The sequence below is a fragment of the Pedobacter sp. MR2016-24 genome (assembly GCF_026239655.1).
Classification (GTDB): Bacteria; Bacteroidota; Bacteroidia; order Sphingobacteriales; family Sphingobacteriaceae; genus Pedobacter.
Map to the genome: position 1 here is coordinate 173015 of NZ_JAPIVO010000009.1, position 230686 is coordinate 403700.

201 protein-coding genes and 1 pseudogene (2 of these 202 cut by a window edge) are annotated in these 230686 nt (G+C 39.2%); 122 read left to right on the top strand and 80 right to left on the bottom strand.

Annotation, left to right across the window (positions count from 1 at the left end; all coding sequences use genetic code 11):
- Nucleotides 1-1542: the 3' portion of a replication restart helicase PriA gene (priA, locus tag OQX62_RS23420; protein WP_265834096.1), read on the top strand. The gene continues 939 nt to the left of window position 1, outside the view; the window shows 1542 of its 2481 coding nt (coding positions 940-2481); the start codon falls outside the window, past its left edge; it ends in the stop codon at nt 1540-1542.
- On the opposite strand, the gene OQX62_RS23425 is transcribed toward priA, so the two are convergent.
- The gene (locus OQX62_RS23425; protein ID WP_265834097.1) at nt 1539-2219 is read right to left on the bottom strand and encodes a hypothetical protein; all 681 of its coding nucleotides are present in this window, start codon (nt 2217-2219) and stop codon (nt 1539-1541) included. The two genes, priA and OQX62_RS23425, sit on opposite strands and share 4 nt — an antisense overlap.
- Nucleotides 2220-2492: 273 nt before the next feature.
- Between OQX62_RS23425 and OQX62_RS23430 the strand changes: the two genes are divergently transcribed.
- Nucleotides 2493-3149, top strand: coding sequence for a protein-L-isoaspartate(D-aspartate) O-methyltransferase (locus OQX62_RS23430; RefSeq protein WP_265834098.1), 657 nt, complete (start codon nt 2493-2495; stop codon nt 3147-3149).
- A gap of 5 nt (nt 3150-3154) precedes the next feature.
- Here the strand turns inward: OQX62_RS23430 and smpB are convergent, their stop codons facing one another.
- The 3 genes from smpB to OQX62_RS23445 are packed head-to-tail and all read right to left on the bottom strand — an operon-like array spanning nt 3155 to nt 6180.
- Nucleotides 3155-3604, bottom strand: a complete 450-nt coding sequence (gene smpB / locus OQX62_RS23435) for an SsrA-binding protein (RefSeq protein ID WP_265834099.1) — start codon at nt 3602-3604, stop codon at nt 3155-3157.
- A 20-nt stretch (nt 3605-3624) separates the two neighbouring features.
- Complete coding sequence (locus tag OQX62_RS23440) at nt 3625-5487, bottom strand: Nramp family divalent metal transporter (protein ID WP_265834100.1); 1863 nt, start codon at nt 5485-5487, stop codon at nt 3625-3627.
- A 39-nt stretch (nt 5488-5526) separates the two neighbouring features.
- A complete protein-coding gene (locus OQX62_RS23445) occupies nt 5527-6180 on the bottom strand; it encodes a metal-dependent transcriptional regulator (protein WP_265834101.1) in 654 nt (217 codons plus the stop codon).
- Between the two features lie 138 nt (nt 6181-6318).
- Here OQX62_RS23445 and OQX62_RS23450 point away from each other — a divergent pair, with 138 nt between their 5' ends.
- Entirely contained in the window at nt 6319-6789 is a 471-nt protein-coding gene (locus tag OQX62_RS23450; RefSeq protein WP_265834102.1) for an Lrp/AsnC family transcriptional regulator, read from the top strand.
- 20 nt (nt 6790-6809) lie between these two features.
- On the opposite strand, the gene ung is transcribed toward OQX62_RS23450, so the two are convergent.
- Both ung and OQX62_RS23460 read right to left on the bottom strand, forming a co-directional pair.
- Nucleotides 6810-7487 (bottom strand): uracil-DNA glycosylase, encoded by a 678-nt coding sequence (gene ung, locus OQX62_RS23455; RefSeq protein ID WP_265834103.1) that lies wholly within the window; start codon nt 7485-7487, stop codon nt 6810-6812.
- Between the two features lie 4 nt (nt 7488-7491).
- Nucleotides 7492-7902: a thioredoxin family protein gene (locus OQX62_RS23460; protein WP_265834104.1), complete on the bottom strand. Its 411-nt coding sequence runs from the start codon at nt 7900-7902 to the stop codon at nt 7492-7494.
- A 122-nt stretch (nt 7903-8024) separates the two neighbouring features.
- Here OQX62_RS23460 and OQX62_RS23465 point away from each other — a divergent pair, with 122 nt between their 5' ends.
- Entirely contained in the window at nt 8025-8564 is a 540-nt protein-coding gene (locus OQX62_RS23465) for a DUF2892 domain-containing protein (protein ID WP_265834105.1), read from the top strand.
- 56 nt (nt 8565-8620) lie between these two features.
- Here OQX62_RS23465 and OQX62_RS23470 read toward each other — a convergent pair whose 3' ends face one another.
- The 5 genes from OQX62_RS23470 to OQX62_RS23490 all read right to left on the bottom strand — a co-directional run bounded on the left by OQX62_RS23470 (nt 8621) and on the right by OQX62_RS23490 (nt 14327).
- The gene (locus OQX62_RS23470) at nt 8621-8833 is read right to left on the bottom strand and encodes a hypothetical protein (RefSeq protein ID WP_265834106.1); all 213 of its coding nucleotides are present in this window, start codon (nt 8831-8833) and stop codon (nt 8621-8623) included.
- 87 nt (nt 8834-8920) lie between these two features.
- Nucleotides 8921-10642, bottom strand: coding sequence for a lysine--tRNA ligase (gene lysS, locus OQX62_RS23475; protein WP_265834107.1), 1722 nt, complete (start codon nt 10640-10642; stop codon nt 8921-8923).
- Between the two features lie 90 nt (nt 10643-10732).
- Nucleotides 10733-12646, bottom strand: coding sequence for an AMP-dependent synthetase/ligase (locus OQX62_RS23480; protein WP_265834108.1), 1914 nt, complete (start codon nt 12644-12646; stop codon nt 10733-10735).
- Nucleotides 12647-12739: 93 nt separating this feature from the next.
- Nucleotides 12740-13066, bottom strand: a complete 327-nt coding sequence (locus tag OQX62_RS23485) for a HesB/IscA family protein (RefSeq protein WP_265834109.1) — start codon at nt 13064-13066, stop codon at nt 12740-12742.
- A gap of 61 nt (nt 13067-13127) precedes the next feature.
- Nucleotides 13128-14327: an IscS subfamily cysteine desulfurase gene (locus tag OQX62_RS23490; RefSeq protein WP_265834110.1), complete on the bottom strand. Its 1200-nt coding sequence runs from the start codon at nt 14325-14327 to the stop codon at nt 13128-13130.
- Between the two features lie 116 nt (nt 14328-14443).
- Between OQX62_RS23490 and mce the strand changes: the two genes are divergently transcribed.
- The 8 genes from mce to OQX62_RS23530 all read left to right on the top strand — a co-directional run bounded on the left by mce (nt 14444) and on the right by OQX62_RS23530 (nt 20110).
- On the top strand, nt 14444-14857 hold the full coding sequence (gene mce / locus OQX62_RS23495) for a methylmalonyl-CoA epimerase (protein ID WP_265834111.1): 414 nt from the start codon (nt 14444-14446) through the stop codon (nt 14855-14857).
- Nucleotide 14858: 1 nt separating this feature from the next.
- Nucleotides 14859-15146 (top strand): hypothetical protein, encoded by a 288-nt coding sequence (locus tag OQX62_RS23500; protein ID WP_265834112.1) that lies wholly within the window; start codon nt 14859-14861, stop codon nt 15144-15146.
- An 83-nt stretch (nt 15147-15229) separates the two neighbouring features.
- Nucleotides 15230-15478, top strand: a complete 249-nt coding sequence (locus tag OQX62_RS23505; protein ID WP_196858660.1) for a type B 50S ribosomal protein L31 — start codon at nt 15230-15232, stop codon at nt 15476-15478.
- Nucleotides 15479-15550: 72 nt separating this feature from the next.
- Nucleotides 15551-16726 carry a GlmU family protein gene (locus OQX62_RS23510; protein WP_265834113.1) on the top strand — a complete coding sequence of 392 codons (1176 nt, stop codon included), beginning with the start codon at nt 15551-15553 and terminating at the stop codon, nt 16724-16726.
- A gap of 39 nt (nt 16727-16765) precedes the next feature.
- Nucleotides 16766-17527 (top strand): triose-phosphate isomerase, encoded by a 762-nt coding sequence (tpiA, locus tag OQX62_RS23515; RefSeq protein WP_265834114.1) that lies wholly within the window; start codon nt 16766-16768, stop codon nt 17525-17527.
- Nucleotides 17527-18366 carry a 50S ribosomal protein L11 methyltransferase gene (prmA, locus tag OQX62_RS23520; RefSeq protein ID WP_265834115.1) on the top strand — a complete coding sequence of 280 codons (840 nt, stop codon included), beginning with the start codon at nt 17527-17529 and terminating at the stop codon, nt 18364-18366. The genes tpiA and prmA overlap by 1 nt, the downstream gene beginning before the upstream one ends.
- Nucleotides 18367-18399: 33 nt before the next feature.
- A complete protein-coding gene (locus tag OQX62_RS23525; protein ID WP_265834116.1) occupies nt 18400-19752 on the top strand; it encodes a UDP-N-acetylmuramate--L-alanine ligase in 1353 nt (450 codons plus the stop codon).
- 28 nt (nt 19753-19780) lie between these two features.
- Nucleotides 19781-20110, top strand: a complete 330-nt coding sequence (locus tag OQX62_RS23530) for a helix-turn-helix domain-containing protein (RefSeq protein WP_041884843.1) — start codon at nt 19781-19783, stop codon at nt 20108-20110.
- Nucleotides 20111-20117: 7 nt separating this feature from the next.
- Here the strand turns inward: OQX62_RS23530 and OQX62_RS23535 are convergent, their stop codons facing one another.
- From OQX62_RS23535 to OQX62_RS23550, 4 genes are all read right to left on the bottom strand, one after another.
- Entirely contained in the window at nt 20118-21239 is a 1122-nt protein-coding gene (locus OQX62_RS23535; protein ID WP_265834117.1) for a GNAT family N-acetyltransferase, read from the bottom strand.
- Between the two features lie 61 nt (nt 21240-21300).
- Nucleotides 21301-21498, bottom strand: coding sequence for a hypothetical protein (locus OQX62_RS23540; RefSeq protein WP_265834118.1), 198 nt, complete (start codon nt 21496-21498; stop codon nt 21301-21303).
- Between the two features lie 425 nt (nt 21499-21923).
- Nucleotides 21924-24875 (bottom strand): two-component regulator propeller domain-containing protein, encoded by a 2952-nt coding sequence (locus OQX62_RS23545; protein WP_265834119.1) that lies wholly within the window; start codon nt 24873-24875, stop codon nt 21924-21926.
- The gene (locus OQX62_RS23550; protein WP_265834120.1) at nt 24865-25644 is read right to left on the bottom strand and encodes a LytR/AlgR family response regulator transcription factor; all 780 of its coding nucleotides are present in this window, start codon (nt 25642-25644) and stop codon (nt 24865-24867) included. The genes OQX62_RS23545 and OQX62_RS23550 overlap by 11 nt, the downstream gene beginning before the upstream one ends.
- A gap of 150 nt (nt 25645-25794) precedes the next feature.
- Here OQX62_RS23550 and OQX62_RS23555 point away from each other — a divergent pair, with 150 nt between their 5' ends.
- Together OQX62_RS23555 and OQX62_RS23560 are read left to right on the top strand one after the other, a co-directional pair.
- Entirely contained in the window at nt 25795-26499 is a 705-nt protein-coding gene (locus tag OQX62_RS23555) for a ferritin-like domain-containing protein (RefSeq protein ID WP_265834121.1), read from the top strand.
- 10 nt (nt 26500-26509) lie between these two features.
- Nucleotides 26510-27346: a ferritin-like domain-containing protein gene (locus tag OQX62_RS23560; protein WP_265834122.1), complete on the top strand. Its 837-nt coding sequence runs from the start codon at nt 26510-26512 to the stop codon at nt 27344-27346.
- A 140-nt stretch (nt 27347-27486) separates the two neighbouring features.
- Here the strand turns inward: OQX62_RS23560 and mqnC are convergent, their stop codons facing one another.
- A complete protein-coding gene (mqnC, locus tag OQX62_RS23565; RefSeq protein ID WP_265834123.1) occupies nt 27487-28611 on the bottom strand; it encodes a cyclic dehypoxanthinyl futalosine synthase in 1125 nt (374 codons plus the stop codon).
- Nucleotides 28612-28709: 98 nt separating this feature from the next.
- Here mqnC and OQX62_RS23570 point away from each other — a divergent pair, with 98 nt between their 5' ends.
- Nucleotides 28710-29954: a M16 family metallopeptidase gene (locus OQX62_RS23570; protein WP_265834124.1), complete on the top strand. Its 1245-nt coding sequence runs from the start codon at nt 28710-28712 to the stop codon at nt 29952-29954.
- On the top strand, nt 29947-31221 hold the full coding sequence (locus OQX62_RS23575) for a M16 family metallopeptidase (protein ID WP_265834125.1): 1275 nt from the start codon (nt 29947-29949) through the stop codon (nt 31219-31221). The genes OQX62_RS23570 and OQX62_RS23575 overlap by 8 nt, the downstream gene beginning before the upstream one ends.
- Nucleotides 31222-31233: 12 nt before the next feature.
- Here the strand turns inward: OQX62_RS23575 and OQX62_RS23580 are convergent, their stop codons facing one another.
- Nucleotides 31234-33132: a DUF3857 domain-containing protein gene (locus OQX62_RS23580; protein ID WP_265834126.1), complete on the bottom strand. Its 1899-nt coding sequence runs from the start codon at nt 33130-33132 to the stop codon at nt 31234-31236.
- Complete coding sequence (locus tag OQX62_RS23585; protein ID WP_265834127.1) at nt 33129-35150, bottom strand: DUF3858 domain-containing protein; 2022 nt, start codon at nt 35148-35150, stop codon at nt 33129-33131. Before OQX62_RS23585 ends, OQX62_RS23580 begins: the two co-directional genes overlap by 4 nt.
- Before the next feature lie 175 nt (nt 35151-35325).
- On the opposite strand from OQX62_RS23585, the gene guaB reads away from it, so the two are divergent.
- From guaB to OQX62_RS23655, 14 genes are all read left to right on the top strand, one after another.
- On the top strand, nt 35326-36795 hold the full coding sequence (gene guaB / locus OQX62_RS23590) for an IMP dehydrogenase (protein WP_265834128.1): 1470 nt from the start codon (nt 35326-35328) through the stop codon (nt 36793-36795).
- A gap of 76 nt (nt 36796-36871) precedes the next feature.
- Nucleotides 36872-37456 (top strand): TIGR00730 family Rossman fold protein, encoded by a 585-nt coding sequence (locus tag OQX62_RS23595; protein ID WP_265834129.1) that lies wholly within the window; start codon nt 36872-36874, stop codon nt 37454-37456.
- A gap of 114 nt (nt 37457-37570) precedes the next feature.
- The gene (locus tag OQX62_RS23600; protein WP_265834130.1) at nt 37571-39199 is read left to right on the top strand and encodes an acyl-CoA carboxylase subunit beta; all 1629 of its coding nucleotides are present in this window, start codon (nt 37571-37573) and stop codon (nt 39197-39199) included.
- Nucleotides 39200-39219: 20 nt separating this feature from the next.
- Nucleotides 39220-39849, top strand: coding sequence for a toxin-antitoxin system YwqK family antitoxin (locus OQX62_RS23605; protein WP_265834131.1), 630 nt, complete (start codon nt 39220-39222; stop codon nt 39847-39849).
- Nucleotides 39850-39949: 100 nt separating this feature from the next.
- The gene (trxB, locus tag OQX62_RS23610; RefSeq protein ID WP_265834132.1) at nt 39950-40921 is read left to right on the top strand and encodes a thioredoxin-disulfide reductase; all 972 of its coding nucleotides are present in this window, start codon (nt 39950-39952) and stop codon (nt 40919-40921) included.
- Between the two features lie 427 nt (nt 40922-41348).
- A complete protein-coding gene (locus OQX62_RS23615) occupies nt 41349-42119 on the top strand; it encodes a hypothetical protein (RefSeq protein ID WP_265834133.1) in 771 nt (256 codons plus the stop codon).
- 502 nt (nt 42120-42621) lie between these two features.
- Complete coding sequence (locus OQX62_RS23620; protein WP_265834134.1) at nt 42622-44055, top strand: alpha-L-fucosidase; 1434 nt, start codon at nt 42622-42624, stop codon at nt 44053-44055.
- Nucleotides 44056-44062: 7 nt separating this feature from the next.
- Nucleotides 44063-46360 (top strand): GH92 family glycosyl hydrolase, encoded by a 2298-nt coding sequence (locus OQX62_RS23625; RefSeq protein ID WP_265834135.1) that lies wholly within the window; start codon nt 44063-44065, stop codon nt 46358-46360.
- A 21-nt stretch (nt 46361-46381) separates the two neighbouring features.
- Complete coding sequence (locus OQX62_RS23630; RefSeq protein ID WP_265834136.1) at nt 46382-49069, top strand: glycoside hydrolase family 2 protein; 2688 nt, start codon at nt 46382-46384, stop codon at nt 49067-49069.
- A 39-nt stretch (nt 49070-49108) separates the two neighbouring features.
- Nucleotides 49109-51028: a glucosamine-6-phosphate deaminase gene (gene nagB / locus OQX62_RS23635; RefSeq protein ID WP_416276596.1), complete on the top strand. Its 1920-nt coding sequence runs from the start codon at nt 49109-49111 to the stop codon at nt 51026-51028.
- Between the two features lie 37 nt (nt 51029-51065).
- The gene (locus OQX62_RS23640; protein ID WP_265834137.1) at nt 51066-52331 is read left to right on the top strand and encodes a sugar MFS transporter; all 1266 of its coding nucleotides are present in this window, start codon (nt 51066-51068) and stop codon (nt 52329-52331) included.
- A gap of 27 nt (nt 52332-52358) precedes the next feature.
- Entirely contained in the window at nt 52359-54755 is a 2397-nt protein-coding gene (locus OQX62_RS23645; RefSeq protein WP_265834138.1) for a glycoside hydrolase family 3 N-terminal domain-containing protein, read from the top strand.
- Between the two features lie 3 nt (nt 54756-54758).
- On the top strand, nt 54759-56663 hold the full coding sequence (locus tag OQX62_RS23650) for a family 20 glycosylhydrolase (RefSeq protein WP_265834139.1): 1905 nt from the start codon (nt 54759-54761) through the stop codon (nt 56661-56663).
- A gap of 71 nt (nt 56664-56734) precedes the next feature.
- On the top strand, nt 56735-57355 hold the full coding sequence (locus OQX62_RS23655) for a hypothetical protein (protein WP_265834140.1): 621 nt from the start codon (nt 56735-56737) through the stop codon (nt 57353-57355).
- A gap of 5 nt (nt 57356-57360) precedes the next feature.
- Here the strand turns inward: OQX62_RS23655 and OQX62_RS23660 are convergent, their stop codons facing one another.
- Nucleotides 57361-57954 (bottom strand): hypothetical protein, encoded by a 594-nt coding sequence (locus OQX62_RS23660; protein ID WP_265834141.1) that lies wholly within the window; start codon nt 57952-57954, stop codon nt 57361-57363.
- Complete coding sequence (locus OQX62_RS23665; protein ID WP_265834142.1) at nt 57941-58438, bottom strand: RNA polymerase sigma factor; 498 nt, start codon at nt 58436-58438, stop codon at nt 57941-57943. The genes OQX62_RS23660 and OQX62_RS23665 overlap by 14 nt, the downstream gene beginning before the upstream one ends.
- Before the next feature lie 144 nt (nt 58439-58582).
- Between OQX62_RS23665 and OQX62_RS23670 the strand changes: the two genes are divergently transcribed.
- The 4 genes from OQX62_RS23670 to rpmA all read left to right on the top strand — a co-directional run bounded on the left by OQX62_RS23670 (nt 58583) and on the right by rpmA (nt 61380).
- Complete coding sequence (locus OQX62_RS23670) at nt 58583-59968, top strand: dicarboxylate/amino acid:cation symporter (protein ID WP_265834143.1); 1386 nt, start codon at nt 58583-58585, stop codon at nt 59966-59968.
- A gap of 11 nt (nt 59969-59979) precedes the next feature.
- Complete coding sequence (locus OQX62_RS23675; protein WP_265834144.1) at nt 59980-60489, top strand: hypothetical protein; 510 nt, start codon at nt 59980-59982, stop codon at nt 60487-60489.
- A 103-nt stretch (nt 60490-60592) separates the two neighbouring features.
- Nucleotides 60593-60904 (top strand): 50S ribosomal protein L21, encoded by a 312-nt coding sequence (gene rplU / locus OQX62_RS23680; protein ID WP_265834145.1) that lies wholly within the window; start codon nt 60593-60595, stop codon nt 60902-60904.
- A gap of 62 nt (nt 60905-60966) precedes the next feature.
- Nucleotides 60967-61380 (top strand): 50S ribosomal protein L27, encoded by a 414-nt coding sequence (gene rpmA, locus OQX62_RS23685; protein ID WP_265834146.1) that lies wholly within the window; start codon nt 60967-60969, stop codon nt 61378-61380.
- An 89-nt stretch (nt 61381-61469) separates the two neighbouring features.
- On the opposite strand, the gene OQX62_RS23690 is transcribed toward rpmA, so the two are convergent.
- The 4 genes from OQX62_RS23690 to rnr all read right to left on the bottom strand — a co-directional run bounded on the left by OQX62_RS23690 (nt 61470) and on the right by rnr (nt 66506).
- The gene (locus OQX62_RS23690) at nt 61470-61835 is read right to left on the bottom strand and encodes a helix-turn-helix domain-containing protein (protein ID WP_265834147.1); all 366 of its coding nucleotides are present in this window, start codon (nt 61833-61835) and stop codon (nt 61470-61472) included.
- Nucleotides 61836-62231: 396 nt separating this feature from the next.
- The gene (locus OQX62_RS23695; RefSeq protein WP_265834148.1) at nt 62232-63200 is read right to left on the bottom strand and encodes a polyprenyl synthetase family protein; all 969 of its coding nucleotides are present in this window, start codon (nt 63198-63200) and stop codon (nt 62232-62234) included.
- Complete coding sequence (locus tag OQX62_RS23700; protein ID WP_265834149.1) at nt 63200-64366, bottom strand: carboxypeptidase-like regulatory domain-containing protein; 1167 nt, start codon at nt 64364-64366, stop codon at nt 63200-63202. The genes OQX62_RS23695 and OQX62_RS23700 overlap by 1 nt, the downstream gene beginning before the upstream one ends.
- A 7-nt stretch (nt 64367-64373) precedes the next feature.
- Nucleotides 64374-66506, bottom strand: coding sequence for a ribonuclease R (rnr, locus tag OQX62_RS23705; protein ID WP_265834150.1), 2133 nt, complete (start codon nt 66504-66506; stop codon nt 64374-64376).
- 150 nt (nt 66507-66656) lie between these two features.
- Here rnr and OQX62_RS23710 point away from each other — a divergent pair, with 150 nt between their 5' ends.
- Nucleotides 66657-67535: a mechanosensitive ion channel family protein gene (locus tag OQX62_RS23710; RefSeq protein ID WP_265834151.1), complete on the top strand. Its 879-nt coding sequence runs from the start codon at nt 66657-66659 to the stop codon at nt 67533-67535.
- A 230-nt stretch (nt 67536-67765) separates the two neighbouring features.
- Here the strand turns inward: OQX62_RS23710 and OQX62_RS23715 are convergent, their stop codons facing one another.
- A complete protein-coding gene (locus OQX62_RS23715; protein ID WP_265834152.1) occupies nt 67766-69472 on the bottom strand; it encodes an ABC transporter ATP-binding protein in 1707 nt (568 codons plus the stop codon).
- Between the two features lie 62 nt (nt 69473-69534).
- Between OQX62_RS23715 and OQX62_RS23720 the strand changes: the two genes are divergently transcribed.
- Together OQX62_RS23720 and OQX62_RS23725 are read left to right on the top strand one after the other, a co-directional pair.
- The gene (locus OQX62_RS23720; protein ID WP_265834153.1) at nt 69535-70848 is read left to right on the top strand and encodes a nicotinamide mononucleotide adenylyltransferase; all 1314 of its coding nucleotides are present in this window, start codon (nt 69535-69537) and stop codon (nt 70846-70848) included.
- Between the two features lie 16 nt (nt 70849-70864).
- On the top strand, nt 70865-71839 hold the full coding sequence (locus OQX62_RS23725) for a glycoside hydrolase family 43 protein (protein ID WP_265834154.1): 975 nt from the start codon (nt 70865-70867) through the stop codon (nt 71837-71839).
- 13 nt (nt 71840-71852) lie between these two features.
- Here the strand turns inward: OQX62_RS23725 and OQX62_RS23730 are convergent, their stop codons facing one another.
- On the bottom strand, nt 71853-72290 hold the full coding sequence (locus OQX62_RS23730) for a GNAT family N-acetyltransferase (RefSeq protein ID WP_265834155.1): 438 nt from the start codon (nt 72288-72290) through the stop codon (nt 71853-71855).
- Between the two features lie 22 nt (nt 72291-72312).
- Nucleotides 72313-72804: a YajQ family cyclic di-GMP-binding protein gene (locus OQX62_RS23735; RefSeq protein WP_265834156.1), complete on the bottom strand. Its 492-nt coding sequence runs from the start codon at nt 72802-72804 to the stop codon at nt 72313-72315.
- A gap of 75 nt (nt 72805-72879) precedes the next feature.
- On the opposite strand from OQX62_RS23735, the gene OQX62_RS23740 reads away from it, so the two are divergent.
- The 3 genes from OQX62_RS23740 (at nt 72880) to OQX62_RS23750 (ending at nt 76526) form a co-directional block, all read left to right on the top strand.
- Complete coding sequence (locus OQX62_RS23740; RefSeq protein ID WP_265834157.1) at nt 72880-73479, top strand: hypothetical protein; 600 nt, start codon at nt 72880-72882, stop codon at nt 73477-73479.
- A gap of 102 nt (nt 73480-73581) precedes the next feature.
- The gene (gene ppk1, locus OQX62_RS23745; RefSeq protein WP_265834158.1) at nt 73582-75636 is read left to right on the top strand and encodes a polyphosphate kinase 1; all 2055 of its coding nucleotides are present in this window, start codon (nt 73582-73584) and stop codon (nt 75634-75636) included.
- A 5-nt stretch (nt 75637-75641) separates the two neighbouring features.
- Nucleotides 75642-76526, top strand: coding sequence for an exopolyphosphatase (locus OQX62_RS23750; protein WP_265834159.1), 885 nt, complete (start codon nt 75642-75644; stop codon nt 76524-76526).
- On the opposite strand, the gene OQX62_RS23755 is transcribed toward OQX62_RS23750, so the two are convergent.
- The 14 genes from OQX62_RS23755 to OQX62_RS23820 all read right to left on the bottom strand — a co-directional run bounded on the left by OQX62_RS23755 (nt 76492) and on the right by OQX62_RS23820 (nt 90864).
- Nucleotides 76492-77076, bottom strand: coding sequence for a 4'-phosphopantetheinyl transferase superfamily protein (locus tag OQX62_RS23755; RefSeq protein WP_265834160.1), 585 nt, complete (start codon nt 77074-77076; stop codon nt 76492-76494). The two genes, OQX62_RS23750 and OQX62_RS23755, sit on opposite strands and share 35 nt — an antisense overlap.
- The gene (locus OQX62_RS23760) at nt 77066-77326 is read right to left on the bottom strand and encodes an acyl carrier protein (protein WP_265834161.1); all 261 of its coding nucleotides are present in this window, start codon (nt 77324-77326) and stop codon (nt 77066-77068) included. The genes OQX62_RS23755 and OQX62_RS23760 overlap by 11 nt, the downstream gene beginning before the upstream one ends.
- Nucleotides 77319-78596, bottom strand: a complete 1278-nt coding sequence (locus tag OQX62_RS23765; protein WP_265834162.1) for a beta-ketoacyl-[acyl-carrier-protein] synthase family protein — start codon at nt 78594-78596, stop codon at nt 77319-77321. The genes OQX62_RS23760 and OQX62_RS23765 overlap by 8 nt, the downstream gene beginning before the upstream one ends.
- On the bottom strand, nt 78589-79035 hold the full coding sequence (locus tag OQX62_RS23770) for a 3-hydroxyacyl-ACP dehydratase FabZ family protein (RefSeq protein ID WP_265834163.1): 447 nt from the start codon (nt 79033-79035) through the stop codon (nt 78589-78591). Before OQX62_RS23770 ends, OQX62_RS23765 begins: the two co-directional genes overlap by 8 nt.
- Nucleotides 79036-79063: 28 nt before the next feature.
- Entirely contained in the window at nt 79064-80116 is a 1053-nt protein-coding gene (locus OQX62_RS23775; RefSeq protein ID WP_265834164.1) for a type III polyketide synthase, read from the bottom strand.
- Nucleotides 80113-80826 (bottom strand): methyltransferase domain-containing protein, encoded by a 714-nt coding sequence (locus tag OQX62_RS23780; RefSeq protein ID WP_265834165.1) that lies wholly within the window; start codon nt 80824-80826, stop codon nt 80113-80115. The genes OQX62_RS23775 and OQX62_RS23780 overlap by 4 nt, the downstream gene beginning before the upstream one ends.
- Complete coding sequence (locus OQX62_RS23785; RefSeq protein ID WP_265834166.1) at nt 80827-81960, bottom strand: NAD(P)/FAD-dependent oxidoreductase; 1134 nt, start codon at nt 81958-81960, stop codon at nt 80827-80829.
- Nucleotides 81961-82322: 362 nt separating this feature from the next.
- Complete coding sequence (gene pgl, locus OQX62_RS23790; protein WP_265834167.1) at nt 82323-83048, bottom strand: 6-phosphogluconolactonase; 726 nt, start codon at nt 83046-83048, stop codon at nt 82323-82325.
- Entirely contained in the window at nt 83048-84562 is a 1515-nt protein-coding gene (gene zwf, locus OQX62_RS23795) for a glucose-6-phosphate dehydrogenase (protein WP_265834168.1), read from the bottom strand. Before zwf ends, pgl begins: the two co-directional genes overlap by 1 nt.
- 95 nt (nt 84563-84657) lie before the next feature.
- The gene (gene gndA, locus OQX62_RS23800) at nt 84658-86073 is read right to left on the bottom strand and encodes an NADP-dependent phosphogluconate dehydrogenase (protein WP_265834169.1); all 1416 of its coding nucleotides are present in this window, start codon (nt 86071-86073) and stop codon (nt 84658-84660) included.
- 1 nt (nt 86074) lies between these two features.
- Complete coding sequence (locus OQX62_RS23805) at nt 86075-86839, bottom strand: ROK family protein (protein ID WP_265834170.1); 765 nt, start codon at nt 86837-86839, stop codon at nt 86075-86077.
- A gap of 200 nt (nt 86840-87039) precedes the next feature.
- Nucleotides 87040-87669, bottom strand: coding sequence for a YiiX/YebB-like N1pC/P60 family cysteine hydrolase (locus OQX62_RS23810; protein WP_265834171.1), 630 nt, complete (start codon nt 87667-87669; stop codon nt 87040-87042).
- Between the two features lie 9 nt (nt 87670-87678).
- A complete protein-coding gene (locus OQX62_RS23815; protein WP_265834172.1) occupies nt 87679-88410 on the bottom strand; it encodes a hypothetical protein in 732 nt (243 codons plus the stop codon).
- A gap of 87 nt (nt 88411-88497) precedes the next feature.
- Nucleotides 88498-90864, bottom strand: a complete 2367-nt coding sequence (locus OQX62_RS23820; protein WP_265834173.1) for a M1 family metallopeptidase — start codon at nt 90862-90864, stop codon at nt 88498-88500.
- Nucleotides 90865-90930: 66 nt separating this feature from the next.
- Here OQX62_RS23820 and OQX62_RS23825 point away from each other — a divergent pair, with 66 nt between their 5' ends.
- Together OQX62_RS23825 and uxuA are read left to right on the top strand one after the other, a co-directional pair.
- Complete coding sequence (locus OQX62_RS23825; protein ID WP_265834174.1) at nt 90931-91464, top strand: DUF6702 family protein; 534 nt, start codon at nt 90931-90933, stop codon at nt 91462-91464.
- A 93-nt stretch (nt 91465-91557) separates the two neighbouring features.
- A complete protein-coding gene (uxuA, locus tag OQX62_RS23830; protein ID WP_265834175.1) occupies nt 91558-92733 on the top strand; it encodes a mannonate dehydratase in 1176 nt (391 codons plus the stop codon).
- Between the two features lie 124 nt (nt 92734-92857).
- Here the strand turns inward: uxuA and OQX62_RS23835 are convergent, their stop codons facing one another.
- On the bottom strand, nt 92858-95674 hold the full coding sequence (locus OQX62_RS23835; RefSeq protein ID WP_265834176.1) for a DUF5695 domain-containing protein: 2817 nt from the start codon (nt 95672-95674) through the stop codon (nt 92858-92860).
- 236 nt (nt 95675-95910) lie between these two features.
- Between OQX62_RS23835 and OQX62_RS23840 the strand changes: the two genes are divergently transcribed.
- From OQX62_RS23840 to OQX62_RS23890, 11 genes and pseudogenes are all read left to right on the top strand, one after another.
- Entirely contained in the window at nt 95911-96369 is a 459-nt protein-coding gene (locus OQX62_RS23840) for a hypothetical protein (RefSeq protein ID WP_265834177.1), read from the top strand.
- A gap of 48 nt (nt 96370-96417) precedes the next feature.
- Nucleotides 96418-96624: pseudogene (locus OQX62_RS23845) on the top strand (M15 family metallopeptidase); the annotation flags it as partial.
- A gap of 4 nt (nt 96625-96628) precedes the next feature.
- A complete protein-coding gene (locus tag OQX62_RS23850; protein ID WP_265834178.1) occupies nt 96629-97171 on the top strand; it encodes a hypothetical protein in 543 nt (180 codons plus the stop codon).
- A gap of 173 nt (nt 97172-97344) precedes the next feature.
- Nucleotides 97345-97944 carry a TetR/AcrR family transcriptional regulator gene (locus tag OQX62_RS23855; protein WP_265834179.1) on the top strand — a complete coding sequence of 200 codons (600 nt, stop codon included), beginning with the start codon at nt 97345-97347 and terminating at the stop codon, nt 97942-97944.
- Nucleotides 97945-98170: 226 nt separating this feature from the next.
- Entirely contained in the window at nt 98171-99304 is a 1134-nt protein-coding gene (locus OQX62_RS23860; RefSeq protein WP_265834180.1) for an efflux RND transporter periplasmic adaptor subunit, read from the top strand.
- A gap of 42 nt (nt 99305-99346) precedes the next feature.
- Nucleotides 99347-102532 carry an efflux RND transporter permease subunit gene (locus OQX62_RS23865; RefSeq protein ID WP_265834181.1) on the top strand — a complete coding sequence of 1062 codons (3186 nt, stop codon included), beginning with the start codon at nt 99347-99349 and terminating at the stop codon, nt 102530-102532.
- Complete coding sequence (locus OQX62_RS23870) at nt 102519-103934, top strand: efflux transporter outer membrane subunit (protein WP_265834182.1); 1416 nt, start codon at nt 102519-102521, stop codon at nt 103932-103934. Before OQX62_RS23865 ends, OQX62_RS23870 begins: the two co-directional genes overlap by 14 nt.
- The gene (locus tag OQX62_RS23875; protein ID WP_265834183.1) at nt 103925-104266 is read left to right on the top strand and encodes a hypothetical protein; all 342 of its coding nucleotides are present in this window, start codon (nt 103925-103927) and stop codon (nt 104264-104266) included. Before OQX62_RS23870 ends, OQX62_RS23875 begins: the two co-directional genes overlap by 10 nt.
- A 73-nt stretch (nt 104267-104339) precedes the next feature.
- Nucleotides 104340-105566 (top strand): exonuclease SbcCD subunit D C-terminal domain-containing protein, encoded by a 1227-nt coding sequence (locus tag OQX62_RS23880; protein WP_265834184.1) that lies wholly within the window; start codon nt 104340-104342, stop codon nt 105564-105566.
- On the top strand, nt 105563-109228 hold the full coding sequence (locus OQX62_RS23885; RefSeq protein ID WP_265834185.1) for an AAA family ATPase: 3666 nt from the start codon (nt 105563-105565) through the stop codon (nt 109226-109228). Before OQX62_RS23880 ends, OQX62_RS23885 begins: the two co-directional genes overlap by 4 nt.
- Before the next feature lie 188 nt (nt 109229-109416).
- The gene (locus OQX62_RS23890) at nt 109417-110811 is read left to right on the top strand and encodes a L,D-transpeptidase family protein (RefSeq protein ID WP_265834186.1); all 1395 of its coding nucleotides are present in this window, start codon (nt 109417-109419) and stop codon (nt 110809-110811) included.
- A gap of 12 nt (nt 110812-110823) precedes the next feature.
- Here the strand turns inward: OQX62_RS23890 and OQX62_RS23895 are convergent, their stop codons facing one another.
- Entirely contained in the window at nt 110824-111603 is a 780-nt protein-coding gene (locus tag OQX62_RS23895) for a murein L,D-transpeptidase catalytic domain family protein (RefSeq protein WP_265834187.1), read from the bottom strand.
- A 252-nt stretch (nt 111604-111855) separates the two neighbouring features.
- On the opposite strand from OQX62_RS23895, the gene OQX62_RS23900 reads away from it, so the two are divergent.
- Entirely contained in the window at nt 111856-112518 is a 663-nt protein-coding gene (locus OQX62_RS23900; protein WP_265834188.1) for an START domain-containing protein, read from the top strand.
- 2 nt (nt 112519-112520) lie between these two features.
- Here the strand turns inward: OQX62_RS23900 and OQX62_RS23905 are convergent, their stop codons facing one another.
- From OQX62_RS23905 to OQX62_RS23930, 6 genes are all read right to left on the bottom strand, one after another.
- On the bottom strand, nt 112521-114176 hold the full coding sequence (locus tag OQX62_RS23905) for a MutS-related protein (protein WP_265834189.1): 1656 nt from the start codon (nt 114174-114176) through the stop codon (nt 112521-112523).
- 99 nt (nt 114177-114275) lie between these two features.
- On the bottom strand, nt 114276-115877 hold the full coding sequence (locus OQX62_RS23910) for a S41 family peptidase (protein WP_265834190.1): 1602 nt from the start codon (nt 115875-115877) through the stop codon (nt 114276-114278).
- Nucleotides 115878-115914: 37 nt separating this feature from the next.
- Nucleotides 115915-117576, bottom strand: a complete 1662-nt coding sequence (locus OQX62_RS23915) for a thiol-activated cytolysin family protein (RefSeq protein ID WP_265834191.1) — start codon at nt 117574-117576, stop codon at nt 115915-115917.
- Between the two features lie 8 nt (nt 117577-117584).
- Complete coding sequence (locus OQX62_RS23920) at nt 117585-118748, bottom strand: thiol-activated cytolysin family protein (protein WP_265834192.1); 1164 nt, start codon at nt 118746-118748, stop codon at nt 117585-117587.
- A gap of 72 nt (nt 118749-118820) precedes the next feature.
- Nucleotides 118821-120014 carry a thiol-activated cytolysin family protein gene (locus OQX62_RS23925; RefSeq protein WP_265834193.1) on the bottom strand — a complete coding sequence of 398 codons (1194 nt, stop codon included), beginning with the start codon at nt 120012-120014 and terminating at the stop codon, nt 118821-118823.
- 528 nt (nt 120015-120542) lie between these two features.
- Nucleotides 120543-121130 (bottom strand): hypothetical protein, encoded by a 588-nt coding sequence (locus tag OQX62_RS23930; protein WP_265834194.1) that lies wholly within the window; start codon nt 121128-121130, stop codon nt 120543-120545.
- Between the two features lie 592 nt (nt 121131-121722).
- On the opposite strand from OQX62_RS23930, the gene OQX62_RS23935 reads away from it, so the two are divergent.
- The gene (locus tag OQX62_RS23935) at nt 121723-123063 is read left to right on the top strand and encodes a hypothetical protein (protein WP_265834195.1); all 1341 of its coding nucleotides are present in this window, start codon (nt 121723-121725) and stop codon (nt 123061-123063) included.
- Between the two features lie 14 nt (nt 123064-123077).
- Here OQX62_RS23935 and OQX62_RS23940 read toward each other — a convergent pair whose 3' ends face one another.
- Nucleotides 123078-123425 (bottom strand): hypothetical protein, encoded by a 348-nt coding sequence (locus OQX62_RS23940; RefSeq protein ID WP_265834196.1) that lies wholly within the window; start codon nt 123423-123425, stop codon nt 123078-123080.
- Nucleotides 123426-123848: 423 nt separating this feature from the next.
- Between OQX62_RS23940 and OQX62_RS23945 the strand changes: the two genes are divergently transcribed.
- Nucleotides 123849-124100, top strand: coding sequence for a helix-turn-helix domain-containing protein (locus OQX62_RS23945; RefSeq protein ID WP_265834197.1), 252 nt, complete (start codon nt 123849-123851; stop codon nt 124098-124100).
- Here OQX62_RS23945 and OQX62_RS23950 read toward each other — a convergent pair.
- The 3 genes from OQX62_RS23950 to OQX62_RS23960 all read right to left on the bottom strand — a co-directional run bounded on the left by OQX62_RS23950 (nt 124084) and on the right by OQX62_RS23960 (nt 125655).
- Entirely contained in the window at nt 124084-124245 is a 162-nt protein-coding gene (locus tag OQX62_RS23950; RefSeq protein WP_265834198.1) for a hypothetical protein, read from the bottom strand. The two genes, OQX62_RS23945 and OQX62_RS23950, sit on opposite strands and share 17 nt — an antisense overlap.
- A gap of 603 nt (nt 124246-124848) precedes the next feature.
- Nucleotides 124849-125142: a hypothetical protein gene (locus OQX62_RS23955; RefSeq protein WP_265834199.1), complete on the bottom strand. Its 294-nt coding sequence runs from the start codon at nt 125140-125142 to the stop codon at nt 124849-124851.
- Nucleotides 125143-125154: 12 nt separating this feature from the next.
- The gene (locus OQX62_RS23960) at nt 125155-125655 is read right to left on the bottom strand and encodes a hypothetical protein (RefSeq protein WP_265834200.1); all 501 of its coding nucleotides are present in this window, start codon (nt 125653-125655) and stop codon (nt 125155-125157) included.
- 450 nt (nt 125656-126105) lie between these two features.
- Between OQX62_RS23960 and OQX62_RS23965 the strand changes: the two genes are divergently transcribed.
- The 14 genes from OQX62_RS23965 to OQX62_RS24030 all read left to right on the top strand — a co-directional run bounded on the left by OQX62_RS23965 (nt 126106) and on the right by OQX62_RS24030 (nt 137580).
- Nucleotides 126106-127521 carry a BT4734/BF3469 family protein gene (locus tag OQX62_RS23965; RefSeq protein WP_265834201.1) on the top strand — a complete coding sequence of 472 codons (1416 nt, stop codon included), beginning with the start codon at nt 126106-126108 and terminating at the stop codon, nt 127519-127521.
- Nucleotides 127522-127555: 34 nt separating this feature from the next.
- Nucleotides 127556-128008, top strand: a complete 453-nt coding sequence (locus OQX62_RS23970; RefSeq protein WP_265834202.1) for a hypothetical protein — start codon at nt 127556-127558, stop codon at nt 128006-128008.
- A gap of 367 nt (nt 128009-128375) precedes the next feature.
- On the top strand, nt 128376-128975 hold the full coding sequence (locus OQX62_RS23975) for an NUMOD3 domain-containing DNA-binding protein (RefSeq protein ID WP_265834203.1): 600 nt from the start codon (nt 128376-128378) through the stop codon (nt 128973-128975).
- A 72-nt stretch (nt 128976-129047) separates the two neighbouring features.
- Complete coding sequence (locus OQX62_RS23980) at nt 129048-129224, top strand: hypothetical protein (RefSeq protein ID WP_265834204.1); 177 nt, start codon at nt 129048-129050, stop codon at nt 129222-129224.
- Nucleotides 129202-129477, top strand: coding sequence for a hypothetical protein (locus OQX62_RS23985; protein ID WP_265834205.1), 276 nt, complete (start codon nt 129202-129204; stop codon nt 129475-129477). The genes OQX62_RS23980 and OQX62_RS23985 overlap by 23 nt, the downstream gene beginning before the upstream one ends.
- 12 nt (nt 129478-129489) lie before the next feature.
- Nucleotides 129490-129864, top strand: a complete 375-nt coding sequence (locus OQX62_RS23990) for a hypothetical protein (RefSeq protein WP_265834206.1) — start codon at nt 129490-129492, stop codon at nt 129862-129864.
- Between the two features lie 211 nt (nt 129865-130075).
- Nucleotides 130076-130549, top strand: a complete 474-nt coding sequence (locus tag OQX62_RS23995; RefSeq protein WP_265834207.1) for a hypothetical protein — start codon at nt 130076-130078, stop codon at nt 130547-130549.
- Nucleotides 130550-131359 (top strand): hypothetical protein, encoded by an 810-nt coding sequence (locus OQX62_RS24000; protein WP_265834208.1) that lies wholly within the window; start codon nt 130550-130552, stop codon nt 131357-131359.
- A gap of 160 nt (nt 131360-131519) precedes the next feature.
- Nucleotides 131520-131885 (top strand): hypothetical protein, encoded by a 366-nt coding sequence (locus OQX62_RS24005; protein ID WP_265834209.1) that lies wholly within the window; start codon nt 131520-131522, stop codon nt 131883-131885.
- A 1135-nt stretch (nt 131886-133020) separates the two neighbouring features.
- Entirely contained in the window at nt 133021-133338 is a 318-nt protein-coding gene (locus OQX62_RS24010; RefSeq protein WP_265834210.1) for a DUF5681 domain-containing protein, read from the top strand.
- A 2-nt stretch (nt 133339-133340) separates the two neighbouring features.
- On the top strand, nt 133341-134582 hold the full coding sequence (locus tag OQX62_RS24015) for a terminase large subunit domain-containing protein (RefSeq protein WP_265834211.1): 1242 nt from the start codon (nt 133341-133343) through the stop codon (nt 134580-134582).
- Between the two features lie 22 nt (nt 134583-134604).
- Entirely contained in the window at nt 134605-135246 is a 642-nt protein-coding gene (locus tag OQX62_RS24020) for a hypothetical protein (RefSeq protein ID WP_265834212.1), read from the top strand.
- A gap of 148 nt (nt 135247-135394) precedes the next feature.
- Entirely contained in the window at nt 135395-136096 is a 702-nt protein-coding gene (locus OQX62_RS24025; RefSeq protein ID WP_265834213.1) for a hypothetical protein, read from the top strand.
- Nucleotides 136097-136341: 245 nt separating this feature from the next.
- Nucleotides 136342-137580, top strand: coding sequence for a hypothetical protein (locus OQX62_RS24030; protein ID WP_265834214.1), 1239 nt, complete (start codon nt 136342-136344; stop codon nt 137578-137580).
- A gap of 93 nt (nt 137581-137673) precedes the next feature.
- Here OQX62_RS24030 and OQX62_RS24035 read toward each other — a convergent pair whose 3' ends face one another.
- On the bottom strand, nt 137674-137964 hold the full coding sequence (locus OQX62_RS24035; RefSeq protein WP_265834215.1) for a hypothetical protein: 291 nt from the start codon (nt 137962-137964) through the stop codon (nt 137674-137676).
- Nucleotides 137965-138040: 76 nt separating this feature from the next.
- Here OQX62_RS24035 and OQX62_RS24040 point away from each other — a divergent pair, with 76 nt between their 5' ends.
- The 11 genes from OQX62_RS24040 to OQX62_RS24090 all read left to right on the top strand — a co-directional run bounded on the left by OQX62_RS24040 (nt 138041) and on the right by OQX62_RS24090 (nt 151654).
- Nucleotides 138041-140320: a hypothetical protein gene (locus tag OQX62_RS24040; RefSeq protein ID WP_265834216.1), complete on the top strand. Its 2280-nt coding sequence runs from the start codon at nt 138041-138043 to the stop codon at nt 140318-140320.
- 54 nt (nt 140321-140374) lie between these two features.
- Nucleotides 140375-142633, top strand: coding sequence for a hypothetical protein (locus OQX62_RS24045; protein WP_265834217.1), 2259 nt, complete (start codon nt 140375-140377; stop codon nt 142631-142633).
- 96 nt (nt 142634-142729) lie between these two features.
- Nucleotides 142730-143374 carry an XkdF-like putative serine protease domain-containing protein gene (locus OQX62_RS24050; RefSeq protein ID WP_265834218.1) on the top strand — a complete coding sequence of 215 codons (645 nt, stop codon included), beginning with the start codon at nt 142730-142732 and terminating at the stop codon, nt 143372-143374.
- Between the two features lie 36 nt (nt 143375-143410).
- A complete protein-coding gene (locus OQX62_RS24055; protein WP_265834219.1) occupies nt 143411-144004 on the top strand; it encodes a hypothetical protein in 594 nt (197 codons plus the stop codon).
- A gap of 17 nt (nt 144005-144021) precedes the next feature.
- Nucleotides 144022-144930: a hypothetical protein gene (locus tag OQX62_RS24060; protein WP_265834220.1), complete on the top strand. Its 909-nt coding sequence runs from the start codon at nt 144022-144024 to the stop codon at nt 144928-144930.
- 82 nt (nt 144931-145012) lie between these two features.
- Nucleotides 145013-145558 carry a hypothetical protein gene (locus OQX62_RS24065; RefSeq protein ID WP_265834221.1) on the top strand — a complete coding sequence of 182 codons (546 nt, stop codon included), beginning with the start codon at nt 145013-145015 and terminating at the stop codon, nt 145556-145558.
- 105 nt (nt 145559-145663) lie between these two features.
- On the top strand, nt 145664-146014 hold the full coding sequence (locus OQX62_RS24070; protein WP_265834222.1) for a hypothetical protein: 351 nt from the start codon (nt 145664-145666) through the stop codon (nt 146012-146014).
- A 5-nt stretch (nt 146015-146019) separates the two neighbouring features.
- Complete coding sequence (locus OQX62_RS24075; protein WP_265834223.1) at nt 146020-147903, top strand: hypothetical protein; 1884 nt, start codon at nt 146020-146022, stop codon at nt 147901-147903.
- 4 nt (nt 147904-147907) lie between these two features.
- Nucleotides 147908-148450: a hypothetical protein gene (locus OQX62_RS24080; protein WP_265834224.1), complete on the top strand. Its 543-nt coding sequence runs from the start codon at nt 147908-147910 to the stop codon at nt 148448-148450.
- Nucleotides 148451-148452: 2 nt separating this feature from the next.
- Complete coding sequence (locus OQX62_RS24085; RefSeq protein WP_265834225.1) at nt 148453-148923, top strand: hypothetical protein; 471 nt, start codon at nt 148453-148455, stop codon at nt 148921-148923.
- Nucleotides 148924-149020: 97 nt separating this feature from the next.
- Nucleotides 149021-151654 (top strand): hypothetical protein, encoded by a 2634-nt coding sequence (locus OQX62_RS24090; protein WP_265834226.1) that lies wholly within the window; start codon nt 149021-149023, stop codon nt 151652-151654.
- Nucleotides 151655-151867: 213 nt separating this feature from the next.
- On the opposite strand, the gene OQX62_RS24095 is transcribed toward OQX62_RS24090, so the two are convergent.
- Both OQX62_RS24095 and OQX62_RS24100 read right to left on the bottom strand, forming a co-directional pair.
- Nucleotides 151868-152539, bottom strand: a complete 672-nt coding sequence (locus OQX62_RS24095; RefSeq protein ID WP_265834227.1) for a hypothetical protein — start codon at nt 152537-152539, stop codon at nt 151868-151870.
- An 8-nt stretch (nt 152540-152547) separates the two neighbouring features.
- The gene (locus tag OQX62_RS24100; protein ID WP_265834228.1) at nt 152548-152718 is read right to left on the bottom strand and encodes a hypothetical protein; all 171 of its coding nucleotides are present in this window, start codon (nt 152716-152718) and stop codon (nt 152548-152550) included.
- A 109-nt stretch (nt 152719-152827) separates the two neighbouring features.
- Here OQX62_RS24100 and OQX62_RS24105 point away from each other — a divergent pair, with 109 nt between their 5' ends.
- From OQX62_RS24105 to OQX62_RS24115, 3 genes are read left to right on the top strand one after another with little or no spacing between them, the layout of a single operon-like run.
- On the top strand, nt 152828-153322 hold the full coding sequence (locus tag OQX62_RS24105; protein WP_265834229.1) for a M15 family metallopeptidase: 495 nt from the start codon (nt 152828-152830) through the stop codon (nt 153320-153322).
- A 16-nt stretch (nt 153323-153338) separates the two neighbouring features.
- Entirely contained in the window at nt 153339-153674 is a 336-nt protein-coding gene (locus OQX62_RS24110) for a hypothetical protein (protein WP_265834230.1), read from the top strand.
- Complete coding sequence (locus OQX62_RS24115) at nt 153658-154452, top strand: hypothetical protein (protein ID WP_265834231.1); 795 nt, start codon at nt 153658-153660, stop codon at nt 154450-154452. The genes OQX62_RS24110 and OQX62_RS24115 overlap by 17 nt, the downstream gene beginning before the upstream one ends.
- On the opposite strand, the gene OQX62_RS24120 is transcribed toward OQX62_RS24115, so the two are convergent.
- A complete protein-coding gene (locus OQX62_RS24120; RefSeq protein ID WP_265834232.1) occupies nt 154453-154719 on the bottom strand; it encodes a hypothetical protein in 267 nt (88 codons plus the stop codon).
- 942 nt (nt 154720-155661) lie between these two features.
- Here OQX62_RS24120 and OQX62_RS24125 point away from each other — a divergent pair.
- The 7 genes from OQX62_RS24125 to OQX62_RS24155 all read left to right on the top strand — a co-directional run bounded on the left by OQX62_RS24125 (nt 155662) and on the right by OQX62_RS24155 (nt 164331).
- Nucleotides 155662-157755, top strand: a complete 2094-nt coding sequence (locus OQX62_RS24125) for a nitrite reductase (protein ID WP_265834233.1) — start codon at nt 155662-155664, stop codon at nt 157753-157755.
- Nucleotides 157752-158540, top strand: a complete 789-nt coding sequence (gene cobA, locus OQX62_RS24130) for a uroporphyrinogen-III C-methyltransferase (protein WP_265834234.1) — start codon at nt 157752-157754, stop codon at nt 158538-158540. Before OQX62_RS24125 ends, cobA begins: the two co-directional genes overlap by 4 nt.
- A 3-nt stretch (nt 158541-158543) precedes the next feature.
- A complete protein-coding gene (locus tag OQX62_RS24135) occupies nt 158544-160049 on the top strand; it encodes a TSUP family transporter (protein ID WP_265834235.1) in 1506 nt (501 codons plus the stop codon).
- A complete protein-coding gene (locus OQX62_RS24140) occupies nt 160049-160753 on the top strand; it encodes a phosphoadenylyl-sulfate reductase (protein WP_265834236.1) in 705 nt (234 codons plus the stop codon). The genes OQX62_RS24135 and OQX62_RS24140 overlap by 1 nt, the downstream gene beginning before the upstream one ends.
- Nucleotides 160754-160763: 10 nt before the next feature.
- Nucleotides 160764-161669 carry a sulfate adenylyltransferase subunit CysD gene (cysD, locus tag OQX62_RS24145; protein WP_265834237.1) on the top strand — a complete coding sequence of 302 codons (906 nt, stop codon included), beginning with the start codon at nt 160764-160766 and terminating at the stop codon, nt 161667-161669.
- Nucleotides 161669-162919, top strand: coding sequence for a sulfate adenylyltransferase subunit 1 (locus OQX62_RS24150; RefSeq protein ID WP_265834238.1), 1251 nt, complete (start codon nt 161669-161671; stop codon nt 162917-162919). Before cysD ends, OQX62_RS24150 begins: the two co-directional genes overlap by 1 nt.
- A gap of 119 nt (nt 162920-163038) precedes the next feature.
- Nucleotides 163039-164331, top strand: a complete 1293-nt coding sequence (locus OQX62_RS24155; protein WP_265834239.1) for a gluconate:H+ symporter — start codon at nt 163039-163041, stop codon at nt 164329-164331.
- Between the two features lie 33 nt (nt 164332-164364).
- Here OQX62_RS24155 and OQX62_RS24160 read toward each other — a convergent pair whose 3' ends face one another.
- A complete protein-coding gene (locus OQX62_RS24160; protein ID WP_265834240.1) occupies nt 164365-164583 on the bottom strand; it encodes a hypothetical protein in 219 nt (72 codons plus the stop codon).
- A 277-nt stretch (nt 164584-164860) separates the two neighbouring features.
- On the opposite strand from OQX62_RS24160, the gene OQX62_RS24165 reads away from it, so the two are divergent.
- The 5 genes from OQX62_RS24165 to OQX62_RS24185 all read left to right on the top strand — a co-directional run bounded on the left by OQX62_RS24165 (nt 164861) and on the right by OQX62_RS24185 (nt 171377).
- A complete protein-coding gene (locus tag OQX62_RS24165; protein ID WP_265834241.1) occupies nt 164861-167791 on the top strand; it encodes a CheR family methyltransferase in 2931 nt (976 codons plus the stop codon).
- Complete coding sequence (locus OQX62_RS24170; protein WP_265834242.1) at nt 167769-169403, top strand: PAS domain-containing sensor histidine kinase; 1635 nt, start codon at nt 167769-167771, stop codon at nt 169401-169403. Before OQX62_RS24165 ends, OQX62_RS24170 begins: the two co-directional genes overlap by 23 nt.
- 123 nt (nt 169404-169526) lie before the next feature.
- The gene (locus OQX62_RS24175) at nt 169527-170177 is read left to right on the top strand and encodes a response regulator transcription factor (protein WP_265834243.1); all 651 of its coding nucleotides are present in this window, start codon (nt 169527-169529) and stop codon (nt 170175-170177) included.
- A 116-nt stretch (nt 170178-170293) separates the two neighbouring features.
- A complete protein-coding gene (locus OQX62_RS24180; protein ID WP_265834244.1) occupies nt 170294-170659 on the top strand; it encodes a response regulator in 366 nt (121 codons plus the stop codon).
- 16 nt (nt 170660-170675) lie between these two features.
- Nucleotides 170676-171377 carry a sensor histidine kinase gene (locus OQX62_RS24185; RefSeq protein WP_265834245.1) on the top strand — a complete coding sequence of 234 codons (702 nt, stop codon included), beginning with the start codon at nt 170676-170678 and terminating at the stop codon, nt 171375-171377.
- A gap of 45 nt (nt 171378-171422) precedes the next feature.
- On the opposite strand, the gene dcp is transcribed toward OQX62_RS24185, so the two are convergent.
- Nucleotides 171423-173570 carry a peptidyl-dipeptidase Dcp gene (gene dcp / locus OQX62_RS24190; protein ID WP_265834246.1) on the bottom strand — a complete coding sequence of 716 codons (2148 nt, stop codon included), beginning with the start codon at nt 173568-173570 and terminating at the stop codon, nt 171423-171425.
- A 132-nt stretch (nt 173571-173702) separates the two neighbouring features.
- Between dcp and OQX62_RS24195 the strand changes: the two genes are divergently transcribed.
- The 4 genes from OQX62_RS24195 (at nt 173703) to OQX62_RS24210 (ending at nt 178427) form a co-directional block, all read left to right on the top strand.
- Complete coding sequence (locus OQX62_RS24195; protein ID WP_265834247.1) at nt 173703-173990, top strand: hypothetical protein; 288 nt, start codon at nt 173703-173705, stop codon at nt 173988-173990.
- 105 nt (nt 173991-174095) lie between these two features.
- Complete coding sequence (locus tag OQX62_RS24200) at nt 174096-175838, top strand: ABC transporter ATP-binding protein (protein ID WP_265834248.1); 1743 nt, start codon at nt 174096-174098, stop codon at nt 175836-175838.
- Nucleotides 175828-177588, top strand: a complete 1761-nt coding sequence (locus OQX62_RS24205) for an ABC transporter ATP-binding protein (protein ID WP_265834249.1) — start codon at nt 175828-175830, stop codon at nt 177586-177588. The genes OQX62_RS24200 and OQX62_RS24205 overlap by 11 nt, the downstream gene beginning before the upstream one ends.
- Nucleotides 177589-177641: 53 nt before the next feature.
- Nucleotides 177642-178427 carry a mechanosensitive ion channel family protein gene (locus tag OQX62_RS24210; protein ID WP_265834250.1) on the top strand — a complete coding sequence of 262 codons (786 nt, stop codon included), beginning with the start codon at nt 177642-177644 and terminating at the stop codon, nt 178425-178427.
- A gap of 50 nt (nt 178428-178477) precedes the next feature.
- On the opposite strand, the gene OQX62_RS24215 is transcribed toward OQX62_RS24210, so the two are convergent.
- From OQX62_RS24215 to OQX62_RS24230, 4 genes are all read right to left on the bottom strand, one after another.
- Nucleotides 178478-180745, bottom strand: coding sequence for an NADP-dependent malic enzyme (locus OQX62_RS24215; RefSeq protein ID WP_265834251.1), 2268 nt, complete (start codon nt 180743-180745; stop codon nt 178478-178480).
- Nucleotides 180746-181085: 340 nt separating this feature from the next.
- The gene (locus OQX62_RS24220; RefSeq protein ID WP_265834252.1) at nt 181086-181958 is read right to left on the bottom strand and encodes a PfkB family carbohydrate kinase; all 873 of its coding nucleotides are present in this window, start codon (nt 181956-181958) and stop codon (nt 181086-181088) included.
- A gap of 63 nt (nt 181959-182021) precedes the next feature.
- Complete coding sequence (locus OQX62_RS24225; RefSeq protein WP_265834253.1) at nt 182022-184253, bottom strand: response regulator; 2232 nt, start codon at nt 184251-184253, stop codon at nt 182022-182024.
- Nucleotides 184254-184264: 11 nt separating this feature from the next.
- Nucleotides 184265-184864: a peroxiredoxin family protein gene (locus OQX62_RS24230; RefSeq protein WP_265834254.1), complete on the bottom strand. Its 600-nt coding sequence runs from the start codon at nt 184862-184864 to the stop codon at nt 184265-184267.
- Nucleotides 184865-185068: 204 nt separating this feature from the next.
- On the opposite strand from OQX62_RS24230, the gene OQX62_RS24235 reads away from it, so the two are divergent.
- Both OQX62_RS24235 and OQX62_RS24240 read left to right on the top strand, forming a co-directional pair.
- Nucleotides 185069-185365, top strand: a complete 297-nt coding sequence (locus OQX62_RS24235; RefSeq protein ID WP_265834255.1) for an ArsR/SmtB family transcription factor — start codon at nt 185069-185071, stop codon at nt 185363-185365.
- Between the two features lie 135 nt (nt 185366-185500).
- Nucleotides 185501-186601 carry an NADH:flavin oxidoreductase gene (locus OQX62_RS24240; protein WP_265834256.1) on the top strand — a complete coding sequence of 367 codons (1101 nt, stop codon included), beginning with the start codon at nt 185501-185503 and terminating at the stop codon, nt 186599-186601.
- 67 nt (nt 186602-186668) lie between these two features.
- On the opposite strand, the gene OQX62_RS24245 is transcribed toward OQX62_RS24240, so the two are convergent.
- Nucleotides 186669-187076: a Dabb family protein gene (locus tag OQX62_RS24245; protein WP_265834257.1), complete on the bottom strand. Its 408-nt coding sequence runs from the start codon at nt 187074-187076 to the stop codon at nt 186669-186671.
- 482 nt (nt 187077-187558) lie between these two features.
- On the opposite strand from OQX62_RS24245, the gene OQX62_RS24250 reads away from it, so the two are divergent.
- Nucleotides 187559-188269 carry a hypothetical protein gene (locus tag OQX62_RS24250; RefSeq protein ID WP_265834258.1) on the top strand — a complete coding sequence of 237 codons (711 nt, stop codon included), beginning with the start codon at nt 187559-187561 and terminating at the stop codon, nt 188267-188269.
- Nucleotides 188270-188340: 71 nt separating this feature from the next.
- Here the strand turns inward: OQX62_RS24250 and msrB are convergent, their stop codons facing one another.
- From msrB to OQX62_RS24265, 3 genes are all read right to left on the bottom strand, one after another.
- Nucleotides 188341-188784: a peptide-methionine (R)-S-oxide reductase MsrB gene (gene msrB / locus OQX62_RS24255; protein WP_265834259.1), complete on the bottom strand. Its 444-nt coding sequence runs from the start codon at nt 188782-188784 to the stop codon at nt 188341-188343.
- Between the two features lie 10 nt (nt 188785-188794).
- Nucleotides 188795-189970, bottom strand: a complete 1176-nt coding sequence (locus tag OQX62_RS24260; RefSeq protein WP_265834260.1) for a DUF1624 domain-containing protein — start codon at nt 189968-189970, stop codon at nt 188795-188797.
- 166 nt (nt 189971-190136) lie between these two features.
- The gene (locus tag OQX62_RS24265; RefSeq protein ID WP_265834261.1) at nt 190137-190616 is read right to left on the bottom strand and encodes a DUF1842 domain-containing protein; all 480 of its coding nucleotides are present in this window, start codon (nt 190614-190616) and stop codon (nt 190137-190139) included.
- Between the two features lie 234 nt (nt 190617-190850).
- Here OQX62_RS24265 and OQX62_RS24270 point away from each other — a divergent pair, with 234 nt between their 5' ends.
- The 3 genes from OQX62_RS24270 to OQX62_RS24280 are packed head-to-tail and all read left to right on the top strand — an operon-like array spanning nt 190851 to nt 193603.
- The gene (locus tag OQX62_RS24270) at nt 190851-191222 is read left to right on the top strand and encodes a sugar 3,4-ketoisomerase (RefSeq protein WP_265834262.1); all 372 of its coding nucleotides are present in this window, start codon (nt 190851-190853) and stop codon (nt 191220-191222) included.
- Nucleotides 191200-192309, top strand: coding sequence for a DegT/DnrJ/EryC1/StrS family aminotransferase (locus tag OQX62_RS24275; protein WP_265834263.1), 1110 nt, complete (start codon nt 191200-191202; stop codon nt 192307-192309). Before OQX62_RS24270 ends, OQX62_RS24275 begins: the two co-directional genes overlap by 23 nt.
- A 43-nt stretch (nt 192310-192352) precedes the next feature.
- Nucleotides 192353-193603 (top strand): ATP-binding protein, encoded by a 1251-nt coding sequence (locus OQX62_RS24280; RefSeq protein ID WP_265834264.1) that lies wholly within the window; start codon nt 192353-192355, stop codon nt 193601-193603.
- 17 nt (nt 193604-193620) lie between these two features.
- On the opposite strand, the gene OQX62_RS24285 is transcribed toward OQX62_RS24280, so the two are convergent.
- Nucleotides 193621-194301: a peptidylprolyl isomerase gene (locus OQX62_RS24285; protein WP_265834265.1), complete on the bottom strand. Its 681-nt coding sequence runs from the start codon at nt 194299-194301 to the stop codon at nt 193621-193623.
- Between the two features lie 4 nt (nt 194302-194305).
- Nucleotides 194306-194788, bottom strand: coding sequence for a signal peptidase II (locus OQX62_RS24290; protein WP_265834266.1), 483 nt, complete (start codon nt 194786-194788; stop codon nt 194306-194308).
- A 107-nt stretch (nt 194789-194895) separates the two neighbouring features.
- On the opposite strand from OQX62_RS24290, the gene lepB reads away from it, so the two are divergent.
- Together lepB and OQX62_RS24300 are read left to right on the top strand one after the other, a co-directional pair.
- Nucleotides 194896-196092 (top strand): signal peptidase I, encoded by a 1197-nt coding sequence (lepB, locus tag OQX62_RS24295; protein ID WP_265834267.1) that lies wholly within the window; start codon nt 194896-194898, stop codon nt 196090-196092.
- 60 nt (nt 196093-196152) lie between these two features.
- Nucleotides 196153-196608 carry a low affinity iron permease family protein gene (locus tag OQX62_RS24300; protein ID WP_265834268.1) on the top strand — a complete coding sequence of 152 codons (456 nt, stop codon included), beginning with the start codon at nt 196153-196155 and terminating at the stop codon, nt 196606-196608.
- 59 nt (nt 196609-196667) lie between these two features.
- On the opposite strand, the gene OQX62_RS24305 is transcribed toward OQX62_RS24300, so the two are convergent.
- Both OQX62_RS24305 and OQX62_RS24310 read right to left on the bottom strand, forming a co-directional pair.
- A complete protein-coding gene (locus OQX62_RS24305; RefSeq protein ID WP_265834269.1) occupies nt 196668-197276 on the bottom strand; it encodes a ferritin-like domain-containing protein in 609 nt (202 codons plus the stop codon).
- 54 nt (nt 197277-197330) lie between these two features.
- Nucleotides 197331-198950: a L,D-transpeptidase family protein gene (locus tag OQX62_RS24310; protein WP_265834270.1), complete on the bottom strand. Its 1620-nt coding sequence runs from the start codon at nt 198948-198950 to the stop codon at nt 197331-197333.
- 128 nt (nt 198951-199078) lie between these two features.
- On the opposite strand from OQX62_RS24310, the gene OQX62_RS24315 reads away from it, so the two are divergent.
- From OQX62_RS24315 to fabV, 3 genes are all read left to right on the top strand, one after another.
- Complete coding sequence (locus tag OQX62_RS24315; protein ID WP_265834271.1) at nt 199079-199699, top strand: phosphatase PAP2-related protein; 621 nt, start codon at nt 199079-199081, stop codon at nt 199697-199699.
- 85 nt (nt 199700-199784) lie between these two features.
- Nucleotides 199785-201242, top strand: coding sequence for an aminoacyl-histidine dipeptidase (locus OQX62_RS24320; RefSeq protein WP_265834272.1), 1458 nt, complete (start codon nt 199785-199787; stop codon nt 201240-201242).
- A 44-nt stretch (nt 201243-201286) separates the two neighbouring features.
- Nucleotides 201287-202477 carry an enoyl-ACP reductase FabV gene (gene fabV / locus OQX62_RS24325; protein ID WP_265834273.1) on the top strand — a complete coding sequence of 397 codons (1191 nt, stop codon included), beginning with the start codon at nt 201287-201289 and terminating at the stop codon, nt 202475-202477.
- Nucleotides 202478-202550: 73 nt separating this feature from the next.
- Here fabV and OQX62_RS24330 read toward each other — a convergent pair whose 3' ends face one another.
- The 4 genes from OQX62_RS24330 to OQX62_RS24345 form a co-directional block, all read right to left on the bottom strand.
- Entirely contained in the window at nt 202551-203213 is a 663-nt protein-coding gene (locus OQX62_RS24330) for a response regulator (protein ID WP_265834274.1), read from the bottom strand.
- 9 nt (nt 203214-203222) lie between these two features.
- Nucleotides 203223-204032 (bottom strand): sensor histidine kinase, encoded by an 810-nt coding sequence (locus OQX62_RS24335; RefSeq protein ID WP_265834275.1) that lies wholly within the window; start codon nt 204030-204032, stop codon nt 203223-203225.
- Between the two features lie 663 nt (nt 204033-204695).
- On the bottom strand, nt 204696-205166 hold the full coding sequence (locus tag OQX62_RS24340) for a hypothetical protein (protein ID WP_265834276.1): 471 nt from the start codon (nt 205164-205166) through the stop codon (nt 204696-204698).
- 43 nt (nt 205167-205209) lie between these two features.
- On the bottom strand, nt 205210-205773 hold the full coding sequence (locus OQX62_RS24345; protein ID WP_265834277.1) for a hypothetical protein: 564 nt from the start codon (nt 205771-205773) through the stop codon (nt 205210-205212).
- 342 nt (nt 205774-206115) lie between these two features.
- Here OQX62_RS24345 and dnaA point away from each other — a divergent pair, with 342 nt between their 5' ends.
- Nucleotides 206116-207546, top strand: a complete 1431-nt coding sequence (dnaA, locus tag OQX62_RS24350; RefSeq protein ID WP_265834278.1) for a chromosomal replication initiator protein DnaA — start codon at nt 206116-206118, stop codon at nt 207544-207546.
- A gap of 80 nt (nt 207547-207626) precedes the next feature.
- Here dnaA and OQX62_RS24355 read toward each other — a convergent pair whose 3' ends face one another.
- The gene (locus OQX62_RS24355; protein ID WP_265834279.1) at nt 207627-209210 is read right to left on the bottom strand and encodes a protein adenylyltransferase SelO; all 1584 of its coding nucleotides are present in this window, start codon (nt 209208-209210) and stop codon (nt 207627-207629) included.
- A 188-nt stretch (nt 209211-209398) separates the two neighbouring features.
- On the opposite strand from OQX62_RS24355, the gene OQX62_RS24360 reads away from it, so the two are divergent.
- The 4 genes from OQX62_RS24360 (at nt 209399) to OQX62_RS24375 (ending at nt 213710) form a co-directional block, all read left to right on the top strand.
- Complete coding sequence (locus tag OQX62_RS24360; RefSeq protein WP_265834280.1) at nt 209399-209992, top strand: RNA polymerase sigma factor; 594 nt, start codon at nt 209399-209401, stop codon at nt 209990-209992.
- Between the two features lie 126 nt (nt 209993-210118).
- Entirely contained in the window at nt 210119-211027 is a 909-nt protein-coding gene (locus OQX62_RS25075; RefSeq protein WP_322973805.1) for a DUF6515 family protein, read from the top strand.
- 38 nt (nt 211028-211065) lie between these two features.
- Nucleotides 211066-211731 carry an HAD family hydrolase gene (locus OQX62_RS24370; RefSeq protein ID WP_265834281.1) on the top strand — a complete coding sequence of 222 codons (666 nt, stop codon included), beginning with the start codon at nt 211066-211068 and terminating at the stop codon, nt 211729-211731.
- Nucleotides 211732-211799: 68 nt separating this feature from the next.
- Complete coding sequence (locus tag OQX62_RS24375; RefSeq protein WP_265834282.1) at nt 211800-213710, top strand: AAA domain-containing protein; 1911 nt, start codon at nt 211800-211802, stop codon at nt 213708-213710.
- A 102-nt stretch (nt 213711-213812) separates the two neighbouring features.
- Here the strand turns inward: OQX62_RS24375 and OQX62_RS24380 are convergent, their stop codons facing one another.
- Nucleotides 213813-214064, bottom strand: coding sequence for a hypothetical protein (locus tag OQX62_RS24380; protein WP_265834283.1), 252 nt, complete (start codon nt 214062-214064; stop codon nt 213813-213815).
- A gap of 36 nt (nt 214065-214100) precedes the next feature.
- Nucleotides 214101-214334, bottom strand: coding sequence for a hypothetical protein (locus tag OQX62_RS24385; protein ID WP_265834284.1), 234 nt, complete (start codon nt 214332-214334; stop codon nt 214101-214103).
- Nucleotides 214335-214543: 209 nt separating this feature from the next.
- Here OQX62_RS24385 and OQX62_RS24390 point away from each other — a divergent pair, with 209 nt between their 5' ends.
- Nucleotides 214544-216790 (top strand): PAS domain S-box protein, encoded by a 2247-nt coding sequence (locus OQX62_RS24390; RefSeq protein WP_265834285.1) that lies wholly within the window; start codon nt 214544-214546, stop codon nt 216788-216790.
- Here the strand turns inward: OQX62_RS24390 and OQX62_RS24395 are convergent.
- Nucleotides 216787-217395: an NAD(P)H-dependent oxidoreductase gene (locus OQX62_RS24395; RefSeq protein ID WP_265834286.1), complete on the bottom strand. Its 609-nt coding sequence runs from the start codon at nt 217393-217395 to the stop codon at nt 216787-216789. The two genes, OQX62_RS24390 and OQX62_RS24395, sit on opposite strands and share 4 nt — an antisense overlap.
- Nucleotides 217396-217513: 118 nt before the next feature.
- Nucleotides 217514-218407 carry a LysR family transcriptional regulator gene (locus OQX62_RS24400; RefSeq protein WP_265834287.1) on the bottom strand — a complete coding sequence of 298 codons (894 nt, stop codon included), beginning with the start codon at nt 218405-218407 and terminating at the stop codon, nt 217514-217516.
- Nucleotides 218408-218531: 124 nt separating this feature from the next.
- Between OQX62_RS24400 and OQX62_RS24405 the strand changes: the two genes are divergently transcribed.
- The 5 genes from OQX62_RS24405 to OQX62_RS24425 all read left to right on the top strand — a co-directional run.
- A complete protein-coding gene (locus OQX62_RS24405; RefSeq protein ID WP_265834288.1) occupies nt 218532-222683 on the top strand; it encodes a hybrid sensor histidine kinase/response regulator transcription factor in 4152 nt (1383 codons plus the stop codon).
- Between the two features lie 264 nt (nt 222684-222947).
- Nucleotides 222948-225800 (top strand): TIM-barrel domain-containing protein, encoded by a 2853-nt coding sequence (locus OQX62_RS24410; RefSeq protein ID WP_265834289.1) that lies wholly within the window; start codon nt 222948-222950, stop codon nt 225798-225800.
- 59 nt (nt 225801-225859) lie between these two features.
- Nucleotides 225860-228997 (top strand): SusC/RagA family TonB-linked outer membrane protein, encoded by a 3138-nt coding sequence (locus OQX62_RS24415; protein WP_265834290.1) that lies wholly within the window; start codon nt 225860-225862, stop codon nt 228995-228997.
- A gap of 20 nt (nt 228998-229017) precedes the next feature.
- Complete coding sequence (locus OQX62_RS24420) at nt 229018-230610, top strand: RagB/SusD family nutrient uptake outer membrane protein (protein WP_265834291.1); 1593 nt, start codon at nt 229018-229020, stop codon at nt 230608-230610.
- Between the two features lie 25 nt (nt 230611-230635).
- On the top strand, nt 230636-230686 hold the 5' portion of the coding sequence (locus tag OQX62_RS24425; protein ID WP_265834292.1) for a hypothetical protein. 864 nt of this gene lie beyond the right edge of the window; 51 of the gene's 915 nt are visible here — the first part of the coding sequence; its start codon is at nt 230636-230638; its stop codon lies beyond the right edge, outside the window.

A 230686-nucleotide genomic window follows, 5' to 3' on the forward strand; every position in this document is an offset into this window, starting at 1 on the left:
CTGCATGGTGTTACTGCTTCCGGAAAAACACAGGTCTACATCAAATTGATAGAAGAAGCTATTGCCGGCGGTGGGCAAGTACTTTTCCTCTTGCCTGAAATTGCACTCACTACGCAGATTGTTGAGCGGATAAAACGTTATTTTGGTGATGCCATCGGTGTATATCACTCAAAATTTAATGACAATGAACGCGTAGAGATCTGGAATAAAGTACTTAACGGACAATATAAGATTGTTTTAGGTGCCAGATCCGCCGTTTTTCTTCCTTTTAAAGATTTAAAATTAATCGTCGTAGATGAAGAGCATGAGTCATCTTATAAACAGAATGAACCTTCTCCAAGGTATCAGGCAAGAGATGCTGCCGTATATCTGGCCCACTTGCATCAGGCTAAGATAGTATTGGGTTCTGCTACACCTTCAATTGAAAGTTATTACAATGCAGAACAACAAAAATATGGTCTGGTTGCGCTTACGGAAAGGTTCGGGGGAGTTGATCTTCCGCTTCAGGAGGTAGTCAGTATTTCAGAGGAAACCAAACGAAAGAAGATGGTGTCTTATTTTTCCAGTGTGCTTATTGACGATATACAGGCTACACTGAATAAAAAGGAACAGGTAATTCTTTTCCAGAACAGGAGGGGATACGCTACCATTCTTATTTGCAAAACATGCGGATTCGCACCCAAATGCGTGAATTGTGATGTGAGTTTAACATTTCATAAGAGCAGCGGGAAATTACATTGTCATTATTGCGGTTATCACGAAAGCAGTATGAAAATATGTCCGGCATGCGGTTCTGTGCATGTGGAACAAAAAGGTTTTGGTACAGAAAGGGTTGAAGAAGAGCTTAGTCTTATCTTTCCTGATATTAAGATTGCGCGATTGGATGTGGACAGTACCAGAACTAAAAATAGTCTGCAGAAAATCATAGCTGATTTCCAGGAAAAAAAGACAGACATTCTGATCGGAACACAGATGGTAGCTAAGGGACTGGATTTTGACAATGTCACCCTGATTGGAGTAATCAATGCAGATACGCTTTTAAATTATCCTGATTTTCGTGCTTTCGAAAGGAGTTATCAATTGCTGGCACAGGTGGCAGGAAGAGCCGGGCGCCGCTCGCAGCAGGGAAAAGTATGTATTCAGGCTTATGATGACAAACACAGGATTATTAAACAAGTAGTAGATAACAACTATCTTGAAATGTATAATGACGAAATTGCCGAGCGGAGGCAATTTCATTATCCACCCTTTACACGCCTGATTTTCATCAATGTGAAACATAAGGATGCCAATGTCCTCAATGCCGCTGCATTAAGGTTTGCCAATCTGTTAAAAGCGCAACTTGGAACACGCGTTCTAGGGCCTGAACAACCTTTAGTGTCCAGAATCAGAAACTATTATATCAGGCAGATTATCATTAAATCCGATAAGTCTACGGCAATACAAAAAGTAAAATCAGTACTAAAACAAACGATTGTTGATTTCAATACAGAAAATACTTATAAAGGGGTAATTATACAGATCGATGTAGATCCTTATTAATCTTTAGTTCCGAGATGTATCTGAATGCCTACGGAAACAGGGTTTAATAGAAATTCGGTTTTATAATATTTATTTAAAGTCCTGTAATTTGACGCATCCAATGCAACTGTTTCCTGGCGTTCATAGGAGTAGAAGAACTCGAGGTTGCTTTCTGCAAAAATAGAAAGCATTGGTACAGGGTTAAGCTTAATTCCAAGTACAGGAGAAGCTACGAATCCGTTTTTGCTACCTTCGATGCTACTTGGTGAAACCGTAACGCGCTGCGGATTTGTATTGTTGATAGTTCCCTTGAAAACGGTTGACCTAAATCCTATATCCATTGCAAAATAAGGCTGAATACCTGAATAATTGAAGCTTTTCTCAAATCCTATTTTAACTGAATAATCTGTTGTTTTACCATCTGCAAGTTCACAATTAGCGCAGTTATTGTTAAAACTGGTTGACTTGTTTAAATAGTTTGCACTAAGCCGGTAGCTAATCTGATTGTCATTGAATTTAATCATCGCTCCATTAAAGTAGGTATTTAAATAGGGCTGATCTGTCTGATTCAATAATTTCGGCAGTTGAATAATACTAAATGCCCTTGCAACTATGGAGTAATTATAATTTCCATTTGTTTGAGAATAAGAGCAAAGGTAAAACGCTAAAGACAATAGTGTTAGTATTGCTTTTTTCATACATAATGTTTTTGGTGTGGTCTCAAAAGTAGAAATTATTTGTTGTAATAAGCTGATTATTACGTATAAAATATACTTGTATTTATTGGAAATTATTACTGAGAATTTTTTAAAAAATTAACTTTTATGCATGTGTTTTGTCGTATTATTTTTATTTTAAGAATAATAACAGCGCTATATCCTGTTGTTAGGTTTTGTTCCTAAGTTGTTGTGTATTAAATTCCTACGATTTAAGCCTGAAAAATTGATTCTAAAGCAGTATTTTTGGAATCAATGGCATATAAGTTTGTAGATAATTACAGGGAAAGAGGGGCGAGGAAAAAATTAGTAGAACACCTCAAGTCAAGAGGTATAGCTGATGAACGTGTTTTGACTGCAATTGGAAAAGTACCCCGGCATTTCTTTTTTGATGAAACATTCTGGAATCAGGCGTATAAAGACATTGCTTTTCCAATTGGCGACGGACAGACTATTTCTCAGCCCTATACGGTAGCTTACCAAAGTGAGTTGCTGCACATTGTGAAAGGCGACAAGGTTCTTGAAATCGGAACCGGTTCCGGTTACCAGACTTGTATCTTAATGGAGCTTGGTGCTGAGGTCTATACCATTGAAAGACAGGAAAGCATCTACAAACATACTATACGGGTATTGCCGGGAATGGGATACAAAGCCAATTTTTTCTTTGGTGATGGATCAATGGGGATTGCTGATCATGCACCGTATAGTAAGATCATCGTAACCGCAGGTGCACCCTTCGTCCCGGAAATACTGTTAAAACAGCTTAAAATAGGAGGTATTCTGGTCATTCCGGTAGGTAATGAACATTCCCAGACTATGGTAACAGTCATCAGAGTAAATGAAACAGAATACGAAAGATTTGAACTGGATACTTTCAGGTTTGTCCCCCTTGTGGGAGACCAGGCCTGGTAATTTTTTTACACTTTTAACGCTCTATCCATCTCCCTTTTCGATTCCCTGTCTTTGATGCTGTCTCTTTTATCAAATTCTTTTTTACCCTGAGCCAGCGCAATCTCAATTTTTGCGAATCCTCTCTCATTGGTAAAAATGCGAAGAGGCACAATCGTATAACCCTTCTCTTCGCTCTTTACTTTGAGCTTCTTCAATTCTTTTTTTTGCAGGAGCAGTACTCTGTCCCTTTTGATATCATGATGGTGAAATGAACTGTGACTGTATTCCGAAATATGCAGATTCCTTACATAGAGTGTATTACCGATAAACATGCAGAATGCATCAGACATATTTGCCTTTCCTTGTCTGATTGCCTTAATTTCTGTACCCAGTAAAGCCAGTCCCGCATTATATTTTTCAATGACATGGTAGTCGAAATATGCTCTTTTATTTTTTATTTGAATGTCGTTTTTCATAGAATCTGCTAATATAAGATTTATCTGACCACTAACACAGGAATGTTTATTTTGTGACGTACCGATTCTACAGTGGTACCGAAGATAAGGTCCTTTAACCCTTTATGGCCATGTGCACCCATCACCAGCAGGTCCAGCTCATTAGTTTTAGTAATTTCTGCAATTCCGCCTGCAGCCTTTCCAAAACCAATATGGGGGATGGCCTTGTAGCCCAGCTCTTCCAGATTTGTACAATACACTTTTAAGTTTTCAGCATCACTTTGTGTTTCATGGTCTAAGGTAGCTTTACCATGATACCGGGCTGCTGCGGTTTCTACAATATGAATCAAATGGTATTCTGCGCTATGACCACCCTGCAGGAGCGCATGCTGAATGGTATTCCTGTCATTTTTTGAAAAATCTACAGTAATCCCTATATGTGTATATTTAATTTTGTCTACCACTTCAATATTCAGTGCATTGCCATGCGGCACATTAATATGCGCTGTTTTTCTGGCATTAAATATTGGATACACAAACACATACAGTAATAACAAACCAATCAGAATGGCAACGGGAATGATAATCACATAGATATACCATCCACCAGATTCCTTGCTCCAGTTTGCAATTTCTTCTGTTACCAGTTTAATGTTCAGGATTACGATCACACTCGCACTGATCCAGGCAAGAATCTTCACCCATAGTTTGATAGCAAAGCCCTTCATTTCTTTTTTATCGGAGGTGAAGTGGATCAATGGAATTACCGCAAATCCGAGTTGCAGACTTAAAACTACCTGGCTTAATATGAGCAGGCCGCTTAATGCATCGTCACCAAAGTACAGGATGGTAAAAAATGCCGGAATAATGGCCAGCAAACGCGTGATTAATCTCCGTAACCAGGGCTGAATGCGCAGGTTCAAATGCCCTTCCATTACAATCTGTCCGGCCAGTGTTCCTGTAACGGTAGAGCTTTGGCCTGCTGCGATCAGGGCTATCGCAAATAATGTGGGTGCTACACCGCCAAAAATGTGTTCCAATAACTTATAAGCGTCCTGAATTTCTGCAACTTCATGCAACCCATTTTTGAAAAATGCCGCTGCAGCAAGAATAAGGATTGCTGCGTTGACGAAAAAGGCAAGATTGAGGGCGACTGCCGTATCGATGAAATTAAATTTTATGGCTTCTTTTATGCCTTTAGTGTCTCTCTCAAATTTCCTGGTTTGTACTAAAGAGGAGTGGAGATATAGATTGTGCGGCATGACGGTAGCCCCTATAATACCAATAGCAATATATAAGGCTTCGCCAGATAATACTGAAGGTTTTAGCCCTTTTACAATTTCTTTTATAGATGGCTCCACAATAAACATTTCAACCAGAAAAGAAATACCCACAATAAACACCATGGAAACGATAAAAACTTCCATTTTACGCATTCCTTTATTCATCAGAAAAAGGAGGAGGACAGTATCAAAAATAGTGATACTGATTCCCCAGATCAGCGGCAGGCCAAATAGGAGGTTTAGACCAATAGCCATACCAATGATTTCTGCAAGGTCACAGGCAACAATGGCCGTTTGGGCTAACCCGAATAATGGGATATTTACCCACTTTGGATAACCGTTCCTGGATGCCTGCGCCAGGTCAAGGCCTCTCACTATGCCTAATCTTGCACTTAACGACTGCAAAAGCAGCGCTATTAAATTTGACATGAGCAGGATCCATATCAACTGATAGCCAAACTTACTACCACCGGCAAGATCTGTAGCCCAGTTGCCCGGATCCATATAGCCTACGCTGACCAGATAAGCAGGACCGATAAAAGATAAAATTCTTCTCCAGCCAGTTCTTTTACCAGTATCTACACTTTGATGTACTTCACTTAATGATTCGGATTTTTTCATTGGTATATTAGCATTTACGCTTAAATGTCTTTGATTTCTTTATTTTTTTACCAGAATATGCTGAGCAACTTCCTTACTGATATTTACTGTTTTACTGTTTACTAACAATTCTACTGAACCATCGAAATCGGTAATCTCCTGAACTGTTAATGTTACACCGATAGTCAGGCCCAATTTTTCCAGATGTTTCAGGAAAGGCGAAGAATGTTCCGTTACACCAATAATTATACCTGTATATCCTTTTCCCAGCTGATGGAGATGCATATTTTCGGACGGCTCAAAAATCCCTTCTTTATTCGGGATAGGATCGCCATGAGGATCTCTTTTCGGAAATCCCAAAAAATCATCCAGTCGTTCTATTAATGCAAAAGAGTTGATGTGTTCCAGTTCTTCTGCGATATCATGTACTTCATCCCATTTGAATTTGAGCTTTTCTACCAAAAAAACTTCCCAGAGCCTATGCTTTCTTACAATTCTGATGGCAGCGGTTTCCCCTGCAGGCGTTAAAGTAACTCCCTGATATTTGATGTAATCAACAAGTTTCTTTTCCGCCAGCTTTTTAATCATATCTGTAACCGATGCCGCCCGTGTTGCCATCTTTTCAGCTATAGCATTAGTCTGCACAGCATTAGGATTGATTTGAGATAAATGATAAATTACTTTGAGATAGTTCTCTTCTGTGAATGATTGCATTTATATAAAGCTAATTATTTTTTTAGATAAATCTAAAAATAATTCCATAGAATAATCCATAATTATTCTGTTATTTTATAGAATTAAATTTGGTGAATAAGTGATTCTTATTCTATCTTTGAATCATAGAACGAACAAATGGCAGCAGAATTAGATAAAATAGATTTTAAAATCCTTAAGCTTTTACAGGAAAACGGCAGAATTACCAATTTGCTATTGTCTCAGGAAATAGGTTTATCTCCGGCCCCAACATTAGAGCGGGTAAGAAAGCTGGAGATGTCTGGCTTCATCAAAAGTTATCATGCATTAGTTGATGAAGAAAAATTAGGATTAGGGATCAAAACTTTTATACAAGTGCAACTTGATTTTCATAAAAATAATACTATCCAGATATTTTTGGATGAAGTAAATCTGATTAAAGAAATTACTGAATGTCACCATGTCACAGGTCAGGCTGACTTTTTATTGAAGGTATATGTTAGCGATATAAAAGCATATGAGCGTTTAATTATGGATAAGATCAGTAAGATCAGTGTTGTTAAAACGTTTCAGACGATGATGATCATGTCCACAACCAAAAAAGAGCCTATCGTTCCCCTGGAATATTAAAACAAGTTAAAAAACCTGTCTTAGCTAATTTGCCAATTGATAGGTTTTTTACCTTTTGCTATTAAAATTGCATTTGTCTTCGAAAAGGGCTTGCTGCCAAAAAATCCGTTATAAGCAGAAAATGGTGAGGGGTGGGCAGACTTAATCACGGTATGCCTGGTTTCATCAATTAATGCCGATTTATTCTGGGCGAACTTACCCCATAATAAGAACACTAATCCCTCTTTCTGTCCCGAGAGCTGACTAATAGCCTGATCAGTAAAAGCTTCCCATCCTTTTCCCTGGTGTGATCCCGGTTCATGCGCTCTGACTGTTAAGGAAGCATTCAATAACAGCACACCCTCATCCGCCCATTGGGTAAGGTTACCGTGAGCTGGAGTCTTAAAGCCTTCAATATCTGTTTCCAGTTCCTTGTAGATATTTTTTAAAGAGGGCGGCACAGTTACACCTTTCTGCACAGAAAAAGATAGCCCGTGTGCCTGTCCCTGACCATGGTATGGATCCTGACCCAGAATTACAACTTCAACTTTATCAAATGGAGTATGGTTAAAGGCATTGAAAATATCGGCGCCTTTTGGATAAACGGTATGTCCGGTTTCTTTTTCTTTCAGGAGGAAAGATTTAAGCTCTTTCATATACTCTTTTTCGAACTCATCCTGTAATACGTTTAACCAACCAGGTTCTAGTGCTGCTGACATCTCTTTATTTTTGTGTTAATATTTCAACTAAATCTTCTTCCAGTGTGTTCACCGGACTTTCAACAATCCTGCCTATCTCTTTGTTTCCATTCATGATAATGAAAGTAGGCACCATTTCAATTTCCAGCTCATCAATCAGGCCGGGAGCAGCTTTTTTCATCTCATTCACAGAGATGAGAACAATTTGGTCTTCATGAATACCAATTTCATCCAGCACTTTGTAGAAGCGCGGAACCTGCAGCCTGCTGTCACTGCACCATATACCCAACACGATAATAATTTCAATAGCTTGTGGTAGGGACCGCAACAATTTAATGCTATGTTTATCTGTTTTGTAGGATGCATACGCTGCAGTATATGCATTTTTCATTTCCGGCAGTGACAGTATAGCCGAACGTGTACATTTGTCTGACATAAAAACATTTCCTCTTTAATTTTATACTTGATTGAGCCAGAAGGCGGACAAATATTATTATTTTAAATCTGATTTTTCGCATATAAAGACGATATTTGCAAAAAAATAAATTAATAATAGATATGCCAAACATAGTAAGACTTGTTGTAGGGTTTGTAGTATTGGGAGCTGCAATAGCACTCATGATTTTCGGTTTATGGGGCTGGGGGATTTTAGCTGTGTTTATCAGTATCTTAGTTATCATCACCTTTTTCTATAATGAAAATATGCTGCTTGCACAGTGGTTTTTGAGAAAAGATGATATGCCTAAAGCCGAAAGCTTTTTGCGTAAGATCACTAACTATGAGACACAGCTGATCCGTGTTCAACACGGATATTATAACCTGTTGATTGGTTTGATTGAATCCAGAAAAACCCCGATGCAGTCAGAGAAATACTTCAAAAAAGCTTTATCCCTTGGTATGCATATGGATCATAACATCGCCCTGGCAAAGTTAAGCCTGGCCGGTATTGCAATGGGTAAACGTAATAAAAGAGAGGCTCAGATGTATCTGACTGAAGCTAAGAAGGCAGATAAGAATAAATTGCTGGCCGATCAGATCAAGCAAATGAAAGATCAGCTGGGGATGCTGGATAAACAGCAGCAGGTAAGATACAGGTAGTACCTGTAAAATCTGCAATGAAAATCATAATAGAAAAGCCACTTGCGTGGCTTTTTTTATTTATCTGTTAATCTGTCGAAATTTTCATCCTGATCAGGCTGTGATCTGCTGATGATATCATCTTCATAATCACCCTTTTTCCTACTGAAAAATAATTGTTCAGTTTGAATTCTTTTGATTAACTGGCGTATAAGTGACAAGTCAAAGGCATCTTTACTTAGTTTTATACAATATTCGTTGTCGGTTATCTCGAGTATGGACTTGTTCATAACATTCGCATTTTAGTATATGCTAAAAATAGAAAAGGCCTTCCACATTTAAGTATGGAAGGCCTTTAAGTTTATGTTATCTCTTTGTTAAGAGAACCAGACAGTTACATCTTCTTTGGAAGGCATCGTCAAATCCAGTTTTAATTTTTTGCGCATACCACCAAGATCATTAAATACCTTGTTTGCATTTGCAGCCTTTAAATCTTCTACCGTATTAAAGCCCATTTTCCGGATTACCTGTACCCATTCTGCAGGGATTCCGGCTTCAACGAAATCTTCATCGCTCGTCACTTTCGCTTTTTTCTCTGGTCTCATCTGAGGGAAGAAAAGAACCTCCTGAATAGTAGACTGGTTAGTCATCAACATTACCAAACGATCTATACCTACACCTAAACCAGATGTCGGTGGCATACCATATTCCAATGCACGAAGGAAATCATCATCCATCGCCATCGCTTCATCGTCACCTCTATCCGCTAATTTCAACTGATCCTCGAAGCGCTCTTTTTGATCTATAGGATCATTCAGTTCAGAATAGGCATTTCCAATTTCTTTACCCATCACAAATAATTCAAAACGCTCTACTAGGCCATCTTTACTTCTGTGTTTTTTAGCCAATGGCGTCATTTCGATCGGATAATCAGTGATGTAAGTCGGCTGAATCAGATTGGCTTCTACCTTCTCGCTAAATAACTCATCAATTAATTTTCCACGGCCCATTGAGGCATCTACTTCAATATGCAGACTTTTGCAGGTCTCCTTCAATTCTTCCTCTGTCATTGCCGATACATCAATACCAGTGTATTTTTGTATAGATTCGTACATCGTTAGTTTTTCGTAAGGACCGGCAAAGTTAATCTCATGTTCTCCGACTTTCACTATTGGCTGACCATGAATGGCGACAGCAACTTTTTCAAGACACTCTTCTACCATGCCCATCATCCAGATATAATCCTTATAAGCCACATAGATTTCCATTGCAGTATACTCTGGATTATGCGTCCGGTCCATTCCTTCATTTCTGAACATTTTTCCGAATTCATAAACACCATCGAAACCAGCAACGATTAACCTTTTTAAATACAGCTCATTTGCTATTCGTAAAAACAATGGCATATCAAGCGTATTGTGATGTGTTTCGAAAGGACGTGCAGCAGCACCACCATGTATTTGCTGTAGTATTGGTGTTTCCACCTCCATCCAGCCCTGCTGATCAAAATAGTTCCGCATGGTATTGATTACCTTAGAACGGTTGATGAAAATCTGTTTAAAGTCAGGATTTACAGTTAAATCAACATAACGTTGTCTGTATCTTAATTCCGGATCTGTAAAACCATCATATATATTTCCTTCTTCGTCACGTTTTACAATTGGAAGAGGTTTTAACGATTTTGATAGTAATTTAAACTCTGTTACATGTATTGATATCTCGCCTGTCTGGGTAGTGAATACATATCCCTTTACACCGATAAAATCGCCAAGATCCAGTAATTTCTTAAAGACAGTATTATAAAGTGTCTTGTCTTCATCGGGGCACAGTTCATCTCTCTTCAGGTATACTTGTACTCTTCCGGTCGAATCCTGTATTTCCACGAATGCTGCACTCCCCATGATACGGCGGGTCATTATCCTTCCCGCAAGGCTAACCTGCTGATAAGCATCCTTATTTCTTTCGTAATTCTTTAATATGTCAGCCGCATTGGCATTGATCTCATATTCCTCTGCCGGATAAGGGTCAATTCCTAATTCACGTAATTGGGTAAGCGCATTTCTGCGCAATATTTCTTGTTCTGATAGTCCTGTACTCATAAATGTATATTCAATAACATAACGCTGAATAGATATATCCGGCATACTTCTGCAAAAATAGTAAAATGGATTGTGTTTTAGCAGAAAGTTCTAATCAGCTTCTACGGATTCTTTATACATTTCATTAATGCTGTCCGCGTATTTCTTTTCAACTACTTTGCGCTTTATCTTCATGGTAGGGGTAATTTCACCTTCGTCCATGCTGAAAGGATTTCTTTTTACCATGAAATTTTTGATCCGCTCAAATTTTGATAACTCATTCGATAGTTTCCTGATATCCTGCTGCAGCCATTCCACAATCCCGGGGTCAGTTATGAAAACTTCCGGTTGCAGGAAGTAATCGTCCTTCAGGTTAAATTTCTCCTGCATGGTCTCCCTGTTCGGGATGACAATAGCGGTGAGATATTCTCTTTTATCACCAATTAAAAACAGCTGCTCAATCTTCAGGCTTTTCAGGTAAACGTTTTCTACCGGGGTAGGATATACATTCTTGCCATAAGCATTAACGATCATATTTTTTAAACGGTCTGTGATCTGCAGATTACCCTTATAAAACCTGCCGATATCGCCGGTATGGAACCAGTGGTTTTTGTCGATGGCCTCTGCCGTTTCCGCAGGTTTATTGAAATAACCCTGCATCACACAATGCCCCCTCACAATAATTTCACCCTCAGCACACTCAAAATTTTCATCGAATGTATCATGTGTCTGAATGTTGATCATTTCTTTGGTTTCTACGTCCTGTACGCCGATTTCAATTCCCGGAATAACGCGGCCAACAGTACCGTAGATCTGGCGGTCAAACTCTGTAACAGCCATTACCGGTGAAGTTTCCGTTAAACCAAAACCTTCCAGGATTTTAATACCGAGGTTGCCGAAAAATTCACCTACATTTTTTGGCAGGGCAGCGCCGCCCGAAATCATAAACTTCAGTCTGCCGCCAGTTTTCTCTTTAATCTTGCTGAACACCAATTTCTCCGCAATTGCTTTCTCCGCTGAAAGGAACAGGCCAGGATTCCTGCCTGCTTCTTTTTTCTGTCTGAAATGCTGACCAGTTGCTAATGCCCAAAGGAATATTTTAGCTTTTAGTCCGCCTTCTGCCGTTCCGCTTTTAATGGCTTTATCATGAATACGTTCAAGCAGGCGCGGTACGCAGTTCATCACTGTTGGCCTGAGCTCTCCCATATTCTTAGCCAGGAGTTCAAGACTTTGTGCAAATGCCATTTTACAACCTTGTGCGCAGCACACGTGGTAAGTCGCCGTGCGTTCAAACACATGAGAAAGTGGCAGAAAAGAAAGGAATGTCTCTGTTTCGTCGATCACTGGGATCTGCTCCAGGCATACTTTCACATTTTCGACAAAGTTGCTATGAGAAAGCATTACCCCTTTCGGAGTTCCTGTTGTGCCTGAAGTATAAACAAGCGAAGAGGTATCTGAAGGGCGCAGCGCAGTTCTGATCTCTTTAATTTTCCATCCGTATTGTGCCGTCATTCCCTTACCCAGATTGAGCAGGTCTGCGAAGCTGATAATTCCGGCACGCAGATTTGACGGGATGGTTATCTTTGAATATTCTGCAAAAGCAGGAATGATATAAAGCAATTCTTTACAATTGTCAGCTATCTTTAATATCTTTTTATAAAGAAAAGTATTGCCTACCAGTATGGCTTTCATGCCCGAGTCGTTGATAATGTATTCGACTTCCTGCTCTGATAGCGTAGGATAGATAGAAACGTTTATCGCACCAATCTGCTGAATGCCCTGATCATAATAAACATAATCCGGACCGTTTTCAATCATCAGCCCCATACGGTCTCCTTTAACAATGCCTTTTTCTAAAAAGAATGCAGCAATCGCATCCGCATGATCAAGGGTTTGCTTAAAAGAAATGTGTTCCCAATCAGCAGTCTTTTTATGTATTAAAAAGGTTTCTTCCGGTTGATGAATATTCTCTACTACGTTTCTCAATAAGCTGGGAACGGTAGAAAACTCGTTAAATGATACCATATATTTGATTTGCGATGGCAATAATAAAAATTTTTATATCAATAACACAAAAAGGGGCACTAAAAGTGCCCCTTTAAATTATAAAAAGATTTTTTAAACGGAGAAGCTCTCTCCGCATGCACATGAGCGGCTTGCGTTTGGATTGTTGAAATTAAACCCTTTTCCATTTATTCCAACAGTGAAATCAAGCTCGGTACCTGCCAGGTATAAAAATGATTTCATGTCTAGTGCAATCCTGATACCTTTATCTTCGAAGAACTGATCGTCTGCCTTCGCTTCAGTATCAAAATCCATATTATATGATAATCCGGAACATCCTCCGGTCGTTACAGAAACGCGTAAAAATGATCCTTCTCCTTTGTCAGACTCTTCCATCAAACGGACAATTTTAGTTTTTGCTTTATCGGTTATTGTGATCATAGCTTTAATTTTAGGATGATAATAAATGACAGCTAAAAAGATGCCAGATAAATTAATAATGTTATTTAATCAATTTTACTCCTTCAGCCTCCCTGAACATTTCCCACTGTGGAGAGAGGATTCTGAGGTGACTGACTGCTTTTTTTGTATTTTCAATGGTATAATCAATTTCTTCGGCTGTAGTGAATCTCCCTAAGCCAAAACGAATAGAAGAATGTGCGAGATCATCAGATAAGCCCATGCCTTTTAATACATAGGAAGGTTCCAGGGAAGCCGAAGTACATGCTGAGCCCGAGGAAACAGCTATATCTTTCATGGCCATCATCAACGCTTCGCCTTCCACATGTCTGAATGAAATATTTAACACATGCGGCAAACGATGAACGGTGTGACCATTTACATAACTTTCTTCTATTCCCGTCAATGCGGTTTCGAGTTTGCTTTTCAATCCTGACAGTCTTTCTGCTTCCTCTGCCATCTCTATGCGGCACAATTCGCAGGCTTTGCCAAAACCGACAATTCCAGGGACATTTAATGTACCTGAACGCATGCCCCGCTCATGACCTCCGCCATCCAGTTGTGCTGTCAACTTAACCCTTGGATTTTTACGTCGTACATATAATGCACCTACACCTTTTGGCCCATATAGCTTATGTGCTGTAAATGCCATGAGGTCTATGCCGTCAGTATCTACATTTACAGGTATTTTTCCAACTGCCTGGGTGGCGTCTGACATAAAAAGTGCTCCGTGTTTGTGCGCAATTGCAGAAATCTCTTTTATTGGCTGTATTACACCAGTCTCATTATTACCATACATTACCGTAACCAGGATAGTTTGTGCTGTCATTGCTGCTTCCAGTTCCGCCAGATCTATCAATCCATTCGCTTTAACCCCGAGATAAGTTACTTTTGCACCTGCTTTTTCCAGGTGTTTGCAGGTGTCTAAAATAGCTTTATGTTCTGTAGCAGTAGTGATAATATGATTCCCTTTATCCTGATACATTTCAAATACACCTTTAATAGCGAGGTTATCTGCCTCGGTAGCACCAGAAGTAAAGATGATCTCTTTATCGGTGCAGCCAACCAATTGAGCTACCTGCTCACGGGCATAATCAACACCTTCTTCTGCAACCCATCCAAATGCATGACTACGGCTCGCTGCATTTCCGAATTTACTGGTTAAATAAGGCAGCATTACTTCCAGTACTCTTGGATCAAGTGGTGTAGTAGCATTATTGTCCAGATAAATAGGAAGTTCCATTGTATATGATGATTTGTATCTATGCAAAGGTATGAAAAAAGATGCCCAACATTAATAATATGCGGCGATCATAAGGTTATTACAGCATGCATTTTTACATTTGTATAACGTATAGGATGAAGATGAATAAAATTGAGCATATTGGTATAGCAGTTAAGGATCTTGAGTTATCCTGCAACCTCTATGAAAAGTTACTTGGTGTAACTCCCTACAAAAGGGAACAGGTGTTTTCAGAAGGGGTATATACTGCATTTTTCAGGACAGGAGAAAGTAAAATTGAGCTCCTGCAGGCTACTACAAACGAGAGTGCAATCGCCGGTTTTATTGCTAAAAAAGGAGAGGGGATCCATCATATCGCCTTCCAGGTAGACGATATCCTCGCAGAAATGGTCAGGTTAAAAAATGAAGGTTTTACGCTGCTGAACGAAGAGCCAAAAATGGGAGCAGATAACAAGCTTGTTTGTTTTGTTCATCCCAAAGGTACAGGCGGAGTACTGGTTGAAATTTGTCAGGAACTCAACATAGAATAAGATGGAAGATTTAAAAGCGCTGAGCAGGATTATAGGAAATGACTTCGAACTGGAGGAGGAAATATCAGCAGACCAGCTTCGTGAAAAAATGATTTATGCTTTTTCATGGTTACTTGATAATGATATCTCAAAAATGATGAATATTTTGTATCGTGCTGATGTTGATGAAGATAGGCTGAAGTCCCTGCTGGTTAGCCGTTCTCAATTGCCTTCAGCGGAAGTGATTGCAGACGAATATATTAGCCGGCAAAGACAGAAAGTAGAGACCAGAAAAAAGTATAGTTCATAATTTTTCATTAATTGTTGTAAATAAAAAATATAATTAGGATATTTGCATCCTTCAAAATAAGCGACAAATAAGTATATATTCATATGAAAAAAGATCTTCACCCATCAAACTATAGATTCGTAGTATTTAAAGATATGTCTAACGAGTACTCTTTCCTAACTAAATCTTGCGTTGATACGAAAGAAACTACAACTTGGGAAGATGGTAACGAGTATCCTCTATACAAATTAGAGATCTCTCATACATCTCACCCTTTTTATACTGGTAAAATGAAACTTGTAGATACTGCAGGTCGTATCGATAAATTCAAAACCCGTTACGCTAAGAAATAGTTCTACTTGTTAAAGAAATTATTTTAAAGTCCCGTAGCCAATGCTTCGGGACTTTTTTTATTTTTGTAGCTTATGATAATTAATCTATTTGATGATAGTGCATGGATCACGCTTCGTCCGCTCACTTTTACGAGGCCAGTTGCAGATCTGCGAATAGGAATTCTGACGATTGCCGAGAAGTGGAATAAGTATAGCGATAACGTTGCGGGATATCGTACTGCTCCTTATTTATCCGCCAAGTATCCTGAAAGCAGCAATGCAGACACTTATATCAATAGTGCTGTCTGTCCAGATGCATCCCTTTATGATGCTGTCTCTTCAATGAATGCCGGGGAGGTCCTGATGAAGGATGGATTGGTGATTGCCTATAAACCGGGAAATAGTCAATATCTTACTTTAGCGGATGTCAGTCAGCTCAAGCCGGTACAGTTTACTTCATCTTTTACACGAATCGTATTTCCTGAAGATATTTTTAAATTCAACGATGCCGAACTGCGCAAGGATTTTGAATTGCTGACCAAAGGAAGAAGCTCTGCTGCATTGAGCGGTACCAATACAGTGCTGGGTGATCATATTTTTATTGAAGAAGGTGTAGAAGCTGAATGTTCTACTTTCAATACTTTAAATGGTCCTATTTATCTCGGTGAAAATGCTCAGGTTTGGGAAGGCTGTCATATCAGGGGCTCTTTTGCATTGTGTGGAAATTCGCAGATAAAGATGGGCAGTAAAATATATGGACAGACAACCATTGGCCCCTTCAGCCGGGTAGGGGGAGAGATAAACAATGCCGTCATATGGGGATATTCTTCTAAAGGACATGAAGGTTATCTTGGCAATGCGGTAATGGGACAATGGTGTAATATCGGTGCAGACAGTAATAACTCAAACCTAAAAAATAATTATGCGGAGGTTAAACTCTGGGATTATCCTACGGAAACTTTCAGAAAGACCGGATTGCAGTTTTGCGGATTGATTATGGCAGATCATGCGAAATGCGGGATCAATACCATGTTTAATACGGGAACAGTTGTGGGCGTTAGTGCGAATGTATTTGGTGCTGGTTATCCGAGGAACTTTATTCCCGACTTTGCCTGGGGCGGTGCACATGGTTTTGAGGCCTATAGCCTTGAAAAAATGTTCGAAACAACAGAAAAAGTATATGAACGCAGAAATATTGACTTTAATCAAGTAGAAAAAGATATATTAACCGAAGTTTTTGAATTAACAAGGCGCTACAGGCACTTTTAGTCTGCCAGGCCATGTGAGAATTAATCACAATAATATAATATGAGAAAGAAAATAGTAGCTGGCAATTGGAAAATGAATACAGATTATGCAGAAGGCATATCTCTGTTCTCAGAAATCGTAAACATTGTAAGAGATGAAAAAAAGGGTGACCAGATTGCCGTAATTTGTGCGCCTTTCATTCATTTAAACAGCTTGTCAAAATTAGGTGGTGATACAGTTAAAATTGGTGCCCAGAACTGCCACCAGAATGAAAGTGGTGCATTTACAGGAGAAATTTCTGCTAAAATGATTAAATCTGTTGGGTGTGAATACGTAATTATCGGACACTCTGAACGACGTCAGTATTTTGCAGAAAGTGATGCTTTATTAGCGGAAAAAACGAAAATTGCACTTGCACACGGTTTAATCCCTCTTTTTTGCATAGGGGAAACATTAGACGAAAGAAATAATGGCAACTTTTTTGAAATCTTAAAAGGTCAGCTGGAAAATGGCGTTTTTGGCTTGGATGAAGCAGATTTTGCTAAAGTAGTGATTGCATATGAACCCGTATGGGCGATAGGCACCGGTTTAACTGCGACTGCAGAGCAGGCACAGGAAGTTCATGCTTTTATCAGATCAGAGCTGGTTTACAGATATGGTGAAGAGGTTGCTGAAGATACTTCAATTTTGTATGGCGGAAGCTGTAATCCAAAAAATGCGGCAGAATTATTCGCGCAGAAAGATATAGATGGCGGACTGATAGGCGGTGCTTCTCTTAAATCACGTGATTTTGCAGATATCGTTAAAACATTTAATGCTTAATGCAGTATATCAAAGTCATATTTAGTTTTATTAATATCAAAGAATATCAGCAGGATTTATTTATAAATGAACTTGCTGATATCGGATTTAATACATTCGAAGACACACACAAGGGATTTGCTGCTTTTATAGATGAAGACTCCTACAGCCATATGCATCTTAACGATGTGCTGGTTCAGTTTGAAGACGAATTTGAATACAGTTACACAGTAACAGAAATTGAAGCGGAGAACTGGAATGAAGAGTGGGAGAAAAACTTTGAACCTCTTATTGTTGATGACAGCTGTTATGTAAGGGCTACCTTTCACGAACCCCAGCCGCAATATCAATATGAAATAGTCATAGATCCTAAAATGGCATTCGGTACTGGTCACCATCAAACTACAACGATGATGATGCAATACATCCTGGATACTGATGTTAAGGGACAGTCTATTCTTGATATGGGCTGTGGAACCGGTATCCTTGCTATACTCGCTTCAAAAAAAGGTGCAAGGGAGCTAACTGCTATCGATAATGATGAGGTTTGTTATCTGAGTGCAATAGAAAACACAGAATTAAACAATATTGATAATATTATTGCAATTTGCGGCGGAAAAGAAGTTATTCCTGCGCATAATTATGATATTATCCTTGCAAATATTAACCGTAATATTCTGCTGGATCAGATACCTGTCTATGCAGAGGTGTTAAAAACCGGCGGATTGATTTTCTTCAGCGGATTTTATGAGGCGCCAGACCTGCAAATGATTAAAGATGCTTGCGAAGCATTCCAAATTAATTATTGCGACCATAAGAAGATTGGGGACTGGGTAGCAGCACAATTTAAAAAAGCTTAATTGATAATATATTAAATTGCTTTATTTTTTGATATGCGTATACATTTTATAGCTGTTGGTGGAAGTGCAATGCATAATCTTGCAATAGCTTTACATAAAAAAGGGTTTATTGTAACCGGTTCTGATGATGCTATTTTTGAACCCTCCAAGAGCAGACTGGCCAGTTACGGCATCTTGCCTGCTAAAATGGGCTGGGATGAGCAAAATATTACTCAGGATCTCGACGCAGTTATCCTGGGCATGCATGCACTTTTAGATAACCCTGAGCTGGTTAAAGCACAGGCTTTAGGACTGAAAATTTATTCCTATCCTGAGTATATTTATGAACAGACAAAAGATAAACAGCGTGTAGTCATTGGCGGAAGCCATGGTAAAACCACTATCACGTCAATGATCCTGCATGTTTTAAATGTACACGGGAAAGATTTTGATTACCTCGTAGGAGCACAACTGGAAGGTTTTGATACCATGGTCAAAGTGACCGATTCAGCACCTGTTATCATCATTGAAGGAGATGAATACCTGGCATCCCCTATTGACAGGCGACCGAAGTTCCATCTTTACAAGGCAGACATCGGTGTAATCAGTGGAGTTGCCTGGGATCATATCAATGTATTTCCTACTTATGAAGATTATAAGCTTCAGTTTGATTTATTTATTGATACTATTCAGGCTGACGGCAAACTTATTTATTGTAATGCTGATGAGGATCTTGTTGATGTCGTTAATAAAAACAATTCGGCGGTCGAAAAAATAGGGTATACTTTACCCGATTATGAGATTCATGACGGAATAACCCAGTTGATGCCTGAAAAACTGCCTTTGAAAATTTTCGGTGACCATAACCTGATGAATTTAAGTGCAGCGAAACTGGTTTGCAGCGCATTGGGAATTACAACAGAGCAATTCAATGTTGCTATTGTTTCCTTTAAGGGGGCATCCCGCAGACTGGAGTTACTTCATTCTGAAAATAATTCAAATATTTATAAAGATTTTGCACATTCTCCCTCAAAATTGAAGGCTACAATTGAGGCAGTAAAGTCACAGTTTGAGGAAAGGAAGCTGGTGGCATGTGTGGAATTACACACGTTTAGTAGTTTAAATAAAAATTTTTTGTTGCAATATGAAAACTCTATGATCCGTGCAGACCTTTCTGTCGTATATATAGACGAAAAAACATTTCAACAGAAAAAAGTGACACCATTTAGCGACATAGATGTTCGAACAGCATTTAATAGCCCGGGGTTGACTTTTTTCAATGATGTGACTAAGCTTGAAGCCTATTTAAGAGATTTAGATTTCAAAGATACCAACTTATTACTGATGAGCTCAGGTAACTTTGGAGGAATGGACCTGGTTAAACTGGCACGCGAGTTGAATACTTAAAAGAACAAACACACCTAAATTTATAGTAATGAACATTATCGGTAAAAACATCAGACAACTTCGCCAGAAAAATGGCTGGAGCCAAGGCGAAGTAGCCAAAAGGCTTAACATCTCAATCCCTGCTTTCTCTAAAATTGAAACAGGTATTACAGATATCAACATTTCAAGACTTGCTCAGATTGCAAATCTATTTGAAGTTTCAACTATGGATATCATCTCCAAAGAAGGTGAAAATCCACAGTCGGTAAATTTTGAGGAGATCAATAATCTTAAAGCTAAACTTTCTTTGAGAGAAGAAGAGATCATTAAATTGCAGAAAAAAGTAATCGATCTTTACGAAGAGATCAGAGAAAAATAGTCCCTCTCTAAGAGAAGGACTTATGCATCGTCAGGTGCCGCTTTCCAAAAGTGGCACCTGTTGCTTCATGAATAGAAAGCATCTTATCATTAAAATCACCTACCCACGATAATTCCAGTTCATCATACTGGTCCATAGGCAGCACATATTCCTTCAGCTTAATAAACAATGCCGACTCAAGGCCATGTTTCTGGTAAGCAGATTTAGTCCCCATCACTATTGCACGCATCCGGTTTACGCCTTTCCACCGGCGATAAACGAATTTAAGTTTTTCTATCAGTCCCAGGTTTCCTTTAAAATCTTTTATCATTTGATTAGCATCAGGTATGATAACTACAAAAGAAGCGGGTTCTCCGTTCAGGTAAGCGAACCAAATTAACTTTTCATCCATTATGGTCTCCATCTGTTTGAAACTCTCCAGAAGCGTTTCTTTTTTAATAGGAACAAAGTTTTCGAAATCTTTCCAGCCATCATTATAAATCTCCATCAGATCTGCTACATATTTGTCCGGATTCTTTTTCGAAAAGTGCTCAAAAGTATAACCTGGCTTATTAGAGACCCAGGTGGCAATTTTAGTGAAACGTTCGGGAAATGGTTTTTTGACAGCCAGGTGATTCGTAATTTGCTGATAAGCGGTTGTAAAGCCATAATTATCAAAAAATGACTGATAGTATGCCGGATTGTAATTCATTCCGTAAGAAGGGGGCGTGAAGCCTTCGACAAGCAATCCCCAGAACATATCATTTTCACCAAAATTGATTGGACCGTCCATAGCCGCCATTCCGCGTGCTGCCAGCCATTCTTTTGCGGTATCGAAAAGTTTAAATGCGGCGGACTGATCGTTAATACACTCAAAGAATCCAACACCACCGGTTGGCTGTTCATATTGATAGGCTTTTTTCTCATTGATAAACGCAGCGATTCTCCCTATCAGATGGCCATTGTCATCCTTCAATATCCATCTGGTACATGAACCGTGTTTAAAAAAGGGATTTTTATGCGCATCAAATGTTTTTTCAACATCCTGATTCAGCGGGCAGATCCAATTTTTGTCTTCTTTATAAATAAGCAATGGTACTTTTAGAAACTCTTTTTTTGTCTGACTGTCAGCAACAGGAATTATATGCATTTATTCTAATCTTATAATAAAAAAAAAAGCATCTCAAAGATGCTTATATGGAGAATGCTATTTAGTAATTATCGTCATCGTCATCAAAGTCGTCAAATGTATCTAAATCATCTAACGGCAGGTCAAAGTCATCATCATCATCGTCTTCAAATGTTTTCTTTTTTTCAATTGGATCAAATGAATTTTCATCAGTCATTTCTTTGTCCTGTGCCTCATCATCTAATGGACCTTTCTTAACGGATTTTTTTGGATTTGTCATTTCTCTAAAATAAAATTGCCAGAAGTATATTGATATGTTAAAATTACAAAAAATCTTTTTAAATAGCACCAGTGCTGTTTTTATGATTCTTTTGACGTACCCAAAATTAGCATAAAAAGCTTTTCAAAAAAAGAACTTTTTTCAAAATCCGGATCACAATCTTCAAACTGTTCATGATCAGCTGAATAAAAAAAAGCACAAAAAAAAAGTGGTAAAATTATTAGTTTTACCACTTTTAACACACAAATGAAACCTGAATTGAGATATAGTTTTAGGTTAGGTTAAAAATATCTTTGATCAATTCTATAAGAACGTTTTTTGCAAACTTTGTTTGCTTTAATATCTATAACAAGTTTAATGCTAATTTCTTTTTTTATGAAGTTTAGTTAGTAAGTGGTACGTATTGTTGAGTAAACGGTAAAAACCTATTTAAAAGGGATCAAAATCGAAATAATTGTACCCGAATTTCCGTTTTGTGCGACCTCAATTTGGATCGGATTGGCCTCAGTCTGGTTAATCAGGTTTATTCTTTCCTGCGTCAGACTCATTCCTCTGCTGTCATGGCTATCCTTCTTAATCTTTAAAGAATTGTCGAAGCCTATACCATTGTCGATAATCCTGATCAGCATAGCCTGGTTTTCCATTCTGGTAATCAGGATGTTAATTTCGCCACCCTCTTCCTGCGGCATCAAACCATGCCATATTGCATTTTCAATATAGGGCTGCAGTAACATGGAGGGAAGCAGTGTTTCATCCTGATCAATGGTCTCATCAATTTCAATATGATAATTAAACTTTTCGCCAAAGCGTTTTTTCTCCAGATTGAGGTATAAGATGAGATAATCCAGTTCTTCTTCCAGGGTAATGAAGCTCCGGGTACAGATATCCAGGTTTTTTCTGATGAGTTTTGCAAAACCAGTGAGTATTTTATTTGCTGAAGAGGTATCTTTGGTGTTGATATAATGCTGAATAGAATTCATTACATTAAAAACGAAGTGTGGGTTCATCATCGCCTGCAGCGCTCTTTGCTCCAGCATCAAAATCTTATTTTTATATAATAACTGTTGCTGCTCTTTATTCTTCTGCTGCCTTGTAATGATCACCGCTATCTTATAGAAGGTGATACTTGCCAGAAGAATTAATAATAAAATGAAGTAGGTAGACTGCCAGAAGTGTTCTACCAGGGTAAACTTGACCTGAACTGGTTTACTCCAGGAGCTATTAGGGGTTCTTGCACAGAGTTCAAATGTATATTTACCCGGTTCAAGTGATGAAAACTCAATTCTTCTGTTTTTTGTTTCAGTCCAGTTCCCATTTGCCTTTAACCGGTAACGGTAGAGAATAGTTTTGTTTTCGAAATCGATAGCACTGTAATAAAAGATAATGTTGTTGTGATCCGGTGATAAAATGATATTACCCGGCCGCTGCGTTAATGACAATCTGTTGCTGATGATAGCTGATATCAATACTTTCGGTGAAGTATTTCTGCTGTCGTAAGGGCTTATGGGGAAATATACCAGCCCATGATTTGTGGCAAAATATGCCGTATCGCGATCTATATATAATCCATTAACGTCATCATGCAGCATCGCATTTGTATATTCGAAAGATTCTACAGCGTAATTTTTATGGGTTAAAATTCTGTTTAAGCCGCTATTGGTCATCACCCATACCTGTCCGTCTCTGATGAAAATACTTTTGCAGATATTGTTTGCCAGGCCATCTTTTATCGTCAGCTGTTTAATCAGCTTGTTGTTTTTAAAGAATAATAGTCCGTATCCATCAGTAGCCAGTACCGTTGTACCGTCTGCTGCCTGTTTAATATCATTTATTCTTTTAGTCAGTAACTGATGCTGTTCATATCTTTTATTGAGTCGGTCGCTACATAACTCTGAGAGTCCTTTAACATTAGAGAACCATAGGTTTTGTTTTTTATCGTAATAAACATGATAAGACCTGCCGCTAAAAAAGTTTTTACCTTCTTCGTATGCTGATGATGAAAAAGTGAGATTGTTGAGTGGGGTATCAATTATCACCACACCGGAAGAAAGAGAAATCGCCAGTTTATTATTCTTGCTGATACTGAAGCTCTTTAAGACAAATCCTGAATTGCTCATTTCTCTCAGGTAGTTGATTTCCGGATTTATTCCATTTGGATTTTTTACTATCCCCAGTCCATTGTCAGACGCGAAAAACAAATTTTGATACGCCATATCAAAGCCAAGCTGTTTGATTTGCTGGTATTTAATTTTATCTGGCAGACTGATCTTTTTTACAGGGGCACCCGGGTGCTGTACGTGATTGATCATTCCATCTCCCAAACCCAGCCATAATGCATTTTTACGATCCTTTGTCAGGCTCTTAATGTTGTTGTTGCTCAGACCCTGACCAGCATCTAAAATGTAAATTCTGTTTTCTTTTTTAGGAAGGAAATAAATCCCGTTGGAAGTCGTAAACCACATGTTGCTCTGGGTATCCTTTATCACCTGGTTGGTTGAAATCTGATGCAGATAACGGGTTGTTTTTTCTCTTTTAATCTGGTATACCCCGGTATTGGTACTTAACCAGACGGACTGATCGTTTTCTGCATAAAAGTAACCCGGGTTTTCATTTAAGATCTTTTCTTCAATCTTTATTGTCAGCCGCTCTGTATTCCCGTCTTTAATATTCAGGCCATTATGATCCAGGAATAACATTGTTTTGTCAGCCCGGTTAATTGAAGTTTTATAAGAAAGGGGGGCGACTGTTTTTTTTGTCAGCGTAAACTTTGATCCCCTAAATATCCGCAGGCAATGTGCGCTGCTTGCCCATATTGTACCAGCTTTATCTTCGTAGACAAAGGTATTAATAAACTGATTTTTACTATTACTGGAACTGTATCTTGTTAAAAAGTGACCGTCCCATTTAGCCAGTAGATTTTTATTGGTGCCAAACCACATGTTGCCCTTGCTGTCCTCAAAAAATGATACCACAACACCATTAAATTTTAATAAACTCAGCAGTTTATCATTATGCTCATTGTAGATCTTTCCATTGAAAAAATAGCTGAGCTGGCCGTTTAGTGCAGAAAACCAAATCTTTCCCTTTTTGTCCTGATTCATCTGGATAATCTGATTGTCAGGCAATCCATCGTCCACGGAGAAATTTTCGAACATGTTGCCATCAAAGCGACTTACGCCGGCATCAGAGCTGATCCAGATATAGCCGTTTTTATCCTGTAAAGTATAGTAACAGTTATTGCTTGGCAGACCTTCTTTTGTAGTGAAATGTTTCACAAAAGTATTTTGCCCGTAGCCGTTAAAGCATAGACAAACCAGAAGGGATATGACCACACTAAATTTGCCCGCAACCGCCAGTTTATTTATATTATTTATCACTACTATAACTCGTGTATACCTTTATTTTATCCATAAAATCACTTGCTCTTCTTCTGGAAACTGCAATTTTCTCCCCGTTTTTCAGCAAAACTTCAAGCCCGTTTTTTGAATTGAATTCCACAAGGTAATTCAAATTTACAATACTGGATTTATGTATTCTGACAAACTGATTTTCCGGCAGCATTTCTTCATATTCTTTTAAAACACGTGAGACCGTGATTTTATCCCTGTTATGGAGATGAAAGACAGAATAATTGCTGTCAGCCTCAATATGAATGATTTCATCTATTCCAATTAAGGTATATCCCTGGCTATTGGGAAGGCTGATCTTGCGAATTCCGGACTTGTCGCTTAAATTTTGTGTTAAATCTTTTAATCTTTCATTTCTGTTATTTTCATAGTCATTGAAACCAATCAATCTGGTCGCTTTTTCCACTGTTTCTTTCAGCTCGTCAATGTCAATCGGTTTTAATAAATAGTCCAGTGCACTGGACTTAATTGCCTTCAGCGCATATTGGTCATATGCGGTTGTAAATACTACCTGCGCATTATTTGAGCGCGCATCAGGTATCAGTTCGAATCCATTTTTTCCAGGCATCGCGATGTCTAAAAAGATCAGATCCACCTCGTGCTGAGACAGTAAATCACGTGCTTCATCTACCGATTTAGCAATGCCGCAGATCTGAACATTTTCACAGTTTTCCTGTAAAAGAAAATATAATGAAGAGCGGGCAAATTCTTCATCGTCAACTATAATCACATTTATCACTTGCAAATTTTTATGATGGTGAATTTATTAAAAAAGTAGGGTACTCAAGAATTTTTCTTCAAAACCCAAAAACCAAAGCAATTTTTCCGCCGTATGTGACAATATAACCACAAAATAAATATAAAGAACTCAAACTAATAAACGTCTATTATGAAAAACTTTCAACAAGAAGAGCAAGAGGTGCTGCAAAAGGAAAGCGGCATTTTTACCGCAAGCTTGCAGCGCAGATCTTTTCTGCAATATGCAGGAGCTGGTGCAGCAGGTATCGCTTTAATAGCAGCAGGCTGTAAAAAAGACAATCAGTCGTCCGACGATGGGGTTAACTTAGGTAGTGGTGATATCGGAATCCTGAATTACGCTTATGCACTGGAACAATTAGAAGCTGCGTTTTATGCTGCAGTGATACAGACGCCTTATGCAAATATTCCTGCGAATGAACTGGCTTTGCTGACCGATATCAGGGATCACGAATTAGCTCACAGAGAGTTTTTCAAAAAAGCTTTGGGCACAAATGCGATTCCGGGACTGGAAGTGAACTTCTCCGGTATCAACTTTACACAAAGAGACAGCGTATTGGCTACTGCAAAAGCGTTTGAAGATTTAGGCGTTGCTGCTTATAATGGTGCAGGCCGATTAATAAAGAGTGCGGATTATCTTGTATTAGCTGGAAAAATCGTTTCAGTTGAAGCGCGCCACGCTGCGCTGATCCGTGACCTGATCTCTAATGGTACTTTTGCAGATTCTACAGTTATAGATGCAAACGGACTTGACCTTGCCTATACGCCAAGTAAAGTTTTATCGATGGCTCAGGCATTTGTTAAAACGAAAATCAACGGATCTAACTTACCATCTTAATCAGGAAATCATGAATATCTTAAATATATTAGAAGAAATTGAAAAAGTAGACGGCGAAGTATATGAGCGCCTGAGTCCACGAAGAGCTGCTATGAAGCAATTCTATAACATGGGATCTAAAGTTGCAGTTGCAGCAGTGCCACTAGCATTAGGCTCTATGTTCAAAAAAGCATACGGACAAACAACTTCAGGTGTGATTGATGTACTTAATTTTGCATTGACGCTGGAATACCTGGAATATTATTTCTATCAGCAAGGGGCGGCGACTGCGGGACTGATTCCTGTTGGAACACCAGCAGTAGCAGCTATTAATACTATTCGCGACCATGAATTGGCACATGTTAACTTATTAAAAAGCGCAATTACTGCTTCAGGTGGCACGCCGGTAAGTTTTACAGCAGCAAATTTTGATTATACTGCAAAAAACAATTTCCCGACTGTATTTACAAACTATCAGACCTTTCTTGCGGTAGCTCAGGCTTTTGAAGATACAGGTGTAAGAGCCTATAAAGGTCAGGCTCCAGCTTTAATGAGCAGTCCAAGTGTATTGCAGACTGCTTTGCAAATCCACTCTGTTGAAGCACGCCATGCTTCACATATACGCCAGATGCGTAAAACTTTAGCTGGTGGCGGACAAACGAATATGAAACCATGGATTACTGGTGCAAATGACAGTGGTATCGGAGCAGCTGTAGATGCTGTTTACAAAGGTGAAGACAATGTGACGCAAGCAGGTATCAACATTCCTTCATTAGGCGTTTCTACAAATGCAGCAACAGAATCATTCGACGAATTTTTGGTAAAAGCAGATGTATTAGCAATTGCATCGCTGTTTATTAAATCATAAAAGCTTTTGTTTAGGTTTAAGATGAAGAGGAGGGCGCAATGTCCTCTTCTTTTTTAATGTTAAAGGGTTGCTATAAATTCATAGCAACCCTTTAACATTATCAGGCAGATCCAAAATCCACATTTTGGACCACTCTGTATTTAGTAATTAATTACCTGCTCTTCTAACTGCGCAGGAAGATCACGGTAATTGTACTGCTGACCTCTCAACTGCGGTTCAAATCCTGCTTCTCTGATCGCATCCTGAATTCCTTTTGCCGTAAACCTGTGTGGTGCACCCGCAGCAGATACTACGTTTTCTTCAATCATAATCGATCCAAAGTCATTTGCCCCGGCATGCAGACATAACTGTGCTACATTTTTTCCGACTGTTAACCAGGAAGCCTGTATATTCTTAATGTTTGGCAGCATAATTCTGCTAAGTGCAAGCATTCTGATATATTCGTCTCCGGAAACATTATTGGTAATGCCTCTCAGTCTTTTTAACAATGTTCCGTCATCCTGAAACGGCCATGGGATAAAAGCTAAAAATCCTTTTGCATGTTCAGGTTTCTCGCTCTGAACTTCTCTGATCCATACTAAATGCTCAAAACGCTCGTCAATAGTCTCCACATGACCAAACATCATCGTGGCTGAAGTAGTCATGTCTATCTGATGTGCCGCACGCATTACATCCAGCCATTCCTGACCGCCACATTTACCTTTAGAAATCAGACGGCGTACCCTGTCGTTCAATATTTCAGCGCCTGCACCCGGCAGGGAATCCATACCTGCCTCTTTTAAAGCCACAAGAACTTCAGTATGACTGATTTTTTCCAGCTTGGCAACATGCGCAATTTCGGGCGGACCGAGTGCGTGTAACTTTAGATCGGGATACAGTTCCTTCAGCTTTCTGAACAGATCAGCATAAAATTTAAGTCCCAGATCGGGATGATGTCCCCCCTGTAATAATAACTGATCTCCGCCCAAACGAAAGGTCTCTTCAATCTTAACTTTATAGGTTTCTATATCTGTTATGTAACTATCTTCATGCCCTGGTCTTCTGAAAAAATTACAGAATTTACAGTTTGCAATACAAACATTGGTTGTATTTACATTACGATCTATCTGCCAGGTAACCTTGCCACTTGGTACTTGCTTTTTTCTTAGTTCATTTGCCACAAAAGCTAAATCCGCTGTTGCAGCATTATGATATAAAAACACACCTTCTTCTTTTGTTAAAAAGTCAAATTGTAGAGCCCTTTGTAGTAATTCGGCAGTATTCATATCGCAAATATACCAATGTTCTTTAGTTTTTATTTCATTCTTTTATCACATTTACCCTTAATCATTATTGTTATATTTGGCAGAATTATATTTTTTTTATGGTAGATTTTAATCGTTTTACATTACCCAACGGACTTCGTGTTTTAGTACACGAAGACGATACTACACCGATGGCGGTGTTAAATATCCTATACGACGTGGGTGCGCGGGACGAAGAACAGGATAAAACAGGATTCGCACATCTCTTTGAGCACCTGATGTTTGGTGGCTCAGTAAATATACCCAGCTATGATGAACCTTTACAAAGGGTAGGAGGGGAAAATAATGCTTTCACCAGTAATGATATTACCAATTATTATATCACGCTGCCAGCAACAAATATCGAAACGGCATTCTGGCTGGAGAGCGATCGTATGCTCAGCCTCGCTTTTTCTGAAAAAAGTCTGGAAACGCAGCGAAACGTAGTTTGTGAAGAATTTAAACAAAGATATCTCAACCAGCCTTATGGTGATGTATGGCTGAAATTACGTCCTCTGGCATATAAAAAACATCCTTATCAATGGGCAACTATTGGCCAGGATCTTGCCCAGATCGAGAACGCATCCATGGAAGATGTGAAAGCGTTTTTCAAAAAACATTATAATCCGCAGAATGCGATTATGGTGGTTGGTGGTAACGTGAAGACTGAAGACATTAAGCTATTGGCAGAGAAATGGTTCAGTCCGATTCCTGCTGGTGATAAGTACCTGCGTAACTTACCGCAGGAACCTGTTCAAACAGAAGAAAGAAAGGAAACGATAGTTGCTGATGTTCCGCTAAATGCTTTTTATATGGCATTTAAGATGCCTTCCCGTTTACACAAAGATTACCAGGCTTACGATTTGTTGTCGGATATCTTATCGCAGGGGCAATCTTCCAGACTATACAATAGTTTGTTAAAGGAGCAGCAATTATTTAGTGACGTACATGCCTATATCACCAGCAGTCTGGACGAAGGCTTATTTGTGATAGAAGGCAAATTAAGTGAAGGTGTTTCGGTAGCGGCTGCTGAAGCTGCAGTATGGATGGAACTGGATAGAATTGCAGCTGAAGAGGTGACTGAAACTGAATTAACGAAAGTTAAAAATAAGTCGGAATCGATCATGGTCTTTGCAGAAATGAGCTTGCTTGATAAAGCGATGAATCTTGCTTATTATGAATTATTAGGTGACGCTGCCGATCTGAATACAGAAATTGATAAATATCTCGCCGTTACTGCGGCAAAGATTCAATATGCCGCACAGCAAACTTTTGTGAGAGAACAATGTTCAACTTTATACTATTTAACTGCTAAAGATGCTTAACCGTACGCTCGTACCTGAATCAAAACAGGTAAATGATATTAATTTTATTGCCCCCAAAAAACAAGAACTGTCTAATGGCATCAAGGTATTTACCATTAATGCCGGTAAACAGGAACTGGTTAGAATTGAGTTCGTATTTCAAAATGTAAACTGGGATCAGTCCAAACCATTACAAGCTATTGGTGTAAGCCATTTGATTAATAATGGTACAACCACTTTAACGGCGAGGGAAATTGCTGATAAAGTAGATTATTATGGCGCATTTCTGCAAACAGAATATGGTGCAGATCAATCCAGTATCAAACTCTATACTTTAAATAAACACCTTGGATCTGTCTTTCCTATTTTATGGTCAATCCTGAATGAGAGTATTTTCCCTCAGCAGGAGCTGGATATTTTTAAGCAAAACCAGCAGCAATCCTTAAAGGTAAGCTTGCAAAAGAATGACTTCCTTGCGAGGAAAAATTTCGCTCATTCCATTTTTGGAGATTCTCCATACGGATCAAACATTGAAGTAGAAGACTATCAGCAGATGCAGCAGGCAGATCTGGTAAATTATTTCGCTGCCGCCTATAAACCTGAAAATTGTACCTTATTTGTCGCAGGTAAATTTGAAGATGCTGAATTCGATATTCTGAATAATATTTTCGGAAAGGAGTGGCATAACAAAGCAAATTCAACACCTAACGCGTTTTCTTTTTCTACTTCTGCAAAGGGCGATCTTTTAATTGAAAGGCCTGACGCAATTCAGTCTGCCATCAGAATGGGAATGCTGGGCATTAACCGTACCCATGAAGATTTCGCTGGTTTCCAGGTGTTGAATTGTTTATTGGGTGGGTATTTTGGTTCCCGGCTGATGGCAAACATCAGAGAAGATAAAGGATATACCTATGGAATTGGTTCAGCTGTCGTATCTATGAAAGATGCGGGTTACTTTTTCATCGCAACAGAAGTAGGGGCAGATGTATGTTCGAATGCATTGGCGGAGATAGAAAAAGAAATCGATTTGTTGAAATCAGAACTGGTATCTCCTGAAGAACTTGATCTGGTGAGAAACTACATGTTGGGATCAATGCTGGGAAGCCTGGAAAATGCTTTTTCGCATGCGGATAAGTTTAAAAATATCTATTTTTCCGGACTGGATTACAATTACTATGATAATTACATTCAGACGGTGAAGACCGTTACTGCTGAACAGTTAAAAGCGCTGGCAAATAAATACCTGAATACCTCAGAATTTATAAAAGTAGTTGTAGGTAAAAAATAAGATCAATACTGGCTAATTAACTTTAGCCAGTATTGCTTTTTGCTTGTCTGCCAGGTAAATTTTCTTGTAGAAATCTACCAGTGACTTGTATTTTTCAGGACCATAAGTATTGCTGTTGATCAACTGCGTACGTTTATAGATAATCGTATTGTCTTTTACAGTGATGTTGGCTGTGTATTTTCCAAATTCAGATTCCAGCAGGATATCTTTTGGTACAAATTCTACCTTATACCCTTTTGGTAGTGTATAGCTGATCTCATCCATATCTTTAAAGCCGTAGGGCAGAGCAAAAGAAGTCTTTCTGTTTTCGACCTTCCTGGGGACACTTTCTTTTCTGTTCAGTAAATTCAGCGTAAGAAATAATTTATCACCGCCCTGGCTCATCATCTGGCTGCTTTTTAATAGCAGATGCTCTTCCAGCTCGGGTTTACCTTTGTCCGGTTGCGTGAATGTTGCAGATAAGATTTCCATATTAGGGACGTCCATTCTGTTCATCAGGCTTTTCCGCTGATCAGTCGGTTCAATCAGCATCATGTTTAAGTTATCATCATACTGTGCCGAACCAAAGAGCGTATTAATCTTAATTTCAGCATTTCCTTCTTCAGATAACAGGACCGAAGTAACCCGGTTTTGGTAATTATCTTCAGGTCTGTATACAGGTGTTTTGACCAGCTGACCACCAGCCTCAGTAATCAGCAAAACAGTTTTATTTGCTGTAGAGCTTCCAAGAAATCCTACAGGTTTATACTGACTTGTACATTCAAGCCAGGTGGTGTCTGTATTAGAAGGTATGCATAAAATCATATGGTTAGCCTGTCCGAAACTGGAAAAATCTTTTTTCAAAGAAGGCATATCAGCACCGAGTACAACCAGATTGGATTTTATGCCTGCTTCAGCCAACAATGTTTTCATATAATTTGATAAGGCCTTACAATCGCCATAATTAACGTTGGCCACCTTTTGTGCCGCGATAGGTTTGAAGCCGCCGATACCAAGGCTTATGTTCACATACCTCGTGTTGGATTGTAAGTACCGGTATAAAATTGCAATCTTTTCTTTGTCCGTTTTTGCAGCAGCAACCAGTGTTTTTACTGTCGCCTTTGTAGTTTCTGGTAAGGTCTGAACATCAGCACTCAGCTGATAAACCCATAAACCTAGATTCTTCCAGTTGTCAACCGACCCTTTGGAATTGTCATATTCAAATTTATCAGGAGATGCCATCACCCAGGGGGTAATATTTTGGAGGCCGGTCGACATCGGTTCATACTCAAATGATGGAATATTTTCGCATTTCCAGGTATAAGTTAGTTTATTGCCTGCCAGTACAGAATCTGTTTTCAGACCGGCACTTTTTAAATATCTGAACGTAACATCCTGTGGAAGCTGCAGTATATAGCTGGATTTTTCTACGGCACAATCGTAAGATGATACCGGACCCCATTCGGGATAACCCAGAAATCCATTATAGCTTTTTTCATAGCTATATTCAATAGTATAAGGATATACCGGATTTAAAAACACCAATCTTTTCAGCCGGTAAGAATCATACATATTGCCGCTTGAGCTTATACTCTGATCTTTAAAGTCAGTACTTTTATAGGATTTGATCTTGACCCCTTTACTGTCATACATTGTTGCTTTAATATTGTAAAGAGAAGACAGGTTATCATAAGCTTCTGACATGACCGCATAATCTTCTCCATTTTTACTAAGAATGGTTATTGCCTTTTTGTAAGATTTTACTGCACTGCTCTGACTTTTTACCGTAAATGTCTGCTCTTCATTACGCACAACAATAGTTGAGTTTTTTAAGAGTTCTGCCGGTATTTTTGCGGTATCATAGTTTTCCTGTGCCTGTACGTAATTTAGGCTAAGCAAGGTAATAAAGACGCCAATGATGTTTAGTTTCATATTTTTTTGAATACGATCTGTTCCGATTGTTTACGAACAATGTTTTTGAAAAGTTCTTTTAAATTATAGTATTCATCTGCCGTAAATGTAGATTTCAGAATATTGATTTTGCTCATAATACCTAAGGTGTTCCCTTCCGAATTAAACAAGATCGTAAATGATCCGCCATTATCAGGCAGAACAAATTTCTCACTCTTAGGCAGTTTTTCCAGCTGACATCCGGCAGGCAACTCTACAGATAACCTAAAGTTTTCTTCAATAGGGTAGGCAAAATCAACCGGAAAATTACGTTCTTCCAGATTGAAGGGATTTTCTTTAGTGCGTTCAAACAACAAAGGCATAAAATAGGAAAGGTTGCCCGCATCTTCTATATTGTCTTCAATAGTAATATCCATTGATTCCTCTAAAGGCTGATCAGGTAAATCCAAGTTAGCAATTTTATAATTACTGATTTCCAATCCTGGTTTTGAACTTTTATAATTTTTGATAAATTCATCTTCAGTTGCGGCAGCCTGATAAGTATTTCTTTTTCTTAGTCCCGCATAATTTGTGGAAGAAAGATAAGCCTTGCCCTCAAATTGATTATCCGCATTCAGCTTTAAACTATAGCTGATGCTGGTTCTGCTTAAACTGGTATTTTCTGTTGATATCCATTCCGTTTGATTGTTATCGATATTCACCTTCAATCCCTGGTGATTCAAATTCTGATAGCTAATCATATCAGTCACGTTATTTTTATCGGTAGCATCAAGAAAATGCTTCTGATCACCTATTTCAGCCATCACAATCACATTATTAAATTGGGTGATCAAGGGATAGCCGGGGTGCGCACCATTATTTCTTGTACTAATCAGTACCGGCGAGACTTCAATTCCGGCCGATTTCAACAGGTTAAGCAATAATAGATTGATTTCAGCAGAATTGCCGGCCTTTTTATCCAGCACGGCTTTCGGACTTACAGCCTCAGTATATTTATTGTATTTATCATCCCATTTAATATTACTCTTCACATAATCAAAGATCAGCTTCATTTTTTTCTCAGTATCTGTCTCCTGATTGATAATTCCATTCACCAGCTCCTTACTGTAATTCTTCTTTTTAATGAATCCCCCAAAATTTTCATCATCTACTAATTTTGAAATGATTTTTGGCCAGGTGGAAGTGTATTCCTTATACCCTTCAGATGGAAAGTTGGTCGAATTCAGTTCAAAACCAATTTTACTAACATAATCATCCAGCGTAGTGATATAACTTTCCTCTTTAATCGATGGAATGTTCTCTGCATAATATTGTGTGGTCAATACCCTTGCGCTGACATTACCTCCATGATCTGAATTGGAAGAAGGGATGTGAAAATTTTCTGTATTTTCCACAGGATCCAGTTTCAGAATAGGTATGTAGCCACCTGCATTTATTTTATAAGTGTAGTACTGCGGGAATTTCGTTTTTAACGACGAAAACCTGCAGGGATATTCCCCCTGGAAATACCAGTCTTCCAGTTTAAAAATAAAATCAGACTTCGTTTTGTAACGGTATTCAATAACAGACCCTTCCTTAATATTAGGAAGGGTAAACTTTTTTAAGATATGGTTTTTATCGTATTTGCTTGAAAATTTAGCATCACTTGTCATTTTGCTGACCTCAATTTTGCCTGCATTCAGGTTATAAGTAGCGCCGTTAATGAAATCGAGTTTTTCCTGTCCGTTATTATTGAAATACAAGGGGATTGACAGATTGGCCAGATCATATCCGTTTTTGTTAATAACCTTATACCTGACATGTCTTTCAAATACATACATAAAACTTCCGCCGGGACCCACTTCGAAGGATCCTTCCCCAACATCAAACAATTTAATGGCTGCCGCAGCAGAATCCTGTCCGCTTCCTTTAGCATCAAAATCCGACTGTTCTATTTTTCCATACTTGAAAACCGGCAGTATTGTTTTTTTATTTTGCGCGGAAATATTTACTACCGTTGCAAAAAGCAGCAGTAAAATGAGATTTAACGTTTTAATCATGAGAGCGATTTAAGTTGCACAATATTAACGCTATTTTTCTTGATTAAAAAATATATTAAAATATTCTTCATTGTCATCAGACTCCCATTTTGGCTGAAAAAATCCTGCTCCCTTGTTTTCTAATCTGGAATAAGTTACCTTTGCCCGGCAAGTAATAACTCCTAAATTATTTGCTATGCAACTCGATCCCCAAAAATTTATTGCCGAAGGACTAACGTATGATGACGTACTATTAGTTCCTGCATATTCCGAAGTACTTCCCCGTGATGTCGATACAGGAAGTTATATTACAAAAAACATTAAAATCAATGTTCCTATCGTATCCGCAGCAATGGATACTGTTACTGAAGCTGGTTTAGCTATTGCTATCGCTCAGGCTGGTGGCATAGGTATGCTGCATAAAAATATGAGCATAGAGCGCCAGGCAGAAGAAGTAAGTAAAGTAAAACGTTCTGAAAGTGGTATGATTCAGGATCCGGTTACCCTAAGAGCCGATGCTGTCATTGCAGATGCCTTTCAGATCATGACCAAATACAAAATAGGGGGTATCCCGGTTATTGACAGCGACAATAAATTGGTAGGAATCATTACCAACCGCGATCTGCGTTTTCAAAAAGATATGCAACGCCCGGTTTCGGAGGTGATGACCAGCGAAAACCTGATCACCGTAGCAGAAGGCACTACCTTATTGCAAGCTGAGGAAATCCTGCAGGACTATAAAATTGAAAAACTGCCTGTAGTAAATAAAGAGGGCAGACTGGCAGGATTGATTACATTTAAAGATATTCAAAAATATAAAAACTATCCAAATGCCTGCAAAGATGAGCGTGGCCGGTTAAGAGTTGGTGCTGCCGTTGGTGTAGCTGCTGATAATATCGACCGCGTTGCTGCCTTAGTAAAAGCAGGAGTGGATGTAGTAACAGTTGATACTGCCCATGGTCATTCTAAGGGAGTAATTGACATGGTAAAGGCTATTAAAGCCAGGTTCCCGGATTTACAGGTAATTGCCGGTAATATTGCTACAGCTGATGCGGCCAGGGCATTGGCAGCAGCCGGTGCGGACGCAGTTAAAGTGGGTATAGGACCAGGATCTATCTGTACAACAAGGATCATTGCAGGCGTGGGAGTGCCTCAGTTATATGCCGTATATGAATGTGCACAGGCACTGAAAGGAACGGGTATCCCGGTTATCGCAGATGGCGGGATCAAACAAACAGGAGATATCGTAAAAGCAATGGCTGCAGGTGCCAGTTCAATTATGGCCGGTTCATTGTTTGCAGGTGTGGAAGAATCTCCTGGAGAAACTATTATCTATGAAGGACGTAAATTTAAGTCTTACCGTGGTATGGGGTCTGTAGAAGCCATGCAGCAGGGATCTAAAGACCGTTACTTTCAGGATGAAGAAGATGTGGTGACCAAACTGGTTCCGGAAGGTATCGTAGGACGTGTGCCTTATAAAGGTACTTTGTCTGAAGTAATCTACCAGATTGTAGGTGGACTGAGAGCAGGAATGCACTACTGTGGGGCTGCTACTATCGAAGAATTACAGGCAGCCAAATTTGTCAGGATTACCGCCGCAGGAATGAGAGAAAGTCACCCACATGATATTTCTATCACTAAAGAGGCACCAAACTATTCACGTTAATATATACTATAAAATATTGAAATCATTTACCGCTGTTATGGAGGTAAATGATTTTTCTTTTTAATACCTTATGAAGATGAAATCTATTTGTGTTTATTGCGGGGCTAATTTTAATGGCGACCCGGTTTTACGTACTGCTGTTGAAAATCTGGCACAGACATTTGTGGACCATGATATCCGTTTAATCTATGGTGGGGGAAGTGTTGGTGTAATGGGCATTATTGCTGATGAAGTGCTCAAACGAGATGGATTGGTAACAGGTGTGATACCACAATTCCTGCTGGACCTGGAAGTGGGACATAAAGAAGTTACAGAATTAATTGTAACCGAAAATATGCATCAGCGTAAACAGAAAATGGCCGATCTGGCCGATGGTTTCGTGATTTTACCCGGCGGCTTTGGTACTTTAGAAGAGTTTTTTGAGGTGCTGACCTGGTTACAGCTGGGCCTGCATCACAAGGCAATCGGTGTATTGAATGTCGGCGGATTTTACGATCATTTATTCGCACAAATGGACGTCATGGTGGAACACCGTCTGCTGAAACCAAATAACAGGGCCCTGGTGCTTGACTCGGCTGAGCCGGCAGAATTGATAGGAAAAATGATGGATTTTAAAGCTGTGCCTGAGACCGTATGGTATAAAGATCGTGATCTGATTTAGGTCCTGTTTACAGTCCTTTAATATCGTGTATATCTTACAATAAGGGCTGTTCCGGGCTGTTTTATTTAAAATTTTGCCGCTGAAATTTGACAGAATAAATCTATCTTGCCCCGTATGGACATCGAATTCAACAAAAACGAAGATATCAATAAGCAGCTGATTTATGAGTTCAAAACACGGCTGAAAAAAATATATGCTGGTGGCGGGGAAAAAAGTGCAGCAAAGCAAAAGGATAAGGGAAAAATGCTGGCGAGAGAGCGTGTGGCCTATCTGATTGATGATGAAACTGAGTTTTTGGAGATAGGTGCCTTTGCTGCGGAGGGGATGTATGCTGAACAGGGAGGTTGTCCTTCGGCGGGCGTAATTACCGGAATAGGTTATGTTGCCGGTCGCCAATGCATGATCGTTGCCAATGATGCCACCGTTAAAGCTGGTGCATGGTTTCCCATGACGGCAAAGAAAAACCTGCGTGCACAGGAAATTGCGATGGAAAACAGACTTCCGGTCATCTATCTTGTGGACAGTGCCGGTGTTTATCTGCCTATGCAGGACGAAATTTTCCCCGATAAAGAACATTTCGGGCGAATGTTCAGAAATAATGCACTGATGTCTGCGGACGGAATTGTGCAAATCTCCGCAATTATGGGTTCATGCGTTGCCGGTGGTGCATATCTGCCGATCATGAGTGATGAAGCCATGATCGTGGAAGGCACAGGATCAGTATTCCTTGCAGGGTCTTACCTGGTAAAATCTGCTATAGGAGAAGAAGTAGATAATGAAACTCTGGGTGGGGCGACTACCCATTGTGAGATTTCCGGTGTTACGGATTATAAACACCCCAATGATCAGGCCTGTCTGGATAGCATAAAAAATATCATGAGCATGTTAGGCGAGCCGCAATCGGCTGGCTTTAGTCGCATACAACCCTTACCACCGAAACTTGATCCTGAAGAGATTTATGGTATTCTCCCTGAAAACCGGGAAAAACAATATGATATGTTACAGATCATTCTCCGTCTGGTAGATGAATCTGCATTTGAAGAATATAAAAAGGAATACGGACAAAGTGTGATCTGTGGATTGGGGAGGATTGATGGCTGGGCGGTAGGCATTGTTGCCAACCAGCGGAAAGTCGTCAAATCTAAAAAAGGAGAAATGCAGTTTGGTGGCGTAATCTATTCAGACAGTGCAGATAAGGCAGCGCGTTTTATCATGAACTGTAACCAGAAAAAGATTCCCTTAGTCTTCTTACAGGATGTAACCGGCTTTATGGTGGGTAGTCGCTCAGAACAAGGCGGGATCATCAAAGACGGGGCAAAGATGGTCAATGCTGTAGCCAATTCAGTTGTACCTAAATTTACCATTGTACTAGGTAATTCTTATGGTGCAGGAAATTATGCGATGTGCGGTAAAGCCTATGATCCACGTTTAATTTATGCATGGCCAACGGCTAAAATTGCCGTTATGGGAGGTTCACAGGCGGCTAAGACCCTACTCCAGATTCAGGAAGCCTCGCTAAAGGCTAAAGGCGAAACGATTACCCCGGAAAAAGAAGCAGAATTACTGAAAGAGATTACGGACAGGTATAACAGTCAGACAACGCCATATTATGCCGCATCGAGATTGTGGGTAGATGGTATTATTGATCCGCTGGAGACGCGTAAGGTGATTTCAATGGGTATCGAGGCGGCAAATCAATCGCCGATAAAAAGACAATTCAATGTCGGAATTATTCAGACCTAGTGTTTAAATTTGTTGTTATAATGAAGAGGATAATTTTATTTTTTTTATTGCTGACAGCAGGTTACGTCACTACCTTCGGACAAGTCAAATCGGTCTTACTGAATGCTAAGGATGAAGTGACCCTTGATTCTACTGCTGCCCGGGCTTATGCTGTATTTGGCAAAATAGCCGGGGATAGTGTATATACCTTTAAGAAATTTGATTTTGACGGTATTCTTCTTGCTTCAGGTTCCTTTCTGGATGACAGTTTGCAGGTGCCGCACGGTAAATTTACCTATTACAGTTGGATCACCCCGGAAAATAATCCGGTAACGATGGAATATACCATTAAGGGCAAGGAACGTTTCATAGAACTTACAGGGAGTTACCGGAATGGTCAGCGTAATGGTCGCTGGATCAGTTTTTATCCTGATGGTAAAATGAAACAGATCATGACTTTTTCTCAGGGAATTGCGCATGGTGCCTATTATTTTTACGAACCAAATGGCAAAATGGTGGTTTCCGGACTGTATCAGGCTGGAAAGAAAAATGGTACGTGGGTACTGAATGGTGGGAAACAGGAAAATGAATATGTGAATGATGTGCTCATTTCTGCGTTAAAAGGTAAAAAACTTCGTGAAAAACAGGCGAACGATAAAAATGTGAATTAAGCAGAGTTAACTTTTTGCGCATCCCCCTGATAAAACGTAAATTTGTCATCATACAAATAATAATAGCTATACAAGCTCGTCGCTTTTTATAACAATATATATGAATACTCCATATCAAGAAATAGAACACGTTCAATGCCTGATCATCGGGTCAGGTCCTGCCGGTTATACTGCTGCAATTTATGCTGCAAGGGCAGATCTTAAACCAGTTTTGTACACTGGAATGGAAGCTGGTGGTCAGTTGACACAAACTACTGATGTAGATAACTTCCCTGGTTACCCTAATGGAATTATGGGCCCTGAGATGATGGAAGATTTCCGTAAACAGGCAGAAAAATTCGGAACTGATATCAGGTTCGGATATGTGAGTTCAGTAGATTTTTCTTCTACGCCGCATAAAGTTGTAGTGGATGAGATTAAAACGATTACGGCTGACACAGTGATTATATCAACAGGTGCTACAGCTAAATGGTTAGGATTACCAAGTGAGCAGCACTATAATGGTTTTGGTGTATCTGCCTGTGCGGTGTGTGACGGATTTTTCTTCAGAAATCAGGATGTGGCCATTGTTGGTGCCGGTGATACTGCCGCAGAGGAAGCTACTTACCTGGCTAAATTGTGTAAAAAAGTTTATATGCTTGTGCGCAGGGACGAATTCAGAGCTTCCAAAGCTATGGTGCACCGTGTGCTGAATACGCCAAATATTGAAGTTATTTATAACGCTGAAGCCAAAGAAGTTTTAGGTAATGGTAAAAACGTAACTGGTCTGAGGGTACTCAATAATCAAACCAATGAAGAGAGGGATCTTGAAGTAGAAGGATTCTTCGTGGCTATCGGACATAAACCAAATACAGATATCTTTAAGGGCTGGTTGGAAATGGATGATACAGGTTATTTGAAAACAATACCGGGTACTACAAAAACAAATGTTGAAGGTGTTTTTGCAGCGGGTGATGTACAAGATCATTATTACCGTCAGGCGGTTACTGCAGCAGGTTCAGGTTGTATGGCAGCATTGGATGCTGAACGATACCTTGCTGCAAAAGAACATGAAGTGAAAGCAGTATCTTAGCTGTCAATTGATATTTAAAGGAACGGAGCTGATCAAATCAGCTCCGTTTTTTTTGTATTAGAAAATCTCCTTTTAACAACAATTCTTCTCTGATTGATGATTTTTCTTTAGGGGTCAGGTTATAGTCTGGTCGGGGAGGAGTCTGGATCCCTTCATGCTTCTTTCATGAATCATCCATGCTGAGTCCATGCTTTTCAACTAGCCAGATGCATGGAGGTACTATTGAATCAGCCTTGTTTTAGCATGAATGGATTACGAGTCCTCCTCAGGCATACTACCGGCATGCTATAGCTGATAAACTCTGCTGACGCTTCGATCATTGTTAAACCCGGACAATTTTGGACAGGTGAGGACAAATATGTATATCTTCTTTAGCTTGCTATGTTGTTGATTAATAAATAATTATATTCGTTAAAACATGAAAATTATGGCAACTGTAAAAGGGAACTTTTTAAAGGGTATGCTTGGCCCGGTGATTACGAAAGAACTAAACGGACAACAAGTAATTACCTCAAAAGGTAGAAATCCAAAACAAACTGAAGGTACAAAAGCGGCTGCTAAAACATTTGGAATGGCCAGCACCTTACGTAGACACATCACGGAGTGCTTCAGTTTTAATCTAATGGGTTTGAAGGATTCTGACCAGCATTCCCGTATGAATAAAATCATGAACACTTCATTGTCTGGTGCAAGGCATCCTTTAACAAAGGAGTTTCATTTTGAAAAAGAAACTTTTCAAAACTTAAAAGGCTTCGAATTTAACCTGGGACTGCTGGCAAATGATCAAATGAACATTAAGCCGGTGGTTCATATTGATGATGGTACCCTGCAGGTCTCATTCCCGGACTGGGAGCTACCTTCCAGATTAAAATGGATCAAAAAGAGCACTTATTGCATCATGACTTTCACAGTAGTGCTCTGCAGGCTCGGGGATGGTTTAATAGCAAGATTGCCGGAGATGCAAAGCGTTAGACTCGAGAAGGGTACGGATGATGTGCTCAATGGCAGAAGTTTTACTTTTAATGCTCCGGAAGGATGTCTCTGCATCACTAGTGTCTTCCTGCAATATTTTGATTCTTTCCGGATGCTGAACAATGAAAAAATGAGTCCGGCAGCCATCTGTGACGCAATTGTACTGAAAGGTACTTACGCAGAGGAAACTGAGCGTCTGTGGATGAATATGAATATAAAATATTAATGAACATTAGGCTATTGATTGCTCCTCGGAATCAATGGCTTAATTTCAATATATCATAAAACCTCAAAATAATCCTTCCTTTTCTTTTGTCTTCCGCAGATTTTTAATAAATTGGCTCCTGCTAAGTAGCTAAAACGATTTAATATTTCGTTTTAAATTGGGATATGACAAATATTTAGGGGCTCTAGCCCTTTTTTACTGAAAAACCCTCACGAGTATACACCTCTCAAAAGTTTTAAGCCGAATATTGCATTGTATTGAACACAAATAGTAAAACTTGTGATGAATATGATGTATTTTGATCAACTTAAAAAACAAAGAACCATCAATGAAACCTGCATCAGCTTACCGCCGAGAAAAGACACGAATAAAGCTGCTGCAAGCTTCATAACGAATAAATGAAAAATATAAACCAATGAAACCTGCATCAGCTGACCGCTTAGAAAAGAAGTGGCTAAAGCTTATGCAAGCTTCATAACCTATAAAAGAGAGATATAAACACATGAAAAAATTGAACTGGATAATTTTAATCCTGTTATTATCCGTAAAAGTTAAAGCGCAAAATGGCGTACACCAGCAATCGTCAGTATATGAATGGCCGGCCGACAAACAAGTTAAAGCAAAACTGGATCAGTGGCAGGACCAAAAATTCGGTATGTTGATTCATTGGGGGCTGTACGCAGTTCCAGGTATCATAGAATCATGGGAACTCTGTTCTGAAAGCTGGATCGAAAGAGACAGCACGATCGCTTATGAAGATTATAAAAAATGGTACTGGGGTTTAAGCAAAGAGTTCAATCCTGTAAAATTCAATCCAGACCAATGGGCTAAAGCAGGTAAAGATGCCGGAATGAAATACATGATCTTCACCACTAAACATCATGATGGTTTCTCGATGTTCGACACTAAAGAATCTGATTTTAGTATCGCAAAAGGACCCTTCGCCAATAATCCAAAGGCTGATGTTGCCAAATATGTATTCGATGCCTTCCGTAAAGAAGGTTTTATGATCGGTGCCTATTTCTCAAAACCAGACTGGCATTCCCAATACTTCTGGTGGTCTAAATACGCTACTCCTGACCGAAACACCAATTACGATATCCGCAAAAATCCATGGAGATGGAACCAGTTTAAAAGTTTTGCCTTTAACCAGCTTTCGGAGCTGATGAATAACTACGGTTCAATGGATATTCTATGGCTTGATGGCGGCTGGGTTCGGCCACTGGAAACAGTAAATGATGAAGTAAGAGGCTGGGGTGCCGCTATTCCGGAATGGAGTCAGGAAATTGATATGCCGAAGATCGCTTCTATGGCCAGAAAAGCACAGCCAGGTTTATTAATGGTAGACCGTACTGTTCACGGACCTTATGAAAACTATCAGACACCTGAACAGAAAATACCTGATCATCAATTGGATCATCCATGGGAGAGCTGTCTTACTTTGGGCAATGCCTGGGGTTTTGTAGCGAATGACAAATATAAAACGCCCGCAGAGGTAATTCATTCTTTAGCAGAAGTTGTAGCTAAAGGCGGCAGTTTGTTACTTGGCGTTGGTCCACGGCCAGATGGTACGATTCCCGAGATCGCCGTTTCCCGACTGGAAAACATAGGTACATGGATGAAAACCAATGGTAAGGCAATTTATGGTACGCGCATCACGGCAGATTTTCATAGCGGAAATACATGGTTTACACAGAGCAAAGATGGCAAGGTAAAAAATGCTGTTTATTGTTTTGAACCAGAAACTTCAGGAATTAAAACAATTGAATGGACAGGCAACGTTCCGGTAAAAGGGGCAAAAATGACCCTGTTAAATATAAATAAATCTGTAAAATGGGAACTGAACAACGGCAACGTTAAAGTTTATCTTCCTGAATCTATAAATAATAACCCTGCAATATATGGTGCCCTGGCATTTACATATGCTGCAAAATAACTCAACTATGTTTAATTTTTCAACCAACCAAAATCAATTACCGCTAAAACGGCTGTTTCTTTGCAGCACTATTTTCCTGGCTGCTTTGAGTGGTACTGCGGTAGCACAGGTGAAACCTGTGGCACAGCTAACAAAATACGTAGATCCTTATATCGGAACAGGTTTTCACGGGCATGTATTTCTTGGTGCAGATGTTCCCTTTGGAGCTGTTCAGTTAGGTCCTGTCAATCTATCAGAGGGCTGGGACTGGTGTTCTGGTTACCATTACAGCGATTCTACCATCACCGGATTTTCTCATACGCATTTAAGCGGTACGGGAATAGGTGATCTGGGAGATATTGCTATCATGCCGGTTACAGGAAATGTGAAACTAACTAAAGGCAGGGCGGGCGATGAACAAAGTGGATATTATTCCCTGTTCTCGCACAATGATGAAGTCGCTAAACCAGGTTATTACAGCGTCAAATTGAAACGTTATGGTATTCAAGCTGAATTGACGGCAAGTAAAAGAGTAGGCTTCCATCAATATACTTTCCCTGCGGGCAGGGAATCAAAAATTATTGTAGATCTGCGTCCGGGAATAGGATGGGATCTGGCAACTGAAACCTATCTGCATCAGGAAAACGCGACAACAGTTTCCGGTTACCGTTATTCCAAGGGCTGGGCTAAGGACCAGCGTATCTACTTCACTGCAGTGTTTTCCAAACCCATCAAACAGTTCATGGTATATGACAGCACTTTGGTCAAACAGGGAACTGAAATTAAAGGCCGTTTTGTAAAAGGTGTGGCACTGTTTGATACTAAGGATGGTGAAAAGATCAGCTTAAAGGTTGCTGTCTCTCCGGTAAGTATCGAGAATGCAAAGCTGAATATGAAAGCTGAAATTCCGGGTTGGGATTTTGCAAAACAGGTTAGCCTTGCTAATGATGCATGGAATACGGAACTCAGCAGGATTGTGATCAAAGCAACGGATCCTGAAAAGATGAAGATTTTTTATACCGCCTTGTATCATACCATGATTGCGCCTTCTGTTTTTAATGATGTGAACGGCGATTATCTGGGGACGGACAAAAAGGTATATAAAAATGCTCCTTTTACGAACTACACCACCTTCTCTCTGTGGGATACTTACCGTGCTGCTCATCCATTGTTAACGCTGATCAATAGTGAAAAAACTGGTGATGTGATCAATACGATGCTGGCCATTTACCAGCAGCAGGGAAAATTACCTGTCTGGCACTTAATGGGGAATGAAACAAATTGTATGGTTGGAAATCCCGCTTTGCCGGTTATTGCTGACGCTTATCTTAAAGGAATTAAAGGCTTCGATAAAGACCTGGCTTATGAGGCAATGAAAAGTACAGGGATGAAAGATGACCGTGGACTCTCGCTATTGAAAAAATATGGCTTTATTCCGGCAGACAGTGTAGTGGAGAACGTGGCAATGGGCCTTGAATATGCCATCGCAGACTGGTCACTCGCGCAGGTAGCTAAGAAACGTGGTAACGTTGCAGATTACGCGTACTGGAGCAAAAGAGGGCAGAATTACAGAAATTATTTTGATAAAAGTACCCATTTCATGAGAGGAAGGGTGAGTGATGACAAATGGAGAACGCCTTTCAATCCTTTTTCTGCAACGCATGAAAAGGATGATTTTACAGAAGGAAATGCATGGCAATATACCTGGTTAGTCCCTCAGGATGTTGAAGGATTAATCGAATTACAGGGGGGTAATAGACCGTTTGAAGCTAAGCTGGATTCTTTGTTTGTTGCTGAAGGAGATATGGGTGGCAGCTCATCGCCGGATATTAGTGGTCTTATAGGCCAGTATGCACATGGAAATGAGCCAAGTCACCATATTGCTTATCTGTATGGATATTTAGGTAAACCAGCTAAAACTGCGGACAAAGTAAGGTTTATTATGGACAGCTTGTATACGGATAAGTTCGACGGATTGTGTGGTAATGAAGATGTGGGACAAATGTCTGCCTGGTTTGTTTTCTCTGCTCTGGGCTTTTACCCGGTAAATCCTGTAAATGGTATGTATGTATTTGGTAGCCCGGTAGTAAATGAAGCTACTTTGAATGTAGGAAAAGGTAAAACTTTCAGTCTTTCTGTAAAAAACAACTCAAAGATTAATAAATATATTCAGTCTGTTGTGTTGAATGGTAAGGCTTATACCAAAGCATATATCATGCATAGCGACCTGGTAAAGGGCGGGAAAATGACAATTGTTATGGGTGCCCAGCCATCCGCCACCTGGGGAACAAAAGAAACTGACCGTGCCTATTCTATAGCCAAATAATTTAAATCCAACAAGAACACAATGTTTAAAATCAATAAATCTGTATTTTTTTATTCACTGCTCTGCTTTTTTACGCTTCTTTTTTTTGACGTAAAGCTTTTTGCCCAGGAGCAATATGAACTCAATTCAGGATGGCTATGCATGCCGGTAACAAAAGTGAAAAGTGACGGGGCAGCAATTTCAAGCCCGTCTTTTGCCCTGGATAACTGGAAAAAGGCAATAGTTCCTGGTACCGTGTTAACTACACTGTTGGCCAATAAAGAAGTACCAGATCCTTTCTTTGGGATGAATAACAAACTGATTCCGGATATTTACGAAACAGGCAGAGATTACTATACGTACTGGTTTGTGAAAGATTTCAAGGAAACCCCGCCATCGGCTGATGGCCAGGTGTGGTTAAAATTCAGGGGGATCAATTACAGTTGTGATATTTTTCTGAATGGTAAAAAAGTAAATGATGCCCCTTTCAAAGGAATGTACTTGCGTAAGGCATATAATATTACCCAGTTACTTGCCAAAAATGGAGCAAACAGACTGGCTGTAATTGTTTATCCTCCGGATGCTGTTGGAAATCCTAACGGTGGTCAGGGTGGTGATGGTATGATCGCTAAGGGAGTCGGACATCAATATACGGCGGGGTGGGACTGGATCCGGCCGATCAGGGACAGGAATACCGGCATTTGGGATAAAGTATATATTTCCCATACAGGTAAAGTAAGTATGGAGAATCCTCACGTCGTTACTCTTGTTCCGGGAAAGAGAAGTACGGAAGGTAAACAGGAACCTGCTATCATTAAGGTTTCCACTGAACTGAAAAATACAAGCGCAAAGGCAGTAACTGGTAACCTGCAGTATATCATTGAAGGGCAGAAGATTGTACAGAAAGTAGCGATTAAGCCTAATAGTACAACTGAAGTAAAACTGCCGGATTTTATTTTACAACATCCCAAATTGTGGTGGCCGGCCGGTTATGGCAAGCAGAATTTATATCGCCTGCAGATTAGCTTTTTAGAAAATGGAACTTCACTATGTGACAGTCAGACTGTAAGTGTTGGTGTCCGTGAAATACAGACTAACTGGAATGCCGTTACAGGAAGTAAAGAAGTCGCAGTAAATGGTCAGAAGATCTTCATCAAAGGAGGAAACTGGATTATTTCTGATGCAATGCTTCGTTTTACGAAGGAGCGTTATGATACTGAAATCAGGTACCACCGGGATATGAACTTAAACCTGATCAGAATCTGGGGCGGTGCTTTGATAGAGCGTCCTGAATTCTATGAGGCCTGTGATAAATATGGGATGCTGGTATTTCAGGACTTTTGGATGTCGGGTGACTGTAACGGGCGCTGGGTAGATCCAATGAAGCTGGAAGATCAATGGACCAGAAGGAAATATCCGGATGACCATCATTTATTCCTTGAATCTGCAGCTGATATGATTAAGATGGTGAGAAACCACCCATCTCTGGCCATATGGTGCGGTGGAAATGAAATCACTCCTCCGGATGATATTCTTATTCCATTGCGGGACTCTATTTTACCGGCCTTAGATGGTACAAGATGGTTTATTGATTACTCCAATGCTGATGATATGTCTAAAAATACATTGGGCGGAAATGGTGATGGTCCGTATACCATTCAAAATATAGCTACGTTCTGGGAGACTAAAACCTATCCGTTTAATTCTGAAGTAGGCTCCGTAGGGGTAGGAGATATGGAATCGCTCGAAAGATTCATTCCTAAAGCGAACCTGATTGCACCGGAATATATCACACCTGAAAAAAGAGCAGAAAAAGGACCGTCAGAAAAAGTAGATTCTGTATGGGATTACCACAATTACCTGGGTGTGGGTTACGAACAGCATATTCTGCCTTATGGAAAACCTGCTGACGTGGCCGATTTTGCCAAAAAAGCGCAACTGGTAAATTATGATCAGTACAGGGGATTGATGGAAGGTTTCAGTTCACATATGTGGGACTGGTACACAGGTGTAATTATCTGGAAAACACAGAATCCATGGACCTCTATGCGTGGACAGATGTATGATTATTATCTTGATCCGAATGCCTGTTTATTTGGTTTACGCTCAGGCAGCGAACCACTTCATGCGATGTACAATCCTGTAGATGGGATGGTGATGCTGGTGAATAATGGTTTCAAAGCAAGACAAAATATTATGCTGGTTGCCAAATCGTATGATATGGCAGGAAAAGAAACGTTATTGACACAGGTATTTTGCTTCCTGGATCCATCGGGTACAAAAAAGATACTGTCGCTGAAGAAAACGATAGACGAGCTTTCTGCTAAAAAAGGTTCCTTCTTGTCGTTACAGCTGTTGGATGGACAGAAAAATGTGCTGAGCAATAATTTCTACTGGATGCCGGATAATAAAGGCATGTATTCCGGATTAGCTGAATTGAAATCAACTCCTCTGATCGCAACGGCAAAACAGCTAAAGTCAGGCAAAATTGAAGTGACGATGGCAAATCCGGCAAATGCCGGGGTCAGTTTCTTCAATCGGATTTCCTTAGTAAATGCAAGTACAAAACAACGCATCCTGCCGGTATTTTATGATGATAACTATTTCTCCATCCTGCCGGGTGCAGAGAAAAAGATCATTATTGATTACACACCAGACAAGAATGACAATGCCGCGCTTACCATTACAAATTACGCTGGCGGGCAGCAAACTATAAAAATCAATCCATAATCATATTCACACCAACCCAAATCAAACCATTCAGCAAACATGTCAAGATTAAATTTACTTGAAGAGACGAGATACGAAAAATTGCCTGTAACTGTATATGCAGATGAACAAACCGCCAGTATTGAAGTAGCAAAGCGGATTGCTGCGCTGATCCTTTCAAAACAGGCAAAAGGAGAACAAATTGTTTTAGGCCTGGCTACAGGGGCAACACCTGTAAAAGTTTATAAAGAGCTGATCCGTCTGCATAAGGAGGAAGGATTAAGTTTCAAAAACGTGATTACGTTTAACCTGGATGAATATTATCCTATGAAACCTGAGGCTGATCAGAGTTACGTAAGGTTTATGAATGAAAACCTGTTTAGCCATATTGACATCAATCCGGAAAATATCAATATCCCAGATGGCTTATTAAACAGGGAAGATATTGAGGATTTCTGTTTGAAATATGAACAGAAAATCACGGCACTGGGGGGGATCGACCTGCAGCTTTTGGGAATAGGAAGAACCGGACATATTGGTTTCAATGAGCCGGGTTCCGCACCTAACTCTGGAACGAGGCTGGTAACGCTTGATGAATTGACGAGGAGGGATGCTTCGCGTGATTTCGGAGGATTGGCTAATGTGCCTACAAAAGCCATCACAATGGGAATCGGTACCATTTTTAAAGCCAGGGAAATTATCCTGATGGCATGGAATGAGAAAAAAGCAGAGATCGTTAAAAAAGCAGTGGAAGGCGAATTGTCGTCAGACGTTCCTGCAACCTTCCTGCAATTATCACCCAATGTAGAATTTATCCTTGATCAGGATGCAGCTTCTTCACTTACCCGTTTTGATACACCATGGCTGGTTAAGGACTGTACCTGGAGCGATCAGATGATCACGAAAGCAGTAATCTGGCTGGCGAAAACTTTAAACAAACCAATTCTTAAGCTAACGGAAGACAATTATAACAATCACGGTATGGCACAGCTGGCTACAGAACGTGGCCCGGTATACCAGATTAATATACAGATTTTTAACAAACTGCAACATACCATTACGGGATGGCCGGGTGGTAAACCCAATGCCGATGATAGTCAGCGCCCGGAACGTGCTACCCCAGAACAGAAACGTGTAATTATCTTCTCTCCGCATCCGGATGATGACGTAATTTCTATGGGCGGTACATTTATCCGTCTGGCAGATCAGGGACATCAGGTACATGTGGCTTACCAGACGTCAGGTAATACAGCTGTATGGGATGATGATGCTTTACGTTTCATGGAATTTACAATAGACTTTGTCAAATCAAGGGAAGAGGACGCTGGGTCACTGGAAAAACTGTATGGTGATATGCGTAGTTTCTTAAACACAAAATTGCCTAATCAAACAGATCCGGAAGAAATCCGTACCGTGAAAAAGCTGATCAGAAAAGGGGAGGCTATTGCAGGAGCAAGGTTTGCCGGCTTAGGTGATGAACGCATCCATTTTATGGACCTTCCTTTTTATGACAGGGGGAAATTTCAGAAAAATGTAGACTTTGAAGATGATATTTTGCAGACGATGGAGTTATTGCAGGAGGTGCAGCCACATCAGATTTTTGCGGCGGGCGACTTTGCAGATCCGCATGGCACGCACAAAGTATGTTTCAATATCATTATCGAGGCCATGAAAAGATTGCGCAAAACGGAAGCCTGGACAGCTGACTGCTGGTTATGGTTATATAGAGGAGCATGGCATGAGTTTGAAACGCATGAGATAGAGATGGCTGTTCCGCTTTCTCCGCAAGAGGTAGAAAGAAAGAAATTAGCTATCTTCAAACATCAGTCGCAGAAAGACCTGCCGGTATTTCCGGGAGACGATTCGAGGGAGTTTTGGGTTAGAGCAGAGGCGCGTACACAGGAAACTGCCCGTGCTTATGATCAGCTCGGATTAGCTGAATATGAAGCCATGGAAGCATTTGTAAAATGGAAATTTTAAAATAAAAAACTAAACCTAAAACCAAACAAAATTTTTAATGATAACAACAGAAAAAAAAGTATCAGGCATTAATCCTATCGTGATCATAGGGGCGCTGTTTTTTATATTCGGCTTCGTAACGTGGTTAAACTCGGTACTGATCCCTTATCTCAAGCTGGCATGTGAGTTAAATAATTTTGAATCTTATCTCGTCGCATTTGCCTTTTATATCAGTTATCTGGTGATGGCGATACCGTCTGCCTGGGTGCTGAAAGCTACGGGTTTTAAAAATGGAATGGCATTGGGATTGATTGTTATGGGGCTTGGTGCGCTGGTTTTTATTCCTGCGGCACTGACGCGTACCTATGAATTATTTTTGTTGGGATTGTTTATCCAGGGTACGGGACTAGCCCTGTTGCAGACTGCATCTAACCCTTATATTACCATCCTTGGTCCGCCGGAAAGTGCAGCAAAGAGAATCAGCATCATGGGTATCTGTAATAAAGTAGCGGGTTCTATCGCACCAATTGTATTAGGCGCAATTGCTTTAAAGGATGCGGATGGTTTTCACGCAAGATTGCAAAAGATGAGCGCGACGGAGAAAATTGCTGAATTAAATGCGTTGGCGGAAAGGGTCATATTACCTTATGTTGTTATTATCATCGTGTTATTAATTCTTGCAGTACTAATCTATTTTTCTTCCCTGCCTGAAATTGATACTGATCAGGAAGACGAACAGGTAAGTGCAGCTACAGCAGGTAAAACCAGTGTGTTCCAGTTTCCTCATTTACTGATGGGCGTACTGACCGTATTTTTATATGTAGGTGTGGAAGTCATGGCAGGTGATACGGTGATCAGTTATGGTGCGTATATGGGAATTCCCTTAACTACAGCTAAGTTTTTTACCACTTTTACCTTGCTGGGAATGATCCTCGGTTATCTGATTGGAATTGTATGTATTCCTAAGTATATATCTCAGGAGAATGCGATGAAATGGTTTGCTGTACTGGGGATCATATTTACTTTGGCTGCTATTTTTACTACAGGTTACGTTTCCGTATTATTTATTGCGCTGCTGGGTCTGGCCAATTCACTGGTATGGCCGGCAATATGGCCGCTGGCGCTTTCCGGATTGGGTAGGTTTACTAAAATAGGCTCTTCACTGCTGATTATGGGGATTGCGGGTGGTGCAATTTTACCATTATGTTACGGCGCTTTAGTAGATGTGTATAATGCGCAGCAGGCTTACTATATTATGGTGCCTGCTTATGCTTTTATCTTTTATTACGGCGCTGCGGGATATAAAGTGAAATCAAAAGCATAGTTTTTTAACCGGATTTATTATTTGTAAATGTATCGTCAATATAAAAAAGTATATATCTGTCTTCTGGTATCGGCCTGCTCTTTTTCTCCTTTTTTAGTAACAGGACAAAAAAAAGTACCTGTCTATAAGAATGCGTCAGCTCCTGTGGCCGAAAGGGTAAATGACCTGATCAAAAGAATGACGCTTGAAGAAAAGGTAGGACAGCTTTCTACTTTGCTGGGCTGGGAGATGTATGATAAAAAAGGTAATGGTGCTGTAGTTTCCGGACAGTTTAAAAAGGCAGTAGCATCTGGTCAGATCGGGATGTTCTGGGCAACTTTAAGGGCAGATCCCTGGACAAAGAAGACCTTGCTGACTGGTCTGGATCCTTACAGCGCGGCAATCGCGACTAATGCCATACAGAAATACGTTATCGATCATTCAAGACTCCAGATTCCTGTGTTTATGGCAGAAGAATGTGCTCATGGTCACATGGCAATTGGAACTACTGTATTTCCTACGTCCATTGGCCAGGCCAGTACCTGGAATCCGGGATTAATTGAAGCAATGGCAACTGTCATTGCTAAGGAAGCCAGGTTACAGGGCGCGCACATTGGTTACGGTCCTGTGCTGGATCTGGCTCGTGAACCAAGATGGTCAAGGGTAGAGGAAACCTATGGAGAAGATCCTGTAATGAACAGTGCAATGGGGGTGGCCATGGTTCAGGGTTTCCAGGGAAAAGACCTGAAAAGCGGAGCAAATATCATTTCTACACTCAAGCACTTTACTGCATATGGTGTTCCTGAAGGCGGACATAATGCCGGGGTAGTAAATACGGGTATGAGAGAATTGTACCAGAGTTACCTGCCGCCTTTTAAGGCTACGGTTAAGGCTGGTGCTTTGTCTATTATGGCTGCTTATAACTCGGTAGATGGTGTTCCCTGCAGTAGCAGCTCATTTTTGCTGGACTCTGTCCTGCATAAATCCTGGGGATTTAAAGGTTTTTCTGTTTCAGATCTGGGCAGTATAGACGGGCTGGTAAATGTTAATCATGTGGCGGCCGACTTAACTGAGGCAGCTACGCTGGCGATGAATGCGGGACTGGATAATGATCTGGGCGGACGTGTTTTCGCAGCACCATTATTAGCTGCAGTGAAGCAGGGAAAAGTTACAGTAGAAAGGATCGATGAGGCTGTAGCCCGTCTGTTAACGCAAAAATTTGAAATGGGATTATTTGATCATCCCTATGTGGATCCTAAAGCGGCGAAAAAGACCGTGCGCAATGCTGATGCAGTTGCACTGGCAAGAAAAGTAGCTCAGGAATCTATTGTACTGCTAAAGAATGACAAGGGATTGCTTCCCTTAAAAAAGAATATTGGTTCAGTGGCGGTTATCGGACCTAATGCTGATAATATGTACAATCAGCTGGGCGATTATACAGCCCCGCAACAAACGGAAGCTATTGTAACCGTATTGGGTGGGATTAAAGCTAAACTGGGCGCAGGGGCAAAAGTAAATTATGTGAAGGGTTGCGCTATCAGGGATACAACGGATGTGCAGATTGCTGCGGCTGTAGCGGCTGCAAATGCAGCTGATGTAGCAGTTGTGGTACTTGGAGGATCAAGTGCGCGCGATTTTAAAACAGAATACATCAGCACGGGAGCTGCGACTGTTAATCAGGCTTCTGCGGGCGGGATCAGTGATATGGAGAGCGGAGAAGGGTTTGACAGGCAAACGCTGGACCTGCTGGGTAAACAGCTGGAACTATTAAAAGCAGTGGTAAAAACCGGCAAACCGGTAGTGCTGGTTTTTATCGGTGGAAGACCTTTAAACCTGAACTGGCCTGACGCAAATGTGCCGGCAATTTTGAATGCATGGTATCCGGGACAGGAGGGTGGAAATGCGGTTGCAGATGTACTTTTCGGCGACTATAATCCTGCGGGCAGACTGACTATTTCTGTGCCGCGGTCTGTAGGCCAGTTGCCGGTTTATTACAATTATCAAAGTTCTCCAAAACATGATTATGTAGAAGGTATTGCTGCACCGCTTTATAGTTTTGGTTATGGAAAAAGTTATAGTAAATTTGAGTACAGTGATTTAATTATTACTGCAAATGAAACAGATGACTTACGGGTAAATATAAGCTTAAAAGTGACCAATGTGAGTGACAGAGATGGTGATGAGGTGGTACAGTTATATGTTAAAGACGATGTATCCACTGTAGTGACTCCGGTGAAGCAGCTGAAAGCTTTTCAAAGAATAAACATTAAAGCTAAAGCGTCACAAACGATATCTTTTGAACTGCGTAAAGCTGATTTGTCGCTTTATAACCAGAAAATGGAGCAGGTGGTTGAAGCCGGTACATTTAATATAATGGTTGGGGCCGGTTCACAGGATATCAGGTTGGAAAAGAGAATCAATATAAACAAAAACTATAAATTTTAGATTATGAAGAAGGTTATCTCGGCGGCACTTCTGGCCTGTTTAACGCTTGGTTTGAAGGCGCAGACAGATGAGAATTTAGGCATTATTCCTGCGCCCGTATCGGTAGAAAGAAACTCCGGTTTTTTTACACTGGATAAAACAGTTGTTTTGGTTTCAGGCGACCCGGCAGATGCAGCTACTGCTGACTTGCTGAATGCTTACATTGTCACCAAAGGTGGTTTTGCATTAAGGACAGAAACAACAGCCGGCCAGGCGAAACGAGTAATTGTTTTAAGTTCCGAGGGTGCAGATAAACTGCCTGAAGAAGGGTATGAGATCCTTGTTACGGCAAATAAAATTACACTTACCGGTAAAGGTGCCGGCTTGTTTTATGGCGCGCAGTCACTGATGCAGATGATGCCAGAGAAACAAGGTGCTCAAATTGCTATACAGGCAAGTCACATCAACGATTACCCGAGATTTAAATACAGAGGTATGCACCTTGATGTGTGCAGACATTCTTTTCCTGTGTCTTTTATCAAGAAATATATTGATTTAATGGCAGCTTATAAACTGAACAATTTTCACTGGCACCTGACAGACGATCAGGGCTGGAGAATTGAAATAAAGAAGTATCCAAAGTTAACCTCCGTAGGTTCAGTAAGAAACGGAACGATAGTTGGCCACCATCCGGGTGTGACCAATGACAATAAGACTTATAAGGGGTTTTATACGCAGGATGAGGCAAAAATGATAGTTGCCTATGCAGCTAAAAAATTCATTACCGTTATTCCGGAGATAGAACTTCCCGGACATGCTTCTGCGGCTATTGCCGCTTATCCGCAATTGAGCAGCTTTCCTGACAGGGATACTTTTGTTGACGCCAAGACACCTTGGGCAGGATCAAGAAAAGGTAAGCAGGTACAGCAGACCTGGGGTGTATTTGAGGATGTATTTGTACCCAGCGATTATACTTTTAAGTTCCTGGAAGATGTTCTGGATGAAGTGATTGCCATATTCCCTTCAAAATATATTCATATTGGAGGCGATGAGAGTCCGAAGGAATACTGGAAAGAATCTCCGTTCTGCCAGCAGCTGATTAAAGAAAAAGGGCTGAAAGATGAGCATGAACTGCAAAGTTATTTTATTCAGCGTATAGAGAAACATATCAATTCAAAAGGAAGGTCGATCATTGGCTGGGATGAGATCCTGGAAGGCGGATTGGCTCCGAATGCAACAGTTATGTCCTGGAGAGGTGTAGAAGGTGGTATTGCCGCTGCACAACAAAACCATGATGTGATCATGACCCCGGGCAGCAATGGTTTGTATGTTGACCATGCGCAATCATCATCAGCAGATGAACCGGTAAACATTGGAGGGATGTCTCCTTATACGGTAGCATATGGTTATGACCCTATTCCTGCCGTATTAACCGCAGATCAGCAAAAGCATATCCTTGGTGTCCAGGCAAATTTATGGACAGAATATGTAGAAACTCCTGAAAAAGTAGAATACATGGTGCTGCCGAGAATGTTTGCCTTGTCGGAAATTGCCTGGAGTCCGGTAGCGCGTAAAAACCTGAAAAACTTTTCTGAAGATCGTTTGCCTTTACATTTGGCGCGACTGGAAGCTACAGGAACAAATTACTGGGTACCTGTTCCTATTGGGATATCGGATAAGACTGTTGAAGGCGAAACCATTAATTTAGATTTAAAAGTGCCGGTTAAAGGGGCTAAAATCTACTATACTTTAGATGGAACGAGACCTTCTGCACTTTCCGCTGCCTATACCAGACCGATGAAAATTGAATTGCCAAAAGGAAAGAAACTAGTGTTAAAAACGGTTGTGATTACTGCTCAGGGCAAGTCGAGCGTAGTAACTGATACCACTTTAAGTAATGGTGCTGCAGTTGCAGAAACTAAATCTTAATTTTCTTTATCCGGTTAAATTTGGTTAAAAATATTATTTCACATAAATTGCTGAAACAAATATTGAATCAAATGAAACAACATAAACAACTTCTACAGCAGTCGGCACTTTTAGTGGGACTGCTGTTTTTATTTGCATGTAAGCAAGGTCAGCCGCAACAATCAGGTGATTCATCAGCAGTGAAAGCCGCTGTTAAAAAAGAGAAAGGTCAGTTTCCATTTTACAAAGATATTGCTGTAAAACCCGGACTTCATTTTGAAGTGGTAAGCTGGGGAAAAGGTGTAGACAGTGTTGGAGGTTATCTGCTGTTAATGTCTGATTCTGTACGTAACAACTATAAATCCCAGTCTGTAGAGCGGGAAGGTATCATCACTGATGTATGGAATATGGACCTGGATAATGACGGGAATCCTGAACTTTACATAGAGTTGCTCAGCAAAAAGAATGTGAAAGACCTGAATGTATACGAGTATTCCGGAAACAGTTTCAATAAGATCAGTTTCCCGCCGCTGAGTAGTAAATCTAAAAAATACTATGGCGGTAATGATCAGTTTATGATTAAGAATGCCGAGCTTTTCAGATCTTTCCCATTGGTGAGTACGGCCGACAGTACACAACAAAAGGGAGCTGTAAAAGTATTGCATTACAAGTTAAGAGGCAATACTTTTTCTGTGGATGAGGTAACGGAGTAATTTTATTACTCCTGGAACTGGTTGCTGATTCTTTCAAATTTCTCGATCAGCAGATCTATTCTTTCTTTTTCTTTTTTCATGTAGGCCTTACGTAATATGGTGGCACAGAAGATGATCCAGAAAGTGGTGAACAGCACAATTGATGCCTGAATCCAGGTGTCCAGCATACTCAATGTTTCATAGAAATAGAGTATGAAACCGAAGGAAATGGCAAATGCATAAAACCAGTAGAGCTTGTTATAGAGATTAAATCGGCTCAACTGGTATGCTTTCAGCTTGTCCAGAAATGCTTCAGGATGTGCGGTGAAATCGTTGGTGGAAATTAAGCGGTGTTCTTTGTATAAAAGCAGGGTGTATATAGCTACAGCTAATATGATAATGCTGATACCTGCCGGGGTAGTCCATGAATTGAAATCAAAAAATACCAGTAAGGAACTGATCGCAAGGAAAGATACCACCATACCTGCTATATTATATAGCGATTTGGCACGGATGGCTTTCACCTCTTTTTTCGCCTGTAAAAGCATCTCCTCTGAGGAGATTTTTACTTCCACAGCGTGTGATTGCCAAAGGGACTGTATATGTTCAAATTCTTGCATGCTGATTGTATAATTCGGTCAATTTTTGTTTAATACGGTGAATTTTCACGCGTAGATTTCCTTCGCTGATACCAGATATATCTGCAATCTCATTGTAGGGCAGTTCATCAAGTACCATGGTAATAATCAAACGGTCGTTCTCTTCCAGTTTGGAGATTGACTTGTAAAGGAGGGCTACCTGCTCATTTTTTTCTGAAAATTCCTCCACACGGTTTTCAATGATGTTTTCGGTTAACTCGTCTTTGGCCTGTCTTTTTTCTGAACGGAGGTAAGTGAGGCAGGTATTTACGGCAATTCTGTAAATCCATGTAGAAATCAATGATTTATTCCTGAATTTATCCAGGTTCTGCCATACTTTAAGGAAGGTTTCCTGTAACAGGTCGTTCGCAGCATCCGAATCCCCGGTATATCCATAACACAAATGGAATATCTTCTTGGAATTTGTATCAAAGATTTGCTTAAATAAGATGTCTTTCTGATCCAATCTGCTTTAATTTAATGTTTCTTTGAGACAAAGAAATCATAATTGTTACAAATAAGGCTGGTTTTTTTTAACATTTTCCACAACCTTTAGGAAGTAAGTTTATTATCGTAGTTTTACGTCCGAAAAAAACCTTAATCCTAAATAATGACTAAAAACAACAAGCTAACCTTTTTTATTTTCTTTGCATTGGTGCTCGGTGTTATTCTTGGGTATGTGCTGAATGTGAAATCATTTAATACCTATAATACAAATATATTATCTGCAGATAACCAGGTTAAAAACATAGATTTCAAACTGAGTGCGATAAAAGATACTACAGTTAGCCAGTATGCCGTCTTAAAAATGGATAAAAAGGCGGCACTTCAGTTAAGGAAGGAAAACGAGACGATACGGGAAAAGAAACTGGAACCATTAACCTTGTTGAGTGATATCTTTTTAAGACTGATCAAGATGATTGTGGCACCGCTTGTTTTTGCAACGCTGGTAGTTGGCGTAGCTAAGGTAGGAGATATTAAGGCCGTGGGCCGTATTGGTGGTAAAACGATGTTGTGGTTTGTAAGTGCTTCTTTATTGTCGCTCATACTCGGATTAATCCTGGTTAATATTTTCAAACCGGGTGAAGCAATGCACCTTCCTTTGCCAAGTAGTAATTCTGATACAGGAATACAAAAGGTAGCGCTGTCCATGAAAGATTTTATCTCTCATATTGTACCTAAAAGTATGGCAGAGGCAATGGCGACCAACGAAATTTTACAGATTGTGGTCTTCTCGCTGTTCTTTGGGGTCGCGACTGCTGCTATAGGAGAAAAGGGCAAAATTATTATTGAATTCTTTGACGCCGTTGCGCATGTTATTTTGAAGGTGACAGGTTATGTGATGAATTTCGCACCCTTTGCAGTTTTTGGTGCCATGGCTGCTATTGTGGCCAAACAGGGCTTAAGCGTACTGTCCACCTATGCCTTATTTATTGGAGAGTTTTACTCAGGTATGCTGATGTTATGGTTATTGCTGATAATGATCGGTTATATTATCCTGAAAGGCAGGGTATTTAACCTGATGAACAGGATGAAAGAGCCTGTTCTTGTGGCCTTCAGTACTGCCAGCAGTGAAGCTGCCTATCCAAGAACTATGTTACAGCTGGAACGTTTTGGCTGTAAGGATAAAATTGTGAGTTTTGTACTGCCATTGGGATACTCTTTTAACCTTGATGGATCGATGTTATATATGACTTTTGCGTCGATGTTCATTGCTCAATCCTACGGCATCCATTTGTCTTTTCAGCAACAGGTAACCATGCTGCTGATATTAATGCTGACAAGTAAAGGAATAGCGGGTGTACCAAGGGCTTCTTTGGTTGTAATTGCCGGAACTATTGCCACCTTCAATATTCCTGAAGCGGGACTGGCCTTATTGATTGGAATCGATCCTTTACTGGATATGGGAAGATCAGCAACAAATGTGATAGGAAACAGTATTGCCACTGCAGTAGTGAGCAAGTGGGAGGGAGAGTTATCACCAGCCCAGGATTAATTTAAATTTTTATGAGTACCAGAGCAAAAAAAATCTTTTTGATCATCACCATCGTTGTGCCTTTTCTGGCCTACTGTGTGATCTATTATAAACCAATGATCGCGAATGCACCATTCCGGTCTGATGAGTTTGTTTCCCTGCAGTTTAAATGGGGAGCAGGTAACGATCTTGTCAATTCTTACGACTCTTCTACGGGAGAATACCAGTACCTGAATGCTAAGGATTCTTTAGTCAGAAAAAGCGTGAAACTAAGGCACAATGATATCATATACCTGCATAATAAAGCGAATGAGCTGGGTTTATGGAATTTTCCTGACCTGATTGCGAATGAAGGGACGGACCTCAATAAATCCAAAGTACTGCGCTATGTGATCCGTTTTAATTACAAGCGTAAATCCAAGAACGTAGTATTTGTGACGGACTATAATGATATCGCAAAACTAAGAGATGTAGCTACTCAGATGAAGACTTTGATAGAGCAAACCATCACAGATGCGGAAGAAAGATATAGCAGTAAATAAGGATATTTATATGAATTTGTAAATCGCTATGATTTATAACAAATATATTCTATATTTGCACCTCGATAAAAATAGAACAATTTAAAATAATAATTATTTAACAATGTACGCAATAGTAAATATAGCAGGACAGCAATTCAAAGTTGCAAAAGACCAGCACCTTTTTGTACACCGTTTGCAAGGAGATGAAGGCGCTAGTATTGAATTTGACAATGTATTGTTGGTTGAAGACGGAGGTACAATCTCTGTGGGTGCTCCTGCATTAGCAGGTGCTGTCGTTTCAGCTAAAATCGTGTCTCATTTAAAAGGTGATAAAGTGATCGTTTTCAAAAAGAAACGTAGAAAAGGTTACAAAAAGAAAAATGGCCACCGCCAGTATTTCACTAAAATCCAGATCTCTGGTATCAGTTTATAATTATTTTTTAAACATTTAGATAAACAGATTTTAACCTGTTTGTTCATAAAATATAAAACAAAATGGCACATAAAAAAGGAGCCGGTAGTTCGAGAAACGGACGTGAGTCGCATAGCAAACGCTTAGGTATCAAAATATTTGGTGGTCAGAATGCAATTGCAGGAAACATCTTGGTACGTCAGCGTGGAACTAAACACCATCCGGATAAAGGTGTAGGTATTGGTAAAGACCATACTTTATTCGCTTTAGTTGATGGTACTGTAGTATTCAGAAAAAAACAAGACAACAAATCTTATGTATCTGTTTTACCTGCAAGTGTAGTTAAAGAAGTTGTTGAAGAAGCTGCTCCTGCTGTTAAAGCAGAAAAAGCTGAAGCACCAGTTGCTGAAACAGCAGAGCCAGCTAAAAAAGCTCCTGCTAAGAAAGCTGCTAAAGCTGAACCAGCTGCAGAAACTGAAGCTGCTCCGGCAGAATAATTTCAAAAGCATAAAAAAAGAGAGTATCTGTTATGGATACTCTCTTTTTTTATGCTTTATTTTTTCAAAACCTATACTTTCGTATAGTACTATCCTATGGCTACGATTGTTTTTTTGATGATCTGCATTTCACTTTCCAGCTCCCTGAGGGATTTTGCAAAGTTCTTGAGACTGATTTCTAAATCCTGAACCAAAACCGGAACATCGTTATCCCTGTTTTCTTCGTCTCCGGCGGTACTAGCGCCGTGCAGCAACCAGTCGTAACTTTTATTGTAATATCTGGATAGGGTATGCAAGGTACTGAAGGTTGGATACTGATTGCCCAACTCTATCTGTGAATAGTTGCTCCTTGACAATTGTAGCAGATCGGCAACGAAGGATTGTGAATGTAATTTTTCTTTTCTCAGCGATTTGATCCGCTCACCTAAATTTTTTTTTGAGAGTATTTCTTGCATGAAGTTGTGGTTTTTGTTGATCGCTAAATTATTCTGATTATACAATAGCGCAATTATTGATCCAAAACACAAGGTTTTATTCCACTTTCCTATGATACCTGCTTTTGTGACTCATTTAAATGGATCACATGGACATGCGCAATCAATCATAACGCTAGTAATAGTGTCACTCGTTAAATGAACAGGGCATACAGGTATCTGTGGACAGCAGGATATCGGCTGTCCGGATTTTAAGTATTTTTCAGGTTAAAAAATACGGTTCAGCAACCTCAGGTTAAAATTGGGTAATTGTTGCGTGAAATGTGCGTATCTGGGGTTGGATTGAGGAATTACTTTCTCATTTTGGAGAATAGTATAGTAACCTGTTCTGAAATGAGAGTATAAACAGAGCGCATATTAATGCTCTCTGTTTATCAATGATTTTGCCAGATGTATCAGCTCTGCTTTTTTTGTTTCCGCAATACTCACCTGAGTTAATGAACTGAACGCAGTATCAAGACTGTGCTTCATCTCATCCATTGCAAGCTCTCTGATGAAGTATTTGTTATACAAGGAAGTGATCACCCCGATTTTTGATTGAAGGTCAGTATTCGTCTCCTGTAACTGTATCTTCAGCTGATCTTCAGTATTAGCCAGTTCTTTCAGTTTTAATAACAAGAATGTTTGTTTGTTAGAGATGATATCTCCACCTACCTGCTTACCAAACTTAGCAGGATCTCCATATACATCAAGTATATCATCCTGCAACTGGAAAGCCAGGCCAAAGTTTTCGCCGAAATTATACAACAGTTCTGCATTTTGATCCGAAGCACCCGCTACAATAGCACCGAGTTTCATCGCGCCACCTACAAGAACCGCTGTTTTTAAACGAATCATATTGATATATTCAGGAATGGAAACATCACTTCGCTGCTCAAACTCCATGTCTAACTGCTGACCTTCGCAAACTCCCTGGGCGGTTGTATTGAAGCAATTTAGTGCGGCTTTTAATACGCTACTATCAAGGTTGGTGAGATGTTTATTGGCCTCTACCATCATCACATCACCACTCAGTATCGCATTATTTACTCCCCATTTGATATGTACGGTATCCTGACCTCTTCTCAGGGGTGCATTGTCCATAATATCATCGTGGATCAGCGTGAAATTATGGAAGGTTTCTATCGCCAGCGCTGCCTCTATTGCATCTGCCGCATCTTTGTCAAAAAGCTCTGAGGAAAGTAATACTAAAATTGGTCTGATCCTTTTGCCACCCAGGCGCATAATGTAACGCAGGGGTTCGTATAATTTAGCGGGGTGTGCCGGGTATTCTACTTTATTGATTGCCGTTTCCAGCAATTGCTGTAATTCAAAAATAGTATGCATTATTTTTTTACTTGGGGTGTTTTTTCTAAGATTTCAATAGCAGACTGTTCTTTTTCAGTCCTTTTAACGCCTTGGTTATTCTTCCAGAAGGTTTCATTGTAGGTCATCGCTTTGGTGAGCTGAGAATCATTAACGTTTATTTTTACAGGATTAAGCTCACTCTTATGGATGTTATCTTCGTCCATCAGGTAAAGTATAGAAGAAAAGGCAGATCGCTGTATACCCATGCCCAGCACTTTTAACTTATTGATTGCATTAAAACTGGCATAATCCAGTATACTGTTTCCTGCATTATCTGTTTTATATTGAGCAGAAAAAATGATTTCTTCGATTTTCACACTCACTGGTCCTCCCCCGGTGAATTTCATGTCATTGAATGTACCTTCAATTTTCACGACAGTATTGGTTACAGTATTTACATAATAATAACCTTCAAAATTTAACTTCTTCAAACCGGCTTTTGGCTTACAAAAGATTTTTGCAATTTCCTGCCCATTCTGCTGATAGGTGCCGGATAGTTTGAAATTATATACCGAATCTACCTTTTTTGTCAGTGGTTTGATGTTCATGTTATTAGGTAAATAGCCCGAAATAAGAAAAAGAAAATAGCTGAGATTATCGTATGATATTCCTCTTGAACCGGCAAGATGTCTGGCTTCGGTTGGATGCCAGGCCGTTAAGGAAAAGGCCTTCCATTCTGCATCGAAAAAGATCTCGTTGAGATAGGTTGGTTTATCCGAACTATAGGCGATTTGTCTTAAAAAAGCCTTTCTGTAGAAGGACTGATTAATATGCTCACGCGCCTGATCACTTACCTCCTGCATAATGGTAATGGCGGGATTACCTACTGCTACCTCTTTGAGCGTCATTACTTGGGGTGCCATTGAGATTTTCAAAAGCTGATCCGGATTACTGACCTGCAGACTAATGCCGATGTAGTTTAAATGTGAAACAGTAATGTTTACAGGTGAAGTGCTTACTGATAGCTCAAATTCCCCGTTTTCATTAGATAACGCACGCTTAGCATCCTTAACCTGCACGGTTGCAAAGGCAATGGGCATGCCCGTGTTTTGTTCTGTTATTCTCCCATGTAGTTTTTGCTGGGCTTTAGCAAGAGAAAAGGTGATCAGCAGGAAAAGAAAGGTCAGCGCGACAGGTTTATACATATGCTTGCTATTCCTGGACTAATGAAAAATCAATTTGTCGTTTAGACAGGTCTACCCGCTTCACTTTTACTTTCACTTCATCTCCTAATTGATATTTCTTCTTCTTGCGTTGTCCCACAATGCAGTAATTTTTTTCATCCAGGACGTAAAAATCATCTGTAATATCTTTTAAGCGAATCATACCTTCGCATTTATTCTCAATGAGTTCCACATACATTCCCCATTCGGTTACGCCGGAAATGATACCCATGAAAAGACTGCCCACATTTTCTTCGAGGTATTCCACTTGTTTGTATTTAATGGATGCCCGTTCCGCATCAGCAGCGCGTTTTTCCATTGCTGATGAGTGAGAAGCAGCTGTTTCATATTCTTCTGCATTGGCTGAGCGTTCTCCGTTGAGATAGGCTGCCAGCAGTCTGTGCACCATCACATCGGGATAACGTCTGATAGGGGAGGTGAAATGCGTATAATGATCAAACGCAAGTCCGTAATGACTTGTTTTTTTAGTGGTATATACTGCTTTGGCCATAGACCTGATGGCTAGCTGTGTCAACACATTCTGTTCCTTTTTACCTTCCACATCTTCCATCAGGAAGTTCAGGGACTTTGCAATATCCTTGTCCGTCTTGGTGTTGATTTTATAACCAAAACGCGCAGCGAAGAGTGCAAAATTACCCAGGTTTTCCAGATTGGGAGAATCATGGGAACGGTATACAAAAGTATATTTCGCTTTTCCTTTACCTTTTTTAGCAATGAACTCAGCTACTTTTTTATTAGCCAATAACATAAAGTCCTCGATGAGCTTATGAGCATCTTTACGCTCTTTCACGTAAACGCCAACGGGCTTGCCTTTCTCGTCCAGTTTAAACTTAACTTCAGTACTTTCAAAACTGATCGCTCCGTTTTTAAACTTCTGATCTCTTAAAATATAAGCCAGTTCATTTAATTTAAGCAGCTCCTCCGCATAGTCGCCCTCTTTATTTTCGAGTACTTCCTGGGCTTCTTCATAACTGAATCTTCTGTTGGAATGTATTGCTGTTCTGCCAAACCATTCAGTAATGATATTTGCTTTGTCATCCAGTTCAAATACTGCTGCAAAACATAGTTTGTCTTCATCAGGACGAAGTGAGCATACACCATTGCTTAAGCGTTCGGGCAGCATGGGAATTACCCTGTCTACCAGGTAAACTGAGGTAGCCCTGGAATAGGCTTCTTTATCAAGATAAGTTTTCGGCTGTACATAATGAGATACGTCGGCAATGTGTACGCCGATTTCATAATTTCCGTTAGGTAATTTTTTGAAAGAGATCGCATCATCAAAGTCTTTTGCATCTGCAGGATCTATGGTGAAGGTCACCGTATCGCGGAAGTCTTTCCTGTCTTTTAAATCGGCCTCAGTGATTTCTTCAGAAATTGCATCTGCTTCTTTCTCTACTTCGGAAGGGAAGCTTAAAGGAAAACCATACTGTGCCAGTATTGCATTCATCTCCGTATTGTTTTCCCCCTGGGTGCCTAATATATTGATGATTTTACCAATCGGATTTTTCGCTCCCTCCGGCCAGTCAGTAATAGATACCTGTACCTTCTGTCCATTTTTTGCCCCCATCAGATCGGTTAACGGCACGAAAATATCGTGCAGCATTTTTTTATCATCAATGCTTACAAAAGCAAAACGCTCTGAGATTTTAATAACGCCGATGAAGTCTGTTTTGAGTCGCTGGATAATCTCTACCACTTCACCTTCATTTTTTCTGCCGCTTTTTTTAGCGTAGATATATACTTTTACCTTATCTCCGTGCAGGGCATTGTGTAACTTCCGGGCGGAAACGAAAACATCTTTTTCGAATTCGTCATCGGGAATGATAAATGCAGCTCCATCTGCTGTCATGTCCACCTTCCCTGTAATAAAGGTTTTTAAATCTTTCAATTTAAATTTACCTTTTTCGGGTTCAGCGAATATGCCTTTGTGTGCCTGCTCTTTCAGGACTTCAAGAATGGTTTCGCGCGATTCATTATCTGTAATATTCAATTTGGCTGAAACCTGTTTATAGTTCAGGGCTTCATTATTGTTTTTTTCTAGAACATCGCTAATTAACTGTGTTAAAACAAGTTTTATCTGGGATGATTTCTTTTTTGCCATAGTGTATTTGTCAATATTCCGAAGGTAACACTTTGAAATGATTTCCTGCCTCTTTGTCGGCTATAAAAACCATAAAATCGTCTCTGCAGGTTAGATTTCACAGGTATAATGATAACTTTGTGAGACATTTACTAATCGGATAAATTTCAAATGTTAATAGTGGAGGAGAAAAGCAGACGTACAAGGAGTGAGTTTCTGACCATAGGAATCAAGATGGTTATATTTGCGTTGCTGGTGTATTTTGATGTCAACCAGCCGCAGGCTTACCTGCATTATCCATTGATTGAAAGGACAGCAAGCGGACTAATGGTATTTCTTGGGCCAAGTACTGCGATCTCTTTTATCCGTCTGATAATTATCTACTGGTACATCAAGAAACACAGGTTCAAAGCTAATATCAAGGACAATTTTATATTGGGTATCAACAGGATTGTGTCGATTTTGAATACGGTCTTTGTCATCATCGCGCTGATGGTGTTTTTTGGTAAAAATCCTAAAGAGTTTATCACGGGAATGTCTATCGTTGCGGCGGCTATTGCTGTTACTTTTAAAGATTATATTACCAATATGATCAACGGACTGATCATTATGTTTTCGGACCGTTTATCTCTTGGAGACCATATTAAAGTGCAGGATACGGAGGGTAAGATTTTAGATATTACGCTGATTAACATGATTTTGCAGAATGAGGATAACGACATGGTAATTATTCCTAATTCCGTGGTTTTCAGTTCGGTTATTATTAACCAGTCGAAACAGAACATCAAGAAACTGAGTATAGAGTTTGAGCTGTCACTTCAATTTGGCTATACGCCGGAATATCTGGAGACCTACCTGAATGAAGTGGTAGCAGGGTATACGGAGAATATTGTTGCCAGGGGACTAACGATCAAGACGCTTTCTATTACGAAGGATGTGGCCAAGTTTAAGGTGCAGGTATTGCTGAATCATTATGATAAGTTGAAGGAGAGAGAGATCAGGAGAGCTTTGAATACGGCAATCATGAGTTTGGGGGTGTCTTCTAAATAAAACTACATACTCCTTTTGGCTGCCAATCTTTGGTGAAGAACAAAACATTGGAGGCCTTCAAGGAGCATATTGTTTTATTTCTACGAAAGGGGCTTGACCAGGGGCAGGGAGCATAAAAGGTATCGAGCATTAACGAGATAGAAAGCTGACCAATATCAGATAGCACCTGGTTAGTATGGATTACAACATCAGGTTGAATGGAATTGTAGTCAGAAGGTTAATACGGATAATTATTTCAGGCCCGGAATGGCGTCAATTAGTCTTTTGGTGTAGTCGGATTTTGGAGCGTTGTAAATGTTTTCAGGAAATCCTTCTTCTTCTATTTTTCCTTGATTCATAATGATCATTCTGTCAGACAGGTGTTTTACCACAGCCAGATCATGTGAAATGAATATGTAGGTAAGACCAAGTTCTTTTTGCAGATCTCTTAACAGATTGAGTACCTGTGCCTGCACCGATACATCCAGAGCTGAAACGGATTCATCGCAAATAATAAGTTTGGGCTGGAGGGCGAGTGCGCGTGCGATCACTATACGCTGACGCTGCCCGCCCGAAAATTCATGTGGGTAACGGTTGAAGTGGTCGGGGTTTAATCCTACCATTTCAAGCAGTTCCAGTATGTGGGTTTTACGTTGCTGGTCTGTGTTGAACAGCTGGTGCACCTGCAGCGGTTCCATCAGGGTATTTCCTATACTTATTCTAGGGTTTAGCGCAGAAAAGGGATCCTGAAAAATTAGCTGAATCTCGCGTCGCAGTTTTCGTAGTTCTTCTGGCTTTAGGGTGGTAATGTTGTTACCGTCGAAGATGATTTCACCATGGGTTGGTTCGATAAGGCGCAGTACTGTTCTGCCCAAAGTGGTTTTTCCGCATCCTGATTCTCCCACCAGACCCAGTGTCTCTCCGGGAAATACATGGAGGGATACATCATTTACTGCCTTAATTGTTGAATTTGAGGTGCCGAAAAGCCCGTTTCTAACGGGAAACCAGGTAGAAATGTGTTGGAGTTTCAGGATTGGTTTTTGCGCATACAGCTGGTTTTTCCTTGAATCTATTTCCTGTTGGGTGTAGCTGTTTTCATTTAGCAGGTAGGAAACAGGCTTTGATTGGTTAGCACCCAGAAAATCTGCTACAACGGGAAGCTTTTTTAACCTGTATGCGGGATTGGGCCGGCAAGCCAGCAGACCTTTGGTATAAGGATGTGATGGTGTATTTAATATGTGCTGTACGGTTCCCTGTTCTACGATCTCTCCTTTATACATTACAGCAATCTCATCTGCAATTTCACTGATTACACCAAGGTCATGTGAGATGAAAATCATCGACATCTTCCTTTCTTTTTTGATTTTAAGCAGTAGCTGTAAAATGTTTTGCTGAACAGTTACGTCCAAGGCTGTAGTAGGTTCGTCTGCGATCAGGAGTTCCGGGTTGCAGCTCAAAGCCATGGCAATCATAACGCGTTGTTTCTGGCCGCCGGATAGTTGGTGTGGATAGGTGTCAAATATAGTTGCAGGTCCTGGTAGCAGCACCTCTTCGAAAAGGGCTATAGTTTTTGCTTTAGCTTCTTTGGCGCTGAATTTCTGATGGAGCATGATGGCTTCCCGGACCTGATCACCACAGGTGAAAACAGGATTCAATGAGGTCATGGGTTCCTGGAATATCATGGCCATCCTGTTGCCCCGATAATGCCGGATCTGTTCATCTGACAAGCCCTGCAAATCGATATTATCGAACCTGATGGTGCCCTCAATTTTTTCATTTCCAGACTGTAGCAGTCGCATGATGGCCAGGGATGTTACAGATTTCCCGGAGCCGGATTCGCCCACTATTCCCAGCACCGTTCCTTTGTTCACGCTGAAGCTGATCTTGTTTACAGCAGTGTTCCAGAATCGGCTCTCCTGGTCATAAAATTTGATATCAAGATCAATTATGTTTAGCATCGGACGAGCAATATAGATAAAATTATGGCTCGAATTTCAGTCAATTCTGCTATTTTTGCAAAATGGAAAGAGAAATTCTTGATACGAAGCGGAAAGCCCTGAATATAAATTTAAATCCTGATATATACGGGACTTTTGCAGAGATCGGGGCCGGACAGGAAGTAGCACGTAATTTTTTTACTGCGGGTGCAGCATCAGGAACTGTAGCAAAAACTATGTCGGCCTATGACATGACTTTCAGTGATGCAATCTATGGTGCGGAAGAAACGGGGAGATATGTAAGTCAGTCCCGTTTAAAAAAGATGCTGAATCATGAGTTCGGACTGTTAACTGAGCGACTATCCGGCGAGAAGTATGATCAGCGTACTTTCTTCGCTTTTGCAGATACAGTGACTACGCTAAACTACAATAAATCCAATGATCCTCATGGCTGGATCGGCATAAAATTTCAGACAACACCAGGCGGGGAACCGAATGAAATATTTTTCCATGTACGTTTACTGGATACGGATTCTGCGTTACAGCAAAATGTATTGGGTATTATAGGTGTAAATCTTGTATATGCTGCATTTTACTACCATTCTGATCCGAAACGAATGATTGAATCTCTGGCTGAAAACCTGACAGTAGGTTCTGTGGAAATTGATCTCATTTCTGTTAACGGGCCTGTTTTTAATGGGATCAATAATATCAAATTGAATTTATACCTGATTGTGAAGGACTTTTCCGACGCTGCGATATTTGATTCTCTGGGAAATCCATGTTTGCCGAAAGACTTGTTGTACAAGAAGGATATTATGATTCTCAGGACTAAATATGCGCAGAAATCACTTCCTAATTTCAGCATGTTTAACAATGCCGTTGATCAGTTCAAAAGGACTGAAAGTGTGAAAAAGGAAAACTTAAGTGTACTGATCGAGGTCTTGCTGTCGAATGTGCTTACTGCTGATGATGAGATTCCCGAGAACATTGATCTTGATGCTGTGGCCGCAAGGGCGGAAGAGATGTGCAAGACAGGGAATCTGGTTATTGTCTCTAATTTCTCCAGACATAATAAACTAGCCAAATACCTGGACAGGTGCAGGCCGAAAAGTGTAGGCATCTCTACCAATATCAATAACCTGAAGTTTGTATTTAACTCCAGCAATTTTGGAGAAAACTATTCCAGTCAGCTGCTGACCTATGTTAGTGATATGTTCAGTAAAAATGTGAAGTTATTTGCTTATCCATTTCTGGACAAAAAAACCAATAAAGTAATTACTACGGCTAATATGCCTGTTACACCGGATGCAAAGCCACTATTTGATTTCCTTATAATTAATGGATATATTACCGACATTAAAGAATACAGTGAAAACGATGTGAAAACTGTATAAAACCAATCTGACTTGTATGAGAAAAACCACTTTGTTATTTTTATTTGCTTTTACTGCTATTGTTGCTGTCGCACAGCAAAAAAAGACTTCCGGCAATCCTATTTTCCCGGGATGGTACGCCGATCCCGATGCCGCTGTGTTTGGGAGTGACTACTGGATTTATCCAACATTTTCTGCCGTTTATGAGAAGCAGACTTTTTTAGATGCATTTAGCTCAAAGGATTTAGTAAACTGGAAAAAGCATGATAAGGTTTTAGATACCGTAAATGTGAAGTGGGCAAAGAAAGCGGTATGGGCACCTGCAATTGTAAAGAAAGACGCAGCATACTATCTCTTCTTTGGTGCCAACGATATTCAAAATGATAACGAAATAGGAGGCATTGGTGTTGCTGTTTCAAAAAGTCCTTCCGGACCATTCAAGGACCATATCGGTAAGCCACTGGTTGATAAATTCCATAATGGGGCACAACCGATAGATCAGTTTGTATTTAAGGATAAAGATGGACAATATTATCTGATATATGGCGGCTGGTCACACTGCAATATCGCAAAGCTGAGTAATGATTTTAAATCGCTCGTTCCTTTCAAAGACGGCGTGACTTTCAAGGAAATTACCCCTGAAGGTTATGTAGAAGGACCTTATATGTTCATCAGAAATGGAAAATATTACTTCATGTGGTCAGAGGGAGGATGGACAGGACCGGATTATTCTGTAGCTTATGCCGTGGCCGATTCCCCAATGGGACCTTTCAAGAGAATCGGTAAAATCCTGAAACAGGATCCAAAAATTGCTACGGGTGCCGGACATCATTCTATTATTCACAATGAAAAGAAGGACGCCTGGTATATTGTGTATCACAGGAGACCTATCAGCGAAACTCATGGTAATAACAGGGCTACCTGTATTGATGAGATGGTGTTTGATGAAAATGGATTGATACAGCCGATAGTAATTACGAATGAAGGCGTTAAAGCACAGAAAGTAAATTAGTTTTATAACTAATTTACTTTTTGTAAGCGTTTTTGATCACAATGGCCATCATCGTTTCAGGATCTTCGAGCGACTTAAAGCCATATTGACTATACAGACCGTGAGCATCCCTAGTCGCCAGCTGGTACCTTCTCAGACCCTGAAGGTCTTTATGAAATACCATGAGCGACATTAATTTCTTTGATAGACCGAGACCGCGGTACTGTTCCAGTATGTATACGTCGGCCAAATGAGCGAAAGTAGCTTTATCTGTTACCCATCTGGCAAAACCAATTTGTTTCCCGTCTTTATAAATGCCAAAGCATAGGGAATTCTCTATTGATTTAACAACTACTTCGAAGGGTATCTCCTGCGCCCAGTAGGAAGCCGTACTGAGATAGTGATGCACCGCGACAGAATCAATTTTATTGATATCGTCTGAGAAAACGAATCCATTTTCGTTAATTTCCATTTCGCTTGTCTGCTGCTTTGAATTAGTTACGCATGTTAATGTACTGTAGCGGCTGACCAAAATCTTCTTTTTTACACAGTGCAATTACACCCTGCAAATCGTCGATGTTTTTACTTTGTACACGAACCTGGTCGTCCATCATTGAGGCCTGAACTTTTAATCCGCTGGCTTTTATTTTGGCAACTATCTTTTTAGCGGTCTCTTTATCGATTCCTTCTTTAATTGAAATCTCTTTTCTGATCATATTGCCGGAAGCATATTGTTCCTTACCAAAATCCATGCTTTTAGGATCAAGATTTTGCTTTACCATTCGTGAGATAATGGAATCTTCGATGGCTTTCAGACGCATATCGTCTTCGGTCACGATGGTGATTACATTGGTTTTTTTATCATGATCAATAGTGCTGTTTGAGCTGGAGAAATCATAACGGTTAAGGATTTCTTTTTTAGCATTGTTCATCGCGTTGTCAAGTGTTTGCGCGTCTATTTTACTTACGATGTCGAAAGTGGGCATGATTATAGCTTTAGAATGAAAAATATGTTAGATTTAGATAATTAACAATTTAACGTAATCGTCAAAAAATATATTATGAAAACCGATCATCCAAAAGTGCAAAAAAAAGTTGCTAAAAGAGCAGCAAAAAGAGAATTAGAACAGAGTCTGACACAAAAATTCTTTGAAGCAATTACTCATTTAGGACATGACGCGGAAAAAATAGCTGCTGATGTTGCGAAGGCAGCAAAATCTGTAGCTGGTAAACTGGCAAAGAAATTTGCTGGTGAGGAGGTTAAAGAAAAGAAAAAAGTTAAGCTTAAGCCGGCTAAGGAAGTAGGAACCAAGAAGGCAGCGGAATTGAAGAAAGCTGCTGTTAAGGGTACTAAAAAAGCGGAGAAAGAGGTTAAAAAAGCCGTATCTATGGCTAAACCTGTAGCCAGTAGTATCAAAGTGACAGCTATCGAAAGTGCTGAAAAAGCGGCTGATGCGATAACGCCTAAAAATACGCCGGTAAAAACCGGTCCTGTAAAGACGTTACCTGCTGCCACTAAGGGCAGCGCCGCTAAAGCTCCAGTTACAAAATCGCCCGCTGCAAAGTCGCCGGTTGCCAGAAAACGGACTCCTGCTGTTAAAAAGGTAGAAACAGCTCCTGAACAATCTGATAATGCCGAGGAAACAACTCCGGATAAATAAATCGAACTGTTTCTTAACGTTAGTAGCAAAGAATTAACGTTGACTTAACAATAGAATTTGCAGTTTTGAACTTCCCCCGGTTCGAGTGATTTGATTTGCCCCATGACTAAAAAGAAGATACCATTTTTAAACAGAGAGATTAGTTGGCTATATTTTAACGAGCGGGTTCTGCAGGAAGCTGCGGATGAAACGGTACCCTTAATAGAGAGAATAAAGTTTCTGTCCATCTTCTCCTCAAATCTGGAAGAATTTTACAGGGTAAGGGTTGCTACAATGACGAGGTTATCTAATCTCAATGACAAGGCAAAAGATCTTCTCGGTTTTAACCCTAAAAAGGTACTGAATGAGATTAAAAATATAGTTGTCAAACAGGAACGCCGCTTCGAACAGTTGTTCCAGGCTACGCTGATTAATGAACTGGCACAAAACCGGATCTTCATTTTAAATGATACCCAACTGAATGTAGCCAGGGGAGAATTTGTGCGTGAGCATTTCAGAGATAAGATCTTGTCTAACCTGGTGCCGATCATGATTGATCTTGACAAACCTTTTCCCGAATTAAAAGACCGTTACCTGTATTTCTTTGTCCGCCTTAAAAAGAAAACAGGTAAAAAAGATCAGTATGCTTTAATTGAATTGCCTACAGACCTGCCACGTTTCCTGGTACTGCCGGAAACAAACGGACTGAAATTTATTATTCTTGCTGAGGATATTATCAAATATTGTCTGGATGATATCTTTTATGTTTTCAGTTATGATGATATGGATGCCTATTCCATACAGCTCACCAGAGATGCGGAACTGGATATCGATAAGAACGTAAGTGATAAATTTATTGTAGAGTTGCAGAGTAGTCTGGATAAGCGTAAAAAGGGAAAACCTATGCGTTTATTGTATGATACTGAAATGCCATTTGATATGTTAAGTATCCTGGTGGCTAAAATGAAAATTGAAGCAGAAAGTCTAATACCCGGCAACAGGTACCATCGCTTTGGAGATTTTATCAAGTTTCCGAATGTTGGAGATAAGAGTCTGGAGTATCCGGCCAATGTTCCGATAAAAGTTGCTGGATTACACCGTACGCAGAGTATATTCAATAAACTGGCTGAGCGTGATTTTCTGGTCAATCTGCCTTATCAGTCCTATGATTATATTATCTTGTTTTTGAGGGAGGCTGCGATTGACCCAAAGGTTACCGCAATAAATATTACACTCTACCGGCTGGCAGAGAATTCCAGGGTGATCAATGCCCTGATCAATGCTGCTAAAAACGGAAAGAAAGTGAATTGTCTGGTAGAATTGAAGGCCCGCTTTGATGAACGTGCAAATATCTTCTGGACCAACAGACTGGAAGAAGAAGGAGTCCATGTAAATTATGGTCTGACTGATTATAAGGTCCATTCTAAGATTTGTCTGGTAACAAGGATAGAAAAAGGTAAACCAGTATATTATGCAAATCTTGCTACCGGGAATTACAATGAGAAAACGGCCAAGATCTATTGCGATCACAGCATTTTTACGTCGAAAAAGGAGATTACACATGATTTAATTAAGCTGTTTGAAGCCTTGAATAAAAAAACGGTGGCCTCTGGATTCAAATACCTGATGGTTTCACCACTGGATTCGCGCAATAAGTTTTACGGTTTGATTGACCGGGAAATCAAGATTGCGAGGACGGGAAAACCGGCATATCTCATTTTAAAAGTCAACAGTCTGGCAGATGAGGGAATTGTAGAAAAGCTCTATGACGCCAGTAATGCAGGAGTGAAAATAAAACTGATCGTAAGGGGAATCTGCTGTCTGGTTCCAGGTGTGAAGGGATTCAGTGAAAATATTACCGTAATCAGTATCATTGACAAATACCTGGAGCATGCAAGGGTATTTATTTTTGGCAATAACGGCAAGGAAGATATGTTTCTTTCTTCGGCCGATCTGATGTCCAGGAATTTTGAACATAGGGTAGAGGTAGGCTTTCCGGTACTTGATGAAGAGGTAAAACAGGAAATCAGAGATATCATCGAATTCCAGCTGCAGGATAATGTTAAGGCAAGAGACATCACCCGTCTCAATAACAATAAATACCATAAAAACAGGCTCAACAGAAAGGTGAGGGCACAGGTTCAAACTTATAATTACTTAAAAAATAAACACCAGTAAAAATTATGCTCAGATATGCTGCAATTGATGTTGGCTCGAATGCTGTTAGACTGCTTATTGCAGATATAACCCAAACTGAAAATGGGTTTGATTTTAAAAAGAACACATTGGTCAGGGTTCCTTTGAGATTAGGCGACGATGCTTTTCTGGATCAGCATATCTCTGTACGAAAGATTGATGACCTGTTAAAAACGATGGTCGCTTTCAAAAATCTGATGGAAGTATACCAGGTTTCCTCTTATCTTGCCTGTGCTACCTCCGCGATGAGGGAAGCTAAAAACGGAACGGAAGTTATTGCACTGATAAAGGAGCGCGCCAACCTTAACCTGGAAATTATCGAAGGGCAGCGGGAAGCTAATATTATTTACGCTAACCATATTGAAGACAATCTAGACATCAATAAAAATTACCTGTACATAGATGTTGGTGGAGGAAGTACTGAACTTTCTGTGTTTGTCAATAAAGTACCTGTAGCCTCTAAATCTTTTAATATAGGTACCATTCGTATTCTGGATAATCAGGATAAAGAGGAAACCTGGGAAGAAATGAAATTATGGGTGAAAGAACAAACGAAATACCATAAGAACATTGCCGGCATTGGTACTGGCGGAAATATCAATAAGTTGTATCGAATGGCCAATGAGAAAGAGGGTCAACCTTTAACCTTCCTGAAGTTAAAGTCAATGTATAACCAGTTAAACAGTCATTCTCTGAAAGAGCGTATTCAGGTATTTAATTTAAATCCAGACCGTGCGGATGTTATTATTCCTGCCTGTGAGATCTATATTACATTGATGAAATGGACCGGGATTAAACAAATTTTTGTGCCGAGAGTGGGGATGGTTGATGGCATTATTAATCTGCTGATAGAAGAGAATCTGAATAAATAACTGCAAGATAGTTACCATGATGGCTAAGGGAACAAGCGTAACCGCGACCCGTTAGCTGATGAATTACAGCCGGCTTGCCGGCTTTATTTTTTTCAAGTCTCAAACCTGGATTTAATGCATTGAACTGTTCAATATAAGGGATGGAAGCATTTAGTTGATTTGTCTGTAAATCACTGAAATCTTGCTCGTTTAAACAGCATATGGTATGTATCATTTGATCGTTGATCAAAGATCGGGTCTGGAAAGTGTATTTTTTATACTGTACTTCTCCGCTGGCCCGTAGCTCACCCTCCTCATTTTGATCGTTGATCGTAATTTGCCGGCAAAGCAGTTGAGATGGGGCATATAAGCGCGCACCACTGATGCTGTTTTCAACTTTATAGGCAGCTTCTTTCATGGTCCACATCAACCAAAGCATTGAAGACGGATTTTGTGCCTCCATGATCAACTGCTGTTCTGATGCGGTGCAGATCTTATCCAGGTAACGAGGACGTCTCCAGTTGCTCTCTAAACGTGCTTTTTCGAGGTCGACAATATCGTTACCTATCAATTGCTGCTAATTTAGTTTCAATGATTTCCATAGCTGCTTTTACATTCAGCATTTTCGCCATAGCGTCATTTTCGATCTCAATGTTGAATTCATCTTCTATATCCAGCACAACATCAACAAGATTGGCTGAATTGATTTTCAGGTCTTTGATAAAATCGGTATTTTCATCAATGCTGGCCAGTGCTTCTTTATCTTCAGCATAAGCTGTTACGATCACTTTTAGTTTTGCTATTAAATCTACTTTATCCATTTTGATATTTTTTTAAAATTATACATGCATTTACATCTCCAAAGCCAAAACTTGCTTTTGCAACAACATTTACTTCCTGATGCAGGCAAGCAAGGGGAACACATTCAGGAGCTATACGTTGCGCAATCTCCGGATGAAGGTCATCGCAGTTGATATTCGGAAAGATGAAATCTTCGCTGATTTCCAGTACTGCTGCCACAGATTCAATACTGCCTGCTGCACTGATACAATGACCAATCATGCCCTTAATCGAATTGACATAGGGGAAATCTTCACCGCGCCTGTTGAGGGCGGCCGACCAGTTTTCTATCTCCAACGCATCTTTACTGGTTGCGGTGAGGTGTGCACTGATCAGGTCTACGTCCTCAGGATCTATTCCTGCCTGTCTGATCGCAGTGCTGATACACCTTTGAACGGCTTCACTATTTGGTGCTGTCATTGTACCTGAGCCGCGCTGACCACCGGAATTCATATTCCCGCCCAATACTTCGGCGTATATTTTTGCACCTCTCTGTAAAGCACTTTCCAGAGATTCCAGCACCAGTGCACCTGCGCCGCTTCCCGGGACAAACCCGCTGGCTGTGGCACTCATGGGTCTTGATCCCTGTTCAGGTGAGTCGTTATGTTTAAATGTACATACTTTCATCGCATCAAAGCCTCCCCAGATGTAAGGGCCACTGTCGCTCGTACTTCCAGCTAACATTATAGTTGCTGCGCCGCTTTTAATACGTTCAAAGGCCATTAAAATACTTTCTGTACCTGTTGCGCAGGCCGAAGAGTTTGTAGTGACCTGATTACCCATTCCCAGCTTGCCCGCCAGCCAGGCACTTATACCACTCGCCATAGTTTGTGCAACAACTGTGCTCCCTAGTCTGCGTACCTGAAGGTCATCAATTTTGTATATCGAGGACCTGAACTTGTCTAATCCGGATGTGCCGGTGCCAAATATGGTTCCGCAATCCCAATCAGGATAAGCTGAAGGTGATGACTCCAAACCCGCATCTTTCCATGCATCCATACCTGCGATTACGCCATATACTATACCTGTACTTTCCAGATTTTTGATTTCCAGTTCAGTAAAATAGCCTCTCAGCAATTCTTCTGTAATCTGCGGCTTTCCCGCTATCTGGCAGGAAAAAAGAAGCCGTTGTAACTCCGGATCATGTTTGATTCCAGATACGCCGTTTAAGAGCGCGTATCTGAAATCCTGTAGTCCCGTACCATTTGGTGCAACTACTCCTAATCCGGTGATTACAACACGTTTAGTCATGCATTCTTGCCGTTACCATGCCTGAGATATTACCTTTGCAGACGATATCGCCGGCTTCATTCTTCATCACCACATTGCAGTTCAGTTTTTTGAATCTGAAATATACTTTTTCTGCTGTTACAGTTACCTTCTCGCCTGGAAATACAGGCTTTAGAAAATCCATTGCAGTGGAGGTGAGCATCACATGTGCTTTCATTTCTGCATTCACACTTTCAGACAGGTAAATACCCAAACATACCAAACCAATCTGAGCCATGGTTTCTGTTAAAATTACGCCTGGAGTAACCGGCGCATCTTTGAAGTGTCCTTTGTAAAAATCCAGGTCTTTATCAAAAGTATAAGTTCCGGTTGATCCGTTTTCGTCAATCTGCAACAGCTCGTCCACAAATAAAAAGGGCTTGCTGTAAGGTAATTTTGCTAGTATTTCTTGTGTTTCCATATATATTATTCAAAGTAAGCACAAAAACTTACCATTGCAATAAAATTCTTTGTGCAGAAAATCCGGGACCAAAGCTTAACATCAAACCTCTTTCTCCGGGGAGAGGGGAACTGGCTAAATACTGCTCCAGCACATATAGTACTGTGGCGCTAGACATATTTCCATATTGCCTTAGCACGGCCTTAGTTTCATTGATGTTTTTCCCCATTCCGCCAAACAGCGATTCCACCACCTCTATAATCTTTTTACCACCCGGATGAAAAATAAGATGGTCTATATCATTGATAGAAAAACCACTTTTTGCAAGAAAGGGGTGAATAATTGCCGGAAAATGTTCCGCAATTCTTTCGGGAACCGCTACGTCGAGCACCATTTGCAAGCCTGTATTGGTGAGTTGAAATCCCATCATGTCTTCTGCATCATAAAAATGGTACATTTCTTCACTGATAATTTCGGGTCCGCTATCCTCCTCATGCGAAGAAAGTAATACACAAGCAGCACCATCTCCAAAGATCGCGGCACTCACGATATTTGCCATAGAATAATCATGCAGTTGGAAGGTCGCTGTGGGTGATTCTACGGCCACTACGGCCGCGCGTTTGCCGGGATTAGACTTTAAAAAATTCTTCGCATAGATCATTCCGGATATGCCCGCTGCACATCCCATTTCTGTAACAGGCAGGCGTATAATATCCTGGCGCATTTTTAGTTTATTGATGAGATAGGCATCCAGTGAAGGTATCATTATACCTGTACAGCTCACGGTGATAATATAATCCAGATCTTCGCTTTTCCAGCTCGCTTTTTGCAGTGCGCTTTCCAGGCATTCACTACCTAGCTTGATACCCTCCCTGATATAGATGTTATTTCGCTCTTCGAAGCTGAGATCACTGAATACCTCTTCGGGCGACATGATGGAATATCTTTTGTCTACCGCGGCATTCTCAAATATCTTTTTTACCTTCCTGATGAAACGATCTTCCTGACCATGCAGCCATACATCCAGGAAGGGCATAATTTCTGCTGTTTTTCTCGAATAGCCCGGCAGTGCTTTGCTTACTGTTTTAATTCTTACGCTCATGATGTTTTAACTATCCATTGATAACGGAATGCCCATTTCCATTTGATGATATATCGGGTAATATTTAATTGTTCTGAAAGACGGATCAGATCAGCTTTTTTGAATCCGCGCAAAATAGAGGTGAGCCCGTCTTCGCGCGACATGTCATTGAGTCTGAATACAAAACACAATGCTTCGAAAAGATAATAAGCTATCGCGCTCCTATGCAGGTCATTGATCACATAACCTAAACTTGCGGAGTGATGAAAAGTTTGCAGCAAAGTAATAATCTCAGGGTCTTTAAAATGATGTAAGGTGAGGGTACATAATATGATGTCATAATGCTCAGCTAAATTCGGCTCTTCAAAAATATCTTTGCACTTGTAGGTGATATTCGGATAGCTGGCGGACAAATTACGCGCATGGCCTATTGTAAAACTGTTTGCATCAATTCCTGTCAATTCAAAGTTCAGCTGGTTTTTGGTTGCGAATGCTGCTAATGCCCTTAACATATCACCATTTCCGCAGCCTATATCCGCAATACGGATAATTGCCGATTTCGGTTGTCCCTCAAGCAATAGGCTCACTCCATTCAGTGTAACTTTATTTCCTCCCAGCAATTGATTGATACTGGCTATTTTATCCAGCGCATCTCGTAAAATTTCCCCTTCCATCTCAAAATTATCCATGATCTCCGGGGCTGTGCTTCTATGGGTTGTGTCTACAAACATTTATGAATTTAGGGTTAATGTTTTACCATGTGTTCTTTTGATGATGAAAGGCAGGGCAGGGGGGATAAATAAAAGTCCCTTCAATAGCAGATCTGCCAGTTGTTCTCTACTTAACAATGCAGATAAGATACTTCCCGTCTTTAAACGTGATTTAAATTCCCTGTTCCAGGCTAATGTATATAGTTTCTCTACTGTTTCCTTCTTTTTTATTTTACCGCTGAAGAACAGGATCAACAACTCAGCGCATATTTTAGCACTATGTATGGCGATGGCCATTCCATTACCGCAAAGCGGATGGATAAGTCCTGCACTATCTCCAATCATGAGCATATGATCTGATACGGCTTCTTTGCTACCAAATGCAAGCTGGCTGATGGTGATAGGTGAATCAAATAAAAGCTGACTACTTTCAAAAAAAGCTCTCAGATTGGGATTTTCATAAAGTACCTGCTGCTGATAAGACAATATATTTTTGTGTTTACTGAAGCTGGCGTAATCTGCCAGGTAACAGACGTTTATTTTTTGGTCCTCAACCTGCGAAATCCCGCAATATCCTCCTCTGAAATTATGCAAAGCAACCAAATCAGCTTGTATTTGCCCTCTGTAGTGTGCTTTAACTGCCAGAAACGGGGATTTTTTTTGTATAAATGGACGCTTTAATTTAATATCCAATGTGCTACGTTTGCCGTAAGCAGCAATTACCCTGATCGCAGTTATCACTGTTTCCTGTTGTGTAAAGATGACAGATTGATCATCATGCTGTTCAACACTGGTCACTGTATCATGAAGAATCCGGCCACCTTTATGTTTAAATTTTTGGTAGAGAAAATTATCCAGTGTATATCTGCTCACTCCAAATCCACCTAATGGTAATTCAGTTGTGATACTTTTCCCTGAAACAATTGATAATACGAGTTTGTCGATTTTGCTTGGTACAAGCATTTCCGGATCAGCATCCAGCCATTTTAAATAAGGTAATACCTCATTTGAGATGTATTCACCACATACTTTATGATTCGGATAGGTGTTTTTTTCAATCAGTAAGACATCAATACCTGCCTTCTGTAAATGTAACGCCGCGGTTAATCCGGCTAACCCGCCTCCAATAATCAGCACATCGGTTTTAATTTGCATAGGATATTTAAGCGGTATTTGATTAACAGCATAACAGTTCAAAAGTTTTGATAGTCCTAAACATAGTTGATTCCAAAAATTTATATAAACAACTATAAAAATGAGTGAAAAAGAAGGCGCAGCCGTAGCTGATTATTTTTATTGAACAGCATACGTAAGAGGTAATAATGTATTATAAAACAGGTAGAAATGAAGCTTGCACAACAGCACGAAAAGATTGATGTATTATTTACCTGTCTGAATAAATTCATAGCACAGAACAATCAGCAGAGAGCAGCGATTGGCTAATAGGTAGGTAATGGGTATAAACAAAACCCCGTTTCATTTTAATGAAACGGGGTTGAAACTCATAAATGAGCGTTCTAATTTTCCAGCAAATTTGCTGCTTCTGTATCCAAAAACCAGGTTAGACTACCGTCAATAGGAGCAATCAGCTGTGAAGGATATAACTGAGGATTTTTGTTTTCATCTTCAATTACATGTTTTACAGCTTCTGCTTTACCTTGTCCAAAGACCAGGAATGCAACGTTTTTAGCTTTGTTGATTAATGGAGCTGTGAAGCTGATTCTGTAAGTGGAGAGTTTGTCCACAAATACAGCATCTACTGTAACTTCCTTGTTTTTCAATATTTCCGTACCAGGGAATAATGACGCGGTATGTGCATCATCACCCATTCCAAGAAGGATGAGGTCAAAAGCGAGATCTGCACCTTCAAAGTGGCTCGAAATAGATTTTGCGTACTCGATTGCTGCCTTTTCAGGAGCTAAGGTAGTATCTACCAGGAAAATATGGTCTGCTGCAATATTTAAGGGATCAAGTATAGCTGTTTTAGCCATCAGACCATTATAGCTTTCATGATCAGGAAGAACATTGCGTTCATCACCTACAAAGAAATATACCTTAGACCAATCTAATTTATCTTTGTATGTAGTGGAAAGCATCTGGTATAATTCTTTAGGGGAATTACCGCCAGTCAATACAAAATTGAAGCAATCTTTTTCAGCAATTGCCGTTTCACCAATTTTGATGATATAATCTGCCAGGTCTTCCAGCAGCTCTTCTTTAGTCTTATAAATCAATAAATTCATTATCCTTTATCTTGTAATGGAAGTGTAAACCAGTGAAAGCCATCTCTTGCAATTAAGGCTTCCGCATCCTCAGGACCCCATGAATCCGCGGGATAATTAGGGAAGCTTAAGGAAGTTTTACTTTCCCATGCATTAATTACAGGCATTAATAATTCCCATGCACTTTCTACCTGGTCTGCGCGCATAAATTGCGTCTGATCAGCAATCATTACATCCAGAAGTAATGTTTCGTAGGCTTCTGGTGCCTGCGATGAATAAGTTCCCTTATAGTCGAACACCATATCTACTGGATTTAATACCATATCAAGTCCTGGTCTTTTGGCCTGTACTTGTAAACGGATACTCATTTCCGGCTGGATGCTGATGATCAGTCTGTTATGTTGCCAGTTTTCAGTTACCCCCGAAGGAAAAACCTGATGTGGCACGTCTTTAAATTGTATGGTGATCAAAGAAGAGGTCTGAAACAAGCGTTTTCCTGTACGTACATAGAAAGGAATACCCTGCCATCTCCAGTTGTCTACAAAGAATTTAACCGCTGCAAATGTCTCTGTATTGGACTTTGGATCAACATCTTTTTCAGATCTGTAGCCGGGAACTTCTTTTCCTTCTACCCATCCTTTAGAATATTGTCCGCGAACAGTACTCAGGCGTATGTCTTCGGGACCAAAAGGACGCATCGCTTTCAGCACGTCAACTTTCTTGTTCCTGATTTCATCTGCATCAAAATTGATTGGTGTTTCCATGCCAATTAAGCATAATAACTGAAGAATATGATTCTGCAGCATATCTCTTAATGCACCTGCACCGTCATAGTAACCACCACGATCACCTACACCCAATTGCTCTGTTACAGAGATCTGAACATGATCGATATAGGTTCTGTTCCAAAGTGGTTCAAGGAATGAGTTGGCAAAACGGAATGCCATGATATTCTGAACTGTTTCTTTACCCAGGTAATGATCAATTCTATAAATCTGTTTTTCCGTGAAGATTCCCGTTAACAGTTTATTTAATTCTTTTGCTGTTTCCAGATCGTGGCCGAAAGGTTTTTCGATTACAATACGACAGTTATCTTCGTTTCCTACCAGGTCATATTCAGCCAGACACTGTGCAATTAAAGGAAACAGATTTGGCGCTACCGCCAGGTAATAAATTACCTGGGTTTTAGGACCGAAATCTTCCCTTAATTTTTCAATATTTGTTTTCAGTACGCCGAATGTCTCCGGAGCAGAAACATCAACGGAATTGTAGTATACGTTTTTAGCAAACTCATCCCACTTCTCCTGCTTTACTTTTCCTGCTCTGGAGAAGGAGTTCACACCATCCATAATGGTGCTGCGGAATACGTCATCAGTAAGCTTCTTTCTTGCTGTACCGATAATTGCATATTCCTTCGACATAAAGCCATCAGAATATAAATTGTAAATAGCTGGCGCAAGTTTGCGCATATTTAAGTCACCAGTACCGCCAAATATGACAAATATGGTTGGGTTAAGGCATTTACTTGTTTTCATCAGATTATGATTATTATTTATCAGTTATAAAGCTACCACGATCATTTACTTATGTTTTTGTAATATGCCCGTGGCAGTTTTATCTCTTTATTATGTTAAGCTGTTTTAGGATTCCAGATGGCATGGAATGTTCCCTCAGCATCTGTACGTTCAAATCTATGTGCACCAAAGAAATCTCTTTGTGCCTGGATCAGGTTAGAAGGCATTTTCTCAGTTCTTAATGAATCGAAATAGGCAAGGGCAGAGGCAAAAGCTGGTATAGCGAGTCCGCTTTGTACAGCGTGTGCTACTACTGATCTCATCCCCGGAAGGATTTCTTTCATTTTATCCTGTATACCTGCATCCGCGTAAAGATGTTCTAAGTCCGGCTGTTTTTTATAGGCCTGATAAATATCTTCAAGGAATTCTGCCCTGATAATACAGCCACCACGCCAGATCTGTGCAATTTCATGCAGGTTTAATTCATATTCGTAGGTGATGGATGCCTGCCATAATAAATGAAGACCCTGCGCATAAGAAGTAATTACTGAAAAATATAAGGCCTGCTCTAATTCTTTAATAAACTGATCTTTATTTTCCGCAAGAGGCACATCTTGTGCATATGCTTTTGATAAAGCAACTCTGAGTGTTTTGTATTTAGACAAATCTCTCGTGCTTACTGCTTCATTGATAGTTGGAATAGGTAGCTGTAAATCCATTGATACCTGCGATGTCCATTTTCCTGTACCTTTAGATCTGGCTTCGTCCTTGATCATATCTACAAGGAAGGCATCACTGCTATCGTCTTTAACTTTAAAAATGTCTCTGGTTACTTCCAACAGGAAAGATTGAAGACGACCATTATTCCATTCTTCAAATACACTATAAATCTGTTCATTCGTATAATTCAGCGCAGTTTTCATAATGTCATAGCTTTCAGCCAGTAACTGCATCATCGCATATTCTATCCCATTGTGTACCATTTTAACGAAGTGGCCGGAAGCGCCGGGACCAATATAGGCTACACAAGGATCGCCATTTACCTTCGCTGAAACAGCCTCCAGAATTTCTTTCATCGCACCATACGCAGTTTTATCACCACCTGGCATGATACTAGGACCAAAACGTGCACCTTCCTCACCACCGGAAATTCCCATTCCAAAGAAATGAATTCCTTTGTCTGAAAGCTCGATCGCTCTTCTGCTGGTATCAGTAAAATGTGAGTTTCCACTGTCAATAATGATATCACCTTTATCCAGTAACGGTTCCAGTTCTTTAATAACACTGTCAACAATTGGTCCGGCAGGTACCAGAAGCATAATTCTTCTTGGCAGTTCAAGACTGGCAACAAAATCTTCCAAAGAGCTGTAAGCATTTAGTTTATGCTTTGCGCCATCTTCTTCCAATTTCTGAATCATATTGGGATCCTTGTCATAACCTGTAACAGCAAAGCCGTTGTCAGCCATGTTCAGCAATAAATTGCGGCCCATAGTTCCAAGGCCTATCATTCCTAATGTGTATTTACTTTCCATTTTATATATTGATTTTTGGATAGGTTGTGAAAATATGATATTTCTCTTTGGCAGCCCATAATTTTGCGCCACCTTTAATCCCATCCCTGTTAGAGACAATGTGTATATTATGATCCAGGTCAAAATCTATTTGTTTGGCATTCCCGCCTCCCAGATACAGGTCGTCATAATTAAAGACCGTTTTATAAATTTGTATAATGCGTTGTAATCTGTCGTTCCATTCTTTCTTACCTTCTTTTTCGAAAGCTTTATTCCCTATATAGGCATCATAATCCTTATTTTTTGTCACCGGAAGATGAGCAAGTTCAAGGTGGGGAAGGAGTTCGCCGTCAAAAGTAAGAGATGTACCAAAGCCTGTTCCCAGCGTAAGTACAATTTCAAATCCTTTGCCACCAATTACGCCCAAAGCCTGCTGGTCTGCATCATTAATCAGTCGTACTGGTTTCCCCAGCAGGTCACTGATCTCCTGCGCAAGCGGAAATCCTGCCCATTTATTTTTAGCCAGATTAGGAGCGGTTTCAACAATCCCCCCTTTAACATATCCGGGAAAACCGATAGCCACTTTTCCATAAGGCGCTAATGGACCCACTAATTCATGGATTTCCTTAATTACAGCCTCTGGTGTTGAATTTTTTGGAGTGGGAAGTTTGGTGTATTCAGAGAAGAGATCTCCTTGTTCTGTCAGGATGCATGCTTTAAGGCTTGTGCCACCTATATCGATTGATAAAATATTGGTGCTTTCTTCTGTTGTTTTTGTATTGGGCATATTTTATTTCTTTGTCAGGATTACTCCGGATATTCAAAGGCTCAAATTAACAAATTTTCAGCCAGATAAAGCCTCAAAATGAAGAAGAATGACCAATTATGCAATTGAATTGGCAAAAAGTCCAATTATAACCGCTGGAGGCTAATGACAGGGGTTAATTTGATATGAGCATGACTTTTAAATCAGCGTTTTCAAGCGCTTTATAGGGTGCCGGTCATGTCAATTTTGTCAGATAAAGAGATGCCTCCGGGATTACATCCGGGTTTACCTTCTGGAACTTCCATATTCAGTTGTTCAAAATAAGCCTTCCACACAGGGAAATACTCCCCGGAACCAGGTTCTTTATAAGTCATGGGATACAGCTTGAAAAACGCTTTGCCATTATTTGCATATTTGAAAGCATCATAGATCAATTCAGAACAGTAATACATTCCATTATTATATAGAAACCGGCTGTCGTATTTGACGCCCATTTGCTTCATGGCAAATGATATTGCTGCTGGTATATCTTTTTGATATGCCGATTTTAACCTGCCTGTATAATGCGGACTTTTGGAACGGGCAAGAAAGTCTTTTAAAGGACTTAAATGAACATCTTTTCCGATGGCTTCAATAATAAGCACGCTGTCATTTCTCAGATACACCATACCCATGTGATTGAATTTGTTGCCCTGATAACCTTGTGTCACTGCATTGATGGCATCACACAAAGGACCACAGGCGATGTTCTGAAAAATAAAATCGCCGCTTTTAAGCTTCACTTCTTCCTGTGCTGCGGCGCCTGTGAACATTAAGAAGGTGATAAGTAATAAATAGAGTTGTTTATACATCGTAGTAGATTAAAAAGAACCCGCTGTAATCGTATAATTCACAGGGGGTAAAAAAAAGCTTTCGTTGACGGATACTTGCTCAATATGGTCTGCTTTAATGCCCACGTTGAGTCCCTTCGTTACGGTGCCAACCGATAAGGCACAGCCAGGTACCTGTTTCAGATAACTATATTTCTGCCAGTATAAACGCGGCAATTGAGGTGCATACCAAATGGTAATCACGCTAGCCGGAGATGTGGGATTCTTAAAAATAGCCTTTTTACATACCAGGCCGGCAATGGTCATTGTCTCCTTTTTCAATTCCATAACAAAGTCATCAGAGCTGATTACCGTAACAGAATCTCCATTTAGTTGCGTATGCAGATTCGGCATCGCTGCAGGATATCTGGTAGCAGTTTTTTCTAATGTATCCAATAAAAAGCTCACAGTATCTCTTTTGTCCGCTATAGTTACTCCTCCTCCCAGACCATTTTGTTCCACTCTGATATAATTACCGTTTACATAACATACCAGTGGGGGCTGCTCATTGGAAGAGCCGGAAAGTGATTTGGCAAGTTCCATTAAAACCACTTGCTCCTGATCTTTTTCTACGGTATCAGCGTTTTCTGTCTGTTCGCCAAAATCAAGGTGAAAACTGATTTTCCAGGCAGGTATATTTTTGTCCTTCTGTTTTTGCTGTGCATTCGACAGCAATGCTGTGAAAACCAATAACAGGCAGAATGATATTTTTTTGTAATTCAAAACGTCATAATTTATTTTACAATGGTACAAAAAAAACCTGCCGGAATATTTTTAATCCGGCAGGTTTTTGTAAAAATGTGTAAAATCTTATTTCGTACCTAATGCATTTTGCATTGGGTTTGCACCTACCGACTGGCCACGGGCTGCAGTAGTTTTTTGTTTAAATAACTGGAATTTTGATTCCTGTAACTTGCCGCCCCAAACATTATTTGTTTCATCAATGTCTGCGGTTTCACGCATAGGATCTAGTTTTATAGCTGTAACTTCTTTATCCTGTACATAAAATTTCGAAGCTTTCTGCTCATCATGTCGCCAGATCTGTGCAGGAATGCGGTCGATCTTTTTTGTTCCATCAGCGAAAGTAAATTCAACTATGATTGGCATAACCAATCCTCCTTTATTGCTGAAATCAAGTTCGTAGAAAAATTTGCCAGCATATTTAGCTTGTTCTTCGGCTGACAGTGTTTCACCCGGGAAGTTTACTTCCTGTTTACGTTCTCTATCATCAACTTTTTCTAAACCACGGTCATATCTCCAGTAAAAATCCTGTGTGCCTTTATCAAGATCAGTGTAGAATTTGATGTTTTTATCCGCTTTATTTCTAACCTTAGAAATATCTTCAAAAGCATTTACTTGCGGTGCATCTAATTTAACCATTCTCACCTTTGCTGCTGGTATTTTAGTATCCATTTCTGGTTTGCCAAATTTAACTGCGTCAAGTGAAATGTCACAGGCATCAGTTCCATAGAACCAGCCTCTCCAGAACCAATCCAGGTCCTCGCCACTCGCATCTTCCATTGTTCTGAACAGATCGGCAGGTGTAGGGTGCCTGAAAGCCCATCTTCTTGCATATTCTTTGAAAGCATAATCAAAAAGCTCTCTGCCCATAATTGTTTCTCTCAATATATTAAGCCCTGTTGCAGGTTTAGAGTAGGCGTTTGGACCAAAACGGGTAATGTTTTCAGAATTGGTCATTATCGGCTCCAGTTCATTTTTTGGTAACTTCATATAATCAACGATGGTATATGCAGCACCTTTTTTAACCGGGAATTTATTATCCCAAAGTTCTTCGGTAAGGTACTCTACAAAAGAGTTCAAGCCTTCATCCATCCAGGTCCACTGACGTTCATCGCTGTTTACAATCATTGGGAAGAAATTATGTCCCACCTCGTGTATGATTACACCCAGCATTCCATTTTTAGAAGTTTCGCTGTAAGTACCATCTTTTTCTGTACGTCCATAGTTAAAGCAGATCATGGGATATTCCATTCCGTTTGCCGCCTCAACACTTTGGGCCACAGGATATGGATAAGGAATAGTGAAATCTGAATATGTTTTTATCGTATGGGCAACAGCTTTTGTAGAGTATTTATTATATAAATTGTAGGCCTCTTTACCGTAAAAGCTCATACACATTACTGATTTGCCTTCGATTTTCTGCGCCATAGCATCCCAAACAAACTTTCTTGAAGAAGTCCATGCGAAGTCACGCACATTATTTGCCTGAAAAACCCATGTTTTAGTCGCTTTACTTTTAGTGCCTTCGGCTTTTTTAGCTTCTGCTAAAGTTACAATCTCTACAGGTTCTGCTGCAGTTTTAGCTTTGTTCCATCTGGCTAGTTCAGCAGCAGATAAAACACCACTATAATTAATACATTCTCCGGTTCCGCCCACCACATGGTCTGCAGGAACTGTCATTTGAACTTTGAAATTACCGAATGTCAATGCAAATTCACCTCGACCAGTGAACTGGTGGTTCTGCCATCCCTGGAAATCGCTGTAAACACATAACCTCGGATACCATTGGGCCATAGTGAAGAGATAGTTACCGTCTTCAGGGAAGAATTCGTAACCACCACGACCGCCACCGGCAATTCTATCTGTAATTTTATATTTCCAGTTTACATTAAAGATGAACTGCTCACCAGATTTAAGCGGAGTAGGGATTTCTACACGCATCATTGTTTTGTTGATGGTATATTTTAATTCTCTACCAGCTGCATCAGTGATTTTTAGGATTTTAACACCGTTTTCATTGTCAACATCGCTCACTACAGCGTTGTCCAATGTTTTTGTCGTCGTAATTTCAGGTAATTGCGTACTACTCTGATAATTCGCATTAGTTATATTATTGTGCTCATTTTCATCCAGCTGTAACCAGATATAGGTTAGCACGTCTGGAGAATTGTTGAAATAGGTCACTTTCTCAGCACCTGTTAAATTCAATTGCTGCTCGTCAAGGCTACATTTAATATCGTAGTCGGCACGCTGCTGCCAGTATTTTACACCTGGTGCTCCGCTTGCAGTTCGCTGCTCGTTAGGAGTAGATAGGATAGTGCCCAATTGCTCAAATTTATTTCCATGGTTGCTACCCGGATTATTCTGAATATTTTGAGCGAATGATACCTGAAAAGAGGAACCTAGCAGAAAAAGGGCTGTTAAAGTTTTATTCATTTGTTTTTTATGTTGAAAGTCTAAATTTAAACCGTTTTTTTGTATAGAAAAAATTAAATCAGTACTATGTTATCTTTTATTCCTCAATCACTATTAATTTGTTACGTTTTTTTCGGTTTATATCCCTCCGAAATCAATTTATATTCAGCTAAATCGTCCAGACACCCTTTACATCTGACGTCAACGGAGTTAAATTACAATACAAAAGAGAACACCATAGAAATTAGCTGCAGGATTTTTACAGATGACTTTGAAGACGGTCTTGCGAGAAAATTTAAAGTGAAGACCGATCTTTCTGCTGCCTCAAAACACAAAGAGATGGATGCGCTGGTGCAGAAATATATGGCAGAACGCATTCAGTTTGCCGCTAATGGAAAACTCCTGACGGTAAACTATCTGGGTTTCGAGAATGATAAAGAAGCTGTTGTGGTCTATATGGAATCTGTACCGGTAAAAGGTCTGCGAAAGCTGGAAACAACCTGCACTGTTTTATACGATCTTTTCGATGATCAGACAAATATTTTTCATGTCATGGCCAATGGAAACAGAAAAAGCGCTAAACTGACTTATCCCGATAAAAAACTGGCATCTGTTTTCTAAGCCGGAAGAAATATGTACTTTCAGCCTTCTTATTAAATAAATCAAATATATTCAGGTGTTATTGCAAATAACGCGGAAAAATGTACGGATTATATGTATAAATTAGCACAAACCATGCGTTGGTATGGACCTGGCGACCCGGTCAGTTTATCAGATATTCTTCAGGCAGGCTGTAGTGGAGTCGTTTCTGCACTTCACCATATCCCTAATGGAAAAGTATGGACAATTGAAGAAATTGAGACACATCAGGTACTGATCCGGAATGCTGGATTAGAGTGGACTGTAGTGGAAAGTCTGCCGGTTCATGAGGGGATAAAAGTAAAGCACGACAATTATCAGGAGTATATAGAAAACTATAAAATCTCATTGGCCAATCTTGCCGCATGCGGTATTCAGATAGTGACTTATAACTTTATGCCTATTCTGGACTGGACAAGGACTCATCTGGATTACAAATTGCCAAACGGAGCCGAAGCATTATTGTTTGATAAGGCGGCTCTGGTTGCATTTGACGTTTTCATCTTAAACAGGATCGGAGCTGAAGCAGATTATACTGCAGCAGAACTCGAACGCGGAGAAGATTACTTTAAAGCGATGTCTACAGCAGAAAGGCTGAAATTAGAGCGTAATATTATTGCCGGTCTTCCGGGTAGTGAGGAGAGCTTCGGATTAAATGAGTTTCTTGGCGCTTTGCATACTTATGCAGCGATTGACGAAGAAGTTTTATTTACCAATCTGACTGATTTTTTAAGGGAAGTTATCCCTGTTGCGGAAAGTTACGGAATCAAAATGGTCATTCATCCCGACGATCCGCCTTATGCAATTTTTGGGCTGCCAAGAATCGTGAGTACGGCTGTGCAGCTTAAGCGAATTTTTGATGCAGTTCCTTCTTTATCAAACGGATTATGTTATTGCACAGGATCTCTAGGCGTGAGAGCCGATAACGACCTGCTCACGATTCTGGAAAAGTTTAAGGAGCGCGTGAATTTCGTGCACCTTCGCAGCACAAGGCGTAATGAATTCGGGGATTTCTTTGAAGATAATCATCTGGAAGGGGATGTAGATATGTTCGCTGTAATGAAGAAATTAGTTGAAATTCAGCAGGACAGGGCACTCAGTATTCCTATGCGCCCGGATCATGGGCACAGGATGCTGGACGATTTGCATAAGAAAGTTAATCCCGGGTATTCAGGCATAGGGCGTTTAAAAGGTCTTGCTGAATTACGCGGACTGGAACAAGCTTTAGTTAGAATTCATCAGGATGGTTAAATGCTACCAATCGGAGCGGCTGGTTATCTCCGGCAATAGGAGATAACCAGCGATTCTGATATTCCAAATCAATTAGCGTAGATCATATCTTCAGGAAAATTCAGATCGGGGCGCTTAATTTCAGTTATTCCATACATTTTGCAATGATCACTGTACTGAATGCATCATTAACCTTTAACTGCAGTGTTTGCATTTCGTCTCTGACAAAAAATAGTCTGACATCTTTTTCTCCCAAAACTTGCAAGGTGTAATTTCCCTGCAGACCTTTTATTTGCAGTGCAGTGGTGTGATCATTTCCGGTTCGGTTTTCGATCGTAAAGCTTAATGACCGGCCCTTCGCGTCAAAAGATATCGTCTTGTCCCTGGCAAATCCATCCTGCAATAAAATGAGGTCTATTTTTACTGCTTTTGTCCGATAATGGTATCTGGCTCTTAAACCGTCTCTTGGAATAACTGAAAATATAGGGCCGTTTTTTTGAATATTACCTCCATAAGCGACCATGCCAAAGACCGGATCTTCCGTAATAATTGTTGCGGCGCATCTCGTGGCCCCGCCAAATCCGAGATCAATTTCTCCGTCATAATACCAGGGACCCCTGCCTTGTGGCTTACCTATCCAGGTATTGGCCTGTTGCTGGGGCTCAAATGCCCAGCCAGAGGCACCATCGTTGGCTAAACCCGGGTACCAGTAGCCAAAGTTACTTTCCGCTGTACCGGAATTGATCAATGCGAAGGAGCTCAGGTAGGCACCATATCCCAGACGCAGTTCCTCTGCGGGTTGTTCACTGAAATGGAGCGCATCATCCAGTATGGCGCCTCCCCCCATCTGCGACATATAACTGAGTGTAAAGCTGTCGCTTTTACCTCTAAAGTCACTGCCGTAATAGTAAAAGGAAGTCTCCAGCCAACCGCGACTAGCAATATTTGCAGCAATTTCCCGCTTCATGAACTTCCTGCCATCGTCAGCTTTAATTGATGGGTGTGAATACCATTTCCCAAGGTTCTTGTCATACCACAGATTACTATCGGGCTGCATTTTATTTGAGGCAGCATATTTTGCAAAAGCATGTGTCGATTCATAGGCGGTTGCATCCACTGCATATTCTGAGCGGAAAGGGTAGGGATCGTCGTACAGGAAGTATTTTACTTTCTTCTCCCATTCTGCTCTGATTTCATTTGCGTCTTTCTGAAAACCCTTCTGCTCCAGTTCGGCAATTAAGTCTACGATTAGCAGTTCATTATAGCAGCCCCATTTGTAAGTTTCATACCATGGTAATATTTCATAAGGATACTTAAAATAAGCTTTTGCAGTTTCTTTTGCCATTTCAAGGTAGCCGTCCTGATCCCTGAAATGTGTCATTCCCGGATAGCGTTTCGCAATTTTATATAACTCAAAATAAAGCATCATGATATGTGGATAATCATAAGAACGCCAGATATGCATTTTGTTCCTGTTCACATCATTTACATTCTGACTGCGTTTTAATGAATCACGATTAAGCTGCCAGTCGGGAGTGCCATAAAGACCATATGGATTAGGTTTTTCGCTGTCTGTGCGCTGCAGTCCACCCCACACAAAATTTTTGATATAATATTCTATCGCATCAATTTCTTTTTGTTCAGGATAAAAAACGTTTTTTGCCGCAAGAAATGGTGCTTTACCTAAAACCGGATCATCTGATGCGAGCACATATGCCAGCCTGCTTTTATCAAATCCATCTGCATGCTCAGGTCCTCTTAAAATCCCGTTTTTCATGTCATAAATTGAGAAAAGGCCATTATACCATTTGGTGGAATCGCGATGCTGCTGATGATTGACCAGGAAGGCCGCTCTTTTTTTATATAAGGTTTCCAGGGGCTCTGTAACAAAAAATTCCATTAAGGTATGCCGATGATCACCGTAGGTAATGATAACCTTGTTTTCTCCCAAACGGGCAAATCTGATGCGGTATAAAAATGTTCCCGCTTGTGCTGAAGGCATTGCTGTAATGGTGGTTTTCTGCGGGAATTCAGCTGCGACCCGGAGATTTTTCTGGTTAGTTTTTAAAGCGATATTTACATCAAGGTCATTAGGAACAGTCATTCCAGGCATAACCTGAATATCAATCATTCCTTCATCGACAAGGATTCTGCGGATGTCCGTATAACTCTCTGCCCAGCGGAGTTTAAAGCCGTAAGACTTCCTGCCTTTTCCAGGGATTGTGGCCGAACTTAATGGCTGCCTCCATGTCCCCTGAATTTCCTGCGCAGCGCTATAAGCAGCATGGATAAATGTTTTGAACTGACCCCGGTTTTCATCGGATCCTTTAGTAGAGAAATATTCCAGCGAAGTTTCACCTTGAGGTAACATCAATAAATAGGGACCTAAACCAGTCGGCCTTTGCCAAAAGAGAAATGAATTGTTACCGGCTATGGAATGGTGTTTAATGACGTGTTGCTCAAATATATCTTTTGCATTTTCACCGCCCTGATTGTTGTAGCTTATAGGAATCTCCAGATCTTTGATGGTCACCGGATCGGAGGACAGGTTATCTAAGGTGATGTTCCAGATCAGCCCGGCACTGGTGAGTGTATATTTTTCTGTGAGTTTTAAAGGTGCTGTATTTGTGCGGGTAATATATTGTATCTGGTCAGTGGTCTCTACGGATATCTTTCTTGGTGAAAGAAAAGTATCGAGGGAGTCCATCCCCTTGTTGTTTTGCTGATAGCGAATGACGACACCTGTAAATGGCTTTTTACGTTGCACATAATCTGTGGGGTAAATATCTTTGGTTTTTTGCAGACTTGAAATTCCCCGGGCAGAAAAGCGCAGCCTGAAGTCTTTGTTCTCCAACTGTTTTATCGTCACGGGCAACTGGGCAGGAGACCGAAAAGAACATATTAAAAAAGTGAATAAGAATGAGATGAGTAACAGCGTCCGGGATAGTTTGATATTGACCATACAAACAAATCTAATCTGTTAATCAATAGATTATCACTCATTAATTGATAGGTTATTGCTACATATTAACTGATATGTGATCAATCTACTGACCTGAAGTAAATAATAAATGGGCTTTAATCCGGCAGGAAAAAAAATACTGTAATTTGTTGTATCACAAGCTGCAATTCGTTTTCTTGGTGCGATATTTGTTTGTAAATCCTATGTAACTTTTCTTCACCTGATGTATTATTAAGATGGAATACTTATTGACGAGAAAGAATGTATTTGGCAGTTTTACATTCAATTCCAATGACCCTTTTTTATTTGCAGGTACGGAATCTTCGTGTATCGCATCCTATCTGATCAGCAGTATACTGTTTACTATAAAAGCCAATTATGTGGTCAAAAAAGTGTCTGCAAAAGGAGGTACGGATACTGATTTCTATTCACTTGCCTCAACCAGCTTCTGGGACAAGGGAAAAAAGTTAAAACATAACATTAAAAATAATACCTTATTGCTGAAGGTGGAAAATGGCCTGCCGGCCGATATACGCCCAACATGGGATAAGACGACAGATGCAAGGATAGGCAAGCTTGACGCAAGACTTCAAAAACCTACGAGAGAGTTTATCAATACCGTTGAAGAGGAACTCGGAATCCAATTGAGAGTAATTCAGGGCTTGCGCACTATTGATGAACAGAATACCTTGTAAGATCAGGGACGTACCACACCGGGTAACAAAGTAACCAATGCTAAAGGCGGTCAAAGTTTTCATAATTATGGTTTGGCAGTAGATGTGGTGATCATTAAAAATGGGCAGGCCGTATGGACGCAGGTTCCTAAAGAGGTGGTCAACATCGGTACCAGTCTGGGATTTGAATGGGGTGGCAACTGGAAATCTTTTAAAGATTATCCGCATTTTCAAATGACTTTTGGCAAAACAATCAAACAACTCCAAACTAAATAATACCATGAAGAATTTGCTTTTATTACCAGGTTTTCTGCTATTGTTTATGCTATCGAGCTGTAATGGAACTGCTTCACCTCTTAAGGCCGCAGAAAACCGCACTGCTGTAGATACTGCTCAGCTCATTAAAACTATTAAAGCCGAATATGCGGCAATAAACAATGGCTCCTTTACAAAGAAAAAAAAGGATCTCAGTGGCTTGTCCGCAGAAGGGGGAGAACTCATCACTTATTATAAGAAATTAGCTGTAGTAAAGGAACATGCTATTCTCTATGGTGAAATGGGTAAAGTGGAGATAGATCTTTATTATAATGCAACGGGACTATTTTTCGTATATAAAAAAGAAACCTTTTATGATCAGCCAATGTATGTGAAAGGATCTAAAGTAAAAAGCCTCACACAAAACCGATACTATTTTCACAAAGGTGGAATGATCCGCTGGATAGGTACTGATCATCGAACTGTGTCGCCCGGCAGTACTGCATATAGAGAAGAAGCAGGCAACGTGATGGAACTTGCTGCACAAATTAAAGCGCAGCGTAACTAAAAAGTTATTTAATGGAAAGCGCTGATATCTTTTTGGAGAACGAAACAGGCTGTAACATGCAGGTTTCAATTATCCATACAAATCAGATTTGACAATACGCTGATAGAGTAGTTAAAAACTAGTTTTACATTTGCTTAACGCTGTTAGATTATTTACACAGTTGTATTATTGCCATGGGTAGCAAGGAAAGAATTCAAAGAATCAAGGAAGAAACCAGAGTCAACATACTGGATGCAGCTTTGCAGATAGTAATGGAAGACGGCTGGCAGGCATTGAGTATGCGTAAAATCGCAGACAAGATTGAATATACTGCGCCTATTATTTACGAATATTTTGCGAATAAGGAAGGAATCTTACTGGAGCTGACACGCAAGGGCAATCTGCTGCTGTTGCAGGATCTAAAAAAAGCCAGGGAAACTAACGATACACCAGAGAAGCAGCTTACCGCAATGTGGATTGCTTACTGGGATTTTGCATTTGCAAACACGCAATTGTATCAGCTGATGTTTGGAGTTGATTGTATGTGTTGTGAAATGGTGAAGGCTTTACCGGAGGCAGAGGCAGCAAGAAAATTAATCTGGGAAACCATTGCAGAAGTGATGAAAGATACGCCTCCGGCAGAAGAATTGGTTTGCAGAAAATACTATACTTTCTGGTCAATCATTCATGGGCTGATCTCTATCAATCTGGTTAGGCGGGGAACAAACGACGAGATGAACCAGCATATTCTTAAAGATGCAATCAACGGTATCATTAACTCAATTAACGAATAAACTCTTTTTTTTATGGAATACTTAACGCTGTTAAATTATTTATATACGATTACTTATACCTACAGATCCAAAGCAATCTCCCAGGTAAAAGCTCCTGCGTTTTTTTTGACTAGTCATCTAACGCTGTTAAATAAACTAATCACCCTAAAGCATCGCTCTCTTTTACACTAACAATTATATATTTTTTATGCAATCACTTAACACTGTTAAATCATTGACTATCGTTATGAAAACATCAATACTACTACTCGCCATACTTTTCGCTGGTTGCTCCGGCGATCCGCAACAAGCTGCTGCACCGGTGGCACAAGCTCTGCCTGTTATCGCGCTAAGCAACAGTTCGGAGACAACTTTTATAGAATATCCTGCTGCTATACAGGGAACGGTTGATTTGGAAATCCGTCCCCAGGTTTCTGGTACACTGGATAAGATATTTGTAAGTGAAGGTGCACAGGTTCAGAAAGGACAGCCGCTTTTTAAAATAAATGAACTCCCATACAGGGAAGCAGTGAATAATGCTAAAGCTTTATTACATGCTGCTCAGGCTTCATTGCTGAATGCACAACTTGAAGTAGAGAAATTAACGCCGCTGGTAAAAAACAAGGTGGTGTCTGACTTCCAGCTAAAAAGCGCTAAAGCTACTGAGGAATCTGCCAGAGCAAGTGTAGAACAAGCAAAGGCTGGCGTTGCTGCGGCAAATATTAATCTCGGATATACCTTAATTAAAGCACCTGTTACCGGTTTTGTTGGTCGCCTGCCCAAAAAACAAGGCAGTCTGGTTGCTGTAACAGATGCAGTACCACTTACACAATTGTCTGATGCACATGAAGTACATGTTTACTTCTCCCTGGGAGAAGATGATTTTGTAGCCTTTAATGCTAAATATCCGGGCGGAAATACCGCAGAGAAATTGAAGCAGTTGCCAGGTGTTGCACTGTTACTGGCAGACAATTCTGTTTATGGCCAGAAAGGAAAAATTGATATGGTTGATGGTCAGTTTGACAAGCAAACCGGCTCTATCGCATTGAGGGCCACTTTCCCCAATAAAGAAGGTTTGCTGAGATCTGGCAATACGGGTAAAATCAGGTTAAGTCTGCAGCATGAAAATGCCTTGCTGATCCCTCAGTCATCTACTGTGGAAGTGCAGGACAAGATGTTCGTATTCACGGTAAATGATTCAAACAAAGTAAGTAAACAACCGATCAGCATTATCGGAACCAGCGGAACCAATTATCTCGTTTCTTCGGGATTGAAATCGGGCGACCGTATTGTGTTCGATGGTATCGATAAATTAAAGGAAGGTGATGTCATCAAACCGGAAAAAATGAAAGAAAAACCGGTACAGACTGCATCAAGATAATTACATCAGGAGAATTAAGTAGACCAAGATAAAATAAATATCATGTTTAAGAAATTTATAGACAGACCTGTCTTAGCAACCGTTATATCCATACTTTTGGTTATTCTGGGAGTACTGGGACTCACAAAACTTCCCTTACAGCAATTTCCTGATATTGCGCCGCCGGCTGTACAGGTCACTGCGCTGTATCCGGGTGCCAATGCAGAAACCGTATTGCGCTCTGTTGCTCCCTCCATAGAGGAAGCTATCAATGGGGTCGAAAATATGAGCTATATGAGCTCCACAGCGAGTAATGACGGATCTCTGGTCATCACAGTTTACTTTAAACTGGGTACCGATCCGGATCAGGCAGCTGTAAACGTGCAGAACCGCGTATCACAAGCCACCAGTCAGTTGCCTGCGGAGGTAGTTCAGGCGGGGGTAACTACGGCAAAACAACAGAACAGTTTGATCATGGTACTTTCCATGTACACGGAAGACCTGAAAAGCTATGACCAGACATTCATGGCAAATTATGCAGCCATCAACCTTATTCCTGAAATCAAAAGGATTCCGGGAGTGGGGCAGGCGCTGATATTTGGCGGGAGTAAAGATTACTCTATGCGTGTATGGTTAAATCCATCGCAGATGGCTACCTATAACCTGACGCCGAACGACGTCATGTCTAAAATAAAAGACAAAAATCTGGAAGCTGCTCCGGGAAAGTTTGGAGAAAGCAGTGGAAATGCATTTGAATACGTTATCAAGTATAAAGGAAAGCTGAACAAGCCTGCTGAATATGAAAATATCATTATCAGGGCAAATGCTGACGGTTCATTCCTGCGATTAAAAGATGTAGCAAGGGTAGAATTTGGGGCTTATACCTACAGTAGTGAGTCGACCATTAATGGAAAGATTGGTTTAAATATCGGTATTCAGCAGTTGAGTGGTTCAAACGCAAACGAAATACAGCTGGCGATTGACAAATTCATGAAGAAAGCGGAAAAGGATTTTCCGAAGGGAATGAAGTATTTAGTACTCTATAATACTAAAGTAGCATTGGATCAGTCTATTGATCAGGTGATTCATACTTTGGTTGAGGCTTTCATCCTCGTATTTATCGTAGTTTTTGTATTCTTACAGGATTTCAGATCTACCCTTATTCCTGCGATAGCTGTTCCTGTAGCGATTTTAGGAACGTTCTTCTTTATGCAGCTATTCGGCTTCTCTATCAACCTGCTTACCTTATTTGCATTAGTACTTGCCATTGGTATTGTGGTCGATGACGCGATTGTGGTAGTCGAAGCAGTACATGCGAAGATGGAGCATAAAAAGCTGGCTCCGAAAGCAGCTACAGCAGCAGCGATGCATGAAATTACTGGTGCTATTATCTCTATAACGCTGGTAATGAGTGCGGTATTCCTTCCCGTAGGTTTTATGGAAGGTTCAACAGGGGTGTTTTACAGACAGTTTGCCTTTACACTTGCTATCGCAATTGTCATTTCAGCAGTTAACGCGTTGACCTTAAGTCCGGCTTTATGTGCATTGTTCCTGAAAGAAATACACCATGACCACCAGGGTAATGAGGTAAAACGAAGCTTTAAACAAAGATTCTTTGCAGGTTTCAATACCAGTTTCGATTCACTGACCAACCGCTATGTAGGTAGTCTGAGATTCCTGATCCGTGTAAAATGGGTGGGTCTTGCAGGTCTGGCTATCGTTGTTCTGGCTACTGTATGGATGGTAAAAAAAACACCTACAGGATTCATTCCTTCAGAAGATCAGGGTTTCATCGCCATATCGATGTCAATGCCTGCAGGCGCTTCCTTGGAGCGTACGAAGGAAGTAATGAGTCAGGCTCAGCAAAGTTTACAGCATGATGAATTTACTAAAATCTTTAACGTAATTGCTGGTTTTAATATCCTGACACAGTCTAATAGTCCTTCTGCAGGTGTTGGTTTTGTGCTGTTGAAACCTAGTGAAGAGCGTGGAGCAGTAAAAGATATCAATGCGATCATGGATGTGGTAAGGGGTAAGCTGGCGGCCATAAAAGGGGCTAACTTCTTCGTATTTACTTTCCCTACCGTACCGGGATTTAGTAATGTGGATGGTCTTGATTTTGTCCTTCAGGATAAAACCGGAGGCCGACTGGACAAATTCAGTGGGGTGTCTGACAAGTTTTTGGGTGAACTGATGAAGCGTCCGGAGATTGCTGCAGCGTTTACCTCGTTCAGGGTAGATTATCCTCAACTGGATCTTCAGATAGATGAAGCCAAGGCCGAACAGTTAGGCGTATCTACCAAAGATATCCTGCAAACCATGCAAGCCTATTTTGGTAGCTCACAGGCGTCAGATTTTAACCGTTTTGGTAAATATTACCGTGTTATGGTACAGGCTGATATTGCTGACAGGGCAGATCCTACCTCTATGCAAGGCATATATGTGAACAATAATAAAGGAGAAATGGTGCCGGTAAATACCTTAGTTAAACTGAGTCGTGTTTATGGTCCTGAAACAGCATCGCGATACAACCTTTTCACTTCAATAGGTATTAATGCTTTTCCTAAACCGGGATACAGTTCAGGAGATGCGATCCGTGCAGTAGAAGAAGTAGCGGCGGCCCAGTTGCCTACAGGTTATTCTTTTGAATTTTCAGGGATCACCAAAGAGGAGATTACTTCGGGTGGACAGTCGGTTATCATATTTGGCCTGTGTCTCGTATTTGTTTACTTCCTGCTGTCGGCTCAATACGAAAGTTATGTATTGCCGTTGGCAGTGATCTTATCTATTCCTACTGGTATTTTTGGTGTATTTGCAGCGATCGGACTTACAGGAATTGAGAATAACATTTATGTGCAGGTGGCACTGGTCATGCTCATCGGGCTGCTGGCAAAAAATGCAATTCTGATTGTAGAGTTTGCTGTTCAGCGCAGAAGAGCGGGGAAAACATTGGTTGCAGCCGCTTTGGAAGCAGCTAAGTTAAGACTAAGACCTATCATCATGACCTCTCTTGCTTTTGTTGTAGGACTGATTCCAATGATGCGTGCTTCAGGTCCTTCAGCACTGGGTAATCACTCCATCAGTATCGGAGCTGCAGGCGGAATGGTTTCCGGGGTTATTCTCGGACTCTTTATCATCCCTGTACTGTTTGTGATCTTCCAGTTTTTACAGGAAAAAATTACTGGCAAGCCAGTAGTAGAATCAGTTGAAAATGTACATACCCATACTCACGAATATGAAATCGTTTAAATATATATATACTGCACTGTTATTTGTACTCGTAATGGGTGCATGTAAAGTGTCAAAAGATGTTGCCAAACCTGCAGATGCTACTCCCGAACAATTCAGGAATAATGTGGCTGCGACAGATACTTCAAGTATTGCCAGGTTGCCGTACAAGGAGTTTTTTAAAGAGGAACTGATCAGGGATCTGATTGATACCGCGTTGCTGCACAATTATGATATGCAGATTGCTTTAAAAAATATGGAAGCTGCATCACTGTTGTTCAGCCAGTCTAAATTAGGCAATTTGCCGGCAATCAATTTACAGGTAACTGCCAATTCAAGTCGTCCGTCAGACAATAGTCTGAATGGATTAACGATCAGCCAGTTTGCTAATGCAAAACATATAGAGGATTATACTGCTTCAGCAGGGTTGAGCTGGGAAGCAGATATCTGGCGCAAAATCGCCAACCAGAGAAATGCAGCCGGAGCTGTTTATCTGCAGTCGGCCGAAGCAAGAAAAGCGATTCAGACCCGCCTGGTGGCAAATGTTGCACAAAGTTATTACAGGCTCATCATGCTGGATACACAGCTGGACATTGCAAGAAAAAACCTGGCACTGAATGACAGTACATTAACCATTATAAAAATGCAGTTTGATGCTGGGCAGGTTACGTCTCTAGCTATTCAGCAGGCAGAAGCTCAGCAACTGGTAGCTGCCGGATTAATCCCTCAGCTGGAGCAGCGCATCAATCTGGAGGAAAATGCACTGAGTATTCTTTCCGGAGCTTTTCCTGCAGCGATAAGGCGACAGGGAAGATTGAATACGATGGTGAGTCAGGACCAGCTGGGTACAGGTATTCCATCAGCAATGGTGAGTCTCAGACCTGATGTGAAAAGTGCAGAACTGGAGTTGATGAGGGCAAATGCTAAAGTAGGCATTGCAAAAGCAAGTATGTACCCGGCCCTAACAATTACGGCTAACGGTGGATTGAACAGCTTTAAATCCAGTAACTGGTTTAATATTCCTGGATCACTATTCGGTGTGGTTGCCGGTGGAATTGCACAACCTGTTTTTCAGCGTAAACAGCTTAGAACTCAATATGAAGTTGCGCTGGTAGATAGAGAGAAAAGCGTGATACAGTTCAGACAATCGGTATTGGTTGCCGTAGGAGAGGTATCAGACGAGCTCATTAAGATTGAAAAACTAAAGCAGCAATATGTAATTGCTGAACAACGTGTAAAGGTAGTTCAGGGTGGTTTGCAAAATGCGAATCTGCTTTTTAAAAGCGGCATGGCAAATTATCTGGAAGTAATTAATGCGCAAAGCAATGCTTTGCAGAGTGAACTGGATCTTGCAACTGTTAAAACAGCACAATTAAGTGCTGCTGTAGAGTTATACAGAACATTAGGAGGAGGATGGAAATGAGAGATTATTCAACATTAAGCCCAACTTTCTGGACGGGCGTTATCAACTATATAAGAACTTCTGCGCATGGCGCAGAAGTTACTTCAACAGCGAAAAAAGATACTTTGCCAGCAATGCAGGGAGTATTTGTTTTCAAAACATCTATAACCGGACCTGCGGAAATGAAAAAGATTTCGGCAGGGCTAACGAAAGTAACTGGTAAAGGAAAGTGGACTATCGACCTTGATGATGAAGATAAAGTATTGCGGGTAGTGTGTGCTGAGCAAGTTGAAAAACAGATTATTTCGGTACTGAATAAGTTCGGTTTCAGCTGTGAGCTGATGCCTTACTGATTACCCTGATCAGGATTCCTGAGATACAAGATGTGACATTTGTCTCGTTAATTGCTTAATTTAGCATGCAATAATGAGAATTCTTCACACGGCCGACTGGCACCTTGGTAAAAGACTTGAGCAAAGCGAAAGAACGGATGAGCACCAGGCTTTTCTGAACTGGCTGATATTGACGTTAAAGGCAGAGAAAATAGATGTATTAATTGTTGCCGGTGATATTTTCGACACTGGCAGCCCATCGAATACAGCTTTTGAACAGTATTATGGATTCCTCAGACGGGTTAAAGATACCTGCTGCAGAGAAGTAATTATTATTGGTGGAAACCACGATTCTATCAGTACACTAAATGCCCCTCAATCACTGTTGAGATATTTCAATGTACATATTATTGGGGGAGTACCTGAAGAATTTACAGATCAGATTATACAGGTCTGTGATGCTGATGGAAAACCAGAACTGGTCGTCTGTGCAGTACCTTTTCTGCGCGACCGTGACATCAGACTTTCTGTGGCTGGTGAAACTGCGGAAGAACGTGAAAGCCGGATCAAGCAGGGTATAGCAGATCACTATCATCAATTTATTGAACATATCATTTCTTATAAAATGAACGGCGTTCCTGTGATTGCCACGGGACACCTTTTTGCGGCCGGATCAAGTACTTCCGATAGCGAAAAGGAGATTCATGTGGGTAATCTGGGACAAGTTGGAGGGGATCAGTTTCCGGTTGAGTTTAACTATGTCGCTTTAGGGCATATTCATCGCCCGCAGGTGATCAATAAAATGGAACATATCAGGTATTGCGGTTCCCCGATACCGCTCAGCTTTTCTGAGACGGAAGATCGTAAACAGGTCGTGATACTTGAATTTAGAGGTGCAGAGATGATCAGTCTTAAAGAATTGGAAGTTCCCTCTTATCGTAAATTAATCAGGATAAAGGGAGACCTTTCCCAAGTTACAGCTAAGCTGAAGCTGCTTGAAGATCCTGGGACATTGTTTCCTGCATGGGTAGAAGTACAGGTAGAAACCCCCGGTTTCATTGTTGACCTGGAAGAACAGCTCAATCTGATCATAGCAGACAAAACATTTATTGAACGTATTTTTCCAAGACAGCTAAGAGTCAGACCGGCAAAAAACCTGGATGAACAAACAGTTGAATCGCTGACTTTAACCGACCTTGATCCGAAATCGGTGTTTCTTAAACGCTGCGCATCAGAATATCCGGAGGAAGATTTCAAGGATTTACTTTCTGCTTTCAACGAAGTAAGGGAACGGATGATGCAAGACGGGGAGGGCGCATGAAGATTATCAGTATAAAATTTCTAAATCTGAATTCCCTTAAGGGAAAGCATGAAATCAGGTTTGATGAGGCACCTTTTAGCGAAAGCGGATTATTCGCAATTACAGGTCCGACAGGAGCAGGAAAAACAACAATCCTTGATGCGATAACAGTAGCGCTCTATGGTCGCGTTCACCGCCATCATAAGGATGTATTTGAGATTATGACCCGGCATACCGCCGAATCCTATGCTGAGGTGGAGTTTGAGGTAAAAGACAAAATATACCGGGCAAAATGGTCGGTCAGACGCAGCCGTGGGAAAGTCGACGGTCAGCTGCAGACCCATAAAATGGAACTGGCAGATGCTGTTAGCGGAGCGATAATTATAGAACATCCGCTGAATGAAGTAAAGGACGAGATCGTAAGGATTTGTGGTTTGGATTATAGCCAGTTTTTACGCTCGGTCATGTTGTCTCAGGGCGACTTTACCCGTTTCCTTAAGGCTGATGAAAACGAGCGTAGCGAATTGCTGGAGAAAATAACAGACACCGGAATTTATTCCCAGATATCTATAGCCGCATATGAAAAAGCGAAACTGGAAAAACAGCAGCTGGATCAGTTGAAAGGCAAGCTGAATGATGTTCCTTTGCTTAGTTCAGATGAAAGACAGATCTGTATCACTGAACTTAGTGAACTTGTTATGAAAGAGCAGCGGCATAAACAGCAGGAAGCCGCTTTACGGTTGCAGATAGACTGGCTGAATAATCTGGAAAAACTAGAGAAGCGAAAGCATGACCTGATCGCATTGCAGCAAAAAAAGGAAGAATTTTATGCCTCAAACCGGAGCAGGTTCGAGCAGTTGAAACAACATGAAATAGCTGCAGTACATCGTCCGGCAATGGTCGAACTGGAATTTATCGCAAAACAGCGTCAAAAGATTGAAAATAGTTTAAAAGAACTGGATTTATTATTCCCCGCTTATCGTCAGCAAGAGACAACAACCAGGCTCGCCCTGGCGGAGGCAAAAACGCAGGCAGAAACTGCGCAAAAAAACCTGACTGAACTGGAACCTGTTTTTGATCAGGTAGTTCAGCAAGATGTTTTGATTTTGCAGGTACAGCAAACATTAATCAAAACCGGGCAAGGTGCCGAATCTGCTAAAACCGCTTTGAAAGTATCTTCGGATTTGCTGTCAGCAACCGAAGCTGAACTGCTTAAAGTTACAAACAGAATAGCTGTACTCTCCCTTTGGCTGACAGAAAACGCAATTGATGCCGGTTTGGAAAAGGAAGTGGTGGTGTTTCAGCAGCAATTACGCGAAATAAAGGCGCTGGAGCTGAAAATTGATGCTACAAGCATATTGCTTGGTCAAAATAAAAATACACTTTCGGATGGCCTTATCGCCATTGATAATAGCATTAAGGTTGTTGAACATTTGGATCGTGACCTGATTGCTGCTACCGAATCAGTTACAACACTAAAATCCGGGATGCAGTTACTTCTGAATGAAAGATCATTAGAAGCGTTGGAAGGAGAACTGGTAGGTTTCCCGCCCCTGATCGCGAAAGCAGAAGAACAGCTCCGGTTAGCTGCACAGCAGGCAAAAAATAGAATCCTGCAGCAGGAGCTCTTCAGTGAACTTGAATTTAATAAAAAAGAATTTCAGGATACAACTGCTGCTATCACAGTAAATGCAGCAGCTTATGAGTCGGCGGTCACCATTTTATCAGAGTATCAGCAAATTTATGAATTGGAGGTTAAGGTGCAGGATTATGAATCCGCACGATTATTACTGGAACCGGAAAAACCTTGTCCACTGTGTGGATCACTACATCATCCCTATGCTGATGGTACGCATTCAGGCAGGGTAAATGAATCTGCCGAAAGACGAAATCTGCAACAGCAGCGAGTGGAAGAGTTTCGGAAAGTAGTGGAAGAGTTGAGACGCCGTTTAAATACACTGCAGCTAAAAATAGAGAACGGAGAGAAAGCCTTAGCGCTGGTCACAACTGAATTTGCCGGAATTGTTGCTGAGTTTTCATCAAATAATGATCTGTTACCAAAGCCGCTTGATATCAACCGGCAGGATATTATTCTTGCTGTCATAGCGAAAAAGAAATCACAATATCTGCTGCTGCAACAGGAATTAAAATCGGTAAGAGATGCACAGACCAGGATTGGAATAGCAGAAATTGCCGCACAGCAGTTAAAAGAAAAGCGCGTAGCAGAAGAAAATAAAATAGGACAATTAAGATTGTCGGCCGACTATGCAAAGAAACAGTGTTCATCTAATGATTTGGAATTGAGTCAGTTGGAGTTGGGTAGAAGTTTATTGGAGCAGGCTGCAGCGGCGTTATTACAACAATTCAACCTGATGTATTCAGCAGAAGATACCGAACAGCTTTTGCAGACGATGAAGGATAGGTTTAAGCGGTATACTGAGGCTGTGCAAGAACAGGGGCAGTTACAGCTTTTATTTCGTCAGCATGAAACAGAGTTGAAGAGTATTGGTTTAACAAGAGTTGAACGCCAAAACGGATTAGACAGCATTGTTCTCCAGCTGCAGTCAGAACAACAGCAGCTACAGGAAATGCAGGCTGAACGCCTGTTGCTTTTCGGAACTAAAGATCCGAGAGCACAAAAGGAATTACTCAATGCAGACCTCAAAAAATACAGGGCGCTGGCCGAGCAGTCCCAGTTAATTTTACAGAAAAAACAAGAGCAGTTAAGCATTGCGGAAGATCAGCAATCACAACTGTTGAATGCTTTAACGGAAACAGAGAAAAATTACCGGTTACAACTTGATTTGTTGCTGACCAGCATCAGCGCGTTAGGGCTGCAGACTGTAGCCGATCTGGAATCCTGGTTTTTACCGGAAGAGGAAGTCACTGTGATCAGTAATCTGCAAAAAGAAGCTGCGCAGCAGGTTGCATCAGGTGAGAGCATGCTGGTGGCAATAGCGAAAGAACAGGAGGCGGAAAAGGAGAGGAAGGTAACAACCGAATCGAAGGACAATTTGCTGATTGCACTGGAAGAAGAAGACAAGGAACTTTCATCTTTGCTGCAACAATCAGGTCGACTCCAAAAGGTCATTGCTGATGACGATTTGTTAAAGCTCAAATATCAGGGCTTTGCACAGGAAATTGAGCATCAGCAAAAGGAGTTTGATCGTTTTCAAAAGCTTTCTTCGTTGATTGGTTCTGCGGATGGTAAGAAGTTCAGCCGTTTTGCCCAGGGATTAACACTGGCCAGACTAACGGAATTGGCGAACAGGCATTTAGTGCGTTTAAGTGATCGTTATAGTATACTGAAAAGTCCTGAAAAGGATCTGGATTTGCAGATTATCGATGGCTATCAGGCTGATGTGGTGCGGCCAATGTCTACATTATCCGGGGGAGAAAGCTTCCTGGTCAGTCTTGCGCTTGCACTTGGTTTGTCGGATTTAGCGAGTCGTAAGGTACAGATCAACTCCCTTTTTATCGATGAAGGTTTTGGTACGCTTGATGCGGAAACGCTTGATGTTGCTATTACGGCTTTAGAAAATCTACAGGCCAATGGTAAAAGTATCGGAATCATTTCCCACGTAGAAGCGCTAAAAGAAAGAATTGGTACACAAATTCAGGTTGTAAAACTTCCCGGCGGATCGAGTAAAATAACTTTACACAGTTACGGTCATCTCATATAATACAGAACTGGCATAATAATGGCATTCGTTTTTTTATGTATAAAATAAAGCGCAAAGAAACGAGTGCCTCTCAAATTTCATTTTTTTTAGCCATCATTTTGTTGTTTTCACTTCAGGCCTGTAAAAAAAGCAAGTCTGACTTAGGTAAGGCGCTCTTTACAGAAACGGGTAACACTGTTTTTAAAAGTATGGATTCAGAAGAGTATACCGCAGTATTTACAAAGAAACTCGCAGATCAAAAAAAGCAGTTGAGCAATCCTAAATTGATCACGGCTTATTATGCTAAGAATGAGTATGAGCCGGTGATAGTACTGCAACATTTAAAAAATAAGGGTTTAAGTTCGCTCTTGCCTTATTTCGAACAGTCTGGCGACCATGGCCTTGCTCCGGCTATGTTCCAAACCGAAAGTTTAAAAAAGCTGATTGGCAAATTATATGATAAAAAAGGCATCAGCACTACAACTGAAGCCTACGAGACTTTAGCTGACCTGGAGCTGCTCACTGCCAACGCGCTGATCAATTATACGAATGCTTTACAGTATGGAATGATTAGTCCAAAGCGTATTTATGGTGCTTATTATACCGATACCAAAAGGCCGGACAGCGTATCCATGAACCGCGTGTTTGCGATCAAAGATCTGAAGACTTTCCTGGATAGCATACAACCCAAAGACCCTCAGTACCGCTCTTTGCAAGCAGCATTAAAAGGTGGCGAAGCTGCACCGGGTATGACAAAAGAAGAAACGCATAACATATTAAAAGTTAATCTCGAACGATTGAGATGGAGGAATAAACCTGCTGGAGACAAATACGTGATCGTCAACATTCCGGATTTTAAGCTTCAGGTGATAGAGAAAGGAAACCCGGTATTGGAAATGAAAGTATGCGTAGGAGAGGGCCGCCCTATGAATCCGGGAGATAATCTCAGGGAATATGATGAGAATAACCTTAGAAAAGACCGTCCTTTTTCCAGGGAAACACCGCAGTTAAACAGTTTAATTCATAGCGTACAGGTAAATCCGGTATGGAATATTCCTGAGAATATTGCCACCAATGAGATTACAAAATACGCAGCTGCGGATAGATTTTATCTTTCGAGCCATAATATTGATGTATTTGAGAATGGTAAACTGATTGAAGATACAGAAACAATAGACTGGTCAGACGGGAATCCGGGAAAGAAATATACGTTTAAACAACGCCCCGGTGATGATAATTCCCTTGGTAAAATAAAGTTTCTTTTCAACAATCAGAGTGCTGTATACTTACATGATACGCCTGCTAAAGCTGCATTTGCGCAATCTATGCGTGCAGTGAGCCACGGTTGTGTACGTTTAGAAAAACCGTTGGAATTAGCCTACGCGTTATTTGGTGATGGCGCAAAGTTTGAAGACATCAAAAAGAGAATGGAAAGTCCGGAACCGGAAGCCAAAGATATTTCCCTACCTAAAAAAGTGCCGGTTTACCTGACGTATATCACTGCCTGGGCTGATAAGAGCAATGTAATCACTTTCAGAAAAGACGTGTATGGACTTGATCTGGTACTGTACAGTTACATGAAAAAATTAGGAGCGGGGGAATAAATCCCCCACTCTTTATATACGGGCAATGACGCTGCTGTCTGCTTTAGTGAGCACACTGTTTGCAGCAAGATGTGTATTCAGAAAGGCAGAGGAATAAGCCTGATTACTTCCATTAATGAAGATCACAGTTTTCCCTCCAATTGTATTGATGACCTCATCTACCAGTTCTGGCGCTACTGCAGGACAACCGTGACTGCGACCTAAGCGGCCGAGCTGGTTAATCGTACCCTGACTAACGTAGGGCGCGCCATGTACTACGATAGAACGCATCCTTGCATTTTCATTATAACCTTTGTCCATACCGTCCAGTTTCAGCGAACGGCCGTGTTTGCCATAATAAACTTCACCTGTAACGTAAAATCCAAGGCTGCTTTCCTTTGAATCATTTACATTTGAAAAATGCGTCGCCATATCGTCACCACTGCGTTCTCCATGGGCAACCCAGGTATTCAGCACTAACGAATCCTTTTGCAGATCAATGATCCACATCCTTTTTTTAGTGCTGTTCTGATCAAAATCAGCAATAGTCAGAATTTGTTTCTCAGCAGAAATCTTCCCGCTGTTTTTTAGGTTATAAAACCCGGTTAATGCTTTTTCAAAGACTACAGGATTGAGTCCTGACTCGCTCAGGTGTGCTTTGTTGTAGATGTTCGTGACGTGCAAGTTGTACAATGAATCTTCTGTTACAATCTTTACAGGTACTCTCGGTGTCGATGAAGGTGTCCAGCTAATTATAGTCAGTGCAAGCGAGCTAAAAACTAATCCTGCGCTGCCTAAAAGGTATTTTTTCATAGAGTGTGGTTTTTGGAACTATGAGTATTGATACGATTAATTAGGTAATTTTTTGCTTCAGATGAATGCTGTTTTGGTGAGGTTTTTTTGATTTTTGTTAAACAAATATACGGAAATGTTACAAACAAGGAAAGGGAAGAATTGTATAATTACGTGCAGATGACTTAACTAATGTGTCAGATTGGCCTTATTAGAACGATTTATTTAAATTTGAACCGGATTATTTTTTCTTTCCTTTTTCTTGTTCTACCTATGGTCAGCATCAATTCATTATATTATTCTCTAATCGTATTTTTAGTTTCTTTTGGCAGTTCATTCACCGTTTCAGGGCAATCGGGCTGGAAGCTGGCAGAAGACAGGGATGGTATAAAAGTATTTACCCGGCCTGTGCAGAATTCTAAAATTAAAGCTATAAAGGTGGAGTGTAATCTGCAGGCTACATCTTCTCAGCTTGTTGCAGCAATTCTTGATATTAAAACATGCGGTGAATGGGTATACAATAGTAAAAAGAACATACCCATCAAACAGATCAGTCCCCTGGATCTAATTTATTACGCTGAAGTAGAGGTGCCATGGCCCGTAGAAAACAGGGATTATGTAGTGCATATCAAAGTAGATCAGCAACCGCAAACGAAAGTAGTAACTGTAAATTCACCTTGTATCCCAGGATACGTGGATGAAAAAGAAGGGATAGTTCGGATAAGTCAGTCGGTTGCCAAATGGACCATTACGCCAATGGGTAAAAATCAGGTGAAAGCAGAATATGTACTCGAAGTGGATCCAATGGGCAGTATCCCCGCATGGTTAACTAATCTTTTTGCCACAAAAGGACCATATGAAACTTTCAGGAAGTTAAAAGTTCATGTGCAAAAGGAGGTCTACAAAAAGGCTGATTTTGCCTCTATTACTGATTAATTTTAAGAAATTAAATCTACAGTGGCATTGGCATCTGCTATAATTTCCTGAGGATAATGATTGATTTCCAGGATCCTGATCGCGTTTCTTGTGAGCAATGGACCTTGTTTGATGGTATGATCGAAAATTAATTCGTCGGCAGCAATGGTCTCGGAGAAATGGTAGAGTTCATACTGTGTTTTCAGCAGTTCATTTAATTCAGTGTCGTGTGTAGAGACAAATACGAAGTTGTTACGCTTCGCAAGATAGGACAGTATAGCTTTGCCGGCAGAAACACGTTCGATTGTATTTGTGCCTTTAAATATCTCGTCCAGAATAAATAAGCAGGGCGCATCGCCTGAAGATTCTGCAATAAAGTTTTTTATAATAGTCATCTCTTCAAAATAATAACTTTTAGCTTCCAGCAGACTGTCTGAGATGGTGATGGAAGAAAATATTTTGGAATAAGGCATCGCAAATTTGCTGGCCGTACAGGTAAAAATGGTTTGTGCCAGGATCATGTTGATGCCGACCGATCGGATGAAGGTGGTTTTTCCCGACATATTGGAACCTGTAAGCAGGAGGTTTTTGTCTTCCAGGTGTAAATCATTTGGCACACAATCTGTAATCAAAGGATGCTGTACACGTTCAATCGTCATCTGACCAGTTGGTGTGAATTCCGGGGTACAATAATACTCAAGTGATGATCTGAAAGAGGCGATGGAAATGGCTGTATCAACAGAACCAATAAAAATAAATAACCTTTTCAGTAATTGATTCTGTTTACGAACAGATTCAATAATCGAATAAAAAGAAATGATCTCAATATTGAAAGAGATTTTGATTAGTTCAAAAAGCAGGAAGCCAAGCGCCGCCATATCACCCTCTGCCATGTTATCCAGCTTAATGCCAATCATTTTTCTCTTTAAAGGACTCAGCTGTTTGAGTAATCCGCTGATCTCAGGAAAGTGAACGTTCAGCGCCTGATCAGCATCCAGCTCTTTTGCAACTTCAAATACTTTGATAAATTCCTTTAAAGAAGAGGCATGCAGATCTACTATTTTTTTGTTCCAGTAATAAATAGCTGAATTGATAATGAAAATCCCCATGAAAACCAATAATAAGCCCGGGCGGAAAAATGCACCTATCAGACATAGAATATTGAGTACAGTAAGGATATACACCACCGGCATAAATGATGGGGTATTGATTTTCTTTGCGTAAACCAGATCCTGATAGTAATAAGATCCGTCTTTTTGCAGCTTTTTTAGACTAAGTTGCGTATCAACCCTTAATCGCTGGTCTGTCGCCATCTGCTCCGCCAGCTCATTTTGTCTGAGCAATGCAGTAGTATCTTTGTCAATAGTTCTCAACCTGGCATATAAAAACTGCTGCCCCAGGCGTGACGTGGTGCGGTCGATCAGCTTAAATACATCGTTCATATACAGGTCGTCGGCAATTTTATCGGAAATCAGCTGCAGCTTTTCCGAGGATTCAGCAATAGTATTCAAAAAGTAATTTTCTATCAGGTCGAAATCAAAATACCGGCTGTTTTTAGCATTCCCCCAATCTTCCTTCAGTTCCTCACGCTGCTGGTTGACCAGGATATTCTTTTTATATAGATAGGTAAGCGTGTAAATCAACAGAAGTGCCAGTAAGATATAAACTGTAATGAGCATGTTTGTGGTGGAATAAATAAAATCAGCGAAATTTAGATAAAATTTATGCTATTATCATTTTTGCCGGTCTATTTATAACCAGGGCTAAGCTCAGAAAGCTTAGGGTTCTCTCCTGTCTTTCCTGAATTTAAAATCACTGGAGACTTTTATTGAGCCATCCAGACGGTCAGTATTGAAAATGTATTTGACGGTTGAAGATGCGGACTGAATACGCTGTGTCTTTGCTGCTCCGGAAGTTCCGGCAAAGGAACCGAGTGCTATTTGTATAGCAGGATCATCTAAAGATCCGAAATCATGTGCTGGATCATCAAGAGTTGAGTAGTCTGCTACAAAACCTTCAAAATAGTCTCCTTCAGCGTCAGCATTTTTATTTTGATACATCGCCACATATAGTTCATATCTGTCAATATCGATATTAAAAAATCCGACCGGTTTACCATAAGTGCGTACCTGTTGCTGGCCGGAACCAGATACGCCAATCAATTTAACGTCTGCATATGGTTTAAGTACGTTGATCAAAAGTTCACTTGCTGATGCAGTTTGCCCACTAACAATAAAATAAATCTTGTTGATATGAGTTAGTCCATTATTAGTGTCAAAATTTACCGTACTGGCACCCTCACTATAGTCTATATCATACAATGTTGCTAACCTCCCGTCTATATAAAAAGGTTCATTGTTGGAGTCCCTGAGCAATTGTCTGCTCAGAATTTCTGCTTTTCCCTGTTGCATCATCCGGTTGTAGTGTTCAGTAAACATGACAGCACCTTTTGCTTTCGGGGGGCAGATTTGATTCGCAAAATATACTGCTGAATTTTGGTAGCCACCGCCATTATAGCGCAGGTCGATAATCAGTTCTGAAATTCCTTTTTGTTCAAATTCTGTAAAAACGGGACCTAAAAACCGGCTTGAATTACTCTCATCCGTAAAACTATTATAGGCAATAAAACCAATTTTTTTGTTTGTGGAATTGAGGATAATATGTTTCAAAACCGGATTCTGTTCGTAAAATGTACCTGTTAATCTGACTTGTCTGCTCTCGCCTGTAATATCAGTTACAGTCAGCTTCACAAACGAATTTTTTATGGCATCTTTCCATAAGCCGATGAAGTCGGAGGGGGCAGCTATACCCTGATCATTTATTCCTGTGATACGATCACCTCGCTTTAAGCCCGATTTCCCTGCGGGAGAATTTAGATCTACATACAGTATTCTGACAGCTATATCATTCTGATAAAAAGAAAGCCCAAATGGATTTGCGTCCCTGAGTTGTAAAACTTCATTTTTATTACCCTGAATAGTACTCGTGTTACTTTCAATAATGGTAGAATACCTGGGTGAAAGAGGGTCTTTTGCATTAAGTTCATATGCCTTACCGGTAGCTGGGTTCAGTGCAAATCTTGTAAACGCAAAGATTTCATTTTTATAGGCCGTCAATCCATTTGCTTCAGTATTGTAAAAACGCTCCGGATTAAATTTGTCATATTCGGGAAGCTGGTCATTCCACAAATAAATTTGTTTGGCGTAAAGATATATAGAATCCAGATTGGAAATGATTTGCTGCTGATCCGGATTGATCGGTTCGTTTCCCGGTTCAGATTTCTTGCAGGCACCACTATATAATAATATGGTGATACCAGCAAGAAATTTAAATGTGCATCGCCAGGAATAAAACTGTTGTCTGATTTTCTTGTAATTCATTTCATTGAAATATAATTGTTGGCGCTGCATCGAAGGGTTAGTCGGCTAATAAAAAATAATTATTGGGAAGCAGTCTGTATGAATGTTCATCCTTTGAAGTATTTGCATCAGTAGATCCATATTTGATGTAATAATATAACCTGACATTTCCGACGAAATACCGGGACGCTCCATTTGTTACAGCAAATTCAACAAGTTGCTTTTTAGTACCGTAAGTAGGTACATAATTTGTATAGGAGGTGGAATTTGTTGTCCATTCGTAAACAAAAGGTATGAAAGCAGGAACGTCATTGTAAACACTGTTTCTGCCTCTGTCGTGAAAAAAAGAAACATACATGTCAGTATTCCTGAAATTTATATATCCACTGGGGTGATAGGTAATTGTTTCGTTTGCATACTGAATTTTTGCATATGGTTTATCATACGGTCCATAGTTGATCTGGAAAGGCGCTTCAACATTCGCATGATCGTTATTAAGGTAGGCGAGCTGAAATGCAACCGGAACTCCGGGACTCTCCTTGGAATATGTTTTATTCGCCTGCATGATGTCAATAAATCCAGCTAAACCATTTACCTTAATTGTCCCGTCTGCATCCTGACCGATACCCGTATATTTTATTTTAATATCTGCACTATTGATGATCGTTTTCTCCTCATCTGTAAGGTTACGGTCTATACCTATAAGATTTTGTAGGATGCCCAGTTGTTTATAAATTGCGTTATACACTTTGGTTGAAGAATAGGAAGATTCTATCACCATGATGCCCATGCGACCATAAGTAACGCTTTTCACATATACAGGGGTTACGCCACCAGTAACGCTATTCATATCCAGACCCGTAGGATCAAAAAGTTCATTATAGCTGTTTGGTACATCCAGATCTATAGTAAAGTTTTCCTGAAAGAATTTGATTTTCAGGGCAGAGGTGGCTGTAATCTTATGATTTTCACCTTGCTGTGTGGTGTTGGCATTAACCAGGAATACGCCTACATCTTTATTGTAACCGTACAGGGTTTTCAATTCTTCATATACCTTAAAAGAGTCGAGCTCCAGCTGCAGCGAAGCAGCACCTATTCCTCCCGGATTGATATTTTCCAGATCAGTTAAAGCTGTATTCAACAAAGCTCTCTCCGCACTTGGTCTGGGAAGCGATGTTCTGGCTACAGCGGAACCTGAAACCGGCATCGAAGTAGAAATGGTTACCGGCCGTATATTCCCCGAAATCCCTTGTAACATTCTCGGGTTGAAAGCACCCTCAATACTTCTGCCATCCAATATAGCACCGGGATAAATGTTTAAGCTCATTGCCTGGTCAGCAACTGTAAACATCCGGGACTTATAACGCTGAAAAAAATACAGGTCGTTGGATTGAGGGCTGATTAATCCGGGGCCATCTTTATATACATAACTTGATGCATTCGGAATTCCGGATTGTGGCTCGTTACTATTCTGTTTTCTACCGTTAAGACCTGTGTGAAGGTCTTCTCCGCTATGATAAGACATAGAGCTTACGGTGAAATCCGTCATCACAGGTAATCTTAAACCTTCAATCTGGGCACTTTTGGCTATATCTTTTTCCAGGACGTTTTTTGCACAACCAGATGCTAAAATTGCCATCAAAAAAATGTAAAGTACATTCACAGCAGCAAAATTCAATGCCCTGGCAGGTTTGTTGATCGTTTTTTTGTAAGTGTTCATTTAGATAATTAATTAGGTAAATCCAATTTAAAAACAGTCTTAAACCGACTGTTATCCTTAAGATATTTAGCAGTAAAATAAATGGGTACTCCGGGATCCTGTGCCGTGAAAATGCCTACGTTTTCTGAGAGGAAGCCTGAAATGGATTCTGGATTAGGATTGATCAGCAGTTGTGTAGCAGATTCACCTAAAGTGCTGCCCAGAACATAAATGGTGACCCTGCAGGAACTGAATAGAGATGTTTCCTGCTGAGTGAAAGATTCAGAGGTCTGTTTGAAAATCTTTTTTACAACTTTTTCAAAGGCAGTTTTCATTTGAGCAGAATTGTTATTGGTTTCTATCACCAATAAACCAAACCGGCCATAAGTGACAGAATTGATATAAACAGGTGATACGCCATTAAAAACTTCTGGTGGAATGCTGGCCAGATCAATTAGTTCTCCCTGTACAGGGTCAGACATCGTATAGGTGAAATTCTTCACAGTATAGCTGACCGTCATCTTGGTGCTATAGTAGGTGGCTGAAGAATTATAGTCGAATGAGGAATTTGTTGAGGCAAACAGGCGTTTTTCATTTACATTATAGCCAAAACTCAGTTTTACCTCCTGATATTTTGAAAAATAAGAAATGCTTTGTGAAAAGTCCTGAATCGAATTGCCGGAAAAGTCAGGAGACATTAGTGCATTGCGTAAAAAAATACGGCTGTTTGACAAACTTGGACTCGGGATGGTTCCATAGGACAAGCTGGACGGGAAGGATAACTGGACAGATATTGGGGCTCTTTCATAGCCAAAAAGTGTCGCAAATTCATCAGTTGCAATAGAGGATGCCTGCAGAATTGAACCAGGATAAATGTTTGAACGGCTGGAGGGGGTAACAACCATTTCATCTGATTCATAGAAGGATGTACGTCCGGTTGCCCCGGCCCAGGTACTATCTCTCAGATATACCAGCTGGTTTAACTTTTTACTGTCTATAACATTCTTAAGCGAAACATTATCGCCGCCTATAATTATTGGCTGCAGTGGCTCTATTCTCAGATTTCCAAAGTAATCAGAGAGGAGATTAGATTTTGGTTGCTCATCGGGCTGAACAGGCATTTCAATCTTGTCTTTTTTACAGGCGGCAAATAACAAGGGGATAATAAAAATTATCCTATATAGTAATTTCATAAGCTGACATTGCTGTGTGGATAGAAGCAGATTATTAATAAGTCATTGCGACTTATTAATAATCTGAATTGATTAATTGGCGATATTGACTTTAAAAGGATTGCGGAATGTCGCAAAATCACTGATATAGTTTAAGGTATAATACAGTGGCGCCCCAGGAGATTCCGCAGTAAATCCCCCTGATTCTGCTATAATTTGTGCAAATCCTGCAAGTCCGCCGGTCACCGCCCTAACGGTTGAAGTACCATCCACACCAATGACATAAACATAAATCCTGGAATTCTGCAGGGTAGATTTTTGTTCGTTTGTTAAACGGGCATTCAATGTAGCAGTGAAATTCTCACCTAATTTTGTAGAGGATGATACACCCAGCATTTCTGCTGAAAGATTAAGTGCAACATTGAGTGTGGTTCTGATCATCTGATAAGAAGAATCTGATTCCATGATAAATATCCCTTTTCTTCCATAGGTAACAGAACTCACTATAAGTGGTTCATACGGGCCAAATTGTGTTAAGTCTATGCCATCCTTAATAAATGGTTCATAGATTGGTGGCTCAATATTGATAGAGAAGTTTTCCTGCGTAAATTCAGCTCTTACACGTGTCTTTTGTCCACCTGTAGAGGTGGTGTCAAGAAAATCAACTGTGAGGATTTTGCCTATCTGTAAGTTTGCTCCAAATGATTTTTTTAGTTCATCGACTCTTCTAAACTGATTCTGCTCATAAGTGAATGATTGTATTTGTCTTCCGCTCCCTGCTCTCAGTGCGTCTCTGATATAAGTTGCATCTTCTCTGGGCTGAGGTAATGCTACTGTTTTATACGTAAGGTCTGTTGGGAAGTTTGCATACATCGTTATCGGATTTCTATATGCCGCAGGTATGTTTAATGTGGTAAAATCATCCACGTTCACCGCCCGGTCCCCTCTAATGATAGCACCCAGGAATAATTTTAATCTTGTTTCTGGTAATACGGAAGGAATTTCAGTTGATTCGTAGAAAGTAGTTTTCCCCGTTCCATTTGCCCATACACTGTCACGAACAAAACTAATGGTGTTTTTCTTTTTACCATTGACTATCCCTTTAGGAGAATCTTTAGTGAAGGAGGAAAGGTTTAGAACTGTTGCCTTGTAATCAAATCTTTTTAGGTCTTTGAGTGACGAAACTGGATTAGTAGCATCGGCTACATTTGCTTCTTTTGTTTTTTTGCACGAAACCGATAAGATGATTATCAGTCCGGTTAACACGTTTAAGGTAAGTTTATTCATAATCGATAATAATTAATGGTTTATTAAATATATTGATTATTGTTTCTGTTATTTCTTTATGATTTAAAAAATTTGGTTGGTGGAACTTCTATTACTTGTAATTGATATATAAAAATGCACTTTTTCAGCAAAAGTAAAATTATTGTTACGTTTCTTTTGCGGATACCATATCGTTAAAAACGAGCAAAATATTTCATTTTTGATGTGTTAATTGGGGGATTTTAATAATTATTTTATTTATGGGGCAGACGTATGCATTCTGAGCGAAATTATCAATAAGTACGACGGAAGCTGAGGTTCTCATATCCCTTATGTTGCTCTTGTTACTGCTATGGATTTCTTTAAAAATATCTTGATTTAACGCAGTAATCCTTTAATTATGCGGAAATCTTCTGTCGATATAGGAGGAAACAACCACATTGTGAATTGTTCAGGAGAAAGGAAATATGGTTGGAAGCAACACCTTCCAACCATAGTGAGGAAGTAATTAATGATTTATTATGGTGTCATAACACCTGCATCCTATGACTAATCTTTGAAAAGCTTGTTTAATGCCTGTTGAACTTTTGCTACATCAGCCGCAATTGTTTCATTTACCTTAGGGTTAGCCCCGCTACCAAATTCTACAGTAATTGATACCTCATCAGGATTGTTGGTCACAACAATCTGGAACTTGTGGTCGCCGAATTTAAAATCTATAGTTAGTGCATTTACATTCTTTCGGATAATCTTTACAAACTGGTAACTGCTGCTCAGTGTATCAAAGCAATCTTTCACTGCCTGAAATACAAATTCAGTTTGTACGCTTAGTCCGTTAATAATGATACTCGACACTTTTAGTGCAGCATGCAATTCCGTATCAGTTTTAGTTTCCAGGTGTACATCCTGCATTTCTTCCAGCAAATCTTCGCTATACAGGATTTCCTTTTTATCTGTGATAGAAATAATGGCAGTATTGTCTGACGCTGCAAATGTTTGCTCAATATGAATTACATCATTTCCGTCTTTGATGATAGAAACTGCTGCTGATTCTTTCTGAAGCGTAGCATCTGTAATAGCTTTCTTTATTTTTTCTGAAATGAATTCTAATTCCGGGTACTGTTTAATGTCTGACATAAAGGGATAAATCTAGTGGTACGATCTGCACCAATTTTTGTTAAACCGCAAAGTTACTTTTTTATCCATATGATGATTCAATTTTTGAAAGATAGTGCTGAAGTCAGTTGACGTCTTGATAAAAAACAGGTAAGCATTTCAATAGTTGATTCTGATCACGCCTAATCAATATGTTAAAATGCACTTTGTGATACTTAAAAGAAGGTTTTCCACAATAGTCGATTTGGTTTCATTTTATTTTTTCAGGGGTCTAAAAGCGGGTTTAAGCGACCCACGAGCGCTTTTACTGGGCAAATAAGCGCACTAACCCCCCACTAACACCCTGTCAAGAGGCTGTCAAGATCCCGTGAAGCACGAGCAGAAGTAAATTAAAGCTATGATTTGTCCTTTTGTCTTGTAGCAAAGTTTGATGATTTACAGACTAAAACCAGGGGAAAGAAAACGATTCTTAATACTATTGCTAACATGATTTAGTAATCATTTATTTATTTGCGCTTAACATTGATAATCTACTTTTGCCGATGTAAATATTTGGTTAGTATTTATTATCAGCCTTTTCACTATCTTTGAAGCACATTAATCAAAATCGTGAATGGAATCGTTAACGCAACTACCTGAATTTACCTACGAAAAACTGCACCTAAATACTACCAATTCTGAAAAATGGTACGTTGGTTATACCCTCGTTTTTCCCGATGGAACAACTGATAGAAGACGTGAACATGGTAAGAAAAACTATGATATCAGTCTTACTAAAGAGAAGGATTTAGGTAAAAGGGAACGACTAGGTAACAAGCTAAAAGGCTTAGTTCTTCACGATTTGGAAAGAGGGGTAGACCCTAACAAAAGAAATGAAATCTTAGAGAATAAATTACGTAAACAGAAGGAACAGGAGAAAGAAGCAGAGGACAAAAAGATATCAATCGATAGTGCTATCCAGATGTGTAAAGAGGCTAAAGGATGGATTAATGCTGTAGAGGGTAAAGACCGTACAGCTACTACTGTTCCAATGTTTTTTACTAATCAGCTTAAACCTTATTTTGAGTCTATAGGTAAAGCTGATGATATTAGACAGGTTACAAGAACAGATATCAAAAAATTTATAGAATTACATTTCAACCCTTCACCCGATTCTGAATACAAAGAATGGTCTGCATCCAGTTGCACAATTTATAGAGGATGGATAGGTATTTTGTTTAGTGTTTTGTTGGATCGGGAATTTATTCCCGTTAATCCTTGTGAGAAAATCAAGATAAAATCGAACTCTGAAAAGATTATTAGCAGTGATGAAGATGATATTGATAGATTTGAACCTTGGCTAGATAAAGAAATTGAAATCTGGTTTGCAGATTTAAAAGGTGGTACTGCTCTAGATAGATTAATGTACGTTACCAGTCATTTATTCCACTACGCTTTTATTCGAAAAACAGAGATGTTAAGGTTGAAGTGTTGGATGCTAGATTTTGATAATGAGCGTTTAACATTACCTCCAAAGATTACAAAATCAGCTAGAAAATATAATACCAAAAACCTAATCAATGTTGATATGCCTGATGCATTGATTCAAGCATTAAAGGAATGGATAGACTTTAAATTTCCAAATGGCTATACAGATGATGACTATTTAATTGGGATGGATAATGCCCCAAAGGTAAGTTACAGCTATGCAGCTATGACTAGTCACTATGTGAGAATGAGAAAGAAATTCCAACTAAAATATAAAGGTCTGTTCATTGATAAAAACCAATACGCCTTGAAACATTCAGGTGTACAGAAGTTATTCAGGGCATTATCCAAGCATCATAAAACGCCTGTAGAGATTCAGACAATCATTAAAAATCAGTGTCGCCACTCTAGCTTCACCCAAACTGAAACTTATCTGAGAAGGTTAAAGTTAGAATTTGAAGGCAGTAGAGAAAAGGTTAATTTTTAAAATGGTGAGGGTATTTAACCCTCATTTTTTATTTTTAGTAATGCCTTTCTTTCCAACATCTTCAAGTGGTCTTCTAATTCCTGTTGCTCCCTGGCTTTTTTAGATATTCTGGTTTTCTTAACTGGATTAACAGGATGAGCTGATGTTGGAGTAGTGAAAAAATCAGTAGATGGTTTAACCATTTCTTTTAGCTCATTTAAGCTCTGTATAACCTCGTTTTGATTAGTGGGCTGTGGTTGTGTCGCTTCTGCCAGTTGTTGCAACAGGTGGTCTGTATATGCCTTTTGCACTAGCTTTTCCGTTTGTTTCATAGCGTGGTATTGCTCAAACGATTTTAGTTTTTCATTGTATGTTTTATTCATGTTTCTTTTTTAAGAGATCGCAGAGCGATCTGTATTAATCCTTACTATTTTTATATTGCATAACCAGTACGCATTCGCAGATGAATACTCTTACCATTTCTTTCATTGCCTTTACTATTTGTGCAGGTGCTACTGTGTGGAGCTGTAGTATTGAGTAGTAACTTTCACTCTTCCATTGCTCTATTAGTACATCTAACAATTTTGTGTACTGCCAGTTGTGCTCCATCAACATAATTAACATGTTGCTATGGTATCCTACCCAACAGAGCTTATGTTCTCTAAATGAGACTTCAATAGCATCATACTTGATATTATTATATATTGTCTTCTCTATTTTCATACTTAAAGCTAAAGAAGATTTTTTTAAAAAGTGTCTAATTAAACACTTTTATTAATAGAAAATTACTTCTTTTAGTAGCCTCAATGGCTAAAAGCACCACAGATAATAAACGTAAACGTCACCAACCGACTATCAATACGGTTGGGGATAATATCCGTGCTTTAAGATTGGAGAAGGGAATGACGGTAAAGAATTTAGCTGAACTGGCAGAATGTGAGGCTAAATTGATTTACAATTACGAGTCAGGTAAAGTTGATATCAGCGTGAGCATGGTTTACTTTCTGGCTGTTGCATTAGGAGTAGAGCCACATACACTTCTTATTCCAAAAGTTTAGCCATTGCTATTTCTGCTTCAAACATTTGTTGCGCTTCATGTAGAGATGAACACACTTCATAATTTTCTTCCTTTTCCATCAGCTCTATTGCATCTTGAAACACAACCATCTTCAATATTGCCAATCTTTTTTCTTCATCAGTCATATTATATTTTATTAAATTTTTCTTCAATTAGTCTTATATATATATTTAGGTTTATCATATCTGGATTACTCTTTACTGCTACCGCATAGTCACAGCTAAAGGTGCAATGGTTACCACTTGGATCAAGTGATTTCTGTACACAGATTCCAATTACTTCACCATCTCTTTTCATTATGTCCTGATAGCATCTTTGAATACCAGAATTTGTTCGGTATACAGTTCCTATTGTTTTATATGTGCGATAGTTTACAGCTATCATAGTATCTAATAGCTGTTCGGCTCGTAGTATCTCTGTCCTGCTTAAACCTGTTTTTATGTTCCATTTCCTTGACATATGACAAAGGTTATAACAATATTATTAATTAACAAATCGTAACCTGTTGGATAATAGTTATTTAACAGGTTATTTTTAAATCTAAAAGAAATACACTAATTATCCCACTCCAATGGTGTTTAGAGGCTGTTTTTGGATGATTTATGATATTGGGAATGTAGACGAAAATACTTTGTCACAATTGTGTTACATATAAAATCTGGACATAAAAAAAGGATAACGTGCCTTGCAGGGGTTATCCAATCGAGATATGGCAGTACTGAAAAATATCAAGGGTTGTATATTAGTTTATTATTAATGCTTAACTGGCTTAAGAATAATAGTAAAGCATCATGTACAGTTGAATCATTAGTATTAATATAGAGGTCTACTTCACTATATGTCACTAATAAACTAAATGCAACCTGCCCTGTTGAATCTGTGAGTTCTATTCTATCATCTGCATGGGTTACAGTATAGGCTCTATTGTTTATCCCCACTTTAGTTATAAATGCATTAAAACCTTCGGTAAGCTTATCAGCTATGTATTCTGTTGAATGGTTTAATTTATTTTGAATTATCATACCTATGAAACTTTAAAATTTAATTGATTTAACAGCATCAGATAAATCGGAGATAATTCTATGAGTTATTGCATATGGTAACTCACTACCATCTTTAACATGTGGCGTTGCTGTTATAGCATCATTGATAATCTGAATTGTTATAATAAAATCGTATTCGTTGTAACTATAATCGAGCATTATCAATGAAACATCATGTTTTGCGACTCTATTAAACTTGTAGCTTGCATTAATTATTTTTAAATTTTCAATTAAAGAGCCAGTTATATATGCTGATTTCGCCAACTTTTCTATTTCATAAATCAGATTATTTGTCTCCAAATTGTTGACCGTTAATTCGATTGAATTTTCATTAAGTGTAACCGAGAAATTAGTATCTCCATTATCCTCGTTGAAAAGTTTGATTTCTTTATCACCACTGATGCAACCTAGTTTGTTTTCTTTCGCATAACTTTTGATAAGGCTAATTACCCGTGCATTTGTCAAGTACCCTTTATGTTCTATAATTGTCATTTGTTTTTGATTTGTTTTAAATATACATAATAATAACAATATTTCTATTGCAGTAATATTTTAAAAATTTACTGATTCTATAACTTTACCATCCGAAAAATGAATCCATTGAGAAGGTTATCATGTAGTAAACAATAAAACCAGTACTATTTCAACATTGGGTACATTCCCACCTCCAATGATGCATATTTTATAAAGTATAATATTACGGGTAACCGTAAAATATTAAAAAATAAATAATCAAAATACACTTGAATTTTTTACACTCTTAGGTTATTGTTGTATTCGTAATAAATAATTAAATCTTTTCTGGCTTTTCAGGAAAACTAGACTATTTATTATTATACGTTTAATGTTACTTGCATTATTGGTTTTAAAAAGGGCGGGACTAATTACCCCGCTCTCTCTTTTGCACCATTAAACGATAAAGAGAAAAACAATAATAAACACATGGTAACACTTTTAAACAATTATCCCAACCTTTACACTCCTGCCATTACTGGTACAATAACCAACACTGATTGGTTAAATAAAATCACAGATTCAAATTCTGAATACAATAAAACTATTACTGATTTAAGAGCAATTAAAGAATTGTATGTATCTACTAATAATACAATTTTTAAAAAGGAATATGATAAATTAAAATCTACATTACCTGCTGTAACTTGGAATGCAACATTTACCGATGTAAAATCTAATGCTAACTTCTTATCTCCAACAGGATTATTATTTATTGATATAGATGATACATCATTCAATATAGAATCTTTGGATAAAAATAAGATTTACGCTTATTATAAGTCAGTAGGTGGAAAAGGATATTCTATTATAGTAAAATGTACTGCAATCAATTTAGATAACTTCAAATCTACTTATACATATATTATTAATGATTTAAAACTGAATGATTATGTTGATACTAATGCTATCAAAATAACTCAATCTTCCATTATAAGTTATGATTTAGACTTATATATTAATAATGAATCATTCGTTTATTCTTCTATTTATTCTAATAAAATAGATGAAAATAATTTTGTACCAACTGCTACATTAGAATCAAAAAAAGAAGAACATAATGCAGAGGTTGGTACAAAACAAAAAGTAAGATATAATAACCTTAATGATTTTGAATTTAATGTTAATGGTTATGTTGAAGATTGGAATGAAGGTTTGAATTATGTATTCGTATCTAAACCATTTAAACCACTACAGGATGGAAGAAAAAGATATATGATGAATTATATAAGGAATTATGTTTGGCTTAATCCTAATCTACCATATTTTCAAATACTAAATTCTGCAAAATTTATTAATCTTTCAATAGGTATAGAACCGTTACCTAATAATATTATTGAAGGACAAGTAAAAACCATATTAGAACAAAAAAACAAAGGAACCTTAACACCGAAAATTAAGAAAAGGAAAATACTATTCTCCCCATCAAGTTTAATGACAAGGGATGAAAAGGAAAAGGTAAAAGGTGAAAGACAATCTTTGTTTAATAATGAAAGTACTACAAGCAAAATATATGATATTATAGAAGATTGGAATTTTGAAATAAATGGAAAGATAAATATTAGAGCAGTAGCAACAATTCTAAATATGTCAAAAACAACAGTAGCAAAATACTGGAAGAATATCAAAGATTATGTGAAGGATTTAAATGAATCTGGAATAAATGAAATAAAGCTATTTAAGCAACACAAAATGAATATTGATAAAGATATTGAAGAAAATAATATAGTACCTCATATGTCAGCAATGACCCCTCTAAACTTAATTGAGCAAGTTATGTCTGATGAGAATATCTATGTAATAGATATAGATGAGTTACTAGAAGAGATATTTACAGAATTATAAAATAAGACTATTTATAAGTATTAATAAAAATAATATGAAAAACGAATATAGATTGATGACAAATATAGTAGCACTATCTGAGTCAAAAGATTGGGATGATGCAAAAACAGAATGGAGATTTACAAATGCTTTCCAACGTGAAGGTAGTGAATGTTTATGTGGTAAGATAAATATAACTAATGTGTGTGTTATAGTCAATAAAAAAAATGATAACCGTACAGAGGTTGGCAACTGTTGCGTGAAGAAGTTTATGAACATATCAAATGGTGATACATTCTTTTCAAGTATTAATAAGCTAAAGAAAAATATCAAAAGTAATATTACTAATAATTTTTTGCATCACTTGATTGATACAGAGTTTATAACATCCGATGAATATCGGTTACTGAGTAAATTTCAAGACCAAAATGAAAAAAAGACATCAGGAGACTGGAATAGTAAAATAGAAATCAATCAAAGAATACTAGATGAATACTGTAAGTGTTAAATATATAAGTACCTGGCATTCAGTAAATTGAATGAAAAATTAATATCGCTGAGTATCAGCCTAATAACCTGGCAATCAAATAAATAGCTTTGATATATGCTAGGGAACCAATACCTTCAACCCATACTAATTATGGAAACTATGGCAATCATTTTACTAACCATTGTTGCAATCATCACAGTAGCTAAACTACAAGATGTATTCAGCAAAAAAATAAGAGACTAGACTACCACTAGGACAACAAATAAACACAAGAGGCACTGGTATACTGAATGTGTTTTAAGGGGGACTGCTGTACGCAGATCCCCTTTTTTTATGCCTATAAATTGAGAGTAGTTACTTTCCCAACGGCAGACTATTTATGTGTATGGCGTACGTTTATACACACACAAGAAAAGATAAGAATGAAATATTTTATGTAGGGATTGGTTCTGATGATAACAATTACAGTAGAGCAAAAACAACACATAAGAGAAGTAATTACTGGAAAAACATTACTAGTAAAACAGATTACACAATTGATATCATTGAAGATAATATAAGTTGGAATCAGGCGGTAAATAAGGAGATAGAATTGATTAAGTTTTATGGACGGAGTAATACAGGAACTGGTATCTTATGTAACCTTACAGACGGTGGAGAAGGTTGCAATGGTAGGAGACATACAGAAGCAACTAAAGAAAAAATGAGGGTAGCACAGAAGAATAAAAAATTGTCTGTGGAACATAGAAAAAAGATAGGACAAAGTTTAAAGGGTTATCAAAGGTCTAAACAAACAAGCGATAGAATTAATAAATCAAGAAAGAATGTAATACTTAATTATAGTGTCATTCTAGATTTAGACACTGGTGTATATTATTATTCTGTTGCCGATGCATCACGTGCTTATAATCATATAGCTTATAGCACACTGGTATCGTATTTAAATGGCACTCTTTTAAATAAATCTTCCCTGATAAGAGTATGAAAAATAAATGTGAAAATAAATTGGTCACTTCATCAGTAGCGTGATATTTATATATATACACAAAGAAACAATATGAAAACATTTATAAGAAACAATAGTGATTATTTACTGGCAATTGTAATAGCATTAGCATTATTTAATTTAATTCCAGTCGTGATTGGATGGATAGCATTTATCCTTTTATTTATTGCAAATGATAATAATGAAGAAGTATTAATAACTAAAGATGACAGTACAAACCGCAAATAAATACATAAACTTACTTGAAGATTATATGGATAAAATCTTGAAAGGTAAATCAGATATGCATAAAAAGAATATCCTAAGCTATTTTTATCCAGACCGTGAATATTTAGTTGATGCAGGATATTGTCACTGGCAGTTCGAAAAGGTGCTAAGATGCTTAGAAGATGAAGAACTATATGAAGATTGTATAACAGTGTTAAAACTGGTTACAAGATTAGAAAGAATGAAAAATAAAGGAATTAAGATTAAAATATAAACACACAAAGAAATGGAAAAATTAACAGATAAATTAAAAGAAACAATAGACATACTGATTAATAGAATAGCTGAGTCAGATGTAATTGTTATTAACAGTAGGGCTATCAATGATGCAATAAACGATATCATTAGTGAATATAATCAGGTAGTTTATACATCAGATAAGCGATTAGAATCAATGGAATTATTAACAGCACAGGTAACTGAATTACAAAAGGAATTAGCACAGGTAGGATGTTGGGATAAGCCAATTGTATCAGTAACATATAACGAAGATGAAAGATTGTTTGTAGCTGTAGATTACAAAGGTAGAGTGCAAAAACATTGTGAAAAATTGATTGAAAAATTCGCAGAAGCGTATAATAAAGCATTTCCAAAAAGATAATAAATAAAATACTCATAATTTTTGTTTTCATAATTCCCCGATCCGTAAAAAGATTGGGGTTTTTTTAATCTGGCTTATAAACTATTTTATAATTATTTCAAGTCAAAAGTGATTTTAAATTTTAGCTGACTATTTATAGTTATGAACAACATAATTATAAACACAGACATGATAGCCAATGGCATAACTAAAACGCCTAATGCTATCAACAATGTCAGCCCAATTTCATAAGGATTTAAAGTCTGGTCAATCAGCGGAAAATGAAGTTGCTTCTATACTTCAACAGTTTGGATACAATGTAACTAGTACACAGAATCAAATGCTATTTGAAGGTTATGACCTGATAGTAACTACTCCCAAATCTAAAACCAAATACATAGAGGTTAAAGAAGATAGAATGGCTGATAACACTGGTAATGTTGCGGTAGAGATTGGGAAAAAAGATTACGATGGTCAACTACAAAAGTCAGGTTTATCTGCTACACAGTCAACCCATATGGTATTTAAGATAGTTGGTAAGTATGATAAGTTTTATTCAATTAAAACAGAAGCATTAAAGCAATTAATCCGAGACAGAAAAGCCGATGGATTATTAAAGATAGTTATGGGAGGTGATAATCAAAACAGCAAGATAGCACTGTTACCTCTGATAATTCTAAAGAAGAATAGTAAAAAAATCAACTAAGTGAGTAACGAAGAATTTAAAAATCAAACAATCAGTGACCTATTTAAATCTAAAACAATTCACTTAAGAATTGAGATGATTCTGTATGAAAAAGCAGGACTGGCAAGAAATGTAAGAGGGATGGTAGTAGAAGATTTAACACAGCAGGTTTTCCTTGATCTATGCAGAAAGGATGCAGATTGGTTCTATGATACCTTCCATGATGACCCTAATTATTTAATGGCCTACGTTACGAACATGGCGAAAAATATGGGTGTACGTACAAATAAACTTAAGCCTAAACCATCTAGTGTTAGAGAATTTAGGTTTGCCAGTAGTTTTAATTCAAGTCATAACAACGTGCTAGAGCCTACTGAATTCAATTATGATAGTGAGCAAAGCAGTGATGGTATCAGCGCAAAGGTGTTAGCCAGTGAAGAACCAGATGTAAACGATAAACATCAGCTATTCCAATTCCTTAAAGAAAACCTGTCTACAGAAGAAATAGAAATCTTGGATATCCTTACCAATCATAAGCAAAAGCCAGGAAGAAAAAAGCAGGGACTACAACAACAGATTGATGATGTAAAATCTAAGGTTAAAACGCTATTACAAGCTCACAGTAGCAATTACTATAAAGCTAGAGCCATAACCATAGGTGAGCAGCTGTTGGAACATAGACTATCAGGAACTAATCCAAAACCTCTATCAGAAGATGAAAAAGGTAGGCTATCAAAGTTCAAACCTTATAAAGCATATGAAGAATATCCAGTGAGCAAATGGAATAAACGTAAAGACAATAAGAACGTAGACGATGAAGAAGCTGATTAAATTAATAACCACAATCTTAAACCTTCCAATCAATGCCGTTGGAATACAGCTAATCATAGACTGGTTTAAACCAAAGAAGAAAGAGGTGAAGCAAGAAGAGGTAACACCAGATCCGTTAACGGATCATAAAGTAAAATATATTAGACACACATTCTAAACAATGGAAAAAATACACATAGAACTGGTTGAAACAGTAGAACAAATCAAAGATGAATTATATGCTATCTTCAATAGAAAGCAAAATAAGATGAATGCAGAGCTTAAGATGAAAGCAAAAAGGGTTCAGGATATCCGCATTCAAATCGGAATGCTCCAGAACAACAACACCAGTTGGACATGCCCTGATTGTATATACACGACAATCAGTATGTCAATGATACCCTTTTTGGAAAGTAGTAAGTATTTAGTATTGCTGAATGAATATAAAGCTCTACAAGAGCCTAAAGTAGTAGAAGAGGTAATTACACCTGTTGAAGAAGTAAAGCCACCAGAGCCAGTAAAAAAGTCTGGAAGAAAAAAGAAATAAAGTAAAATACATTCCATTTTATTTCAAAATCAGGAATTTTAGAATGTAAAATAGATAATTTACTTTTGTACTATAGTAAGACCGTAATCTACATCAACCGTGTTTAGTTAAAACACAATGAACAGGAGTAAAAAAATCTCAAAATGGATTTTAAAAGTAGTAGTTAGAAGAGTAGTTACAGAGTCTATTAAATTTATATTAACTTTAATTACAGACCAATTTTCGTAGGCATTTAAATTTAACCTCATCATTATTTTGGTGGGGTTTTTCATTTCTTTTTTCTTCCGATATAAGCTACAACAATTGCTGTTACAGTTGGTAGCACGATTCTGAGAATATCTTTTAAATCTTCCATATTATTTGTTTTTTAATAAGCACTAGTTAAAGCATCATCTTTGTTCAGTTAATCATCTAAACTAACTTCTTCATTTTCTCTATCAGTAACAGTAACAAGACCAGAAATAGAATAAGAATTATTCAACTGTCAGTACCATAATATAAAGTAATTCTTTTGGTTTAAACCAAATTTATTTTGCATTTCAAACCTATGTATTTTACTGAAATTAGTTTTGACATATATGTCCCTTTTTTCAAATTTTCTGTACAAATGAAATGAACATTTTTCACATTTCAAAACTTTAAATTTTGTAGAAGTATAAATTTTGTTTTAAACCAAAATAAATTCTTTTGGTGTTTTAAAAAATCTTTAAATAATTTTTCCATTATTTTTAAAATCTACCTATAATACCTGCATTAAATTCAAATCAGAGCGTTTTGTATTGCCTTGAAAAATGTGGATAAATAGTTGTAAATATTTTTATTTCTTTTGGTTCGCCAATCTTAGTTGGATTCTAAAAATTTTCCTAATCCTCCTACCATTATAATATGTTTAGTATACTAATTACATCACAAAACTCTGCAAAATTTATATAAGCAACAAATACAGTTTGCTTGTTGATTTCTTTTATTTCCTTTTATGGAAATACAGTTATTGTCTATTGCAATGGTTTTATTTAATTACATTGTTTATAGCTATAATTATGGGCTTATGTCATATTTATGTCTGATTTTGGTTATTTTAATTTTGCCTATCCATTACCTCCCTGAACCTGATAAATACAGGTGAAAACAAGAAATGGGAAGAATACAAAAGGGTACATCTGGTAATCCAAATGGACGGCCAAAGGGGGCGATTAACAAAGTAAATAGGGATGTTAAAGCAGTTATAACAAAAGTAGTTGAAGGTCGCTTACAAGAGCTTAATGATGACTTAGAATCAATGAGTAAATTCAGTAAGTGGACAATATTATTAAATGTAATGAAGTATGCTTATCCAACATTATCAGCACAAAAAATAGAGGCAGATATTAACACAAGTGGTAAAATAGAATTCACTATTAAATACGATAATCAGTTACCACCTGCTAAGGATAATAACATAATTGATATATAATTATGGTTGAATTAGTATTACAACAATTACATCCTGCACAACAAACTATCTTCAATTCAACAGAGCGTAATGTAATTGTAATGGCAGGTAGACAGTTTGGTAAATCTTCACTCTGTATACAGAAGATAGTACATTGTTTATTGGGGATAGATAATAATGGAGTAGGTGAAAATGCATTCTATATAACACCGTATTATAAATTAGCAAAGAAGTTTTATAGGGATTTAGTTAATGCATTTCCAAGTGAATTAATTGAATCAGATAATAAAACAGACCTTCAAATAACATTGAAGAATGGTGCATTTGTTCAACTGTATTCTGCTGATAATATGGATGCTATTAGGGGTAACAATGAGATATCATTAGTGATATTAGATGAGGCTGCATATTATGATGTGGAAACATTATATGGGGATGTTATAGAACCAATGTTGGGGATTAAAGATAGAGGTAGATGTATAATAGTTTCAACCCCTAATTCAACTAATGGATTCTTTAGGATGTGGCAAGCAGCTACTGATGGTATGGACGATTGGGAAGCATTTAAATACACTGCATATGATAATCCTTTTTGGAGTAAAGAACGATTAGATAAGATTAAAGCAAATGCCCGATCCATAATTAAATTCAATCAAGAATACCTATGTGAAGTAAGTGCAACAGAAGCATGTCCCTTTGAATATGAGTATATCCAGAAAGCAAGAACATCAGTATTAAGTACTAAAAAAACTGTGTGCTATGGTATTGATGTGGCATTAGGTAAGGGTAATCAAACAGGAGATTGGACAGCTATAACAGGGTTAGATGATACAGGACATATCACATACTTTGATAGGTTTAGGATACCATCATCTGCATTACAATTCAACAAGATGGATGTATTAGATAAGAATACTTTGAAGGTTATTGATAGCACCAGTGTTGGTAACTGGTATTATGAACAACTGCAAAATTCAGGACATTATGTTGAAGGTATGTCATTCACTAATTCCAACAAGACAGATATGGTTTATGAGTTTGTAAATGCTACAGAGAAAGAAGAGGTAAAGGTTAATGATATCATAGCTGATGAGATGCAGATATATGAAGCTAGGTTAACTAAGAGTAATAACTATCAATTCGGTAATCAAGCAGGCAAGAATAATTATGATGATGCATTAACATCTGCTATGCTTGCTTACAAAGGATTAAGTGATTACGGATTAAAAAGTGGTGGTGGTCAATGGTCTGTGTATTCAGTATAGCAATCCATTACCTGACTATAACATGGGAGAAACAATGACATTTAAAGAACTAAAGAATAAGATACCGCAAGGTTGGAATGAAGTTAACCTTGAAACATATCAGAGGGTAATAAGCCAGACATATGATTGGGAGCTACAGGAACATGAAGATGGTTATGAACTACAACAAATTGATAATAGCCTGTTAACTATTGCTGCTATTACAGGAGTAGATATAAACATCATCAGAGGTTACGATATCAAACAATACATAGACTTGGTTACGCTGATTCAATGGGCAAGTAAATTACCAGAACCGCTAAAGGATAGACCATCATATTTGATTGATACATTAGACTTAACAGTGAATAATTATTTGACCTATAAAGCTCTAGGTGGTGAATTTAAATCTATTGATAATGTTGCATCAGTTGTTGAATTCTTCATAAGGAAAGAACCCATTTCCAAATGGAAGAGGATATTGTATTTCTGGAAGGACTTAACCATTAAACCAATTGATGTAAACAAGATGAATATGATTGAAATAGTCACATTGTTTTTTTTTGCACAAAAGACTTTAACAAAATATTTAGAGCGTTTGAGAATCAAACAAACAGTACAGTTAAAGACAGCCCTAATGATGCAAAAACTACAAGCTTCGCAGAAGACGAGCGTAAACATTTAAAAGATGTTTATTCATGGTACTGGTTGGTTAAATCTGTAGCAGATTGGGATAATAAAACAACTGATGATATTTATGATTCTTCACTAAGCTATGTACTTAATGTAGCTAAGATAATGGAAGCAAAAGCAGAATATAATAATATTAAATAATGGCAGCACCTTACCCTGATTCACTATCATCTGCTCTAAGAGCAAGCAGAAATACTTCATTAGATTTCTTGGATAACTTAGGTACTTCACAAGATTCATTTGAACCTACCATTACAACAATGGAACGTATAGCGGGAAGATTTATAGAGAAGGTAAAAACAAACCTGACAACAGGTAACTATCAGGTAACTGGTGATATCGGAAATCTAGCAATTGAAATTATTGATGATAACAAATTACATATCGTAGGCTCTATTCAATTACTTGTATTGAACTATGGTATCAGTGGTGCATTTTCCAATGCTAAAGCACCTCAATCTCCATTCTCATACCACAAAGGAATACTTCCACCGATACTACCATTCATTGCATGGCAACAGTTCAGGCAATTGGAATACAGGCGACCTGAAGGTATGTCTGATGAAACTTTTGCTAATATGACTCAGGATGATAAAGATAAAGCTGTAGCATATGCTGTAAAGAATGCTATCTACAGAGACGGTAGAAAACCACATCCAATTATGAATATTGAGTTGGTTGAATTAGAAGAAGAACTGGTTACAGAACTTACTAATCAATCAATTAATAACGTCCTAAGTATGTTACCATTAACAATCGGTGTACCTAGTGCATATAACGCAGAGGGTAGAATTCCACTTACTGGTGTTCCGATACCTGGCTTAATTCAATCAAACAGATAATGATAAATATTATAGATATAGTGAGGAGTTGGATTAAGGTCTACACTCATACACCAGAAGAAAAATCACTGGCAACAACCAGAATGAAAGTATGTGATGAATGCCCTTCAAAGGTTAAATCATCCTTATTCAGTTACACCTGTTCAGATTGTGGTTGTCCCTTATCAAAGAAGCAATGGTCATTCTTTCCTTGCGATAAGTGGGAAGATTAACTGAATTATCCATTACCCAGATAAATAACTTACATGGCCATAACTATTATTCAACAACCACAAAAATATACACCTTCTAACAGTGATATCTTATTACAGTTTAAGACTGTCAGTATTTATTTCAGGTACTTCATTGTTGAAGTCTTGAATTCAGCAGGAGTAGTAATAAGTTCACAGAAATTAAAAGGTATTCCGACTTCCCCAAAGGAGGCATTTACTAACCTAGTTTCAATCTTATCAGATGCAGCTAAAACATCTATTAACAACAGTACTAATCTGATTGAATATACCCCTAATGATTTATATAAATACAGTATAAGGATTAAAGAATACGATGATGAGATAACATCTGTAGGTGGAGTATTCAGGCCAACAGGTAATGTTATATTAGATAGCACTACATTGATATCAGACCTTTATGTTTTCAATGCTAAGATTGAATATGATTATGATTTCACAACTGTTGTAGCTACTGCATCAGGTACTGGTAGGTTCTTAACTAACAAGCCAGATAAATGTGACATACAACCAATAGCAACTGAATATCTGTATTATTTGAATGATGGTAGAGCTAGTAAGATTAGGTTCATATTTTATTATTCAACAGGTACATCAGTAACTAAAACTGTTGCTATTACAACTACTCAAAAGATTGGAAGGATTAATATTAGCCCTTTAGTTTTACAGGTTAATGGAAGCGTTCTAACAGACTTAAAATATTATACAATCGAACTATTAGATGTTAATAATAACGTTGCTGTACAGCCTGTATATCGTTATCTGAATACATTCAAGAGTATTAGTAATGTACAGGTATTCTGGGCTAATACAAGTGGTGGAATAGATTCTTACTTATTCAAAAATGTTAGAGAATCAGTAGCGGTTACTAAAGTATCTACAGTTGGAAATCCTTATAAATTAGATTCCAATGGGAAGTATAGTAAGTATAATGCTGATAAATATAACGCTACAGATGTAACATTAAAATCAGATTCATTATCAACCTATACAGTTGTTAGTGAATACCTAACTAATCCTGAGTCTAAATGGTTAACTACTTCATTGCTTGGAAGCAAGCAGGTGTATGTGATGATTGAAGGGAATAAATTATATCCTGTTAGTGTAACAGACAAGGGTGGAGCTATCCAGAATACTCGATACGGTGGACAATTGAATAGTTTTGAATTTAGCTTTACAATGGAGACTTCAATACCACTACAAAAATTTACTGGTGAAGAGTTTTTCCCATATACATTACCCATTACATTTTAATCATTATATTTTTAATCAGCATCCGCTGATCTCAAAAAAAAAAGGAGTAGCCATAACAGTTACTCCTTTCTCATTTATATTGGTGTTGTTGTTTTAAAGTGCTTCATCATCTTTATCAAACTTTACGCCTTTTGGTAATTTAGTATTCGCAGGCTTAACTACAGTTCCTGTTTTTGTTATACCTCGTCTTTTAACAATCGGAGAAATTACAGCTTCTGCATCTTCTAACTGTTTGTAGTATTCATACTTATCTTTGAATTCAGAAAACTCTGCTTTGTGTTTTTCAGCAGTTGCTAAATCTTCTTGAAGTGCTTCAATCTGTTTTTTAATTGCATTAATTTTTGCATCAAACTTATTTTCTAAACCTGCTTTAGGACGTGCCATAATTTTATGTGTTAAAGTGAATGCTCAAACGTACTAAAATTTTCTTAAAATCCAATACCACTGTAAAGATTCATACATGATTTATAATATATATTTGATAGATACGGTTGCAGGTAATGCAATTGAATTAGATGCTGCTAACGTAGACTTTACAACTGAGATAAAAGTAGCTGAGGTAAAGGATTTACTGGTAAGAAGGGATGTAATCACTAAGGACTTATCATTCCAATTCAGTGAGATAAATAATAGAGCATTTGGATATAGTAATTTGACAACTAAATACATTGATGAAGCTGATAATACACCTAGATTAAACGCTAATTACAATCCGCAATTAGGTGTTGGATGTGAGGTATATGAGAATGGAGTATTGATATTGAAAGGTATACTGAGATTGAAATCTACTAAGCGTGGAACGTATGAATGTACTGTAACAGGAACAGTTAAGGAATTCACAATGGAAATTGGAGACAGCCTATTAACTGATATTGACCTAAGTGATTTAAAACACATCTATAATCTGGATAATATTACTGCATCATGGAACGCTACAAAGGATTATGTTTACCCGAGTCTACAATACGGAGTTAAGTTTAATCATCCTGATTTATCATCTGTTACCAATCCTTTTAACATCCTAAATTTTCAACCTGCTGTGTTTGTTAAATCCATATTTAACAGAATCTTTTCCAAGATAGGATACACTTATGAAATGAAGGGTGATGCACAATTCTTAGAGATATTCAATAAGTTGATAGTACCTAACACCAGAAAGAGTACAACTAGTAGCATCATATATACAGGTGCTACACCAGTTAATGTTTTAAAAAAAATACAGAGGGATAACAGAACACACGAAAAGATTATCAATCAGAATAACATGGTAGCTGTAGGTATTAGATTTGATGCTAGTATCGTGCAAACAGAATTATTCAGTAGAGGTGCAGGTTTTTCGATGACTCCTAATGCTCAGTCTCCCAGATATACTGATGTAGTTTTTAACGTTGTCAAATCATTTACATCTACAGCTAAATTTTCATACGGATTAGATTATTATTTTAGGTCAAATGTTGGGATGGAAATGCGTGTTCAGCTTGTAAGTAGAGGTGTTATTAATGTTGATGATAATGATGGTTATAATAATTTCAATGGGTGGAATACAGAGTATGAGGATATCTATATTTTACCGTATAGGCAAGATTACACTACTCGTACTAAAGAATTTGTTATCCCTTCAACAAAATATGAAGTAGGCAAACAGTACATGTTGCGTGCAACATTTTATGTTAATGCAGATGTGTTTCAAAGAGATGTGTTAGATTATTCTTTCTTCCAAGCTGAGTTATCATTTCCTTCATTAGTTGGACAATCGGTTGATGTTGACACATATGTTGGTAGTGACATAACACCACAGTTACCAGTTGCTATTAAACAGCTCGACTTTATCAACAGTATATGCTCGTTATTCAACCTTTATAAATACGTAGATAAGGACAATGAAAAGAAGATAATCTTTGAAACATATGATAGTTATTATTCATTGGCTAATGATGAAAAATTAATTGGTTCTGCACAGGATTGGACAAGGTATATTGATTATTCTGGTGACTATTCCAATGATAGTAATTTAGATATTCCAAAGAATTATAACTTTAAATGGAAAACTGATAAAGATTTCCTGAATACTACCTATCAGGATAGATATAACAATGCTTCTTATAGTGATTTACAGGTTACAGACAATAGAGGAATCACAGATAAGAAGGAAATCAGTTTAATCTTTAGCCCTACAATTACCGCAGGTTCATATTCAACAACAAATACACCTTATTTTTCCTTACCGCTGCCATATATGTATGGAATTAATGGTGGTAACACGGAAAATATTGATACTAACATTCGATTATTGATATATAATGGTACTACAATAAGTCCAAACTATACGATTATGACCGAAGTATTCGATAATTATCATGGTGTTTGGAATGCTCCACAGACTCCTGCTAGCATTCTTGCCGTAGCTTCTAATTATCTCTTTGATTCCAACGGTAATGCAGTGTTTGACCTTCATTTTGGACAACCAAAAGAGGTTTTTTTCTTGAAGGATGCTAAGTATGATAATGTTAAATACTCTTATAGCTTTTATAATAGACAGATTAATGAACTAAAATCAGCTAATGTTACTTATCTAACCTGCCAGATGTTCCTGAATGAACAAATCATCAATCAATTAGACCTTAAAAAACCAATATTCATAGATATGGGACGCAACGGATATACGTATTGGAAGCTATTAAGTGTGTCATATACCAATAGTGAAAGCAGGTCTACAGTAAAGCTCCAGAAGATATTGTAGTTGGATCTGCTTCGCAGATCCTAAATCCATTACCTCGATAAATAATATAGGTAAATGGATAACACACAAAGGACAGTAGTTGTAGCAATTGAAGGTGATGCATCAGGGTTGACCGCTTCAACACAGCAAGCAAATCAATCATTATCAGCATTGGGGAATAACCCTGCAACAGCTTCGCTAAAAAATCAATTAAGGGCTGCTACGTTGGAAGCACAGCGATTACTGTTAGCCAATCAGGAGAATACACAAGAGTATCGTGACCAGACAGCTGAGATAGCTAGGCTTAGAGATGCACAAGATGTTTTTAATAGAACTATCCCCGATGCAGGTAATGCATTAGCAGGGGTGAGCAGAGCAGCTCAAATTGTAAGCGGTAGTATTGCTGCTTTATCTCCTGTTTTCAAATCAGTATTCCCTGATGCAGGTGGTTTGATTGATGGTTTGGTAGCTTCTTTGGGTGGAATCAGTGCAGCCATTGGTGTAATTGATACAGTAGGTGATGTTGGAGATGTATTAACACCATATATAGAGGGTTTAAGGGCTGCTGCTGTAGCTCAAAATGCATTAAATGTTAGTGCAGGTGCAGGTGCAGCCATTCAAAGAACAAGTACTGTAGCCTTATTAGCTAATGCTGCTGCAACAAATGTTGCAAATGCAGCTACAAAAGCTTGGAATTTTGTTTTATCTCTTAATCCAATCGGCCTTATTGTTACGGCTTTAGCATTGGTTGCAGTGGGTATTGTGACATTCAAAGATAAGTTGATGAACATTATTCCAGGTCTCAGAGACTTCATCAAGTTAGGTACTGCTACAGTACAGTTTTTAACTGATCTGGTTGGGATAACCAGTGAAGCAAGTAGAGAAGCAGACAAGTATAGTGAGGCTGTTGCAAGACAAAACAAACAATTGGAATATCAGAATAAAATCTTATCGGCCAAAGGTGAAAATGAAAGACAGATATATTTAAACAGCCGTAAAATCTTAACCAATACCATCAGTGATTTAAAGGTTAAAGCCAAAGCAGAAGACGAATATAATCAAGAGTATTACGATAAATTGAATGAAGCTATTCAGGAAAGAAATATTCTGGATGTTAAGGAGCAAAAGCGTATCAATGATTCAGCAAAGAAAAAAGCAGATGAAGCTAAAAAGGTTGCTGATGAAGAAGCTAAGAAATTAGCCGATAAAAATAAAGCTGCTGCTGATAAGCAAAAAGCAATTGATACTGCAAAGAATGAAGCAATAAAAAAATCACTGGCTGATGCTAAAAAGTTTACAGCAGAGGCTTATTTAAGTGAACGTCAATTATCGGAAAAGGCTATTGATGATTTATATGATTCCAATATCAAAGTAACCAAAGCTAAATACGGTGAATTCTCCAAAGAGACATTAGCACTGGTTGAAGCGAAAAACATTGCAATGGGTGAGGTTGATACTAAATACAATCAAATCTATGAAGATAAAGTAGCTGAAATCAGGAATAAAGGATTGAATGAATTTGATAAACGAGTTTTAGAAATTTACAAAACATTTGATGCCCTGATCAAGGCAGACCCTACCAACAAGGACAACCTTATTCAGCTCCAAACAGAAGAGGTAAAGACTGTCAGGAAAGAAGAAACAACAAATAAAATAGTCAACAATATTGATGAGGGTTTAAGTGATGTTAATCTATCTCCTGCTGATAAAGAAGCATTGGAGAACCTTAAGTTACAAGAGCAATATGATAATGGTCTAATCAATAAACAAGCGTTTGAGAATGCCAAAAATAAAATTGAATCAGAAGCTAGTAAAGCCAGACAAGAAATTGATGATGCTGAGAAAGCAACTAAAGAAAAAAATCTAGATGCAATTGCAAATCTAACTGCTAATGCTGCTAGTCTATTAGGTGAAGCAACTGTAGCAGGTAAAGTATTGGCTATATCAAGTGCTTCAATCAGTACTTACCTATCAGCTCAGAAAGCTTATGAATCAATGGTTGGTATTCCATTTGTCGGACCAACATTAGCACCAATAGCAGCAGGTGTTGCTGTAGCCACTGGTTTAGCCAGTATTAAGAAAATCATAAGTGTCAAAGTTCCTTCAACAGCAGGGAGTGGTTCAGGTGGTTTTTCAGCACCATCATTTACAGCTAATTCAGCACCAGTAATTAATTCAACTCAATTACAAGATAGAGGTGTTCAAGATGTAAGGAACGTTAACGAAAATACAACTACTAAACAGGAACCTATTAGAGCATTTATTGTAAATGATGATTTAGATTCCAAAGCAGCTAAAGATAAATTCATAGACTCGTTTAGTCGGACGAGTTAAACAGATCACGCAGTGATCAATAATACTACCCTTAGTTATCCATTTAGCTAAGGGTTTTTTTATGCCTTTTAAATATCCATTACCTAGGAAAAAGTAATGGAAAAAACATATAATAATCTACCTCTATATAAACTAAATATCAATGTTGAAGATAATGCATTTGTTGATGCAATTGGAATTGTTGATGAACCTGCTATAGCTTCAAATGCTTTATTCTTTGGCAAAGTTACACCTGATGAAAATATTGTTTTAGAGGTCAAAGAATCTGCAACTAAACAAATGTTTTCTGATTCTAATAAATATGAATTATTAGGTGCTGCAATGATACCAGACCTTCCAATGTTCAGACCTAAAAATGAACTAATTCCACATGACCACTACGTATTATTTACCGCTGATGAAATCAGACATATAGCAAAAGTATTCCATGCAAAGGGTTGTCAGAATAATATCAATTTACAACACACTTCAACCACTGCTGATAGCTTCACTTTCCAATCTTACTTCATTGATAAATCCAGAAATATAGGTACACCAGAAGGTATAGAAACATTGCCAGAAGGTACTTGGATGGTAGGTATGTCTGTAGCTAATCAGGATACATTCAATAAGCTTACTAAATCCAATTTCGGATTCTCTGTAGAGGGATTATTTGGATACAGTTCATTTTCAAAAGTAATGGAAAAAACACCATTAGAATTACTTGAAGAACAATTGCAATTCCTGCAATCAATTAAATAATTCCCAATCCATTACCTAGGAAAATAAACACATAACATGACAAAAACAGAATATTTTAAAACTAAAGCTATTCATGATGCATCAGCAAAGCTTTTAGCAAATGAAAAGTTTGAAACAGTAACTGTTGCTCAGTCTGGTGATGTATTAAATCTTAGTGGAAGAGAAGTAGGAGCAGAAGTTTTTAAAGGTGAAGGTGAAGCTGTTGCTGATGGTGTATACAAACTATCAGATGGTTTTGAATTCGAAGTTAAAGATTCCAAAATATCAAAAGTAATCAGTGAAGTTAAAGCGGTTGAAGAAGAAGTTTCAACTGAACTAGCTGATGAAACAACAGTTGAAGTTCCTGCTATCAATCCAGAAGATTTAAAGGCATTAAAAGACGAAGTAGCAGCACTAACAGCAGCTGTTGCAGAACTACAAGGATTAGTAAAGAAAGTTGAAGAAGTAGCAGTAAGTAATGATGAAGTTTTCAAAAAGAAAATGGATTCTATTAACTCCGCATTTGCAGCACTTGCAATCATACCTGCTGAATCTAGCAAGGTAAATAATTCCCCTAAAACAGGACTAAAAAAAGAAAGAGATACAGCTTCATTCTTCAAATTATTTGAAGCTGCTAACAACAAAAAATAACCAAATATAAAACGAAAATGGCAATCAATACAGACGCATTAAGCGAACAAGTGGCTTTAATTAGCGACGATATTATATTAAAAGTAATCGGTGGTTCAGCAACTGCTGAATTATTAACCTCAACAGGTAACGTACAAAGCGGAGTAAAATTCGAAACTGCTGTACTTAAAATGGATGCCGATGTGGTATTACAAGATGGTGATACTTGTTCACGTAACCCATTAGATGAAACTAAATTTGATTCAGCTAAAATACGTGTAGCACCTATTGCTACAGCGGAAAATATCTGTCCAAAAAAATTCTATGCAACCTATTTACAACACGTTGTAAGTGATGGTCAAAATAACGAAACAATTGACGCAGAATTAGTTAATAAAATAATCGGTGCAAAAGTTAAGAAAATTGCAAATAAAAATGAAAAATTATTGTGGTCTGGTGACGTTACATTACCTGCTTCCAATGAACTTCACTTTATTGACGGTATTCGTAAACAAGTTAAAGCAGTTTCAGGAACTTCTATTACAGTAACAGGTGCAACAACTTTAGATAAATTAGTATCTGCTTATAAACAAGCTAATTTGGATGTTAAGCATGATGAAGATTTCTATATTTTCATGGGACAAGATACGTATGATGACTACTACTTTGACCTTTCAAAGTTGAACATTGTAAAACCAGTTGAAGACTTTAAATTATATGGTTCTGGTTCTGGTAAATTCAAAATTGTACCTGGGTTAGACCGTACTAAAGAAGTTTATTTAGGTCGTTTAGCTAATCTTCAAATGGGTACTGATGGAACTGATGATTCACAAAAAACAGAACTTGTTTGGTCTGTTGAAACTAAATCATGGTATTTAGATTTTGCATACACAATTGGTATCAAAGTAATCTATCCAGAAGAATTTGCATACGCATCAATAGCATAATCAGCTCCGCTGATCTCACAATAAAAGGGTAGGTAAGATTTACTTACCCTTTCTCATTTAACAATAAAAATATTCAAAATATATGGCAACTTGTCAAACACTAAAAGAATTACCAGATGTATGCGGTAGTGAAGGTACAATGGGTGGAACTCAAAAAATTTATATGATAGCTGATAAGGATTTATCAACCGTTTCAGGTTCTACTTTACCTTATGCAGTTTCACCAACAACTGGTGTAATTACTGAAATTGCATTAGCAGCACCTGCTGTAGGTTACGTTAAAATCGGACAATTAAAAAACGTATCAGGATTAGGTAGTGAATTTACTAAAAATGCAAATACAGGTTCACAATACTTTACCAGTACAGCAACTATGCAATTGCAAGGATTAACACCTGAAAATTACGCATTCATTGAATCAGTAAGATATCAACCAGTATCATTTATCTTCCAGTCCCGCAATGGTAATTACTACTCAGTTTTCGGATTAGAGATAGCAACGTTATCAACAGGTACAGGTATTGGTCAAGATGACCTAAATGGTATGACTATGACCTTCACAGGAACATCAGCTAAACCAGAATTAATCACAGAACAGTCAGCGGTAGCTGATGTAATCAACCTGTAATTACAATCTCTCCCAGAGGTTATTTCAACCCTTAGCTATTTATTTAGTTAGGGGTTTTCTTTTGGCTTTTCAATCATCCATTACCCAGATAAATAACACATAAAAATGATTGTAATTAATAAAGATAAAGAATCCGATATATTGATATTATCCCAACTGGATAAGGATTATGATACGTTTACTTTGTCTCTCTATTCTGCTTTTCAAAAGAAAGATATTATAATTGATTTAGGTTCAAATTATTCTGAAAGTATTGGGAGATACTCCAAGTTTTTAATCTTAAAAAATCAATATGAAAATATCCTAAGTGGAGAATATGAATATAAGTTTAATGGTGATAATGAAGTGCTAACATTTGGCCTTTTAAATATCTATTCAACTACTGATAAAGTGGTTTATGAATCGATAATTCCACCTGCAACTGACAATGATATTTATGTGTATCAATCGAAATAATACACATGGAAAATAACGAAAAAACAAGTCATAATATATTAACTTTTGGAAAGCAGAAGTTACCATTACCTGTAGAAAGTAATCCTGCAAATGATGATACCTATGTAACACATGGTAATGATAACCTGTACCCTCAATATTTAATTAGCCTGTACGCAAAAAGTCCGCAGTTCGCTAATATAGTAAATCAGAAAGCTAAATTCATTGGTAGACATGGTATGATTGATTTGGGAACAGATAAACCTTTAATTGGTAAACCTAATCCATCAACCAGTTGGGAATTATTCACTAAACAGATTATTCTTTCCAATTTAATATTCAATGCATACGCTGTAGAGGTTAATTTTAACGCATTTGGTGAAGCTATACAATGGAACTTCATTAGCTACGAAAAAGTGAGGTTGAATAAGTCTAAAACTAAGGTTTGGGTATGTAATGATTGGTCTAAAAAGAAAGATATTCTATTATTTGACAGATATTTTAGTGAAAAAGATTATGGAGATAAAGCTACATCCTCAAAAGTATTTATTTATGATGGTTACGTACCATCTGCAAACGCAGGAATCTATACTTTACCTGATTATTATCCTCTTATTTCCAATCTGGAATTAGATATTGAAATCCATAAATTCAATTACGCCAATATCACTAATAATTTTAGTGTCTCAACCCTTATAAATGTCTATCAGACAGGTGATGAAGCTACTAAATCAGCATTTTTAAAGAAAATAGAAGATAGTTATTCTGGTAATAATGGTAAAAAGGTTATTGTTTCTTTTATTCCTAATGCTTCTAATGCGAAACCAACAGAAATATTACCTCTAACTAGTGGTGATTGGACTAATGCCTATGCATTACTTAAAGAAAATAATGATAACACTATTTATCAAGGGATGGAAATCATCAATCCTTCAATTTTCGGCCACCAAGCAACAGGTAATCTTTCAAATAATTCTGAATTATTGAATTCTTTTGAAATCTTGGAAAATACCATCATTGCAGACAAAAGAAATGAGCTTGAAGCAGGAATTAGGGAAATGTTGAATCTAAACGTCTCGTTTGTGTCTAAACCAGTACTTCAACCAGTCTTATCTGATGATATGAAAAAGTCAGTTATGACCATTGATGAGATAAGATTAAGCGTTAATTTACCTGTTTTACCTAATAATGCAGGTGCAGTATTAGCATCAGCCAGTGTTCCACCTACTACTACTTTTACACTTGCTCCAACGAAATTTGAATCAAAGGATGAATGGGAGAAGGTAAGTGCAACAGATGAGCATTTTGAGGCTATAAAACATTTGGGGACTGATAAAAGTGAGTTTAAAACCTATGAAGGTAATTTTTCAATGGCTAAACTAGCTTTTAGTGATGAATCTGATATTGCTCAATTTTTAATCGATTCAGATTTACAAAATGTAACACTGGATGAGATAAAAAAAGGAATTAGGGAAAAACTAGGTATTAATGTCAGCTTAGATGAATTACAAAATCATATTGATGAAGTAGTTAAGACAGGAGTAATAGCAGTTGATAAATCTGGTGACACTCTAACAATCAAAAAGGGTGAAAAACTTTTAGACCCTGTAGAAAAACGCACTATAGAAACAGTGTATCAATATGTAAAACGTCCTGAAATGGCAGGAGCTGAAATCATTCCAACTACTCGGAAGTTTTGTGAGAAAATTATTCTAATGAATAAATACTTTTCATTGGAAGAAATTCAATTGGTTAGTCGTACCCTAAATTATGATGTACTAATCCATTGTGGAGGGTTTTACAGGGTGAAAGGAAGTACTGGAAAACCTAATGCAACTAATACTAAACCTCATTGCAGACATGAATGGAAGCAAGTACAGGTAGTGAGAAAACCTAAAGACAATTTATAACAAAATGGCAAAGAAAAACATACTCTTAGTTTCTGAATCGGAGGTAAAAGAGAATTCAACAATAGAAAAAAACGTAGAACCTAAATTATTAAATCTAATAATCTCAGACCTGCAAAACAACGAATTAAGAAGGCTTCTAACGAGTTCAAAATATGATGCACTAATTGATTCCATCCAAGATTTTAAGGATAATCAAACGCCTCTGTTAGCCTCTGATGATGAATTAATTGATGAATATATCAAGCCTTATTTAATCGCTGCAACTGTAGTTCAATTCATTGTGATGAACAATTACAAGCTATCCAATAAAGGTGTTCTGAACCTCACAGATGATAATGCTAAAGATGTAACCAGTGGTGAATTGGAATATTTGAAGGGTTATTATATCCTTAAACAAGAAGGAGCTAAAAAGAACTTAAAGGATTATTTAAAAATCAATGATACCTGTACTGATTCCAACGATACTAACAATAGTGAATTAGGTGGTCTGTACTTACAGGATAATAATAATTTCAGTTACCGTATTGGTAGGAATAAATATTTATAACAATGTTAAACTTAAAACAGCTCTATTTGATATTGGAAGATTTCTTGCTTTTGCACCCAGAAATAAATTCTGTTACGAGGTTAGCAGTTAAAGATTATATTGGGAATAGGCAGAAGATTTATACGAATGCTAATATTCATTTTGTGAGTTCTAGTAATGGAGCTAAGTATATTACGCATACGTTTCTGGTATCCATTAGTGATAGGTTAACACCAACTAGTGACAACGAAACTGAAATCATGTCAAACGTTCTGCAAATCAGTGAAGACTTATTCACTTTTTTGGCTGATAGCTATGATTATACATTCAATAAAAATGTAAACATCCAGAGCTTTACAGAATCTGATGGTGACAGAACAGCAGGTATATTTTTCCAATTGAATATTCAGGTATTACGCTCCCAGAATAAATGTATTCTTCCAACTGAGACATTATTTCCATTTCCTCAGACTTTTCCAATTGATTTTATTTAACAGTATCGCTTTGCGATCTGTAACACCTCTACCTTATAAGTAGGGGTTTTTTTTATGCCTTTTCATTTATCCATTACCCGTGTAAATAAACACATACATGGCTAATATTACATATAATAATAAAACTCAAACCGAACCTTATAATCCCGCAAAATTTAACAGTGCTGATGCAAATGAGATTAAAGCAGTTGTAAATCTTAAAGCAGATATTTCTCAAATTGTTGATGGTAATCAATCTCTAGGAGCGTGGAATCCTGCAACCAATGTACCCGCACTTACTACAACTCCTGCTACAGTTGGTAAGTTCTATACAGTTTCCAACGCAGGTACTTCATCAATTACTGGTGTTGCAGTAACATACAAATCAGGTGATAAAGTGTTATCGAACGGTACAGTATGGCAACACGTGCCCTTTGTTGTGAATCTTGATTCCTATGAATTGATTACTGCTGTAGATAGTAAAATTGCAAAAACATATAGTGATGCTACTATCAAAACTGTACTAACTGTAAAGTGGCAAGTTGGTGCAATTAACGCAACTACAGGAGCATTAATAACAACAGCAGTTACTACACGTGCTTCAAGTGAATTTATCCCAATTGGGAATCCAAGTTATAGATTACAGGTTGACAATTTAAGGAATTCCAATACTGCAACAGCTGTTAATTTTGTTGCATTCTATGACATTGATAAAGTCTATATTTCAACTGGTAATATCACTGGTGCAGGTAGTGCTGTATTAGCAACTACAGGTATAATTTCTGTTCCTTCCAATGCTGCATTTTTTAGAATTACAGGTAATCCAACAGGTTCAGGAGCTGAATCATTAACAGTGGTTACATTATTATCAGCCGACTATTATAAAGCTACAAATGATGCTAGAGTATCAGCAGTAGATAAACGGGTAATTGACTTGGAGAATAACGGTGTACAGCTTGTGTATGGTTTAAATAGGTATGATAGAAGTTCAGTTGATTCAAAAACTACTGCATTTATTAGTGCTACAGGTGTAGAAACACAAGGAAGTGGAAACAGTGGTGTTACAGGTTATGTTAGAATCAAGTCGGGTGAAACATTTGTATTTCCTAACTATACTACTGCTTATGGCGGTTACTCGGGTTTATACGATATTAACAAAAATCCAATAGCAGGAACTTTCACTCAGACAAATACTGTTACATGGGTTGAAGGAGCATATTTTGCCCGTTTCAGCGGTACGGTTGTATTAGGTACAAAAACAAACAGTTTGTATATTTATGAAGCAAGCAAACCAATTTCTTCATATGTACCTTATTCGGCTACAGTTCCTGTTGCTAACATTCCAAGTGAAACTATTTTAGCTACTGTAAATTCAAATTTACAGACGTTAAATGAAAATAAAATAACACTTGAAAACACTGGTAACTTATATGATAGAAGTTCTAATGATAACCTGACTACAGTTATTATTAATGCAAATGGTGGAATAACAGCAGCATCAGGTAACAGTGCAGTGACTTCATTTATACGTATTAAAGAGGGACAAACAGTTGTTTATCCTACATATACTGCTTCATTTGGTGGTTACGCTGCATTATATACTAAGGATAAGGTCTACATCCAAGGTACAGCAGTACAAGCTAATTCACTTACATATGTTCCTGATGCATATTATGCACGTTTTTCTGGTAATATTTTAATTGTCAATAAGACAAATACACTGTATGCATATTCAACTGATAAGCCTTTATCCAGTTGGAAAGCATTTAATAATGTTATACCTACAAGTTATTTACCTGAATCCGTAGGTGGTAATAATGATATTGAAATGTGGGGGGATTCAATAGCAAACGGTTTTGGGAATGCATTATTATCAATATCTCCAATACAAGGGGTTACTGTTGCAAATAAAGCATTAGGTGGTGAAACATCTTTGGATACAATGGCAAGAATGGGAGTAACCCCCTTTATGGTACAACCCTTTACTATTCCTGCTGATACTTCAACAGTACCTATTGTGATATCATCTGCACAAGAATTCAAATATCTATATGATTCTACTACAGGTGTAATCACAGGTAGTACTGGTAGCATGCAAATTAACCCCGTTGGGAATATGTCATGCGAAATAGCAGGTGTATTGGGTGTTATCAACTTTACCAGAACAGGTGGTGCTGATAGACCTCTAACATTCAATAGAACCGTTGCAGGTACAGCAAAAGTAATTGATAGGCCAACAATGGTTAAACCTGCTAATACTCCAAGAAATAAAACTTATTGCGTTTTCTTGGGAACCAATGGTGGTTGGAAATTAGAACCTACTACAGGTGGAGCAACGTTTGCTGATGCTGACAATTTGGTAAATTACTATAAAAAAATAGCTGACTGGATTAGACCAACAGAGAATGATTTCATATTCGGTGGATTCTATGTATCCAGTTATATTTCCCACATTCCAGAAAGTCAGCAATTAGCATGGTGGAATTACTTTGATTCAAGAATGAAAGCTGAATTTGGAATCAGATTCTTAAATATTCGTGAGTATCTAATCAATTATGGATGGAAGGATTTTGGTGCTACTTCATTATCTGCTGCTGATGTAGCTAGACAAAAAATAGGTTTATTTCCTTCAATTCTTAGTGAAGACGGTACACACTTACTAACTAAGGTTAATAGATTATGTGCTAATCAATTTCTGGAAAGATTATATGTTACTGGAATATTACCACAAATATCAGCGGTAATACCTTAAGGTTTATTAATAGGGGAATCCGTGATCACGGATTCCCCTATATTTGATACGTCTGGATATAGTAAAATCTAGTTATAATATCATTTTGAAGTTTGCTTCACTTTTTTAGGTGGAGTAGGTGTGTCAAACATTGACTTGGCTGTTCGAGTCTTAACATCTCGAATTGTTTGCTTTTTATTTAGGTTCCCCATAATTCTAAATATACAAAATTTATTAGAAAAGTTTAACAGGGTATTTATCAATACCGCTTACTCTATCCATAAATGATGAAAGCTTAAGATAAGCTGCATTATTTGATTTTAAAATATCAATATTGATTTCACTGTAAACTTCAACACCCTGACTTATATGTTCTATTATCAGTTTGTTTTCCATAAGAACGAGAATCAGACGACCATGAACGTAGATGTTCCTATCTGTAATAAAATCAGCGAATAATTTTGTGATTTCCTTTATCTTTTCAATTGTATCATACTCAGGTATGTCTTTACGTTTTTTTACGTGGGGGCTAAATACACCTCGTAACTTACTGAAATCCAATTTTGTTAATATTTCTTTTCCACCTTCTATTTTAAGGGATTCAAACAAAGTAGCTATTTCATCATCATTCAGAGTTTTTAGGTAATCCCTTAATCTGACATACAAGATTTCAGCATTATTTATACAATGGTTCATCAAGCCTTGGATGGCAAAATAGTTATTCCAGTCTTCTGCTACTACCATTCTGCCAACTTCCTTTCCATTTTCATCCATTTCAACCAAAACGTTCATATTTTTAGTCAGTTGAATATCTGTATATATAGAAGGTACATTACAATAGGGGAAATAATGAAGCCATTTTTTCTCGGTGGATAGTTGATAAGGTATTGGGTGTAATAGTTCCATAGTTTAGATTAGTCTGATATTTTTTGATTCAATCTTTTTAGAGTTTCAATTTCATTCTTTGAGAATCCGCTATTTAATAATTCCTCTTCATTCAATGGCGAATTATCACCACTCAATTGTTTTTGGAGCATAGTTCCCATGAATCTTTTCACTAATTCTGCCTCGCTTGGTGTAGCCATATTTTCTGATTGTTAATTGTTAGCTAGCAATATAAACTTTGAGAAATAGAAATACCTATTATTTATCATTTTTTGATAATTGTAAAATCCATTACCTCCCTAAAAAGGAATGGAAAAAAAATCAATTGAAAGGCTTAATGCTCTTCATCCACTCACAAGAGAAAAAGCACTGGTTGCATATGCAGAAGCAGTAGCTAAAACACCAAAAGGAGTTCATCCCTTCATAACTCAGACCCTTAGAACGTTTGAAGAATCTGATGCATTATATGCTTTAGGTAGAACTAAAGTTAATCCAGATGGTAAGACAGCTAAAAAACCATTGGGGAATATAGTCACTAATGCTAAAGCAGGTCAGAGTTATCATAACTACGGTTTGGCACTGGATTTTTGTCTTCAAATCGATGGAAAAACATCATGGGGAATTGATGAAAATTGGTTACTTGTTATCGAAATTTTCAAGAAACATGGTTTTGAATCTGGTAATGATTGGAAGAAATTTAAAGATGCTCCGCACTTGGAAATGAGAATGGGCAACCACTGGAAGCAGTTACTAATACTACATAATTCGGGTAAAATCGATAAAGACGGTTACGTCATAATTTAATAATCAACAACCACTAATGGCTAATCTAATTCCAACTACAATGACTTTTGAGCAGATATCAAAGGATGTAAAAACCTATCTGATAATTGTGATTGTTGGCCTCCTTTTCAATTCAATTCGTCAATCTTACCAAAAAAGTGATAAAGATGATGTGAGGTGTGAAAAGGCATTAGCTGCTAAGGATGTAATCATTGCTAAACAATCTGATGAATTAAGAGCAGTCAATAAAGAAAATACTGATTTCTATAAAATGATAGTAGTGCAAAAAGGCATGCTATCACTACAGACGACGATAGTTGAAAAGCAAAATGATAGTCTCCAAAAACAAAGAAAAGATGACAAACTTAAGTAAAATATTTTACGCTGTATGTCTGTTCATTACAGCTATCAGCATTGCAGTTGCAATATATTCGTATAATAAAAAAGAACCTGTACGACAAGATGACAAGGCGAGGAATATAATCGTTGCAGAAGCAACAATCATTGCCAAAAAGTTTGATAAGAACGGTGCAGAACACACTATTGTAGATGAAACGAATAACATACTACCTGCAAATTTAATAGCTTCAAATCAAGGCTATGACGTTGCTTTTGTGGATAGCCTAATCAGCGTTACAGATATCCAGAAAAAAGAAATTGTAAGCTTAACCCAAATCAACCAGACGATATCAGGAAAGAATTTAAAAGCAGTAGCAGTGTTGGATTCATTCAAGAACAAGACATATAGTTATAATGACAAAAATCTTTATGTTTCATTTACCCCTGATCAAGACAGTAACAAAGTTGGCCTTTTCAATTATCGCTATAACCAGAATTTGAATGTGATTCAGTATAACAGAAAAAAATGGCTGTTAGGAGCTGAAAAAAGCTACATTGATATCAGTTCTAACGATACCAACAGTACCATCAATGGTGTGAAGAAATTAACCGTTCTGAGGAAAGATAAACCATTTGGGATGAAGTTAACAGCGAAATCTGTTTATCTCCCTCAGTCTAATAAAATAGGCATGGGAGCGCAACTAAGGTTGAGGTATAAACGTACTACAATCTCTGGTAGTAATTACTATTTCCCAACAAATCAGAAGTGGATACCCGTTATTGGATTGGAGTATGATTTACTGAATTTCTAATTATTTAATCCACCTTTTAGAGTTATCACATAATAATACGTCAATACCATTTACCCAAGAAATGAAGTCTAAGTGATATCTTGTTGATATTCTAACTATGGTAGGTATTTCATATTGCGCAGGATGTGAAGCAATGTATATGAACTGTTCAATTACTGTCAGTTCATCCTTAGAAAGCTCAACCTTATTTTTCCTGTCATCCAGAATAATTCGTTTATTCAGTTCTAATTTGAGTTTTCTGGAAAGCTTGTCTATCTGTTCTTGCATATGTTAAAAATTAAATGGTACGTCTAAATTAGTTAAATTTTCATTCCAATTTGCATTGCTAAAAATATTAGTATAATTTTGATGTATGAATATCGGATATGCACCCCTCAGAGATTTATCGCCAACGCTTATGGAATGGGTTGACAAATCTCGAATTAAGCCACACCTTTCAAATAATTCACAATTTATCATTTGTAGTCATGATAAGATATATTTTGCTTTAGCAAACCTGTCAACTGACTACAGAAAGAAACACGTTTATGGGAAGTATGAAAGTTATTGTACGGCACTTTATGAAAATCTAAAACCTTCATTTTATCTATGGTGCAGTAAATGGAAGTTCAATAAAATTGAAATTGATATGATTTTTCGGTGTGAAAATCTGTATTTTTCAATGACTAGAACTATAATTGTTGCACCTGCTGATATAATGCAGGACTAAAACTTTGGATTCTGATATCAAAATCCCAGATTCCTTATCTAAAATCGTGAACGAAATCGTGAAATTTGCACTTTTTTTCATCTTTTTGAAATTATTTTCAATTTTTATTATCGGTTCAAAAACTGCGTTTAGAGCATAATTAGGCTGATTTGGTAACGCTTTGTTCATTTTGTGTTAACACTGTAACCGCATCTTTGGGGTGATAATATATTTGGTTAGTATTTATCAAGTTTAGGTTTAGTTGATAAAAAATATCAGGGTGGATGTCCTGATATTTTTTTTTGCGCCTGATTTTTTTAGGAAATATTATCCTGCTATCTGAATCTTTATTCATCCCTTTTTTATATCTTGCTGTAATACAGGTCGTAACTCACATTTCTGTAGTCGGATCATCATTTTTTGCATTTAAAACTACTAGATCTATATATATTATATATATTTGAGTTCAGAGTTTCACAACCGCTCTGGGCAAAACAAAACCAAAACCAAGATTTATTGACATGCAAAGTTTTAGAACGGAGCTAGAAAATCCGATAGTAGAAAAAGATATCATAGATCTTGAGCAGAAGATCCGTGCCTTTCGTGAGGGGAAAATTCACGATGAGAAATTCCGCAGCCTCAGATTGGCCCGTGGAGTTTATGGGCAGCGACAGCCTGGTGTACAAATGGTGCGTATTAAACTGCCATTTGGTAAAGTTACCTTTCAGCAATTGTTAAGAATAGCGGAGGTATCTGACGAATATGGCAGTGGAAACCTGCATTTAACGACCAGACAGGATATTCAGATTCATTATGTGAGCCTGGACCGTACACCTCAACTGTGGGCAGAACTGGAACGTGATGATATTACTTTACGTGAAGCCTGTGGTAATACCGTAAGAAACGTTACTTCTTCACCAGATGCGGGTATCAATCCTGATGAACTTTTTGATGTGTCACCCTATGCTCAGGCGGTTTTTAAATACTTCCTGCGTAACCCGGTATGCCAGGAAATGGGCAGAAAGATCAAAATTTCTTTCTCTGCAACAGAAAAGGATACTGCTTTTAGTTATATCCATGATTTAGGATTTATTCCGAAAATAAATGAAGCTGGGGAACGCGGCTTTAAGGTCATGTTTGCCGGTGGATTAGGGGCACAACCTTTTCTGGCCAGTGTGGTACATGAATTTCTTCATGAAGATCAGATCATTCCTTATACAGAGTCCGTTCTGCGGGTGTTCGATCGTTATGGAGAAAGAACAAACAGGAATAAGGCAAGAATGAAATACCTGGTGCAGAAACTGGGACTGGAAGAAGTTATCCGCCTGATTGCTGAAGAAGTAACAGCAAATAAGGTTAAAACGTTTAAGATAGAGACAGCAGCTATTCCCTTACCTTTTATTCCGGAAGCTATAGTAGCAACAGAAGATAAAGCTGACGATGAATACCATTATCAGCAATGGCTGGACACGAATGTTTTTGAGCAAAAGCAACAGGGTTTCTATGGTGTATACATCAAAGTGCCAGTTGGGGATATCAAAACTAATAAAGCAAGACTTTTCGTGGAGGCTATACGTCCTTATGTAGCTGATGAGATACGCATTACCCAGAATCAGGGATTACTGCTAAAATTTGTTAGAAAGGAAGCACTGCTGCCCTTGTATAAAAATTTAAAGGCACTTGATTTTGCGGTGCCGGGATTTGATAGTATTGCGGATGTGACCACCTGCCCGGGAACAGATACGTGTAACCTTGGTATTGCAAACTCCATGTCGTTAGCGGTGGTGCTGGAAACGGTCATCCACGAGGAATATCCTGATCTGGTTTATGATAAGGATATAAAGATTAAGATCAGCGGATGTATGAACTCCTGTGGTCAGCATGGGCTTGCTCATATTGGTTTTCATGGTAGCTCTGTTAAAGCAAATGGCAAAGTTGTACCCGCAGTACAGGTCATGATTGGCGGTGGTACTGTAGGTGATGGCATAGGCCGGGTCGCAGAGCGTGTCATCAAAGCACCAACAAAACGTGCCCCGGCAATATTAAGGGCTGTATTGGATGATTTTCACACCAATTCCGCTGAGCAGGAAAGCTTTCATGCATACTATGATGCCAAAGGGAAAGATCATTTCTACCAGTTATTGAAGCCGCTGGCCGACCTAACCGCATTGAAAGATGAGGAATATGTGGACTGGGGACATGAAGAAACCTTTATCACCGCAATTGGTGTGGGGGAATGTGCCGGTGTGGTAATTGACCTTGTAGCTACATTATTACTTGAAGGGGAAGAGAAACTGCAATGGGCAGGTGAAGCTTTTGAAGGTAAAGCATGGTCTGACGCAATTTATCATTCTTACAGCGTTTTTGTCAATACGGCTAAAGCCATGTTACTGGATAAAGGTGTAAACAGCAGCACGCAGATTGGTATTCTGAGAGAATTTGATACCAACTATGTTGAAACGGGAGAGGTCAGCTTATCTTCAACTTTTAATGAGCTGGTATTGCAGATCAATAAAAATGAACCTACGGAAGAATTTGCAATTACTTATCTGAACCAGGCAACTGAATTTTACAAACAAATGAAGGCGAAAAGGGAGGCGCAATTCGTATCATGATTGAAGCTAAAAGAAAAATAAGAGAGCCCAGAATTACGCTGGTTGGTGCTGGTCCGGGTGATCCGGAACTGATCACGATGAAAGGTGCCAATGCATTGAAAGATGCAGACGTGGTTTTGTACGATGCGCTGGTGAATGAAAAAGTGCTGGAATACGCGTCGACTGATGCAATCAAAATATATGTAGGGAAACGTTCTGGTGAACATTCCTATTCTCAGGAAGCTGTAAATCAGCTGATGGTTGATTATGCATTGAATTATGGTCACGTAGTCCGGCTGAAAGGAGGAGATCCTTTTGTTTTTGGCCGTGGTTATGAAGAAGTGAACTTCGCTGCGGGATATAGTATTGTCGCACAGGTGATTCCGGGATTGTCGAGTTCGATCTCCGTGCCGGGTCTGCAACAGATTCCGGTGACACACCGTGGTTTAAGCGAGAGTTTCTGGGTCGTGACAGGCACAACTGCTTCCGGAGCTATTTCAAATGATTTATATGAGGCTGCAAGAACAAAAGCAACCGTTGTTGTGCTGATGGGCCTAAACAAGCTCAAAGATATTGTTAAACTGTATCAGCAGGAAGGAAGGAGTAAGCTGCCTGTAGCCGTAATCCAGAATGGCTCCACTGAAAATGAAAAGTTTGCTATTGGGATTGTGGATACGATTGTTGAAGTGGTAGAGGAAAAAGGTATAGGTGCACCAGCAATACTGGTCTTCGGTGAAGTAGTTTCACTGCATCCCGAATTTCAGCCGATCAGGGACTTTTTTGCTGCAGTTAAAGAAGAATTATAACGCGTGGAGTTAAAAGGTAATCAGCTATTTCCGGTGTTTTTAAAACTCAATCAGTTACAAACCGTAATTATTGGGGCAGGACCTGTTGGGCTTGAAAAACTCAGTGCTGTACTGGCACAGAGTGAGCATGCAAAAATTACAATAATTGCTGAAGATATTTGTGCGGAAGTGGCTGAGCTGGCCTCACGTTTACCACAATTGAAGCTTTACCAGAAAACATATGCTGCAACTGATCTTGAAGAGGCTGATATTGTCATTGCTGCAACAAATAATAATATATTAAATGCGGAGATCATCAAAGATGCACATGCCTTGAAATTGCTGGTCAATGTCGCCGACAAACCTGACCTGTGTGATTTTTACCTGGGATCAATTGTGAAAAAAGGCGATTTGAAAATTGCCATATCAACAAACGGAAAATCGCCTACAATAGCAAAGCGATTAAAAGAGTTGTTCAATGAGAGTCTGCCGGAAGAATTAACGATAACGTTAGACCAGATGAGCAGGTTTAGAAATACGCTGGAGGGGGACTTTAGTTCGAAAGTTAAGAAGCTGAATGAAGTTAGTGCTGTGTTGGTAGAGTCACAGTCAAATGCAATACCTGTTACCATGATTGAGACGGCGACGAATAAAAAGCCGCTTCCGAAATTCAAATGGCTGATCTGGCTGACTATTGTATTGTCTCTCGCCATCCTTGTTGCTGTTTTCTGGCAAAGAGAACCTGAATTTCAAACCTTTGTAGCGGAAATAAATCCGGTGTTTTACTGGTTCCTATTCGGTGGTTTTGTATTTGCTATGGTAGATGGAGCTATTGGAATGTCGTATGGAGTTACGTCAACCGCTTTTTCTTTATCAATGGGTATTCCTCCTGCTTCGGCCAGTATGGGAGTCCACCTGTCAGAAGTACTTAGTAACGGGATAGCGGGCTGGATGCATTACCGGATGGGCAATATCAACTGGAAATTGTTTAAACTGTTGATCATTCCGGGTATTCTCGGAGCAGTTACCGGTGCCTGGCTGCTTTCTTCATTAGAACATTATAGTATGTATACTAAACCACTGGTGTCACTATATACCCTCATTTTAGGATGGGTAATTCTTAAGAAAGCACTCACTAAAACATCTTCCCATAAAAATGGAAAGATTAGAAAGATAGGTCTCCTGGGCTTGGGTGGCGGTTTTGTGGATGCGGTAGGTGGAGGAGGCTGGGGATCAATCGTATTGTCCAGTTTGATTGCCGGTGGCAGAAATGCCAGGTTCTCCCTTGGAACAGTAAAACTGACCCGTTTTTTTATTGCACTGATGAGCTCATTAACGTTCATCACCATGTTAAAATCAGCACACTGGGAAGCCGTAGCGGGATTAGTGATTGGCAGTGCACTGGCTGCTCCTATAGCAGCGAAGGTATCTAACCGGATTTCTGCGAAAAGCATTATGTTGTCTGTAGGTATCATCGTGATACTGGTCAGTATAAGAAGTGTTATTTTATTTATCTTAAAATTTATATAATGAAAGCGTACCTGGATGAGATTGCTTTGCGGATAAAGGATATGGAGCCTGTAGAGGCCATCAGTTTCCTTGCAGAACAGTTTGCCGGACAGATTACTTTTTCGACCAGTTTTGGTTGGGAGGATCAGGTAGTTACAGACATGATATTTGCGAACGATCTCCCTGTGAAGGTATTTACGCTCGAAACAGGCCGGCTTTTTCCTGAGACCTATTATGTGTGGAACAGGACCCTGGAAAACTATCAGCAACCTATCCATGCCTATTATCCCGATGCTGCTGCACTGGAGGAAATGGTCACCAAAAAAGGGCCGAGCAGTTTTTACGAGTCGGTAGAGAACAGGAAGGAATGCTGTCATATCCGTAAGATTGTTCCGCTGAAAAGAGCGCTCCGGGGAAATAAATGCTGGGTTACAGGAATACGGTCAGAACAGTCATTAAACCGTACTGATATGTCAAACCTGGAATGGGACGAACAAAATCAACTGATTAAATTTCATCCTATATTTGACTGGAGTTTAGCCGAGGTGAAAGCATACATTAAAAAGAATAATATTGTATATAATACCCTTCATGATAAGGGATTTCCAAGTATAGGCTGTGCACCATGTACAAGAGCTGTACAGGATGGCGAGGATTTCAGAGCCGGAAGATGGTGGTGGGAAGATCAGTCGAAGAAAGAATGTGGTTTGCATGCCACAAAATAATGTAAAGCACATGAGTAAATATAATTTAGATTATTTAGACGAGTTAGAGGCAGAAGCAATTCATATTCTGCGTGAGGTAGCGGGACAATTTGAAAAGCCTGCATTACTGTTTTCTGGTGGAAAAGATTCTATTACCCTCGTAAGGCTTGCTGAAAAAGCTTTTCGCCCGGGTAAGTTTCCGTTTCCTCTGGTTCATATTGATACCGGACATAATTTTGAAGAAACGATTACCTACAGGGATCAAATGGTAGCCCGCCTGGGGGAGAAACTCATTGTAGGTTATGTGCAGGAGTCGATTGATGAGGGCAAGGTAATTGAACAGAAAGGTAAAAACGCCAGTAGAAATACATTGCAGACGGTTACTTTACTGGATACCATTGCCAAACATGGCTTTGATGCCTGTATTGGTGGTGCCAGAAGAGATGAGGAAAAAGCAAGAGCCAAAGAAAGGATTTTTTCTGTTAGGGACGAGTTTGGGCAGTGGGATCCTAAACGGCAGCGCCCGGAACTCTGGAATGTCTATAACGGGAAAATTCATAAAGGGGAAAATGTAAGGGTATTCCCTATCAGTAACTGGACCGAACTGGATGTATGGAATTATATCCGCAGGGAAAAAATGGATCTTCCATCCATATACTTTGCGCATCAGCGGGATTGTATCACCAGAAACGGACAGCTGATGGCAGCCTCGCCCTTCCTGAATATGGATGAGGCAGATTCCATAATCAGTCGCATGGTTAGATTCCGTACGGTGGGAGATATGAGCTGTACAGCAGCCGTGGAGTCTGAAGCTGATCAGATTGATGATATTATAGCGGAGATCAGTGCATCGAAAATAAGTGAACGTGGTGCCCGTCTGGACGATAAAGTATCGGAAGCAGCAATGGAAGACCGCAAAAAAGGAGGATACTTTTAATGAATATACTTAAATTTTTTACCGCAGGAAGCGTTGACGACGGGAAGAGTACACTTATTGGTCGTTTATTATATGATACAGGATCTATCCTTGCAGATCAGCTGGAAGCCTTACAGCAATCCAACCGCAAAAATGATGATGGATCTATTGATCTGGCCATCCTTACGGACGGACTCCGTGCAGAAAGAGAGCAGGGAATTACAATTGACGTGGCGTACAAGTACTTCCAGACAGACAAGAGGAAATTTATTATTGCTGATACACCAGGACATATCCAGTATACACGAAATATGGTGACAGGTGCATCTACCGCAAATCTGGCCATTATCCTCATTGATGCAAGGAACGGTGTAGTAGAACAGACCATCCGGCACTCTTATCTTGTTTCTTTGTTAGGGATCACCAATGTGGTGATCTGTATCAACAAAATGGATATGGAAGGGTACAGTGAGCAGGTTTACAACAGCATCATTGAAAAGTATAAAATATTGGCAGCTAATCTGGAGCTGAAAGGCGTTACTTTCATTCCGGTAAGTGCATTGAAAGGCGATAATATTGTTAATCGTTCTGAGCATATGCCCTGGTATACCGGTACGAGTCTGCTTGATTTTCTGGAAACAGTTGAAGTTACAGGCAGCGAGACTACTGATTTTGCGAGAATGCCCGTGCAGTGGGTAATCCGGCCACAAACGGATGAGCTGCATGATTACAGAGGGTATGCCGGCAGAATCCTGAGCGGCACGTTTAAAGTCAATGATAAGGTGACTGTTTTGCCTTCTGGCAACAGTTCAGTAATAGAAAAAATTGAAGTTTTTGATCTGAACCCGGAAGAAGTTTTTGCAGGAATGTCTGTTACACTGCACCTGAAAGATAATATCGATATCAGCAGGGGAGATGTACTGGTGAATTCGGCGCACTTACCGCAAAGCTCACAATTGATTGAAGCAGATCTCTGCTGGATGGATAACAAACCAATGGATGATTCTATTACTTATTTTTTACAGCACAACAGTAAACTTACGAAATGTAAGATCCGTGAAATCATTCACCTGGTCAATATCAACACACTGGAAAAGGAAGAGTCACATCAGTTTAAACTAAACGATATAGGTCGCGTAGTCATAAAAACAGCAGATGAACTCGCCTTTGATTTGTTTTCTGAAAATAAAGCGAACGGATCAGCCATATTGATTGACAGTCGCACGAACCTCACTGTTGGCGCGCTGATGTTCAGGGCTATAGTAGAATAAGGAAAATAAAGATAATGGTGATGGGACAGGGATTTTTCTCTGTCCTTTTTTATTATAGTCTATTGTGGCTGATTTTAGTAAACGTTTTTTTATCTTGGGCATAATCAAGCCAAATATATATGGATTTACTGTTCGTCCTTGCTGGAATAATTGCTCTGCTGATACTCATTCTCAAAAAGATAAATCCAATGCTTTCCCTGCTGATCGTGTCTGTACTGACAGGATTGATGCTGGGGCTTCCACTGCAGAAAGTAATGACTTCCATTACCAATGGAATTGGAAGTACGCTTGGAGGTATGGTTATGGTACTTGCCCTTGGAGCAATGGTAGGGAAGCTGGCAGAGGATAGTGGCGCTGCCAAAAAAATCGTATTTGTGCTGATCAGGATTTTTGGGGTACAGCATATTCAATGGGCAGTATTGCTTACGGGGATACTTGTGGGGATTCCATTATTTTATAATGCAGGTTTTGTGGTATTGATTCCTTTGGTTTTTACGATCGCGACAGCAGTTAAACTGCCTAAATTATATGTAGGTATTCCTATGGCAGCGGCTCTTTCTGTAACACATGGCTTTCTTCCTCCTCATCCTGGACCAGTGGCCCTGGCAAGTATCTTTCATGCTGATATTGGAAAAACATTGATTTATGGATTAATACTGAGTATACCGATTGCCATAGTTGCTGGTGTGTTTTTCCCCCGTACCATCATAAAAATTCCCGCAGGAGTAAAATCTACAGCAGATCTTGATCTGAAGGAGGAAGACGGACTGCCATCAGCACTTAAAAGTTTTATCATCGCACTTTCACCGATATTTTTTATTGCTGCCGGTACTGTCGGGGCAGCCTTAAATATAAATTCGTTAGCCAATCATATTTTTGGTTTTATCGCAGATCCCACAGCAGCACTGATGCTGGCCATCATCATCACGCTTATTATTCAGGATACGGCGGTAGAAAAAGCAATGGAGTCCTGTGCTGAAGGAGTGAAAAGCATCGCCATGATTATCCTCATCATAGCGGCGGGTGGTGCCTTTAAACAAATTCTGGTAGATAGCGGGATAGGCGGACAGGTAAAGGAACTCACTGCCAATATGAATGTTTCTCCGCTTTTCCTGGGTTGGCTGATCGCTGCTGCACTGCGCGTAATTTTAGGCTCAGCTACGGTAGCCGCTTTAACAGCTTCAGGAATGGTTATTCCATTTGTTGCCGCAGGTGCTTCCGCAGAATTGATGGTATTGGCGGTAGGTGCGGGGAGTCTGATGTTTTCACATGTGAATGATACTGGTTTCTGGATGTTTAAAGAATATTTCAATCTGACTTTGAAAGAAACTTTTAAAACCTGGACGATGATGGAAAGTCTGATTTCAGTACTTGGATTGGGAGGAGTACTTTTGTTAAATTATTTTATATAATTAATTTTAAGTGCTAAGCTTAAAGCTTTTAGTTTACAGCATCAGTCTCACTTGTGCAACGATCAGAAAGCTCACCAGATTGTCTGTCTCCTTAAAATAAGTGTCCATTTCCAGTACTTCAATAATATTTTCATCCTGAAAATTGAGAATGGAACCTTTTTTTATCATCCATATTATATTAAGGTCTGACGCGTACTCTACTTCCAGCCCCTCTCCAAATACAAGTCTGATACTCCCTTTTAGTGCAGCCATAAGAACGCGTTAAGCCTGTTTATCAATTCTTTGATAAAGCGCAAATAGCATGCTGTTTACAAACGGATTAATACCTGTTCTTTAGTGGAGAGTACCTGTTTTTCAACTATCTTTCATAGAAAAAGTCCGTCTTAATTACTTTTATAAAAAATAGTGGTGTTTTCCGTTGATTGCAGATACATATTCAGTTAATTTTAGATTTAATTATTATTCTCAGCTATTTTGCGATAGGATAGAATAAGCCTTAACTTAGCAGTAATGTTCATCAGCTATTCAAATGAATCAAAATACATTAACTAATAAAGAGTCAAATCAAACAAATGCATCCTTTCCGATTATAGGTATGGGTGGCTCCGCAGGATCGTTTCATGCATTTGAAAACTTTTTCCTTCATATGCCTGTAGACAGCGGAATGGCATTTGTCATTGTCATGCATTTGGATACCGCACATACCATTGATGTTTCCCGATTGCTGCAGCCTGTAACTGGCATGAAAATTACTGAGGCGGAAGATGGAACCCTGGTTCGGCCTGACCATATCTATATTATCCCTCCGGGTAAGGACATGGGGATTCATAACGGGAAATTATTATTGATGGAAGCATCGCGTTATAAAGGAGCGCATATGTCCATCGATTATTTCCTGCAGAGCCTTGCTGAAGACCAATGGAGTAACGCGGTCGCTGTGATTTTTTCCGGAATGGGTGCAGATGGCGAAACAGGGGTAAGGATGATCAAAGAGAAGCTGGGCATGGCAATGGTGCAGGACCCCGTGACGGCAGAATATCAAAGTATGCCTAATGCCGCCATTAAAACCAATATGGTAGATTATGTATTGTCTGCGGAAGAAATGCCTGTTAAGCTGGTTCAGTATCTGAACCACCCGGTAATACGGGATTCACAGCTGGCTTCAGATTTTCCTATCGGCAATAATAACCAGACGCATTTACAAAAAATACTCATGCTGCTGCGGTCAAATACGGGACATGACTTCACCTTATATAAAAAAAGTACCATTATCAGACGGATTGAAAGGAGAATTGCTTTTCACCAGTTACATGATTATGTAGATTATATTAACTATCTAAGGGAAAATCCCGGAGAAATTTTATTGTTATTCAATGAGCTGCTCATTGGCGTAACCAAGTTTTTCAGGGACCAGTTTGCGTTTGATGTATTAAAAGAACATCTGTACCTTTTGCTGGCAGGCAAAAAAGAGGATGAGCCAATACGTGTCTGGGTAGCTGGCTGTTCTACCGGCGAGGAAGCTTATTCTATTGCGATGCTATTAATTGAATACATTGAATCGGCACATTTTTCACGTACGCCCAGGCTACAGATTTTTGCTACCGATCTTGATCCGAATGCAATAGATCATGCCAGGGCAGGCAGTTATCTTGCCAATATTGTTTCTGAAGTTTCCCCGGAAAGATTATCAAGGTTTTTTGTCCAGGCGAATGACGGATACATGGTGAAAAAGGAGGTACGTGAAATGATTGTATTTGCACAGCATAACTTGATTAAGGATGCTCCCTTCACCAGACTGGATTTATTGTGCTGCAGGAACGTGATGATTTACCTTACTACAGAACTGCAGAAGAAAATTATACCAGTATTTCATTACTCTTTAAATCCCAATAGCTTACTGTTTCTGGGCCCTGCCGAATCAGTGGGAGGTTTTCACGACAGCTTTAATACGCTTGATACCAAATGGAAAATATTTCAGCGTAAAGAAGGCGCTTCTGCGATGGGTAAAATGCTGGACTTCCCTTTTAATGTAGCTAATCATAACAATAAAACGCTGAAACTGCCACCGGTAAAAACGTTGAAGAATCCTTTAGCTGAAACATTTCATAAAATTCTGCTGGAGGATTATACGCCACCTTCATTGTTATTAAATGAGCGCGGTGATATTTTATATATTAATGGCAAGACTTCTATGTTTATGCAGATCAGCTCCGGCGAAGCAGTTTTTAATATCCACCGACTGGCGAAGGAAGAACTCAAATATGCATTGGGCAATGCCTTGCACCAGGCCTGGGAGCAGAAGGATAAGATTGAGATATCGGAAATTAAGGTAAAGGATAATGGTCAGCTTCACCTGGTAGGTTTCAAAGTTGACTATATCACTGAAGTGCCGTTGCAGGATTTACTGCTGGTAACTTTTTATGATCATGGTGTACAAAAGAAAAAATCGCGCACTGGCAATCTGGTAGATCCTTCCAGAAACGGAGCCGTGGAGGAACTGGAGAAGGAACTGATTTATACCAAACAGCAACTGCATAGCACGATCGAACAAATGGAGACATCGCTGGAAGAGTTGAAGTCCACCAATGAAGAATTACAAAGCACCAATGAAGAATTGCAAAGTACCAACGAAGAGGCACTGACCACGAAAGAGGAAATGCAATCTTTGAATGAAGAGCTGATGACAATCAATCTGCAGTATCAGAATAAGGCTGAAGAACTGACACAGCTGAATAATGATATGAAAAACCTCTTGGATAATACCGAAATAGGGACAATTTTTCTGGATAACCAGTTAAACATATTGAGGTTTACGCCTCAGGTCACCAAGTTGTTCAATGTGATTCCTTCAGATCTGGGCAGGTCTATTACACATATCGTATCCAACTTCGATTATCCATCCCTGGAGGATTCTATACGTGAGGTAATTGAAAAATTATCCGGCAAGGAACTGGAGGTAAGTACTAAAAAAGGGGAATGGTATAATCTTAGAATTATGCCTTACCGCACGATGGATAATTTTATCAGTGGTGCAGTAGTTACATTTACAAAAATAACTCCTGTGAAAGCGATGGAAAACAAATTGCAGACACTGATTAATTACACACAGTCAATGATTGATACGTTGACGGATGCTACTGTATTTTTAGATAACGACGGGAAGATCCTTGTCGTAAACAGGCAGTTTTCACAGTTTTTTAATCTCAAAGAGCAGGACTTAAAAGAACAATCATTTCTGGAAATAGCTCATAATAAATGGAAAACAAATAAGTTTGATGAGTTGTTGTTAAATCCGGTTTCAACTGATGACGAGATTTTTGTTCATCATGATTTTCAGGGAGCAGGACTAAAAGATTTGTCTGTAAAGATCGAACAGGTGAATCTTGATAATGATACAGACCGGATGTTGATTATACTTAGTTTCAGGGACCAAAATAGTGGAAAACAGGAACAAAATTAACAGGGAAAAAATTGCCGCCATGCTCAGCATGCAGTCGGATAAAGTACGTCTGGATGACAAGGCATCCGGTGAAACAAATCTGACTGCTGATGAAATTAATGTGCTGTTAAATGAACTGCAGGTTTATCAGCTGGAACTGGAAATGCAGAACGATGAACTTAAAACTTCCTATTCCACATTGGATGAGGAAAGAGCTAAATTTGTTGGTCTGTATGATCTGGCACCTGTCGGCTATTTTATCCTTGATTATTTAGGCATCGTCGAAGAGGCAAACCAGAACGGGGTTGACCTTTTAAATATTTCCAAGCAAGCCATCTTATATAAGAGGTTCCAGAGTTTTATCGCTTCCCAATCCTGGGAGAAATTCTATAGTTTCCTGCACAAGATGCAACATGCGGATGGTAAACAAAGTGCAGAAATTAAACTTGTCCTGCCGGATCAGCAAATTATTTATACCAGAATGGAGGGGAGGGCAATCTCCAATATGATTGCCACCGAAATCAAATATTATATCGCTGTGATCGATATCACAGAAAGCAGGAATGCACAGGAAGTCTTAAAAGAAACTACAGAGCGACTGGAGATGACGCTCAAGGCATCCTCCACGGGAACCTGGACAATTGAATTCGGTACCAATAAAGTTTTTCTGGATCCCTACACGCATAATATTCTGGAGATTAGTGATGGGATGTTTAATGGTACAATTAAAGGGTTGATTGACTTTATCCATCCGGATGATCAGACACAGGTCCGTCAAAAGTTATTTGATGCTGTCAATGGATTGAAAGAAATAGATCTTGAATTCAAAATCATTACATCCGGAAATGAGATTAAATATATTTCAGTAAAAGGCCACGAAATTACCACTTTTGATGATAAAACCTATTTTGCTGGCATTTTAATGGACATCACTGAGCGAAAGGTGCTGGCAAAAGAGTCTGAAAATTTGCGTAACAGTCAGCAGAAGCTGATATTGTCTGCAACATTAACGGCGCAGGAAAAGGAGCGTAATGCCATCAGCCGGGCACTGCATGACAGTGTATGTCAGTTGCTTTATGGCATCAGGCTGAATCTGGAAAACATTCAGCGGATTCAGAAAATGCCTGGTGAGTTTAAGAATGTCAATCAATTACTGGATCAGGCCATCAGGGAAACAAGACAGATTTCTTATGAACTGACTCCTTCCGTGCTTAAAGATTTCGGATTTGTTGCCGGGATCAAAGAAATGGCACAGCGAACAAGTACACCTGATTTCGCAATTGATACCTATCTCAATGGTTCAGCGGACGGATTGAACGACGATGTGCAGTTATATGCATTTCGGATGATACAGGAATTAATCAGCAACTGTATTAAACATGCAAAAGCAAGTCGTGCGGAAATAAAGGTTAATATAGAGAATAACCAGGTGGTCATTATCGTGGCTGATAATGGAGTGGGATTAAATACTGATTTGGAAGAGTCATTTAAAATGGGCTCTGGATTGAGCGGCATTAAAAGCAGGGTATACCTGTTGAATGGACAGATGGAATTTAATAATACCAGTAATGGTTTAGTCGTTACGATTACCTTTAAAAATGAACAGGAACTTAATAGGCTGGAACAGGCATAAAGCTAATTTCATACTATTGCCGGATGATATTACCTGTATCGTGTGGAAAATACGTGATTGTACAATTAGGGCAATGATTGATGCAATTTTTGTATAAATTAACCAGCAAATAAACAATTGATCATGTTGCAGGTAATATTAGCGGAGGACCACAATATAGTAAGAAATGGAATAAGGATGTTGCTGGAAGCTGACAAAGAAATTACCATTACCGGTGAGGCTACGAACGGGCGTGAGGTATTGGAAATGTTTGCTGCTGGTACTAAGGCTGATATTGTTCTCGCAGATATTAATATGCCGGAACTTGATGGGATTTCTTTAATCAAACACTTAAAGTCACAAAGCCCGGATACACGTGTGGTGATACTTTCCATGCTGGACAATGAGAAATATGTTTCACAAGCTTTTTCAGAAGGAGCCGCAGGTTATCTGCTCAAGAGTGTGAGTGCTGACGAATTACTGTTCTCTTTAAAACACGTACACATCGGAGGAAAATACCTGTGCTCAGAATTGTCACTCCGCCTGCTGGATAAATTAATGCACAGTACAAATTCACCTGCAATAGCTGCTAATCCACAAATAGACTTTTCGAGCCGGGAGATCGAAATTCTTCATTTAATAGCTGAAGGATTGACTAATAATGAGATGTCTGATAAACTTTTTATCAGTAAAAGAACAATTGAAGGGCACAGGCAGAGCCTGATTGAAAAAACCGGCTCCAGAAATACTGCTGCTTTAATACGTTTTGCTGTATTGAGCGGGATTGTTCAGTAAATGGTCATTTCCAGTATTTAACTCGCTCTTTTACGTATAAGTACGCAGAAAAACTGGTGATTATATTGATTAATATTGTTTGTTTAAGTAGGACTGGGTATTCATTTAACAAAAATATGATCAATAAGATTTTAATTGTAAATGACGACAAGGATATGCTCGATGTTCTTGAAATGATTTTTATTCATCAGCAATATCAGGTGGAAATATATGATTCAACAGATGATATTGAAGTCCGGTTAGAGAAATATCAGCCTGATCTGATTATTCTTGGTTTTTTTGATCAGCATCAGCCTAAGGGAAGTTTTATAAGCAAACTCAAAAAAATGTTAAATCACTTTAAAATTCCCATTATTATCCTCTCCCAGAACGAAGACATCTCAGCTACTTTTCCAAAAAATATATTTATTGTAAATCCTTCCGATCTTTTCTTTTTGTCTAACCAGGTAAAGCGTATATTTAGGGAAAATATCGTTAATTAATTCAGACATAAAAAATATGAATGAGCATCTGATGAAACATAGTAATAACCAGGAGGATTTTGTGTATATGGCAACTCATGAGTTAAAATCGCCTGTGGCAATACTTAAGGCCTATGTACAGATGATGTCATTAAAAATGAATAAGGCGGGACAGACAGAGTATCTTTTTATCACAGAAAAGATGGATAGCCAGCTCGATAAATTATTGAACATTATTTCCGATTTACAGGATGTAACTCAAATCCGATCGGGCTCGATGAATTATCACTTCAGCGAGTTTAATGTCAATGACAGCCTGCGTAACTGTGCAGAGGCAATAGCTGCATCAAATCCGGAAATTGAGATCGAATTTTCACTTTGCAGTCCCGACCCGGTGATTAAGGGAGACGTGGACAGGATAGAGCAGGTATTAACAAATTTTATCAATAATGGACTCAAGTATTCCAGGCAACATAAGTTCCTGAAGTTTAGCAGTGTGGTAGAGGACGGCTATCTTAAGGTGAGTATTGCAGATAAAGGGATGGGGATACCCACGGAGAAGCAGCCTGATGTTTTCAAAAGGTTTTTTAGAGTCGGCTCTCCGGAACAACACAAATTACCGGGACTGGGCCTGGGTTTGTTTATCTGCAAAGAGATCATAGATGCCCATTTGGGCGAAATAGGGGTAGAAAGCGAGGTGGATGAAGGTTCGGAATTCTGGTTTAAATTATTACTCTGATGACAAAAAAATGCTGACCCGGTCAGCATTTTTTTGTTGAATAGTTTATTTATCTACTGGTAATCCCCGGTTCTTCTGCATGGGCCCTATTTTAGGATCATGCCCTCTGAAATCAAGGAACAATTTATTGTAGTCTTCAGTATTACCTTTTGACAGGATCATGTCGCGGAAGCGCTGACCGTTTTCCCTGGTCAGGCCCCCGTTTTCTTCAAACCATGAATAAGCGTCATCGTCAAGCATTTCTGTCCATAGATATGCATAATAGCCAGCTGCGTATCCACCACCCCAGATATGGGAAAAATAGGTAGTGCGGTAACGCGGCGGAACTGCTGCAAGATTCAGTTTGGTTCTTTTTAATGCAGCCTGCTCAAAGTCATTTACCTGCTGTAATTCACTGTCTGCAGCAAGGGTATGCCATTGCATATCCAGTGAGGCTGCTGCCAGTAATTCAGTTAAACGGTAACCCTGGTTAAAGGTGCCTGCTTTTTTAATTTTATCTACTAACAGCTGAGGCATAGCTTCACCCGTCTTGTAATGTACAGCGTAATTTTTCAATACTTTAGGATCAAGTGCCCAGTGTTCATTGAACTGTGATGGAAATTCAACAAAGTCGCGCGCAACATTGGTGCCCGACAAACTAGGGTACTGCTGACTGGCAAAAAGGCCGTGTAAGCCATGACCAAATTCATGGAACATGGTAGTTACATCATCAAAACTAATCAATGCAGGCTGACCGTCTGCCGGTTTGGTAAAATTGCAAACGTTATAGATGACCGGTTTTGTGCCCATCAGTTTCGACTGATCTACCAAATTGCCCATCCACGCGCCGCCATTTTTATTGTCGCGTTTAAAATAATCACAGTAGAAGAGGCCGACTGTACTGCCGTCTTTATCAAATACTTCATATACTTTTACGTCCTTCTGGTAAACGGGAAGATCAGTGCGTTCCTTGAATGTTAATCCATAAAGTTGGTTCGCTGCATAGAATACACCATCTTTTAGTACCTTATTTAATTCAAAATACGGCTTGATCTGCCCCTCATCCAGGTCATATTTCTTTTTCCTGACCATCTCTGCATAATAATTCCAATCCCATGGCTCCAATTGAATACCAGCTTTCTGAACAGTAATCTCCTGTTGGATATCGGTGGCTTCCGCTTTGGCCTTCGCTGTTGCAGAAGGTACCAGCCTGGCAAAAAATGTAGCAACGGCCTCGGGTGTTTTCGCCATCTGATCTTGCAATTTCCAGGCAGCATAACTTTTGAATCCTAATAACCGAGCCTTCTCAGCCCTGATTTTTGCAATTTGCGCTATAGTTTTGCGCGTATCGTTTGCATCATTTTTTTCTGTACGGTTCCATGCTGCATTATATAGTTTTTCCCTGGTGGCACGGTTGGTTAACGATTGTAACAGTGGTTGCTGAGTAGTATTTTGTAAAGGTATCTGCCATTTGTTTTCCAATTTGTTTGCTTTCGCTGATTCGATCGCTGCATCCAATTCCCCCTGAGATAGACCTGCTAATTCATCTGCATTGGAGACAACCATCGCACCTGCTTTATTTGCTGCCATCAGCTGGTTAGAAAATTTAGCACTTAAGGACGCTTCCTCTGCATTGAATTTTTTCAATGCGGCCTTATCCGTTTCAGACAGGCTCGCGCCGGCCAGTTGAAACTGCTGGTAATAATATTCAATAAGGTGTACTGATTCAGGATCCAGTTTTAAGTTTTTCCGGCTATTGTATATGTGCGCTATACGTTTAAATAACTTGATATTCAGATAAATTGCATCCCTGTGAGCTGCGAATTTTGGCGCCGTCTCTTCCTGCACTTTTTGTAATACAGGGTTGGTGTTTGCACCAGTGAGTAAATTGAAAACTGCATTTACACGCGCCAGCATTTGTCCGCTTCGCTCCATCTGTAATAAGGTATTCTCAAAAGTGGGCGCTTTTGCATTATTTGCAATTTTGTTCATTTCAGCCAGTTGTATTTTCATACCTTCTTCAAGCGCAGGCTGAAAATCCTTGTCTTTGATCTGATCAAAATCGGGTGTTTCATAGGCCAGCGTACTTGCATTCGCAAAGGGACTGGAAATGGTGGAGCCGTCCTGCTCTGTTCCTGATTTGTTCTGGTTACTGCATCCTGCAGTAACAGCCACGATTGCCAGGATTGGCATTAGTATAAGTAGTTTATTCATGGTAATTAATGGTTCTTGATGGTTAAAAATACAACAATAAATAGGATTACTTCAGTTTCTCCTCTTATTCAATTGGTGATAATGACACAAACAATTGTTATGATCAGATGTTAGACAGTAAAACAATAGTTTATGGATCCGTTTAATATCATAGTAAAGCTTGATGGTCAGAAGTTTGATCTCAATATCCACCCTGAAGAGGCTGCAACTTATAAAATACTGTATAATGGGGGACTCGTTGGTGCAATTACCCTGGGGAACGATGGTGAGACATGGAACGCCATATCTGTAAGGGAACTTGCACCGGAAGTTGAAGTGCCCATGTATGAATATAATGGTGCCAAAGATGATGTGCGCATTTTACTGGAAGGAAACCATGCACAGGAAATAGGAAAGGCAATAGCGGCTTACCGGGGATAGATAATCTCTGATGTTTTGTCATTTCAGCTCTTATTTTATTTACCTTCGTTAATGAATTCTTATTTTCCTGACCGGATGAATTAAGAAGGCGGATGCTGATATAAAATGACAGAACAAACTAATCAAAAAAAGAAGGCTGGTATTTTTAGCCTTTTAAAACCATATTCAGGTATGGTAATGTTGCTTATTCTTTTCGCATTACTGAGTAATGGATTGAACTTATTTTTGCCTAAGCTGATCGGTAATGGTATTGATGATTACAGTGAGGGGAATTTCTCGTTTAAATCCATTATCACTGAATTTGCTCTACTCACCATCATTATTTTTATTTTCACGTATCTGCAAAGTATTGTGCAGACTTATGCATCTGAACGTGTGGCGCGCGACCTTCGGAAGCGGCTCTCTGATAAGATATCCAGGCAGAGTTTTGCTTTCATTGAGCAAACCAATCCTGCTAAATTACTAACAAATCTGACCTCCGATATCGATTCTATAAAACTCTTCGTTTCACAAGCAATCGTGTCCATTGTCTCTTCCCTTTTTATCATTATTGGTGCAAGTGTTCTGTTGCTGGCAATTAACTGGAAACTGGGACTTACGATTATCGCCATCATCCCGATTATTGGTGGTGCTTTCTACCTTGTCTTAAGAAAAGTGAAGGTGTTGTTTAAGAAAAGCAGAGAGGTAATTGATTTGCTCAACAAAGTGATCAATGAAAGTATACTGGGTTCTGCCCTGATCAGGGTCATTAACTCTCAGCAACTGGAATATGAAAAGTTCTTCGAAGCGAGTTCTCAGGCACGTGATATCGGACTGGCGATTCTGCGCCTCTTTGCCTGGCTGATACCCATCATCGTTTTTACTGCTAATATGGCGGGCCTAACAATTCTTGTTTTAGGAGGTCATTATGTGATTTCCGGTAGCATGTCTTTAGGGGATTTTGCCGCATTTAACAGCTACCTGGCGCTGTTGATTTTCCCTATCCTGGTGATCGGTTTTATGAGTAACGTCATTGCACAGGCCACAGCATCGTTTGGCAGGATCAATCAGGTATTGGAAACGGAAGAGTTACCGGACAGGGGATCAATTGATTCACCACTGAGCGGAGCAATAACAGTTGAAAATATCTCGGTGAATTACGGACAAAAGCCGGCATTAAAAGATATTTCCTTTAGTATCCGGCCAGGAGCAAAGATTGCTGTAATAGGCCCGACAGCCGCAGGAAAGACACAATTGCTTTATTTGCTTACAGGATTGATTAAACCAGCCAATGGCAGTGTATTATTTGACGGGCATCCCATAGAGTCTTATAATAGCGAAGCATTTCATAGCCAGGTAGGATTTGTCTTTCAGGACAGTATCATGTTCAATATGAGCATTCGCGAAAACATTGCCTTTAGCGATCTGGTAACGGATGAATCATTGGCTAAAGCCATTGCCACGGCAGAATTAAAAGATTTTATTGATATGCTGCCTGATGGATTGAATACTAAAGTATCGGAACGGGGGCTAAGCCTTTCCGGCGGACAAAAACAAAGGATCATGCTGGCCCGGGCATTGGCTATTGATCCTAAGATATTGCTGCTGGACGATTTTACTGCACGTGTAGACAATCAGACAGAAGCGATTATCCTGAAAAATATCGCACAGTATTACCCGGAACTGACACTGATTTCCGTTACCCAGAAAATTGCTGCCATTGCACAGTATGAACAGATTATTCTCCTGATGCAAGGCGAAAAACTAGCTTCCGGTACACATCAGGAATTAATGGAAAACAGCCCTGAATACGTGCAGATTTTTAATTCCCAACAAAGTACCAGCAATTACGAAGCGAATGAACTATAATTTAAACAGCCAGCCAGCCGCACAGGAAAAAAAGAGCACTATTTCTGGATTAAGGAGTTTGTTGAAACTGGTTTCCGAGGAAAAAAGAAACCTTATTATTGCGTTGTTTGCGATCTTAATCAATTCGTCTCTCAATCTTTTAGGCCCATTACTGATTGGCCATACAATAGATAAGTACATACAAGCAAAGCAATTTCATGGTGTAATTGTATTTGCAGCCATATTATTATCAATGTACCTGATTGCTTTCGTTACCAGTTATTTTCAGACGCAGCTGATGGGTGGAGTAGGACAGCGTATCATTTTCACCTTGCGAAATGCCATCTTCAATAAAATACAGCAGCTTCCGGTAGCTTTTTTCAATGAAAATAAAGCCGGAGATTTGATTTCAAGGGTAAATAATGATACGGATAAACTGAATCAGTTTTTCTCTCAGGCCCTGATGCAGTTTATCGGAAATATCGTAACTATGACCGGCGCAGGTATCTTTTTATTGGTGATCAATATCAAACTCGGACTCGCAACTCTAGTACCGGCATTATTTATTCTGCTTTTTACGCGTGTATGTTCGCCCTGGGTAAAACAAAAAAATGCAGAAAACATGAAGAGTACGGGCGGGATGAGTGCTGAAATCCAGGAGAGCCTGAATAATTTCAAAGTAATCATCGCTTTTAATCGTCGTGATTATTTCAGAAATCGTTTCGACACTGCAAATACATATAATTATGCTACTGCAATCGGTGCCGGACTGGCGAATAATATCTTTTTGCCAGTCTTTGGATTATTCTCCAGTATTGCACAACTGGTAGTATTGTCTTTTGGAATATACCTTATCACTACAGGCGAATTTACTGTAGGATTGTTGGTCAGTTACCTTTCTTATGCGACGAATTTTTATAATCCCCTCAGACAGCTGGCTACCTTATGGGCTAGTTTCCAGGTCGCACTGGCAGGCTGGGACCGCATATCGCAAATATTAGCACTAAACAGTAACCTGCTCACCGTTGCTAATGATGAACAGCTTAATTCTAAGGGTATCCTGGCATTTCAGGGTGTCCATTTTGGTTATACTGATGAAAAAGAAATTCTGCATAATATATCTTTTACGATGGAAAGTGGAAAAACCTACGCGCTTGTGGGACCCACCGGAGGTGGTAAAACAACTACAGCTTCCATTATGGCACGTCTGTATGATCCGTTAAAAGGGGTAGTATTATTAAAAGGAAAAGATATTCGTTCCTATACGGCAGAAGAACGCGCGCAGAAAATTGGTTTTATCCTGCAGGAACCATTTTTGTTCAGCGGCACCGTTAAAGAGAATATATTATACAGTAATGAACTGTACCATGGTTTTTCAGAAGAGCAGTTCCTGGCTGTACTCAGGGAAGCTAAGCTTGAGGGTTTGCTCTCCATTTTTGAAAAGGGACTGGATACGCCGGTGAGCGCCGGCGGAGATAGCCTGAGTCTGGGCCAGAAGCAGTTGATTGCTTTTATGCGTGCAGTATTACGGAAGCCGGAATTGCTGATTCTGGATGAGGCAACAGCTAATATTGATACGATTACAGAACAATTACTTGGACAAATTTTAGCACAGCTTCCTGCAGAAACTACGCTGGTTATTATTGCACATCGGTTAAATACGATAGAAAATGCAGATGAAATATTTTTTATCAATTCAGGTGAAGTCACCCGTGCAGGCTCCTTAAAGGACGCTATGGATAAGTTAATGCAGGGCAAAAGAACCAGCTAATCCCTTTTGGCATAAATTTGGTTTTAATCTTTATTTATCTAAGATCCTTATTTATGAATGTAGAGAAATTTTATGATCGCGCATTTACCTGGTTATTGACTTACGGACCTAAAGTTATTCTTGGTATTGTTGTCCTGATCGTGGGCTTATGGGTGATCAAATTGCTGATCAGGTGGGCGCATTCCGGAATGCACGAAAAAGATGTTGACCCCTCAGTAAAGCCCTTCTTGTTAAGCCTCATTGCAGTAGCTTTACGCGTATTACTGTTTCTGGGCGTCATGCAGATCATTGGTATCCAGATGACGCTCTTTGCGGCCATTATTGGCGCTTTTGGTGTAGCCGCAGGTCTGGCACTGTCAGGTACTCTCCAGAATTTCGCCAGCGGGATACTTATACTCTTATTAAAACCTTTCAAAGTGGGCGATAACATCATTACGCAAAGCCAGGAAGGAACGGTAACTTCCATACAGATCTTTTACACGCAGATTACTACATTTGATAACAGGACGGTTATTGTGCCTAACAGCAAGTTGTCTAATGAGATTATCATCAATATCAGTAAGGTAGGGAGCAGGCGACTGGATATAGAATTGAAATTTACCTTTGCGCTTGATATAGAGGAAGTAAAGGCTTCCATTAATCGTTCGATAGACAGATCTGCCGATTTGTTGAAAACCCCTGAAAGACGTATTGGGGTGACGTCCATAGAAACAGACGGATATAAAATCAAAATCAATGTTTGGGCTAATTCACATGGTTTTGAAGATACCCGTTTAGCATTGCAGGAAATGATTGTTCAGGATCTTAAATCCTCCGGATTGAAACTGCCGGGTTTATAAATAAAAAGCCCCTGCAAGAGGGGCTTTACACTATTTCAACTATATAAAACTTATTTCATCTGTGCGTCTACTACGGCAATGGTGACCATATTAACGATCTCTCTTACCGAACTGTCCATTTGTAACACATGTACAGGTTTATTCAGACCCAGCAGAATAGGGCCTACAGCTTCTACATTTCCTAATTCCTGCAGTAGTTTATAAGCAATGTTTCCCGATTCAAGGTTAGGAAAGATCAGGGTATTAGCCGGAATACCATTTAATTTGGAGAAAGGATAATTGCCTTGCAATAACTCTGCATTCATGGCAAAGTTAGCCTGCATTTCACCGTCAACAATCATATCCGGATATTTTTCCTTCAGTAAAGCTGTAGCGTTTCTTGTCTTCAACGGAACCGGTCCGTTGTTAGAACCGAAATTAGAGTAAGATAACAGCGCTATTCTTGGTGTGATGTTTAATCCTGTTACTGTTTCATGTATCAATGCAGTGATGTCTACCATATCCTGAGCCGTAGGATCAGGATTTACAGTAGTATCTCCTAAAAATACCGGTCCTTTTTTGGTGAGCATCATATACATTCCCGCTATCTTTTTCACACCGGGTTTAGTGCCGATAACCTGTAATGCCGGTTTTAAAGTATTTTTATAGTTTTTGGTCAGACCCGAAATTAAAGCATCAGCCTGTCCGAATTCTACCATACTTGAACCGTAATAGTTCCTGTCACGTACCAGTTTGCGGGCTTCATATAAAGTGATTCCGCGACGCTGGCGCTTTTCATACAGATGCTGCGCATATTTTTCAGAATCATCGGTACCGACCCATGGATCGATGATTTCTATATCCCCAAGGGTGATATCATGATCTAAAAGTAATTTTTGAATCTTAGTGATATTTCCAAGTAAAATAGGTGTAGCGATGCCTTCATCTTTGACGATTTGTGCCGCTTTCAATATTTTATAATTATCAGCTTCTGCAAATACAACCCGTTTTGGCGCTGCTTTTGCCTTACTGGCAATGTTTCTCAGGATTTTATCATCTGCACCAAGTCTGATCTGCAGTTCTTCCTGGTAAGCAGGCCAGTTGGTGATCTGTTTGCGGGCAACGCCCGATTCCATGGCGGCTTTTGCAACAGCACTGGAAACGATACTGATCAGGCGTGAATCGATCGGTTTTGGAATAATATAATCTTTACCGAACTTAAGATTAGTTGCATTGTAAGCCAGATTCACTACTTCAGGAACGGGTAATTTCGTCAATTCAGCAATTGCCTTTACTGCAGCAATCTTCATTTCTTCATTAATCGTCGTCGCACGTACATCCATCGCACCACGAAAGATATAAGGGAATCCAAGTACATTGTTCACCTGATTAGGGAAATCTGAACGTCCTGTAGCCATAATCAGATCTTTTCGCGATTTAATAGCGATATCATAGGCAATTTCCGGATCAGGATTAGCCAGCGCGAAAACAATCGGATTTTTGGCCATCGACTGGATCATTTCCGCAGATACTATATTTCCCGCAGATAAACCCAGAAATACATCTGCGTCCTTCATTGCCTGAGAGAGGGTCATGATATCTTTACGGGATGTTGCAAATTCCATGCGGATAGGGTCAAGGTCAGTACGGTCAATATTGACTATACCATCCTTATCAAAAACAAGCATGTTTTCTTTTTTAACACCTAATTTAAGGTATAATTTTATACAGGAAACTGCCGCTGCACCTGCGCCACTCACTACCAGTTTGATTTTGTCCAGTTTTTTACGCTGCAGTTCGCATGCATTGATCAGGGCCGCGCTGGTAATAATAGCTGTACCATGCTGATCATCGTGCATCACCGGAATATTCATTTCCTCTTTCAGACGGCGCTCTATTTCAAAACACATCGGAGCTGCAATGTCTTCCAGATTTACCCCGCCAAAAGTGGGCTCCAGTGCTTTCACTACGTTGACAAATTCGTCCGCCGTAGTCGCATTTATTTCAAGATCAAAAACATCTATATCAGCAAAGATCTTAAATAACAAACCTTTACCTTCCATTACAGGTTTACTCGCAGCAGGACCGATATTTCCTAATCCCAGTACTGCAGTACCATTACTGATCACCGCAACTAAATTTCCTTTTGCCGTATATTTATAAACATCTTCCGGATTTCTGGCAATTTCCAGACAGGGTTCTGCTACGCCCGGTGAGTAAGCCAGTGCTAAATCTCGTTGTGAATTTGTAGGCTTTGAAGGAACTACCTCTATTTTGCCGGGTCTCCCGCTGGAATGGTAATCAAGCGCATCTTGTTTGCGGTTTGTTGTGTTACTCATGTTATCTAATGTTGTTTGATGTTTGCTGGGTGTGTGTGCCCAGTAGAAATCTAAAAGCTGCGAAATTAGGCATATATATTTAAAAAATGGCTAAAAAACGGTATTGAAATGAGTTTATGAGGTAGCATTTTTCAAATGCCTTTTTACGTTCACACTAGTAATGCCGGTCGTTCACCCCGCCAAATGAGCTGTTCATGTAAAAGATTATTTCAATAGCTAATTTCGCTTTATATTGTCAAACATTAATTGCGAAAAACATTTAAAATCAAATACCTAAATTTACCTAAGCAAACCGAAGCGTGTAAAATGGATTTATATCTGTTTTATACGCTTTTTTGAGTTAAGGCTTTTTGCTCATCAGTTTTAAAATATCCGCTTCTGTTCCTGTAAAAGGTCCTGATGATTCGATTTTTAAACTCGCCATAGCTGAGGCGAATTCGCCAGAATATTGTATATCACTGCCTTTTACACGCTGATACAGATAACCCGCCATATAAGTGTCGCCGCATCCTGTAGCATCTATTTCCGCAGTAGGGCGATAGGCTTTGACAGGATAAAATGTAGTGCCGTCGTAGATCATTGAGCCTTTACTGCCCATGGTAATGACTACTTCTTTTACTCCCCATTCATTCAGAATTCTGGCGCCAGCCTCAATTTCTTTGACGCCTGTCAGTACTTCCATCTCCGACTCACTTGCTTTCAGTATGTCGATATATTTTAATCCTTCTTTTTTGTCTGCCCAGTCAATAGCACATACGTTATGGTCAACCACTTCCCGCAGGTAGCCTTGTACATCCAGTGATACTCTGCCTCTGGTTGCCAGAGATTGAATAACTTCCAGTGGAATATCATTGGCCAGCAGCGGTCCAAGATGAAATATAGCAGCGTCAGAGTCCTGAAGCTGGTCAACAGTAAATGAATCTGCTGTTTGTAAAACCCTTTGTACCCTGTGATCGAGGTTTGCTGTATAAATATTCTCAAAATAGACGGTATGCTTACTCGGCAAAACATGAACGGTGATTTGGTTCTCCCGCAGATCTTCCACGGCTTTCATCTCTGTTTGAGCGATAGCCGTGATCAGGCAATATTTGATCTCCATGTTACGTATGGCATTGGAGAAGTAAAACGACGTTCCGCCTGCCATATGGATACTTGACGATGGGGTAACTACTTTGTCTAATGTGATGTGTCCAATGCAACAGATATCGTACATGCGCTTAAATTATTTATGACCTGATTTTATAATGTGGTGCAAATGTAACTAATCCCGATAAACCTATTTTTCTAAATTTTTAATATTCGCAGATTCTTTGAGTACTTTCAGTAAGGCAACAATATCAAGGGGTTTGGAAAGATAGCCATCCATCCCTGCATTTATATATTCAATTTTGTCTTCTGTCATCGCATTTGCTGTTAAAGCGATAATTCTTGGCTGTGCATCGGGCTGATTTCTGATGAGTTTTGTCGCCTCTATGCCATCCAGTTCAGGCATCAGCACATCCATCAAAATAAGATTGTGCCTGTAAATCGTATACAGGTCTATCGCTTCTTTCCCATTCACTGCAAAGTCAGGCCGATAACCGAGTTTGTTAAGAATCGTAGCAATCAGTTTCTGGTTGATGGCATTGTCTTCCGCTATTAGAATGCTCAATGGATATTGAGCAGCGAAATCGGGCGAAAGCAGATTGGCTGGTTTTTGCGTAACAATACTATTTTTAATAGATACATGTTCGCTGAGTGCCTGATGGATCAGGTAACGAAGCTGCTTATTTTTTGCCGGTTTATTTAAAACCGCAACAAACAGGTCGGGATGTTTATATCTCTCCTCGTCACCTACTGAACTCAGGAGTAGCATAGGAATAGTGGACTGTTGCAGGCGTGCTGCTTTGGCAAACTCCACACCATCCATATCCGGCATGTGCATGTCAGTGATAATCATATTGAAATCCTTATCACCGTTCAGTAGCTGCAATGCCTGCCGACCGCTATCGGCAATAAAAGGTACAAAATTCCACAGCTCCAGCTGTGTTTTCAGTATCCGGAGGTTTGTATGGTTATCATCAACAATCAGTATTCTCTTTCCCTGATGTTCTTCCATGTTGTATAGATAGGGGACAGCAGGTGAATCCTGACCCACTTTACTTTCTACAGTGAATGAAAACACCGTTCCTTTACCTTCCTTACTTTTTACGGTAATTAAGCCATTCATCAATTTAACCAGCCTTTCGCTAATGATCAAACCCAGCCCGGTACCGCCGTATTTTCTGGTATTTGAGGAGTCTATCTGTGAAAATGCCTTGAAAAGCCTGTTCATTTTCTCTTCGGGAATCCCTATACCTGTATCGCGAATCTCAAACAGCACCACAATTTTATCACCCTTGATCTCCTGCTGTTTAATGCTGATATGAACCTCTCCATGATGAGTAAATTTCAGTGCATTATTGATCAGGTTAATCAGGATCTGCCGAAGCCGGAAACTGTCGCCAATTAATCGTTCCGGTAGGTTATGGTCTATTTCATAAAGCAAATCAATCCCCTGTTCATTCGCCTTACCCGCGAATAAATCGATTACATCTTCTGTGCATTTATGCAGGTCGAAACATTTTTCCTCCAGTTCCATATGACCGGATTCAATTTTTGAAAAGTCCAGAATATCATTAATTACATTTAGTAATGCTTCCCCGCTGGTGCTGATTACATTCACATAATCTGCTTGTTCCTCATCTAAATCTGTTTCAGCCAACAGCGACGTCATACCCATCACCCCATTCATTGGTGTTCGTATTTCGTGACTCATCGTCGCTAAAAAAATGCTTTTGGCCTGTGCTGCTTTTTCTGCCTCGAGCCGCGCAATTACTGCTTCCTCATGGGAAACTTTCAATTGACTGTTTAACTGTTCCAATGCTGCAGTATGTTCCTCACGTTCTTTAATCTGCGTGAGCATATGGAGTTGAGCGCCATTATAAGTATGGAGGTGATAAGACCATAAGCCGCAGATAAAATAGATGACTGCGGTTAAAGCAATGTGTAGCGACATGGTCCTCACCGCAAGATAATCCAGACTGGTAAAATAGGTTTCACCATAACCAATACTTTGTAAATAATTAAGTCCCAGGTGATGTATCACTACAAAAATCAACATGGGTAGCTGTAATCTCCAGTTTTGATAAGTAATTAAAATCGCACTGCCTATGAAGGCGAAAAAATGCATTTCAAACAAACCATGCATCTGATAAATGAACTGGGCCATGAATACACCCAGACATACACTCAGCACATATTGGTAGAGATTAGAATTGGGCAATGCCCATTTGATGGAATAATAAGCAAGTAAAGCAGTACCACCAACACCAAATGCAATGTTCCATGTGTCATAAAAAGTAGCGAAAAAGAGACCCGCCAGAAAAAAAGCGATCATAAAATAATTAATCAGCCTGTCTGATCTCTTATTCACATTGAACCGGTAATCCGCTAAAAAACCATTATTATCCATATATCTGATACCCATAATAAGGTTTGCTATTTACTTGTACAATCGGGTAAACTGCAGCCATAGGCTTTAATGGCGAGCACATCTGATTGAGATCTGCTTTTTTTATTGAGCATATCCTCCAGTGCTATTTTTGCATAACTTGTCTGCTGATCGGTACAGTACCTGTTTTTGTTGTAATTGCCACGATAATAGAGGTGATGATCACTGGTAATCATCACTGCCTGCGGAGTAGAATATACGCCGCATTGTTTAGCAATGCCTGTATCGGATATAATTGGAACATCAAGACCAAATTTTTTCCGGATCTCCTTAGTGGTGTAGGTTTTATTTGTCATTAAAATGACCGCAAAATTCACGTCTGTCTGATGGCTTTTAATTAATGATCTGATATGGTCAATGTTGAATCTTGAACAAGGGCAGTCAGGATTAAAAAAGTGCAGAAATAATGGTTTGTTGTTATTGAAATTGAGTTTATTGTTTAAGGTGAGTTCCTGACCAATAGCAATTGGCTGATAATTCCCGGGTATGGGAGTAGGTAAGCTGTATACCAATTGATTATACCAGAAAAAACCTAGAATAACTGCTGTTAAAAGTGTCAGCCATATTGCGGCTATCCATTTTTTCATTGTACGGGGGAGAGGTTTATAGTATTTTTAAGTTCTAATATACGAGAGGAACAGGTGTAAGGATTCATTGAGGCAGCATAAATATAACTTTTATCTTCTAGTGATACAGAAGTGACTGTGTGGCTGAATCATAGCTAAAACAGTTTATTGTCAAATAATTTTATATAATTGGTATATCGGGAAAAGTCGATATACCTTTGTGTCATGGATCATTTGGAAGTTTTTAAGGCATTGTCCAACAAAGCGAGGTTGCAGATACTGCAATGGTTGAAAGAACCGGAGAAGAATTTTCCCGAGCAGGAATCCGGCTTCGAATGTGGTGTTTGCGTTGGTGAAATACAAAAGAAAAGCGGATTAACCCAGTCCACCATATCTGAATACCTCTCCGTTTTACAGCGTGCGGGCCTGATCCGTTCTACCCGGATAGGACAATGGACTTATTATAAAAGAGATGACGAAGCATTCTCGCAGCTAAAAGAACTCATAGAAAAAGAATTATAAGATGAATTCACGGGAATTGTTTTGGTATTTCAAAATCAGAATGGAATGATAACGATAAACCATAAGCGAAAACCGCCGGAGACTGCTTGAAGACAAAACACATAGATAATACGGAAAAAAAAAATAATATAAAAGATGAAAACAGACAGTTTGTTCAGGCCTTTCAGCCTTAAATCATTACATATCAAAAATAGAATTGTGATGGCACCGATGACACGTTCATTCTCGCCCGATGGCATACCAACTGCCGATGTTTCTGCTTATTACAGCAGAAGAGCAGCAGGTGAAGTTGGTTTGATTTTATCTGAAGGAACAGTGATTGATCGCATAGCCTCATCAAATGATAAAGACATACCACATTTTTACGGTGACCAGGCATTGGCCGGCTGGAAAAATGTGATTGACCACGTTCACCAATCCGGTGCCCAAATGGGACCTCAGATATGGCATATGGGAGTAATGGACAATCATCATTCAGGATGGTTGCCAGACGCACCCTTTGAAGGACCATCCGGTTTAAACAGACCTGGTTTCGTGAATGGACAAGCGATGAAGGATGCTGATATTGCTGATGCAATTGCCGCCTATGGCCGTGCTGCCAAAGAAGCAAAACGATTAGGTTTTGATTGTGTAGAGATACATGGAGCACATGGTTATTTAATAGACCAGTTTTTCTGGGATGGAACGAATGACCGTACTGATATTTATGGCGGTGACACCCTGCCTGAGCGTGGAAGATTTGCAAATGAGGTAATTAAAGAAGTCAGAAAACAGGTAGGTGAAGATTTTGCGGTGATTATACGTCTCTCTCAGTTCAAACCGGCTGATTATAACTTTAAACTGGCAAAAACACCGAAAGAAATGGAGGCATGGCTAAATCCTATGGCCGATGCCGGGGTAGATATTTTCCACTGTTCACAACGTCGTTTCTGGGAGCCTGAATTTGAAGAATCAGATCTTAATTTTGCAGGCTGGGCGAAGAAAATTACTGGCAAAGCTACCATCACAGTAGGATCGGTGGGACTTTCCGGTGAGTTTATGGCTGCATTTGCTGGTGAGAGTTCTGATCCAACCTCATTAGATGAATTGGTAAGGAGAATGGACAGAGGTGATTTCGACCTGGTTGCAGTGGGCAGACCTTTGCTTGCAGATCCTGAATGGACGGCAAAAATTCACGCGAACCGTAATGATGAATTAAAAGGGTTTACCAAGGATGCGTTAGCACAATTGATTTAACGCCGGTTAAAAAAGCAAAAGCGTCATCTGCTGAAGGCACAGCCTGAAGAGATGGCGCTTTTTTATGTTATGCTTTTACTGCATCGTAAACGATCACCTTTTCCCAGAGATGACTGCAGTTTTTAATAAATTCCAGGTGGAGAGGATGAGTCTGATAGGTAGCCTGGCCAGCAAGATCACTAAAAAACATCAATTCGGACACTGCCCAGCTATTGTCAACCACATCTCTTTTTTCAGTACTTGCCACAATACCAACATGCAGCTCGCGAACGGTTTCAATTTTCGACAGTGTTTTAACACCAGCCACTAACTGGTCGCGGTCCTCTTTCGATGCAGGGTTTTTCAGCCAGAAAAACACATGATGAACTACCGGATAAACTGGTTTTTCCGAACTTGATGGAAAAGCAGACGCGGCAGTGCCCACCGCAATCAGTCCGGCTGTACCTATAAATTTTCTTCTGTTAGATTTTTTCATGAGTAATATTGTTTTTTCAGTAGTACATATTCATAATATTGTTCAGGCAGCCTTCGGCGGTTTCCTCTGACGAAGCCATGATGATCTTTTCATTGTTGTTTTTGAACTTCAGATCATGACGGTTTCACGAGTATATATTAACAAGCTGTAAAATAGTAAAAAACTCAGTAACATTCATATGAGTTGTCGTTCCTGTGTTAGTGTTATAAATGGAACATCAGTTATCGCCCATATGAATGATAGCATTAGTGATAGAAATCCTATAATTAATACAATACAAATCACCGTAAGGTTGATTTTTTATTCTTACCTCATGCTAAAATACATAGTAATTTAATTTATTTCATTTTTTTATTAACAAAATGCTTTAATACAATTTTAATTTATCTAATTTGTGTTAAAAATAAGGTAGATGCTTGTTATTAAGGAGGATAGGTGCTTTAAATTTCCAGTTAAAAATCTATTATTTAATTCTTACTATTATGGTTAGCCCAACCTTCATCAATGAAAATCAATTAAACTATTTCGATCTCCGGCAAAAAACTATTCTTGTTAAAGGTGCTGTTGTAGTCAAATCTTCCTCTTCCGATAAAATGAATGCAGAAAAAAGAATCTGGATTAATGGTATTGAGGTAATTCCCGAGATAGGCTTTTCTTTACGTCCCTATTACGGATGCAATTTTGAGTGGGGCTGGGAAGCGCCAAAGGCAGCCTTTAATACCTCTTTATCGGTCTGTTGCGTTATTTTTAAAGATGAACGAATAGCTGAGAATCTGTTTGTACCCTTCAAGGAAGAATTCATAGATCTTATGCCTGAACATGATTTTGAAATGCAGATAGACCTTACTGAGTTTCTATTGCTCCATAAAGAAAGATTACATCCGCATTTATACAGCCGGTTCTGTTTTTCTGCACTAATCAATTCCCGGGAGATTTTAATGTATAAGGATCCTCAAACTGGTAAAATTAGTGCAAATCTTGCGGATAACTATGCAATGCATGATAGGTCCATGTCAAATCTGGAAGTCAAAAAGCTGAACGAAAGAAAACAGAGATTAACCTTCAGAATTTTTGCGAAAGAGGATTATTTGATCACTGGTTATACTTTTGAAAAAGTAATGGAAAAGTCAGAAGAGGTAATGGAACGATTCTACAGCAAATCTTTTGACCGCTTTCTGAAAGGCAAATGCTGATTTAAAATTTCTTACGCGCTATTGAAGCGTATTCGTTCTCCTGCACTGTATATCTGCAGGAGAACAAATTTTTATTGCTGTTCCGGCTCAAATTCTAATGAAACCCCATTCATGCAAAATCGTTTAAAGGTGGGAGCTGGGCCGTCTTCAAAAATATGTCCCAGGTGTGAATCGCATCTTCCACAGGTCACTTCAACTCTGCGCATCCCATAGCTCTTATCTTCTTTATAAATAACGCTGCCTGGTTTTACAGTTTCAAAAAAGCTTGGCCATCCACAACTGCTGGCAAATTTAGCGTCAGATTTGAACAATTGGTTACCGCAAACAGCACAATAGTAAGTGCCTATTTCTTCACTATCCCAGTACTGGCCTGTGAATGCACGTTCCGTGCCCTGCTCTCTCGCAACATGATATAAATCTGCCGGAAGGATGTTTTTCCATTCGGCATTAGTTACATGAAGTCGCGTGTCATCTGTTCTTGAATAAAAGGGATTATTTTGATTTGTAATGCTCATGTTTTTTTGTTTATATAAATTTTAACCACCACTGGCTGTGATTTGTTTTGTATTGTTTAAACCATATACAGGGTTTGTATAGAGATAGTACGACTAATATCCATATGAAGTACACTATTGGTAAGCTAAATCCAAAATTAGCCGGTCTGAACCAAAATGGAATGGAAACAATTTCATTCGTGTGCCTGCCACTGATAAAAAATACAATGACCAGTAAAAGATGTAATATATAAAAATGAAGGATATAATAAAAGAAGGGCACAGCGCCATAATTAGTCATTATTCCCGTAAATGTATTTTTTGCCTTCTCCAGTACCGATAGTGCGATCAATCCCGGGCCTGTCGTCATGCAAAAATACAGCAGAGCAGGCGGGTATTTACTCGTGTTTAAGAAGGAAAACAGGTTTTGGATAAGTGTTGGATAAACCTTTCTTAAAGAGGGATCCCCATAGATATTGGTCGATCTCAACAGGATCAAAAGCATAATCAGCGATAGACCACTGGTGATCAGGTTTTTTCTTCTTTTTACAGGATCATAATTTTTATGGTACCATGCCCCGCATGCATAACCTAAAAACATAATTCCTGTCCATGGCAAAATAGCGTAGAAAACACCAATTAAATGTGTGGAGTTCAGGGCTAGAACGGTACCTGAAGCCGTAAAAAATACTTTCATGACAATAGCAAAGAAACCGGTCTGTGGTAATGGAAAAAGGCTAATTATGTCATGTCCAAAGACCAGCACTACACCGGTGAGTAATACCGCTTTATAGGAAAATCTTCTGATTATACTTAACAATATCATGCTCCAGCCAATTGCCCAGATGACTTGTAAGATGATAAAGTTATAAAACGGGTTATAGGTCAGCCCCAAAGTAACAATCACTATCTCTGCAAATACAAGCCATAGCCCACGCTTAAAAAGATGGCTGTTAGTTATATTGTCAGCTTTATTTTGCGCCGCTAAGTAAGCAGACAGGCCGGATAGAAAAACAAATATGGGCGCACAGAAATGAGTGATCCAGCGCGTAAAAAACAATGCTGGAGTAGTGATGGAAGGATCAAGAGGATCGGCAGTCATCGCCGTAATATGGAAAAAGTCACGGGTATGATCCAGTGCCATAATTACCATTACAATTCCTCGCAGTATATCAATTGATTGAATACGTTCTACAGGTGTTGACATATCTTGGCATTATATCTAGATCAAATATAAGCTAAATTTCACTAAAAAAGGGGCTGAACTTCGTGGAACAGCCCCTTCGATTATAACCAATATCCATTGGTTTACGAATAAATTGACAGGTCAAATGTATCAGATAATCACTTCATAAAAAATGATGCAGATCATTTTACTGCATAAATCCTCTTTTATGAAAAGTGAATTCCGGGTAGGGGATATTCAGGTCATTAGTCGTGGCGTAATAGGGCTCATCGCCTTTAATCTTTATCTCAGATTTGCGAACGTGGACCCAATTTCCATCTTCCAGGTACTGATAGTAAGCTTTTCCCCTTTTCCAGTTGGGATTGACCAGCAGTGTGATCTTTATGCTCGGGTTATTTTGATCGTAATGAGGATAACCCAGGAGATTAATCATTAACTGATCTCCTTCCTGCAAAGTATTGATAATTCTGTATTCACCTTTAATTTCTGTTTTAAAGGATTTTGATTTTTGTGCTTTTAAAATCGAGAAATCACATGTGCCCGTTATGAGTCTGTTTTCCTTATTGACGGAAACATTAAGAAAGAGCACAGGAGAATGCAGATCCAGATTTAAAATGGTCATCCATAATCTTAGCGGTGTTATTTCGTGAGTGATTTCGTTGTACATAATGCTATCTTTTAATAATAATCAAATTAATGCTTTTAGATTCACCCCTATATCCGTATAAATACGTCTTAGCCAAAACAGGTGTTTTTACCTGCTATGAAATGATGCGGATCTAAACCCTGCTTTTTCTGTAGAATTGAACTAATAAAATTATTTATGTCGGGATAAAAATTACATTTGCACTATCACCCTTTAAAATTAGCGATCCAGCACACCGGGTTGTAAAGAAATATAATGGCCCATATCATAGACATTAAAACTTTTAAAGACAGCAGAGGCATTTTGACTGTTCTTGACAATGTTGTTCCATTCGAAATCAAGCGCCTCTTCTATATCTATGCTGTTGATGATACCGAGAGAGGCGGGCACCGCCATCATGAAACACATCAGGCTGCAATCTGTATCAAAGGTGCCTGCAAAATCACCAATAACAATGATAAAACCGTAGAGGTATTTGAACTGGACAGTCCTGAAAAGTGCCTTATCCTGCTGCCGGAAGACTGGCATGTGATGTATGATTTTACTCCGGATGCTATATTACTGGTGCTCGCCTCCACTGCCTTTGATCCTAAAGATTATATCTATGAGCCTTATGATACCCTATGAGAATTTAAATACACTCAATAAATCATTCGAAGAGAAATTCAGGGATAAATTCTCCCGTTTTCTTGATAAAGGCTGGTATGTGCTGGGTGAAGAAGTAACACACTTCGAAAACGAGTTCTCTGCATACCATGGTGCTGCCTATACCACAGGCGTTGCAAACGGACTTGACGCGTTGTTTCTTTCTTTAAAATGTTGTGCCTTTAACAAAGGGGCTGAGGTCATTGTACCATCCAACACCTATATAGCTACCATATTGGCTATTATACACTGTGATCTGGTGCCGGTGTTGGTAGAGCCGGAGAGCAGGACCTATAATATAGACCCAAAAAAGATAGCTGAAGCCGTTACTGACAATACTGTAGCAATACTGGTCGTTCATCTTTACGGTCGATGCTGTGAAATGGATCCGATAATCGAAATTGCCGCTCAGCATCAGCTTAAAATAATTGAAGACTGTGCACAGGCACATGGCGCGAAATATAAAGGCCAGCTGGCAGGAACATTTGGTGATTTTGGTGCGTTCAGCTTTTATCCAACAAAAAATCTCGGTGCGCTTGGTGATGCAGGGGCGATCATCTGTAAATCAGCAGCTGATTTCAGTAAGCTTAAACAGCTAAGAAATTATGGATCTGAAAAGAAATACCATAATAGTGTGATTGGTTACAATTCCAGACTCGATGAACTTCAGGCCTCTTTTTTAAGAGTAAAGCTGCCGCATCTCAATGAGATCAATACACATAAACGAAAGCTTGCGGCTTTATATGCGCTTCATCTTGATCCTTCATTCATTAAGCCGGTAGAAAGTCCTGATTTTTATCACGTATATCATATTTACAATATACTGCATCCTGAAAGAAACCGTTTAAAGCAATACCTGGCAGATCATGGAATAATGACCGAAATCCATTACCCGGTAGCTCCTCATCATCAGGAAGCTTTAAAAGGAATTTTAAAAAGCTATGACTATCCGATTGCGGAAAAGATTCATGAAACAACGCTTAGCCTGCCCTGTTCATTTGTGCATACTGAAAAAGATATCCTGCATGTCATCAGTATTTTAAATGCATTTGTCAATAAGCTTTTTTAGCTATAAATATTCACTAATTTTGGATTCAAATCCTTCCGCAATTATGTCAAATAATGTAAATATTACTTCAAATGGTATTCAGAAAGTTCTTCGTAATTATAATGAAAAGCAGGCACTTTCTGAATATATATGGAATGGCTTTGATGCAAAGGCAGATGCCGTAGAGATTATTTACACCGCTAATGCACTGGGATTCATTGATAGTCTGGAGATTATAGACAATGGCTACGGTATCAATTTTAAAAACCTTAAAGCAAAGTTCGATCCCTTTTATGAATCAGAAAAGGCAAAACAACTCGGGGCTAATAAGAATAAATCTGTAATGCATGGTAAAAACGGGGTTGGGCGACTCACGTTTTTTAAGTTCGCTAATGATGCTGAATGGCAGACTACCTTTCTGCAGAACGAAGTATTGAAAAGCGGGCGTATTCAGATTGGGGTCTCTGCTTTGAACAATTACCAGGCACATCTGCTGGAGATACCGCTTAGCAGTAAAAGTGGAACGCGGGTTTTGTTTTCTAACTTAAAGATATCCGATGATTACCTGGTGCAGGAAATTATTCCCTACCTGAAAGCTGAATTTTGCTGGTTCCTTGAACTGAATAAAAAAAGAGGATTTACCATACTCATCAATGGTGAAGCGCTGGATTATACTGACAATATCCTGCATTATGAAGAGGATATTGAAATTAAATACGATGATAGCAATACCTTATTCAGGCTCAAATTTGTACAATGGAAAGAGTCCCTGCACCGTGAACTTTCTAAAGCTTATTTTATCAATGAAAAAGGGGAAGAAATGCATAAAGAATATACAACGCTGAATAAAAAAGCGGACGAATATTTCCACAGCGTATATATTGAAAGTGAGTTTTTTACGGATTTTGATTTCAATGGATCCGAATTTGATACACAGGTAAGGTTATATAACAGGTCTAAATCTGCCCCGGAATTTAAATTCCTGACCAAAAAAGTAAATGAATTTTTAAGAGATAAAAGAAAACCCTTTTTAAAGGAATACTCTGGTAAACTGATCGAGAAATATGAGGATGACGGTATTTTACCCCTGGATAAAACCGGAAGGGAAAACCTGTTAAAAGTACTGCGTTCTTTATATGAGATCCAGCCTAAACTTTTTAGCAACCTGAGTATTGACCAGAAAAAAACAATAGTGGCATTGTTCAATACATTATTACAATCCAATCAGAAAGCCCAGATCATTAGCATACTTGAACACATTATTGAGCTGGAGGAAGAAGAAAAGACGGAGCTCAAAGCATTACTGGGTAATTAAGAAACCCTGATTGCAATTTAATTGACAGACATTTTTTTCTTTAAGATTTCCCGTGATTCTTTTCCGGACAGAATAACTGGTTTGAAGCTGATGGATTCCAATGGAAGATCTGTTGAATTAGTGGCGACGCTATTGATGGCCTCTGCCACATCCATACCGGCTATAATTTCTCCAAATACGGTATAATCGTTATCCAGATGCGGTGTTCCGCCAATTGATTTGTAGATCTCCCGTTGCGCCTGAGAAAATTTAACACCCTTCTTCTGCTCAATCGCATCCAGTTGGGCATCTGTTTGCTTTTTTCCCTCTACCAGATAGATCTGGTTGATATAGGAGCTCTTTGCCGGATTATCGTTTCTTCCCATTCCTAATGCTCCTTTTTTATGAAAAAGGAGCGGATTAATCTCTGCAGCTATACGTACAATTGGAATTTCGGGATGTTGTTTCTCACGTTCCAGGATAGGATCATCCAGTTCACCTGCCTGACTCACAAAGGATTTGATCACTCTGTTAAACCGGGCACCGTCAAACACTCCTTTTTTGATGTTTTTGAGAAACGCATCTCTGTGTTTCGGCGTTTGATCATATAATAATAAAGTGATATCTCCTTTACTCGTTATTAGTTTTACAAGCGATGTCTGTGCCTTCAGTCCAAGTGTGAAGGAAGTAAATAGCAGAATTGTACAGAGTAGTTTCATTATTTTATTTTTTTGAAAGATACAGATTAGAGACAATCATCACCATTCCTATCAGAATAGAGACATCGCCAATATTAAAAATGCCGGTCTTAAATATAAACAAATCGATATGCAGAAAGTCGGTCACAGATCCATAAAACAATCTGTCGGTCAGGTTTCCTAATCCTCCGCCAATCACAAAACAAATTCCGATAACCAATAAGTCAGGCATATTGCTTCGGGTCACTAATAGGTACATCCCATAAAATATGGCGATCAGAGGAATCAGCGTCAGGAAAATAAACTTTACTGATCCGGATAGTGAATCCCCCGTACTCAGAAAAGCTCCCCGGTTTTCTACCTTCATCAGGATAAGATGTTTGCCAATAATTTCAATGGTTTCATGATAAACCAGTCGCTGACGCGCAATGCTTTTTGACACCTGATCTGCCGCAGCATTGGAGAAGATAAGCAGCAGGATATATACGTTTCTTAATTGGGTTTTCATTGCTGCTATTTGTTTCGCCATAAACATAGCCATTTCATCATCATTTTCAAACAAGGGGCAATTGTAACATACCTGAATTGCCTATGTCTAAATAAAAACAGATAAAGATGTGGTTTAAAAAGAAAACAATTTCGGCTGATGCAAAAAAAAAGGTGAAATCCAAAAGCAGGGAGTGGGCCGATGCCATTATTTTTGCCGTTGTGGCAGCTACATTGATCCGCGTTTTTTTTATTGAGGCTTACGTGATTCCATCCGGGTCTATGGAAAGATCAATGTTAATCGGCGATTACCTCTTTGTAAGTAAGCTGAATTATGGCGCGAGGATACCGATGACACCGGTGGCCTTTCCTTTTGCACATCATACTTTACCGCTTACAAAATATACAAAAGCCTACTGGGAAGGCGTGCAGTGGAGATACAGGAGATTGCCTGGCTTGCAGGAAATCAAAAGAAATGATGTAATTGTTTTTAATTATCCCGAGGGAGATACGGTTGCACTGGAAAATCAGGAGGCCAGCTACTATGAATTAGTACGTCACATGGGCAGACAGGCTGTATATGCACAGTATACAATTACTTCCCGCCCGGTAGATAAACGAGAGAACTTTATTAAGCGTTGCATCGGGATCAGCGGCGATACGATAGCAATCAAAGATGGTTTGGTTTTCGTCAACAATAAAGCCGTTCCCTTACCAAATACCGGTCAGACAGATTACCTGGTCACCTTTAAAAATAGTGATATCAACTTTTCCGTATTTGAGGAATTGGGTTTTGTGATTAAGAACGATATTGTTGCAGTTTCACAAAACACCTATCAGTTTACAGGTTCTCCTGCAATGATGGATAAAGTAAAATCAATGGATTTCGTAGCCGCTGTTACCAATAGAAATGCGGGTAAAGATGAGCAGGATCCGGACATTTACCCACATGATCCCAAACAGCATTCAAATATGGATAATCTGGGGCCTGTAATTGTTCCGAAAAAAGGCTGGACAATTCAGCTGGATAGTGCAACCATACTCAGGTATGCCAGGTCTATCCGTATTTATGAAGGTCACACACTGGAACAAAAAGGGACAGTCTATCTGATCAATGGTAAACCCGCTACCACTTACACTTTTAAAATGAACTACTATTGGATGATGGGGGACAACCGCCATAATTCTGCAGATTCACGTTACTGGAGTTTTGTTCCCGAAGATCATATTGTAGGCAAAGCTTTATTTATATGGATGAGCTATGATAATGAGGCTTCATTTTTTCACAAAATCCGCTGGAGTCGTCTGTTTAGGCTGATACATTAAAAACAGAAAAGGCTGCACCTTGTTATAGCTATCATCATACATTAAGAATAGCTACATACCATGGAAAAGAAGAAAGACTCATTTTTCGAGAGAATGTCAACCGCAATTACCTGTTTTACAGGAAGTTCAACTGCATTTGGAATCGCACTGGGCGTGGTGATTATCTGGGGAATAACAGGCCCTTTATTTAAATACTCAGATACCTGGCAGCTCGTTATTAATACAGGAACAACCATTGTTACCTTTTTAATGGTCTTCCTCATTCAGAAGTCGCAGAACAAAGACTCAAAAGCCATTCAGCTGAAATTAAATGAACTGATTGCTGCCAGCAGACATGCCAGTAACAGGATGGTGGATATAGAAGATCTCACAGAAGAGGAACTGGATACCCTGCATAAGTATTATCAAAAACTTTCCGATATCTCGGAGGAAGATGATGATATACATAAGTCGCACTCCATTGATGCTGCAGAGGATTTACAAGATCAAAAATCTAACGAACAAAGGCTTGATTAAATGAAGCATATAAAAAAACCGGAGCAAATGTTCCGGTTTTTTTATATGCTTCACTGTAATTATTCAGCAACTGCCTGCTCGTTTACAAAGCTTTCAGCAACCTGCGTTAAAGCAACGTCGGTAGCTTTTTCATTTTCTAAGGTTTGCTGTAATAAACTGGCAATTTCAGATTTACCCATATTGTCAGCGAATACTTTCAATGTGCCATAAGTAGCAATCTCATAATGCTCAACCTTCTGTGCAGCAAGAATAAGTCCTGCGTCTCTGATCATAGTCCCTGCATCTGTATCTCCGATGATACCATCTGCTTCTTCCAGAAGACCAGCCATCGCGTCACATTTTTTTGCTGCTGCTTTTTCTCCCAGTAAAGCAAAAACCTGCTCAAGCGTGTCAATGTGCGTTTGGGTCTCTTGGGTATGCTTTTCAAAAGCTGCTGCCAATTCCGGACTGGTTGCTGCCTTTTTCATTTTTGGTAATGCTTTTACCAAATGTTTCTCAGCCCAGTAGATGTCTTTTAATTCGTCTACAAAGAATTCATGGAATTCTGAATCTTCTATTTTTGATGAACTGGCAGGCGCTTTTTTTACAGCTGTTTTTGCTGCCGCTTTCGGAGCAGTAGTTGTTTTTGCTGCCGCTTTAGTTGTTGTTTTTTTTGTTGTAGTTGCCATAGGTATATGATTTTAGGCTATAACCTCTGGCAATTACAAAAGTTTGAAATATTTTTAATCTGTCTCGGCGGTAACGGGTTTAAACATTTTTTGCCTCATTTTATCATCGTGTCCATACAGGTCATTTCTGAAATTTATCAATCCGTCTTTGTCCACCCAGGCCGTAAAATAAGTGATAAATACGGGTACGGGTTGTTTTAGAGTTACCCAATTTTCTTTCCTGGCAGCCATTGCTTTTTCAATTTTTGCTGCGTTCCACTCCGGGCGGTCAGCCAGTAAGTATTCAGCCAGCTTTTTGGGCTCTGCCAAACGAATGCAACCATGACTAAAAGCACGTTCCTGTTCTGCAAATAATGCTTTGGCCGGTGTATCATGCAGATAGATGTTATAACTATTCGGGAAAAGAAACTTGACGCGACCTAGTGAGTTGGTATTGCCTGGTTTCTGACGAACCACCGGCAGACCATCACTATACCCGGTTTGTTCCATATTCTTTTGTGCCAGGTAGTTTTTATTCCTTTTCAGGTTGGGCAGTATTTCGGTGCGCACAATACTCGGTGGAATATTCCAATAAGGACTAAATACAATATTTTTCAGTTCATTGCTAAAAATTACTGTCTTGTTAGCTGCTTTCCCAACAACAATACCCATGTTCAATACCTCTTTCTTTAATTCAAAAACGTGGAGTTTATATTCCGGGATGTTAACCAGGATGACCTTGCTCTCGGGCATTAAGGGGATCCAGCGCATCCGCTCCAGATTAATCAGTAATTGCTGAATACGTTGTTCTACGGGTACATTCAGTGCTTTGAGTAGAGCGGCATCAACGTAGCCGCTTTGTTTAAGTCCGAACTGTTTTTGGGCTTTTTTGACAGCGGCAGTCATTTCCTCATTAAATATCCGGGATGTGTCGCCATCTGTTAAATCTCCATAGTCGGTCAGCCGCCTTTTTAACACAGTAATCACCGCTCCCGAATCTTTTTCTTTATAGCGGGACTGAGTGGCAATGATTTTATCCCATTTACCTCTCTGTTCGATTTTATACCAATTGATCAGCGCCTTGTTCAGCGTTTTATAATAGGCGTTAACAGGCTCCCATTCTTCAAGCTGAGTGCCTTTTTTTGCTATCAGTGAATCCAGCAGTGCTACTGCGTCGATCTTTTTTCTGGGTATATACCACTGCAAAGCCGCCGGATCTACTTTTCCGTCATAGGCATAGGTAACGAACTTAAAAAAGTGTTGTGTAAGCTGCATCTCCAGATCCACCAGTGCTGCGCTGACTTGTACGATTGAGGTGTCTTTAGTCATCAGCACATCCAGCTGCTTTGAAACTTGTTTATCAACCACTGTACTGTCTCTGAATTCGGTTGCGTACTTTTTGTCCATCTCATAAAACACCCTTGCCTGTTCCGCCAGTCCTGTCTCTGAGAGCCATGCAAACTGGAAGTTTCTGCTGTTGTAAAAATTCCTTAAGCGGTGGGCTGCACTGTCGTCCAGTTGCTGGCCAGTAATAAATTTTTCCATTTGCAAGCTATCTACAAACAATTTAGTAACGGCATTTTTAGGGGTAATCGTTACATCTCTCTCCACTTTTGGGGCCTGATTCTGCTTACACATGGTCAGGAATAACAATGGAATTGCCAGTAGTGGCAGGATAGGGGCTTTTATCTTCATTATAATGAAGATAGTTATTTTTGCTTTATTTGAAATTTTAATCACAATTTAATTTGATCAATGCGGCTATTCTAAGATTAACCCTATATTTGCAGTAACAACTAAACTTATCATCTGATCAAATATTAATGCAGTCCAAAATATTTTCCTGGCAGCTTGCATGGGATTATCCCGCATTTCGTTTAAAATTCGTGTTAGGAATAATTACAATGGCTGTGATTATTTTCTTTCTTCCCGAATTCTTCCTGTTTATTCAGGCCAGACCAGGGATCTTTGTGAATGATCTGTTATTGGAAAAATTGCCTGCACACGATGTCTCTACTTACATATTTTTGATACTCTATCCAATAGGAGGATTTTTTATATGGAGAATCATCAGGAATACGTCAATGTGTATTACTGCCATCTGGGGATATTCATTTTTATGCCTGATCAGGATGATGACTATTTTACTCATTCCTCTTGAACCTCCTGCAGGTCTCATGCACCTTACTGATCCGTTTCTGATCTATTTTTATGGCGCCCAGGAGATTACAAAAGACCTGTTCTTCTCCGGACATACAGCAACAATTATTCTGATAGGGTTGTGCCTGGAGAATAAATGGGAGAAAAGAATAGTATTTGCCGCTGCGGCAGTGCTGGCGGTGCTGTTGCTGATTCAGCATGTGCATTATACTGCGGATATAATTGCCGCTCCGGTGTTTAGCTATTTCTTCTGGTATGTTGGCAAAACGATTAGCAAAATATAAGCTGATAATCCTAAATTCGTCAATTCTTAATTTACAATTTTAATAAGGTCGTCACGTTATGTAGCGAACCGCTTATACATTTTTAATGGAAGTCAAAAATTTAGAACCCCGGGAACTGTGGCATAATTTTGCCAATCTGAATGCAGTACCCCGCGCCTCGAAAAAAGAAGAACGCGTCATTGCATTTATGGTCGATTTTGGTAAAGGTTTAGGACTGGAGACAGTTCAGGATCATATCGGAAATGTGGTGATCAAAAAAAAGGCAACACCAGGAATGGAGGGGCGCCAGACAGTAGTACTGCAGTCGCATCTCGACATGGTACACCAGAAAAACAACGATACTGTATTTGATTTTGACAGTCAGGGTATCGATATGTTCGTTGAGGCTGACTGGGTAAAAGCTAAGGGTACTACATTGGGTGCTGATAACGGTATCGGCGTTGCTGCGATCATGGGCTTGCTCGCGTCAGATCATATTGAGCATCCAGCCCTGGAGGCGATGTTCACTATTGATGAAGAGACCGGAATGACAGGAGCCAAGCAACTTGATCCGGTTAATTTTTCAGGAACTATCCTGTTGAATCTGGACACTGAGGAAGATGATGAGCTGACTATAGGCTGTGCAGGCGGTATCGATACGAATACATCCTACCTGTATACCGAGGAGTCGGTTGCTGAAAATAGCGTTGCTTATGAAATGGTAATTAAAGGACTAAGCGGTGGCCACTCTGGTATGGATATCCACAAGGGGAGGGGGAATGCCAATAAATTAATCAACCGTTTGTTTTACGGGGCATTAAAAGCTGTATCCATCCAGCTGAATTTACTGGACGGCGGAAGTTTAAGAAACGCTATTCCCCGGGAGGCAAAAGCTGTTATCGTTGTTCCGGTTACTGAACAAGATGCTTTCCTGTCTTACCTGGATACATTTAAGACTATACTGAAGGAAGAATACGATGCTATAGAGCCTTCACTGACTATTTCAGTGACTGAAACGGCTTTGCCAGCTAAAGTGATGAGTAAAACAGATTTCAGGAAGCTTGTTAACTCACTTTACGCATTGCCTAACGGCGTATTCAGGATGAGTCCTGATATCGAAAACCTGGTTGAAGCTTCAAGTAACCTGGCAAGGGTAATCGTGAAAGAAGGCGAGTTTATTACGCAGTCACTGCAACGCAGCAGCGTGGAAACGACTAAAGAAGATGTATCTAATGCAATCCGGGCATCTTTTGAAAATATGGGTTGTACAGTGAAACAGGCAGGAGATTATCCAGGCTGGAAACCAAATGCCGATTCTGATGTTTTAAGACTGATGGTGAAGCTTTACAAGGAAAAATTTGGAACAGAACCTAAGGTAGAAGCTTGTCATGCCGGTCTTGAATGTGGTATTCTCGGCAGTCATTTACCGGGAATGGATATGATTTCATTCGGACCTACCATCCGCGGAGCACACTCGCCGGATGAGCGTGTACAGATATCTTCAGTTCAAAAATTCTGGACTTATCTGTTAGCTGTGCTAAAGGAAATTCCAGTTAAACAATAAATAAAAACAATTGCCTATTTTTGGCGCTCAATAAAAACAATTTTATGATTATTGCACCTAGAATTCGTGGCTTTATTTGCCTGACTTCACACCCTGAAGGATGTGAACAAAACATTGTCAATCAAATTAACTACGTTAAATCAAAAGGATCTATTGATGGTCCTAAAAGAGTACTCGTAATTGGTGCTTCTACAGGCTTTGGACTGGCATCAAGAATTACCAGTGCTTTTGGAGCAGATGCATCCACAATTGGCGTTTATTTTGAAAAACCACCGGCACCCGGAAAAACGGCTTCACCGGGATGGTATAATACTGCTGCTTTTGAAAAGAAAGCACATGAGGCAGGATTATATGCTAAAAGCATCAATGGTGATGCTTTCTCTGATGAAATTAAAGCAAAAACGCTTGAACTGATTAAGGCCGATTTAGGTCAGATTGATCTGGTGATTTATAGTTTGGCTTCACCCCGCAGAACTCATCCTAAAACAGGTGTAGTTTACAATTCGGTTTTAAAACCTATTGGTGAAACGTTTACGAACAAAACTGTTGATTTCCATACAGGTGTAGTATCTGATATCTCTATACAGCCTGCAAACGAGGAAGAAATAGAAAATACTGTTGCTGTAATGGGTGGCGAAGACTGGGGCTTCTGGATTGAAGACCTGATGGCGGCTGACTTACTTGCTCCCGGAGCTACTACTGTTGCTTATTCATATATCGGTCCGTCATTAACTGAAGCGGTTTACCGCAAAGGTACAATTGGTCGCGCTAAAGATCATCTTGAAGCTACAGCGTTTACAATTACAGATAAACTAAAACCACTTAATGGTAAAGCATATGTATCTGTAAACAAAGCATTGGTTACGCAGGCAAGTTCTGCAATTCCTGTTATTCCTTTATATATCTCTTTACTATACAAAGTGATGAAAGAGGAAGGAATTCATGAAGGCTGTATTGAACAGATTCAGCGTTTATTCCAGGACAGATTATATTCCGGCAATGAAATTCCTACTGACGAAAAAGGCAGGATCCGTGTGGACGACTGGGAAATGCGTGAAGATGTTCAGGCAAAAGTTGCTGCTTTGTGGTTAGAAGCAAAAACTGAAAGTTTACCAGAAATAGGGGATTTAGCAGGTTACAAAAAAGACTTCCTGAATCTGTTTGGATTTGACGTAGCCGGAGTTGATTACGAAGCTGATACTAATGAAATGGTAGAAATCAGCGGATTAGTTTAATCTGAAACGATATCATGCAAAAGGGGCGCTTTTCAGCAGCCCCTTTTTTTGAGTGCGCAATTATTAAAGAAGGTTATATTTGTATTTCATAAATACCATACTTGATCGCAAAAATAACCAGACCTGCTGTATTCTTACAGCCTGTCTTGGACAGCAGGTTTGTACGGTGGCCATCTACCGTCCGGTTACTGATAAATAGCTTCTCTGCGATCTCTATATTGGTGTATTCATCGCAAATCATTTTGAGTATTGACAGCTCTCTTTCAGTAAGACTGATCGGGATGCTATTCATATTCTGAATGCCCTGACTTCTATGTTTCGCCGCATTTCGCATGGCAAGTACCGTATCCCTGTTAAAATAGAAGCCGAGATCATAGGTGTGGTTTATCGTATCAAGCAGCTCCTTGGTATCACAGTTTTTCTTCAGGTAGCCACATGCTCCGGCTTCGATCATTTTACTCATGTAGCGCTCTTCTCCATGTACAGATAAAACGATAACTTTTATTGAAGGATATTTTACCCTTAAAGCAGCGTTCAGTTCTACACCATTCATTTCCGGCATATTCATGTCTATCAGCGCTATATCGGGCAACATTTCCAGCTGTTCAATTTGTTCCAGCAGTATTTTGCCATTTTCGGCCTGTGCGGTCAGCTCAAAATTTGGCTGTGCGCTAAGCAGATTGGCTAATCCCTCTCTAAATAAATTCTGGTCATCTGCAAGTGCAATTCGTATCATATCATTTTATTAAAATTGAGCCAGAGGATGTACATAAATGAACATTCCAAAACCTTTGTTTATCGCTGTCTGAACAGTATAAGTGGAGTTAATCAAATCGAGCCTGCTCTCTATATTTTGCATGCCCATCCCTTTCTTGCTCAACTTACCATCATAACCAATCCCGTCATCTGTATAATGAATAGCCAGCAGATCTTCATTCTCCATAAATAATGAAATGCCTATTCTTTTTGCACCAGAGTGCTTTAACGTATTAGTGATTAATTCTTGTAATACCCTTACTAATGCAAGGGCAACAGGATAGGCTAATTTTTCCGATGCCGCTTCTGCATGGTTTGTAATGGAGATAAATGAATCGTCACCTTTACTTACTACGTCTTTCAGCTCTTCCAGAGCTTCTGAGAAACCAAATAACGCTAATCCTGGCGGAGAAAGATTATGTGATATATTGCGTACATCCTGAACGATCTTATCTATCAGTTGTCTGTACACCTGTACGGCTTCTTTCTGTTCTTCAGACACATCTTTGTTTTTACCGTCAAAACGGTTCATCAGCATCCGCAGGTTGGACAGTGATCCACCTACTTCATCATGCAGATCCTGTCCAATCCGTTTTCTTTCCTCTTCCTGAGATTTAATGACTGTTCTCAATAATTCCTTTTGATGGGATAAGGCCGCTTCATGTAATTTCTGTCTGTGTTTTAACAGCTTATTCTGATTACGAATAAAAAGTACTACAAATGAAATAACCAATAAGGCTGTTCCCCCTGTGCACATAATGACCAAAAAATAAATATTGTCTCCTACTTCTTCCTGCATTTGCTAAAACCTTTTGCGAATAATAAATACATTAATAAAAGTAATGTAGCATGTATAGTCCAGATCAATATGTCGAGATTATGATTCTTAGATACAGATGTGGAAGATGTTATATTCGAGAAAGAGAATATAAACAAAGCTCCGGAAAAGTATAATAATAGACCTGTACTTATCCAATTAATTGGATTTGATTCCCATTTTACAATTATGTTGTCTTCGTTATTTTGTGCGAAATAGATTAAACTATAGATAATTACTAACAAAGCTTCAATTGGACGTGTATTAGTATTAAACTTCGTTATATCTTGAAAATACATAAAATTGACAATACATAATACAGGGAAAATGATCATCATTCCATAAATAAATTTTTGAAAAATCTTTTCTTTTAAAACCTGGGCGTAAAAAACAGATATGAATAAGAATTCAATAATAGTGAATATGTGTAAAACAGGAAGATTATTTGTTTTTAGTAATGTCAAATAAATCACAAAAACGTTTACCAGCCCATCCAGAAATAAATAGAAAAAAATAGTGCGCATTGCCTCGCCAATATTCTTACGCCTATAGAAACCTATGCCTATTGGAATAAGAATTGAAGCGGGGACGATTATGCCCATGTATATGTAACGAAATGACGGCATATAATATTTATAATTCTAATTAATCTATTACATTGAAAAGTTGGCTATTAGGATCACACATACTTGGACATGGCATGGTGAAATCATATATAGTTGACCTGCTTACACTATCTAAAATTTCGTCTTCTGTCATCGTATCTCCCTCAATACTGGTGGTCAGCATATCATTATTGTTCTGATCTACAGGAACTAACATACCACAGATATTATAGGGGTATTTTGGATCTGGCAGACTCAAATATACCCGTATAGACCTTGCCTCCGGATGATCCTTCTTTAACTGATCAATATCATCCATATTTACATTTATGGATCTGAAGATTCGCTGAGCAGGTATCAATGGAATTGGATTACCTGCTATATCCGTATTTCCCGAGGGAATTGAACTCAGCAGAGTTCTCCATGCTTTTGCTCTTTTTGTTGCTTCTCTTAAGGTAATTCTGGTTCTGTCTAATATAGACGGACCTTTTGAAATTTCTTGATTGTTCATATGATAATAAACTTTGACTGTAAATGTGAATTGATAAAATGTTTTAGGCAATCGCTGCGCTGAATCCGTAGATTACTGCGTAGTCGGTTTTGCTCAGATGGAAAACAGCGAATGACGCTACCCAATAGAGATTCTCTGCTGAGTTGTCTGGATTATTGGTATTTATTTTCCCGTAAGTAGACAGTGGCGTAAACTGACTTTTATCTGCTTTTGGTTGTAGAATAGCAGCAATTTCATCTGAAAAACCTGTATCAATTCCCCAATCATTTAAATCGTTACTGATAGCATTTTCCAATGTTTTGATGTCACCACGTACTGTATAATCAAGCACGGCACCGTAATCTAAATTGCTTGCCGGCAGTTGTACATGCGGATACTGAGCATTAAAAATTAAAACTGTTTGTTTCGACGCAGCAATCAATGCATCTTCCGTGGCTTCAGCCAGTGAATAAGCATCTGGCGGAGGAATGATAAGTGATGGTGGCGTGAAACTGTCAATGATGATAATCAGATCCTGCATTGCAAGATCTGTGTCCTGTACCTCTGCTTCGACCATTTCGGTCACTAATGGTAAGGAGAGAGCGTTAACTGATGCGAATTTACCCATGTTGGCTATTATATAATTTAAAGGACAAGTTAAAATATAAATGCGAAATTATGAGTATCAGGAGTAAGATTTAACGGTAAAAACACGTAATAGGTAAAGCAGGTGTTTTTACCTGCTTGTGCAGAAATCTATCCATTCCGTGGATAACCGATGTTGATAATTTTTAGTTATCCACACTAGTGTTTCAAGTAAGAAGTATATAGTGGTGCTTGTGAGCGACTTATAAATAAGGTGAGATTTTATCTGTAAATGTTGGTAATTTTTAGGATCTTCGCACTCCCAAAACGACATATAGTTAGTTGTTTATTTGAATTGAAAACCGATATCTTTTAGAATATATATATGCAGAAAGCTTGTACTGAAGTGTGGAATAATTGTCTCCAGATAATTAAGGATAATATCCCGAACCAAAGTTTCAAAACATGGTTCGAACCGATCTCTGCCTTAAAACTGGAAGGACCTGTTCTGACTGTACAAGTACCAAGTTTATTCTTCTACGAGTGGTTAGAGGAGCATTATGTAGGACTTCTGCGTAAAACTGTAAAACAACAACTGGGTGAAGAAGGACGTTTAGAATACAATATTGTAGTAGACAAATCTTCTAACAGCGGCAATCCTTATACAACAAGTATCCCTTCTAATGGTAATGGTGGCGCGTCGAAATCACAGTCAATGCCAATGCCTGTGGCAATTAACAAAGACATCAAAAATCCATTTGTTATTCCTGGTTTAAAAAAACTGAATGTAGACCCTCAGCTGAACTCAAATTATACATTTGATAACTATGTTGAGGGCGACTGTAATCGTCTTGCCAGGTCGGCCGGTTTCGCCGTAGCGGCAAAGCCTGGTGCAACCTCTTTCAATCCACTAATGATATATGGTGCAGTGGGTTTAGGGAAAACCCATTTGGTTCAGGCGATAGGAAATGAGATCAGACGGGCATTGCCGGATAAACTGGTTATTTATGTATCCTGTGAAAAATTCTGCCAGCAATTTGTTGAATCGCTGAAAAACAATACGATTAATGATTTTGTGAATTTTTACCAGGCAATGGATGTCATTATCATGGATGATGTACATAATTTCGCCGGAAAGGAAAAAACACAGGATATCTTCTTCCATATCTTTAATCACCTCCACCAGTCGGGCAAACAAATCATCATTACTTCGGATAAAGCACCAAAAGATTTATCTGGTTTGGAAGAACGCTTGCTGAGCCGTTTCAAATGGGGACTTTCTGCTGATCTGCAGATTCCCGATCTGGAAACAAGAATCGCTGTACTGAGAAAGAAAATGCATGCTGACGGTATCGAACTGCCAACTGAGGTGGTTGAGTATGTGGCAAATAACATCGACAATAATATACGTGAACTGGAAGGCGCTATGGTTTCCTTACTTGCGCAGTCAACACTCAATAAAAAAGATATCGATCTGGCTTTAGCTAAATCTATGTTAAAGAACTTTATCAAAAATACAACAAAAGAGATTTCGATGGATTATATCCAGAAGCTGGTTTGCGAATATTTCGAAGTGCCGGTTGAAATGGTTAAATCTCCGACACGTAAACGTGAAATTGTTCAGGCGCGCCAGATTTCCATGTATCTGTCCAAAAGCCTTACCAAATCTTCGCTGAAAAGCATCGGTGCTTTTTATGGCGGAAGAGACCACTCTACAGTAATCTATGCTTGTCAGACGGTTGAAGATTTGATTGATACGGATAAAAAATTCAAAGGATACGTGACAGATATTCAGAAAAAGCTGAAAATGAGTTAATGTTCATTTCTGATACAAAAAGAGAGCGCCTGCAGTATTGATAAAATAATGCAGGCGCTCTCTTTTTATATCAGAAAATTTTAGGAACTGCAGGATAGTGTTGAGCTTCCGGGCTGTTCACTTGCCCACTCTGGTCTTAAAGTGAAGAACTGGTCATGTTCGCGGGAGTAGGGAGTTCTCATTGCTGTCTTCAGTGCTTCAAATAAAGTATCATCTCCCTTTTCCATTCCTTCAATAGCCTGATGTAAGAGGTAGTTTCTCAAAATAAATCTTGGATTATTGGCCCGCATACGCTCAAGACGATTTTCTGCTGAACTGGTGTTGTTTTTGATGCGCTGCAGATAGGTAATCATCAGCTGATAAAGCGCTGTACTTTGTTCCGTGTTAAGTGCTGCATACAATGCGGGTTTAAAATAAGTGTTCAGTGCAACTTCATTATCCAGATCCAGCGGAAGATCTATCAGTAGCTGGTAAAAGATAGTCATGTCGGGCTGTACTGTGGTCAGTGTCTGCTCAAACAGGTCAATTAAAGGTTTATCTTCTTCTCTTAGCTGATCTAGACCAATTTTGTCGGCCATCATTGCATAATATTTTGCGTAATAGATATCCCTGTAATCTTCTAATGCTGCTACCAGCTCATCTGTATTATCTAATAGGGGAGCGAGTGCACTGGCCAGACAGCCGAGGTTCCAGTAAGCAATGGTATGCTGACGACCAAAAGCGTATCTGCGCCCAGGCAGGTCTGTCGTATTTGGTGTAAAGTCCGGATCATAGGCATCAAGAAAAGAAAAAGGGCCATAGTCGATAGTTAGCCCCAATATCGACATGTTATCGGTATTCATCACCCCGTGAACGAAACCTACTCTGATCCAGGATGTCATTAACGCAGCGGTTTGCGCAACAATTGTTTTAAACCACGGTATAATCCTGTTTTCTCCCTTAATCTCGGGAAAAAACTTGTTGATAGTCCAGTCGGTAAGCTTTTGTAAATTTTCCAGCTCCTGTCGGGCTGCCAGCATTTCAAAATTCCCAAAACGCAGAAAACTTGGTGCTACCCGCATCACTATGGCACCGGGTTCATAAGCAGCGCGACCATCATAAAACATATCCCGCATCACCTGGTCGCCGGTACCAACCAAACTCAAAGCGCGTGTGGTTGGTACACCCAGATAAAACATTGCCTCACTCATCAGGTATTCGCGAATAGAAGAGCGAAGAACCGCCCTTCCATCGCCCCTGCGGGAATATGGGGTAGGTCCGGCACCCTTTAACTGGAACTCATAAGATAATTCGGCTGTGACTTCCCATTCGCCAAGTGTGATAGCCCTGCCATCACCCAACTGACCGGCCCAGTTACCAAATTGGTGACCTGCATAACATGCGGCATAAGGAAACATAGAAGCCGAAATGGTATTTCCTCCGATGATATTAACGTCCTCCGAATCAGGATCCTGTATTCCTAATTGTGCCGCCAGCTCTTCAGACCAGGCTAGTAATACCGGCTTTTTTACTGGCGTAGGTACAGCTCTGGCATATAAAAATCCGGGAGTTTGCCTTGGCCTCATATTATCTTCCCGATCACCATCAAATGCATTTACAAACTCGTTTTTAAAGGTTTTTGAGCTCAGCTTTTCCATCTCCGAAGATAATATGATCCTATTCATTCAAAGTTATTCTTTTGCCATATTATCAAATAATTATCGATGAAAAGCTGGTGATATGCCTATTCAGGCATCGGGAAATTTTGTGCAACTCTAGCAGTTAAAATGAACGGAATGAATGGCACTTTGATGCCTGAAATGTATAATTCTATTATACTTTTGCTTCTGTCTATTTAATTAATACTTTAATTATGGAAATTGTGCTTTCCGAATTTCCTGCTTTACATTTAGAATGCAGAGGCAGTTTACTACCTGAGATCCCTGATGACGAATTGTTAACGCAATTGAAGAAGGGAGATAATTTATCATTGTATAAGTTGTATCAAATGTATGCAGGACCATTATTAGGTATAATTTTAAAGTTTATCAAATATGATGATCTTGCAGAGGATGTATTGCAGGAAACATTTGTAAAAATTTGGAAATCAATTGATAAATATGATCCTGAAAAAGGCCGGCTTTTCACCTGGATGGCAAGGATAGCAAGGAATACGGCTATTGACTACCTGCGGGGACAGGCCTGTGCAAAAATATTAAAGACTACGGATATTGATGTCGCTTCACCGAATGTAGACAAGAGGAACTATGTTTCTTATAATACAGATACTATCGGTATTAAAGAATTGATCAATGTGTTGCCCCAGGCGCAAAAGCAGATACTTGACCTCGTCTACTTTCAGGGTTATACGCAATTAGAGGTATCTGACAGACTGCAGATCCCTTTGGGCTCAGTTAAATCAAAAATCAGATATGCGATACTGGTGTTACGGGCACATTTCGTATGAAAGATCAATGTGATGACCTGAAAGGGTGATTTATCATTATTATGTCAGCTTGTCATTAAATGAATCATTAGGGATAATCTTTTTAGCTGTTGTGGAGTCTTACATCCAAATTGATTTTATTTAATTATGAAAGCTTCAAATTATAAATCGTTAATTATCGCAACAGCTATATTGATTGTTAGCGGATTAACTGCACAGAGTGTATTTGCACAAAGAGGGGGAAGAGGCGGTGGAAGCAGCGCTGGTCGTGGGAGCGCAAGCAGAGGTAGCATGAGCAGAGGGGGCGGAAGTTTTGGTGGGGGCAACAGATCTGCTGCCATCAGAAGTCAGAATTTTGGTTCGGGGCGATCTTCTTTCGGACGGGGTACGATTGGGGCAGGAAGTGTTGGGAGAGGAGCTATAGGTAGAGGAAACATTGGAAGAGGATCTTTTGGACGCGGAAATATAATGAGATCAGGATTTGGAAGATCTTACGGTCGCCGCGGATATGGACGGCCGGGATATCGTGCAGGTGCCGGATTCGGCTATCGCAGGCCATATTATGGTTACGGTTATCGCAATTATTACAGACCTTATCTTGGATTTAGCTTAAGCATACTGCCTTTTGGCTACTACCCTTTTTATTATGGTGCTGATCAGTTTTATTATTCCGGTGGTTTGTTTTACAGGCAATATGATAATGAATACAAAGTAGTTGTCCCGCCAGTAGGTGCAGAAGTACCTGATTTGCCTAAAGAAGCAAATGAAGTAGTGATCAATGGCGAAACTTATTACGAATACAAAGGGGTTTATTATAGTGTATCACAAAATGCCGATGGTAAAACAGTTTATATTGTAGCTGGTAAAGATGGTGTTTTAAACACCGACGGTAACGCTGATACGGCACCTCAGGCAGGAGAGATCGTAAACGAACTGCCTGAAGGAAGTCGCGAAGTATTTCTTAAAGGCGAAAAATACTACGTATCACCAGATGATATTTATTATGAGGAAGTGGTTGACGGTAAAAGTATCACTTACCGGGTTGTGGGTCAGTAATGGGTTGTTTAAACAGATAAATTGTTTTAATTTGCCCTATGACAAAATTTAAGGCACTTTTATTTGATCTTGACGGTACTTTGGTTGATTCTGAACATTTTCATTTCAATACCTGGAATGAATTACTTGCAGAATCTGATGTTCAATTAGATTATCATGATTTTTTAAAAAACTATGCAGGCATTCCATTGCCTGGAAATGCAAGCAGATTAAAAGAATTATATGTAATCGATACTTCCCTGGAAGATTTAATTGCCCGTAAGGAATGGTTAACCGTAGAGCGTTTAAAAACCAGCGAAATTAACCTGATGCCATTTGTACAGGAGAGCATGGACTATTTTTTCAGTAAAGGAATTCCAATGGCGCTGGTCACTGCAAGTAAACGCCCGGATGTTGATGAGATGTTCCAGAAGAATGGGTTGGGTAAATTCTTTAAACTACTCATTACGAGGAGTGATGTGAAAAACAGTAAACCTGATCCGGAATCTTATCTTCTCGCGGTTGAAAAGCTTGGTTTTGCGCAGGAAGAATGCCTGGTCTTTGAAGATACACTGAACGGATTAAAAGCCGCTAAAGCTGCGGGGCTTACTTGTTTTGTGATCCAGGGAAATGTAGATGACCATGAAAAATTAGCTGCGGCTGATCAGATATTCCTGAACTTCGAAGAGGCAAGGGATTATTTAATTGTAAATGATCTGATTTAATTACCGGTTTTATCCGCTATATACAAATGCCGTCCCTTCAGGATGGCATTTTTTTTATCTTTGTGAAAATGGACTATTTTAAAAACCTGCTCGGTTTATTAAAGACCGAGCGTGAAGAAGATCTTAAATCTTACCTCAGACTAACGGAATCATCTTCTGTTTCAGACCGCAGGGCTAATGGATTAAGCTGGTATCCAATCGCTATCAGGGGCTCAGAAATGAGCAGGGGAGATTATCTTACGGTCGAATTAGAGCGGACTACACATCAGGAATTATCTCATCAGTTCCGTTTTGGCTCATCTGTAGTTTTATTTTCCAATCATGATCCCAAAATAGACAGGCTGGAAGGTGTTATTGGCTACATTGGCGGTAACCGGCTTAAAATAACGTTGCGTACCGATGAACTGCCGGATTGGGCGTCAGATGGCAAATTGGGTTTGGATCTTTTGTTCGATAATAACAGTTATGATGAAATGCAAAATGCGCTTAAAGTGGCTGATAATCTTGCAGATGGCCCTGAAGAAAGCAGGTTGCAGCAGATCCTGACTGGTAAAGTTTCACCAGGTTTTAATACACAGCCTTTTATATATGCTGTTCCCGGTTTAAATACAGTTCAGCAAGCGGCGGTACACCAGATTCTAAGCGCAAATGAACTCGCTATCGTTCATGGTCCCCCGGGAACAGGAAAAACCACCACGCTGGTCCAGGCCATCAAAGCACTGATCAAACAGGATCATCAGCAGATATTGGTCGTAGCGCCGAGCAATACGGCAGTTGACCTGCTCAGTAGTAAGCTTGCAGGAGAAGGACTAAATGTGATCCGGGTAGGAAATCCGGCAAGGGTTTCCAATCAGCTGGCGTCGCTCACGCTTGATCATAAAATGGCAGAGCACAGCAGCATGAAACAGGTCAAAGCACTGAAGAAACAAGCGAATGAATTTAAGCATATGGCGCATAAATACAAACGCAACTTTGGCAGGGCAGAGCAGGAACAGCGCAAAGCTCTTTTTAATGAAGCAAAAAAGATCAGTAAAGAAGTAGGAGATATCGAGCAATATGTAATTGACGACCTGATGGGAAAGGCGCAGGTAATTGCTGCCACCTTAGTCGGCGCAAATCACTATACCATCCGTAGCCGTAAATTTAAGACGGTAGTGATTGATGAGGCAGGACAGGCACTGGAACCTGCATGCTGGATACCCTTAATGAAGGCGGATAAGGTTATTTTTGCAGGTGATCACTGCCAGTTATCGCCCACCATTAAATCATCTGAAGCAGCAAGAAAAGGATTAAGTACCACATTGCTGGAGAAATGTGTGGCCTTATATCCGGAGGCGGTTACATTACTGGAAGAACAATACCGGATGAATGAAAAGATTATGCAGTATTCATCGCAGGTGTTTTATGAGAATAAATTAAAAGCAAATAGCATGGTAGCCAAACATGTGCTGTTTAATGGCGACCTGCCTGTTGAATTTATAGATACCTCAGGTTGCAGCTTTGAGGAGAAATCTGAAGGTACAAGTACTACAAATCCTGAAGAGGCGGCCCTTTTATTGAAACACCTTACACAACTGGTTACCATACTGGATCAGGAACACAGGCCGGAGGACTTTCCAACTATAGCCATTATTTCTCCCTATCTGCAACAGATCCTGGTTTTGAAAGATTTGCTGCTCAATGCTCCTGCCCTGCAGGTATATGGAAACAAAATCGCTGTAAATACAATAGATAGTTTCCAGGGCCAGGAACGTGATATCGTTTATATCAGTATGACCAGAAGTAATGCTGAAGGGATAATCGGTTTTCTGTCTGATATCAGGAGGATGAACGTGGCCATGACCAGGGCAAGAAAAAAACTGGTTATTATTGGTGATAGTGCCACTTTATCAAGATTATCTTTCTACGCGGATTTTGTAAGCTATGCGGAAAAGATAGGGGCTTATAAAAGTGCCTGGGAATTTATGGATGTCGACTAAAAAGAAACGGGGAGCAACCTTTCGATTGTTCCCCGTTATCTAAATTAACGCTCTCAGGTATATAGACGTCAAATCAAATTAATTATTGTGTAGCTGTTCAATTTAATCTTCTTTTTTTAGATTATCCAGGTAAACCGTCAGCACATTTTTTAAATACAACTCAGGTTTAGGCATTTTAATGACTGTTCCTTCTTCTTTATCTTGTGATTGTTTGATATAATTTGCTTTGATCTTTCCCCAGTCTTTTGAATACAGCTGGATAAAAGTATCTACAAACTCTTTATCCGTATATTCTTTTGGAAGCTTGTTCAATACCGCTTCAATTTTTTCTTCTTTTCTGTGTAATACTGCCATGTTGTTTCTTAGTCCTGCAAAGTTATGCAATAATCATTAAGGTTGCATACGCTTATATTGATCTGTAATCAGTATCAGCAGGTCCTGATTAATTTCCGCCTTATCATCTGCGTTCCAGTTCCCGCTCTCACCGGATTTAATTTCGAAATTCTCATGATCCTCCAGAGACACAATGTGACTGGTGTCCGTACCCTCGGTGACTACATGAACAGATACGGGCAACGTTTCTTTTTTATAGTCAACTTCAAATTTGATTACCTTGTAACTCATGTGGTAAAGGTAATCATGAAATTTAATAACAAAAAACAGTATTCATCTAAAATGAGTATATTACCTGCACCTACTCTGCTTGCTATCAAATGGTTTTAGCTGGGAAAATGCTTAATTCCGGTCTCAATTTTTGTAATGTATTTTGGTAAATAGTCAAAAAACATTCCTATAATAGCTAAAATAAATTCGTTATTTTCAATAATTCGCTCATGAATTCAGCAACAATAAGCCCTGAAAAATTATTGGACCTTTATGAAAGGGCAAATGAAATGGCCCGGCTGGGCATTTGGGAAATGGATCTGGTTCAGGCAAAATTATACTGGTCTTCCGTAACCAAACAAATTCATGGTGTTGCTGAAGATTTTGAACCGGATGTATCTTCAGCGATTAATTTTTTCAGAGAAGGTGCCTCAAGGGAGAAAATACGTCAGCATTTTAAAGAAGCGGAACTATATGGAACACCTTATGATTTAGAATTGCAGCTGTTGACTGCTGATGGTAAGCCATTATGGGTGAAAGCAAGTGGAAGAGCAGAATTTCATGCGGGCAAGTGTATCAGGCTTTATGGAACTTTCCAGGATATTGAAGAAGAAAAAAAACAAGGCATAAAACTGCTGAATAGTGAGATCAAGTACCGCTCTATCGTAGAGAATTCGCTTTACGGGGTATTGCTCACTATTCCCGGGAAATGCGTTTTACAAGCCAATCAGGCTGCATTGGATATGTTTGGTTACACAATCGAAGAATTCAGGAAACTGGATCGTTGTAAGGTACTGGACTGCAGCCATCCAAACCTGCCGGACTTTCTGATGCAAAGGGAAAAAGAAGGAAAAGCCAGTGCAGAAATGGTGGCGAAGAGAAAAGATGGAACACATTTCCCCTGTGAGCTATCTGCCGCTAAATTTACGGACAGCGATGGTCAGGAGCTGAATAGCCTGGTGATTATAGATATTTCTGAACGAAAAGCTGCAGAAGAAAAGATGAGGTTGAGCGAAGCGCAATTCAGGGAGGCATTTGAACATTCTGCAATCGGCGTAGCGCTGTTTGATCTCGACGGGAAATGGATGAGGGTAAATAAAGGACTGTGCAATATGCTTGGCTATAGCGAGGAAGAACTAGTGAACAGCCGTTTTCAGGACCTGACACATCCGGACGATGTAGCACGTAACCAGCAAATACTGAATGATCTGATTGAAGGGATAAGTGATAACTATCAGCAGGAAAAAAGATATATTCATAAAAATGGGCATGTGGTGTGGGTGCTGATGGGGGTGTCTATGTTAAGGGATGTAAAGAATAATCCACTGCATTGTATCTCGCAGATTCAGGACATCACCAATATTAAAGAAACGGAACGTGCATTGGCGGTAAGCGAAGAGAAGTATAGAAAGATATTTGAAAATATTCAGGATATCTATTACAGCACTGATCAGAATGGAATCGTCACTGAAATCAGCCCTTCTATTGAAAAGTACTATAACTTTAAGCGGAAAAATGTGATAGGCAACTCCGTGAATGATTTTTATTTTTATGAAGAAGATCATCATAAAATTATGAATGCACTGCAAAATGATCATACGGTAATTGATTTTGAGGTGAAACTGAAGACGAATAGCAATGAGTTACTCTATGCATCGGTAAATGCGAGGCTGTTGGTTGAAGACGGCCTGATTACGGGTACTGAAGGAAGTATCAGAGACATTACTTTAAGGAAGTTACAGGAAAATGAGCTGAAAACGCTGAACAAAGAATTAAAGGCGCTCAATACACATAAAGAAAAATTACTATCCGTTATAGGCCACGATCTGAAAAACCCTATTGCCAACGCACTTAAGTTATCTGAACTGGCTTTGATGGATAGCTTCGACACGACTAAAGAAGAACTGGTAGAGTATGTACATAAAATGCATGCCGGCCTGGGTAGTGCGCATGAATTGCTGGAGGATTTGCTGAACTGGGCAAAAAGTCAGTTTAATTCTATTAGTTTTAATCCGGTCTATATTCAGGACCTTAAAGTACTGCTCGAACAGGGAATCAAAAGAGCAGGTCCTTCTGCTGAGACAAAAGGAATTCAGTTATATGTGTCTGCAAGTAATGATATCCACTTAACAGCCGATAAGGATATGCTGGATACAATTTTGAGAAACCTGATCTCTAATGCTATCAAATTCACAAATGCCGGTGGTACCATTACCTTGTCTGCGACCCTTGAGATAAATACGGTAAATTTTGCTGTGATCGACACAGGAAGCGGAATCTCTCCGGAAATTGCCAGGCAACTTTTTGACAAGGGCTTTAGCCACACGACTTATGGAACTGCGGGAGAAAAAGGAACTGGTTTGGGGCTGGACCTTTGCAGGGACTTCGTAGAAAAACACCAGGGCAAAATCTGGGTAGAAAGTAAAGAAGGGGAAGGAAGTGCTTTCTATTTTACCATTCCCCTCCGGAAATGTTAAACCTTAGCAGGCTCAGTAATAAATGTTTTAGTCAGGTGCGCCCGGTATTCTCTCATATCTCTTTCCACATCGGCGTTTTTTTCAATATCGTGAAAGTGCATACTTTCCAGTGGAAGCATCCCTGTAAAAGCATTCATGCGGTGAAATCCGAATAAAGGGCCTTCATCGACAGATTTTCCCATGAAAAATTCTTCTGGTATGGTAAATGCTTCCTCTGGTGCATTCCAGGAAGTTGTAAGCATATATTTTCTGCCATTCAACATTCCGCCTGTACCATAATTACGGGTGGGATTGGCTGAGCGTCGTCCATCGCTATGGTAGATTCCGTTGGCATGTCCCTGCGTAAATACCACGTCTATATATTTTTTAAAGCCATGTGGCAGCTGAAACCACCAGATAGGGGTATGGTAAATGACCACATCTGCCCAGACATAGTTCTCTACTTCCTGCTGAGCGTCGTAATCATCATTTACATTGCTCATACGCACTTCAAAATCCGGATGATTGGTGAAATAATCTACCGTAACATCGGTTATTGTTTCGTTAAAGCGACCACCTGAGTGACCGAATTTTTGTCCGCCGTTTATTACAAATATCTTTGTCATTTTGATTGTTGTCTTTCTTTTATGATTTACATGACAAAAGTAAGTTCAATCAACGGATGGTTAAAATAGCATAAATCATATCTAACTATCATAAATATAATAGATGCTGCTGTAAAGACTACATTACTTTTCTGATCAGGTCTTTTATTGACCGGATCTCGTCTTCATACAATGTTTTCTTTCTGGTCGCAAAATAAAGTATGTTTTCGAGTATGGTATTTCCCTCCCATATCACTTTTACCTGCTCACTTTCAATTTCTTTTTTACCCAAATGGTTCGGGATTACCGCCAGGCCGGTTCCGCCGCTCAGGCAACGGACAATGGAATTCAGGTTGGGAACAATATAATTCGGCCTGAAATCGGGGTATTTATTGAAATTGAGCTGCCAGAATCTGCGCAAATGTTCCATATCTCCTGTAGTACCATACCATTTATATTTTTTAAACCATTCCAGTACAGCATTCATATCTCCCTCACCAGCTAATGCGTTAAATTCTTCGCTGTCCACGTCCATTCCACCAAGTAATACGATTCGCTCAGATGAAAATGCTTCATGTTCGATGTTAGTCGTAGTGCCGGTTTGCGGGGTGATGATCAGATCCAGAATACCTTTTTCCAGGTTATCCAGCATTTCGGGGTATTCACCAAATTGTATGATCAGGTTAAATGGGAGCGTAGAGACATAAGGTTCGAGCGTAATCTGAAAGGTTTCAAAACACATACCTACACTGATTGTCGGCGTATTTTTTTCATTACTTCTCTGGAAGTTTTTCTCCGCATCCTCTAATTTAGAGAGGGCCTCAGTGATGAAATTATAAAATACCTTTCCTTTTTCTGTAGGCACCATCTTTCTACCGGTACGGTCAAATAATTTATAGCCGATATAACTTTCCAGGGAACTCAAATGCAGACTTACGCCTGGCTGTGAGATAAACAGAGATTCCGCAGCGCCAGTAAGGGTGCCACTTTTGTAAATCGCTTTAAATGTTCTGTACCACTCCAGATTAACCATTTGACAGATATATTATTAAAATAATAGGAGTGCCAAAATTAAACATTTTAGTGATGGTTTCAGGTGAGATTGACCATTAATTCTAACAAAAAAAATGTAATTTAGACGGCCAATATAATCCTTGATGCTGCACCGAAAAATCATCTTTTTACTCTTAACTGTTTTCATTTCAAACCTGACTTTTGCGCAGCAGGAACAGGTAAGATTTTCTAAGATTGACGTTTCAGATGGCCTTTCTCATAATCAGGTAAATACGATACTTAAGGACACCAAAGGATTTATCTGGTTTGGTACACTCGCCGGGTTAAACCGGTATGATGGTTATCAATTTAAAGTTTTCAAACATAACCCGAGAGATACGACATCAGTGATTGATGATTTTATTACGGGTATCTTCGAACTGCCTGATCACAGACTTTACATAGAAACCAGGGGAGGACCGAATATTTACAATCCTGATAGTGAAACTTTTGAAAGAGACATCAAAGGGTATTTACGTACACTCAAGATAAACGCCGGGACAATTAAGGGTACCATAATTGATAAACAGGGTAATTTTTGGCTCAATGCGCTTGATCAGGGTATATTCAAATATAACACGGCAAAATCGGCTACACTCCACCTGAAATGTGGTGCAAATGTCCCAGATGGATTAGCTGCGGCACCGGTTTCTTCGTTTCAGCAGGATGTAAATGGAAATATCTGGGTAATCCACACCGATAAGGCAATAGAACTGCTTGAAACTACTACAGGTAAGGTTAAACGCAGAATACTTAATTTTCAGCTGAAAAAACCTTTAACTGACCAGGATCTGAGGCTTTTTGCAGACAGGGCGGGCGACTTATGGATTTATGCAATGAGCGCCCAGCATGGCATTGATTATTATGCTCCGGCTACGGGCAACACCAGATTTATTGATAAAGGCAAGGATGGATTAAATAGCAATCTGATCAATGGTATCGTGGAGGATGACAAAGGGCAGATCTGGATAGCGACCGATCATGGAGGGATTAATCTCCTGAATAAAAAAGATTTTAGTTTGAGGTATCTGGTGAATAAAGAGGATGACCTGAAAAGTATAGGACATAATAGTGTGATTAGCCTTTATAAAGATGCCTCGGGTATTATCTGGGTAGGAACGTTTAAGAAAGGGGTAAGTTTTTACCATGAAAAGATTCTTAAATTCCCCCTCTACCGGCATCAGTCGAGACTTGCCAACGGACTCTCCTATGAAGATATAAACCGTTTTGCAGAAGACAGTTCGGGTAATTTATGGATAGGTACCAATGGGGGCGGACTGTTTTATTTTAACCGGAAAACGGGGCAGTTCATACGATACATGCATCAGCCTGCAAACAGCAATAGCCTGAGTAATGATATTATTGTCAGCCTCTATATTGACCGGAATAAGGTGCTTTGGATAGGTACGTATTTCGGGGGACTGGACAGTTATGACGGAAACAACTTCAGGCATTACAGGCATAACAGCAAAGATCCATCTAGTTTGAGTGATGACCGTGTTTGGGATGTAAAAGAAGACCGGAAAGGCAATCTTTGGATCGCCACACTGAGTGGTGGATTGGATCAGCTGGACCGCAAAACAGGAATTTTTAAACACTATAAGGCGGGTGAAAAAAATAGTATCCGCTCCAATTTCGTTTCCTGCATTACTGAGGATGAGGCAGGAAATATATGGATTGGTACCTCTGATGGTGTCGATAAATTGAAAACAGATGGGCGCTTTGTACACTATGGCTATGTAGCAGGAAAGACTAATTCATTGGTTAATAATGTTGTATATGACATTATGGAGGACAGCTATGGTTTTATATGGATTGCGACAAGGGATGGCTTAAGCCGTTTAGATCCCGCACGTAATCAATTCCGGAACTTTGATGCCAGAGACGGACTCACGGAGAAAGCGACATTAAAAGTAGTAGAGGATAATCAGAGAAATCTGTGGGTCAGTACTTCCAATGGCTTGTATAATATCATCCCGGAAAAGTCCGGCAGTAGTGATTTTAACTATTCTTTCAGAAAATATGATGATCATGACGGTTTACAGGGAGTGGCCTTCAATGCAAATGCTGGCTTTAAAACCAGCAGGGGCGAGATGCTTTTCGGAGGGGCCAACGGCTTCAATTTGTTCCAGCCACAGTATATCAGGAACGATAATAGTAAACCCGAAATCGTACTGTCCGATTTGCAGATCAACAACAGAAGTGTAGGTATAGGCGAGCAGGTGGATGGTCGTTTACTGCTGAAGAAATCAATTTCTTTTACAGATGAACTGGAACTGAAATACAATCAAAATGGTTTTACGCTGGAATTTGCAGCACTCAATTTTTTTAATCCTCAAAAAATTAAATACAGGTATAAACTGGAAGGGTTTGACAGCAAATGGCAGGAGCTTCAAGGCGGAACGAGAAGGGCAGTTTACACGAACATCGATCCGGGAGACTATGTTTTTAAAGTTGTCTCAACGGACGCATCAGGAAATTGGGTGAAAAATGAGAAGAGCCTTCATATCACCATTTTGCCACCATTCTGGAGAACTTATTTCGCTTATTTGTTATATATCATAGCAATAGGTGCAACCCTGCTCTTTATCAGACACAGAGGTATCCAGCGCATCAGAAAAGAGTTCCTGCTGGAACAGGAACGTCTGCAGGCAAAACGCATTCATGACCTGGATCTGCTGAAGATTAAATTCCTGACGAATGTTAGCCATGAATTCAGGACTCCCTTGTCTTTAATCATTACACCCCTGGAAAAACTGATCAGACAGGCGCGTGATTCAGAGAAACAGCAGTTGCAAATGATTCAGCGTAATGGAAGAAGGTTGTTAAATCTGGTGAATCAGCTGCTCGATTTCAGGCGGATGGAGGTTCATGAGTTAAAACTGCATCCAAGGACCGGCGATCTGATTTTATTTATTCAGGAGTTATCACTTTCCTTTACTGATGTGGCAGAACGAAAAAATATCAATTTTACCTTCAATACTGACAGGCCGCACCTCCTCACCGATTTTGATCATGACAAGATGGAAAGGATCCTCTTCAACCTGCTATCTAATGCCTTCAAATTCACACCTCAGGACGGGGGCGTGAGGGTGAGTATCGAGACAAGCGACAGGGGACAGCAAAAGACAGAACTGCGACTGATTGTTAGCGATAGCGGAATTGGGATTGATAAAGAAAAACAGGATAAAATCTTCGACAGGTTCTTCCAAAGTGACATACCGGACTCTATGGTTAATCAGGGGAGTGGTATAGGTTTGTCTATTACCAAAGAGTTTGTTAAACTCCATGGAGGTACTATTCTGGTGGAAAGCGTAATTGACGAAGGAAGTAAATTCACTTTAATATTTATATTTGATGAAACAGGAAAGAAAGCCGGCATCCCTCAGCTAAAACCTCAGGAAAAGATTCACTTACAGCTTACTTCACCCCTGGAACCTGTAAGTGGACCTTCGCCGGAACAAATACAGCTTTTTGCATTGAAAAGTAAAAAACCGATCTTGATGCTGGTGGAAGACAATGATGATTTCCGCTTTTATCTGAAAGATAACTTAAAGGAATATTACCAGATTGCCGAAGCTGTGAATGGTAAAGAAGGATGGCAGAGGATTTTGTCTGTACACCCCGACCTGATTGTGAGTGACGTAAGTATGCCCGAAATGAATGGGATTGACCTGTGTAAAAAGTTGAAGTCAGATAAGCGTACAGCGCATATACCAGTGATTTTACTTACCGCCCTTACAACAGAAGATCAACAGCTTACGGGACTGGAAACGGGAGCAAGTGATTATATGACCAAACCATTTAATTTTGAAATCCTTTTGTCTAAAATCAGGAATCTCCTGCAACAGCAGGCATTGTCTAAAAAGACTTACCAGAAACAGGTAGATTTCAAACCTTCAGAAACAGAAGTAGAATCGGTTGATAATAAATTTATCAGGCAGCTGGCAGTGCATATAGAAAAACATTTATCAGATTCTTCTTATTCAGTAGATCAGTTAAGTGCTGATATGAATATGAGCAGGGTAGGGCTTTATAAAAAGATATTACCCCTGACAGGCAAATCGCCTATAGAATATATTCGTTCCTATCGCCTGCAAAAATCTAAACAGTTGTTATTGAAATCCCAGATGACTATTGCTGAAGTCGCCTATCAGGTAGGGTTTAGTAACCCTAAACATTTCAGCAAATATTTTAAGCAGGAATTTGATATCCTGCCCTCGGCTTATGCTTCATCCATAGCTAAGGAAGACTGACGGCAGGCTTCCCTGACAAATTTTATTGAGGCAGTAACATCTGTGCAGTTTGCTGCTGCGTATCGCACATATTTAAGTTCGGGTAGCTTAACTTGGTTTCGGTAAAATCTGATTCATCGGTTAATATTTCCCGCTCAATTTTCCACTTAAGCCAGTTTTGTTAACATTTGGATACCCATTTGTTATCATTTGGATGACCTCAGATTTTACAATTCCTGATACTTTTAGAGCTCAAACAACTGAATATAAACTGTATTTATTTCTATGCGTAAAATTAGGGTCTGCTCCGTAATCTTTACAGGTGTAATGGTATTATGCCTGAATGTAAACGGACAAGAAAAAGAAAGTTATCTTAAAACTGCTTCCGGTACTGAAATCACGATTAAAAACTCATTAACGGGAATCAAAAAAATCAGGCTCCAGCCAATTGCTGATCAGATTATTCATGTGACTGCCATTTCAGTAAATGAGTTCCCCATTGATAAAAGCCTGATGGCAGTATGGCCTTCAAAAACTGCTATACCTTATACGGCTAAATTTGAAAACGGTTCCGTTATCATTACTACGAAAACGATAAAAGCAGAAGTTTCTGTTGAAACAGGTATTGTAACTTATCGCGACCTGAATAACAAACTGATTCTTACACAAAGCAAAACAATAGAACCTGCGCTGGTGCCTAAAGTTTTTAATGGCGAATCATCATATAAAGTATCTCAGGTTTTTGATGCACAGGAGAACGAAGCTTACTACGGACTTGGACAGCATCAGCAGGGACTGGTGAATTATAAAGGCCGCAGGGTAGATCTTAGTCAATACAATACTGAAATAGGTGTTCCTTTCCTGATTTCTAACAAAGGTTATGGCATCTTATGGGATAATTATTCAATTACTAAAGCTGGTGATATCCGGGAATACCAACCGCTGAGTGCCATGCGTTTATTCTCGAAAACTGATAACGAAGGTTGGCTGACAGCAAGCTATTCCTTAAGAACCGCACCGGATAAGGTTTTATTGAGCCGTCCTGTCTCAGAAATTTCACAGAACTGGCTGACCGATCAGCATAAATTTCCTGCAAACATAAAAATGCAGGATGCTGTAGTAAATTATGAAGGTGCAATAGCAGCAGATCAGGGAGGTTTGTATCAGTTACAACTAAAATATGCTGGTTATGTAAAAGTGTGGTTTGAGGGGAAACTGGTAGCAGATTACTGGCGTCAGGCCTGGAACCCCGGAGCTGCAATCATTGATCTCAAATTAGAAAAGAATAAAAAATCCAGGATAAAAATTGAATGGATGCCGGATGGTGGTGAATCTTATTTTGGACTCACCTGTCTTCCTCCTGTTCCGGAAGCTTTAGAAAACACTTTTGCGCTGACTTCAGAGTCGGGCGCCGCAGTAAACTATTACTTCATCCACGGAGATAATGCCGATCAGGTAATCAGCGGATACCGTCAGATTACTGGTAAGGCAGTACTGATGCCTAAATGGGCAATGGGTTTCTGGCAAAGCAGAGAGCGTTATAAAACACAAGAAGATATATTAAGTACTGTCAAAGAATTCAGAGACCGTAAAATTCCGTTGGATAACATCGTGCTGGACTGGTCTTACTGGAAACAACCGGAATGGGGGAGTCAGCAGTTTGATCCTGCCCGTTTCGAAGCACCGGAAGAAATGATCAAATCATTACATGATCAGCATGTAAATCTGATGATCTCTGTATGGCCTAAATTCAATAAAGGCTTTGATATCTACGATGATTTTGACAAAAACAAGTTCCTCTACAAAAGAAATATTGAAGATGGCCGCCGTGACTGGATCGGAACAGGCTACCAGAATACTTTCTATGATGCCTTCAATCCAAAAGCGAGAACAGCTTTCTGGAACCTGATGAACAAAAGACTATATAGTAAAGGTATTGATGCCTGGTGGATGGATGCTACAGAGCCTGACATGCATTCGAACGAATCTGTAGAGGTTAGAAAAGAGTTAATGACACCTACTTATGAAGGATCCTCTACCACTTATTTCAATGCTTTCCCACTACAAAATGCGAAGGGTGTATATGAAGGTCAGCGTAAGGTTAATCCAAATAACAGGGTATTTATCCTGACCAGATCTGCTTATGCAGGTTTACAACGTTATGCAGCGGCAGCCTGGAGTGGCGATATTGCTTCACGCTGGGATGATATGAAAAACCAGATCGGTGCAGGTATCAACTTCTCTTTATCCGGAATGCCATACTGGACCATGGACATTGGCGGGTTTTCTGTAGAAAAACGTTATGAAGAGGCAAAAGGAGCTGATCTGGAAGAATGGAGAGAATTAAATACACGCTGGTACCAGTTCGGTGCTTTTGTGCCTTTATTCAGGGTTCACGGACAATATCCTTTCAGAGAGATTTACAATATCGCTCCTGAAACTCATCCTGCTTATAAAAGCATGTTATACTATAATAAGCTGAGGTACCGTCTGATGCCTTATATCTATTCATTGGCAGGTAACAGTTATCAGCAGGATTATACCATGATGCGTGGATTGATGATGGATTTCCCTCAGGATCTGAAAGCATCGAACCTGAATGATGAATTCATGTTTGGCCCTTCATTATTGATCAACCCGGTTTATACTTATAAAGACAGGAGCAAAAATGTTTATCTGCCTGCTGGTCACGGTTGGTATGACCTGTATTCTGGTAAATACTTTAAAGGTGGTCAGGAGATCAAAGCCGAAGCAACTTATGAAAGGATGCCTGTTTATGTAAAAGAAGGATCTATCCTGCCTACAGGACCAGAATTACAATATACTTCGGAAAAAGCAGCTGATCCGCTTACTTTATTTGTATACACAGGTAAGGACGCGAGCTTCTCCTTGTATGAAGATGAAGGTACCAACTACAACTATGAAAAGGGTGCTTTCTCTACCATCAACTTTAATTACTCCGAGCAAGGAAAAAGCCTGACAATAGGGGATAGAAAAGGTAGTTTTGCCGGAATGCTGAATGACAGGACAATCCGCATCATCGTGATCTCGCCGAAATCTGCTAAAGCGCTGAATTTTGTGCAGAAAGCTGGTCACACCTTAAAATACAGCGGTAAACAGACCGTGATTAAACTGTAACCAAATTAATAACCAATATATAAAATGAATACATTATTTACTAAATCCTTATGAACGGCATGAAAAAGCATTTGAATATAAACAGGAACAGCGCCTTTTTGCTGCTGTTTCTTACACTGCTGAGTTTCAGTGAGGCACTATTTGCACAGCAGCGCCAGATCAGTGGAAAAGTAACTTCAGCAGACGGACCATTGCCCGGTGCAGTGGTAAAAATTAAAGGAAAAAGCGGAGGCACAGGTACCAATAATGACGGTGCTTTTGTAATCAGCGCACAGACAGGTGATATACTTGTAATCAGTTCGATCGGTTACAAAACGAAAGAAGTACCGGTTTCTACGGGCAATACGGTAAATGTAGTATTGGCAGATGATAACCAGAACCTGGATGAAGTGGTAGTAGTAGGATACGGTGTGCAGCAGAAAAAGCTGGTGACTGGTGCTACAGTACAGGTTAAGGGAGAGACACTGCAAAAACAAAGTACAACAAATGCATTGCAGGGCTTACAAGGTCAGAGTCCGGGTGTACAGATTACCTCTACTTCAGGTCAGCCTGGAGAAGCGCTAAAAGTAACAATTAGGGGATTAGGTACCGTAGGTAATTCCGGGCCATTATACGTTGTTGATGGTGTGCTTACAGGCGATATTACTTATTTAAACTCTGCTGATATTGAATCAATAGATATTCTAAAAGATGCGGCATCTGCAGCGATCTACGGTTCACAGGCTGCAAATGGTGTAATTCTGGTAACTACCAGGACAGGTAAAAGAGGTCAGTCAGGTCAAATCACTTTTGATGCTTACGCCGGAGTGCAGAATGTCGGTAAAAAAATAGATATGTTAAATTCTCAGCAATATGCTTCTATTATGAATGAAGCAGCTATCAATGGGGGTAAACAGCCTATTTTTACCAACGGGCAGATTGCAGCGATGGGAGAGGGAACCAACTGGATAGATCAGATGTTCACGGACAATGCTTTAACACAAAATTATGCATTCGGTGCTTCAGGTGCATCAGAAGCATCGGTTTACTCGCTAGGTTTGTCTTATACTGGTCAGGCCGGTGTAGTCGGCGGTAAAAGTTTATCTAATTATGACCGTTATAATTTCAGGATCAATACTGAACATAACTTCTACAAAGATATTATCAAGATAGGTCAGCATCTGACTTACAGTGATCTTAAGTCTAACGGAATAGGGGTTGGGAACATCTATAACAATTCGCTTAGAGGAGCTTTTAATACCAGTCCCTTTGTACCCGTATATGATGCAAATGGCAATTTCTTTGATAATTCAGGATCAACCTGGTTTCCTGGTGAAGCTAACCCATATGCCTTAATGGTGCTTACAAATCAAAATAAAAGGACTAGTCAGCGTCTGTTGGGTGATATTTATATGGTAGTAGAACCAATTAAAGGATTAAAATTCCGTACAAGTCTTGGTATGGATTACAATAATGCTGATAGTCGTTCATTTACGCCTCTTTATCAATTATCTACCTATGCCTTTACCTCTACAACAAAAGCTACACAGTCGATGGATAAAGGCAAATCATTTATATTTGACAATCTCTTAAGCTACCAGTTCAAAGTAAAAAATGATCATACTTTCGAGGTGTTGGCAGGTAGCTCAGCTTACCAGGCAGATGGATCATCAATCTTTGGAACAAATACAAACCTGGTATTTGAGGATCTTGATCACGCATGGTTAAGCAATGCAACGAACAAAGATGGTACAGGAATTAACATTGGGGGGCGACCAATTCCATCTGATCGAAGGATGTCATATTTTGGTAGGATCAACTACAATTATAAAGAGAAATATCTGATCAATGCTACTTTCAGAGCTGATGGTTCATCCAGATTCTCGTCTGCAAATCGTTGGGGATATTTTCCTTCAATTTCAGCAGGCTGGGTAGCTACTAATGAGAAATTCCTTGAAGGCCAAAAAGGTTGGCTGGATTTCTTAAAAGTTCGTGCTAGCTGGGGACAGGTAGGAAACCAGAATATTCCGGCTTTCCAATATCTGGCACCTGTTAATTTAGCTTATACTAACTATACATTTGGCGATAAAGAAGGTACACTGATTCCAGGTGCTTACCAAAGCAGGATCAGCAATCCAAATATCAAATGGGAAACTTCAGAACAGGCCAATATCGGATTTGACGCTAATTTGCTAAAAAGCAAACTGACGATCAACTTTGACTGGTACAATAAAACAACTAAAGACTGGTTGCTATCTGCACCTATCCTGGCAACAGCAGGTGCTGATGCCCCTTTTATCAATGGTGGTAATGTGGAAAATAAAGGTGTTGAGCTTGCAGTTACCTACCGTAGTAACATTGGCGACTTCAATTATTCTGTGGGTGTAAATGGAGCTTACAATAAAAATAAGGTAGTTAATATCCCTACTGCTGATCAGACTATTCACGGCGGAACAGGTGTATTGTATGATAATTCACTAGAATTCTACAGAGCACAGAGCGGATTTCCTATCGGATACTTCTGGGGACTTAAATCGGCTGGCATCTTCCAGAATGAAGCAGAAGTGCAGAATTACAGATCGGCTGCGGGAAAGGTAATCCAGCCTACAGCACTGCCTGGAGATGCGAGATTTACAGACATCAATGGTGATGGTGTAATTGACAATAATGACCGTACGATGGTTGGTAATCCTAATCCAGACTATACGTTTGGGATTACGCTTTCTGGTGACTATAAAGGTTTCGACTTTTCTGTTGTAGCTTCAGGTGTGGCCGGAAATGATATCGTACAGTCATACAGAAATCAAACCAGTCAGTTTTCAAATTATACAACAGCCGTTTTGGACAGATGGCATGGTGAAGGTACTTCAAACACTGTACCACGTGTAACTGAAACACCTGTTAGTTATGCTACCTTCTCAGATCTTTATATTCAAAAAGGAGATTTTCTGAGAATCAGCAATATCACTGTAGGATATGATTTGGGCAAAATATTCAAGAAAAGTTATTTGAAACAAGTGAGATTATATGCTGCAGCATTGAATGTTTATACTTTCACAAAGTATAATGGTATGGATCCGGAGATTGCGTACGGAGGTATTCCTTCTACCAATTCGAATGGAGAAAGCATTGTTCAGGATGCCTATGCATCGGGTATCGACGTAGGTTATTATCCAAGACCGAGAACATTTATGTTCGGTGCAAACTTTAAGTTTTAATCTACCTGATTTTAGAAATTATGAAAGCTATAAAAATATTTACAATTGCAGCACTCTTTTTATCACTTGGAGCATGCAAAAAAGGTTTCCTTGATGTGGAGCCTATCACTACGGTAACTGAAGAGAACTTCTATAAAACACCAAAAGATGCATACACTGCATTGGTAGGTTGCTATGACGGGATGCAAATTGTGTGGACTGAAGGTGTTTCTCTACCTGTTGCTGCCGAAGTAATGTCTGATAACGCCTTTGGGGGTACTGGAAATTCAGATGGATTTGGCTACCAGATGTTAGATGAATTTGATAAATCACGTTCTCCTGCTGACCAGGATCTTTTCGGAGGAAACTGGGTATTATATTATAAGGCTTTATTTCGCTGCAATACGTTAATTGCCAAGATGGATCAGATTCAGTGGGGTACTGATGCACAACTACGCAAAACTTACGAATCTGAAGCACGTTATATTCGCGCCTACCTGTTATTTGATATGGTCAGACTCTGGGGTAATATTCCTCTGATAACTGTACCAACAAGTGAAAATATTCCACAATCAAGTCCGGAGGCCGTTTACAAACAAATTGCGGAAGACCTGAAATTTGCTTCCGAAAATATGCTGGCTACATCTTATACGGCACAACCAGTTGCAGAACATGGTCGCGCCACTAAATATGCTGCTGAAGCCTTATTAGGCAGGGTTTATCTTTTTTATACCGGTTATTATGCAAAGACAGATTTAGCTGGCGTAGTGACAAGAGCACAAGCACTTGCTTATCTGGAAGATGTTATCACCAATGGTGGTTATGGTTTGGTGGAAAATTTTGCAAATCTATGGCCTGCTGCTTCACCAGCCACTTATGTAGGTGAAGACAATAAAGAAACCATTTTTGCAATTAAATATACCTATACCAGCGATTACAATGGTAACAGGGACGGGAATTACTGGATGGTCATGACCGGAATGAGAGAATTTTCTTTCGCACCGTACGGTAATGGCTGGGGCGGACAAACGGTAAACCCGAAATTATGGAATGCCTATGCCTCCACGGATACACGTAGAAGTGCATCTATCATCTCTATTGCAGGTGAGAACATTCCCTTCACAAATCAAAAAGGTCAGCGTGAATACACAGGCTATTATGGTAAAAAATACAGTCCTATGTTAGGTGCAGATGGAAAACCTTTACCTGATACCTACGGAAATCCTAACTTCCAGATTGCACAGTTTCAGGATTATGTGGTTATCCGCTATGCTGATGTATTATTAATGGCAGCAGAATTAGGCAGCCCTAATGCACAGACTTATTTTGATAGAGTAAGACAGCGTGCATATCTGACAGCTTTTACACCTTTAGCCTTAACTACAGACAACTTGTTCCAGGAACGCAGATTAGAGTTTGCATTGGAAGGAATCAGGTATTATGACTTATTACGTCAGGGTGTTCCAAAAGCGGCACAAACTATCGCAGAAAGCGTAAGTTTATTGAATGGAGGAGCTTCTGTAACTAAAACAATCTCTGCAGGTAATATCACGACCACGCAGGGCTTACAGCAGATTCCTTATACACAAATTACTTTGTCCAACGGTACATTAAAACAAAACGCCGGCTGGTAATCATTATTGATTTAATCTTTGAGAAATGAATTCATATAAAAAACTAATCGTGATGCTGATGCTGCCTACGCTCTTC

What these genes read in the sequence shown, in the direction of transcription:
- OQX62_RS23425 (WP_265834097.1), bottom strand. Translation starts at nt 2,219, where the DNA reads ATGAAAAAAGCAATACTAACACTATTGTCTTTAGCGTTTTACCTTTGC.
- OQX62_RS23430 (WP_265834098.1), top strand. Translation starts at nt 2,493, where the DNA reads ATGGCATATAAGTTTGTAGATAATTACAGGGAAAGAGGGGCGAGGAAA.
- smpB (WP_265834099.1), bottom strand. Translation starts at nt 3,604, where the DNA reads ATGAAAAACGACATTCAAATAAAAAATAAAAGAGCATATTTCGACTAC.
- OQX62_RS23440 (WP_265834100.1), bottom strand. Translation starts at nt 5,487, where the DNA reads ATGAAAAAATCCGAATCATTAAGTGAAGTACATCAAAGTGTAGATACT.
- OQX62_RS23445 (WP_265834101.1), bottom strand. Translation starts at nt 6,180, where the DNA reads ATGCAATCATTCACAGAAGAGAACTATCTCAAAGTAATTTATCATTTA.
- OQX62_RS23450 (WP_265834102.1), top strand. Translation starts at nt 6,319, where the DNA reads ATGGCAGCAGAATTAGATAAAATAGATTTTAAAATCCTTAAGCTTTTA.
- ung (WP_265834103.1), bottom strand. Translation starts at nt 7,487, where the DNA reads ATGTCAGCAGCACTAGAACCTGGTTGGTTAAACGTATTACAGGATGAG.
- OQX62_RS23460 (WP_265834104.1), bottom strand. Translation starts at nt 7,902, where the DNA reads ATGTCAGACAAATGTACACGTTCGGCTATACTGTCACTGCCGGAAATG.
- OQX62_RS23465 (WP_265834105.1), top strand. Translation starts at nt 8,025, where the DNA reads ATGCCAAACATAGTAAGACTTGTTGTAGGGTTTGTAGTATTGGGAGCT.
- OQX62_RS23470 (WP_265834106.1), bottom strand. Translation starts at nt 8,833, where the DNA reads ATGAACAAGTCCATACTCGAGATAACCGACAACGAATATTGTATAAAA.
- lysS (WP_265834107.1), bottom strand. Translation starts at nt 10,642, where the DNA reads ATGAGTACAGGACTATCAGAACAAGAAATATTGCGCAGAAATGCGCTT.
- OQX62_RS23480 (WP_265834108.1), bottom strand. Translation starts at nt 12,646, where the DNA reads ATGGTATCATTTAACGAGTTTTCTACCGTTCCCAGCTTATTGAGAAAC.
- OQX62_RS23485 (WP_265834109.1), bottom strand. Translation starts at nt 13,066, where the DNA reads ATGATCACAATAACCGATAAAGCAAAAACTAAAATTGTCCGTTTGATG.
- OQX62_RS23490 (WP_265834110.1), bottom strand. Translation starts at nt 14,327, where the DNA reads ATGGAACTTCCTATTTATCTGGACAATAATGCTACTACACCACTTGAT.
- mce (WP_265834111.1), top strand. Translation starts at nt 14,444, where the DNA reads ATGAAGATGAATAAAATTGAGCATATTGGTATAGCAGTTAAGGATCTT.
- OQX62_RS23500 (WP_265834112.1), top strand. Translation starts at nt 14,859, where the DNA reads ATGGAAGATTTAAAAGCGCTGAGCAGGATTATAGGAAATGACTTCGAA.
- OQX62_RS23505 (WP_196858660.1), top strand. Translation starts at nt 15,230, where the DNA reads ATGAAAAAAGATCTTCACCCATCAAACTATAGATTCGTAGTATTTAAA.
- OQX62_RS23510 (WP_265834113.1), top strand. Translation starts at nt 15,551, where the DNA reads ATGATAATTAATCTATTTGATGATAGTGCATGGATCACGCTTCGTCCG.
- tpiA (WP_265834114.1), top strand. Translation starts at nt 16,766, where the DNA reads ATGAGAAAGAAAATAGTAGCTGGCAATTGGAAAATGAATACAGATTAT.
- prmA (WP_265834115.1), top strand. Translation starts at nt 17,527, where the DNA reads ATGCAGTATATCAAAGTCATATTTAGTTTTATTAATATCAAAGAATAT.
- OQX62_RS23525 (WP_265834116.1), top strand. Translation starts at nt 18,400, where the DNA reads ATGCGTATACATTTTATAGCTGTTGGTGGAAGTGCAATGCATAATCTT.
- OQX62_RS23530 (WP_041884843.1), top strand. Translation starts at nt 19,781, where the DNA reads ATGAACATTATCGGTAAAAACATCAGACAACTTCGCCAGAAAAATGGC.
- OQX62_RS23535 (WP_265834117.1), bottom strand. Translation starts at nt 21,239, where the DNA reads ATGCATATAATTCCTGTTGCTGACAGTCAGACAAAAAAAGAGTTTCTA.
- OQX62_RS23540 (WP_265834118.1), bottom strand. Translation starts at nt 21,498, where the DNA reads ATGACAAATCCAAAAAAATCCGTTAAGAAAGGTCCATTAGATGATGAG.
- OQX62_RS23555 (WP_265834121.1), top strand. Translation starts at nt 25,795, where the DNA reads ATGAAAAACTTTCAACAAGAAGAGCAAGAGGTGCTGCAAAAGGAAAGC.
- OQX62_RS23560 (WP_265834122.1), top strand. Translation starts at nt 26,510, where the DNA reads ATGAATATCTTAAATATATTAGAAGAAATTGAAAAAGTAGACGGCGAA.
- mqnC (WP_265834123.1), bottom strand. Translation starts at nt 28,611, where the DNA reads ATGAATACTGCCGAATTACTACAAAGGGCTCTACAATTTGACTTTTTA.
- OQX62_RS23570 (WP_265834124.1), top strand. Translation starts at nt 28,710, where the DNA reads ATGGTAGATTTTAATCGTTTTACATTACCCAACGGACTTCGTGTTTTA.
- OQX62_RS23575 (WP_265834125.1), top strand. Translation starts at nt 29,947, where the DNA reads ATGCTTAACCGTACGCTCGTACCTGAATCAAAACAGGTAAATGATATT.
- OQX62_RS23580 (WP_265834126.1), bottom strand. Translation starts at nt 33,132, where the DNA reads ATGAAACTAAACATCATTGGCGTCTTTATTACCTTGCTTAGCCTAAAT.
- OQX62_RS23585 (WP_265834127.1), bottom strand. Translation starts at nt 35,150, where the DNA reads ATGATTAAAACGTTAAATCTCATTTTACTGCTGCTTTTTGCAACGGTA.
- guaB (WP_265834128.1), top strand. Translation starts at nt 35,326, where the DNA reads ATGCAACTCGATCCCCAAAAATTTATTGCCGAAGGACTAACGTATGAT.
- OQX62_RS23595 (WP_265834129.1), top strand. Translation starts at nt 36,872, where the DNA reads ATGAAATCTATTTGTGTTTATTGCGGGGCTAATTTTAATGGCGACCCG.
- OQX62_RS23600 (WP_265834130.1), top strand. Translation starts at nt 37,571, where the DNA reads ATGGACATCGAATTCAACAAAAACGAAGATATCAATAAGCAGCTGATT.
- OQX62_RS23605 (WP_265834131.1), top strand. Translation starts at nt 39,220, where the DNA reads ATGAAGAGGATAATTTTATTTTTTTTATTGCTGACAGCAGGTTACGTC.
- trxB (WP_265834132.1), top strand. Translation starts at nt 39,950, where the DNA reads ATGAATACTCCATATCAAGAAATAGAACACGTTCAATGCCTGATCATC.
- OQX62_RS23615 (WP_265834133.1), top strand. Translation starts at nt 41,349, where the DNA reads ATGGCAACTGTAAAAGGGAACTTTTTAAAGGGTATGCTTGGCCCGGTG.
- OQX62_RS23620 (WP_265834134.1), top strand. Translation starts at nt 42,622, where the DNA reads ATGAAAAAATTGAACTGGATAATTTTAATCCTGTTATTATCCGTAAAA.
- OQX62_RS23625 (WP_265834135.1), top strand. Translation starts at nt 44,063, where the DNA reads ATGTTTAATTTTTCAACCAACCAAAATCAATTACCGCTAAAACGGCTG.
- OQX62_RS23630 (WP_265834136.1), top strand. Translation starts at nt 46,382, where the DNA reads ATGTTTAAAATCAATAAATCTGTATTTTTTTATTCACTGCTCTGCTTT.
- nagB (WP_416276596.1), top strand. Translation starts at nt 49,109, where the DNA reads ATGTCAAGATTAAATTTACTTGAAGAGACGAGATACGAAAAATTGCCT.
- OQX62_RS23640 (WP_265834137.1), top strand. Translation starts at nt 51,066, where the DNA reads ATGATAACAACAGAAAAAAAAGTATCAGGCATTAATCCTATCGTGATC.
- OQX62_RS23645 (WP_265834138.1), top strand. Translation starts at nt 52,359, where the DNA reads ATGTATCGTCAATATAAAAAAGTATATATCTGTCTTCTGGTATCGGCC.
- OQX62_RS23650 (WP_265834139.1), top strand. Translation starts at nt 54,759, where the DNA reads ATGAAGAAGGTTATCTCGGCGGCACTTCTGGCCTGTTTAACGCTTGGT.
- OQX62_RS23655 (WP_265834140.1), top strand. Translation starts at nt 56,735, where the DNA reads ATGAAACAACATAAACAACTTCTACAGCAGTCGGCACTTTTAGTGGGA.
- OQX62_RS23660 (WP_265834141.1), bottom strand. Translation starts at nt 57,954, where the DNA reads ATGCAAGAATTTGAACATATACAGTCCCTTTGGCAATCACACGCTGTG.
- OQX62_RS23670 (WP_265834143.1), top strand. Translation starts at nt 58,583, where the DNA reads ATGACTAAAAACAACAAGCTAACCTTTTTTATTTTCTTTGCATTGGTG.
- OQX62_RS23675 (WP_265834144.1), top strand. Translation starts at nt 59,980, where the DNA reads ATGAGTACCAGAGCAAAAAAAATCTTTTTGATCATCACCATCGTTGTG.
- rplU (WP_265834145.1), top strand. Translation starts at nt 60,593, where the DNA reads ATGTACGCAATAGTAAATATAGCAGGACAGCAATTCAAAGTTGCAAAA.
- rpmA (WP_265834146.1), top strand. Translation starts at nt 60,967, where the DNA reads ATGGCACATAAAAAAGGAGCCGGTAGTTCGAGAAACGGACGTGAGTCG.
- OQX62_RS23690 (WP_265834147.1), bottom strand. Translation starts at nt 61,835, where the DNA reads ATGCAAGAAATACTCTCAAAAAAAAATTTAGGTGAGCGGATCAAATCG.
- OQX62_RS23695 (WP_265834148.1), bottom strand. Translation starts at nt 63,200, where the DNA reads ATGCATACTATTTTTGAATTACAGCAATTGCTGGAAACGGCAATCAAT.
- OQX62_RS23700 (WP_265834149.1), bottom strand. Translation starts at nt 64,366, where the DNA reads ATGTATAAACCTGTCGCGCTGACCTTTCTTTTCCTGCTGATCACCTTT.
- rnr (WP_265834150.1), bottom strand. Translation starts at nt 66,506, where the DNA reads ATGGCAAAAAAGAAATCATCCCAGATAAAACTTGTTTTAACACAGTTA.
- OQX62_RS23710 (WP_265834151.1), top strand. Translation starts at nt 66,657, where the DNA reads ATGTTAATAGTGGAGGAGAAAAGCAGACGTACAAGGAGTGAGTTTCTG.
- OQX62_RS23715 (WP_265834152.1), bottom strand. Translation starts at nt 69,472, where the DNA reads ATGCTAAACATAATTGATCTTGATATCAAATTTTATGACCAGGAGAGC.
- OQX62_RS23720 (WP_265834153.1), top strand. Translation starts at nt 69,535, where the DNA reads ATGGAAAGAGAAATTCTTGATACGAAGCGGAAAGCCCTGAATATAAAT.
- OQX62_RS23725 (WP_265834154.1), top strand. Translation starts at nt 70,865, where the DNA reads ATGAGAAAAACCACTTTGTTATTTTTATTTGCTTTTACTGCTATTGTT.
- OQX62_RS23730 (WP_265834155.1), bottom strand. Translation starts at nt 72,290, where the DNA reads ATGGAAATTAACGAAAATGGATTCGTTTTCTCAGACGATATCAATAAA.
- OQX62_RS23735 (WP_265834156.1), bottom strand. Translation starts at nt 72,804, where the DNA reads ATGCCCACTTTCGACATCGTAAGTAAAATAGACGCGCAAACACTTGAC.
- OQX62_RS23740 (WP_265834157.1), top strand. Translation starts at nt 72,880, where the DNA reads ATGAAAACCGATCATCCAAAAGTGCAAAAAAAAGTTGCTAAAAGAGCA.
- ppk1 (WP_265834158.1), top strand. Translation starts at nt 73,582, where the DNA reads ATGACTAAAAAGAAGATACCATTTTTAAACAGAGAGATTAGTTGGCTA.
- OQX62_RS23750 (WP_265834159.1), top strand. Translation starts at nt 75,642, where the DNA reads ATGCTCAGATATGCTGCAATTGATGTTGGCTCGAATGCTGTTAGACTG.
- OQX62_RS23760 (WP_265834161.1), bottom strand. Translation starts at nt 77,326, where the DNA reads ATGGATAAAGTAGATTTAATAGCAAAACTAAAAGTGATCGTAACAGCT.
- OQX62_RS23765 (WP_265834162.1), bottom strand. Translation starts at nt 78,596, where the DNA reads ATGACTAAACGTGTTGTAATCACCGGATTAGGAGTAGTTGCACCAAAT.
- OQX62_RS23770 (WP_265834163.1), bottom strand. Translation starts at nt 79,035, where the DNA reads ATGGAAACACAAGAAATACTAGCAAAATTACCTTACAGCAAGCCCTTT.
- OQX62_RS23775 (WP_265834164.1), bottom strand. Translation starts at nt 80,116, where the DNA reads ATGAGCGTAAGAATTAAAACAGTAAGCAAAGCACTGCCGGGCTATTCG.
- OQX62_RS23780 (WP_265834165.1), bottom strand. Translation starts at nt 80,826, where the DNA reads ATGTTTGTAGACACAACCCATAGAAGCACAGCCCCGGAGATCATGGAT.
- OQX62_RS23785 (WP_265834166.1), bottom strand. Translation starts at nt 81,960, where the DNA reads ATGCAAATTAAAACCGATGTGCTGATTATTGGAGGCGGGTTAGCCGGA.
- pgl (WP_265834167.1), bottom strand. Translation starts at nt 83,048, where the DNA reads ATGAATTTATTGATTTATAAGACTAAAGAAGAGCTGCTGGAAGACCTG.
- zwf (WP_265834168.1), bottom strand. Translation starts at nt 84,562, where the DNA reads ATGAAAACAAGTAAATGCCTTAACCCAACCATATTTGTCATATTTGGC.
- gndA (WP_265834169.1), bottom strand. Translation starts at nt 86,073, where the DNA reads ATGGAAAGTAAATACACATTAGGAATGATAGGCCTTGGAACTATGGGC.
- OQX62_RS23805 (WP_265834170.1), bottom strand. Translation starts at nt 86,839, where the DNA reads ATGCCCAATACAAAAACAACAGAAGAAAGCACCAATATTTTATCAATC.
- OQX62_RS23810 (WP_265834171.1), bottom strand. Translation starts at nt 87,669, where the DNA reads ATGTATAAACAACTCTATTTATTACTTATCACCTTCTTAATGTTCACA.
- OQX62_RS23820 (WP_265834173.1), bottom strand. Translation starts at nt 90,864, where the DNA reads ATGAATAAAACTTTAACAGCCCTTTTTCTGCTAGGTTCCTCTTTTCAG.
- OQX62_RS23825 (WP_265834174.1), top strand. Translation starts at nt 90,931, where the DNA reads ATGTTATCTTTTATTCCTCAATCACTATTAATTTGTTACGTTTTTTTC.
- uxuA (WP_265834175.1), top strand. Translation starts at nt 91,558, where the DNA reads ATGTATAAATTAGCACAAACCATGCGTTGGTATGGACCTGGCGACCCG.
- OQX62_RS23835 (WP_265834176.1), bottom strand. Translation starts at nt 95,674, where the DNA reads ATGGTCAATATCAAACTATCCCGGACGCTGTTACTCATCTCATTCTTA.
- OQX62_RS23840 (WP_265834177.1), top strand. Translation starts at nt 95,911, where the DNA reads ATGGAATACTTATTGACGAGAAAGAATGTATTTGGCAGTTTTACATTC.
- OQX62_RS23850 (WP_265834178.1), top strand. Translation starts at nt 96,629, where the DNA reads ATGAAGAATTTGCTTTTATTACCAGGTTTTCTGCTATTGTTTATGCTA.
- OQX62_RS23855 (WP_265834179.1), top strand. Translation starts at nt 97,345, where the DNA reads ATGGGTAGCAAGGAAAGAATTCAAAGAATCAAGGAAGAAACCAGAGTC.
- OQX62_RS23860 (WP_265834180.1), top strand. Translation starts at nt 98,171, where the DNA reads ATGAAAACATCAATACTACTACTCGCCATACTTTTCGCTGGTTGCTCC.
- OQX62_RS23865 (WP_265834181.1), top strand. Translation starts at nt 99,347, where the DNA reads ATGTTTAAGAAATTTATAGACAGACCTGTCTTAGCAACCGTTATATCC.
- OQX62_RS23870 (WP_265834182.1), top strand. Translation starts at nt 102,519, where the DNA reads ATGAAATCGTTTAAATATATATATACTGCACTGTTATTTGTACTCGTA.
- OQX62_RS23875 (WP_265834183.1), top strand. Translation starts at nt 103,925, where the DNA reads ATGGAAATGAGAGATTATTCAACATTAAGCCCAACTTTCTGGACGGGC.
- OQX62_RS23880 (WP_265834184.1), top strand. Translation starts at nt 104,340, where the DNA reads ATGAGAATTCTTCACACGGCCGACTGGCACCTTGGTAAAAGACTTGAG.
- OQX62_RS23885 (WP_265834185.1), top strand. Translation starts at nt 105,563, where the DNA reads ATGAAGATTATCAGTATAAAATTTCTAAATCTGAATTCCCTTAAGGGA.
- OQX62_RS23890 (WP_265834186.1), top strand. Translation starts at nt 109,417, where the DNA reads ATGGATTCAGAAGAGTATACCGCAGTATTTACAAAGAAACTCGCAGAT.
- OQX62_RS23895 (WP_265834187.1), bottom strand. Translation starts at nt 111,603, where the DNA reads ATGAAAAAATACCTTTTAGGCAGCGCAGGATTAGTTTTTAGCTCGCTT.
- OQX62_RS23900 (WP_265834188.1), top strand. Translation starts at nt 111,856, where the DNA reads ATGGTCAGCATCAATTCATTATATTATTCTCTAATCGTATTTTTAGTT.
- OQX62_RS23905 (WP_265834189.1), bottom strand. Translation starts at nt 114,176, where the DNA reads ATGCTCATTACAGTTTATATCTTACTGGCACTTCTGTTGATTTACACG.
- OQX62_RS23910 (WP_265834190.1), bottom strand. Translation starts at nt 115,877, where the DNA reads ATGAATTACAAGAAAATCAGACAACAGTTTTATTCCTGGCGATGCACA.
- OQX62_RS23915 (WP_265834191.1), bottom strand. Translation starts at nt 117,576, where the DNA reads ATGAACACTTACAAAAAAACGATCAACAAACCTGCCAGGGCATTGAAT.
- OQX62_RS23920 (WP_265834192.1), bottom strand. Translation starts at nt 118,748, where the DNA reads ATGAAATTACTATATAGGATAATTTTTATTATCCCCTTGTTATTTGCC.
- OQX62_RS23925 (WP_265834193.1), bottom strand. Translation starts at nt 120,014, where the DNA reads ATGAATAAACTTACCTTAAACGTGTTAACCGGACTGATAATCATCTTA.
- OQX62_RS23930 (WP_265834194.1), bottom strand. Translation starts at nt 121,130, where the DNA reads ATGTCAGACATTAAACAGTACCCGGAATTAGAATTCATTTCAGAAAAA.
- OQX62_RS23935 (WP_265834195.1), top strand. Translation starts at nt 121,723, where the DNA reads ATGGAATCGTTAACGCAACTACCTGAATTTACCTACGAAAAACTGCAC.
- OQX62_RS23940 (WP_265834196.1), bottom strand. Translation starts at nt 123,425, where the DNA reads ATGAATAAAACATACAATGAAAAACTAAAATCGTTTGAGCAATACCAC.
- OQX62_RS23945 (WP_265834197.1), top strand. Translation starts at nt 123,849, where the DNA reads ATGGCTAAAAGCACCACAGATAATAAACGTAAACGTCACCAACCGACT.
- OQX62_RS23950 (WP_265834198.1), bottom strand. Translation starts at nt 124,245, where the DNA reads ATGACTGATGAAGAAAAAAGATTGGCAATATTGAAGATGGTTGTGTTT.
- OQX62_RS23955 (WP_265834199.1), bottom strand. Translation starts at nt 125,142, where the DNA reads ATGATAATTCAAAATAAATTAAACCATTCAACAGAATACATAGCTGAT.
- OQX62_RS23960 (WP_265834200.1), bottom strand. Translation starts at nt 125,655, where the DNA reads ATGACAATTATAGAACATAAAGGGTACTTGACAAATGCACGGGTAATT.
- OQX62_RS23965 (WP_265834201.1), top strand. Translation starts at nt 126,106, where the DNA reads ATGGTAACACTTTTAAACAATTATCCCAACCTTTACACTCCTGCCATT.
- OQX62_RS23970 (WP_265834202.1), top strand. Translation starts at nt 127,556, where the DNA reads ATGAAAAACGAATATAGATTGATGACAAATATAGTAGCACTATCTGAG.
- OQX62_RS23975 (WP_265834203.1), top strand. Translation starts at nt 128,376, where the DNA reads ATGGCGTACGTTTATACACACACAAGAAAAGATAAGAATGAAATATTT.
- OQX62_RS23980 (WP_265834204.1), top strand. Translation starts at nt 129,048, where the DNA reads ATGAAAACATTTATAAGAAACAATAGTGATTATTTACTGGCAATTGTA.
- OQX62_RS23985 (WP_265834205.1), top strand. Translation starts at nt 129,202, where the DNA reads ATGACAGTACAAACCGCAAATAAATACATAAACTTACTTGAAGATTAT.
- OQX62_RS23990 (WP_265834206.1), top strand. Translation starts at nt 129,490, where the DNA reads ATGGAAAAATTAACAGATAAATTAAAAGAAACAATAGACATACTGATT.
- OQX62_RS23995 (WP_265834207.1), top strand. Translation starts at nt 130,076, where the DNA reads ATGTCAGCCCAATTTCATAAGGATTTAAAGTCTGGTCAATCAGCGGAA.
- OQX62_RS24005 (WP_265834209.1), top strand. Translation starts at nt 131,520, where the DNA reads ATGGAAAAAATACACATAGAACTGGTTGAAACAGTAGAACAAATCAAA.
- OQX62_RS24010 (WP_265834210.1), top strand. Translation starts at nt 133,021, where the DNA reads ATGGGAAGAATACAAAAGGGTACATCTGGTAATCCAAATGGACGGCCA.
- OQX62_RS24015 (WP_265834211.1), top strand. Translation starts at nt 133,341, where the DNA reads ATGGTTGAATTAGTATTACAACAATTACATCCTGCACAACAAACTATC.
- OQX62_RS24020 (WP_265834212.1), top strand. Translation starts at nt 134,605, where the DNA reads ATGGGAGAAACAATGACATTTAAAGAACTAAAGAATAAGATACCGCAA.
- OQX62_RS24025 (WP_265834213.1), top strand. Translation starts at nt 135,395, where the DNA reads ATGGCAGCACCTTACCCTGATTCACTATCATCTGCTCTAAGAGCAAGC.
- OQX62_RS24030 (WP_265834214.1), top strand. Translation starts at nt 136,342, where the DNA reads ATGGCCATAACTATTATTCAACAACCACAAAAATATACACCTTCTAAC.
- OQX62_RS24035 (WP_265834215.1), bottom strand. Translation starts at nt 137,964, where the DNA reads ATGGCACGTCCTAAAGCAGGTTTAGAAAATAAGTTTGATGCAAAAATT.
- OQX62_RS24040 (WP_265834216.1), top strand. Translation starts at nt 138,041, where the DNA reads ATGATTTATAATATATATTTGATAGATACGGTTGCAGGTAATGCAATT.
- OQX62_RS24045 (WP_265834217.1), top strand. Translation starts at nt 140,375, where the DNA reads ATGGATAACACACAAAGGACAGTAGTTGTAGCAATTGAAGGTGATGCA.
- OQX62_RS24050 (WP_265834218.1), top strand. Translation starts at nt 142,730, where the DNA reads ATGGAAAAAACATATAATAATCTACCTCTATATAAACTAAATATCAAT.
- OQX62_RS24055 (WP_265834219.1), top strand. Translation starts at nt 143,411, where the DNA reads ATGACAAAAACAGAATATTTTAAAACTAAAGCTATTCATGATGCATCA.
- OQX62_RS24060 (WP_265834220.1), top strand. Translation starts at nt 144,022, where the DNA reads ATGGCAATCAATACAGACGCATTAAGCGAACAAGTGGCTTTAATTAGC.
- OQX62_RS24065 (WP_265834221.1), top strand. Translation starts at nt 145,013, where the DNA reads ATGGCAACTTGTCAAACACTAAAAGAATTACCAGATGTATGCGGTAGT.
- OQX62_RS24070 (WP_265834222.1), top strand. Translation starts at nt 145,664, where the DNA reads ATGATTGTAATTAATAAAGATAAAGAATCCGATATATTGATATTATCC.
- OQX62_RS24075 (WP_265834223.1), top strand. Translation starts at nt 146,020, where the DNA reads ATGGAAAATAACGAAAAAACAAGTCATAATATATTAACTTTTGGAAAG.
- OQX62_RS24080 (WP_265834224.1), top strand. Translation starts at nt 147,908, where the DNA reads ATGGCAAAGAAAAACATACTCTTAGTTTCTGAATCGGAGGTAAAAGAG.
- OQX62_RS24085 (WP_265834225.1), top strand. Translation starts at nt 148,453, where the DNA reads ATGTTAAACTTAAAACAGCTCTATTTGATATTGGAAGATTTCTTGCTT.
- OQX62_RS24090 (WP_265834226.1), top strand. Translation starts at nt 149,021, where the DNA reads ATGGCTAATATTACATATAATAATAAAACTCAAACCGAACCTTATAAT.
- OQX62_RS24095 (WP_265834227.1), bottom strand. Translation starts at nt 152,539, where the DNA reads ATGGAACTATTACACCCAATACCTTATCAACTATCCACCGAGAAAAAA.
- OQX62_RS24100 (WP_265834228.1), bottom strand. Translation starts at nt 152,718, where the DNA reads ATGGCTACACCAAGCGAGGCAGAATTAGTGAAAAGATTCATGGGAACT.
- OQX62_RS24105 (WP_265834229.1), top strand. Translation starts at nt 152,828, where the DNA reads ATGGAAAAAAAATCAATTGAAAGGCTTAATGCTCTTCATCCACTCACA.
- OQX62_RS24110 (WP_265834230.1), top strand. Translation starts at nt 153,339, where the DNA reads ATGGCTAATCTAATTCCAACTACAATGACTTTTGAGCAGATATCAAAG.
- OQX62_RS24115 (WP_265834231.1), top strand. Translation starts at nt 153,658, where the DNA reads ATGACAAACTTAAGTAAAATATTTTACGCTGTATGTCTGTTCATTACA.
- OQX62_RS24120 (WP_265834232.1), bottom strand. Translation starts at nt 154,719, where the DNA reads ATGCAAGAACAGATAGACAAGCTTTCCAGAAAACTCAAATTAGAACTG.
- OQX62_RS24125 (WP_265834233.1), top strand. Translation starts at nt 155,662, where the DNA reads ATGCAAAGTTTTAGAACGGAGCTAGAAAATCCGATAGTAGAAAAAGAT.
- cobA (WP_265834234.1), top strand. Translation starts at nt 157,752, where the DNA reads ATGATTGAAGCTAAAAGAAAAATAAGAGAGCCCAGAATTACGCTGGTT.
- OQX62_RS24140 (WP_265834236.1), top strand. Translation starts at nt 160,049, where the DNA reads ATGAAAGCGTACCTGGATGAGATTGCTTTGCGGATAAAGGATATGGAG.
- cysD (WP_265834237.1), top strand. Translation starts at nt 160,764, where the DNA reads ATGAGTAAATATAATTTAGATTATTTAGACGAGTTAGAGGCAGAAGCA.
- OQX62_RS24150 (WP_265834238.1), top strand. Translation starts at nt 161,669, where the DNA reads ATGAATATACTTAAATTTTTTACCGCAGGAAGCGTTGACGACGGGAAG.
- OQX62_RS24155 (WP_265834239.1), top strand. Translation starts at nt 163,039, where the DNA reads ATGGATTTACTGTTCGTCCTTGCTGGAATAATTGCTCTGCTGATACTC.
- OQX62_RS24160 (WP_265834240.1), bottom strand. Translation starts at nt 164,583, where the DNA reads ATGGCTGCACTAAAAGGGAGTATCAGACTTGTATTTGGAGAGGGGCTG.
- OQX62_RS24165 (WP_265834241.1), top strand. Translation starts at nt 164,861, where the DNA reads ATGAATCAAAATACATTAACTAATAAAGAGTCAAATCAAACAAATGCA.
- OQX62_RS24175 (WP_265834243.1), top strand. Translation starts at nt 169,527, where the DNA reads ATGTTGCAGGTAATATTAGCGGAGGACCACAATATAGTAAGAAATGGA.
- OQX62_RS24180 (WP_265834244.1), top strand. Translation starts at nt 170,294, where the DNA reads ATGATCAATAAGATTTTAATTGTAAATGACGACAAGGATATGCTCGAT.
- OQX62_RS24185 (WP_265834245.1), top strand. Translation starts at nt 170,676, where the DNA reads ATGAATGAGCATCTGATGAAACATAGTAATAACCAGGAGGATTTTGTG.
- dcp (WP_265834246.1), bottom strand. Translation starts at nt 173,570, where the DNA reads ATGAATAAACTACTTATACTAATGCCAATCCTGGCAATCGTGGCTGTT.
- OQX62_RS24195 (WP_265834247.1), top strand. Translation starts at nt 173,703, where the DNA reads ATGGATCCGTTTAATATCATAGTAAAGCTTGATGGTCAGAAGTTTGAT.
- OQX62_RS24200 (WP_265834248.1), top strand. Translation starts at nt 174,096, where the DNA reads ATGACAGAACAAACTAATCAAAAAAAGAAGGCTGGTATTTTTAGCCTT.
- OQX62_RS24205 (WP_265834249.1), top strand. Translation starts at nt 175,828, where the DNA reads ATGAACTATAATTTAAACAGCCAGCCAGCCGCACAGGAAAAAAAGAGC.
- OQX62_RS24210 (WP_265834250.1), top strand. Translation starts at nt 177,642, where the DNA reads ATGAATGTAGAGAAATTTTATGATCGCGCATTTACCTGGTTATTGACT.
- OQX62_RS24215 (WP_265834251.1), bottom strand. Translation starts at nt 180,745, where the DNA reads ATGAGTAACACAACAAACCGCAAACAAGATGCGCTTGATTACCATTCC.
- OQX62_RS24220 (WP_265834252.1), bottom strand. Translation starts at nt 181,958, where the DNA reads ATGTACGATATCTGTTGCATTGGACACATCACATTAGACAAAGTAGTT.
- OQX62_RS24225 (WP_265834253.1), bottom strand. Translation starts at nt 184,253, where the DNA reads ATGGGTATCAGATATATGGATAATAATGGTTTTTTAGCGGATTACCGG.
- OQX62_RS24230 (WP_265834254.1), bottom strand. Translation starts at nt 184,864, where the DNA reads ATGAAAAAATGGATAGCCGCAATATGGCTGACACTTTTAACAGCAGTT.
- OQX62_RS24235 (WP_265834255.1), top strand. Translation starts at nt 185,069, where the DNA reads ATGGATCATTTGGAAGTTTTTAAGGCATTGTCCAACAAAGCGAGGTTG.
- OQX62_RS24240 (WP_265834256.1), top strand. Translation starts at nt 185,501, where the DNA reads ATGAAAACAGACAGTTTGTTCAGGCCTTTCAGCCTTAAATCATTACAT.
- OQX62_RS24245 (WP_265834257.1), bottom strand. Translation starts at nt 187,076, where the DNA reads ATGAAAAAATCTAACAGAAGAAAATTTATAGGTACAGCCGGACTGATT.
- OQX62_RS24250 (WP_265834258.1), top strand. Translation starts at nt 187,559, where the DNA reads ATGGTTAGCCCAACCTTCATCAATGAAAATCAATTAAACTATTTCGAT.
- msrB (WP_265834259.1), bottom strand. Translation starts at nt 188,784, where the DNA reads ATGAGCATTACAAATCAAAATAATCCCTTTTATTCAAGAACAGATGAC.
- OQX62_RS24260 (WP_265834260.1), bottom strand. Translation starts at nt 189,970, where the DNA reads ATGTCAACACCTGTAGAACGTATTCAATCAATTGATATACTGCGAGGA.
- OQX62_RS24265 (WP_265834261.1), bottom strand. Translation starts at nt 190,616, where the DNA reads ATGTACAACGAAATCACTCACGAAATAACACCGCTAAGATTATGGATG.
- OQX62_RS24270 (WP_265834262.1), top strand. Translation starts at nt 190,851, where the DNA reads ATGGCCCATATCATAGACATTAAAACTTTTAAAGACAGCAGAGGCATT.
- OQX62_RS24275 (WP_265834263.1), top strand. Translation starts at nt 191,200, where the DNA reads ATGAGCCTTATGATACCCTATGAGAATTTAAATACACTCAATAAATCA.
- OQX62_RS24280 (WP_265834264.1), top strand. Translation starts at nt 192,353, where the DNA reads ATGTCAAATAATGTAAATATTACTTCAAATGGTATTCAGAAAGTTCTT.
- OQX62_RS24285 (WP_265834265.1), bottom strand. Translation starts at nt 194,301, where the DNA reads ATGAAACTACTCTGTACAATTCTGCTATTTACTTCCTTCACACTTGGA.
- OQX62_RS24290 (WP_265834266.1), bottom strand. Translation starts at nt 194,788, where the DNA reads ATGAAAACCCAATTAAGAAACGTATATATCCTGCTGCTTATCTTCTCC.
- lepB (WP_265834267.1), top strand. Translation starts at nt 194,896, where the DNA reads ATGTGGTTTAAAAAGAAAACAATTTCGGCTGATGCAAAAAAAAAGGTG.
- OQX62_RS24300 (WP_265834268.1), top strand. Translation starts at nt 196,153, where the DNA reads ATGGAAAAGAAGAAAGACTCATTTTTCGAGAGAATGTCAACCGCAATT.
- OQX62_RS24305 (WP_265834269.1), bottom strand. Translation starts at nt 197,276, where the DNA reads ATGGCAACTACAACAAAAAAAACAACAACTAAAGCGGCAGCAAAAACA.
- OQX62_RS24310 (WP_265834270.1), bottom strand. Translation starts at nt 198,950, where the DNA reads ATGAAGATAAAAGCCCCTATCCTGCCACTACTGGCAATTCCATTGTTA.
- OQX62_RS24315 (WP_265834271.1), top strand. Translation starts at nt 199,079, where the DNA reads ATGCAGTCCAAAATATTTTCCTGGCAGCTTGCATGGGATTATCCCGCA.
- OQX62_RS24320 (WP_265834272.1), top strand. Translation starts at nt 199,785, where the DNA reads ATGGAAGTCAAAAATTTAGAACCCCGGGAACTGTGGCATAATTTTGCC.
- fabV (WP_265834273.1), top strand. Translation starts at nt 201,287, where the DNA reads ATGATTATTGCACCTAGAATTCGTGGCTTTATTTGCCTGACTTCACAC.
- OQX62_RS24330 (WP_265834274.1), bottom strand. Translation starts at nt 203,213, where the DNA reads ATGATACGAATTGCACTTGCAGATGACCAGAATTTATTTAGAGAGGGA.
- OQX62_RS24335 (WP_265834275.1), bottom strand. Translation starts at nt 204,032, where the DNA reads ATGCAGGAAGAAGTAGGAGACAATATTTATTTTTTGGTCATTATGTGC.
- OQX62_RS24340 (WP_265834276.1), bottom strand. Translation starts at nt 205,166, where the DNA reads ATGAACAATCAAGAAATTTCAAAAGGTCCGTCTATATTAGACAGAACC.
- OQX62_RS24345 (WP_265834277.1), bottom strand. Translation starts at nt 205,773, where the DNA reads ATGGGTAAATTCGCATCAGTTAACGCTCTCTCCTTACCATTAGTGACC.
- dnaA (WP_265834278.1), top strand. Translation starts at nt 206,116, where the DNA reads ATGCAGAAAGCTTGTACTGAAGTGTGGAATAATTGTCTCCAGATAATT.
- OQX62_RS24355 (WP_265834279.1), bottom strand. Translation starts at nt 209,210, where the DNA reads ATGAATAGGATCATATTATCTTCGGAGATGGAAAAGCTGAGCTCAAAA.
- OQX62_RS24360 (WP_265834280.1), top strand. Translation starts at nt 209,399, where the DNA reads ATGGAAATTGTGCTTTCCGAATTTCCTGCTTTACATTTAGAATGCAGA.
- OQX62_RS25075 (WP_322973805.1), top strand. Translation starts at nt 210,119, where the DNA reads ATGAAAGCTTCAAATTATAAATCGTTAATTATCGCAACAGCTATATTG.
- OQX62_RS24370 (WP_265834281.1), top strand. Translation starts at nt 211,066, where the DNA reads ATGACAAAATTTAAGGCACTTTTATTTGATCTTGACGGTACTTTGGTT.
- OQX62_RS24375 (WP_265834282.1), top strand. Translation starts at nt 211,800, where the DNA reads ATGGACTATTTTAAAAACCTGCTCGGTTTATTAAAGACCGAGCGTGAA.
- OQX62_RS24380 (WP_265834283.1), bottom strand. Translation starts at nt 214,064, where the DNA reads ATGGCAGTATTACACAGAAAAGAAGAAAAAATTGAAGCGGTATTGAAC.
- OQX62_RS24385 (WP_265834284.1), bottom strand. Translation starts at nt 214,334, where the DNA reads ATGAGTTACAAGGTAATCAAATTTGAAGTTGACTATAAAAAAGAAACG.
- OQX62_RS24390 (WP_265834285.1), top strand. Translation starts at nt 214,544, where the DNA reads ATGAATTCAGCAACAATAAGCCCTGAAAAATTATTGGACCTTTATGAA.
- OQX62_RS24395 (WP_265834286.1), bottom strand. Translation starts at nt 217,395, where the DNA reads ATGACAAAGATATTTGTAATAAACGGCGGACAAAAATTCGGTCACTCA.
- OQX62_RS24400 (WP_265834287.1), bottom strand. Translation starts at nt 218,407, where the DNA reads ATGGTTAATCTGGAGTGGTACAGAACATTTAAAGCGATTTACAAAAGT.
- OQX62_RS24405 (WP_265834288.1), top strand. Translation starts at nt 218,532, where the DNA reads ATGCTGCACCGAAAAATCATCTTTTTACTCTTAACTGTTTTCATTTCA.
- OQX62_RS24410 (WP_265834289.1), top strand. Translation starts at nt 222,948, where the DNA reads ATGCGTAAAATTAGGGTCTGCTCCGTAATCTTTACAGGTGTAATGGTA.
- OQX62_RS24415 (WP_265834290.1), top strand. Translation starts at nt 225,860, where the DNA reads ATGAAAAAGCATTTGAATATAAACAGGAACAGCGCCTTTTTGCTGCTG.
- OQX62_RS24420 (WP_265834291.1), top strand. Translation starts at nt 229,018, where the DNA reads ATGAAAGCTATAAAAATATTTACAATTGCAGCACTCTTTTTATCACTT.